Here is a 223,076-nt window from a genome sequence, read left to right on the forward strand (position 1 = left end):
GTGGCACCGGTGGCGTGGGCGGCACCGGCGGAAAGGGCGGCACCGGCGGTTACGGCTCTTCGGTTGGCGATGGTGGCGACGGCGGATATGGCGGCACCGGAGGAAAAGCCGGCACCGGCGGGTCGGGCTCGGCAGTCGGCGGCAAGGGTAAAGACGGCACCCAAGGCGACGGTGGCTATGGCGGTGCCGGTGGCGACGGCGCCACCGGGGGCGGGGGCTACGGCGCCGACGGTGGCGACGGGGGCGACGGTGGCTACAGCGCCAGCGGCGACGGTGGCCATGGTGGCCACGGTGGTAACGGCACCGCGGGCGGCTCCACGGGCGGCCGCGGCGGCCGGGGTGGTGAGGGCGGCCAGAGCGACACGGGCAACGGCGGTGTCGGTGGCGACGGTGGCAACGGCGGCGACAGCCCTCGCAGCGACGTCATCACCATCGGCGGATGGAGCCAAGGCGGGGGCGGCGGTCGCGGCGGCAGCACCAACACCGGTGACGGCGGTATCGGCGGTCGCGGCGGCACCGGCGGTCATGCCACCGACGCAACCGGCGCCCTCGCGCCCGGCGGCTCCGGCGGCTCGGGCGGGTACTCGGGCGGTATGCCAGGTTATGGCGGCGGCGCGCCGAGCGGCTCGAGCGGCGGCTACGGCGGTGCGGGCGCCACCGGAACTCATGGCGCGCAGGCCAAGTCCGCTGCGGGTCGTCATCCCTAAATGACTGGGGCCTAAAAGATTCGGAGTGCGACCCACAGCGCCACCGTCGCGGCCACAATGCAGGCCGGGACGGTGAGCGCCCCCAGCCAGGTGAACTCGCGGGCGCTGGTCGGCTCGCCCTGTTGATGTAGTACCTTGCGCCACAACAGATTCGATAGCGACCCGACGTAGGTCAGGTTCGGTCCGATGTTGACCCCGATCAGGACGGCCAACACCCCGGCCGGGCCGCTGGCGGCGACCAGGGGGAGTAGCACCAGCACCGCGGGCAGGTTGTTGACGATGTTGGACAGCACCGCGGCCACCGCCGCGATCCCGAGCAGGGCGGCCAGCCCGCCGCCGGTGGGCAACAGATCCGCGGCGGCGTGGTCAAGGCCATTGACCATCACAGCCTTGACGACCACGGCCAGCGCCAGCACGAACAGCAGAAACGGCAGGTGCAGGGAGCGCGCGATTCCGCTAATTGTGCTGCGCCGCTGCGCCAATGACCGCACACCCAGCACCACCGCACCGGCCAGCGCGGCCCACGCCGGGGACAACCCGAGGAACGACGTCACCGCGAACCCAACCAGGGTCAGGCCCAGCACGACGAGAACGAACACCGGTCGGTCCGCCGCCGGTGGTGGGCTGTCGGTCTGCACTTCGGTGAGGTCGCGCCGAAACACCAGCCGCAGCAACACATATTCGACCGCCACTGCCGCGACCCATGGCGCCGCCATCAACACACTGAACCGGGTGAACGACAGTCCGGCCGCGCTGAACGCCAGCAGATTGGTCAGATTGGACACCGGCAGCAGCAGCGACGCGGAATTGGACAGGTGCGCGGTGGCGTACAGGTGCGGGCGAGGCGACACCCGCATTGTCCGCACCGTGGCCAGCACCACCGGGGTGAGCAGGACGACCGTGGCGTCCAGACTCAGGATCGCCGTCGTCGCCGCCGCCATCAGGAACACCTGGCCGAGCAGCCGGCGCGGCTTACCGTTGCTGCCGCGCGCCATCCACGTGCCCGCGGCCTGGAACAGTCCCTCGTCGTCGCACAGACTGGCCAGCACCAGCACGGCGGCCAGAAAGCCGACCACCGGAAGCATCCGGCTCACCTCGGCAACCGCGTCCGTGGTGGACACCGCGCCGACGGCGACGACCACGGCAGCCGCCGGAACCGCGACCACCGCCTCCGACAAGCCGGCCGGCCGAGCGATCGCGAAGACCAGCACGACCGCCAGAGCGACCAAGGCGACGATCAGCACGAGGCGATCAGGTCCACGGGTCGGCGCGTTGCCACACCGTCGGTAGGTGCAGGCCGACCCCGTCGCGCTCGGCCAGCCGCGAGAGCACGCGCATCGACACGTCGAGGTCGTCGCCCGCGTATGGCAGCGCGATCATCGGCTCGGTGAGCGGGCGAAAAAAGTCGTCCCAGTGGATGAGCACCACCTGGCGCGCACCAACGGCGGCCACCGTGTGCTCCCAGTACTGCTCGATGTAGTCCAGCGGCTGAACGCCGAGCTGACCGACACCCAAGTAGGCGATGTCGGCCCGGCGGCCGTCGAGCGCGCCGGGCAGGAAGCCCGCGCTGCCCTGGATCAGCAGCCGCCGATCGCTGGGTGAGTGATGGATCAGCGTCGACCAGGCCTCACCGCAGCGGAAGGCCGAAGCCTTCGCCGGCGGCACGACCGGTGTGGTGATCGCACCGGGAAAGCGGTCCGGTGGACAGTGGTGCGATTCGATCAGCGTCACGCCGAACGGCCCAAGGGTCAGCTCCTCACCCGAGGTCGCGATGACGATCTGGTCCGATGAAAACCCTTGTCCGCGAGCGATATTGGCGGCCGATTCGCCGCCGATCAGCCGCGCCCCGGTGCGGGCGGCCACGATCGGTGAATCCATGGCGTGGTCGAAATGGGTGTGCACCGGTAGCACCGCGGCCAGCCGGTTGATCTTGGCGCGGTTGAGGCAGTAGTCGATGCGCGAGTGCGACGGGGTCAGGCGGCGCAGCCCAACCTCGAGCAGTGTCGGGCGGGAGAAGAAGCCGTCGGTCAGCACCGCGGATGTCCCGTCGTCGACCAGCAGTGTCGACACCCCGAGCCAGGTGATCGACAGTGCGGCGTCCGGGTCGGCATCGGGCACATCGAAAAGGTTGCGGTAGTTGGCGATATCGGGTCTGCCGAGTTTGAGTCGCATCAGACGAATGCCGCCAATTCGACGCCGTCGTGCAGCAGGCGGTCGCGGACCGCGGTGGCGATGTTCACCGCGCCCGGCGAATCCCCATGTACACAAACCGATTCCACCCGCACATCGATGCTCGATCCGTCGACGGCCAGTACCTGTCCGCTGTGCACCATCCGGGCCACCCGCTCGGCGATCTGCTCGGGATCGTGCAGCACCGCCCCTTCTTCGCCGCGGGAAACCAGGGTGCCGTCGGGGCGGTACGCGCGGTCGGCGAATGCCTCGGCGACGGTGCGTAATCCGAGCCGCTGGGCTTCCTCGAAGAACACCGAACCGGCCAGATTCAGCACCGGAAGAGTCGGGTCGACGGCGTGCACCGCCTCGGCGACCGCGCGGGCCTGCTCGCGGTGGGTGACGATCGTGTTGTACAGCGCACCATGGGGTTTGACATATGTGACATCGGATCCGGCGACGCGGGCGAGGGCCTGTAGCGCGCCGATCTGATAGATCACCTCGGCCGTCAGATCGGCCGGCGCGACATCGATGAAGCGGCGGCCGAACCCGGCGAGGTCGCGGTAGCTCACCTGGGCCCCGATGCGCACACCGCGCTCGGCGGCGGCTCGGGAAGTGCGCGCCAGCCCCGCCGGATCACCGGCGTGGAAGCCGCAAGCCAGGTTGGCGCTGGTGACGATGTCGAGCATGGCGGCGTCGTCACCGAGTTCCCACACCCCGAACCCTTCGCCCAGGTCTGCGTTCAAATCCACGGACGGCACGACCCCAGCTTAAGCGAGTCGACCGATGCCGCCGAGGGACGAGGAGGAGGAGGAGCGAGCAAATATGCCTAAGCCGCGGCGGGGTCCACCTGGCGCCGGCTGATCGCCCAACACACCAGATAAATCACGAACGAGATCGTCGTGACGAACACCGACACCGGAACCCCGGGTGCCAGCGACAGCACAATGCCGAGCACCGCGGACAACTCGGCGAAGACCACTGACGCCGCGATCACCGCGGCCGGTGAGCTGAACACCCGCGCCGCCGCAGCAGCCGGGGTGATCAGCAGCGACATCACCAGCAGTGCCCCGACGATCTGCACGCCCTGCGCGGCCACCACGCCGACCAGTGCCGCGAAAACGATGCCCAGCACGCGCACCGGAACACCGCGTGCGGCAGCCACTTCCGGGTCGGCCGTGGCGAACAGCAGCGGCCGATAGCTGACGGCCAGCACGCCGGTCACCAACACCGTCACCGCCACCAGCAGCGCCAGTCCCGAATAGCCGACGCCGACGATCTGACCTGTCAGCAGAGCGAAGCTGGTGCCGGCACGGCCCGGATACAGGTGGATGAACAGCACGGCCAGGCCCAGCCCGAACGCCAGCACGACACCGATCGCCGAATCCCGCTCACGGGCCCGCTGGCCGAGGATGCCGAACAGGACCGCGGCCAACGCGCTGCCGACCAGCCCGCCGAGCCCGACGTTGAGGCCGGCCAGCAGCGCGAACGACGCGCCGGTCAACGACAGCTCGCTGGACCCGTGGACGGCGAACGACATCTGGCGCATCACGATGAACGGCCCGATCAACCCGGCCACCAGGGCCAGCAGCGCGGCCGCGATCAGCGCCTGCTGCACGAACCCCCGGCCCAGCAGATCAGCGGTGATGTCGAAGGAGAACAGGTGATCCAGCAGGTGCGCGAAGCGGTCATTCATGGGCGTGCCCATGGGTGTGGCCGGAGTGATCGAGGTGTTCACCGACCACGACGTAGCGATCGCCGACCTGCACTACCTGGATGTCGGCCTGGTAGAGCTCCGAGAGGGTCGCCGAGGTCATCACCTCCGCGACGGTGCCGATCCGGAATCGCCCGTTGACCAGGTAGAGCACTCGGTCGACGTAGGGCACCACCGGATTGATCTCGTGCGTCACGAACATCACCGCGGTCCCGGACTGGCGGCGCTGGTCGATCAGCTGGGCGACCAACCGGGCGCTGGCCGGATCGAGGTTGAGCAGTGGTTCGTCGCACAGCAGCAGCACCGGATCGCTGGCCAGCGCCTGGGCGATGCGCACTCGCTGCAGTTCGCCGCCCGACATCACGCCGACCGGGACCTTGGCCAGCTTGGTTGCCCGTACCTGGGTCAACGCCTGCTCGACGATGTCGTGGCGGCGCTGCCGCTCTTTTCGGGTCAGCGGTGCGATGCCCCAGTGATGGCCGTCCACGCCGAGGCGCACGAGGTCGCGGCCGCGCAGGCTCAGCCCCCGGTCGACCGATCGATGCTGGGGCACGTAGCCGATCCGCTCGCTGCCGGCTTCGATCGGGCGGCCCTCGATGGTGGCGGTGCCCGCACTCAGCGCCAGCTGCCCGAGCAGCACCTTGAACAGCGAGGTCTTGCCGGTGCCGTTGGGGCCAAGGATGGCGATGAATTCACCGGGGGCCACCTTCAGATCGAGGTGGTCCCACAGGACCCGGTCGCCGAAGGCCAGCCTGGCACCCGATAAGCAGACGGTCTCGGCACCCACAAGCAGTGATTATCGGTTCTGCTGCAGCGCGGCGGTCAACCGGTCCGCGGTATCGCGCTGCCAGGCCAGATAATCCTTGCCCTCGGGCAGCGTCTCGGTGACGGGGACGACCGGGATTCCGGCACTCTGGGCGGCCGCCTGGACCTGCTTGGTCACGTCGGTCACGGTCTGTTCGTTGAACACCACCGCGGCGACCTGGCGGGCCTTGATCAGGTCCAGCATGGAGGCCACCTCCACGGGGGCGGGGTCGGTGTCCTGCTCGACGGCGCTGGCGAACCCCTCGGGTGTCTTGTCGGTCACGCCGGCGGCCACCAGCAGGTAGTGCGCGACGGGCTCGGTGGCGACCACGGCTGCGCCGGGATGGCTGGCGTGGATGGCCTTCTCGGTCTGGGCGATGGCGTCGGCGTTGCGATCGAAGGTCTCGGCGTTCGATTTGTAGTCGGCGGCGTGCTGGGGGTCGTCCTGGGCCAGCTTGTCGGCGATCTTGGCGGCTACGGCCTTGGCGGTATCCAGGTCGTAGAAGACGTGTTCATTGGCCGGCTGCGACTCGCCGGGGGGAGTTTGCAGCAGCGAGTAGGCGTCGACCGAGGCCACTCCCTTGTGGCTGGCCAGGACGTCGTCGACCCAGTGGTCGTAACCGCCGCCGTTGAACACGACCAGCGAGGCGTCGGCGATGGCCGCCGCGTTGGCGGGGCTGGCCTCAAAGGAGTGCGGGTCGGCTGAGGCGCTGGTGATGATCGAGGTCACCTTGGCGTGGTCGCCGGCGACGGCTTGCGCGACGCTGCCCCAGACATCGGTGGAGGCCACCACGGTCGGGGGTTGACCCGGCGCACCGCCGGGCGACTTGTCGCCACCGCATGCGGCGACTCCCGCCGTCAGCGCCAGCACCGACACACCGATGACCACCCGGATCGCAGCAGTACGCACGATCGCTCCTCTCAACTCAGGTAACCCTAATACAAATGAAAACCGTTTCCAATAACTCTAAGCTATCGGTACCCGTCGAACGCAAGTCCATGCACTAGCCTCACGGAGCATGTCCCGAAGTCCCGCGCCGCGGCGGCGGGCCACCCTGGCCTCATTGGCCGCCGAGCTCAAGGTTTCGCGGACCACGATCTCCAACGCCTACAACCGCCCCGATCAGTTGTCGGCCGATTTGCGGGAGCGGGTGCTTGCCACCGCCAAGCGGCTGGGGTACGCCGGACCGGATCCGGTGGCTCGCTCGCTGCGCACCCGCAGGGCCGGCGCGGTCGGCCTGGTGATCACCGAGCCGCTGACGTATGCGTTCAGTGATCCTGCGGCCCTGAATTTCGTTGCCGGACTTGCCGAGTCGTGTGAGGAAGTCGGCCAGGGCCTGCTGCTGGTCGCCGCCGGACCGGACCGGAGCCTGTCGGACGGCACCGGCGCGGTGCTGGGCGCGGGAGTCGACGGATTCGTGGTGTACGCCGCATCCGACGACGACCCCTACCTGCAGACCGTGCTGCAGCGCCACGTGCCCGTCGTCGTAGTCGACCAGCCCAAAGACGTACCGGGCGCGTCGCGGGTCTGCATCGACGACCGTGCTGCCACAAGGGAACTCGCTGACTACGTCATCGGCCTGGGGCACCACGAAATCGGCCTGCTGACCATGCGCCTGGGTTACGAACGCCGCGTCGGGGAGCAGACAGCCGGGGTGGTGACCCCAGAACGCTTGCAAAGCTCCACCTTTCACGCTCAGAGTGAGCGGATCGGCGGCGTGCGGGACGCGATGGCCGGCGCCGGGCTCGATCCGGAAACTCTGACCATCGTCGAGAGTTACGAGCACCGGCCCGCCTCCGGTGCGTTCGCCGCCGAACTGGCGCTGCAGACCAACTCGCGGATCACCGCGTTGATGTGCACCGCGGATGTGCTGGCCATCTCGGCGATGGATTACCTACGTGCGCATGGCATTTACGTTCCCGGGCAGATGACGGTCACCGGATTCGACGGGATTCCGGAGGCGCTGAGCCGGGGCTTGACGACGGTGTCGCAGCCCAGCCTGGAGAAGGGCAAACGAGCCGGCCGGCTGCTGCACAGCCCACCGCGGGACGGCCTGCCGGTCATCGACGTGTTGCCCACCGAATTGGTGCGCGGACGAACGGCAGGCCCGCCCGCCTAGTGCGGCCCGCCGGCGCCGCCCTGACCGCCACCGCCGCCGACGCCGCTGTGCTGCGGATTGCCGGGAGTGCCAGCCGTGGCTCCGCCTTTACCTGCGCCACCGGCCCCGCCCGCGCCGCCGGGCGGGGAGCTGGTGCCGCCGGTACCTGCGTTGCCGCCGTCGCCCCCATGGCCGCCGCTGCCGCCGATCGCGGTCCCGGCGTCTCCCTTGCCGCCCTTGCCGCCCGGGCCGCCCTGGTTGGGCTGCGAGCCATCGCCACCCTTGCCGCCGTGTCCGCCGGCACCGCCATCGCCGCCCGTACGGCCGCTCCCGCCGTCGCCGCCGTCGCCGCCTATCGCGCCTTTGCCGCCAGAGCCGACACCGCTCCCGCCGCCGCCGGCGGGCGTCCCGGTGTTCGAACCGGCACCGCCGGCACCGCCGTCACCGCCGGCGCCACCCTCGCCGCCGGTACCCCCGGCGCCCTCGCTGCCGCCGGGACCGCCGTCGCCGCCGTAACCTCCGAAACCGCCGGTGGAGCCGTTCTTGCCGTCGGTCGACCCGGCGCCGCCCGCGCCGCCACCGCCGCCGACGCCGCCGGTGCCGGTGAGGGTTCCGCCGCTACCGCCCTTGCCCCCTGTGCCGCCGGGGCCGCCAGGGGTGAACTTGCCGTTAGTGGGCGCGTCGGGTGTGCCGCCCTGACCGCCTTTGCCGCCGGTGCCGCCGTGCCCGGCCGATCCGGAACCGTTGCCTCCTATACCGCCCTTGCCACCGGCGCCGGCTGTGAGACCGCTGCCGCCGGCCCCGCCGGCGCCTCCTGTGCCGCCCGCCCCGTCATTGCCGTTAGCGCCGGCTCGGCCCATGGCTCCTGCCTTCCCGCCCGCGCCGGCGTTGCCGCCGTCGCCGCCTTTTCCGCCGTCACCTCCGTCGCTACCGATCTCAGGCGTGCTGCCCCCAACGCCGCCGGTCCCGCCGGTGCCGCCAGCGCCTCCCTTGCCGCCGTTGCCGAACAGTGAGCCACCGGCGCCGCCGGTTCCTCCGCTCCCGCCGAGTCCGCCGCCGCCGCCCTGTCCCAACTTGTAGTCGGATTGAACGGAATTCGCCCCCGCCTCACCGGTGCTGCCCAGTCCGCCGGCCCCGCCGGCCCCGCCGTTGCCGAACATTCCGGCCCGGCCGCCGTTACCGCCGTCTTGCCCGACTCCACCGGCCGCGCCATTGCCGCCATTACCGATCAACCAGCCGCCGTTGCCGCCGTCAGCGCCGGGGGTGGTCGCGTTGGCGCCGTTGCCGATCGCGCCCAAAGTGATGGTCAGCAACAAGTTGTCGAGCGGATTGCCACCCGCGAGTGCCACCGGAGTCTTGGGAACTGCCGCTGCGCTCGCGGGCGCATTACTGCCCGAGCAGAACCGCGACGGCCAGCATGTGGGCGTCGCAGGCAGCGGAACCCCGACCGACGCCAGCCGCACCTGCGCCGTCGCGGACCGGATCGGCGCTGCGGAGTGTGGGTGCAGTGGCAGCGTCCAGACCAGTCCGGCGCCGACAATCACTGCAGCGCAGCACGAAACACGGTTGCTCATGACATCCCCCGTCGGTCGGTGGCGGATCCGATGGACCGCCCAGACCGATCGTCAGGGCTAAACGTGGTGAGGGCTAAAGTAGACCGCTACTCCAATCCAATTGCTTGGGACTACTCACGCCTGGCATGCAGCAGAACCGACAGCGCGGTGGCGACGTCGTCGGGGGAGTCGACGCGATAGCGGGCAAGCGTCTGACCCGGCCCGACCTTCACCCCGATATCGCCGTCGGTCAGTCGGCTGAACGCCTTCTCGTCGGTGACGTCGTCGCCGAAGAACACCACCGCGCTCGCGTCACTGCGCTCGCGCAGCTGATCGAGGGCGGCACCCTTGTCGGTGTCGATGACCGCGAACTCGCGCACGGCCTTTCCCTCGGTGAGGTGAATGTCCCAGTCCCGCACCGCATTCAGTGCATCGTCGAGCGCCTGCTGGGCGTGTTCGGGGGCAGCGTTACGGACGTGGAAGGCCACACTGACCGGTTTGATTTCGACCGTCGCGCCGGGATAGCGCTCGATCAGAGCGGTCATCGTCTGCTCGATTCTGGCCAGCAGAGCCTTCGCCGGTTCGTCGATCGCATCCAGGAAGCCGGCATCGAATTCCGAGCCGTGGCTGCCCACCAGGTGCACATCCGCGGGCCCGCCGGACAGCACCCGCAGATCGCGCAACGCCCGCCCTGAGATCAACGCGGCACTCGTTGACGGCAATGTCGCGAGCGCCGCCAAAGCCTCGGCGGCGGCAGGGATGGGCCGGGCGTCAGCCGGGTTGGACACGATCGGCGCGACGGTGCCGTCGAAGTCGGACGCCACCAGCAGTCGCGGAACGCGGGCCACATCGATCAGCGCGCGGTGTAGGTCCTCGGGAAGATCGGGCACGGCGGCCTAGGACTCGCCGTCGTCGCCGATCAGCAGGCGCACCGCAAGATCGAGTCGTTTGCTGACGTCGGTCGCCGAGGCCCGACGGGTTAGCCAGGCCAGCAGGTTGGACAGCCACACATCGGAGATGACGCGGGCGATGTGGTACTGGTCCTCGGTCGGCTCGCCGTCACTCATGGCCCGGGCGAACATGCTGTCGATGATCTTCTCGACGTGATCAACCTCACCGGCGGCCGAGGCGTCGGCGAACACGTAGGCCCGCGTCATCGCCTCGGTCAGCAGCGGGTTGCGCTGCATGGCCCGGTTCAGCTTGCTGACCATGAAGCTCAGTCGGTGGAACGGCGAGCCACCGGCAACCACCGACCGGTCGGTCTTGGAGTCGATGCGTTCGAATTCGCGCGCGAGCGCCGAGACCAGCAGATGGACCTTCGACGGGAAGTAGCGGTACAGCGTGCCGACGGCGACGTCGGCACGGTCGGCGACCGCCCGCATCTGGACGGCCTCGTAGCCGCCCTTGGACGCGATGGCCATGGTGGCATCGAGAATGCGCTTGCGGCGCTCGCGCTGGGCTTCCGAACCGAGCTCTGATTCGGCGAGAACTGACACCGGTAGCACCTCGCGTGGCTGCGAACCCGCCCCGCCTGCCGACGATTTCTGCGCTGGCGATGACATGGGCTCGGTCAGCTCCTTCCAAGGGCCGTTACTGGGGGAAACGATACGCATCGCTAGACTTCGTCGCGTATCTCTGCGTCCCCCAGGACAGCCGCGTGTCCTGCTGCGATGCCAGTCGACTTGACTGTTGATCGCTTGCACTATTAGAACACGTTCTAGTGGGCCTGGAAGATGTTCAGCGGCCCTTCTTCGTGAAACCTAGGAGCCGACGTTGTCTGCGACCACCACCGACGAACAGTTTGCCGCCCGGGAGTTGGTCCGCAGCTGGGCCGCATCGTCCGGCGCCGCCCTTCCGGCGGTGCGCGATGTCGAGCAAGGCACGCCAGACGCCTGGCGCCCGGTTTATCGCGGCCTGGCCGAGCTGGGACTCTTCGGTGTCGCCGTGGCCGAGGACGCCGGCGGTGCCGGCGGTTCCGTGCAGGACCTGTGCGCCATGGTCGAGGAGGCAGCGCGGGCGCTGATCCCGGGACCGGTCGCGACGACGGCGGTGGCCACGCTGGTGGTCACCGATCCCGAGCTGCTTGAAGCGCTGGCTTCGGGGGAGTCGACGGCGGGACTGGCGCTGGCCGCCGACCTGACGCTGGACGGCGATCGGGTGTCGGGCACCGCCGGATACGTGCTCGGCGCGGATGCCTCCGGCGTGCTGCTGTTGCCGGTCGGAGATCAGGTCGTCGTGGTCGACGCCGCTGCCGACGGCGTGACGGTCGAGCTGCTGGCGGCCACCGATTTCTCCCGCCCGCTGGCCAAGGTGACGCTGGACGCCGTCCCGGCCACCACGCTCGCGGTCTCGCGGCGCCGGTTCGACGACCTGACCGCCACGGTGCTGGCCGCTGAAACCGCCGGCCTGGCCCGCTGGACGCTGGATATCGCCGTCGAGTACGCCAAGGTGCGCGAGCAGTTCGGCAAGCCGATCGGCAGCTTCCAAGCCATCAAACACATGTGCGCCGAGATGCTGCTGCGCTCTCAGCAGGCCGCGGTGGCCGCCGCCGATGCGGCGGTCGCTGCCTCTGGAGACGACGAAGGCCAGCTCGCCATCGCCGCTGCCATCGCCGCCGCGATCGGTATCGAGTCGGCCACGGCCAACGCCAAGGACTGCATCCAGGTGCTCGGCGGTATCGGCATCACCTGGGAACACGACGCCCACCTGTACCTGCGCCGCGCCTACAGCATCGGCCAGATCCTCGGCGGTCGGGCGGCGTGGCTGCGCCGTGTTGGCGCGCTGACACTGGACGGTGCGCGGCGCGAGCTGCACATCGATCTGGACTCCGTCGCGCACCTGCAGCCCGAGATCGCTGCCGCCGCAGCCGAAGTCGCCGCCCTGCCGGCGAACAAGCGTCAGCCCGCGCTGGCCGAGACCGGGTTGCTCGCGCCGCACTGGCCCAAGCCCTACGGCCGGGAGGCCTCGCCGGCCGAGCAGCTGCTCATCGACTCCGAACTGGCCAAGGTCGACGTGCAACGCCCCGATCTGGTGATCGGCTGGTGGGCGATACCGACGATCCTCGAGGGCGGCACACCCGAGCAGATCGAACAGTTCGTGCCGGCCACGCTGCGTGGCGACATCATCTGGTGCCAGCTGTTCAGCGAGCCAGGCGCCGGGTCGGATCTGGCCGCTCTGCGCACCAAAGCCGTTCGCGCCGAAGGTGGTTGGAAGCTCACCGGCCAGAAGGTGTGGACGTCGGCCGCGCAGAAGGCGCACTGGGGCGTGTGCCTGGCCCGCACCGACCCCGACGCTCCGAAGCACAAGGGCATCACCTATTTCCTGATCGACATGCGCTCGCCGGGCCTCGTGGTTCGGCCGCTGCGTGAGATCACCGGCGACGAGCTGTTCAACGAGGTGTTCTTCGACGACGTCTTCGTGCCCGACGACATGGTGGTCGGCACCGTCAACGACGGCTGGCGGCTGGCCCGCACCACCCTGGCCAACGAGCGCGTCGCGATGGCGCAGGGCACCGCGCTGGGCAATCCGGTCGAGGAGATGCTGCAGATGGTCGCCGAGCGGGAGCTCGACACCGCGCTCGCCGACCAGATGGGCAAGCTGATCCTGTCCGCGCAGGCGGGCTCATTGCTCGATCAGCGGATCGCCCAGCTGGCCGTCGGCGGACACGACACCAGCGCAGAAGCCAGCGCGCGCAAGCTGATTGGCGTGCGGCACCGGCAGGCGCTGGCCGAGTTCCGGCAGGAACTGTGCGAGTCGGGCGGGCTTGTCATCGACGGCTTCGTGCACGACTTCCTCAACACCCGGTGCCTGACCATTGCCGGCGGCACCGAGCAGATCCTGCTCACCCTGGCGGGGGAGCGCCTGCTCGGCCTGCCCCGCTAGCCGTCAGGCCGCCCTACTCGTCGTAGGTGACTTCGACTGAATCGGAATTCGGCCGCGCCTGGCAGCTCAGGATCAACCCCTCGGCGATGTCGCTGGGCTCGAGGACGTCGTTGATATCCATCTTGACCTCGCCGCTGCGCTTGACCACCGCGCAGGCGCCGCAGTGGCCCTCCCGGCAGGAGAACGGCACGTCGAGTCCCTTGTCGAGGAGCACGTCGAGCAGTTTGGCGCTGCGTGGCCACGACACCGTGTGGGTCGTCCCGTCGAGCTCGACGACGGCGGTGGCCGGCGGCTCGTCACCGTCGTCGGTGATTTTCACCGTGGCGAACGGATCGGTGTCCAGCGAGCGGAACACCTCGATGTGCACCCGCTTGGCTGGGACCTTCAACGACTCGAGTGCCTCTTCGGCGGCCTTCATGAACGGTCCGGGCCCGCAGATGAACGCCTGGCGGTCGGTGTAAGGAGCCATCAGCTGGCTCAGTGCCGGCACGCTCGGCAGGCCCTGCACCGACTCCAGCCAGTGCACGACGGTCAGCCGATCGGGGTACTTGGCGGCCAGGTCCCGCAGCGCGCTGCCGAAGATGACGGAACTCTCGTCGCGGTTGGCGTAGATCAAGGTGACTTGGCCGCTGCCCTGCGACAGCGCCGACTTGCAGATGGCCAGCATCGGGGTGATCCCGCTGCCTGCGGCGATGAGCAGGAAGTCGGCGTCGAGTGTCTTGGGGACGAAGGTGCCCGACGGCGCCAGGACGTGCATCTTCATGCCCCGGTGCGCGTGGTCGCACAGCCAGTTCGACGCGTAGCCGTCGACAGTGCGCTTGATGGTGACGGTCAGGGCGTCGTCGGTGAACGGCGAACTGCACAGCGAGTAGCAGCGCGCCACCGAGCCGGTGCGGTCACTGGGGATGCGCAGCGTCAGGAACTGGCCGGGCGCGTAGCGCAGGCGATCGGCCGGGATGTCCGCCCCGGCGGGCACGCCGAACACCAGGGACCGCGAGTCACCGGTCTCCTCGACAACGTCGGTGACTTCCAATTCGAGCACGTGGTTGCCCAGCGGCTCGTCCGGTGGAACCTGCGTCACGTCGCTTCGCCTTCCCTCCAGCCTAACTAGAACAGGTTACAGAAATGGGTTTGCATATCGCTACCAGCCGCAGGCTCGCGCTGCTCGACACAAATCGTAACGTGTTCTAGTCTTGGTCCAGTAACGCACTTCCGGGAGGCATGCAGTGACGTCCATTCAACAGCGTGACGCGGAGTCGGTTCTCACCGGCATCGACGAACTGCTGCCAAAGCTGCGCGAGCGGGCCCAGGAGACCGAGGACCTGCGCCGCATCCCCGACGCCACGATCGCCGAACTCGACGAAGTCGGCTTCTTCAAGCTCCTCCAGCCCGAGCAGTGGGGCGGCCTGCAGAGCGATCCGGCGCTGTTCTACGAGGCCGTTCGCCGGCTGGCCAGCGCCTGTGGTTCGACCGGCTGGGTCGCCGGCATCCTCGGCGTGCACAACTGGCACCTAGCGCACTTCGAGCAGCAGGCGCAGGAAGACGTGTGGAGCGCGGATCCGAACGTGCGGATCTCGTCGTCGTACGCCCCGATGGGCGCCGGCGTCGTCACCGACGGCGGGTACCTGGTCAACGGTGCGTGGCACTGGTCGTCGGGTTGCGACCACGCGTCCTGGACGTTCGTCGGTGGCCCGGTCATCAAGGACGGGAGGCCGGTCGACTTCGGCAGCTTCCTGGTCCCGATCAGTGACTACCGCATCGACGACGACTGGCACGTGGTCGGCCTCAAAGGCACCGGCAGCAACACGCTGGTGATGAAAGACGTGTTCGTCCCCCGCCACCGGTTCACCTCGTTCAAGGCGATGAGTGACCTGAGTTCCCCCGGGCTGCAGAGCAACACCGCACCCGTGTACAAGATGCCTTGGGGCACAATACATCCCACGACCATCTCGACACCTATCGTGGGCATGGCCTACGGCGCCTACGCCGCTCACGTCGAGCACCAGGGCAAGCGGGTGCGTGCCGCCTACGCCGGTGAGAAGGCCAAGGACGATCCGTTCGCCAAGGTCCGCATCGCCGAGGCGGCCAGTGACATCGACGCGGCCTGGGGCCAGCTGTCGGGCAACCTGGCCACCGAGTACGCGCTGCTGCTGGCCGGCCAGGATATTCCGCTGGAGCTGCGCGCCAAGGCCCGCCGCGACCAGGTCCGCGCCACCCAGCGCGCCATCGCCGCCATCGACCGGCTCTTCGAGAGTGCCGGCGCCACTGCGCTTGGCACCGATACACCGCTGCAACGGTTCTGGCGCGACGCACACGCGGGACGGGTGCACGCCGCCAACGACGCCGAGCGCGCGTACGTGATGTTCGGCAACCAGGAGTTCGGGCTTCCGCTCGGCGACACGATGGTTTAGCGGGCCGACCCGATGACGTCCTTCATCCAGGAAGTGGAGTCTCAGCAAGAGCTGACCTTCGAATCCACCTCGCGCTATGCGCAGGTCCGTGACGACATGCGCCTGCACTTTCACGAGGCGGGCGTCGGCAATCCGCAGACCGTGGTGCTGTTGCACGGCGGCGGTCCTGGCGCATCAAGCTGGTCGAACTTCTCGCGCAACATCGCGGTGCTGGCCAAGCACTTTCATGTGCTCGCGGTCGACCAGCCCGGTTACGGCCACTCTGACAAGCACGCCGAGCACGAGCAGTACAACCGTTACAGTGCAACGGCTTTGCTGAACCTGTTCGATCATCTCAAGATCGAACGCGCCGACCTGATCGGCAATTCGCTTGGCGGCGGCACCGCGGTGCGGTTCGCGCTGGACAACCCCAAGCGCGCCGGCCGGCTGGTTCTGATGGGCCCGGGCGGACTGTCGGTCAACCTATTCGCGCCCGACCCCACCGAGGGTGTGAAGCTGCTGGGTCGGTTCACCGCCGACCCCACGCGTGAGAACATGGAGAAGTTCCTGCGCATCATGGTCTTCGACCAGAAGCTGATCACCCCCGAGCTGGTCGACGAGCGCTTCGCGATCGCGAGTACCTCCGAGTCACTGGCCGCCGCCAGGGCGATGGGAAAGTCGTTTGCCGGAGCCGATTTCGAGCTCGGCATGATGTGGCGCGACGTATACAAACTGCGCCAGCGGGTGCTGCTGATCTGGGGCCGCGAGGATCGGGTCAACCCGCTCGACGGCGCACTGGTGGCGTTAAAGCAGATTCCGCGTGTGCAGCTGCACGTTTTCGGGCAATGTGGACATTGGGCTCAGTTGGAGAAATTCGACGAGTTCAACAAGCTGACCGTTGATTTCCTCGGAGGTGGGGCATGACGCTAAAAGCGCTGGGCTACATGCGAATCGAGGCCACCGATGTGGCGGCCTGGCGCGAGTTCGGGCTCAAGGTGCTCGGCATGGTGGAGGGTGACGGGGCCATCCCCGATGCGCTCTATCTGCGCATGGATGATTTCGCCGCCCGCCTGGTGATCGTGCCCGGCGACCGCGACCGGCTGCTGATCTCAGGCTGGGAGGTCGCCGATGCGCCTGCGCTGCAAAGCCTGCGCGAGACGCTGGCCAAGGCAGGTGTCGAGTTCGTCGAAGGCACGCGCGAGGAGAAGTCCGAGCGCCGTGTCGAGGGTCTGGTCCGGTTCTCCGATCCCGCCGGCAACGTCCTCGAAGCGTTCCATGGTGCGCAGTACCTGGGGCGCCGGTTCGTCAGCCCCTACGGCCACAAGTTCGTCACCGCCGAACAGGGACTCGGGCACGTCGTGCTCACCTGCGACGACGACGCCGCCGCGCAGGCCTTCTATCAGGATGTGCTGGGCTTCCGGCTCCGCGATTCGATGAGCCTGCCGCCGCAATTGGCCGGCCGCCCGGCCGACGGCGACCCGATCTGGCTGCGGTTCTACGGCTGCAACCCGCGACACCATGCACTGGCCTTCATGCCGATGCCCAACCCGACCGGCATCGTGCACCTGATGGTCGAGGTGGAGAACTCCGATGACGTCGGCCTGTGCCTGGACCGCGCCAATCGCCGCAAGGTAAAGATGTCGGCGACGCTGGGCCGGCACACCAACGACAAGATGCTGTCCTTCTACATGAAGACCCCCGGCGGTTTCGACGTCGAATTCGGTTGTGAAGGACTCGAAGTCGAGGATGACGGCTGGATCGCCCGGGAGAGCACCGCGGTCAGTCTGTGGGGCCACGACTTCTCCGTCGGGTTCAAGTAGCCGATGTCCGCGGCGCCGATCGACCCCCGCACGTTCCGGCACGTGCTGGGCCAGTTCTGCACGGGCATCACGATCATCACGACGGTCCACGAGGACGCTCCGGTCGGGTTCGCCTGCCAGTCGTTCGCTGCGCTGTCGCTCGAGCCGCCGCTGGTGCTGTTCTGCCCCACCAAGCTGTCGAGGTCCTGGGCGGCTATAGAGGCCAGCGGAAAGTTCTGCGTCAACATCCTGCACGAGAAGCAGAAGGATGTGTCCGCCCGGTTCGGATCCAGGGAGCCGGACAAGTTCGCTGGAATCGACTGGAGCCCAAGCGCGCTCGGCTCACCCGTGATCGACGGCACGCTGGCTCATATCGACTGCACGGTGCATTCAGTGATTGACGGCGGTGATCACTTCGTGGTGTTCGGTGCCGTGCACTCGCTGTCCGAGGTGCCGAAGAAGAAACCGCGACCGCTGCTGTTCTATCGCGGCGACTACACCGGTATCGAGCCGGACAAGACCACTCCGGCGCACTGGCGCGACGACCTCGACGCCTTCCTCACCACCACCACCCCCGACACCTGGCTGTAGCGCGGATCAGCCCTGCTCGCCGATGAACTCGAGGATCGCCGTGGCCACCTCGCGGTGCACGGTCTCGTTGAGGATGTCGTGATGGGCGCCGGGGAATTCCCGAAGCCGTAGCGCGTCGATCTGCTCGGCGTAGGCCCGCAGCGCGCTCACCGGGGCGATGGGATCGAGCTCGCCGTGGATGGCCAGGGTCGCCACCGTCAACTTCGGCAGCTCACTGCCGAAGCGGTCCCACGCGCGATCGAGCTCGCGCGCCAGCGGCACACTGTCGGCCTCGACGAACGCCAGCGGATCGTTCTCCATCGCGTCCAGGTAGAACGGATCGTCGGACAGCCAGTGCGGGTCGAGGTCGAGTGAACTGTCGGTGTCGAGCAGCTCGGGCACCGGGACCACCGGCGCGCCGGAGATGATCCCGGCGCGGTAGCGCTGCGGCTGGTCCAGAAGCCGAAATAGGGTCACCACGGCCCCGTACGAATGCCCTTGTGCGATAAGCGGAATCCCGGGCGTCGTCTGCTCAGCCAACGCCGTGAGGCCCTCGGCGAGCGCGGAGCTGTCCTCGATCCGGCCGAAGTCCCCGCGCGCACCGGGGGAGAGACCGTGGCCGAACTGGTCGACCGCCCACAGATCGATCCCGGCCGCGTTGAGGGCGAAGCCCAGCCGGTGGTAGACGCCGGTGTGTTCGCCGAATCCGTGCAGGAAGATGACGGCCGCACGGGGTTCGAGTGCGGCCCAGTGTCGGTAGTAGGCGCGGCCAAGCTCGTGGTCGATGAACGGCATGCCATCAGCCCACCAGCTCCGAAGGCGTGTCGCAATAGTTGCGCTCACCGTGCATGCTCAGCCTAACGAGCCAGCCAGGGTCCGAGCCGGCGCAGCGCTTCGTCGATATCGCCAGACGGGCCGGCGAACGACAGCCGCACGAACGACCCGCCGCGCGCGGGGTCGAAGTCGATCCCGGGGGCGATCGCCAATCCGGTGTCGGCCAAGAGTTTCTCGCAGAAGGTCAACGAGTCGGTCGTGAAGTCCGAGACGTCGGCGTAGACGTAGAACGCCCCGTCGGTGGGCGCCAGCCGGGTGATGCCAACCTGGCGCAGACCGGCAAGCAGCGTCTCCCGGTTGGCCGCGTAGTGGTGCAGATGGCCTTGGGCCTCGGCTACCGCCTCGGGCGTGAATGCCGCCACTCCGGCGTATTGCGGGAGCACCGGCGGGCAGATGGTGAAGTTTCCGGTTAGGCAGTCCACCGCGCGCCGCAGCTCCTTGGGCACCAACAGCCAGCCCAGTCGCCAGCCCGTCATCGCGAAGTACTTCGAAAAACTGTTCGCCACAACGGCATTACGTGACGTCTGCCAGGCACACGAGGTTTCGGGTGCGCCGGGGTAGACCAGCCCGTGGTACACCTCATCGCTGATCAGCCGGGCTCCGGTCGCATCGCACCAGGTTGCGATGGCCGCGAGTTCTTCCGGCGGGATCACTGTGCCGGTGGGGTTGGCCGGGCTGGCCACGATCACGCCCTGCACCGGTGGATCCAACTCGGCCAGCATTTGCACGGTCGGCTGGAACCGGGTTTCGGGCCCGCACGGGATTTCCACCACCTCACAGCCCAGTGCCGACAGGATGTTGCGGTAGCAGGGATAGCCCGGGCTGGCGATCGCCACCCGGTCACCGGGGTCGAAGCACGCCAGGAACGCCAGCAGGAAGCCGCCCGAGGAGCCGGTGGTCACCACCACGTCGTCGGCGCTGACGTCGAGGCCGTAGCGACCGGCGTAAGAGCCGGCGATCGCCGCCCGCAGCTCCGGGATGCCCAGCGCGACGGTGTAACCGAGCTGGTTGGCCTCCAGTGCGGCCGCCGCGGCCGCGCGCACCGGTTCCGGGGCGCCGACGCTGGGTTGACCCGCCGACAGGTTCACCAGGTCACCGTGGGTGCGCTGGCGCTCCGCGGCGGCAAGCCACACGTCCATCACATAGAACGGCGGGATCCCGGCTCGCAGCGCAACGCGGTTGTTCACTCCAGTCAGGCTAGAGCACCTGGGATTCGAGCTGGCGGACTTGCTCAGACACCGAACCCAGCAACTGGGCGCTGCCGTGCGCCCGCTTGAAGTACAGCTGGATGTCGTGTTCCCACGTGATCGCGATGCCGCCGTGCAGTTGGATCGCCTCGCCGGCCACCTTGGTGAACGCCTCGGTGGCGGCCAGGCGTGCCAGCGCCGCTGACACCGGCGATGGCTGCGCGATCGCATCGCCGACGACGGCGCGTGCTGACTGCACCGCGACGTAGAGGTCGGCCATCCGGTGCTTGAGCGCCTGGAAGCTGCCGATCGGCCGGCCGAATTGCACGCGTTCCTTGGTGTATTCGACGGTGAGTTCCAGGCACCGCGCTGCGGCGCCGATCTGCTCGGCCGCGAGCAGGATCGCTGCGGTGTCGGCCAGTCCGGGATCGGTACCGATCGTCGCGGTGGAGCCCGGGGTGAGCCGGGCCAGCCGGCGGGTCGGGTCCATGGTCTGCACCGCTTCGGCGGTCACATCACTCCACAGGACCAGCGAGCCATCAGCTCCGGCTCCCTCGACACCCAGCACGACGTCGGCGACATCCCCGTTGATCACGTAGCCGGGGTCGAACACCACCGCGCCGATCGCGGCACCGGCGGCCAGCTGCTCGAGGATGTCGGTGTCGGGCTCGTCGGCGGCAAGCAGTGCCAGCTCCGCCAGCGTCGTGCCGAGCAGCGGCGTCGGAACCAGTCCGCGACCCAGCTCCTCGAGAACCGCTGCCGCATCGGCTAATTCACCGCCGGCACCGCCCAGTTCTTCAGGCACCACCAGGGCGGCGACACCGAGCTGCTCGCACAGCTTCGTCCACAACGATTCGTCGTAGCCGCGCTCGGATTCCATCGCTTCGCGGACCGCGGCTGGGGAGGCGTGCTTGTCGATGAGTGCCGCGACGGTATCGCGCAGCATCTGCCGTTCTTCAGTGGATGTCATTTCAGCGCCTCCAGCACTCGACGTCGATGAGTGGTCGGGTCGCCCCACGCCGAGTGCAGCGCCTGCACCCGCAGCAGCCACAGCGACAGATCGTGTTCGGAGGTGAACCCGATGGCGCCATGCGTCTGCAGCGACGAGCGCGCCGCCAGCAGTGCGGCATCCGAGGCGGCGGCCTTGGCGGCGCTGACATCGCGTGCGGTATCGGGGGACCCGTCGGCCAGCGACAGTGCCGCGCCGTAGACCAGCGGACGGGCCAGCTCCACCGCGATGTGGACGTCGGCGAGCTTGTGCTTGAGCGCCTGATAGCTGCCGATGACGCGGCCGAACTGGCTGCGCTGCTTGGCGTATTCGACCGACATGTCCAGCATCGCCTGGCCGGCGCCGATCAGCTGGGCGGCGGTGGCCAGCGCGCCGAATTCGTACGCCCGCGCGACATCGGCGTCGCGGGCCTCGCCGGTGGCGGTGACGTCGAACAGCCGGCGGCTGGCGTCGACGGACTCGTGCCCGTCGCCGACGGTGGCATCGCTGACCCGGCCGTCCTGTGCCAGCAGGGTGAGCCCGGCGAAGTCGGCGTTGACGGCGCGCGGCACTGCCGGTGGCAGCGCCACCGTTGCGATCAGCTCACCGGCAGCCAGCCCCGCCGAGCGATCATCGTCCGCGAGCAGAATCGGTGCCACCGCAATGGATTCGGTCACCGGACCGGGCACATTCCAGCGGCCCAGGCGTTCGAGTGCGACCACCAGGTCGACGGGGTGCGCCTCGATGCCGTCGTACTTCTCGGCCACTGCCAGTGCCGTGACACCGAGGTCGGTCAGCGCCGACCACACCTTGCGGGCGGGAGTGGTGTCACCGTCGGCCCAGGCCCGGACGGCGCCGGGGACGTCGGCAGCGCCCAGTGCGGCGTCGATACTGGCGGCGAAGTCACGCTGCTGTTCGTCGAGTGCGAATTTCATTTACTCTTCCCGGCGCTCTCTCTGGGCAGCCCGAGCAACCGCTCGGCGATGATGTTTCGCTGAATCTCGTTGGTACCGGCGTAGATCGGGCCGCCCAGCGCGAACAGCAGACCGTCGGTCCAGCCGTCGGTGAGCTCGGCATCGGCACCACGAAGCTCCAACGCAGTCTGATGCAGGGCGACGTCCAGATCGGACCAGAACACCTTGGTCACCGATGACTCGGCGCCCAGTTCACCGCCGCCGGCGACCCGGGTCACGGTGCCGAACGTATGTAACCGGTAGGCCTGCGCCTTGATCCAGGCGTCGGCCACCCGGTCGGCGAACGCCGGGTCGGCGCCCTTGTCACGCCACTGCGACACCAGCCGCTCGGCCGGCGCCAGGAAGCGGGCCGGGCTGCGCAGCGACATGCCGCGCTCGTTGCTCGACGTGCTCATCGCGGCGCTCCAGCCGTCGTGCACGCCGCCGATGACGTCGGCGTCGGGCACGAACACATCGTCGAAGAAGATCTCGCCGAACCCGGTGTCACCGCCCAGTTGCGCGATCGGGCGTACCGTCACGCCGTCGGCCTTCAGGTCGAACATGACGTAGGTCAAGCCCTTGTGGCGTTGCGCTTCGGGATCGGACCGGAACAGTCCGAAGCCCCGCTCGCCGAACACCGCCCGTGAGCTCCAGATCTTTTGACCGTTGAGGAGCCAGCCGCCGTCGGTCTGAGTGGCCGTCGACCGCAGCGACGCGAGGTCGCTACCGGACTCCGGCTCCGACCAGGCTTGGGCCCAGATCTCTTCGCCGCTGGCCATTTTCGGCAGCACCCGGTCGAGTTGTTCTTCGGTGCCGTGCGCGAACAGGGTCGGGCCCAGCATCGAGGTGCCGTTGGCGCTGGCCCGCCCGGGCGCTCCGGCGCGGAAGTACTCCTCCTCGTAGACCACCCACTGCAGCAGGCTGGCATCGCGACCGCCGTACTTCTCCGGCCAGGTGATCACCGACAGGCCGGCGTCGAAAAGGACGCGGTCCCAGACCCGATGCTGCTCGAACCCTTCGGCCGTGTCGTAGGACTTCGTTGGGAACGAGTCGGAGTTGGCCGACAGGAACGAGCGCACCTCGTCGCGGAACTCTTCGGTGGCGTCGTCGTAGCTGAGATCCATCAAACCATCTCTCGGAGTGTGGGTTTGACCACTTTACCGCCCGGGTTTCGTGGCAGGGTCGCCACGAAGACCACCGAGCGCGGGGTCTTGAAATTGGCCAGATGCTTTTTGGTGTAGTCGATGACGGCCTGCTCGTCGAGGTCGCTGCCGTCGCGGCGCACGATGAATGCTCGGCCGACCTCGCCGAGGCGTTCGTCGGGCACGCCGATCACCGCGGCGTCGGCCACGCCATCGAGGCGGGCGAGCACCTGCTCGATCTCGGCGGGGTAGACGTTGAAGCCGCCGCAGATGTACATGTCCTTGAGCCGGTCGGTGATTCGCAGATTCCCCGCCTCGTCGACGGTGCCGATGTCGCCGGTGTGCAGCCAGCCGTCGGCGTCGATCGCCGCCGCGGTGGCGGCCGGATCCTCGAGATAGCCGAGCATCACGTTGGGTCCGCGCAGCAGCACCTCACCCGCGCCTGCCTCGTCGGGCGAATCGATGCGCAGTTCGAAGTCGGCGATCGGGCGCCCGCAGGTGGTGGCCACGGTCACCGCGTCGTCGTCGGCGCGGCACATGGTGCCGAAGCCGTTGGCTTCGGTCAGCCCGTACGCGGTGAGCACGATGTCAAAATCGAGCTCGGCCTGCATCCGTTCGATCAGCACGACGGGCACTGTCGCCGCGCCTGTCACCGCGAAGCGCAGCGAGCTGAGGTCGTAGTCCTTGCGGGTCGGGTGGTCCAGCAGCGTCTGGAAGATCGTCGGCGGCCCCGGCACCACGGTGATGCGCTGCTCGGCGATCAGCCGCATCGCCTGCTCGGGGTCGAAGGTCAGCTGGGGAATCAGGGTGGCGCCGGTCTGCAGGCAGGCCAGGATGCCGGCCTTGTAACCGAAGTTGTGAAAGAACGGGTTGATGCACAGGTAGCGGTCGGCGCTGGTGAGCTGGCCGCACTCTGCCCACGCCGCCGGGGCTGCCAGTGACTGTCGGTGGGCGCACAACACGCCTTTGCTGCGCCCGGTGGTGCCTGAGGTGAACAGGACATCGGACGGGTCGTCGGGGTGCACCGCCGCGGCGCGGGCGTCGACCTCCGACAGCGCTGCTTGCGGGCCGGCCAGGAAGTCGTCCCAGGTGCCGGCCGAGTTGGTGTCGTCGGAGTCGATCGGGATGCGGACGATGTGCCGCAGTGCTGGCAGCGCTGCGCGGTCGAGGTCACCCACCCGGTCGGCGCCGAGGAAGCGGCCCATGCCGAACAGCAGCGGTGCCTCGGTGCGGGCCAGGATGTCGGAGGCCTCGGCGGCGGTGTAGCGGGTGTTCAACGGCACCATCACCGCACCGGCGTAGTGAGTGGCCAAACAGGCGATCACCCAGTGCCAGGTGTTCGGCGACCAGATCGCGACCCGGTCACCGGGGGCGACGCCGAGGCCGATCATCGCCGCCGCAGCGCGGCGAACTTCGTCGCGCAATTCGGCGAAGGTCAGGGTGCGTTCGGCGGTGACCAGGGCGTCGTGGTCGGCGAATTCGACGGCCATCCGATCCAGCACCCCAGGTGTGGTGCGCGGTTGGCTCGTCATCGAGACTCCTCAGGGCTTGATACCCGGTGCATCGTCCCCGGGCTAACAAAGCAAGTGCTTGGTAGGTTAGCCTACAAGGGTGATCACGGTCGAGGAGTTCCGGGCGGAGGTCCGCGCGTGGCTGGCCGACAATCTCGTCGGTGAATATGCCGCGCTCAAGGGCCTCGGCGGCCCGGGCCGCGAGCATGAAGCCTACGAGGAGCGACTGGCCTGGAACCGGCATTTGGCCGCGGCGGGCCTGACCTGCCTGGGCTGGCCGGTGGAACACGGCGGTCGCGGCCTGTCGGTCGCGCACCGGGTGGCGTTCTACGAGGAGTACGCGAAGGCCAATGCTCCCGACAAGGTCAACCACTTCGGTGAGGAACTGCTCGGGCCCACCCTGATTGCGTTCGGCACCCCCGAGCAGCAGCAGCGGTTCCTGCCCCGGATTCTCGACGTCACCGAGCTGTGGTCCCAGGGCTATTCGGAGCCGGGCGCCGGCAGCGACCTCGCCAACGTCGCCACGTCTGCGGTGCTGGACGGGGACGCGTGGGTGATCAACGGCCAGAAGGTGTGGACGTCGTTGGCGCACTGGGCGCAGTGGTGCTTCGTGGTGGCCCGCACCGAGAAGGGCTCCAAGCGGCATGCCGGGCTGTCCTACCTGCTGGTGCCGCTGGATCAGCCCGGGGTGGAAATCCGCCCGATCATCCAGCTGACCGGCGACTCGGAATTCAACGAGGTGTTCTTCACCGACGCCCGCACCGACGCCGACCTGGTGGTCGGCGAGCCGGGCGACGGCTGGCGAGTGGCCATGGGGACGCTGACCTTCGAGCGCGGCGTGTCCACGCTGGGTCAGCAGATCCGTTATGCCCGTGAGCTTTCCGGTATCGCTGAGCTGGCCAAGACCACCGGCGCGATCGACGATCCGTTGATCCGGGAGCGGCTCTCCCGGTCCTGGGCGGGTCTGCAGACGATGCGGTCCTACGCCTTGGCGACGATGGATGTCGAGCAACCCGGCCAGGACAATGTGTCGAAGCTGTTGTGGGCCAACTGGCATCGCGATCTCGGTGAGCTGGCCATGGACATCCAGGGTAAGTCCGGGCTGCTGTTGGCCGACGGTGAATTCGACGAGTGGCAGCGGCTGTTCCTGTTCTCCAGGTCGGACACGATTTACGGCGGCTCCAACGAGATTCAGCGCAACATCATCGCCGAGCGGGTGCTCGGCCTACCTCGAGAGGTGAAGGGCTAGTGGCACCATTGACGGAGGCTCCCAAGGAGATTGAGGGCCACGGTCTGCTGACCGGCAAGGTCGTCGTGGTGACCGCGGCGGCGGGCACCGGCATCGGATCAGCGACCGCGCGGCGCGCGCTGCTCGAAGGTGCCGACGTCGTCGTCTCCGATCATCACGAACGCCGGCTCGGCGAAACCCGGGACCAGCTGGCCGAATTGGGCCTTGGCCGGGTCGAGAGCGTGGTCTGCGATGTCACGTCCACCGCACAGGTCGACGCACTGATCGCCTCCACCACCGCCCGGCTGGGTCGTCTTGATGTACTGGTCAACAATGCCGGGCTCGGTGGTGAAACCCCGGTCATCGACATGACCGACGAAGACTGGGACCGGGTGCTCAACGTGACCCTGACGTCGGTGATGCGGGCGACCCGCGCCGCACTGCGGTACTTCCGCGCTGCCGGCCACGGCGGCGTGATCGTCAACAACGCCAGCGTGCTGGGGTGGCGGGCACAGCATTCCCAGTCGCACTACGCCGCCGCCAAGGCCGGCGTGATGGCGCTGACCCGTTGCAGCGCAATCGAAGCCGTCGAACACGGGGTGCGCATCAATGCGGTTTCACCGAGCATCGCGCGGCACAAGTTCCTGGAGAAGGTCAGCTCGACCGACCTGCTCGACCGGCTCTCCGAAGGCGAGGCGTTCGGCCGTGCGGCCGAGCCGTGGGAAGTGGCTGCCACTATTGCGTTCCTGGCCAGCGACTACTCGAGCTACCTGACCGGCGAAGTCATTTCGGTGTCGAGCCAACGAGCATGACCGAGCCGCCGGTCAGTCGTCGCGACGAGCTTCTGGTGCTCGCCGCGACGATGTTCGCCGAACGCGGTCTGCGCGCCACCACGGTGCGCGACATCGCCGATTCGGCGGGCATTCTGTCCGGCAGCCTCTATCACCACTTCAAGAGCAAGGAGCAGATGGTCGAGGAGGTCCTGCGGGACTTCCTGGACTGGCTGTTCGAGCGCTACCAGGAGATCATCGCCACCGAGCCCAACCCGCTCGAGCGGCTCAAGGGCTTGTTCATGACGTCGTTCGAGGCGATCGAAGACCGGCATGCGCAGGTGGTGATCTACCAGGACGAGGCCAAACGGCTGTCATCGCTGCCGCAGTTCGACTTCGTCGACCAGCGCAACAAAGAGCAACGCAAGATGTGGCTTGACCTCCTCAACGAGGGTGTCAAGCAGGGCGACTTCCGCCCCGATATCGACGTCGACGTGGTGTATCGGTTCATCCGGGATACGACGTGGGTGTCTGTGCGTTGGTATCAACCAGGTGGACCGCTGACAGCCGACGAAGTCGGCCGCCAATACCTCGCCATCGTCCTGGGCGGCATAGCCGCGCCCAACAACTGACAAGGAGATCGACATGGCCCCCGCATCACAGGCATACGTCATCGACGCCGTACGCACCGCGGTCGGCAAGCGAAACGGATCGCTGGCCCCCGTCCACCCCATCGACCTCGGTGTGGTGGCCTACCGCGGCATCTTCGATCGGGTCGACGTCGACCCGGGCGCCGTCGACGACGTGGTGGCCGGCTGCCTCGACACCATCGGCCCGCAGGCCGGCAACATCGCCCGCAATACCTGGCTGGCCGCCGGCTACCCCGAAGAGGTCCCCGGCGTCACTGTCGACCGGCAGTGCGGGTCGAGCCAGCAGGCGATTTCCTTTGGCGCACAGGCTATTATGGCCGGTACCGCCGACCTGATCCTGGCCGCCGGCATGCAGAACATGAGCCGCATCCCGATCTCGTCGGCGATGACCGTCGCCGAGCAGTTCGGCTTCACCTCGCCGACCAACGAGTCGGAGAACTGGCAGCACCGATACGGCGATCAGGAGATCTCCCAGTTCCGCGGGGCGGAGATGATCGCCGAGAAGTGGGGCCTGTCTCGTGAGGAGATGGAGGAGTTCTCCCTGAACAGCCACAACAAGGCCTTCGCCGCCATCCGCAATGGCAACTTCGAGAACGAGATCGTCTCGGTCGGCGAGTTCCGCACCGACGAGGGGCCGCGCGAGTCCAGCCTGGAGAAGCTGGCCGGGCTCAAGACACTGCGCGAGGGCGGCCGGCTGACCGCGGCGATGGCCAGCCAGATCTCAGACGGTGCCAGCGCGGTGCTGCTGGCCAGTGAGCAAGCCGTCAAGGACCACAAGCTGACCCCTCGGGCCCGCATCCACCACATCAGCGCCCGCGGTGCCGATCCGGTGTTCATGCTCACCGGCCCGATCCCGGCGACCAAGTACGCACTGGACAAGGCCGGCCTGACGATCGAGGACATCGACGTCGTCGAGATCAACGAGGCGTTCGCGCCCGTGGTGATGGCCTGGCTCAAGGAGACCAAGGCCGACCCGGAGAAGGTCAACCCCAACGGTGGCGCGATCGCTCTCGGCCACCCGCTCGGGGCCACCGGCGCCAAGCTGTTCGCCACCATGCTCAACGAGCTCGAGCGTCGCGGCGGCCGCTACGGCCTGCAGACCATGTGTGAGGGTGGCGGTACCGCCAACGTCACCATCATCGAACGGCTCTAGTTCTTCCCGAGTTTGTGTCTGCTCGCGATTCTCGTCGGCCGCGCGTCAGAGGTCGTGGATGACCACGCCCCGGATGTTGCGGCCGGCGAGCATGTCGTCGTAGGCGTTGTTGATCTCGCCCAGCTTGTACTCGTGGGTGACGGTTTCGTCGAGCAGCAGCTTGCCCTCGCGGTAGAGGCTGAGCAGCATCGGGATGTCGGCGCGCGGGTTGGCCTGTCCGTAGAGGCTGCCGAGTAGCCGCTTCTGAAACAGCGTGAACATCGTCATGGGCAGTACTGGTGTCACGTCGGTCATCGCGGCCAGTGCGGTCAGCACCACGGCGCCGCCCTTGCCGACGATTTCCAGCGCGTCGTTGATCATGTGGCCCTCGACGAGCCCGACGGTCAGCAGCGCGGAATCGGCCATCACGCCCTTGGTCAGCTCTCGAACGAGCTCGGTGCCTTCTGCGATGGACGTCGCAAAGTGGGTGGCGCCGAACAGGAATGCCTTGTCCCGCTTGCTTTCCACGATGTCGATCACGATGATCTTCTCCGCGCCGGCCAGCCGGGCACCCTGGATGGCACCGCTGCCGATCCCGCCGCAGCCGATCACCACCACGGTGTCGCCCGGCCGAACGTCGGCGGTGTTGACCGCCGAGCCCCAGCCGGTGGTGACACCGCAGCCGAGCAGGCAGGCCCGGCTCAGCGGAATGTCGTCGTCGATCTTGACCAGCGAGGCCTCGGGCACCGTGCCATAGGGTGCGAAGGTGCCCAATCCTATTGCGGCAAAGATGTCTTGGCCGCGGGCGTGCCGGCGGAAGGTGCCGTCGGGCTGCAGGCCCATCAGGATCTCGGCACCCATGTCGCACAGGTTCGACTTGCCCCTGGCACACCACCGGCAGCGTCCGCAGGCGGGCAGGAACGCCGCAACGATGTGATCGCCGACCTTGAGGTCGCGAACACCCGGGCCGACCTCCTGCACGATGCCCGCGCCTTCGTGGCCGCCGATCAGCGGGATCGGCGCGACCAGGTCACCGTCGCGGATGTGATGATCAGAGTGGCACAGCCCGGTGGCCTCGAACGAGACGAGAACCTCGCCGTCCTGCGGCGGATCAAGCTCGACTTCCTCGACGCTCCAGTCTTGCCCGTACTCCCACAGGATGGCGGCATTCATCTTCATGATGCACAAGGTATGACGCCGACGCCGTCTGCGGACGACGATTCGCGAAGCTAGCCTGCCAGCGTGAGCGCCAGACCGCCGAGCGCGACGATCCAGCTCGCGAAGCTGCCCACCAAGAAGTACTCGGTGACGTCGTCGATGCCGATACCGCCGTTCTCCCGGGCCTTTTGGGCGTTGATCTCCGGGAACCGGATGATACTTTTGGCCGCCACCACCGCGGTCGCGGCGGCCAGCTGCCCGGCCAGACCCAGTCCTAAGATCAGCAGCCGCTCCATCGGTCCGAGCAGACGCCCGCCCTTGAGTTGATCGGAGGGCTGCGGCTCGCCGGCCGGTTTGACCGAGCCCACCGACCCGAGCAGCAGTCGGACCAGCTGGTTGCCCGTCGCCAGCTGCAACAGAATGACCCCGGCCACCAACACGATTCGCGTCGGATCGGCCGACGCCAGCCCGGTCACCGGCGCCCAGCCCACCCAAGCCTTGACCAGTCCGGCCACCGGTGAACCCACTCCAGACAGCACAAACAGCACCGCCAGGATCGCGCCGAACAACACCAAGGGTGCCGCCTGCCTGCGGCCCCCGACCCGCTCGGCGTGGTGGCACGACAGCTCCCATGCCACGGCGCCTACCGCGGCAATGCCGATCAGCAGTAGATCGCCGAGGTGCCAGAGCCCGCATAGCGCGGCGGCCGCGACCGCGACCACCGGGCCGGTGACCGCGGCCGGCCAGAGCCGGGCGGTCAAGCGCCGCACGATGTCGGCGCAGCCGATGGCGATCAGCAGCACGGCAACGCCACTCATCGGAGGGCCCTTAGTTGTTCCGACGCCAGCACCAGCAGATCCAGCCCGTCGCGCCCGGTCCGCTGGGACACCGCGGAGGCGCTGATCCCTTCCATTGCCGCCAATTCCTTCTTCGCCTTGTGCTCGAGTAGCCCCCGCAACAGTCGCAGGGACCGGGCATCTACCGATCCAAGCAGGTGGTCCCGACACAACAGCGCGGCGTTGATGGCGTCGGGATCCGGTCCGGTGTCGCCGTGGCGGCGATATGCGGTGCGCACGGTCGCCAACGCCGGCTGCTGCTGGGCGGCCGCGGTCCATTCGATCGCTTCTCGCGCCGACCACCAGCCGGGGCCGTCCTGAATGCCGGTGCCGGCGTTGAGCACGGTCACCTCGCCCCAGCCGATGCCGAACCGCACATCGATGTCGGGTGCCACCGCCAGCCGCACCGCCAGGGCGGCGTCGATCGCGTCGCCGACCGTCGGATAACTGCCCTGGAACTCGTCACCGACGGTGAATGCCAGGGGAGTGCCGGCCAGCGCCTGGGTGATGCGGCGGTGCAGTTGGCCGCGGTCGGACGCGTGCCGCGAGTCCACGACATCGCCGATCAGGGCGGCACGCTCCGATGAAGCGTTACGCTTCACTCCAGTCATATGAAGAGTATAGCTTCATTTCACAAAAGTGAAGTAAATAGCTTTACTCGATGAACGCGGCGGCTGCCTGCAGGTGTTTGACGGCATCGGCGACGATGGTGTCGATCAACTCGGCGCAGGACGGCAGATTCTCGATGATCCCGGCGACCTGTCCCGAGGCCAGCACGCCCGCTTCGGTATTGCCTTCGACCAGGCCCGCCTTCAACAGCATCGGGGTGTTCGCGGCCATCAGCACCTGCGACCAGGTGAGGTCCTTGCCGCGGCGCATCGCCAGACCGTCGCGGATCAGTCCCGCCCAGGTCATCTGCGACATCTTCTTGAACTTGCCCGCGTTGCGCACTGCCGCGGTGAAACCACGTATCGGTGAGCCACTTTCGAGCTTCTCGACGAGTTCGGTGCGCAGGACGCGGTGCGGCATGCCGTCCACCCGGGTGGAAACGACGGTGCCGTCGAGTGCGGCCTTGAGGTAACGCTGCTTGACCTCCTCGGGCACCGTGGAATCCGAGGTCAACAGGAACCGGGTCCCCATCGCCACGCCGGCGGCGCCATAGGACAGCGCTGCGGCCAGGCCGCGCCCGTCGAAGAAGCCGCCCGCCGCGATCACCGGGATGTCCACCGCGTCGAGGACCGAGGGCAGCAACAGGGTGGTGGCCACGGGGCCGGTATGGCCACCGCCTTCGCCGCCTTGCACGATGACGGCGTCGGCACCCCAGCTCGCCACCTTGCGAGCGTGTTTGGCCGCACCCACCGATGGAATCACCACCGAGCCGGCTTCTTTGAGCCGCGCGATCAGCTCCTGCTTGGGAGCCAGCGCGAAGGATGCGACCTTGACGCCCTCGCGGATCATCAGGTCGACGCGATCTCCGGCGTCGGCGCCGTCGGCACGGATATTGACCCCGAATGGACGATCGGTGGAAGCCTTCACCTTGCGGATGGCTGTCGCCAGTTCGTCGATCGTCATCGTCGCCGAGGCCAGGATGCCCAGGCCGCCGGCGTTGGACGTCGCCGACACCAGTCGGGCGCCCGCGACCCAGCCCATCCCCGTCTGCACGACGGGATGTTCGATGCCGATCAGTTCGGTCAGCGGCGTCTTCAAAGAAGCGGACATCTTCCTACTTCACCTCTCGGTCCCTTAGGCCCTTAGGGTCGATGACCTCTTGGATCAGCTTCTGCTCTTCGCCGGATGGCAGGCGGGACGTCTCGGCCTCACCGAGGCCGTGCACCTCGAAGGACGTGTTCTCGACGACCTCTTCGGGATCCACGCCGGGGTGCAGCGACACCGCCCGCATCTGGTGGTCGGGCCCGTTGAAGTCGAATACACCGAGGTTGCTCACCACGCGGAAGACGTTGACGAAACGGTACGCCGGGTTGTCCGAATCGACCTTGTCCCAGCCGATTCCGGAGACGATGTCGACGGAATCACCGAACACCCGCTTGGAGTGGCTGCCGACCCAGTAGCTGGTGGCGTGGTTGATGGTGTTGCCCGGTGCGCCGCGCACACCGAACATCTGCCGCTTCGGATGCTGCAGCGGACCGAATGCCGACAGGTTCTGGTTGCCGTACCGGTCGATCTGGTTGGCGCCCATCACCACATGGCGTCGGCCCCAGGACAGCGTCTCGAAGACACGGCCGAACGGCATCCATCCTTCGATGGCTCCGGTGGCGCCCATCGCCGGGGTATCGGCGAAGATGCGAGCCTCGCCGTCGGTCAGCAGGATGTCGGGGGAGAACGTCAGGCGGGCGAGCCGGGCGCCGATCGACACCATGTTGGCCATCGGGCTGACCATGATCTCGCCGGCGTCGCGGAACAGCTCGGCGCAGGCGACGGCGCACACCTCGGCGCGGGTTGCGGAGATCATGCCTGTTCCTCCTTGAACTTACGGACGGCTGCTTGGTAATCGGCCTCGCTGCCCGACAGATAGGTCGAGACGAACGCGGCCCAGGTCTCGTCGGATGCCGCGGCCTCCGCATAGTGGCGCTGGAACTTCTCGTCGCGGCGGTAGTCGGGCTCGTTGGTGGTGAAGTGCGCGCCGTTGGGCGCCTCGACCACGCTGTCGACCATCATCCGGTTGATCAACAATGCCTGCGTTGGAACGGATTTCACCAGCTCTTCGGTGGACACCACCTTCTCCACCGACATCAGACGCTTCTGCGCCGACATCAGGAACAGGTCATCGAAGTACGGGTCGATGCCGGTGTAGGCCGCATTGCCCTGTGCATCACCGAGATTCAGGTGCACCAGGGCGACGTCGAGGTTCAGTGCGGGCATCGCGACGAGTTCTTCGTAACCCGAACCCGTGGGGTAGGGGGACTTGACGGTCTTGAGCTCGTCACCCCAGAACGCCCGAACATCACTGCCAAGGCCCGCGCGGATCGGCAGGAACGGCAGCCGCTGTGCGGCGGCCTGCAACCCGCACCGCAGCATGCCCTCGTCCATCTCGCGGGCTTCGATCGCACCCGTCGTGCGGACTTTCGCGAACCACGGATCGTAGAACGGCGGCGAGTCCAAGGACACGAAGCCGTAGCAGACGCGCTTGACCTTGCCCGCCGAGCAGAGCAGACCGAGGTCGGGGCCGCCGTAGGTGACGACGGTGAGATCGGTGACGTCAGTGCGCAGCAGCGCCCGGATGAAGGCCATCGGCTTGCGCCGGGAACCCCAGCCGCCGATGCCGATCGTCATCCCGCTTTCGACGACCGAGACGGCCTCGTCGAGAGTTGTTCTCTTGTCTGCCATTATTTGGCCCCCTTGTCCGTGCCAGCGAATGCATCGCGATGCTCATCGGACACACCGGACAGGTTCAGCTCGAACGTAAAGCCCTGTTCCATGCGGTATCTCGCGTTCGGCGGCTGGACGTCGATCAAGTTGAGCGCCTCCTTGGCGGCCCGGATCACCCGGGTGTCCTTGGAAGCGATGTCGCGTGCGACGCGCAGCGCGGCCTCGTCGAGATCGGCGCGCGGAACCACCTCGTGCACCGACCCGAAGTGGTGCAGGGTTTCGGCGCTCACGGTCGCGGCGGTGAAGAACAGCCGGCGCATCATGTGCTGGGGCACCAGGCGGGACAGGTGGGTGGCCGCGCCGAGGGCGCCGCGCTCCACCTCTGGCAGGCCGAACTTCGCGTCGTCGGAGGCGACGATCACGTCGGCGTTGCCGACCAGGCCGATGCCGCCACCGACGCAGAATCCGTTGACGGCCGCGACCACCGGCACCTCGCACTCGTACACCGCGCGGAACGCGTGGAAGCACCCGCGGTTGGCGTCGATCAGTGCGGTGAAGCCCTCGGTGTTCTGCATCTCCTTGATGTCGACGCCGGCGTTGAATCCGCGGCCTTCGGCACGAAGAATCACCACGTGGGTGCTCATGTCGCGGCCCGCTGCGGTGATGGCGTCGCCGAGCTCGAACCAGCCGCGGGAGGGGATCGCATTGACGGGCGGATAGTTCACCGTGACGGCGACAATGCCCGGTTCGACGGTACTGGTGGTGATGGTCATCGGAATACCTGAACCACTTCCTAGACGGGGTGGATACCTAAGCAAGCACTTGCTTGGTACGCTAGCACAGTGACCGACGCGGCTGACACTGGCATCAATCTGCAATTGAGTGGTCGAGTTGTCCTCGTGACCGGCGGTGTGCGTGGTGTCGGCGCCGGCATCAGCGCAGTCTTCGCGGCTCAGGGCGCCACCGTCATCACCTGCGCCCGACGGCCCGTCGAGGGATCCCCGTACGAGTTCCGTGCCTGCGACATCCGCGACGACGACGCCGTCAAGGCGCTCATCGACGGGATCGTCGCCGACCACGGTCGCCTCGACGTCGTCGTCAACAACGCGGGCGGCTCACCCTACGTTCTCGCCGCGGACGCGTCGGCGAAGTTCAGCACCAAGATCGTGGAGCTCAACCTGCTTGGCGCGCTGTCGGTTTCGCAACATGCCAACGTCGTGATGCAGGCGCAGGACTCCGGTGGGTCGATCATCAACATCACCAGCGTGAGCGGCAGGCGACCGACCCCGGGCACCGCCGCGTATGGTGCGGCCAAAGCAGGCATGGAGAGCATCACGACCACGCTCGCCGTGGAATGGGCCCCGAAGGTCCGGGTCAACTCCGTCGTCGTCGGCATGGTCGAGACCGAGCAGTCCGAACTCTTCTACGGTGACGCCGATTCGATCGCGGCGATCTCCAAGAACGTGCCGCTGGGCAGGCTGGCCAAACCCGAGGACATCGGTTGGGCCACCGCGTTTCTCGCCTCTTCAGCGGCGTCCTATATCAGTGGTGCGTCGCTCGAGGTGCATGGCGGCGGAGAACCGCCGCACTACTTGTCGACCACCACTGCCGACATCAAATAAGGAGACAACACACATGGGACTTCTCGGCGGCCGCGTGGTCATCGTGACAGGTGCGGGTGGCGGCATCGGACGGGAGCACGCGCTCGCGTTCGCCGCCGAGGGCGCACGCGTGGTGGTCAACGACATCGGCGTCGGGCTGGACGGTTCGCCAGCCGGTGGCGGTAGCGCCGCACAAGGTGTGGTGGACGAAATCACCGCGGCCGGTGGGGAAGCCGTCGCCAACGGCTCCAATGTCGCCGACTGGGCGCAGGCCGAGGCGCTGATCCAGACCGCCGTCGACAATTTCGGTGGACTCGACGTTCTGGTGAACAACGCCGGCATCGTCCGGGACCGGATGTTCGTCAACGCCACCGAAGACGAGTTCGACGCCGTCACCGCCGTGCACCTCAAGGGCCACTTCGCCACGATGAAGCACGCGGGAGCGTACTGGCGTGCGCAGTCCAAGGCGGGCAAGGCCGTTGACGCCCGCATCATCAACACCAGCTCGGGTGCCGGCCTGCAGGGCAGCATCGGGCAGGCGACCTACAGTGCCGCCAAGGCGGGGATCGCCGCCCTGACGTTGGTCGCCGCCGCTGAGATGGGCCGCTTCGGCGTCACCGTCAATGCCATTGCGCCGTCGGCTCGCACGCGGATGACCGAGACCGTGTTCGCCGACATGATGGCCACGCAGGACAGCGATTTCGACGCCATGGCACCGGAGAACGTCTCGCCGCTGGTGGTCTGGCTCGGCAGTGTCGAGTCCAAGGATGTCACCGGTCAGGTGTTCGAGGTCGAGGGCGGCATCATCCGGGTCGCCGAGGGCTGGAACCGCGGCGGGACGATTGACAAGGGTGCGCGCTGGGATCCCGCCGAGCTCGGCCCGGTGGTCAGTGATCTGATCGCCAAGTCGCGTACGCCGATGCCGGTGTTCGGCGCCTGACTCACACCGGTTCGCACACCACCAGCGGGATGCGTCGATCTGCGGCGTCTTGATAACCCTTGTACGGCGGGTAGATTCGCGTGAGTTGACGCCAATAGAGCCGACGCTCGTCGTCGGTGGCGTCCCGCGCGATCATCTCCCGCACGTGAGCGCGAACCTGGACCCGCACCTTCGGGTCCGACTTGAGATTGAGATACCACGCGGGATTGCTGCTGCGACCGCCATAGGACGCCGGCATCACGACGCGCTCGCCGTCCTGCAGATAGAGCGTCGCGGTGGTGCGTGCCTGGCCCGACTTGCGCCCGGTCGTCGTCAGCAACGCGGCGGGGAACCACAGAAGCTTGCCGCCCCATTTCCCGTTGGTACGCCGATACACCGCGATATGTGCGCGGGCGAAGTACTTCATGGCCTTCTTCAGGAGGCCCGAGTTGCGAATGGGATGGGACGGGTGGCTCACGTCCCTAAGATGCCCTGCTTTACGGATCGCAAATCACGATGGGGATGACTCGATCGGTCCACGCCTGGTAGTCGTCGAAGCTGGAGTACATCTCGACCAGCTTGGGCCAGTATTCGGCGCGCTCCTGCTCGGTCGCGTCCCGGGCGGTCAGGTACAGCACCTCGTCCTTGATTTGGACGGTGATCTTCGGGTCGGCCTTGAGGTTGAGGTACCACATCGGGTGCTTGGCTGCGCCGCCTTGCGAGGCCACCAGCACCACCCGGTCGCCCTCGCGCAGGAACAGCAGCGGGCTCACCCGGGGCTCACCGGTCTTACGGCCAGTGGTGGTCAGCAGGGCGACCGGTGTGCCCTGGAGGAAACTGCCCGCGACCTTGCCGCCGCTGCGCTTGTACAAGAAGGTCTGCGCCCGCGACATCCACTTGATGATGAATTTGGTGGTCGGCGAGTTCAGCGACTTGGGGGCAGGCTTGGCGGACATTTCGGCACTCCTCGTGCGCGCTAGCGCGTGATGAACGGGCGGATACTCGCCCGGATGTGGTGAATCAGGCCATCGGAGACCGGAATCAGGAACGTCTCGTCGATATGGGCGCCGACTTTTCGCCCCGCCAGCGACGGCTTGGTGACCAGATCAAACTCGGCCCGCACCTCGTCGCCGGCGACACTGAACTTCGGCTCGGTGACCGAGGCGATGACCTTGTACTGCAGTCCGCCATTGAGGCTGCGGCGCAAGTGATCTCCGGAGAAACCGGTCTTGAGCCCGACCTCGACGCGGGTGCAATTCGGGGCGAACGGCACCTCATCGGCCCGGTGGCTGGCCAGCGCGTCGATATACGCCCGCGCCGCCGCGATTTGTTCCGCTTCCGAGGCCACTAGATCCGCTCGATGATGGTGCCGGTCGACAGCGCGCCACCGGCACACATGGTGATCAGCGCGGTGCTCTGGTCGGTGCGCTCCAGCTCGTGCAGCGCGGTGGTGATCAACCGGCTGCCGGTGCTGCCGACGGGGTGACCCAGCGCGATGGCGCCGCCGTTGACGTTGACCTTGTCCATGTCGGCGCCGTGCACCTGGGCCCAGCTCAGCACCACCGACGCGAACGCCTCGTTGATCTCGACCAGGTCGATATCGCCGAGCTTCATGCCAGCCTTTTCCAGGACCTTGGCAGTGGACTGCACGGGGCCGTCGAGGTGGTAGTAGGTCTCGGAACCGACGAGAGCCTGGCTGATGATGCGCGCCCGCGGCTTGAGGCCCAGCGCCTTGGCCTTGTCCTCGTCCATCCACAGCACCGCGGCGGCGCCGTCGGAGATCTGCGACGAGGTACCCGCGGTGTGCATGGCGCCCTCCATCACCGGCTTGAGCCCGGCCAGGCCCTCCAGCGTGGTGTCGCGCAGGCCCTGGTCACGGCTGACCATGTGCCGTTCCGCCGTGGGCTGCTTGTTCTCATCGAGCACCGGCGCCTCGATCGGGGAGATCTCCCGGTCGAAACGGTGCTCGTCCCAGGCCCGCTTGGCGCGTTGCTGCGAAAGAAATCCGAAGTGGTCGAGGTCGTCGCGGGTGATGCCGCGGCGCTGGGCGATCCGCTCGGCGGCGGTGAACTGATCGGGCATGTCGATGTCCCACGACGCGGCGCGGATCAGCCCGCGGTCCGGCCCGGCGTTGGCGCCCAGGCCGACCCGGCTCATCGCCTCGATACCGCAGGCGATGCCGACGTCGATGGCGCCGGCGGCAATCAGGCCGGCGATCAGGTGATTGGCCTGCTGCGCGCTGCCGCACTGGCAGTCGACAGTGGTCGCACCGATCTGCTCGGGCAAGCCCGCGGTCAGCCACGCCACCCGGGTGATGTTGTTGGACTGCTCGCCGTACTGGGTGACGCAACCACCGATGGCCTGCTCGACCTCGTTGGCGTCGATGCCGGCCCTGTCGATCACGGCCTTTTGAACGGCGCCCAACAATTCGGTCGCATGCAGACCGGACAGCCAACCACCCCGCTTACCGATCGGGCTGCGGGTGGCTTCAACGATGACAGGATTACCCATTAGGTCAGGCTAGAACACGTTCCATTACTCTGACAAGCGACGATGGTAGTGCTGGCCTGGCCGTCCCTTTGATCTGCGAAGGAGCCGTGTTTCAATGGTCACAATGCCGGTCAGAAACTGAACTAGACCACGTTGTAACTGGCGCCGTTCAGCGATGTAAAGCGATCGGTGCGACACCTGTTGGAGGACATGACCATGGGCCGGACGAACGTGCCTGACGATTTTGATTTTCTGGACGCCAACCTCAATCTCGAGCGACTGCCTGTCGCCGAGCTTGCTGAGCTACGCAAGTCGGAGCCGGTGCACTGGGTCGACGTGCCCGGCGGCACCGGTGGATTCGGCGACAACGGCTACTGGATCGCGACCAAGCTGGCCGATGTCAAGGAAGTGTCGAAACGTAGCGATGTGTTCGGCAGCTCGCCTGATGGCGCCATCCCGACGTGGCCGCAGGGGATGACACGTGACTCCATCGATCTGCAGAAGGCTGTGCTGCTCAACATGGATGCGCCGCAACATACCCGGCTGCGCAAGATCATCTCGCGTGGTTTCACCCCACGGGTGGTGGCTCGTCTGAAGGACGAACTCGATCAGCGCGCTCAGAACATCGTCAAGGAGGCCGCTGCTACCGGTCGTGGCGACTTCGTTGAACAGGTCAGCTGCGAGCTGCCCCTGCAGGCCATCGCCGGCTTGCTGGGCGTGCCGCAGGAGGATCGCGACAAACTGTTCCGCTGGTCCAACGAGATGACCGCCGGCGAGGATCCCGAGTACGCCGACGTCGACCCCGCGATGTCCTCTTTCGAGCTGATCACCTACGCCATGAAGATGGCCGAGCTGCGCGCGAAGAACCCCACCGAGGACATCGTCACCACGTTGATCGAAGCGGATATCGACGGCGAGAAGCTCTCCGACGACGAGTTCGGCTTCTTCGTCGTGATGCTCGCGGTGGCGGGTAACGAGACCACTCGCAACTCGATCACCCACGGCATGATCGCGTTCGCCAACAATCCTGACCAGTGGGAGCTGTACAAGAAGGAACGTCCCGAGACAACGGCCGACGAGATCATCCGCTGGGCCACCCCGGTGTCGGCATTCCAGCGCACCGCGCTCGAAGACACGGAGTTGGCAGGTGTGCCGATCAAGAAGGGGCAACGGGTGGTGATGTCGTATCGCTCGGCCAACTTCGACGAGGAGGTCTTCGATGACCCCTTCACCTTCAACATCCTTAGGGACCCGAACCCGCACGTCGGATTCGGCGGCACCGGAGCGCATTTCTGCATCGGCGCCAACCTCGCCCGCATGACGATTAACCTGATTTTCAATGCGGTTGCCGACAACATGCCCGATCTGAAACCACTTGGCGAGCCCGAGCGGTTGATGTCGGGTTGGCTCAACGGAATCAAGCATTGGCAGGTCGACTACACCGGGGCCTCGGCCTAAGCGCTTTTGCTCAGAATCAAGGAGGATTCTTCGTGGACTTCAGTCCGGACGAAGGGCAGCAGGCTGTCACCGATGTGGTGACGTCCGCGCTCGAGCGGGATAACAGCTGGGACGCGCTGGTCGCGGGCGGCATCGTGGCGTTCGGCGTCCCGGAGCGGCTCGGCGGTGACGGTCTCGGACTTGCCGAGATCACCTCGGCGCTCACCCAGATCGGCAGGTTCGGCAACGTCAGTCCGGCGTTCGCGACCCTGGGTTTGGGTCTGCTTCCGTTGCTGGACTTGGCATCTGACGAGCAGCAGGATCGCTATCTGGCCGGTGTCGCCAAGGGTGCGGTGCTGACCGCGGCGCTCAACGAGCCTGGGCATTCGCTGCCGGAGCGGCCCGCGACGCGGCTGACGGGCGGCAAGCTCAACGGCACCAAGGTCGGCGTTCCGTATGCGGAGCAGGCGGAGTGGATCGTCGTCAGCACCGACAGCGGCGTCGTCGTGGTGTCGCCCAAGGCCGATGGGGTGAGCCTGGCGAAGACCCCGGCGTCCAATCACTCCGATGAATACGTCGTCACCTTCGCCGATACGCCGGTCGCCGACGCGGATGTGTTGGGCGGCAGCGATTCCGTGCGGCGGGCCAACCAGCTGGTGCTGGCCGCCGCGGGCGCCTACGCATCCGGTCTGGTGGCGGGTGCGCTGCGGCTCACCGCCGACTACGTCGCCACGCGCGAGCAGTTCGGCAAGCCGCTGTCGACATTTCAGACGGTCGCCGCCCAGCTCGCCGAGATCTACATCGCCTCGCGGACGATCACGCTCGCGTCGACATCGGTGTCGTGGTTGTTGTCGGAGGGCCGAGATGCCTCGGCTGACCTTGACGTCCTTGGCTATTGGGTGACGTCGGAGGCGCCGCCGGTGATGCAACTGTGTCACCATCTGCACGGCGGTATGGGTATGGACATCGACTACCCGATGGACCGCTACTACTCGTCGATCAAGGACCTGACTCGACTGTTGGGTGGTAAGCAACACCGCCTGGAATTGGTGGGAGTGTAAATGTTTATCGAGCTGACGCCCGAGCAGAAGCAGCTGCAAGCCGAACTGCGCGAATATTTTTCGAATCTCATCTCGCCTGAGGAAGCCCAGGCGATGGAGTCCGACCGGCATAACGAGGCCTACCGGGCGATCATCAAGCGGATGGGTTCCGACGGCAAGCTGGGTGCCGGCTGGCCCAAGGAGTACGGCGGTCTCGGCTACGGCCCTATCGAGCAGTCGATCTTCGTCAACGAAGCGCAGCGTGCCGACGTGCCGCTGCCCGCGGTGACACTTCAGACCGTCGGGCCGACGCTGCAGCAGTACGGGACTGACGCGCAGAAGAAGAAGTTCCTGCCCTCGATCCTGGCGGGCGAACTGCATTTCGCCATCGGCTACACCGAGCCTGAGGCAGGCACCGACCTGGCGTCGCTGCGCACCACGGCGGTCAAGCATGGTGACGAGTACATCGTCAACGGCCAGAAGGTCTTCACCACCGGTGGACACGACGCCGACTACATCTGGTTGGCGTGCCGGACCGACCCGGAAGCCGTTAAGCACAAGGGTATTTCGATCCTGATCGTCGACACCAAGGATCCCGGCTACTCCTGGACGCCGATGATCCTGTCCGACGGTGCCCACCACACCAACGCCACCTACTACACCGACGTGCGGGTGCCCGCGGACATGCTGGTCGGCGAGGAGAACGGCGGCTGGCGGCTGATCACCACTCAGCTCAACAACGAGCGGGTGATGCTCGGACCCGCCGGTCGGTTCGCCGCGCTCTACGACCGGGTGCATGCGTGGGCGTCCAAGCCCGGCAGCAATGGCGACACCCCGCTCGATCACGACGACGTCAAGCGCTCGCTCGGTGAGCTCAAGGCGATGTGGCGTATCAACGAGCTGCTCAACTGGCAGGTCGCGGCGTCGGGGGAGACGATCGACGTCGCGGATGCGGCCGCCACCAAGGTTTTCGGTACCGAACGCATTCAGTACGCGGGCCGGCTTGCCGAGGAAATCGTTGGTACTCATGGCAATCCGGCGGATCCGGATACCGCTGAGCTGCTGAAGTGGCTGGACAGCCAGACCAAACGCAACTTGGTGATTACATTCGGTGGCGGAGTGAACGAGGTGATGCGGGAGATGATCGCGGCTTCCGGTCTGAAGGTCCCGAGGGTGCCGCGATGAGCGCGGTCGACGACATCAAGGCCGCCGCCGAGCGGGTCAAGGCCGAAGGCAAGAGCAAGCCGCGTACCGGTCGCCATCCGGTGAACCAGCCGATGATCGATCATTGGCTCGATGCGATCGGCGACAAGAACCCGATCTATCTCGACGAGGCTGCGGCGAAGGAAGCCGGCCATCCCGGTCTCGTCGCGCCGCCCGCGATGATCCAGGTCTGGACGATGATGGGTCTTGGCGGCCAGCGTCCCGACGACGACCCGTTGGGCAAAATCCTCGAATTATTCGATGAGGCAGGCTATATCGGCGTCGTCGCGACCAACTGTGAGCAGACGTATCACCGTTATCTGCGGCCCGGTGAAGACGTCAGCGTCGCCGCCGAGCTGACCGATGTGGTCGGTCCGAAGCGCACCGCCCTGGGGGAGGCGTTCTTTGTCACGCAGACCATCACCTGGTCTGTTGGCGACGAGGATGTCGCCGAAATGATGTGGCGCATCATGAAATTCATCCCCACCGACAACGATGGGTCTAAAGAGTCCGCAGTTTCTTCGGTGCCTGACGACCTGGATGCGGATTCCGCCATGCGGCCCGCGTCGTCGCGGGACACCAAGTTCTTCTGGGACGGTGTTGACGCACACGAGTTGCGCGTTCAGAAGCGCGACGACGGCACGCTGGTCCATCCGCCGATTCCGGCGCTGTGGTTGGACAAAGAGCAGGAGACCGATTACGTCGTCGCCAGCGGCAACGGCACTGTCTTCAGCTTCGTGGTGCACCACGCGCCCAAGGTGCCGGGGCGCACGCTGCCGTTCGTCATCGCCCTCGTCGAACTCGAGGAAGGCGTGCGGATGCTCGGCGAGCTGCGCAACGTCGACCCGTCGACTGTGGAGATCGGAATGCCCGTCCGCGCAATGTATATCGACTTCCCGGCCAATGATGTCGGGCCGGCCTGGACCAACTACGCGTGGGAGCCGGCCAAATGAGCACGCCTGTGATCGAGGTCGGCACCAAGCTGCCCGAGCTCAAGTTCTACGGTGACCCGACGTTCATCGTCTCGACGGCGATCGCCACCCGGGATTACCAGGATGTGCACCACGACCGGGACAAGGCGCAGGCCAAGGGTTCCAAGGACATCTTCGTCAACATTCTCACCGACACGGGTCTGGTGCAGCGGTTCATCACCGACTGGGCCGGGCCGACCGCTGTCATCAAGTCGATCGGGCTGCGCCTGGGCGTGCCCTGGTACGCCTACGACACGGTGACGTTCTCGGGTGAGGTCACCGCAGTGGAGGACGGATTGATCACGCTGAAGATCGTGGGCAACAACAGTCTTGGCGATCACGTGATTGCCAACGCCACACTCACGGTGGGTGGCGCCTGATGCCGGGCGAGCTGTCGGGCAAAGCCGCGATCGTCGGTATCGGCGCGACCGATTTCTCCAAGAACTCCGGTCGCAGCGAGCTGAGGTTGGCCTCGGAGGCCGTGCTGGACGCCCTGGCGGATGCGGGCCTCACGCCCGCCGACGTCGACGGCATGACGACGTTCACGATGGACTCGAACACCGAGGTTTCCATCGCGCGCGCCACGGGCATCGGCGACCTGAAATTCTTCTCCAAGATTCACCATGGCGGCGGCGCGGCCTGCGCCACCGTGCAGCAGGCAGCCATCGCGGTGGCTACCGGTGTCGCGGATTGCGTTGTGGCATACCGGGCTTTCAACGAGCGCTCCGGGATGCGGTTCGGCCAGGTGCAGATGCGACTGGTAGAGAATGCCGACTCCACCGGCGTGGACAATTCGTTCTCCTACCCGCACGGGCTGTCGACGCCGGCGGCGCAGGTAGCGATGATCGCCCAGCGCTATATGCACCTCTCGGGTGCGACGAGCCGAGATTTCGGCGCGGTGTCGGTTGCCGACCGCAAGCACGCCGCCAACAACCCGAAGGCGTACTTCTACGAGAAGCCCATCACCATCGAGGATCACCAGGCCTCGCGGTGGATCGCCGAGCCGCTGCGGCTGCTGGACTGCTGCCAGGAGACCGATGGCGGTGTCGCGTTGGTGATCACGTCACCGGAGCGGGCCAAAGACCTGAAGCACCGGCCGGCCATCATCGAGGCGGCGGCGCAGGGGTCGAGTCCGAATCAGTACTCGATGACGAGCTACTACCGGCCCGAACTCGGCTTGCCCGAGATGGGGCTGGTCGGCAGGCAGCTGTGGGAGCAGTCCGGGCTGAGCCCGGCCGATATCCAGACCGCGATCCTCTACGACCACTTCACTCCGTTCACGCTGATTCAGTTGGAGGAGTTGGGGTTCTGCGCGCAGGGCGATGCGAAGGACTACATCAAGGACGGTGCGCTGGAGCTCGGCGGACGACTGCCGATCAACACCCACGGCGGTCAGCTCGGTGAGGCCTACATCCACGGCATGAACGGCATCGCCGAAGGTGTGCGGCAGCTGCGCGGAACGTCGGTCAACCCGGTGCCGAATGTCGAGCACGTGCTCGTCACCGCGGGCACCGGTGTGCCGACGTCGGGCTTGATCCTCGGCTAGCGCTTTTGCCTTTCCGCCGAGCGTCACACCAGAGTCACGTTCGGCGTCCAATGTGACACTGGAGTGACGCTCGCGGCGATTGTCGGTGGGTAGCGGCACACTGCCGCCATGAGTGAGCCGTTCATCGGGAGCGAGGCCATCGCGGCCGGCGAGATCACCAAGAGTTCCCTCCGGCGGCGCTTCAGGCGGCTGTTCCCGGACGTGTACGTCGTTGCGGGGGCAGAACCAACCGCGCAGGACTTGGCCCGGGCCGGCTGGCTGTGGTCCGGCCGCAAAGCGGTGGTGGCTGGGCGTTCGGCGGCGGCGCTGCTCGGTGCTGAGTGGATCGACGACAGCGTGCCCGTCGATCTGATCCACGAGAATCGAAATCGGCTGTCCGGCATCGCTGTACGAGGAGATCGCCTCGGAGCCGACGAGATTCGACTGTTCGATGGCATGCCAGTCACCACACCGGAGCGGACAGCGCTTGATCTGGCCTGTTGGTATCCGCAACGTACGGCGCTGACGCATTTGGACGCGCTGGCCCGCGCGACGTCTTTCGACGCCGGCCATGTCGCGATGCTCGCGGAACGGTACCCGGGCCGCCGCGGCATTCGCGTGGCCCGCGAGAGCCTAGGTCTTGTCGACGGGGGAGCCCAGTCGCCCAAGGAAACCTGGTTACGACTGCTGCTGATCGACGCCGGCTTGCCACGCCCGCAGACGCAGATCCCGGTGTTCGACGAGTTCGGTCAACTGGTCGCCTACCTCGACATGGGTTGGGAGGACATCAAGGTCGCGGCCGAGTACGACGGCGAGCAGCACCGCACAGATCGCTGGCAATACGCCCACGACAGCCGCCGACGCGAAAAGCTCGAACAGCTGGGGTGGATCGTAATTCGGGTCCTGGCAGGCGATCGGCAGATTGACATCGTCAGGCGCGTGAGGGCCGCGATCGCGCGCCGAGCGCCACTCCAGAGTTACGTTCAGCGTTCAGCGTGACTCTGGTGTGACGCTCGGCGAGAGAGACAGAGAACTACGCAGGCGGGTTGTTCTTGATCTGGGTGTCCTGCATCTTGGCGATGGCCAGCGCGGTCTCCGGCAGCACCGGATCGTTCGGGGTGCTGGTGAACTCGATGTTCGCGAGCGCCTTGCCCTCGGTGAAGTAGACCTCGGTGACCGACTTCGTGCCGTCAGGGGACTTTCCGGTGGCGATGATGCCGTTGCCGCCGTCGCCAACATCAGCGGGCTGCGGTGCCCCGTCAACTTCCTTGGGCAGCTCGGCCTTGGACGATTCCAGAGCCTTGAGCGCTCCGGCGGCATCCTCGTTGAGGATGATCGCGAAGACGATGGTCTGATTCTGGGGGTTGGTCATCTTCTGGACGATGCCCTTCAGACCATTGGGATCGACCATCGGCTCGGCTGCGGTGAAGCTCGGGTCGATGTCGGTGGGCTTCAGCAACAACTTGCTGTAGTCGGCGCCCGCAGGCGCCGCGGTGGCGGAAGCGCTCGTGGTCGCCGACGCGTCCGCCGATGTTGTTGCTGCCGCGGAGGTCGACGAGGACGACGACGATGACGCCGAGGAGCCCTTGTCGTCACTGCCACAGCCGACGGTTGCCGTGCCGACCAGCAACGCCACGCCGATCAGGCCGACGGCCTTGGTCTGCGTAATCTTCATATGGATTCCCTCCGTAACGCACCGATGTTTGCTCGCTCAACTTAGTACAGGGACGTCGTCCGCACCGCGGTTCGCCGCCTGGGTATTGCGAGCTATATTCAGGCTCACGTACGGTTGAACGATGGAACACTTCACCTTCGGCCGCCGCAATGGCCTTCGGGTTTCGCAGCTCAGCCTTGGCACCGGCAACTTCGGCACCGGGTGGGGTTATGGCGCCGACTTGGATACCGCGGCAGCCATTTTCAATCGCTTCGCCGAAGCCGGCGGCACGTTCATCGACACCGCGGCCAGCTATCAGCTGGGTGAATCGGAACAGATGCTGGCCACGCTGCTCGCAGGCAGGCGCGACGAATTCACCGTCGCCACGAAGTTCGCGATCGGCGGGCCGGACGGCTCGGGAGTGCTGCAGACCGGGGCCGGCCGGCGCTCGGTCTTCCGCGCCGTCGAGGGCAGTCTGCGTCGGCTTGGCACCGACTACATCGACCTGTTCTGGGTGCACTTCCCGGACGCGATCACGCCGGTGGAGGAAACCATCGGCGCCCTCGACGACTTGGCGCGCGCCGGCAAGATTCTCTACACAGGATTCTCGAACTTCCCGGCCTGGCTGACCAGCCGCGCGGTGACGATCGCCGAACTGCGCGGGTTCACTCCGCTGGCCGGGGTGCAGTTCGAATACAGCCTGGTCGAGCGCAGCGCCGACCGCGAGATACTCCCGATGGCCGAAGCCCTCGGCATCGGGGCGGCATTGTGGTCACCACTGGGCGGCGGCCTGTTGACCGGCAAGTACCGCCGCGGCGAGGAAGGGCGGATGACCGCGTGGAATCGGTTGGTGCACTTCGAAGATGGTGGTCGCAAGTCGGCGACCGTCGATGCCGTGCTGGCCGTATCCGACGAACTCGGCGTCAGCCCGGCTCAGGTTGCGGTGGCCTGGCTGGTGGAGCGGGCACGACGCTCGTCCACTGGCGTTGTCCCGGTGATCGGGCCGCGATCGGTGCAGCAACTCGACGACTACCTGGCCGCGCTGAGCATCGAGATCGACGCGCCGACCTACGACCGCCTGGAACAGGTCAGCCGCATCGATCTAGGGGAGCCCTACGCCAAGTTGGCCGAGAATGACGCGCCCCGTGGTGGCGAGGAAGCGCAGATCCGCTTCCACCCCGTGCCGACCGGCTGAGCGTCAGACCGGGATGAACTCGACGTCGGAGAGCACGACGGCGTCGTCCCGGCTGGGTGCGGTCACGACGCCCACGTAGCGGCCGTCTTCCTTCCACGCGCTGACCTTGATGGTCTCACCGGGGTAGACCACCCCGGCGAACCGCGCGCCATAGGTCTTCACCTGCGACACATCGGAATCCAGCAGGGTGTCCACCAATGCCTTGCAGGTCATCCCATAGGTGCACAGGCCGTGCAGGATCGGCTTGGGAAAGCCTGCCGCCGCGGCGAATTCGGGATCGGAGTGCAACGGGTTGCGGTCACCGCAGAGCCGGTACAGCAGCGCCTGCTGGGGCAGGACCGGCACCGAGATCTCGTAGTCCGGCGCGCGATCCGGGGCGGCCACCGATGTCGACGGGCCGCGCTCACCACCGAAACCGCCTTCGCCACGGGCGAAGATCGACCGCTTGGTGGTCCACAACAGCTTCCCGTCGGGGTCGGTCACCGTCGTCTCGCTGACGATGACCGCCGCCTTGCCCTTGTCCCAGATCTCGGTGAACCGCTGGACCGAGCGCGCGGTACCGCTGGGCGGCAGCGGGGCCGGCACGGTCACCGCCTCGCTGGCGTGCAGCACCTTGCTCAGCTCGATGTCGATGCCGGGGAACTTCACTTCGGGCGGCTCGGTCATGTGGAAGCTGGCCGCCACGTTGCCGAAGCTGGGCAGCACCTGCGGGGTGCCGTCGGTGAGGTAGCGCAATTCCCTGGGATCCATGGGATCCGCACCGGCTCCGAGGCCGAGCTGATAGAGCTGCACATCGCTACTGGTCCAGGAGAAGTCGATAGGTTCCAGTTCGGCTGCCAGTGCGACGGAGACATCGATCGGCATGTCAGCCCTTCCCTGCAATGTGCAACGCCGCCAAGTACCCGAACGCCATCGCGGGGCCGATGGTGCCGCCGGGGCCGGGATAGGTGTGACCCATCACCGGCGAGCTGACGTTACCGGCCGCATACAGGCCCTCGATGATCGAACCGTCGTCGCGTAGCGCCCGTCCGTGCACGTCGGTGCGGATGCCGCCCTTGGTGCCCAGGTCGCCCGGCACCATCTTGGCCGCATAGAACGGACCGTTGTTGATCTCGCCGAGGTTGGGGTTGGGCTTGTTGGTCGGATCGCCGTAGTAGCGGTCGTAGGCGCTTTCACCACGGTGGAAGTCCTGGTCGGTGCCCGAGCGCGCGAAGCCGTTGAACCGCGCGACGGTCGCCTGGAAGGCATCGGCCGGAAGCCCGGTCAGCTTGGCCAGCTCCTCGAGGGTGTCGGCCTTGACGATCACGCCGGATTCCATCCACTTCTTCGGAATCCGTTGTCCGGGCTGCAATCCCGCGAAGATGTACCGGTCACGGTACTGCTGGTCGAAGACCAGCCAAGCCGGCACGTTCTCACCCGGGCCGGGGCCCTGGCCGTACTCGCCGCCATACATGTGATGGCAGGCCTCGACGTAGGGCATCGACTCGTTCATGAAGCGCTTGCCTGCCAGGTTGACGATGATCGACCCGGGCGAGTTGCGCTCCGACAGTGCGAACCATGGTGCGCCGACCAGCGGAACCGTCGGACCCCACCAGGCGTCCTCCATCAATTCCAGTGCCGCGCCGAGCTTCTCGGCCGCGACGATGCCGTCACCGGTGTTGGCCTCAGCACCGACCGTCCAGTCCGCGGTGATCGGTGCACGCTGATACTTCACGCGCATCTGCTCGTTGCGCTCGAAGCCACCGCTGCCAAGGATGACCGCGCGTCGCGCGCGGATCAGTTGCGGGTCAGCGGCTTCCGGGCCTGTGGTGTCCCGAACATAGATGCCGCGCACGACACCGTCCTCGACGTACAGATCGGTCAGCGCGGTGTTCAGCAGCACGGGAACCCCAGCCTTTTGCAGGCCGATCCGCAGCGGTGCGATCAACGCGCGGCCCATGCCGACGAGGTTCTTGCCGCGGGCGCCGGCCCACATCGTGCGTGCGCCGACCTTCAGGCTGCGCAGCACACCGCGGGGATGACGCTTGAGCTGGTTGAGGCGAACGTAGTCCTGCTGCATCACAACCACATTGAGCGGCACCTTGCCGTACGCCGGTTCCAAGAACTTCTCATCGGGGCCCAGCTTCTTGGCATTGAACGGCTTGGGCTCGATCGACCGGCCGCCCGGGCGGCCGCCGGGGCTCTCCGGGTAGTAATCGGAGTAGTTGGGCACCCAGCACATCTTCAGCGGCGAATGCTTGAGCACGAACGACAGCATCTCCGGACCGCGGTCGAGGTAGGTGTCGATGCGCTCGGGCTCCACCACGTCGCCGATGATCTCGTGCAGATAGGTGCGGGCGGCTTCTCTGGTGTCGGTGACCCCGTCACGCTTGAGGATCTCGTTGTTGGGGATCCATACGCCACCGCCGGATCGCGCGGTCGAGCCGCCGTAGTGCGGGGCCTTCTCGACGAGAACCGTCGATAGTCCCTGGTGAGCGGCGGTGAGTGCGGCGACCATCCCGGCAGCACCGCTCCCGACGACGACGACGTCGAACTCCTGAGCTGTCATACTAGAACACGTTATAGAATTGCCCCGTCCGGGCGCTACTGGCCCCTCCTTTCCGATCAGCGGAACGCTTACCCCAAGGGCCCTCGGACAGCACTAGAATTGCCCGCACCGGGCGCCGTTCGCCCCGGTCACACCGACGATGGGACTCCCGGGAATGCTGAGCGTTTCGACGCGCGACGAGCTTGCCGCCGAACTTGCCGAGGCGGAGCGCAGCCGCGTCCCCATGACTCCATTGACGTCCAATCACCCCGATATCGACGTCGTCGACGCCTACGAGATCCAGCTGATCAACATCCGGCAGCGGCTCGCCGAAGGTGCCCGGGTGGTCGGCCACAAGGTCGGTCTGTCGTCGGAGGCCATGCAGAAGATGATGGGCGTCGACGAGCCGGACTACGGCCACCTGCTGGCCGACATGGAGGTCTTCGAGGACCGGCCGGTGCCCGCGGGGCGCTTCCTGTTCCCGCGCGTCGAGGTCGAGGTCGGATTCATCCTCGCCGACGACCTGCCGGGCGCGGGGTGCACCGAGGACGACGTGCTGGCCGCGACCGCCGCATTCGCCCCGGCGATCGAGCTCATCGACACCCGCATCACGGACTGGAAGATCGCGCTGTGCGACACGATCGCCGACAACGCCTCGTCGGCGGGCTACGTCCTCGGCAAGGAGCGGGTATCGCCCAAAGACGTTGATATCAGGGCCATTGACGCGGTGCTCACCCGCAACGGGGAAGTGGTGGCCGAAGGCCGCAGCGACGCCGTGCTGGGCAATCCGGTCACCGCGGTCGCATGGCTGGCGCGCAAGGTCGAGAGCTTCGGAGTGCGGCTGAAGGCTGGCGACATCGTGCTGCCGGGGTCGTGCACCAGGGCCATCGATTGCCGCCCTGGCGACCAGTTCATCGCCGACTTCGCCGGGCTGGGTTCAGTCCGGTTGTCATTCGAGTAAGAGGAGCATCCACGTGGCGCAGAAAAGCTCAGTTGCCATCGTCGGGTCGGGCAACATCAGCACCGACCTGCTGTACAAGCTGTTGCGTTCGGAGTGGCTCGAGCCGCGCTGGATGATCGGCATCGATCCGGACAGCGAAGGTCTGGCGCGCGCCCGCAAGCTGGGGCTGGAGACCAGTCACGAGGGCGTCGACTGGCTGTTGGCGCAGTCGGAGAAGCCGGATCTGGTGTTCGAGGCGACCAGTGCCTACGTGCACAAGGCCGCCGCGCCGCGTTATGCCGAGGCCGGCATCCGGGCGATCGACCTGACCCCCGCCGCCGTCGGCCCGGGCGTCATTCCGCCGGCCAACCTGCGCCAGCACCTCGATGCCCCGAACGTCAACATGGTCACCTGCGGTGGCCAGGCCACGATCCCGATGGTGTACGCCGTCTCGCGGGTCGTGGATGTGCCCTACGCGGAGATCGTGGCGTCGGTGTCGTCGGCGTCGGCCGGTCCGGGAACCCGGGCCAACATCGACGAGTTCACCAAGACCACCAGCGCAGGGGTCGAGGTGATCGGCGGCGCCAAGCGGGGTAAGGCGATCATCATCCTGAACCCGGCCGATCCGCCAATGATCATGCGCGACACCATCTTCTGCGCCATTCCCGAGGACGCCGACCACGCCGCGATCACGCAGTCGATCAAGGACGTCGTCGCCGAGGTGCAGACCTACGTGCCGGGTTATCGGTTGCTCAACGAGCCGCAGTTCGACGAGCCGTCGATCTACAACGGTGGCCACCACCTCGTCACAACGTTCGTGGAAGTGGAGGGTGCCGGTGACTACCTACCGCCGTACGCTGGAAACCTGGACATCATGACCGCTGCGGCTACCAAAGTCGGCGAAGAAATCGCGAAGGAGCGGGCGTCTGCGACGGCCGGAGGAGGCCAAGCATGAGCACCGAAGAGATCTACTTCAACCCGATGTGGGATGTCCGGATGACGGACACGTCCCTGCGCGACGGCAGCCATCACAAGCGCCATCAGTTCACCAAGGACGAGGTCGGCGCCATCGTCGCCGCCCTCGACACCGCGGGCGTGCCGGTCATCGAGGTGACCCACGGCGACGGGCTGGGCGGCTCGAGCTTCAACTACGGGTTCTCCAAGACCCCGGAGCAGGAGCTCATCAAGCTGGCCGCCGAGACGGCCAAGGAAGCCAAGATCGCCTTCCTGATGCTGCCGGGCGTGGGCACCAAGGAAGACATCAAAGAGGCCCAGAACAACGGCGGCTCGATCTGCCGGATCGCCACTCACTGCACCGAGGCCGACGTCTCGATCCAGCACTTCGGCCTGGCCCGGGAGCTGGGCCTGGAGACCGTGGGGTTCTTGATGATGAGCCACACGATCCCGCCGGAGAAGCTGGCCGCCCAGGCCCGGATCATGGCCGACGCGGGATGCCAGTGTGTCTACGTCGTCGACTCGGCGGGCGCGCTGGTGCTCGAGGGCGTGGCCGACCGGGTGGCGGCGCTGGTCGCCGAGCTCGGTGACGACGCGCAGGTCGGCTTTCACGGCCACGAGAACCTGGGGCTCGGTGTGGCCAACTCGATCGAGGCCGTCCGCGCCGGCGCCAAGCAGATCGACGGGTCGTGCCGCCGGTTCGGCGCCGGGGCGGGCAATGCCCCCGTCGAGGCGCTGATCGGCGTTTTCGACAAGATCGGCGTCAAAACCGGTATCGATTTCTTCGAGATCGCCGATGCCGCCGAAGAGGTCGTCGCACCGGCCATGCCGGCCGAATGCCTGCTGGACCGTAATGCGCTGATCATGGGCTATTCGGGGGTGTACTCGAGCTTCCTCAAGCACGCCATCCGCCAGTCCGAGCGCTACGGCGTGCCGGCGCATCAGCTGCTGCACCGGGCCGGGCAGCGCAAGCTGATCGGTGGCCAGGAGGACCAGCTGATCGACATCGCGCTGGAGATCAAGCGCGAACAAGACGCGGCTCCGGCCAAGTAGGCGACTTCCTGACACGCGACCTGACACGCGACGACGCACAGGCGATCCTCGAAAAGCTGGCCGGGCCGACGGCCAGGCTGCGGGACGACCAGTGGACTGCCATTGAGGCGCTTGTGGTCGCGCGCCGACGGGCGCTGGTCGTGCAACGCACGGGCTGGGGCAAGTCGGCGGTGTATTTCATTTCCGCCAAGCTGCTGCGTGAGCGGGGCCACGGGGCGACGGTCATCGTGTCGCCCCTGCTGGCGTTGATGCGCAACCAGGTCGCCGCCGCGCAACGCGCAGGCGTTCGTGCGGCCACCATCAACTCCGGCAATGTCACCGAGTGGGAGGACATTCACCGGCAGGTCAGAAGCGGTGATCTCGATGTCCTGCTGGTCAGCCCGGAACGGCTGAACAACCCGGAGTTTCGCGACACCGTCTTGCCGGCGCTTGCCGCCGATGCCGGACTGGTGGTGGTCGACGAGGCGCACTGCGTATCGGACTGGGGCCACGACTTTCGGCCCGACTATCGGCGGATCCGAACGTTGCTCGCTGAACTCGGTTCGGACGTACCGGTGTTGGCGACCACCGCCACTGCCAATGATCGTGTCGTCAACGATGTCGCGGCTCAGCTGGGCGTCGGCGGTGCCGACAATGGGCCGGGTGGTGGCCAGGACACGTTGGTGCTGCGCGGTGGGCTCGATCGAGAGTCGTTGCGGTTGTCGGTGGTTCAGGCCGGCGGCGGGGCGCAGCGCACCGCGTGGCTGGCCGAGCACCTGGATTCGCTGCCGGGTTCCGGAATCGTCTACACGCTGACCGTCGCCCAGGCGCACGATGTGGCAGCGCTGCTACGCGAGCGCGGCCATGAGGTGGCCGCGTACACCGGATCCACGGAAACCGCTGAGCGAGAACAACTCGAGGCGGATCTGCTGAACAACCGCGTGAAGGCACTGATCGCAACCTCGGCGCTGGGGATGGGATTCGACAAGCCGGATCTGGGATTCGTCGTGCACCTCGGCGCGCCCTCGTCACCGATCGCGTACTACCAGCAGGTCGGTCGTGCCGGCCGCTCGACGGACAGCGCCGAGGTCGTGCTCTTGCCCGGGCGTGAAGATCAGGACGTCTGGCGATATTTCGCATCGGTGGCGTTTCCTTCGGAAGACATGGTGCGCAACGTCATTCGTGAGCTGGAGCCCGACCGTCCGCAGTCGACACCCGCCTTGGAGCCGCTGGTGGACCTGGGTCGCACCCGGCTGGAGATGGTGCTGAAGGTGCTCGACGTCGACGGTGCGGTGCGGCGGGTCAAAGGTGGCTGGCTCGCGACGGGCCAGCCATGGGAGTACGACGAGGCCCGCTACCGCGCGCTCGACGAGGCCCGACGTCGTGAGCAGCAGGCGATGCTCGACTACCAGAGCACCGACGAATGCCGAATGACGTTCCTGCGCAGGCAACTCGACGATCCCGACCTTAAGGACGGCGAACGTTGCGGCCGCTGCGACAACTGTGCCGGCGCGCATTTCAGTGCCTCGGTCGACGAGGGAGCGGCGGCTCTCACCCAGGAACGGCTGATGCGACCCGGCGTGGAGATCACCCCGCGCAAGCAGTGGCCGTCGGGGCTGGCCAAGCTGGGCGTCACGCTCAGTGGCCGCATCGCTGACGGTCCCGCGCCGGGCCGGGCGATCGGGCGACTGACCGACCTGGGCTGGGGTCCGCGCCTGCGTCGCTTGATCGACGAGCCCGACGGCGAGGTACCGCCGGATGTGGTGCAGGCGGCCGTCAAGGTATTGGCGGCCTGGGACTGGTCGACCCGCCCGACTGCTGTGCTGGCGCTGGATTCGGATAGGCATCCGCTCCTGATCGGGTCCCTGGCCCGGGAACTGGCCCGGCTCGGCAGACTGACCGACCTCGGTGTGTTGCAGTACGCCGCGGGACACCGGCCGGTCGCCGCGGCCAACTCCGCCTACCGGGTCGCCGCCCTTGACGGATCGTGGTCGGCCCCGGATCCGGCGGCCATTGCTGCCGCGGATGGACCGGTGCTGCTCGTCGACGATCTGACCGATACCGGGTGGACACTGACGATGGCCGCGCGCGTGGTGAAGGAGGCCGGCGCACCTGCAGTTTTGCCCCTGGTGCTCGCCGCCACCAGCTGACCCGGGGTAACACCGCCTCAGTAGCGCGCGACGTTCCTTTCAGTGGCTGTGTAGCGATCGTGCTGCACACCTGAAGGGAGATCCGCAATGCTCGTCCGTCGTGCCGTTCTGACAGTGCTGGCCGCAGGCGCGGCCTGTGCCGTGTCGATTCCGTCTGCCAGCGCCGAACCGGCGCCGGCCCCCGCGGCCACCCCCGACTGCACGGCGGCCGGGCTGTCGTCCACGATCAGCTCGGTCACCAAGAACCTCTCGGACTACTTCGCCGTGCACCCCGACGCCAACCAGGCCCTGATCGACGCCACCCGGCAGTCGGGGTTCTCCGCGATCGGCGCGTTCAACACCTACTTCAACGACCATCCGGACCAGGCCAACGACATCCGGGCCATCAAGGCGCCGCTGGTCGATTTCCAAAATCAGTGCGGCCTGCAGGTGGAGCCGGCCGAGGCGCTGGTCGTCATCGGCGAGCTGTAGTCACAACTGGGTCTGTCCTCACCACTGGGGCTTGCTGCCGCCGAGCTGCGCGGTGAGCGTGTCGGCGGCGGTGACCAATCCGCGTGCGTGCTTGGCGATCTCGGAGTCGGTCAGTGCCCGGCCGATCTGAAGTGACACCACCATCGCCTGTCGGTGGTGGTGGTCGTAGACGGGTGCGGAGATCACGCTGACGTCGTGGCGTTGGCGGCCGCCCTCGGCTTCACTGCTCAGGTACACCCGCTCGCCGATGTCGGAGATCAGCTCGCCAAGCAAGGCGCGCAGCTCGTCGGGCAGGGTGCTCGACATGCCCGCCATCATCGCGTAGAGCCGCCGGCCGTCGGGGGTGAGGCGCTCGACCAGATATCCCGCCGTGCGGCATTCGGCGATGACGCGGTCGAGGCGTTGCGTTTCGGTGCGCAGCGGAATGGTCGGGGCGCTGTCCAGCCAGCTGTGCAATGCAACGTCGTCCCACAGCACGAACATCAGGCCGACCGGTGGGGCGAAGGGGTAGCTCTGCCCGACGCGCACCCCGACGTCGGACCCGGGTGGTTCGACCAGCTCCAGCAGGGTGATCCGGTCGTCGACGACGGCGGCGAGCGCCGCGGTGGTGTCGAACGCCCTCGACAGCTGGGTCAGTGCGGCGCGGGCGGCAGGGTTGACCCGCAGCGACTCCTGCGCGAGGTGCCCAAGGGCGATCAGGCTGGGGCCCAACCGGTAGGTCTTGTCGGCGGCGTCGCGCACCAGGTAGCCCGACTCGGTCAGGGTCGTGACGATGCCCAGGCAGGTCGGCTTGGCCAGGTGCAGCCGGCGGGAAAGCTCCGAGAGGCCGAACCGGTCCTGCGGGTGCCTGGCCAGAAAGTCCAGAATCGCCACCACGCGCTGCGTGGGGGGAGATGATCGACTTGGAGTGGAAGCGCCCGGCATTGCAAAATCCTACCTCTACGTTCCAGATATGGACCGATGACTTGGTTGACTGAGACTAGAACGCGTTCTAGTCTCAGTCGGAGAACGTACCACTGCGGTCCAATATTGAAACGCGAGGCGACCGATGTACACACAACCACTAGTCGACGCAATTGCCGAGTCCGAACGCCTGGTCTCCGAAGCTTCGTTCATCGAGACCGAGGCCGATCTGCTCGAGGGGCTGCAGTATCTGGCGGGCTGCGTCGCCGCCTGCACGCACGTCGCCTTCGACTACGACCGCGACCATCCGTTCCTGCATTCGGGCACCGGCCCCTTCACCAAGATGGGCTTGGACAACCCGGACACGATGTACTTCGGCACCAGGGTGGCGGCCGGCCGTGAGTACGTCGTCACCGGCAAGCGTGGGACCACCACCGACGTGAGCTTCCAGTTGCTCGGCGGTGAGTACACCGACGCAGTGGTCCCCGACAGCGAGACGGCCTTCGACGACCGCAAGCTCGACATCGCCGCCGACGGCACCTTCGAGTGGCGGTTCACCCCGGAGAGCAACGCGCAGTTGGTGATTCGCGAGGTCTATAACGACTGGTCCGCCCAGCGTGGCAACTTCGCGATTGCCCGCACCGACACCGCGGGAACCGCACCGCCTGCGTTGACCAAGGAGCAGATCGAAAGGCGTTGGGCGACTGCGGGTAAGCAGCTGGTGCAGCGCGTCAAGACCTGGCTGCAGTTCCCGAAGTGGTTCTATGACGACCTGCCGGTCAACACGCTGACCGCGCCGCGCCTGACCCCCGGTGGGTTGGCCACCCAGTACTCGTCGGTGGGGCATTACGACATCACGCCCGATCAGGCCCTGATCCTGACGCTGCCGGTCACCGACGCGCCCTACCTCGGGTTCCAGCTCGGCAGCCTGTGGTACATCTCGCTGGACTACATCAACCATCAGTCCTCGCTGAACGGCACTCAGGCACAGGCTGATCCGGACGGCAAGATCCGCATCGTCGTCGCCGACCAGAACCCCGGCGTGACCAACTGGGCCGAGACGCTCGGGCATCTCAAGGGTTACCTGCAGTTCCGCTGGCAGCGGGTCTCCCGGGAGCTGACCGAAGCCGACGGCCCCACCCTGGAACTCGTCGATCTCGACGCGGTGGCGAGCAAGCTGCCCTACTACGAGCAGAACAAGATTTCCGATGACGACTGGCGTCAGCGAATCGCGCTGCGTCAGCAACTAATTGGCAACAGGATGGTGGGGTAAACACATGGCCGGCTTGCTCGAGAACAAGGTCGTCGTGATCAGTGGCGTTGGTCCGGCACTGGGAACCACGCTGGCGCGCCGATGTGCCGAGGAAGGCGCCGACCTGGTGCTGGCGGCGCGGACGGTGGGGCGCCTGGACGATGTGGCCAAGCAGGTCACCGACCTTGGCCGCCGCGCGCTGTCGGTGGGCACCGACATCACCGACGAGGACCAGGTCGACAATCTGGTCAAGCAGACACTCGAGGCGTACGGCAAGGTCGACGTGTTGGTCAACAACGCGTTCAAGGTGCCGTCGATGAAGCCCTTCGGTAACACCACGTTCGACCACATTCGCGAGACGCTGGAGCTCACGGTACTTGGCGCGCTGCGGCTGATCCAAGGCTTCACGCCGGCACTCACCGAGGCCAAAGGCTCGGTGGTCAACGTGAACTCGATGGTCGTGCGGCACTCCGACCCCAAGCAGGGCGCCTACAAGATGGCCAAGTCGGCATTGCTGGCCATGTCGGAGTCGCTGGCCAGTGAACTCGGGGAGCAGGGCATCCGAGTGAACTCCGTTCTGCCCGGCTATATCTGGGGCGGCACGCTGCAGGGGTACTTCGAGCATCAGGCTGGCAAGTACGGCACGACCGTCGACGAGATCTACAAGGCCGCCGCGGTAAACAGCGATCTCAAGCGGCTGCCCACCGAGGATGAGGTCGCCTCGGCGATCCTGTTCATGGCCAGCGATCTGTCCAACGGGATCACCGGCCAGACGTTGGATGTCAACTGCGGGGAGTATCACAACTAATGAGTGATTTCCTCAGCGTCGAGAGCCTGCGCGCGTCGGCCGTCAAGGCCACCGGCATGGACGACTTCGGCGTCGACGACGACAACTACCAAGAAGCGCTGGATGTGCTGCTGGCGTCGTTTCGCAACGATGCGGACCTCACCGAACTCGGCAGCAAGATGTCGCGGTTCTTCGTGCGAAATGCGTTGGTGGCCAGGCTGGTTTCCGAAGCTGCGTTCAAGCAGTATCCGCAGCATGTCGACGTGCCGATCGAACGGCCGATCTTCGTCACCGGGCTGCCGCGCACCGGTACCACCGCGATTCACCGCCTGCTGACCGCCGACCCACGACACCAGGGATTGGAGCTGTGGCTGGCGGAGTTCCCGCAGCCTCGGCCGCCGCGGGAGTCCTGGAAGGACAACCCGGTCTTCCAGCAGATTGATGCGCAGTTCAGCAAGGCCCATGAGGAGAACCCGGATTACACGGGCCTGCACTACATGACGGCCGACGAGGTGGAGGAGTGCTGGCAGCTGCTGCGGCAGTCACTGCACTCGGTGTCCTACGAGACGTTGGCCCACGTACCGACGTACTCGCAGTGGTTAGCCCGGCAGGACTGGACCAAGTCGTACGCGCGGCACCGTAAGAACCTTCAGCTGATCGGGCTCAACGATCCCGAGAAGCGTTGGGTGCTCAAGAATCCCAGCCACTTGTTCGCGCTGGACGCGGTGTTCGCCGTCTACCCGGATGCGTTGATCGTGCAGTGCCACCGTCCGGCCGAGACGATCATGGCGTCGATGTGCTCGCTGTCCCAGCACACCACCGAGGGCTGGTCGAACACGTTCTCCGGAGATGTCATCGGAGCCGATTCGCTGGAGACGTGGACGCGCGGGCTGAAGCTGTTCACTGACGAACGCGCCAAGCAGAATCCGGCGCAGTTCTACGACTTGGACTACTTCGAGCTGATCCGCGAACCGATCCGCGTTGTGGAGAAGGTGTACGAGCAGTTCGGCATTGAGATGACCGACGATGCGCGCGCGGCGATCCAGCGCACCGACGAGGAGAGCAAGCAGGGCCCGAGGGCACCCAAGCACACCTACTCGCTGGCCGACTACGGGCTGACCGAGGAACAGGTCAAGGAGAGCTTCAAGGGGCTGTGAGCCTCGCCGAGATCGACGAAATGGCGGGATTCACTCGCACTTTCGCGGTCAAATGTCGGTTTGGGCGCAAGTAGGGACAGAGGCTCAGCCGTCGCCGGGGGCGGGGGCGCTGGAGTACTCCTCCAGGCAGCCCTCGGCCACGGCATGTTTGATGCTGTCCGAGAGCTTCGGACAGGACCTGGTGCGGGCACTGGACCCGCCCGACTCGCGAACCTCGGTGAAGTAGGCGCAGCGCTGCTGGGCCTCGCTGCTCCACTGCACCGCGGTGTGTGCGACGCCGAGCTTCTTGACCTTCACGGCGATATGGCAGTACCGGCAATCCACGTCGGCCAAGCCGGCTGACAGGTAACGCTCCCGGTCCTGGCGAGTGGCCTCGTGCATGGCGGCCGCCCGCTGCGGGTCTGAGGCGAAATCGGGTGCCTTGGACCAAGATCCGGGCGAGCCGTCGTCGTGCTCGTGCGGCTCGTCGTGCTCGTGCACGCCGAGCAGCTCGAGCATGGACCGCGCCAGATCATCGACGTCAGGCGGTTCCTCGGGGCTCATATTCAAACCTGGGTTGGTTGTCCTTGAGAATCAGCCTGCTTCTTGAGGTTCTCCTGAACCTCCACGTGCCACTTCTCGTTGGCCGGCGCGGTATCGACCTCGAGCTCGAACCGATCGGTCATGTCGGGGGAGATGTCGGCGACGTCGACGTAGAACTGCTGATACCACCGGCGCATCTGGTAGACCGCGCCGTCTTCCTCGACGAGCAGCGGATTGTCGATGCGGGTCTTGTGCTTCCAGATCTCGACGTCCTGGAGGAAGCCCTTGCTGACGCCGACGGTCATCGCGTCGGAGAGCTTCTCGCTCATCTTGTCGTCCATGCCCTGAGGCTTTTCGACGATCACGCCCCACTGCAGCATGAACGAGTCCTGGCTCACCGGATAGTGGCAGTTGATCAGGATCGACTCGGCCTTGAAGCCGCCGTAGTTGTTGTGCAGCCAGTTGATCATGAACGAAGGCCCGAAGTACGAGGCCTCCGAATCCAGATGGGATTCGGTGTAGGCCGAGCCGCCCAGCGTGACGTCGGGCCGGCCGACGTTGTGCAGATACTGCGAGGCGATGTGACCTTCGAAGACGTTCTTGAAATACGTCGGCAGGCCGAAGTGGATGTAGAAGAAGTGCGCCATGTCGGTGACGTTGTCGACGATCTCCCGGCAGTTGGAGCCCTCGATCAGCATCGAGTTCCACTTCCACTCGGTCCACTCACCGCTGGTGTACTCAGGGATCGCCGGAATCTGCACCTCGGGCTGCGGCGGATTGCCCTCATGGTCGTGCCAGACGAACAGCAGCCCGTTACGCACGTCGGTCTCCCAGGACCGGGTACGGGCCAGTCGGGGGGTGCGCTTGGCGTAGGGCACCAGACGGCAGCGGCCGTCGCCACCCCAGCGCCAATCGTGGAACGGGCAGGCGAGGGTGTCGTCCTTGATGGTGCCCTGGGACAGGTCGCCGCCCATGTGACGGCAGTAGGCGTCCAGGACGTGGACCTCACTGCTGGAGTCGGCGAAAACCACCAGTTTCGTCCCGAATGCATCGATCGGGTGTGGCTTGCCGTCCAGGTAATCAGAGACCGGACCCAGGCAATGCCAGCCCCGGGCGTACCGGTCTGGCAGGGTCCCGGTGTCGATCTCGCGAATGCCGGTAGTCACCCTCGTGCCTCCACTCATAGGTTCTAACTAGAACACGTTACAGTTTTACTCTCTCATCGCGCAATCAGAGCGGCTTTACCTGGGGATTACCCACCTGAATTGCGGTATATGTGAACGATGCCGATGTATTCGTTCGAGGGCCGGTCACCGCGGGTGGATCCCACCGCGTTCGTCGCGCCGACCGCCGTGCTCATCGGTGACGTCACCGTCGAGGCCGGTGCGTCGGTGTGGTTCAACGCGATCCTGCGGGGGGACTACGCGCCGATCGTGATCCGGGAAGGCGCGAATGTGCAGGACGGTTCGGTGCTGCACGCCCCGCCTGGCATCCCGGTCGACGTCGGCCCGGGGGCGACGATCGCGCACATGTGCACGATCCACGGCGCCCACATCGGTGCTGAGGCACTGATCGCCAACCACTGCACGGTGCTTGACGGCGCGGTGATTGGGGCCCGCAGCATGATCGCCGCGCACTCGCTGGTGGTCGGCGGTACCCACATCCCCGACGAGGTTCTCGTCACCGGGGCGCCGGCGAAGATCAAGGGACCGATCGCCGGAACCGGCGCCGAGGTCTGGGTGAACATCAATCCCAAGGCCTACCAGGATCTCGCGCAGCGGTACCTGGCCGGCTTCGAGGAAATCCAGGAGCTCTAGATCGGTCGCGCGCTGGCGGTCGCCTTGTCGAGCTCCCAGTACGCGCGCAGCGCAACGATCTTGCCCTCGGCGTTGACCCGGTAGGTGAACACGCCCTCGGCGACCACCCGGTAGCCGCTGGACTCGATCACGATGTGGCCGACGTTGGCTTCCTCGTCGCCGCACTGGTAGGTCTTCTCGAAGTTGAAGGTGAGCTTGCTCGGCGCGATCGCCATGTCGAAGAACTTCGCGATCGCCTCCTTGCCGCGGTGGCCCTTGCCCTCGGGATCGAAATGCGATGGGCCGATCGGATCTTCCACGACCGCGTCGTCGGCGAACACCGACAGCCAGGTTTCTTTGTCGCGAGCCATCGCAGCCTCGCGTGAGCGCCGTCCCGCCTCGTGCGCTGGTGTGCTCATCACCCTCCCACCATCAGTCCTGCCAGCCCGAGTGGATGTAGGTGTCGGCGAACCGCGTCATCGCGTCGATCTTCTTGTCCACCGGAGCATCGAAGCCGATACCTTCGAACATCCACGGCATGCCGATGTAGTCGGTGACACCCGCCGCGACCAGGTCGCGGTGACCGTCGACGCCGAACTTGTCGATGCACACGGCCTGGTATTCGAATGGGTCATCGCCGCGGCCATTTTCGGCCAGCAGCTTCTTGAGCTGGGTGATGGTCTCGGCCAGCTGGTCACACGTCATCATCGCGCTGGTCCAGCCGTCGCTGACCCGGACGGCACGCTTGAGCGCCACCTCGGTGTGGCCGCCGACGTAGAACGGCACCGGCTTGGACGGTGCGGGGCTCATCTGCAGCCGCTCGAAATCGTAGAAATCGCCGTGGAACTCGGCCATGCCGCCGGCGAGCACCAACTTGATGACGTCGATCATCTCGTCGATGCGCTTGCCCCGCTTGGCGTAGGGCACCCCACACCATTCGAATTCCTCAGGAGCCCAGCCGATCCCGACACCGAAGCCGAACCGGTTGTTGGTCAGGTTCGCCACCGAACCGACCTGGCGGGCCAGCAGCAGTGGGTTGCGCGAACCGAGCTTCATCACGTTGGTGTAGAAGCGCAGCTTCGACGTCACCGCACCTAATGCACCCGCGAGGATCAGCGGATCGACCCACGGGGTGTCCTGGTCCCACATCCGGGAACCGTCGGCGGTATACGGATAGTCCGTCGACTGTTTCTCCATATAGAAGATCGAGTCCGGCAGCGCGATGTTGTCATACCCGAGTTCCTCGGCGGCCTTGGCGATTTCGATGAGCTGGTCGATCGGGCTCATCGCCACGCTGACGGTGTACTGCATCCTCGTCATTTGGCGGCTGGCTTATCCGAGCTGACCACCCACATCGAGAAGTACTGGGCGCCGCCACCGTACGCGTGGCCCAGCGCCTTGCGTGCGCCCTCGACCTGGTGGTCGCCGGCCTTGCCCATCACCTGGATCGCCGATTCGGCGAACCGGATCATGCCCGATGCGCCAATAGGATTGGAGCTCAGCACGCCGCCGGACGGGTTGAACGGGATCCGTCCACCGATCGCCGTCTCGCCCGCCTCGGTGAGCTTCCAGCCGTCGCCCTCGGCCGCGAAGCCGAGGCTTTCCAGCCACATCGGCTCGTACCAGGAGAACGGCACGTACACCTCGGCCACATCGATCTCGTCGATCGGGCTCGTGATCCCGGCGGCCTTCCACAACGCGGCAGCCGCGTCACGGCTGGCCTGCGGATTGACCTGGTCGCGTCCGGCGTATGCCAGCGGTTCGGTGCGCAGCGCCGTCGCGTGGATCCAGGCGACGGGATGTCCTTCGGCGACGCGCGCGTCAGCGCTTTCCTCGTTGCCGATCACCATGGCCGCCGCGCCGTCCGAGGACGGGCACGTCTCGTCGTAGCGGATGGGATCCCACAACATCGGGGACTCCATCACCTTCTCGACGGTGATATCCGGCTGGTGCAGATGCGCCAGCGGGTTCTTGGCCCCGTTGAGCCGGTCCTTGACCGCCACGATTGCGCCGATGTTCAATGGCGCGCCGGAACGGCGGATGTAGGCGCGCACGTGCGGTGCGAAGTACCCGCCCGCGCCTGCACCGACCGGCTTGGTGAACGGCACCGGAATGCTCAACGCCCACATGGCGTTCGACTCGGACTGCTTCTCCCAGGCCATGGTCAGGACGCGCTTGTACTTGCCCGACTGCACCAGGCTGGCGGCGACGATCGCGGTCGATCCGCCGACCGAGCCCGCGGTGTGCACGCGGATCAGCGGCTTGCCGGTCGCGCCGACAGCGTCGGCCATGAACAGCTCGGGCATCATCACGCCCTCGAAGAAGTCGGGCGCCTTGCCCACGACGACGGCATCGATGTCGTCGAACGTCGAACCCGAATCCGCGAGCGCCCGGTCGATAGCCTCGCGCACGAGGCCGTTCATCGAGACGTCCTTGCGCTTGGCGACGTACTTCGTCTGTCCGGTACCGAGAACGGCTGCCAGTTTTTTAGCCATCAGTTCTTGCCCTCCAGGACCGCGACCAGATTCTGTTGCAGCGCAGGGCCGCTGGTGGCGTGCGCCAGCACGCGGCCGGCCGAGCCGTTGAAGATGTGCTGTGCGGCGAAACCGATCCGCTCCAGGCCGGCCGAGAACATCGGGTTGGCCGCCAACGCGCCACCTGATGGGTTGATCTTCGTCGACGCCGGCAGGCCGATCGCCTCGGCCAGGATCAGCTGCTGGTGGGTGAACGGAGCGTAGATCTCGGCGACCTCGATCGAGCCGGCGTCACCGCCGGTCGCCACCTTGGCCGCCGCCGCGGTGGACGGCGACGTCGTCAGGTCACGGGCACCCAGCACCGGTGTCTCGATGAGATGCTCGAAACCGGTGATCCAGGCGGGGTTCTCCCGCAGCTCGCGAGCCTTGTCGCCGGCGGCCAGCACGATCGCCGACGCACCATCCGCGATCGGCGCAATATCGTGGCGCCGCAACGGATCTGCGAAGTACGGCCGGGCCAGCAGCTCGTCGATGCTTTTCGCCGGCTTCTCCGAGTCGGTGCGCTCGGCGACCGCGAAGGAATCCAGCGCCACCTGCGCCATCTGCTCGGCGGTCCACTTGCCCGAGTCGAGGCCGAGCCGGGCCTGCAGGCCGGCCATCGACACCGCGTCGGGCCACAGCGGCGCGACCGTGTACGGGTCCGTCTGCAGCGAGAGCACTCGGCGAAGCGTGCCCGCCGAGGGCTTCCCGAAGCCGTACACCAGGGCGGTGTCGACCTCGCCGGTCAGGATCTTGATGTAGGCCTCGTAAAGGGCCCAGGCAGCATCCATTTCGACGTGCGACTCGTTGATCGGCGGGATCGCCCCGATCGAGTCGATGGCCGAGATGAACGAAAAGGCGCGCCCGGCAAGGTAGTCCGACGAGCCGGAGCACCAGAAGCCGATGTCGGTCTGCTTCAGGCCGAGTTCTTCATAGAGCCGATGGAAACACGGCATCAGCATCTCGACGCCGTTGGTGGTGCCGTTGGTTCGTCGGACATGCGGTGCATGGGCAAAGCCGACGACCGCTACATCGCGAAATGTCATGTGGCGAGTCCCTTTAGAGGTGGTGCTTGTAGGTGTCGTACTCGGCGTCGGGTTCGCCGGTCGGTTTGAAGTACTCGATGTTGTCGATCCCGAGGCCCCATTCGTCACGGGGCTTCCACACTGCCTCGACCCGCATGCCCATTCGCACCTCGGAGACGTCGATCTCCTGAATAAGGTGCAGGAACGGGATGTCCGCGCCGTCGAGCAGCACATACGCCGCGACATACGGCGGCTTGATGCGCTGGCCCGCGAACGGGATGTTGATGATGGCGTAGGTCGTCACGGTGCCCACGTGCGGCAGCTCAAGGAAGGTATCGAGCTCCTGGCCGGTGGCCGGATCGGCTTCCTTCGGCGGGAAGTACACCTTGCCGTTCGCGCCGGTGCGAGCACCGAGCAGCTTGCCGTCCTCCAGCGCGCGCAGGAACGCACTCTCCGGAAGCGATGCGGTGTGCTGGATTTCGATGCTGCTCGGGGACACCAGGATGGTCACCGGCTCGCGGTCGTCGGCATCATCGGACACCGGTTCGGGCTCGTCGCCGGGCACGAAGTACGCGATGTCGGTGATCGCGCCAACCGGTTCGTCGACCCAGTGCGCATGAACACGCGTACCCGCGTTGATCTCGTCGGAGGAATCGACGGCCACCGCGTGGAGCAGGGCGGTATCCGCGCCGTCGAGCTGGATCAGCGCCCACGCGAACGGTTTGTCGAGCGGTTGCCCCTCGAGCGGCTCGGGCTGCCACGTCCACGACAGAACCGTCCCGACGCTGGCGACCGGCACCACCTCTGTCAGAGGCGCGTAGGTCACGGGGTCATACTCAGCGGGCGGCACGAGCACTCGGCCGTCCGAGCCGCGGACGCCGAGAATGCGTCGCCCGCGCAGGGCGGTGAAGAACTGGCCGAGGAGTGGTCCGACTGAACGGGTGTAGTCGAATGACAGCTTCAGCGGTGCCGAAAGGGGCTTCTGATGCGCGTCGATCTGCACCGGGCTGCTTTGGCTGGTGGTCACAGCATCGAGTAGAACAGGTTCTAAGAATCGTGGCAAGGACCGTGTCCCGGACAGAAAGGCGGCACCGATGAAGCTTGGTCTGCAACTCGGATACTGGAGCGCACAACCTCCGACCAACCATGCGGAATTGGTCGCTGTGGCGGAGGAGGCCGGCTTCGACACGGTGTTCACCGCCGAGGCGTGGGGCTCGGATGCGTTCACTCCGCTGGCGTGGTGGGGTCGCGAAACCACCCGGATGCGGCTGGGCACTTCGGTGGTCCAGCTCTCGGCCCGGACCCCGACGGCGTGCGCGATGGCGTCGCTGACGCTGGACCATCTCTCCGGCGGCCGGCACATCCTCGGCTTGGGGGTATCCGGGCCGCAGGTGGTCGAGGGCTGGTACGGCCAGAAGTTCCCCAAGCCGCTGGCGCGCACCCGCGAGTACATCGACGTGATCCGCCAGGTCTGGGCACGCGAGGCCCCGGTGACCAGCGCGGGCCCGCACTACCCGTTGCCGCTGTCGGGGGAGGGCACCACCGGGTTGGGTAAGCCGCTCAAGCCGATCGTGCATCCGCTGCGCGCCGACATCCCGATCATGCTCGGTGCCGAGGGCCCCAAGAACGTGGCATTGGCTGCCGAGATCTGTGACGGCTGGCTGCCGATCTTCTATTCGCCGCGGCTGGCCCCGATGTACAACGAGTGGCTCGACGAAGGTTTCGCCCGCCCCGGGGCCCGGCGCAGCCGTGAGGACTTCGAGATCTGTGCGACCGCGCAGGTCGTGATCACCGATGACCGGTCCTCGGTCATGGACCTGATCAAGCCGCACCTGGCGCTCTACATGGGCGGAATGGGCGCTGAGGACACCAATTTCCACGCCGATGTCTACCGCCGGATGGGCTATTCGGAGGTCGTCGACGAAGTCACGCGACTGTTCCGCAGCGACCGCAAGGACGACGCCGCCAAGGCCGTTCCCGACGAACTCGTCGACGATTCCGCGATCGTCGGCGACATCGACTACGCGCGCAAACAGATCGCCGCCTGGGAGGCCGCCGGAGTCACGATGATGGTCGTCGGCGCCCGTACCCCCGAGCAGATCCACGAAGCCGCGAACCTCTTGTAGACACTTCTTGCGAGTTGTCTAGCCCGGGCTCTAGATTGTCCGGATGACGTTCGGCTTAGCGCAGGATGTGGGCGTCGCCGAACGTCATCTCGACGTTGGCGACCGATCCCGACACCATCGCGCGCTTCGGCAGCCCCAGCGAAGCCAGCTCTTTGGCGTACGGGTGGTCGCCCAATCGCAGGGTGGCGCCGCCGGGCCGGAAGCGCACCCCGGAGTTCTTCATCTCCCAGGGCACCTCTCGAGTGGTGCCCTCGGAGAAGGTGTAGGTCTTGAGCACCTGGCTGCGCGGCCGCAGCGACGGCAACGGCAGGCCCCGGTGGAATTCGATCCCGGCGATCAGCGATCCGCCCTCGCTGACGTCGAAGGTGAACGGGCTCGCGTCGCGGACGTTGAAGTCCGCCATGATCTTGGGGAAGCCCCAGATGGTGCGGCCGGCCTCGAGGGTGAACGACTGGTCGACGGGCAGGTGGTGGATGAACGCCGCGGCGTCGCCGAGTGCCTTGAGCCCGCGGGCATCCGAACCCGGGGGATTGACCATCACGCACGTGCCGAATTCGTTGTACTTGCCGAGGTCGCCGTCGATGTAGCGAGCGAGCATCAGATTCACCACCGCGCGGCCCGGCCGGAACTGGCAGACCTGCAGTCCGCTGTAGTCGACGAGCCGCTGCGCGGCGTCGGCGGGAACCGAGAACATCGCGGTGTGGACGTCGGCCTTGCGAACTCGCACCGGCATGGTGAGTACCGTGCCGGCAATGGTGTGCTGCGAATCAGACATTCGGACACTGTAATCCGCAACAAGACCTGCCGTGGACAGAAGTAAGTATGGAGGGAATTCGATGACAGGCACTCTGGCTCCAGCCAAGCCGAATGTTGATCTGACCGAAGGCAATTTCTACGCCGACGGCGCCGCGCGCGAGGCCTATCGCTGGATGAGGGCGAATGAGCCGGTGTTCCGCGATCGCAACGGTCTGGCGGCCGCGGCGTCCTATCAGGCCGTCATCGACGCCGAGCGCGACCCCGAGACGTTCTCCAACACCGGTGGCATCCGGCCGGACAACCCGGGCATGCCATACATGATCGACATGGACGATCCCGGACATCTCTTGCGCCGCAAGCTCGTCAACGCCGGCTTCACCCGTAAGCGGGTGATGGACAAGCTCGCCGGCATCGACACCCTGTGCGACACGCTGATCGATGCGGTCTGCGAGCAAGGCGAATGCGACTTCGTCCGCGATATCGCCGCGCCACTGCCGATGGCCGTCATCGGCGACATGCTCGGCGTGCTGCCCGAGGAGCGCTCGACGCTGTTGAAGTGGTCCGACGACCTGGTGTCTGGCTTGAGCTCCGCCGCCGACGCCGAGACCTTGCAGGCGGTCATGGATGCGTTCGCCGGGTATTCGGCGTACGCCATCGAGACGATCGGCAAGCGCCGGACCGAGCCGACCGACGACCTGTTCTCCATTCTGGTCAACTCCGAGGTCGAGGGCCAGCGGATGGACGATCAGGAAATCATCATGGAGACCCTGCTGATCCTCATCGGCGGGGACGAGACCACCCGGCACACGTTGTCGGGCGGCACCGAACAGCTTGTGCGCCATAAGGATCAGTGGCAGCGCCTGGTGGCCGATCCGAGCCTGTTGCCCGGTGCGATCGAGGAGATGCTGCGCTGGACCTCACCGGTCAAGAACATGGCGCGAACGGCCATGCGCGACGTCGAGTTCCATGGCACGCAGCTACGCCAGGGCGAGAAGATGCTGCTGATGTTCGAGGCGGCGAACTTCGACGAGTCGGTATTCGGCGACCCGGACAACTTCCGCATCGACCGCAATCCGAACAGCCACTTGGCTTTCGGCTTCGGAACCCACTTCTGTCTTGGTAATCAGCTGGCGCGGCTGGAGCTGAGCACCATGGTGAGCAAGGTGCTCGAGCGGCTGCCGGACCTGCGGCTGGCCGACGAGAACGCGCTGCCACTGCGGCCGGCGAACTTCGTCAGCGGCCCCGAGGCGATGCCGGTGGTATTCACTCCGTCGAAGCCGGTTCTGGCGTAAGGCTGCCCACTCGCGGCGTCAAGAGCAGGCTCAAGGCTAGGGCGACCACGCCGATCGCAACGCAGATCCACAGTGCCGCTGAGAAACTCGTCTCGGTGCCCGAACCCACCACCGGTCCGGCCCAGGCGAATCCCAGCGACGAGCCGATACCGTAGGCGGCGTTGCTGATTCCGGGCAGCGCCCCAGGCTCGTCCTCGGGTGCCTGAATGACGCCAAGAACGCTCATGGCCGTCATCGTGACTCCCATGTAGATGAAGCCGAAGACGCCCATCAACACGGCCACCGCGGCGAGGTTGTGCGCGAACACCGCAAGAAGTGCTGTGACGATCAGTGACCCGAATTGCCCGGCCCGCAACACCTTCACAAAGCCGACCCGCACCGCGAGTCGTCCGGCCAGGGGCGCCGTGGCCAGCTGGATCAAGGCTGCGGGGGTGAGGAACAGCAGAGCCGTCATCACCCCCGACAGGCCGAAGCCCGAGTCGTGGTCCTCGGCGACGAACGGGACGATGAACGAGAGCACCAATATGAACGACGCCATGTTGAGAATCGTTACGACGATGAACGGCCACGCCTCGCGCGACCGTAGCTGCGCCACATCGACCAGCGGATGGTCCACCCGACGCTCGACAAGGACGAGCAGCGCCAGCGCGACCATCGCTGCGACGATGACCACCAGTGCCGGCGACGACATCCAGCCGTTGTGTCCGCCGATCGCAAAGTACACGTTGATGCCGGCCACCCCGAGGGCGATCAGCGCGCCACCGGCCCAGTCCATCCGGCCCGGCGCGTGCTGTCCGGAGTCGCGAGGTAACGCCTTGGCGCAGAATAGGATTCCGAGCACGCCGACCACCAGGACGAGGACGAAGATGGAGCGGTAGCCGAACCGGTCGGCCAGATAGCCACCCAGCAGCCCGTCGACCCCGGCCACCCCGCCCGTCAGTGATGTGACGAGCCCGCTGCACACGCCGAATGTGGTGTCGCTGAGGCGTTCGCGCATGATCAGGAACGCCAAGCCGAACGTCACGTTGCTGATGCCCTGCAGGAACCGGCCCACGAGGACCACCGGCAATGACGTTCCGATGATGCACAAGACCGTGCCCACGCACAGCACGACCAGGACCGCGAGCATCATGCGCCGCCGCCCGACAAAGTCGCTCCAGCGGATCAGGACCACGTTTCCGATGGCGCCGGCGAGGTAGAAGTACGTCGACATGGCCGCGAATGCACCAGCGCCGAGGTCGTCCTCGATATCGCGAATCGCCGGCGCCAGCATGCTGGCATTGATCTGGAACGACATGACCGCGGTGACCACAGCGGCGACCAGCAGGATCGTCTGTCGTCGGGTCATGTACGTCGTCTCCCCGTCGGCGTCGGTTGTGTTTGGGCTGCCCAACTTACGGGAATGACGAAAACGCATCTCGGCGTGAGCAGTGCAGCTGACCGAGACAGTGCATCATCATCACGAGTATTTTGGGGCGACATGAGTGTCATCGGTTCTGGCCATGCTCATTACATCCGCAACGTGTTCTTCGCTGCGATGCTGACCGTCACGGCGCTGGTCTTGCCGCCCCCAGGTATTCCCACCGCGTCGGCGGAAGACTGTCCCGATGTCGAAGTGATATTCGCCCGCGGCACGTTCGAACCGCCCGGTGTCGGCGGCATCGGCCAGGCCTTCACCGACGAGCTGCGGGCGCAACCGCAGCTGGCGGGGAAATCGGTCGATGTCTACGCGGTGAACTACCCGGCCTCGCTGAACTTCGCGACCGCGGCCGATGGCGTGATCGACGCCAGCAACCGGGTCCGCGATATGGCGGCGAGATGCCCGAACGCCAAGATCGTGCTCGGCGGCTATTCGCAGGGGGCCGCGGTGGCCGGCTACGTCACCGCCGACAAAATCCCCGACGGCTACGTCCCGCCGAACGGCATCAACGGGCCCATGCCGCCCGAGATCGCCAAGCACGTCGCTGCCGTCGCATTGTTCGGAAAGCCGTCGAACGGGTTTCTGAACGGCATCGACCGCAGTGCGCCGCCGATCACCGTGGGCACCCTCTATGTACCCAAGACGATCGACCAGTGCGTGCCAGAAGACCCGATCTGCTCACCGACCGGCGGCGACAATGGCGCGCATCAGGCCTACGCGGACAACGGGATGACCGCTCAGGCGGCTGGGTTCGCCGCGCAGAAGATCGTCGCGGCCGCCGTGGATAGTCCGGCGAATCACTCAAGTACCGCCAGTCGTTAGCGCATTTTGAACTGCGGGGCGCGCTTTTCCTTGAACGCCAGCGGGCCTTCCTTGGCGTCGTCGCTGAGGAAAACGGGGATGCCGTTGGCGGTGTCGGGCTTGAACGCGTCGAGCTCGTGCATGCCCTCGGCTTCGCGGATGGTTTTCAGGATCGCCTGCACGGCCAGTGGGCCGTTGTTGTTGATGACGGCGGCGATCTCGAGCGCTTTCTCCAGCGCGGTGCCGTCGGGCACCACGTACCCGATGAGCCCATAGGACAGCGCCTCGGCGGCGGTGATGTGGCGTCCGGTCAGCAACAGGTCGCACGCAATGGTGTACGGGATCTGCCGCGGCAGTCGCACCGCCGAGCCACCCATCGGGTACAGGCTCCACTTGGCCTCGGAGATGCCGAACTTCGCGCTCTCGCCGGCGATCCGGATATCGGTGCCCTGCAGGATCTCCGTGCCGCCCGCGATGGCTGGGCCTTCGACGGCGGCGATGAGCGGCTTGGTCAGCCTGCGCCCCTTCAGCAGCCCCTCGATCTTGGTCGGGTCGAAGGCGCCGCTCTTGAAGGAATCTCCCGGGGGTGCCTTGGTGGCGGTCTTCAAGTCCATGCCCGCGCAGAAATAGCCGCCCGCGCCCGTCAGGATGCAGGTGCGGATCTCCGGATCGTTGTCGACGCGGTCCCAAGCCTCCACCATGATCGAGAGCATCTCGGTGGAAAGCGCGTTGCGCGCCTCGGGCCGGTTCAGCGTGACGATGAGGGTGTGTCCGCGCTGCTCAATGAGGGCGTCGGCGTCTTTTTCGGGCTCGCTCACAGGTATCTGCCTTCCAGCATCTTTGCCACAGACTTGTGTGGAAATGTAACACGTTCTAGTTTGGGTCCGTGGCCCTGAACATAGCTGATCTAGCCGAACACGCGATCGATGCCGTGCCTGATCGCGTCGCCTTCATCTGCGGTGACGACCGAATCACGTTCGCCGAGCTCGAGGACAAGGCGAACCGCTTCGCGCACTACCTCATCGACCACGGCGTCAAGAAGGACGACAAGGTCGGGCTGTACTGCCGGAATCGCATCGAAATCGTCATCGCGATGCTCGGCACGATCAAAGCCGGCGCGATTCTGGTCAACGTCAACTTCCGCTACGTCGAGGGCGAACTGCGCTACCTGTTCGAGAACTCCGACATGGTGGCGCTGGTTCACGAACGCCAGTACGCCGACCGCGTCGCCAACGTGCTGCCCGAGACCCCGAACGTCAAGACGATCCTGGTTATCGAGGACGGGTCGGATGACGACTTCCAGCGCTACGGCGGTGTGGAGTTCTACCAAGCCATCGCCGAGAGCTCGCCCGAGCGGGACTTCGGGGAGCGCAGCGAGGACGACATCTACCTGCTGTACACCGGTGGGACCACCGGCTTCCCCAAGGGCGTGATGTGGCGCCACGAGGACGTCTACCGGGTTCTGTTCGGCGGCACCGACTTCGCGACCGGCGAGTTCATCAAGGACGAGTACGACCTGTCCCGGGCGGCGGTGGCCAATCCGCCGATGGTCCGCTACGCGATCCCGCCGATGATTCACGGCGCGACCCAGTCGGCCACGTGGATGTCCATCTTCTCGGGTCAAACCACCGTGCTGTCACCCGAATTCGACGCTGACGAAGTCTGGCGCACCATTCACGAGCACAAGGTGAACCTGCTGTTCTTCACCGGTGACGCCATGGCGCGGCCGCTCCTCGATGCGCTGCAGGTCGTCCAGGACAGCGGTAAAGAGTACGACCTGTCCTCGCTGTTCCTGCTGGCGAGCACCGCAGCGCTGTTCTCCACCAGCCTCAAGGAGAAGCTGCTCGAACTGCTGCCCAACCGGGTGATCACCGACTCGATCGGTTCGTCGGAGACCGGCTTCGGTGGCACCAGCATCGTCGCCAAGGGTGAGCACCACAATGGTGGCCCCCGGGTCACCATCGATCATCGCACCGTGGTCCTCGACGAGGAGGGCAACGAGGTCAAGCCCGGCTCCGGAGTGCGCGGCGTGATCGCGAAGAAGGGCAACATCCCGGTCGGCTACTACAAAGACGAGAAGAAGACCGCCGAGACGTTCAAGACCTACAACGGCGTGCGCTACGCGATTCCCGGCGATTACGCCGAGGTCGAGGCGGACGGCAGCGTCACGATGCTGGGCCGTGGCTCGGTGTCGATCAACAGCGGCGGCGAGAAGATCTATCCCGAAGAGGTCGAGGCCGCGCTGAAGGGCCACCCGGACGTGTTCGACGCCCTCGTGGTCGGTGTGCCCGATCCGCGGTTCGGCAGCCATGTCGCGGCCGTGGTGGCGCCCCGCAAGGGTGCCCGCCCGACGCTGGCTGAGCTGGATACGTTCGTGCGCAAGGAGATTGCCGGCTACAAGGTGCCCCGAAGCCTCTGGGTGGTCGATGAGGTGAAGCGTTCACCGGCGGGCAAGCCGGACTACAAGTGGGCCAAGGATCAGACCGAGCTTCGGCCCGCCGACGAAGTGCATGCCAAGCATGCGGGTGCCGCCAGCTGATGCATACAGATCTGTGCGACCGGTTCGGCATCGACTACCCGATCTTCGTCTTCACGCCGTCGGAGAAGGTTGCCGCGGCGGTCAGCCGGGCCGGTGGCATGGGCGTTCTTGGTTGTGTGCGGTTCAACGACCCCGACGACCTCGAGGCCGTCCTGCAGTGGATGGATGCGAACACCGACGGTAAGCCGTACGGCGTGGACGTCGTGATGCCGGCGAAGGTCCCCACCGAAGGCACCGCCGTCGACATCGACAAACTCGTCCCGCAGGCGCATCGCGATTTCGTCGCCAAGACGCTGGCCGACCTGGGCGTGCCGCCGCTTCCCGAGGACGCCACCCGCAACGAGGGCACGCTGGGCTGGCTGCACTCGATCGCGCGGTCACACGTGGACGTCGCGCTGCGGCATCCGATCAAGCTGATCGCCAACGCGCTGGGCTCGCCGCCCAAGGACATCATCGACCTGGTGCACGAAGCCGGAGTGCCGATCGCGGCGCTGGCCGGTTCGGCCAAACATGCGCAACGACATGTCGACAACGGCGTCGACATCGTCGTCGCCCAAGGCCACGAGGCCGGCGGGCACACCGGCGAGATCGGGTCGATGGTCTTGTGGCCGGAGATTGTCGATGCCGTTTCGGACCGGGCCGCGGTGCTCGCCGCGGGCGGGATCGGCACCGGCCGCCAGGTTGCCGCGGCCCTGGCGCTGGGTGCTCAGGGTGTGTGGATGGGCTCGGCGTTCCTGACGTCGGCCGAATACGACCTCGGTGTCCGGTTGCCCTCCGGCCGGTCGGTGATCCAGGAGGCGATGCTGGCCGCGACCTCAGCCGACACCGTGCGCCGCCGGATCTATACCGGCAAGCCGGCCCGGCTGCTCAAGAGCCGGTGGACCGACGCCTGGGATGCCGATGGAGCCCCGGAGCCGCTGCCGATGCCGCTGCAGAACATCCTGGTCAGCGGGGCGCATCAGCGGATGAGTGAATCGTCGGATCCGACCACGGTCGCGATGCCGGTCGGCCAGATCGTGGGCCGGATGAACGAGATCCGCCCGGTCGCTGACATCATCGCTGAACTGGTTGCCGGTTTCGAGGCCGCGAGCCGGAAACTGGACACGATCCGCGACAACTAGCTTGGCGCTCAGCTGATCTGGCTATGCTCGGTCGGGTGAACGGCGCACAGGCACTGATCACCACGCTGGTCGACAACGGGGTGCGGGTCTGTTTCGCCAACCCCGGCACGTCGGAGATGCATTTCGTCGCCGCGCTGGACACCGTGCCGGAGATGCGTGGTGTGCTGAGCCTTTTCGAAGGGGTGGCCACCGGCGCGGCCGACGGGTATGCCCGGATCTCGGGCGAGCCCGCGGCGGTGCTGCTGCACCTGGGCCCCGGACTGGGTAACGGACTGGCGAATCTGCACAACGCACGACGGGCGCATGTTCCGGTCGTCGTGGTTGTCGGTGATCACGCGACCTATCACAAGAAGTACGACGCGCCGCTGGAGTCCGACATCGACTCGGTGGCCGGAACTGTGTCCGGCTGGCTGCGGCGCACCCTCACGGTCGCAGACATCGCCGCCGATGCGGCCGAAGCCGTCGCGACCGCGCGCACCCAAAGACATATCTCCACCCTGATCCTGCCCGCGAACGTCTCCTGGGACGAGGGTGCTACCACGCTGGAAAGTGCTGTGGTGCAGGTAGATCCGCCCCATGTGGATCTCGGCAACGCAGAAGATGCGCTGCGATCAGGCGAGTCGACGGTGATCCTCGTCGGTGGCGATGCCACCTGCGCGGCCGGCCTGTCCGCCGCGGTCCGGCTCGCCCAGTCCAGCGGGGCACGGGTGTTGTGCGAGACGTTCCCGGCCCGGCTGGAACGCGGGGCGGGCGTGCCGGCCGTGGAGCGACTGGCCTACTTCGCGGAGGCGGCCACCAGCCAGCTCGCCGGTGCTCGACACCTCGTGCTGGCTGGGGCGCCCCATCCGGTGTCGTTCTTCGCCTATCCCGGTAAGGCCAGCGACTTGGCGCCCGACGGCTGCGCCGTGCACATGCTGGCCGGTCCGGTCGGCGCAGGCACCGCGCTGGAGGTGCTGGCGGACCGGATCGCGCCGACCGAGATCGCGGCTACCGCAGCCCTGGCGCGTCCAGCGCTCCCGAGCGGTCCGCTCACCGTCGTGACATCCGCCGACGTCATCGGTGCGCTGCTGCCCGAAGGGGCGATCGTGGTCGACGAGTCGAACACGTCGGGAGTTCTTCTGGCGCAAGCGACTGCGGGCGCCCCGGCGCACGACTGGCTGACGCTCACCGGTGGTGCGATCGGCTACGCGCTGCCGGTATCGATCGGTGCGGCGATCGCGGCCCCCGACCGTCCGGTGCTGTGCCTGGAGTCCGACGGCTCGGCGATGTACACCATTTCGGCATTATGGACCCAGGCCCGCGAGCGACTCGACATCACCACCGTCGTCTACGCCAACCGGTCCTACGACATCCTGCGGATCGAACTGCAGCGGGTTGGGGCCGAGGCCGCGGGCCAGGGGCCAGGCCCCAAGGCCGAGGCTCTTCTCGATTTGACCGGGCCCACACTGGATTTCGTGCGCATCGCCAAGGGTATGGGGGTGCCCGCCCGGCGGGTAGGCACCGCCGAAGAGCTCGCCGATGCGCTGCAGTGGGCATTTGACGAACCAGGACCCCACCTGATCGAGGCGGTCATGCCGTCGATCGCGGGCTAGTTGCGTCGAGTCAGAACTCAGAGCGAGGTTTTGGCTGAATCATCGCTCTCAGTTCTGTTTCAACGCTGAATCTCGAAGACCGGGTCGTCGCACTCCAGCGCCTCGGCCGACAGCCTGCGCTTGATGATCTTGAAGGTCTCGGTGCGCGGCAGGGCGGTGCTCACCCGTACGAATGCCGGCCACTGCTTGGGCCCGAGATCGTCCTGGGTGGACAGGAATTCGCGGAATGTGGCCGGGTCGAAATCAGTGCCCTCCGGTAGGACCAGCGCAGCCATCACCCGATCGCCGACCGACGGGTCAGGGATGGCGTAAACCGCCGCCTCGGTGACGTCGGGGTAGCGCATCAGCACCCGCTCGATCGGTGCGGTGCCCAGGTTCTCGCCGTCCACCCGCATCCAGTCGCCCAGCCGGCCGGCGAAGTGCACGTAGCCGGCATCGTCCCGGTAGGCCAGGTCCCCGCTGTGGTAAATCCCGCCGGTCATGCGCTCGGTTTCGGCAGCGGGAGCGTTGTAGTAGCCGCGGAAATTGCCTGCCCCGGTGAGGTTTACCAGCTCGCCGATCACCCCCGGCGGGCACGGCTGTCCGGTCTCGACGTCGACGATCTCGAGACCTTCCGGCAGCGGCCCCAACGCTCCCTCCGGGGTGTCCGGGGTGCGGGCGATGTTCACCCCGCCCTCGGTGGAGCCGAAGCCGTCGACCACCGTCACGCCGAATCGTTCGGCGAACCGATCGATGTCGCGTGGCGCGGCCTCGTTGCCGTAGACGATGCGCAGTGGGTTGTCGGCATCGTCGGTTCGCGCCGGGGTGGCCAGGATGTAGGACATCGGCTTGCCGACGTAGTTGGCGTAGGTGGCGTGAAACCGGCGTGCATCGGGAATGAACTGCGACGCGGAGAACTTGCGGCGCAACGCAATCGACGCCCCGGCTGCGACCGCGACGGCCCAGCCCGCCATCACCGCGTTGGAGTGGAACAGCGGCATCGACAGGTAGCAGGTGTCGGCCGGGCCCAGCCCGAACCGCTGCGCCAGCATCACACCGGGAAAAGCGACCTTCTCGTGGGTGCACCGCACAGCCTTCGGGTCCCCACTGGTGCCCGAGGTGAAGATCAGCATGAACAGGTCGTCGAACTGGCTGGGCGCGAATGTGATCGGTGATCCGCGAAACTTCCCGAGCTCGTCGGCCCACGCGGCGGACGCGACGTCGATGACGGCCATACCCTCCGGGGCGAACCCGGCACCGTAGGTTTCCGGCCCGACGTCACCATCGGCGAGCACCAGCTGACAGTCGGCCGTCTCGATGTCGCGCGCCAAGGCTTCGCCCCGGCGGGTGGGGTTCAGCCCGACCGGAACCAGTCCGGCCAACGCGGCCGCCACCAGCAGCGAGGAGAAGAACGGCGTGTTGCCCAGCAGCACGCCGACATGCGGCGGCTTGGCCGGATCGAGCCGGGCTTTCAGCGCCGCCGCCAGGTCGGCGGCGTCCTGAATGTGTTGGCGCCAGGTCGAATACGAGCCGTCGTCGGCGTGGATTCCACGATCGTCGACGTCAGTCAACCGCACCAGCAGATCGGTGACGGTCAGCTCCTCGCTCACCGGTCCGGTCAAGCCGGCGTGTCGGCCAGCTCGCGGCCGATGCGTCGCAGCTGTGCGGTAGCGCCGCCGAGCGCGAACTCGGCCTGCTTGGCGGTGAGGAAGTAGCGGTGCACCTGATGGTCCACGTCGATCCCGACGCCACCGTGGACGTGCACGGTGGTGTGGGCGACGCGGTGCCCGGCCTCGGCCGCCCAGAACGCCGCGGTGGCCACCTCGATGTCGGCAGGCAGGTCTTCGGACAGCCGCCACGACGCCTGCACGATCACCAACCGCAGGCCCTTGATCTCGATGTAGTCGTCCGCGAGCCGAGCGGAGACCGCCTGGAAGCTACCGATCGGCCGCTCGAACTGCTCGCGGGTGCGGGCGTACTCCGCCGTCAGCTCCAAGGAGCGTTCGAGCACGCCGAGCTGGAAGGCCGCGTGCCCCAACGTCTTATGAGTCGTCAGCCACGCCAGCACGTCGGTGTCGCCGACGATCCGGTCGGCACCGACCTCGACACCGGCGAAGTCGAGCTCACCGGCACTGCTCAGGCCGGTGGTCAGCAGCGGAGTCACCGAGACGCCGGCATCGGCCGCGGTGACCAGGAAGACCTTTGTGCCGGAGTCGGTTTCGGCCGGCACCAAGAAGGCATCGGCGACCGGTCCGAACTCGACCTGGGTGCGGGTTCCGGTGAGCTTGAACCCGTCGCCGGAGGCGGTCGCCTGTACCGGGCCCTGGCCGAATTCTCCGTCGAGTGCCACCGTCAGGATCTTCTCGCCGGCCACCGCGGGGGCGGCCCACTGCTCACGCAGCTCCGGCGTGCCGAACCTGGCCAACGCACCGGCGCCCAGGATCCCCGACTGCAGGTACGGCACCGCGGCCAGCTGGCGGCCCAGTGCCGTCAGGATCGCGGTCTGCTCCAGGACGCCGTACCCGGCGCCGCCGACCGACTCCGGTGCGGCGGTGGACAGAATGTCAGCGTCGATGAGCTTGCGCCACAACTCGGTGTCGAAGCGCTGGTCGAGGTCGTCGAGCGCACGCTGGTGTTGCGGGGTGCACACCGCGTCGACGATGGTGCCGACCAGCCCCGAGAGATCCTGCGCGGCTTCTGTTCTGGTGAAATCCATGTCAGTCCTAGTCCTAGCCGTTAGCGGTTGACTCGGGGCAGGCCCAGCGCGACCATGCCGATGATGTCGCGCTGGATCTCGTTGGTGCCGCCACCGAAGGTGAGGATGAGGGCGGCGCGGTGCATGCGCTCGACACGACCGCGCAGCAGAGCGCCGTGTGAATCCTGGCGCAGCGTGGCTGACGGTCCGAGGATCTCCATGAGCAGCCGGTAGGCCTCGGTGGCCAGCTCGGTGCCGAAGACCTTGGACGCCGAAGCATCCGCGGGGTTGAGGGTGCCACTCTTGGCGGACGCCAGCTCCCAGTTGATCAGCTTGAGGTACTCGGCCTTGGCGAGCACGCGGGCGAGATTGAGCTGCACCCACTCGGAGTCGATCAGGCGATTGCCATGGACATCCTTGGTGTTCTGGGCCCACTCGCGAACTTGGTTGAGTGCCAAGAAAATCGGTTGGGCCGACACCAGAGCGACCCGCTCGTGGTTGAGCTGGTTGGTGACCAGCTTCCAGCCGCCGTTCTCCTCGCCGACTCGGCTGGACACCGGCACCCGCAGGTCCTGGTAGTAGGTGGCGCTGGTGCCGACGCCGGCCATCGTGTGCACCGGCGTCCACGAAAAGCCTTCCGCGTTCGTCGGCACGATGAGCACCGAGATGCCGCGGTGCTTCTTGGCCTCGGTGTTGGTGCGCACCGCGAGCCAGACGTAGTCGGCGTACTGGATCAGGCTGGTCCACATCTTCTGGCCGTTGATCACGTAGTCGTCGCCGTCGCGGACCGCCGTGGTGCGCAGGGCCGCCAGGTCGGTGCCGGCGCCCGGCTCCGAGTAGCCGATCGCGAAGTGCAGATCACCGGCGGCGATCTTCGGCAGATAGAAACTCTTCTGCTCGTCGGTGCCGTACGCCATGATCGTCGGCGCGACGCTGTTGATCGTCAGGAACGGCACCGGGGCGCCGGCGATGGCTGCCTCGTCGGTGAAAATCAGTGAATCCATCGGCGTGCGGTTCTGGCCGCCGTACTCGGTCGGCCAGTTCAGCGTGAGCCAGCCGTCCTTCGCCATCTGGGAAACGGTCTCGCGGTAGACGTTGCCGGTGCCGATCTCGCCACCGGTCGTCGACATCAGCGCTTCTTGCCGCTCAGGGGTCATCAGCTTGCCGAAATAGGTGCGGAGCTCGCGGCGCAGCTCCTCTTGTTCGGGCGTGTAACTGATCCGCATCGGCTCGATCCTTCGCTGGAGTTGCAGGCAGCCGGCGACCCGCCGACACTCCTGGTTGTAACACGTTCTAGTCTTGGGGTCCAGCGCCGGTTAACGCCAGGTCTCGTTCCATCTGGTCGTATCGTGGTGCTGCGAACGCCCCACCCTCGGGGTCAGTCTGGCAAGGAGGTTGTCATGCGAGTCGAAGTCGACCGTGATCGCTGTGAAGGTAACGCCGTCTGTGTGGGAATCGCCCCGGACCTGTTCGAACTCGACGATGAGGACTACGTCATCGTGACCAAGGACCCGATCCCCGGCGACGAGGAAGCTCTGGCCGAGCAGTCCATCGCCGAATGCCCCCGAGCCGCCCTGACCCGCAAAGACTAGAGGTATTCGTAAGTTGACTGCGCAACACGCGTCTGACGACGCCACTGATCTGTCCGGACGCGTCGCGGTGGTGACCGGAGCCGCCTCGGGACTTGGCCGTGCCGAGGCCATCGGGTTGGCCAAATCCGGTGCGACGGTCGTCGTCAACGACATGCTCAAGGCACTGGACGAATCCGACGTTCTCGACGAGATCAACGCCGCGGGTTCCAAGGGTGTGGCGGTTGCCGGCGACATCAGCCAGCGCTCCACGGCCGACGAGCTGGTGTCGACCGCGCACGGGCTCGGTGGGCTGAGCATCGTCGTCAACAACGCCGGCATCACCCGCGACCGGATGCTGTTCAACATGACCGACGAGGACTGGGACGCGGTCATCGCGGTGCACTTGCGGGGGCACTTCCTGCTCACCCGCAATGCCGCGACGTATTGGCGCAACCAGGCCAAGGACAACGGCGGGTCGGTCTACGGCCGCATCATCAACACCACCTCGGAAGCCGGGTTGTCCGGGCCGGTCGGCCAGGCCAACTACGGTGCCGCCAAAGCCGGCATCACGGCGCTGACGCTGACAGCGTCGCGGGGCCTCGGGCGCTACGGCGTGCGGGCCAACGCGATCGCCCCGCGGGCGCGTACCGCGATGACCGCCGACGTATTCGGCGAGGCTCCCGAACTTCCGGAGGGCGAGGTCGATCCACTGTCGCCCGACCACGTGGTGACGTTGGTGCGGTTCCTGGCCTCGCCGGCTTCGGACAAGGTCAACGGTCAGGTTTTCATCGTGTACGGACCGTCGGTCACGCTGGTGGCTGCTCCCACCGCTGAACACCGATTCGACGCCGACGGAGCCGCGTGGGATCCGTCGACCTTGGGCACCTCGATGCAGGCTTACTTTGCTGATCGTGACCCGGAACGCACCTTCGGCGTGATGGGCTTGATGGGCGACTAGTCGGGATCGCCCTTGCTATTGGCGTTGGCCAGCACGTCGAGGAAGGACCGCGCCCAGCGGTCCACGTCGTGAGTGAGGACCTGGCGCCGTAGCGCCCGCATCCGCCGCCGGCCCTCTTCTGGAGTCTGGTTGATCGCGGCCTCGACCGTGTCCTTGAGGCCTTCCAGATCATGCGGGTTGGTCAGGTAGGCCTGGCGGAGTTCGGCTGCGGCACCGGTGAATTCGCTCAGCACCAGGGCGCCGCCCAGATCGCTGCGGCAGGCCACGTACTCCTTGGCCACCAGGTTCATGCCGTCGCGAAAGGGTGTCACCAGCATGACGTCAGCGGCCACGAAGAAGGCGATCAGCTCGTCGCGTGGGACCGGCCGGTGCAGGTAGTGCACGACAGGGTGGCCGACTTCGCCGTATTCACCGTTGATGTGGCCGACCTGCTGCTCGATTTCGTTGCGCAGGACGCGGTAGCTCTCCACCCGTTCGCGGCTCGGGGTGGCCAGCTGCACCAGGACGGTATCGTCACCCTTGGCGCGCCCCTCGGCGAGCAGCTCCGAAAAGGCCTTGAGCCGAACGTCGATGCCTTTGGTGTAGTCCAGCCGGTCGACGCCGAGCAGGATCTTGCGGGGGTTGCCGAGCTCGGCGCGAATCTCCTTCGCGCGCCGGCGGATACCGCGATCGCGCGCCTTGCTGTCCATTTCGGCGGAATCGATGGAGATCGGAAAGGCGCCAACTTTCACGGTGCGTGAACCCAGCTGCACTTCACCGAACCGCGACCGCACACCGACCGAAGCCCGAGATGTGTTGGCGCCGACCAACCGTCGCGACAGGAATAGGAAGTTCTGCGCACCGCCGGGCAGATGGAAGCCGACCAGATCCGCGCCAAGCAGGCCTTCGATGATCTCGGTCCGCCACGGCATCTGCATGAACAGCTCGACCGGCGGAAAAGGAATGTGCAGAAAGAACCCGATGGTCAGGTCTGGGCGCAGCATCCGCAGCATCTTGGGCACCAGCTGAAGCTGGTAGTCCTGGACCCACACGGTGGCGCCTTCGGCGGCCGCGCGTGATGTCGCTTCGGCGAATCGCCGGTTGACGTCGACGTAGCGATCCCACCACTCACGGTGGTAGATCGGCTTGACGATCACATCGTGGTACAGGGGCCACAGCGTCGCGTTGGAGAAACCCTCGTAGTACTCGGCGACGTCGTCGGCGGACAGTCGGACCGGGAAGAGTTGCAGGTCTTCTTCGACGATGGGGTCTTCTGGCCCGTCGACGATGCCCGGCCAGCCGATCCAGGCGCCGCGTTGCCGGCGCAGTAAGGGCTCCAACGCGGTGACCAGACCGCCGGGACTGCGCTTCCAGGTCAGGCTGCCGTCGGGCAGACGCTCCATATCGATCGGCAGCCGGTTGGCGACCACCACGAAATCAGAGTTTCCGGAGCGGGCTTTGCTGCTCCCGGCCACGGGCTACGCCTCGAGCTTTGAGGGTCCAATACCGAGCATCGACAGGAAGACCCGACACTCGTCGGCGTCGGTCGCATAGGCCGCGACTACGCGGCGGGCCATGCGCGCCGTGTTGTCGGCCAGCGGTTCCACGTCATCAATTTCCGTGGGATCAGATTTTGCAGGCATGTCTCAACCTTAGCGAAGGGGCAAATAATGGCTACGGGCTCGACGAAATCGTCGACTTGGGCTGGACGGCGACGTTGTCCTGACTGGTCTCGTAGCAGACCGCCGACTCCCAATAGCCGGTGCAGGGGCTGCCATTGATATTGGGCACCAGGTCAGCCCCGACGCCGGTCTCCGCGGTCGAGGTGATGTCTTGGGTGGTGCGCGGCTGCAGATCGTCGAACGCCTGATCGCCGTTGGTGGTCGCCACCGAAGTCATGGTCGGCGTGCAGTTGCCCGTCGACGGATCCAACGACTCCCCGGACTGGCAGCCGGCCGTCCCACCTGGTTGTGATGCCGCCGGCTGGGGTGCGGGTCCCGGCTCGGGTATCCCGCCGCCTTCGGCGTGCGCCATCGGAGCTGCGCCAACCGCGAGCGCACAGGCGCTCGCGGCCAAAAGCTTTACCACCCAGGTGGAATGGACCGGCATCGTTGCCTCCCTGATGTTCCCGCTGACTACGGGCTGGACGAAATGCTCGAATGTGGACTGACGGCGGGCACCTGATTCTCCTGCAGTCCGATGCACTCGCCGGTGTTGTGGCCCGTGCAGGGAATGCCCTGAACCTCAGGCAAGCTGCTGGAGTCGCCCGGAGTCGAATAGCTGGTGGTACCGCCGCCACTGGTCGACGTGGGGTAGTTGCCGCCCGGCTGGTTCGGCACCATCTCCGGGATGCACTGGTCGGTGTACAGATCCTCGGACTCACCGGCCGGACAGGCGATGGCGGGACCCGCCGGTGCGCCCGACGGCGACGCGACGAAGGCAACGACGGGCGCGACCGCGATCGCGATGCTGAATCCACCGGCGAGAAGAACGCGGCGGCCGACTGAGGAGGAAATCGCCATACTTCACACTTTCCTAGAGAAGTCGACGGAGTTCCGAAGCCGGCCCTCCGTTTCTACGGACTGGACGAGACAGTGGTGCGGGGTTGCACTGCGGGAGCCTGCTGCTCTTGTTGCAATCCTATGCACTGACCGGTGTTTGCGCCTGTGCAAGGTATTCCATTGACCTGCGGCAGGCCGCCCTGCGGGCCGGCGGCCGGCTGCACCTCACACCCGCCGGTTGCCGGATTGACCGCTTGTCCGGCGGGGCATGCCGCCATCGGCCCCGCTGCCGGAACGGCGAACGCAGCCAGTGCCGGCGCCGCCGCCACCGCGAACGCGAAGCCGCCGGCCAGAGCTAGGCGCTGCGCCGAATCCTTCAATTTAGCCATGTTTGTGCCTTCTACTTGGTTTGCTGAGTGGCCGTGTCAGGGCAGTGTAGGGCTGCCTTCCCCGTCCCGCAGTTGTTCGGCGGCTTTATCGAAACCGGTCGGCCGCTTGTTACACCTCAGTCAATATTTTCGGCCCAAAAGTATTCGCCCCGCCTGACCGGGTCTCACGACGGTCGATCGGGCCAAGCCGGCATATGTCTGTCGAATATGAGCGACGCCTCTGCCGGAACAGAATGGCCGCCCGAGTCTGCTTCAGTGGCGTCGATATCGCCGCCGTAAACAGCTATCAAGACCCGTTGAATGGGCCCGATTGTGTGCCGTGAGATGTTCGCTGGCGGTGTTCGCAAATCTGGGCGTGCCCCGGACGTCACGAGGTAGTGGGACGGGCTCTATGCGGTGACGGGGCGCCGTGGTTCGATACGGAGAACCTGTTCTAGTTTTGAGTGACCTGTTCTAGTTTTGTGTGAGGAGTGCGGCGTGCAGCTCTCGTTCGAGGATCGGACGTTCCTGGTCACCGGTGGTGGCAGCGGTATCGGTAAGGGCGTGGCGGAGGGGCTGGCCAAGGCTGGCGCCAATGTCATGATCGTCGGCCGCAACACTGATCGCCTGGCGGCGACCGTCGACGAAATCAAGGCCGTTGCGCCGCAAGGCAATGTCAACTACGAGCCCGCCGACGTGACCAACGAGGACCAGATCGCTGCGGCCATCGACGCGACTACGGCGTGGAACGGCCGGCTGAACGGTGTCGTGCACTGCGCAGGCGGTTCGCAGACGATCGGCCCGATCACGCAGATGGACTCCGAGGGCTGGCGCGCCACCGTGGACCTCAACATCAACGGCTCGATGTACGTGCTGAAGCACTCGGCCCGCGAGATGGTGCGCGGCGGTGGTGGCTCCTTCGTCGGCATCTCCTCGATTGCGTCCAGCAACACCCACCGCTGGTTCGGGCCGTACGGCGTCACCAAGGCGGGCCTGGATCACCTGATCAAGCTGGCGGCCGACGAACTCGGGGCATCCTGGGTGCGGGTCAACGGCATCCGGCCGGGACTGATCCGCACCGAGCTCGTGCAGATGGTGCTCGACTCACCCGAACTCAGCGGCGACTATGCCGAGTGCACACCGCTGCCGCGCCCCGGCGAGGTCGAGGACGTCGCCAACATGGCGCTGTTCCTGCTCAGCGATGCCGCGCAGTGGATCACCGGCCAGATCATCGGCGTCGACGGCGGTCAGAACCTGCGCCGCGGCCCGGACTACTCGGCGATGCTGGAGCCCGCCTTTGGCGCCGACGCGCTACGCGGAGTGGTCTGAGGCACCCGCGTCGCGAGCCGCAAGGCTGCTGATCGCCGACCAATCCAGCTGGTCGCCACCCTCGGCGAGCAGTCGCAGGAACCGGTCGCGTAGCAGGCTGGCGATGGGCAACGGCACCCGCAGCTCTTCGGCGGCCGCGAGCACCAGCCCAATGTCCTTGTGGCCCAACGGTGCTGCGAATCCGGCCGGCTCGAACTGCTCACTGGCGATGAGGCTGCCGTAGGTCCGGTAGACCGGCGCCGAGAACAGCGTCGAGGTCAGGATGTCCAGGTATTGGTGTTTGTCGACCCCGCCCCGATCGACCAGCGCCATCGCTTCACCGAGTGACTCGATCACCGAGCCGATCAGGAAGTTGCCGCTGAGCTTGACCAGGTTGGCCGCCGACGGGTCCTCGGACACCACGAAGGTTCGCTGGCCGATGGCATCGAACACCGGCGTCACCGAGCCCACCGTCTCGGCCGGGCCTGCGGCGACGACGAACAACGCCGCCGCGGCCGCGGCCTCCGGCCGGCCGAACACCGGGGCCGCCACGAATCCCCGCCCGGCGGCGGCGTGCGCCTCGGTGAGGCGCTTCGAGAGACCGACGCTGATCGTGCTCGACGAGATGTGGACGGTGCCGGGTGCGGCCGACGCGATGATGCCGCCGTCGCCGAATGCCACCCCCGCCACGGCCTCGTCATTGGCGAGCATCGTCAGCACGACGTCTCCACCGCACGCGTCGGCCACGCTGTCGGCCGGCCGGGCGCCCTCGGCCGCCAGCGCATCCACCTTCGGCCGGGACCGGTTGTAGACGGTCACGTCGTGTCCGGCCTTGATCAGATTCGCGGCGATGCCCGCGCCCATGTTGCCCAGTCCGATGACTCCTACGCGCATGACGTCCATCGTGGTCATCTAGGCGATCCGGCGCCAGGGGAATTCACTGTTAGTTACGGGCACCAGCCCTAGTTCACACAGGGGACCTTGCCGCCGTCGATCGGGGCGCCCTGGTCGGGGGTGGGGGTGATGGTCATCTCGGACCAGCTGCGGCCGGTCGTCGAGGTGGCGGCGACGTCCTGGGTCTGCGGCTGATCCTGCGGGACGTCGTAACCCTGGCCGAGGACGACCCGCACGTGATCGGCGGCCAGCGAGCTGGTGGCCTGCGGAGCGTTCTCGACCCCGAGCAGGGTTGCCACCGACTGCGCATCGGTCTGCCCGCCCGGGCCGTAGGTGATCACGGTGTCGATCGGTTCGCCGGACTCGCGGTCACGGACCTCGTCGACGGTGAAGTCGTGCTTGCCCAGCAGCGAGGCCGCCAGGGACGCCAGGCCCGAGGTGTCGCTGGCATTGACGATGCTGACCACGGTCTTGGGGTTGGACGGTGGAAGCGGTTGCGGCACAGTGCTGGTGGTCGCTGTCGCCGAGTCGCCGCCGATGGCCCTTGCGATCTCGGCGCGGATCTTGGTCGGGTCGACGATGTTGACGTCCTGGCCGTTGACGTTCTCGTAGCGCACCACCGGCAGCGTCCGGAACTCGACATTGCCACCGGCCAGCGCGGCCATCCTGCGGAACTGGTCCTCGCCCCAGCCTTCCGACAGCACGATGTCCTGGCGGGCGACGCCCATCAACCGCTTGAACTGATCCAGGTCGGTGAACGAGCCCGACTCCTGCAGTTGATGCATCACCGATAGCAGGAAGGCCTGCTGGCGATGGGTGCGGTCGAGGTCCCCGTTTTCCAGCCCATGCCGTTGCCGCACGAACGCCAGGGCCTGCTCGGCATTCAGTGTCTGGCGGCCGGCCGGAAAGTTCGCGCCGGAGTAGTCGTCGTGGACCGCGTGGTTGAGGCATACATCGATGCCGCCGAGGCTCTCGGCGAGGTGATAGAAGCTGGCGAGGTTGACCTCGGCGAAGTAGTCGATGGGCTGGCCGGTCAGGTTGCGGACCGCTCGGATGGTCGCCTTGCGCCCGGCCTCCCGGCCGGCACGTTCCAGCTCGGCGCGATCGCCGATGCCTTCGTCGACCAGCTTCTGCTCGGTCTGCGCCTTGGTCAGCCCGTACGCTTCCTTGATCTTGATGTGGTTGTAGCCCTTGATGCCGGTGACGGCGACGTAGTCATCACGCGGAATCGAGAACGCGACGACGTGGTCGTCGGCGCTGATGTGCACAAGGATCAAAGTGTTGGTGTTGTAGCCGCCCGAGTCGGAGTCGCCGGCGTGCAGTTTGTCCAGTAGTGCATCCGGCAGCTCGTTGCCGGCCTGGTCTTTGCGGGAGTCCAGCCCGATGAGCAGGATGTTCATCGCGCCGCCGCTGGAGCGCGGCTCGTCCGAACCCAGCGCCTGCGACACCGTGATGCCACTGAGCAACCCATGCGCCTGCGAATAGGCCAGCCCGGTGATCATCACCACCACCACCGAGGCCAGTCCGATCGCGGATCGGGCGATGATCTTCCATGCCCGCCGGCCCGCGCTCGACCGCCCGCGATGGCGGCCGTGGCGGTTGCCCGCAGCGGCCGCCGGTGGAGGCGGCGACGGATCCATGATCGACAGTATGCGGGCAAATGCTGGTGAGGCCCCAGTCAGGCCTGGTGCCGTGACCCAACCAGGTCCCCGCGACGATCTCCGCGTGGTAGCCGACCGCCACCGCTATGCTGTGCACGTGCTTAGCATGATGCGCTGCGGCGGCCGCCGATGAAGCCGGCGCCATTCGACTATCACCGGCCTGACAGCGTCGCCGAGGCGGCGCAGATGCTGACCGAATACGGCGACGACGGCAAACTGCTGGGCGGGGGACAAAGCCTGGTTCCGATGCTGGCGATGCGCCTGGCGTTCTTCGACCACCTCATCGACATCTCGCGGTTGCAGGAGATGAAGGGCATCGAGGAGCGCGACGACGAGGTGCGCATCGGTGGCGGCACCACCCATGCCGCGGTCGGGGCAGACGAGCGGGTGCGCACCGCCGTGCCGCTGCTCACCCGGGCCACCCCGCTGATCGGACACTTCCAGATCCGCAGCCGGGGCACCATCGGTGGCTCGATCGCCCACGCCGATCCGGCCTCCGAGTATTCGGCCGTCGCGCTGGCGCTGGACGCGACGATGGAGACAGTGTCGACATCGGGACGCCGCGAGATCGCGGCTGCTGAGTTCTTCGCCGGCGTATGGGAGACGGCGATGGAGCCCGACGAGATCTTGGTGGGCCTGCGGTTCCCGGTCTGGTCAGGCCGGTGCGGCTTCGGCGTCGAGGAATTCGCGCGCCGTCACGGTGATTTCGCGATCGCCGGGGCGGTGGCTGCCGTCGAACTCGACGATGACGACCGCGTGCGGCGCAGCGGCATCGGCTTACTGGGGATGTCCGCCACACCGCGGCGCGCCTCGGCCGCCGAGGCGGCGATCGCCGGTCGCCCGATCGGTGACATCACCGCCGAAGAGATCGGTGAGCTCGCGATGAGCGGACTCGACGACATTCCTGCCGATCTTCAGGGTTCGGCCGACTATCGGCGAAGGATCGGGGCGGCGATGGCCGCACAGGCATGGCGGTCCGCGGTCAAGGAGGCATTCGATGCATGAACGTCCGATCCAGGTGTCGGTCAATGGAATTCCGTTTGACTCGATCGTGGAGCCGCGGCTGACCCTGGCCGACTTCCTGCGCGAGCGATGCGGTCTGACCGGCACGCACCTGGGCTGCGAGCACGGCTCGTGCGGTGCGTGCACGGTTTTGCTCGACGGGGCGGCGGTGCGGTCCTGCCTGGTGTTCGCGGTGCAGGCCGAGGGGGCGGAGGTCTCGACTGTCGAGGGCGTCGCGTCTGCTGACGGTGAGCTGTCGACGGTACAGGCAGCCCTTCGTGACTGCCATGGTCTTCAGTGTGGTTTCTGCACACCGGGTTTCGTCATGTCGATCACGGCGCTGCTACGGGACAACCCGCATCCCACCGACGAGGAGATCCGCGAGGGCCTGTCCGGCAACTTCTGCCGCTGTACCGGCTACCAGGGCATCGTCAACGCGGTTCATCAGGCCGCGGAAACCGGTGTGCCGCAGGGCTAGTTCCCTGCGGCCGCCTCGATCAGCGCCACGATCTGCGACGGGGTCGCCGGTAGCTTGGTGACGGTCACCCCGAGTGGGGCAAGAGCGTCGTTGATCGCGTTGATCACCGCGGGGGTGGAGCCGATGGCCCCGCCCTCGCCGCAGCCCTTGTAGCCACCCACACCCGGGCCGGGCACCTCCAGGTGTCCGTACTCGATCGGCGGTACCTCGGTGGCCGTCGGCAGCAGATAGTCGACGAATGTGGTGGACAACGGGTTTCCGTCTTCGTCATAGACCAGGTTCTCCAGCAGTGCGCCGCCGATTCCCTGGACGGTCCCGCCGGCGATCTGGCCCTCCACGACGTTGGGGTTGATCATCGGGCCGACATCCTCGCTGACGATGTAGCGAGTCAGCGTCACCCTGCCGGTGGTGACATCCACCTCACACGTACATGCATGAGTTGCGTTGGCCCAGTGGATCATTGTCTGCGATGTGAAGCGTGCGGTCGCCTCCAGTGTGGCTGCCATTCCCGGTGCCAGGGCCTGCGGCTCGTAGTAGGAGCGGTAGGCCAGATCGGCGAAACTGACGCTTCTGGAGGGCTCCGCGGAATCGTCCTTCACAATGGCCCGCGAGTTGGCCAGCTCGATCTCCGCCTCCTCGACACCGAGGACGTGGGCTGCCATCGCCACCAACTGCTGGCGCAGGATGGTGCCCGCGTCGTTGACCGCACCGGCGGTCATCGGCCCGCTGCGGCTGCCCTGCGTGCCTGCCCCGTACGGAGTCACCGCGGTGTCGCCCTGGATCGTCGACACGTCGTTGATGTCGGCGCCGAGCGCGTCGGCGGTGAGCTGCACGACGGTGGTCTCGATGCTGTTCCCGCTCGAGCCACCGTTCACGTAGACGTTGATCTTGCCGGTGGGCTCCATGCGGATAGTGCAGCCCTCGGTGGCCAGATGTCCGGTCGCGGCACCGGTCGGCTCGATGTAGGCGGATAACCCGAGGCCGAGATAGCGGCCCTGGGCCAGGGCCTCGGCCTGCTCCTTGCGGAACCCTTCGTGGTCGAGAATCTTGACCGCCTGCTCGAAGGTCTCCATCGGGGCGACGTGGTCATAGGGCATGCCGTTGGGGTTGAAGTAGGGCATCTCGTCGCGGCGCAGTAGGTTCTTGCGCCGCAGTTCAACGGGATCGATGCCCATCTTGCGGGCCGCGATGTCGAGAAGCATTTCCCGCGTGAGGGTTTCGTACTGCCACGGCCCACGGTAGGCGGCCAGGCCGGCGGTGTTGGTGAACACCGTCTTGTAGTTGAAGCTGCACTTGGGCACCCGGTAGGGGCCGGGGAAGAACATCCCGATGGCCGCGGTGGTCAGCACCGGATACGGGGTGGGGTAGGCCCCGATGTCCTGGAGGAAGTCGATCGCGACGGCGGTGATAGCCCCGTCGGCATCGAACGCCATCCGCGCGCGTCCGTCGACGTGGCGCGCCTGCCCGGCCGACATCAGGTTCTCGCGGCGGTCCTCGATCCACTTGAGTGCCGCGGGCACCTTGCGGGCGGCCAGCATGATGCACATGTCCTCGCGCATCGGGACGACCTTCTGACCGAAGCCGCCGCCGGTGTCACGGGTGATGACGCGGACCCCTTGAGCCGGGATGCCGAGCAGGCGTGCGGCGAACGCACGCAGCTCGTGCGGGGTCTGGGTGGAGGCCCACAGCGTGAGTTCCTGCGTGGCGGCGACCCATTCGACGACCAGCCCGCGGGTTTCGATCGGCACCGGGACGTGGGACTGCTGATAGATCTGCTCGTCGGCGACGTAGGCCGCGGCGGCGAAGGCCTCTTCGTCCGGCGGGGCTCCGCCAAGGCCGCCGGCGACGTTGTCGGGGTACGCCTCGTGGACCACCGCGTCGGAGTTCACCGCTTGGGTGAAATCGGCGATGGCGGGCAGTGGGTCGTAGTCGACGTCGACCAGCTCGATGGCGTCCTCGGCGAGGTAGCGGTTCTCGGCGATGACGATGGCAACCGGGTCACCGACGAACTTCACCTCGCCTTCGGCCAGCGGCGGGCGGGGAGTATCGGCGACGTCCTTACCCGTGACCGCATGCCAGGCCTCTTTGACATCGGGATTCAGATCGGCGGCGGTGAGTACCGCGTGCACGCCCGGCAAGGCGAGTGCCGCCGAGACGTCGATGCTGTTGATCCGGGCGTGGGCGAACGGGCTGCGCACGAAGCAGGCGTGCAGCATGCCCGGCCGGACGATGTCGTCGACGTAGGTGCCGTGCCCGGTGAGCAGGCGAGTGTCCTCGACCCGCGCGACGCGCGTTCCTGCGTAACGGGTGACGGGTGCGGCCATTGCGTGAGCTCCAATGCGTCGTCGACATGCCGGGCTAAGCAGTCGCTCAGCAGAGCGTACCCAAGAGGGCCCGTGCCGTGACCGAAGGTTGGTCATACCGATTCGGACAATCTGCACACCCGGCGCAGGGCAGTCAGCCCGTCGGGTGTTCCCGGCCAATGGGCCGCCAGCGCCTGTGGGCCTGCGGTCCGGGTGACCCAGCGCAGCACCAGCGCGGTGATGATGACGTCGTCGGCGTAGCCGAGCACCGGAATGAAGTCGGGAATCAGGTCGAACGGTGAGGCTAGAAATATCAGGAGGCCAGCAATAACGACACGGATCCGCCAGGGCAGCTGCGAATCAGCGGCCAGGCGTTTGAGCAGGCGCAGCACATCCGGCAGCAACCGAAGCACGTCCGCGATCCCGATGTCGTCGGGTTTGAGCAGCCACAACGCGATGGCAAGGACCAGCCAGACCAAGATCAGGGCAGCGCCGATGGAGACGAGGGTCAGCCACCAATCGCCGAACATGAGAACAATCTTCGCCCGGTGAGGGGCGAAACACGCCGGAAACATGATCGCCGCACCCAGGAAACACCGCGCCGACATTCTCGTCGGGACCGTCGAAGGAGCCGGACTTGGATGCGATCGATCCCGCCGCCACCGCGTGGCTGCTGGCCAGCACAGCGCTCGTCTTGTTGATGACCCCCGGGCTGGCCATTTTCTACGGCGGCATGGTCCGCACCACCGGTGTGCTCAACATGATCATGATGAGCTTCATCTCGATCCCGCTCGTCACGGTGGCGTGGCTGCTCTTCGGCTACACCCTGGCGTTCTCCGGAACCAGCCTGGGCGGAGTGATCGGCGACCTGTCGCACGTCGGGATGGCCGGGATCGGTCCGAGCACCGTGCACGGCACGGTTCCCGAGCTGCTGTTCTCCACCTTCCAGCTCAGCTTCGCGATCATCACCGCGGCCCTGATCAGCGGCGCGATCGCCGACCGGGCCAAGTTCGCCGCCTGGATGATCTTCGTGCCCGTCTGGTCCATCGTCGTGTATGCCGTTGTGGCGCACTGGGTTTGGTCGCCCGGTGGTTGGCTGTTCAAGCTCGGTGTGCTCGACTACGCCGGCGGCCTTGTCGTCGAAATCGTCTCGGGGTCCTCCGCGCTGGCGCTGGCCCTGGTGCTGGGACCGCGCATCGGCTTCAAGGTCGATGCGATGCGCCCGCACAATCTGCCCTTCGTGCTGTTGGGCGTCGGGCTGCTGTGGTTCGGATGGTTCGGCTTCAACGCCGGGTCCGCGCTGGCCGCCAACGGTATGGCGGCGGCCATCTTCCTCAACACGTTGGTGGCTGGCTGCCTTGGCATGCTGGGCTGGCTGTCGGTCGAGCAGATCCGCGACGGGCGACCGACCACGTTCGGTGCTGCCTCCGGGGTGGTCGCTGGACTCGTCGCGATCACGCCGTCGTGCGGGACGGTGAACACCCTCGGTGCCGCGGTGGTCGGGGTATTGGCGGGCATCGTGTGCTCGTTCGCGATCGGGCTGAAGTTCAAGTTCGGCTACGACGACTCCCTCGATGTGGTCGGGGTGCACTTCGTCGGCGGCGTGGTCGGCGTGCTGCTGATCGGCTTCCTGGCTACCGACGTGATGACCGGCGGACCGCAGGGACTGTTCTACGGCGGCGGGCTGGCCCAGCTGGGTAAGCAGGCACTTGCGATGGTCGTGGTGGCGGCCTACGCCTTCATCATGTCGTTCGCGCTGGCCAAGCTCATCGATCGGACGATCGGCTTCCGGCTGAGCCCGGAGGACGAAACCGCGGGGGTGGACTTCACCCAGCATGCCGAAACCGCGTATGCCGAAGGTGTCCACGGCCATCAGCCACTGCGGCGGCCGTTGTTCGGTGAGCAGCGCCCGCGGCCGGATATCACCGACGAGGAGTGACCTCTCTCTCGAATTGTGCTGCGCACAATGCTGGCGCCGTCGGAACGAACTGCGTAACTTGGCGCTGCTGAGAGCGGAGGTGGTTGGTGTCGGGTGACTGGGCGTCGGTGTCCGCCGAGCTGATTCCACTGGCGTTGGTGGTTGCCCTATCGCCGGTGTCGGTGCTGCCTGCGCTGCTACTGGTGCTGTACTCGAGGCGGCCCCGCGCCGCCGGCCTGGCGTTCGCGGGCGGCTGGGTTGTCGGCCTGGCGGCGTTGACGGTGTTCTTCGTCAATGTCCCGAAGCTACTGGGCGCGTCGGCGGATGCCACCTCGTCATCGCAGCTGTGGTTACGGCTGATCGGCGGCGCGCTCTTGATCGTGAGCGGCGCGGTGTTGTGGCTACGACGTGGGAAGGCAGTGCGCTCGGCCCGGTGGCTCGACGCGCTCGGCAAGTTGTCGCCGGTCCGCACCGCGGCCATGGGCTTGGTGCTCGCCCTGATCAATCCGAAGATCATCGTTGCTTGTGCGGCAGCGGGTTTGGCGATCGCCACCACGGCGCTCGGGCCCGCGGGCAGGGGTGGGGCCGTCGGCTATTTCGTCGCGTTGGCCGGTTCGACGACGGCGCTCCCGGTGCTGGCCCACCTGGTGGCGGCCCAGCGGTTCGACCACACGTTGGACCGGTTGCGATCCTGGATTGAGCGCCGCCAAGCCGAAATCAGTGCGGTCGCGCTGGTTGTCATCGGTGTGGTGCTGATCCTCACCGGTCTGGGCGGTCACTGAGCCCATCGGTTCTTCGACCTACGTCCGGGCGCGCGGTCTAACATCACCCGCAACACGAGGGGGTCTGATGAAGCCTGGCGACGCCGATCCATTGCGCGAATCACTGCAGCCCTACTACAACCAAGGCCACCATGACGGCCCGATTGTCATCGACGACTGGGCCGGGGGAATCCCGCAGACGCGTGCGCAGATGCCGTCGGTGCGGATCGGCCGACGGTGGTTCACCAGCCTGTGGCTGATCCCGCTTGGCCTCATCGGGTTGGTGGTATCGATCGCGGCCGTGCGCGAAATGGCGCACTACGAATGGTTCCACGAGTTCATCGCCAGATATCCGGGCACATCAACGCAATACGTGGAACCCGTTGAGTCCGGATTCCCGTGGTGGCTGCGCTGGCAGCATTTCTTCAACTTGCTCTTCATGATGTTCATCATTCGCGCGGGACTGCAGATCCTCGCCGATCACCCGCGGTTGTATCTCAACGCCGGAAGCAAGCCCGACTCGGAGTGGATGCGGTTACGCGAGTCGGTGCCGCGCAACCGCCGGGACAGCGACGACGCCGACACGATCTGGACCGCAAAGGAAGACTCGGTTGCGTTACCGAAACAGTTGGGATTACCCGGTTTTCGGCACTCGGTAGGTCTTGCTCGGTGGTGGCACTTCAGTTTCGACCTCCTGTGGTTGATCAACGGGGTGCTCTTCATCGTCTTGTTGTTCTGCACGGACCAGTGGAAGCGCCTGGTGCCTACCTCGTTGGATGTGTTCCCCAATGCGTTATCGACTGCGCTGCAGTATCTTTCGCTCCAGCTGCCCGAGAACGCCGGGTTCAGCACCTACAACGCTCTGCAATTGATCGCGTACTTCGTCACGATTTTCATTGCCGCGCCCCTGGCTTTCGTCACGGGTCTGCTGCAGGCGCCGTCGATCGCCGGCCGATTCGGCACCGGTGCCGGATTGTTGAACCGCCAGGTCGCACGCACTGTCCACTTCGGTGTGCTGGTGTGGATGCTGATCTTCATCGTCATGCACACGGTGATGATCTTCATCACCGGCTTCGTGGGCAACGTCAACCACATCACCCTTGGTACCAACACGAATTCGTGGTGGGGGGTGGCGCTCTACGGGGTGTGGATGGCAATTGTCGTCGCATTCTGGTTGGTCGCCTCTCCGCTGACCATCAAGCACCCGCGGGTGATCCAGAAGGTCGGTCGTCTGATCGTCGGGCGGATCAAAGCCCAACTGGAACTGACCAAGCCGACGGCGACATATTCGGAAGACGATATCTCGCCATACTTCTGGACCAACGGCGAGAAGCCCGAGTCCGATGAATATCGGCGCCTCGAGGCGGCCGGTTGGGAGCGCTACCGGCTTCGGGTTGATGGTCTGGTGCAGAACCCGCTCGACCTCTCCTACGAAGAACTACTTGCCCTACCCAAACAGGACCAGATCACCCAGCACTTCTGCATACAAGGGTGGTCTGGGATAGCCAAATGGTCAGGCGTGCCGATGAGTGTCATCTGCGAGATGGCCGAGCCCCTGTCGAGCGCGAAATGGGTGGTCTTCTACTCCTTCGCTGACGGGCCCGAGGGAGGTCGGTACTACGACTGCCACCCGATCGCGAACATGCACCACCACCAGACGATCCTCGCTTACGAGATGAATGGTGAGCCGCTGAACGTCTCGCACGGCGCCCCACTGCGGCTGCGGGACGAGGTTGAACTCGGCTTCAAACAGGTCAAGTGGATTGTGGCGATCGAGTTCGTGGAGTCCTTCGAACATCTCGGTGCTGGGCAGGGCGGGTACAACGAGGACCAGGAGTTTTACGGCTACCGCATGCCGATCTGAGAATCATCTTTTGCCAAACGGGTCACCCGTGCGTCCATTGTCGTTAACCTCAAGTTCACCTTGCGTTTAATTTTCGTTAAGGGGGCTAAGGATGGTCGCAGCGACGGTTCTCAAGATGTGCCTGGTCGGCAGCGGCGCCGCGGTCGCTGTGCTGGGATCCGGCATCGCGCAGGCCGATATTCAAAGCTTCGGGCCCTATGCCGGCGACACGATCAGCCAGTTGCACGCCTGGGGCTACCACGTCGTGCTGAACGGAGTCGGCAAGGACGCCGGCTATCTCGACGAGCGCGAGAAATCGGCGTGCCAGGTGACCGGCTTTCATCCGACGGTGTCTGGCCCGCTGCCCAACGGGCAGTTCCAGACGATCTACGTCGACATGTCGTGCCCGCCGAGCAACAACAGTCCGACGAATTAGGCGCCTCAGCGCGCTTGGCTCAGCGGGGCGGATCGTCGCGCCAGGCAAAGCTGTTGACGTACTTGTCCAAATCCATCGCCAGCTCAAGGTTGGCGGCTGAGGGCCGGCCGGGACCGAACTTCGGGCCGAACTCGCGGTAGGGCCCGACGGCGCCCGCGATCAGCGCGAGGTCGTGCTTGACGGCGACCAGAATGACCGCCCGCAGATGCCGGTAACTGGCGTCGCCGTCCTGCGGCCAGATGTCGGTGACCTCGCCGTACCCGTTCTGATAGCCGACCATCGCGTTCGGGATCTCGTAGGCGATCCGGGAATCCGGGTAGCGCGCGGCGAGGATCGACTTGGCGATCTCCTTGGCTGACCTTCCCCCGGCAGGCTGGCTCCACAGCTTCAACGTGCCGCCGTCACCGCCGGTGTAGAGCGCCGTGACCCCGTCCGCGGCAAAGGTGATGTCGTAGGCCGAGCCAGAAATGGGGTAGGACACCGAGAACCCGCCGTCGGGGGCGGTGAACCGCGGGAGCGCCGCCACCGGTGTGCCGCTGGGCGGCCGGCCACAATCGGGCGGGCAGTTGTAGACGACGGCCGGTTCCGAGATGCTCGCCGACAGGGCGATCAGGGGTGTGGTCACCACAACGATCACCACCGCCCACATGCTCAGGACGCGGACGCTCGTCGTGCGCGACAGCGGCGCCGTCGTATACGTCGGTGCGTCAACCGCGTAGCCCGGCCAGACCGGCGCGGCGTCGGGCGGGCCGGACTGCGGGACCACCTTGCGGCGTTCGGCCCGGGACTTGGCCGATGACGCATGGGTGGCCGCACCGCAGGACGGGCAGAACGCCATCTCCGGCACCACGTTTCGGCAGTGCAAACACAACTGCGGATCACCGCGGATGGGATCCGGCTCCTCGTACAGCAGAGCGAGTTGCAAACCGATCCGCAGAGCCAGTAGCGCCACCAGTGCCATCGCGATATGCCAGGCCAGCATCGTCTCCTGGGGGAGTCCCGCGACATCGGTGACGCCCACGGTCGCGTAGACGCCAAGGACGGCGACCCCGAAGATCACGAGTGCCACATTCGCGAGCCAGCGGCGCCCCCCGTTAGGGCCGATCGACCGTCTGAACCACAGTGCGGCGCCGAGTAATCCGCCGGCGCAGGCCGCGGTCAGCGGGATGGTCACGCCACGGATAGCGGCTTCGACCACCAGCCACTCCACCGGCCGATTCTTGGCGACCGTGGCCGCCGCGAATTGAGGCGCCAGTCTGGTGAACGTGGCTGCAGCCGTGAAGCTGAGCGCGGAGAGCACGCCGATCACAAAGCCGTTCAACGATTCCCGTACACCTGGTCGGATCAGCCGGACCACCAACGCCGGAATCATCATCAGCAGGGCGCCGCCCTCGGCGACACCGAGGCCGTCGCGCAGTACCCGGTTGCCGGCGATCCCGGCGTCGAACGGCGAGCCTGTTTCCCGGATCACCAGATCGCCGGTGAGCAGCACCCAGCCCACGCCGATCGCGACGCCGAGTGCGACGGTGATCGCCAGCGAGCTGCGGGGGATGTCCTGGTAGACCCCGGATTGACGTCGGTAGATCACGAACAGCAGCGGCAGCCCGAGGGCAGCGACCGTCACCAACGCGCCGGGCAGGCGCAACTGGACGGCCGCGGCCATCGCGACGACGACCAGAACCAGTCCGAGGTTGAACGCGGTGCGGGAGAACTGAGTCAGGTGTGGAAACAGCGAGCTCGCGATCGCGGGCCGCAACACGTGTTCGTTGGGCGCGGCGCAGAACACCCGGGGACGCAGCCACCGTGGACCATCACCGGGTTGCGGATTCAGGTGCGCGCCACACGTCCCGCAGAACACCCCGGCGGGCACCTCGGTACCGCACGCCGGGCAATCGATGGTCACCCGCATCCGACACCGCACTTCTGTAGCGCCAGGATGTCCTGGACCAGATGGTCGACATCCGGTGTGCCCAGCCCCGTCACGAGGTCGTAGCCCGGCCCGGCATCATCGACGGCATTGCCGCCCAGAGTGACATCACGGAACGCCGGAAGTCTTGCCCCCTGGGCGATTTCGTAGAGCAACGGGTTCAATTCGCCGACCGGTCCGCCACCGTTGTGCACGAGGTAGTCGTTCATTAGCGCGGTCAGACCGGCCCAGATCGGCGCCGACAACGATGTGCCGCCACCCACCGCATGCTGGCGTCGGAAGACGATCCGGACACCGGTGTACGGGTCGGCGACCGCAGCGATGTCGGGTGTCAGCCGCCGGCCCGGGGGAGCGGCCACCCGCAATCCCGATTGCCATGGCGGGCGTGCGAACAGGTTGGACACGCCACCGCCGGTGCCCTGAGAGATCGCGGGGGCGAACCAGGACTGCTCGGCCTGCCAGTGCCCGTCGGCGTCGGTCGACAAGGTGGTGCCGCCGACGTCGGTCATCTCCGGCACCGATGCCACCGAGTCCAGGCCAACATCGTCGGGAGCCGGTGGTGAGGACCAGTTGTGGCCGCCCTTGCATTCCAGGCCGGCGAGGTCACCGCTGGCGTTGAACGCGGTGGTGCCGCGGCGCATCGCCGTGCTCAGCGCCGAGCGCACCGGCAGTAGGTCCGCCGCAGTCGCGATCTTGTCGCAGCCCCACCCGATCGAAAAGCTCCACACCGCACCGGGATAACGGCGGTCGGCCTCGTCCATCAACGCGCCGATCTTCTGATAGGTGGCGTCACCGGATACCGTGCTTCGGGCGTTGACCAGAACGGTCTTGGCGTCGGGGGCGACCGCGTGGATGGCCTCGAGGTCCATGGTCGCCTCGCCGGAGCGTTGGGAAGGCATGTCGCCCATGAGTTCTGGGGTGAACTTGGGCAGGTCGAACGACGTCGCAAACATATCGAGGTCTTCTTGGTCGAATCCGTCGAAGGCGAACACCAGCACCGTGGTGCCCTTACCGGTGTAGCCGCCGTCGCGCAACGTCGCAGCGTTGTAGGTCCGCAGCAGCCCAGCGGGGGACAGGCCCTGGTCGGGTACATCCAGCGGCACGATGAACGGCACCGACTCGTGATGCGGTATGTAGCCGAGGATTCGGCCGAGTTCGCTGACCTCGCTCGCGATCGCGACGGGGATGGCCGGCTGCTGGGGTGAGGCGTAGAACACCTGGCCCAGCCGGCTCCGGTAGTCGTGGACGGCAACGTCGAATGCCGCACCCACCGCAGGAGGCGCGCCCGTCAGGGCGGCCCACCGGTTTCCGGGTTGCCAGCGCACCGACAATCCGTGCTGCTGCGCCCAGTCGATCAGCGCCGCAGGCCGTGAATCGGTGTGCAGCCCCGCCACGAGCTGGACCTGATCGGTGCCTGCTGGACCCAGATCGGTGGAGGCGGCCAATAGCGATGCGTACGGCCCGGTGATGATGCCGGCGGGAACTGGCGTGCTGTCGGGCCGGCTGGTTGCGAAGGTGAGCCCCCCGACGGAGACGACGACCGCGCACAGCGACAACCATTTCATCGCCCGCGCCGTCGACATGCCCGACGGTACCAACGGCGCTGCGTGCGAATGGTGATGTCGAGCAGGTTGCGCGCGGAAGAATTTTGTCTGAACCGCGGTTGGAATGGCCGAATATATTTTGTCGCGCGCGCAGTGGAGGCTAGGTTGCGGATCATGGTCAATGGGATCGCCGGTACCGACGGCATGAATCGATCGGTCACGTTTTCTCGCCAGCTCACGCTGACTGCGGGCTTCGTGGCAGTCGTTGCCGCGGTGGGTCTTTCAGCGGGTTGCGGGCAGTCCTCCAAGGAGAGCCCGTCCAGCACCACATCCACGACCAGTGCACCGGCGCCGTCGCCCACCGAGAAGGGCATCATCCAGATGCCGCCGCGGGCGTTCAACCAGAACCAGAACGCCTCGGACGGCATCCTGGCGCTGCAGAGCCAGGGCTACCTGGTCCAGGTCAACATCGGTGACGGCGATAAGAACAGCGCGCTGTCGTCGTGCAAGATCAGCGGTGTCGACGGACTGCGCGGGGATAACCCGCCGGCCAACACCACCGTCTTCCTGACGCTGTCTTGCCCCAGCAGCAATAACTAGCGGGCTACCCGCTGCTTGCGGCGGCGGATGAGCATCATGCCGATGAAAAGCACTCCGGCACCGGCGGATTGAGACACCATCGTGTAGCCGAGGTCCTTCATGATGCCGATCTCGGCTGCGCTCAGGGTCCTGACGCCGAGCCCGGTGTCGGACGCGGCGTTCATCAGTTTCTCCATCGAACCGGTGAACGTGTCGTCGTCCAGGTGCGACATGGAGCTGCCGGACTCCCACGGGCTCGGGGTGTACAGCGGCACCGGGCCGCCGTAGGCCGCGACCGCGTTGGCACCACCGAAGTACAGGCCGGTGTCGCCACCGGTCAGGTTCGGGTTGTAGGTGGTGTTGAACGTGTCGCCGTTGAACACCGAGGTGCCGTTCTTGTTCACGATGAAGCTGTCGAACGTGGTCCAGTTCGGGATGGTGTTGTTGCCGGCGCTGTCCACGACGGAGATGAAGCCGTACGTGTGCAGCAGCTCGTGCATCGCGGTGGACTGGAAGTCGTACTGACTACTGGACACCGCGTTGTAGCCCCAGCCGTAGCCGAAGTTCCAGTCGATCGTGCCGTCGGCGGCAGCCCCGTTGGAATCCACGCCCGTGAGGATCTTGTTCTGCACCACGGTCGGGTAGAAGCCGTCGTCGTTGCTGATCAGATCACTGCCTGCCGACGCGAGCGTCCCGCCCATCAGCTGGTACTGACCAGTGACCTGGTACGTGATGTTGACGTCGTGCTGGGGTTCAAAGTAGCTCGACAGGTAGATCGCCGTTGCCGCCAGTTCGGCCCGAGCCGCGCTCGACCAGAACTGCGACCCGTTGCCGTAGTTGAAGGTGTACGTGATCCGCGGGGTGCCTACGGGTTCCTGAAACACGGCGCCGGCGGCGGAGGTGCTCGCGGTCCGGAACCAGTTCAGCAGATTGATATGCGGCCCGGTGTCGGTGGCGGAGACGATGAAGGAGTCGACACAGGTGCTGCTGCATTGACCGCCGGCTGTCGGAGTGTAGGTGTAGGAGCCGTCCTGGTTCAGCGTGACGGTGCCGTAATGGGCTTGCTGGGTCAGTTTGTAGACCAGATGATCGGCTTCGGGATCGACCGCGTCGACCTCGCCACCGATCGGCCCGGTGGTCTGGCCGGTGAGCTGCACCACCGAGACCTTCGGGGCCTCATTGAAGAATGTGCGGCGGACCAGCAGGCTCGCACCCGCGAAGTAGCTCTGAATGGTGTTCACCAGCGCGGTGATCGGATCGGCGGACGCGGTGGCCGTCTTGTTACCGGTCGTGCTGATGGCCGTCATCTGGGCTGTGGTGCTGGCCGCCGACGGGGTCTTGATGGTGCTTTCGGTCGACGACTCGGTGGACGTCTGTTCGTTCGCGGCGGTCTCGGTGGTTCCGGTCGTCGTATCGGGGGCAGTGTTGCCTGCGGTCGAGGTCGTTGTTGTCGTCGTCGAATTACTCGACGACCGCCGGGTCCGTGCCTCGGGGCGATGTGAGGAGCCGGCACCCGACGCCGTCGATGATGCGGTGGTTCGGTTGGCTGAGGAGGTGCCCGCGGTGCCATCGGTTGCCGCGGATGACGGGGCGGTGGCCTTGGGGCCACGAGCGGTGTGGCCTGTGGGTTTCTTCGCCGACGCGGAACGCGAGGATCCGGAGTTCGACGTTGCCGAATTTGCCGAACCCGACGAGGAACTGTGGTCGGTGTCGTCGGCGCTGGCAACGGCGACGACAGGACCCGCAAGGGATAATCCGAGTACGAAGGCAGCGACTCCCGCCCTCGCACCACGCTGAACATTCACCATTAACGCACCACCTTCACGCTTTCGATCGGCCGTGAAGTTGGCGAACTTCCGGCAAACCCCCCGGTCGGGGTGTCAAACCGGCGAAGCGGCGGGACACCCGTTTGCTGTCTCAGCGAATCTTAAGGTTTTTTCGGCTCCGAGGGAATGGTTACGGGCGAAGTCGGCGGGCTGTCGGCTTCAGAAGCAACGATCCACGAGCCCGACGGAGAACTGCGCCGTGTGTTCGACCGTCTCCATATTCATGACGCTGCCTGCGTAGTACGTGCCGTATCTGCCCTGCAATGCGCTCATCGATTCGTAGAACCCGGCACGGATGTCACCGGTGGACACATGCGGGAAATAGCTCCACGTCTTGGCTGTGATCACCTTCGCGTCCCGCGCTCCCATCGTTGCCACGTCCGCCAACATCAGCTCGGTTGCCCCCTCCTCACTGGCGACGTCCTCGAGCTGTTGGTAGACGGTGAAGACGTCGGCGTCACGATGCTGGCGCGCGATCAGGTTCACGTGGCCCGTCATAGTGCGCGGCACGTGGTCCACGACCGACGCATGGGGCAGCGAGGTGGCCTCGATCAGGCTCACCTTGTATCGATGGGTCTGGATTTTCGAGAACAGCTCGTGCTCGTCGGCCCGCAGGTCCATGAATTCATGGCTGCGGTCCAACGGAGACGCGAGGATCAGGCGGTCGTAGACATCGGTGGCGCCATCGACCGTGATCGCCGTCGTGGTCTGTCCGTTCTCGGTGTGGCGAGTGATCTGAGTGATGGTGCTAGAACAGCGGACGTCGAAGTCCTTCGCGACCGACTTCCAGAGCTCCTGCCAGCCGTTGTCGAAGATTTCGATGCGCGTGTTCTTCAGACCGAGTACGTCGACGATGAGGACGTCGATGAACAGATGCATCATCTTCATCAGGTAGATCGCGGGCACGCGGTCGTTCTGCAGATATCCGCAGCCGGTGAAGAACGATGCGGAGACGTCGGCGAGGGTTTGGAAGCCTTCGCGTCCGGCGAATCGGTCGAAGTCGTCGCACAAAGCCGGCGGAAGATCGGTCAGGGTCGGCTTCCGAATCATCGGATACCGCAGGAGGGTACGGGCGAGCTTGAGGAGAGCCGCACCGACGTCAAGCGGGCGATGGTTGTCGCGCAGGTAGCGGGCGTAGCTACTCGTCGAACCCTGGTTCAGGACGGCCGGTAGCCGGTCTGGCCGCCGCGTGGCGGCCACTTGCTCGGCCAGCTCACCGATGATCCGGTAGCGGGGAGACGACCACAGCGCACCGAGCTCGTAGGCCCTGCCGTCATGGGTGTATGAGCACACCTTTCCGCCCACGCTCGTTTCGCGCTCGTAGACGGTGATGTCGCGGTACCCCTTGGCGCGCAGGCGATGTGCCGCGGTCAGGCCTGCGACGCCGGCTCCGATGATGGCGATCTTCACTTGAGCTCACCAGTGAATGCTCGTCGCGAGTTCTCGCAACGGGGCGTACTTGTTGTCCGTCAGGCTGGCATCGTAGGTCGCGAGGGCGGCGACGAAGTCCCGATTCGCCTGTTGCATAGCCGGTTCCGCGAATTGATAGTCTACGTCGATAAGCTGCTTCAGCGGCCACGGCCGCACGTACATTTCGTGCCACATGTAGTGGCGCAGGCGGTCGTCGACCTGGGTGAGGTCCTTCTCGTCGAAGGAGCACTCGCTCTTGTCGAATGGCGGAGGAATGCGCAGCCGGGTGGGCTTGTGTTCCATGGGAATTGAGTAGAACTCTCGGTGGTCGGCGCTGTGGACGACCGAGCAGTTCCAGATGATGATCGCGAGACGGTCGGCGAGCTGCTCCTTGTCGAATGTCCCGTCGGGGGTGCCGAACCCCCGCGAATAGTGAGCGCATTGCCGCGCCCATTCCAGCACCACGTCATCGAGTTCCACGTCGGCGACCACACTCCGGACGAACCCGAGGATGACGTCGTAATACCCTCGGAGGTAGGCCAGATAGTCGGTCTTCCTCGAGTCGAGAAGATATCCGAAGGTGTACGGCGGAAAGGCCGCATGGTCGGGCAGGCCGGCGAAGGAGTATTCGAAGAGCCGGTACTGAGATGCTCCGCTGCCACTGAAGGCGGTGTAGTAGAGCATCGGATCGTTGTATCCCGGCCCGTTCTTGATGTGCAGGACGGAATAGTCGAGCGGTAGCTGGAGGTACATGTGCGGCTCGAGGAGCTTGGCGATCGGGTGCTCCTTCGGGAGCGTCGTCCTGCTCACCGCGATCACCGCGTCCATCGGGAAGTGGCATTTGGGATGTGTGACGAACAGCGAGAGATAGGTTGCACCCTGCAGCACATGCATTTTCGCTCGTAGCCAGCTGTTCCCGTCCGACGGCTGCAGAAGTTCACCCAACTGGAATTGGTTGTCCAGCATGGCGATACCGATGATCTCAAATGTTTCGGGGCTGGTCTCGCGGAAGTAGCAGACGGAGCCAGTGCAGTACAGACCAGGGAAGGGATCGACCGTGCTTACCGGCGCGAGGTCGGACTTGTGCACAGAATCGCTTGATATGCCGTTCTTTTCGAGAAGCTCTCGATCGGCGGGGTCGAGGGTGTCGGTCAGGAAGTAGGTGTACACCGACTGCGTCATGTAGCGGCAGAACGTGGTGTCATCGGGGCAGTCCAGGTGCGGTTTGTTCCTCAGATACTGCACCGCGGATAACCAGGAGAACTTCACCTGACGGTGGAACCTGGCGACGATGGTGCCGAGGAACTCCTTGAGCTCGTCGCCCGCCACGTGTAAGACCGCGTACGGCATGTTCTTCGAGATCGGCGACGGCTGTGGCCACGGGGCATCGACTTTGAAGCGCACGGTGCCCGACGTCAGCAGCGCGGGATACGGGATACCTCTGGAGCGAAAGAGGTCGACCCTCGCCGTGTGAACGAGTCCGTTCAGCACATGGGAGCCGATCTGCAGGGATTGGCGCAGGGTGGTAGGCAAGCGTTGTCTCATTGACGGTGCACCTTTCGCGGCCAAGCCCATCGGCCATTCATCTGGTCCGCGCCACCGTATGACGGCCTGGAGGGCCGCGGCATCGGGCGAACGATGCGTTCCCGCCTGCACCTATGGTGCAAATGATGTAGCTGCCGCTGCTCAGCTAGACAGCTGGCCGTTCCGGAAGGGCTTTCGAAGCGACACGGTTCCGGCCTGCGGATTTCGCTTCATAGAGCGCCTGATCAGCGCAATTGATCAACGCATCGAGTGGATCGTCGGTGGTACCGATCGTGTACCCGACGCTGCATGTCCAGGTGATGGCGTGGCCTTCGAACCGGATCGGCTCGTTCGACGCGCTCGCTCGGATTCGCTCGGCTACCGCGGCCACGTCCTCCGGTCGTGCGCTGGTCATGACGACGATGAATTCCTCGCCGCCGTACCGGCCGACCGCATCAGCCGGGCGGACGCAGGCCCGCAGCCGCTGACCGGTTACGCGCAGGACTTCGTCGCCTGCGGCATGCCCGTAGGCGTCGTTGATCGTCTTGAAGTGATCGAGGTCGATCAGCAAGACCGCCACTGGACGGGAACGCAGATTTCCGTACTCGATCTCGGCGATCTCCAAGATGGCGCGGCGATTCCAAATACGCGTCAGGACATCGACATTCGCCTTCATCTCGAGTTCTTTGTTCGAGCGGGCAAGCGCGATCTGTGTCTCCGACATCTTGTTGATCATCAGTTCTTGCTCGGCCATGGCGGCCAGATCGCGGAGCAGAACCACGCCTTCGTCGTCGAGGTCCCGCGGCTTGGTATCGCCGATGCACAGCACCCCGACGTGTTCCCCATCGAATCGCAACGGCACGCCGGCATAGAACACCCAGGTGCCCGCGAAGGCACTGTCATGGACGCGGGGATCCCTGCTGGAATCCCGCACGATCAACACTTCGTCATCAAGGACGGTGTAGGCGCAATAGGAATCGCAACGTTGCCCGTCGACGGCGTCCATGCCTTGCGCGCTTTTCAGCCAGGCGACTTTTTCCCCGACGATGTCGATGACCGCCATCGGGACGTCGAACATGCGTCTGGCCATCCGCGTGATGCGATCGAAGCGCTCTTCGGCCGGAGTACCGAGCAACCCGAGTCGATGCACAGCGCGCAGGCGCTGGTCTTCGGTGGGAGCAACGGGTGCCTCCGGCATCGATCCTCCGCTCGGGGGCTAGGAGATGTGGGGTCATCCTATCCGGCGCCCCGACGTTGAGGTCGAATTGTGCCGGTTTGAGACAGAGGTTAACCAAGAGCGTGTCTGTCTATCAGGGCGAGGTTCTGATTGGCCCGGTGAACGCCGTATTAGCGGTGTCTCGTGGTACGCCCAGGCGTCCTACCAGGCGTTGCTTAGATTGCGGTTCCGTGACAAAAAATGACGGATCCGGCCGCTCATTCGAGGACTGATGGCGTCGCGTTGAGACTGCTCCAGAGTTGCGGCATCGGGCGGACGCCGAGCTGATTGACCACCATCTGTGCTGCCTGGCTGATCCCCTCCGTGAAGGTGGGGAAGGCGAATTGGAGCTCGGCGACGTCCTCGATGCGCATCCCGGCGGCCATGCAGGTCGCGATGGTCTGGATCACTTCGGCTGAATACTCGCCGAACACGTGAGCGCCGAGGATCTGGCGGCGTGCGGACTCGACGATCAGCTTGCAGAATCCTTCGGGTTGTCCGTCGGCGACGGGCCGCAGCATGTCCTCGTAGCGAGCAACCGCGACGGTGCAGTCGTAGCGGGCGCGGGCCTGCTCTTCGGTGAGCCCGACGCTGCCGTACTCCGGGTCGGTGAAACTTCCGGTGGGCACGACGTCGTGGGCGACTTTTCGGCGGGGACCGAGCACTGCGTTCTCCGCCGCAACGCGGCCTTCCAGTGTCGCGCTGCTGACGAGCATGCTGTTTCCGTCCACGTCGCCGGCAGCGAAGACATGGGGCAGGTTCGTGGCCATGAACGCGTCGACCTTCACGTAGCCTCGCTCGATCACCACGCCGGCAGCGGCGGCATCGACGTGGTCTGCATTGCCGGGCCACCCGACGGCGAAGAACGCCGCGTCCACGTCGGCCGACTGGGCCGCATCTCCGGCTCGATAGTGCACTCGCACAAAGGATTCGAGTGCCTCGAGTCGCTCGACAGCGGCACCCGTGATGACCTCGATGCCGCGCTCGCGAAAAGCGCGTTCGAGCGCGATCGCGACGTCGACGTCGGCTCGCGGCACGATCCGGGGCGCGTGCTCGACAAGGGTGACTTCGCAGCCGAAGTCGGCCAGGATCGACGTGAGCTGACAGCCTGTGTCGGCCGCGCCGATGACGCAGACCCGGTCAGGCAGGGCGGTGACGCTGCGCACGTCCTCATAGGTCAGTCCGAGTTCGGCCCCGGGAATCGGCAGTCGTCCCGCCCTTCCGCCGACCGCGATGATCACGCGATCGGCAGTCCAGGTGCGGCCGTCGGGCGTTGAGATCGTGTTCGCGTCGACGAACCGGGCATCGCCGGCCTCTTCGACGAGGTCGACCCCGACCGAGCGGATATGGTCGGCGACGCGCTTGCGTTCGTAGAGGTAGTCGGACACCCGCTTGGCATTGGCCAGGGTGGCGGCAAGGTCAACCTCGGGCCGTGGTCCGCGGAGACCGAATGTCTCCCACGAGCTCCAGTCCCGCACCAGACGCGCGGCCCGAGCCAGCGTGCGCACCGGTGCCGGGCCGCTGTTGAAGGCCGTGCCGCCGACGCGCCCCCGCTCGATGAGCGTGACATCCGCCCCGAGTTCAGCGGCGTGCAGGGCCGCGGATACCCCAGCGGGCCCACCGCCGATAACGACAAGCCGCATCTCGCCTTCTCCTTCCCTACCCCGCGTGTCAACCGCGGGATTGCTGTCATCGTCGTCTGGCACGGGCTGCCACGGTGCCGATTCCGTCATCGTCGACCGAGAGTGCGTTGACGGCAGGCGCGCTCGACGCGAGCAGCCGCGTCAGGACATGCCCGGGTGGGGTCTCGATTGCGCAGGTGGCGCCAAGTTCTGACAGCAGTCGCGTGGCGTCGTACCACTGCACGGGATGGGCCACCGCCTGTGCGAGGTCGTCGAGGATCGCGTCGGCGGTGATCACCGCGCGACCCCGGGTGTTGGTCAGGTACCGCGCCGTAGGGGAACGCCGTGGCAGATCGGCGAGATGTGCTGCCAGTTGGCTGGCGGTGCCCGCCTGTAGGGGGCAGTGCGACGCCACTGACACGTCGAGCAAGTCGTACCCTGCCGCCCCGGCGGCATGTGCAGCCTTGTCCAGCCCCGCCGCCGTGCCGCTCAGGACAATCTGGGTCGCGCCGTTGATGTTCGCCACCCACACCGGGTTGTCCTCGGTGCTGACCGAGTCCGCCAATCGTGAGGCGGCCCGGGTCGAGAGGCCGGTGATCGCGGCCATCCCCCAAGTGCCCCGTGCGCACGCCTCCTGCATCAGTCTGCCGCGAAGGTTGACGGCAGCCAGGGCCTCGGCGAACGTCAAAACACCTGCACTGACCGCTGCGGCGAACGCGCCGACTGAGTGTCCGGCGACGAAGCTGGGTGCCAACCCGTAATCGGCCGTGAGTGCCCGTGCACATGCAACTCCGGCGACAAGCAACGCAATCTGCACGTTGGTGGTATCCATCAGAGCGGTCGAGGAGTCGATGTCTTCGGGTAGGCCGAGATGGGTTCGGTGTGAACGAAATTCGTCGAGAACAGCGACGCACGCCGGGCTGTCCGGCAATGCGCTCAGCATGTCCGGCCGTTGCGCGCCCTGGCCGGGAAACAGGAAGGCCAGGCTCATGGCACGGTGACGGCCCGGGATACCAGGCGAGGTCCGGTCCCGGTTCTCATCAGGATCTCCGGCTGGTCGGCTATGAGTTCGGCCAATGCCGCCGCGCCCCAGACGGTTTCGATCTGACAGTCGATGTGGGCGGGTTGCTCCATGAACAGCCGGTGCAGGTGGGTGAGCTGGGCCAGCACGTCGGGTCCCACGTGTGGCAGGCGCATCAGAAGGTCGAGATCGCTTGCGTCGGTCGCGGTGCTGACACCGGTGGCCAATTCGAAGCCGACGCTACCGGTGGGACCCCACATCAAGCCCGTCCGGTCCAGCGCCACGCGGACCTCGTCGAGCGTGCGCAGTGCAGGCACGCGGTGACCTGCCGTGACTTCGCAGCGCGCCAAGTCTTCTGGTGACACCGTGTTGACGACGTTGTCGGCACCCACCGTCATGGCATACCGATCAGCTCTGCGGTTGCCTCGCACGCCCACCGCGATCCGCCCCGCCGTCGATTCGGCCCGCCGGACGACGACCCAGGGTGTTGCGAGCAATGCACGCCGGACCCATCCGGGTGCGTCGGGTGGCGTCGAGTCGACGCTGCAGAGCTGAAGTAGATCGTGCGGTCGTGGCGCAACAGTCACGGTGCTGAATTCCATTGCTGAGAAAGTAATTTCCGAACCTCGCGGGACGCATGGCGAGTGACGACAGCCGCGTCGGAGTCGAGCCGGTTGGACAGATCGCGGGGTCCCTCCTCGGCGCGCGCGACGGCGCCCCGGATCGCGGAGGCGACGGTCTCGACATCTTCCTGGGTCGGGGCATCGGGATTGCCGACGCTCAACAGGCCGTCGCAGTATCCGAGCTTGGCCCAGGCGCGTACGTCATAGCTCATCGGGATCACCGTCTTCGCCAGCTCGTCGAGCTCGGCCACGGTTCGCCGGGTGATTCGCGCCGCGGCCTCCTTGTGCATCGCGTGTATTTCGACACCGGGATCGTCGAGGGCCAGGATCTGGTTGCCCTGAAGTCCGTGCGTCAAGAAGCCACCGGACAGCGCGGTGCCGACCACGATCGCGATGATCGGATGCCCGGCCACGCGCGCGCCGTGATAGGCGTCGACGGCGGCCGCCATCGTCTGGTGCAGGCCGGCCATCTCCTCGATGCGGCCATAAGCCTGGCTGGGCAGGTCGACGATCGCGACGATCGGTCGTTTGTCGGCCGTGTGCTCGTCGGTGCGGACGACATCGCGGACCGCTTGGGCCAACGCGACGGATTCGGTCACCCCGACCTCCCCGTTGCGTGCGCGGTCAAACCGATTCTGCGGATCGGGGACCACAGCCAGGTAGACGGCGGCGGGTGTATCGGCCCTGATGACCGACGCAATCACGTTGTCGGGAGCCATATTTCCGCTGAGTGCGGCCAGCCAGGTCCGCCCACGCGTCGGTGTCCCGGGCGCGACTGCGACCGACGGAACGACGCTGGGCGCGGCGACGGGCTCGTAGTCGGCGCCCCACATGGTCCGAAGCTCGCGCGGCGCCGGCGGTGCGGAGGGGTCCAGGATGGCCAGGCGCGAGGCGAGTACGTCGAGGCGTTCACTGCGGTGCTTGCCCGGCTCGGCCACGCCGGCGGCCACGGCGTTGACGAGGGCGGCGCGTAGCTCGTCCGTGTCGTCGGGAACGAGCACATCCGCCAATCCGGTGGCGTAGCGCTGTTCACCGCCGTCCACGGCCCAGATCAGGGCGTGATCACTGGAGTCGAATTCTTCGATACCGGCTTCTTGTTCGATGACGGCAGGCCCATCAAGCCCGATGCGGGCCTGCGGCGTGACGATCATTTTCGTGCACAGCCCGGCGACGATACTCATCCCGCCGAAGGACCCGACAGTGCCGGCGACCAGTCCGATGACCGGCGCCAACGGCCGCAGATCCAGAGCTGCAGAACAGATCTCGGCAACAGCGTTGAGACCGAGATTGGCCTCCTGCAACCGAACGCCGCCGGTCTCGAACAGAATGATGCCTGCGGTGGGGGTTCCGGCGCGCGAATCAGCCGCGGCCAGCAGCAGCGCCTGCGAGATTTTCGCGCCGGACACCTCGCCGGTGCCGCCGCCCTGGAAGCCCTGCTCGATCGCGGCGATGACGACCGGCCGGCCGTCGACGGTTCCGCGGGCGATCACCGTGCCGTCATCGGCTTGGGGGGTGATGCCCTGGGGCACAAGCCACGGGGATTCGAGTCGATCGAAGGGTCCGGCCAGCACCCTCAGCGAGCCGGAATCCAGCAGTGCGGTGGCGCGTCCGAGCGCGTCGAGTTCGATAAAGCTGCGGCGCTCCAACAATTGCTGCCACGTCTGGCCGGCCAGGAGGTCGGCGGCATCGGTGTCGCTCATGTGGCTGTCGCTGCCTCTACGGCTTGGCGCAGTCGGAGGGTGACGACCCCGGGGGTGGCGCCGAAATCGTTGAGTTCCCAACGCCCGGCCAACGCGGTTCGGTCGAAGAACCGTTTCAGCACGTCGTGCCACACGGTGTCGAAGCCGTCGACGCTGGTGCGAACCCTGACGGTGATGCGATCGGCTGGGTCGTCGCCGGTGGGCGGTTGGAGAAGGATCTCGAGATCGCCGGATGCGACGACGCCGATGTGCACGGCGCGTGGTGCGGCCTGCTGCGCGGCGAAGTGGTAGTTCAGCGTTTGCATGGCCGCGCCTCCCCTTCGGTGAGAGCGTCGAGAAACAGCGTGACCGACAACAGGTCTCCGCTTCCGCCGGGAGACAGGTGGCGGTCACGGCACAGCAGGTCGAGTTCTGCGAACCTCAGCCGACCCTCGGGTTCACCGCATCCGCCCGCTGCCACGACCGTCCGTGCACCTGCCTTTACGGCACGCAGAGCGGCGATTCCGCCGCGGTGCAGCAGACACGTGTCGTCGAGGTGCGCCATCAACGCCATCAACGCGGCCAGTCGTGCCGACGCTTCGTCGCAGCCCGACCTGCGGGCCGCGTGCAGTGCCGGCAAAGCATGACGTCGGACGTGCGGAAAGCCTTCCTGTGCTTCACCTTCGGCGCCCCGGACGCCGTAGCGCACGCGTGCGTCCGCCCCGTGCGATAGCACCGTCGCGGGGCCGGCCGGGTCGGGCATCGAGGCCAACCGGGCGGCAAAGTCGATCACATCGGCGGTGCCCGCGGTGGTGGCGGCGCCCGCGCTGAGTAGGCCGAGGGCCCACAGCGCGCCGCGGTGCGTATTGACACCTCCGGTCGCGGCGAGCATGGTCCGCTCGCCGGCCCGCCCGATGGTGCCGACAGCCTCTCGCAACTCCGGACCGAGCGGCAATTGCACCGCTGCTGAGGCACATTCGGCGAAGGCGGACCGGAGCGCCTCGGCGGAGGCCGCCAAGACGGCGAGGTCCATGTCGGTGTGCGCCCCAGAGCCGCGCTGGTCGACCAGCCCTGGTTTCGGCGTCAGGTCGGCCTCGGCCCACAACGAGCCCACCGCCAGCTCGGCGATCGCGTCAGCGGTGAGTGTGGAGGTCAGCACAGCGGTCGTCACGGTGATCACCAATCCCTGAATTGTGAAGGTGGGTCATACAGTCCGCCTGACCAGGCGACGAGGTCTTCGATGCTGCGGGCGGCCAGGAGCGACCGGGTGGCGAGGCGGGTCTCGACCTTGAGGTCCTCGGGGAAGGCGACCAGCCCGTCGCGTCGCAGCTCCTCGGTCCGCCTTGCCTCCGCCCGGCGACCGACCGGGGTGACCCCGGCGATCGCAGCCAGGGCCGCGCGGCGGTCAGCCAGGGAGTGCGCCTTGTAGAGGTAGGCGACGCCTTCCTCGGTCACCACATGGGACACGTCGTCGCCGTAGATCATCACCGGCGGCAACGGCATACCGGCCTGCTTGCCGACGTCTACCGCGTCCAGGGTTTCGACGAAGGTGGGAACGCCTCCGGCCCTGAATGTTTGGGCCATCTGAACGACGAGTTTTCGGCCACGTCTGCTGGCGCCGTCACCGTGGGCAAGATCGAGCCATGCGGTCGACGAGTGTCTGCGCCCGTGTGGATCGTGGCCCATGTTGGGTGCGCCACCGAAGCCCGAGAGCCTGCCGTCGGTCACGGTGGACGAATTCGCATCCGCATCGATCTGCAGCGACGAACCGATGAACATGTCGATGGCGTATTGACCGGCCAGCTGGGCCAGCACCCGGTTGGAGCGCAGCGAGCCGTCCGCCCCGATGAAGAAGACGTCAGGCCTGGCCGCGGCGTAACGGTTCATCCCGGATTCACCGCCGAAGCTGTGGATCGATTCGACCCAACCGGATTCGATGGCCGGGATCAACGTCGGGTGCGGATTGAGTACCCAGTGTCTGGCGATCCGGCCTTTGAGGCCCAGCTTTTCGCCGTAGGTTGGCAACAGCAATTCGATTGCGGCGGTGTCGAACCCGACGCCGTGATTGAGCGATACCACCTCGTGGCGCTCGTAGACACCGCGAATTGCGATCATCGCCTTGAGAATTTCGACGGGGCCGATGTGCCGGGGGTCCCTGGTGAACAGGGGCTCCAGGTAGAACGGTCGGTCGGCGGTGACCACGAAATCCACCCAGCTGCCGGGGATGTCGATCCGCGGCAGCGCCGAGGTGGCCACTATCTCGTTCGCCTGCACGATGACCACGCCATCGTGGAAGGCGGCCGCCTCGGCGATGGTAGGCGTGTCCTCGGTGTTGGGACCGGTATAGAGGTTGCCGTCCTGGTCGGCCTGCTCGGCACACAGCAGCACGACGTGCGGCGCCAGGTCGACGAACATCCGCGCATAGAGCTCGACGTAGGTGTGGATGGCACCGATGTGCACGATGCCGTCCTCGACCATCTGCGCGATGCGCACACTCTGCGGTCCGGCGTAGGCCAGGTCGAGCTTGGCGGCGATGCCGCGCTCGAACAGATCGAGGTGCTCGGGTCGGGACACCGATGAGATCAGCATGTGGAGGCCATTGATGCGGTCGGGGTCGCACTCGGCGAGTGTCCGCGACAGGAAGTCCGCCTGCTTCTGGTTGTCACCCTCTAGCGCCACCCGGTCACCGGGTCGGATCACGTTCTGCAGGAAGTCTTTCAGCTGGCCCGCATTGATGACCTTGCCGTCACTGTGGGCCGCGCCGGCGTGTAGCCGTTCGGCTTTCGCGGTCCGTCGGGTGTCCCACTGCGGCGATGGTGTCAATGCACCGACGCGATCGCCTGATCGATCACGGCGGTCACCGCGTCGGGATGGGAGATCAGCGTGAGGTGCGAGCCGCCGTCGAAGACGGTGACCTGTGAGTGGGCTCGAGCTGCCATCGCCCGCTCCGAGGTTGCGGTGATGATCTGGTCCCCGCTGCTGATGAAATACCACGACGGGATCGTCTTCCAGGCGGCGAACTTCGACGGTGTTTCGAAGGCACTGCTCGATGCGCTGCGCTGCGTAGCCCACAGTCGGGTCGCGGCATCCGCCGGGAGGTCGTTGGCGAAGTTGTGCACGAAGACATCCTCCTTCAGATATATGTCCATGGCATCAGCTGGTGCGCCCGGATGGGGCAGTTTGTCGAATAATTCGGTTTCCGGCTTTTGCTTGAGCACCGAGTCCGCTCCGCTGAGGGAACCGTTGGTCTCACCGACATCGGGTGCGGCAGCATCCACATAGACCAACGCCTTGACGTTGGGGTTGCCGTCGGCGGCATTGGTGATCACCGATCCTCCGTAGGAGTGGCCGACCAGCACGATCGGTCCGCTCAACGACTTGAGGAAGGTTGCGACGTACTCGGCGTCCGTCGTGAGGTTCTCCAACGGGTTCGCGATGGCCCGGGTCTGGTAGCCCTGTTTCTGCAGTGCGGACACCTCGCCGTCCCAACTGGAGGTGTCGGCCCATGCGCCGTGCACCAGCACGATCGTCGGCTTGACGGCGTCCGGCGGCGGTGCCGCGGGTGTACCCGCGGCATGGGAATCATGCTCCCCGGAGGGCATTCTCGACGAGCATGCACCGAGCAGCGCGGCCGCGACCATGGCGGCCCCCAACAGTGCGGCAATGCGTAGTGCTCGGCTGGAGAGACGAGACATCGCTGACTCCTTAGCGGTAGGACTGGCGGCGGGCATGCCAATCAGAATCGCTGTCGGCGGCGTCCTCGTCATCGACGGTGACGGGAAGAGGCGTTACCTGCTAGCTGCAATATCAGCCGAGGTCGGCCTGCTCAGGTCGGGTGTTAACTCGCGGACATGTCGAGCACGCACTTTCCCAGTGGCTTGCGCTGGGCAACTCGGGTCAGTGCGGCGGGAACCTCGTCGAACGTGAACCGTTCTTGCACAGTGTCACGAATGGCGCCCGCCTCGAGCAGCTCGGTGAGCCTGCCAAGGACTGTTTCGACGTGATCGCGCGATTCGCCTGCCGCGAGCACACCCACCAGGGACGTGTTGGTGACGGCCATCATCTGGACGTCGACGGCTGCCCAGCTTCCGCTGGCGAAGCCCACGGCGAGGTGCTGGCCGTTGCGGGCCAACGCACCCATCGCGTTGCTGCCCTGGGCGCCGCCGACGGGGTCGTAGACCATGTCGACGCCCTGCCAGTCGGTGGCTTCGCGCAATGCCTGCGCCAGGGGACGGCCGTCGGCGACCCTATCGCCTCTGGCGACGAACACGTGGTCGGCGCCGAACGACCGGCAGAACTCGGCGCGGCTGTCATCGCCGACGACGGCCAGCACTGTGGCCCCGAGGGCCTTGCCGAGTTGGACGGCTGCGATCCCGCTGCCGCCGGCCGCACCGAGCACCGCCAGCTGTTGCCCCGGTCGTAGATGGCCGCGATCGACCAGGCCGGTCCACGCCGTCACATTCGGGATCCAGAAGCCCGCAGCGGCGCCGTCGTCCAACGCCTCCGGAACTCGGATGATCGCGGTGGCCAGTGCCAACGCTTCCTCGGCGAACGACCCGTTCCCGTTCATGAAGTCGCTGACACCCATCACCCGGGTGCCGACGATCGCATCGTCGACCCCGGGACCGACTGCGGTGACGGTGCCCGCCAATTCTTGTCCGGGGGTGAAGGGGGTGCTCGGGGTGAGCGGGTAGGTGCCGCGGCACATCAGGACATCGGGCAGTCCGATCCCGGCCGCGGCCACCCTGACGCGGACCTGATCGCGACCGGGGTCCGGCAATTCTCGCTCGACCAGCCGCAACACCTCGGCGGGCTCACCCGCGCTATGGACCTGCCAGGCTCTCATCGGTACGTCCTCTGCGGGTGTTTGCGGTCTGCGATCACGCCATGATTACACTGTGATCTTAGTCGGCGGAAGGGTGATCATGGCGTGGGATTTCGAGACTGACCCCGAATTCGCCGAACAATTGGCGTGGATGCGTGAGTTCATCGACGGCGAAGTGATTCCGCTGGAACCGATTCTCCGTGAGCTGCCGCCCGACGAGTGGCAAGCGGTCAAACGGCACTTGCAGCAGCGCGTCAAGGATCAAGGACTGTGGGGGATGTTCCTCGACCCCAGCCTCGGCGGCCCCGGCGCCGGCCAACTCAGGCTGGCGCTGATGTCGGAGATCATCGGCCGGTGCATGATGTCGATGGAGTTGTTCGGCGTCCAGGCGCCCGACAGCGGCAACATGGAGTTGCTGGCCCACGGTGCCGACGACGCACAGAAGCAACGATGGCTGTTCCCGAATCTGCGCGGTGAGATCTCCAGCGCGTTCGCGCTGACGGAACCCTTCCTGGCCGGGGCCGATCCCACCGTCATCGCCACCACGGCGGTGCTCGACGGCGACAGCTGGGTCATCAACGGGCACAAGTGGTTCACTACGAACGCTTCCTGCGCGGACATCATCTTGGTGGTCGCCGAAACCGATCCGGAAAAGCGGCCGCACCGGCACGCTTCGATCTTCGTGGTGCCGACCGATACCCCCGGCCTTGAGATCGTGCGGGAGATTCCCACGATGGCGCACTCCGATCCGGAGTACGGCCGCCGCGGTAACCACGCCGAGGTGATGTTCCGCGACTGCCGGGTGCCGGCCGACCACCTGATCGGCGATCGCGGCGGGGGCTTTCTGCTTGCGCAGCAACGGCTTGGCGGTGGGCGTATCCATCACGCGATGCGCTGGCTCGGTCAGGCGCAACGTGCGTTGGACATCATGGGGGAGCGCGCGGTATCCCGACCGTCCCACGGGCGTCTGCTCGGGGAACACCAGATGGTGCAGGACTATATCGCCCTGTCGCACACCGAGATTCAAGCCGCTCGGCTGTTGACCTTCCACACCGCGTGGCAGATGGACCGGCTCGGCGCCAGCGCGGTGCGCGCCGAACTGGGCATGGTCAAGGCGCACGTGTCCAAAGTCGTACTCGCGGTGCTCGACCGCACCATCCAGGTCTGCGGGGCGCTGGGCTACTCCGGTGATTTGCCCGTGGAGCAGTGGTACCGGATCACCCGATTCGGCTCGATCGGCGACGGCCCCGACGAGCTGCACAAGTCGGTGCTGGCCCGCCACGTGCTGAAGAAATATCAGCCCGTCCAGGGGTGGCCGACCGAACACATCCCCTCGCGTCGCCCTGCCGCACAACGCAAATGGCAGCAATTGCGCCAGGAAGCAGCAGGTATCGCATGACCGAGACGCCCAGCCACGTGGCGATGGTGATGAACGCTCAGGGCGCTACCCCCGAACAGGAGCAGCGGCCGATCCCCGTTGCGGGCGCGGGACAGGTGCTGGTGAAAGTCAACGCATCGAGCGTCAACTACCACGACATGGTCAACCTGGCCGGCCTGATCTGGGGTGAATGGCCGCGTGTCCCGATGACCGATGGGGCCGGCGAGGTCGTCGCCATCGGGCCGGACGTCACCGACTTCTCGGTGGGCGACCGCGTGATGGGAGCGTTCCATCCGGACTGGCAGGACGGTCCGCCCACCCCCCAGCTCAAGGCCGAACTCCCCGGGGACAGCGGGGACGGCTGGCTCCAGCAGTATCGTGTCGCCCCGGCCACCGGGCTGGTCGCCACCCCGGCGCACCTCAGTGACCTCGAAGCCGCCACACTGCCCTGCGCCGGGGTCACCGCATGGAATGCCCTGCTGGAGGCCGAGATTGGGCCGGGCGACGTGGTCCTCACCCAAGGAACCGGTGGGGTATCGCTGTTCGCCGTACAGTTCGCCCGCGCACTCGGCGCGGACGTCATCTTGACATCGTCGTCCGATGACAAACTGCAGATCGGATCACGGCTCGGCGCAACGCATCTGATCAACTATCGGAGCACCCCGGACTGGGAGAACGAGGTCAAGCGGATCACCGGCGGTCGCGGTGCCGATCTGGTGGTCGACCTCGGCGGCCCCGAGACCCTGGCGCAATCGGTGCGCGCCACCCGCATGGGCGGCACTGTCGCGGTGATCGGCGTGCTCAGCGGGTTCGACGCTGCGCCGGTCCCGGTTGCCGAGGTGATGCTCAACAACATTCGCATCATCGGGATCACCGTCGGCAGCGTGCTCAGCTTCGTCGAACTGTGCGACCTGATCACAGAGGGGGCGATCAAGCCCCACATCAGTCATGTCTTCGACTGGACCGACCTCACCGAGGCGGTGCGCGTGCTGCAAGCCGGCGAGCACGTCGGCAAGATCGCACTGAGAATCCCATGAGCGCCGAAATCGATTTGCGCCCTGAGCAGATCGTGGCGGCCGCCGTGGACATCCTTCGCGAAAGCGGCCTCGATGCGGTCAGCATGCGCAGCGTGGCCAACCGGCTCGGGGTGACCCCACCCCCGGTGTATGCCCGCATCGGCAACAAGGACGCCCTCCTCGACGCCGTCGCCGACCATTTCTTGGCCGATCTGGCGCCTGTGCTGCAGCGCGACGAACTATGGCCGGACTACGCGAGGCGATGGACCGCACAACTGCGACAACGACTTACCGAAGCCGCCGACAGCAGGCTGTTCCTGCAAGTGAAACGTCCGGCGTATCTGGAGGCATCACGTCCGCTGCTCAAATGCATGCGACGCGACGGCATGGACCGCGACCGCTCAGTACGTGCCTGCCGGCTGCTCACTTGGGCGACAGTGGGTTTCGTCGCGATGGACCATCCGCCTCTTGACGCAGCGCCCCGGCGGCGCAACCGCCTGGCCGGCAGCGATCCGGCGGGAGTGACAGCCGGTGAGGTCGACGAATTATTCGGCGCCCACATCGATTACCTGATCGACGGGATCCGCCGCGACGGCTGATCGTCAGCCCGCGACGCCGCCGTCGATCGTCATCAACGACCCGGTGGTGTAACTGGACGCGTCGGACAACAGGTAGACCACCGCGCCGAGGACCTCCTCGGGACGGCCGACCCGGCCAAGCGCGATGGGTTTGACGACGCCGGGCAGAGTATCGGGGTTACGCACGAATCCCGCTGCAGCGTCCGTGTCGAACGTGCCGCAGATGATGCAGTTCACCCGCACTCCAACCCCGGCGTACTCGAGGGCGGTGGCGGTGGTCAAGGCGTTGAGGCCTGCCTTGGCGGCGCCGTAGATCGGCGCGACCGGGGTCTGCTTCACCGAGGCCAGCGAGCTGATGTTGACGATCGAGCCACCTCCGGTAGTCGACATAGCGGTCGCGGCAAGTGCGGTGAGGCGCGTCGGGCCCTTGAGGTTGACGCCGATCACCTTGTCGAACAACGTCTCTGAGGTTTCCAGTAGCGATGGCGCGAGCGGGCTCATGCCGGCGTTGTTGACCAGTCCGTCCAGCCGGCCCCACCGGGATGCGGCGGCGTCGACGACGGCGTCCAGGGATTCCCAGTCGCCGACATGGCACTGCAGCGGGTAGGCCTGGCCGCCAGACTCGGTGATCTGAGCGGCGAGCTCCGCGCAGGAATCCAATTTGCGGCTGGCGATGACGACGCGGGCGCCGCGCTCGGCGAGCCCGATGCTCATCGCGGCACCGAGTCCGCGGCTGCCACCGGTGATCAGCACCACCCGGTCGGTCAGGTCGAAGAGCGGGTCGGTCATTGGGCGAACCTCCGAGCGCGGATGAGCAGAGTGTCGACGATCGCGCCGAAGACCTCGTGGACCGGGTTGCGGGATTGGCCGCGAACATGTTTGGCGTAGGAGCCCTCCAGCACGATGGCGAGCTTCCACGCACTGAAAACTTGGTACCAGTCGAACCCCGACAGGTCGCGGCCGGTCGCGGCGGCGTACCGGTCGATCAGCTGGGCGGGCGTTTGACAGTGATCAGGGTGGATGCCGTTCGGGGTGCCGGGGGCGGCGAGTGCGATGGGGTTGCCCTCTTCGGGCCAGAAGATCATCGCCCAGGCGAGGTCGATGAGCGGGTCACCCACGGTGGTCATTTCGAAGTCCACGACGCAGGCGATCCGCGGTGGGGCAGTGGGCGCCCAGATGACGTTGTCCACCTTGTAGTCACCGTGCATGACCGTCAGATCGCCACGCTGCGGCGGGTGTGCCCGCAACCAGGAGGCGAGGTCGTCGATGCCCGGTAGGTCTCTGATTCGGTAGGTCTCGAGTTGGCCCAGCCAGCGATCGACCTGCCGCTCGAGGAAGCCGTCCGGGCGGGACATGTCCGCCAAAGCGGTTGATGCCCAATCGACGGCGTGCAACTGGGCCAGGGTGTCGATGAGTTGCTCGCCGATGCCGCCGTTGGAGTCAGGGTCGGCGCGCAGTGCCGCGGGCAGTCCGTCGCGGCGGATCACGTCGCCTTCGACGAAGGACATCACGAAGAACGGTGCCCCGAGAATGGCGGGGTCGTCGGTGCGGGCGAGTATCTGCGGAACCGAAATGCTTTGTGCATACAGGGCTTCCATGATGCGCGCTTCGCGGATCACCTGGTGAGCCGTATCGGACACCGCGGCCAGTGGGGCGCGGCGCACCACCCACGATTCGCCGAGCCGGTCAACGCGAAACATTTCGCAGCTGCCGCCGCCGCGGATCGGGGTCACCGTGACGTCGGCAGGCTCGCCGGTGACCTCGCCCAACCAGTCGGTGAAGCGGGGGACGTCGAAGTCGGTCACCACTTCAGCGTTGTACACCTTGGGAACTGGCGATGTCACTACCCGAGTCCCACTGCTTGGGGTAGTGGTGTCGCCCCACGTGCGCTCTTTCATTGTCGATACACAGCGACATCACAGGAATCGCTTTACGTTGTTGGGATCGGTAGTGGATTGCCGCTTGTGAACTGCTACCACGACGCCACATACCGCGGCGCGCCAGCAGAAGGACCACCACATGAAGACCACTCCCAATCGGAAGCGGATCATCGCCGCGGCATTGATGTCGGCCGGCGTCGCGATCGCCGGCTTCGGGGCGTCCGCAGGTACAGCCCAGGCCGATCCGGAACCCGGCCCCAACGACGCGCATCACTGGTGCCCGGGGCAGGAGCCGGTGCGGACGGGTAACGCTCGCACGGATCCACTGAACTGGGACTGGAACATCTGCCACACCTACTGGTTCGTGCTCCCGGGGCAGGGCAACGTCTCCAGCATGATTTGGGACGGCGACAACCCGCCCGCACCGCCGCCCTCGGGGCCGTTCTGGAGCCCGCCGGTTCCGCCGGGATGGTGCATGGGGCTGTTCGTCCCGTCGCCGTGCCCGCAATGAACCGAGCCGCACGGCTGGTGTCTGCCGTGATCGTGTCGGGCGGTCTCGGTCTTGCCGGGTGGACATCGGCCACCGCCGAAGCGCAGACCGGACCCAGTTATCAAGGTGGGAACTGCCCATCGGGGCTGACGTGCACGCATTGGTGTCCCGGTGACCCGGCGATTCCAGGCAGCCAAGTGCTGAGCTGGGACTGGAACGTGTGCCACGACTGGTACTGGAACTCCGACGGAATCGTCGATGTCACGACCAACATGATCTACCCGTGGCGTGGTGCTCCGCGCCAGGCTGCACCGCCACCGCAGTTCGATCCTGCGCCCCCACCGCCGCCGCCTGCCGGGCCTCGGCCGTTCTGTACTCCGCGCGGAGCGTTGATCATCATCCCGCCGATCTGCGACGAGATCGGGTACTGACGGATCAGCGTTGCGGAATCTCGATGTCGGAGAACAGAATTCGCACACCACCGGTAGCCAGTCGTCCCAGGGCTTCGAAGAACGCGCCGGCTTCCGGTGTGGTGACTGCCGCGCTCGCAGCGTCGTAGTCGGGGTAGTAGAGATCGATCGACCGGTGCGCGGGCGTCGGGCTGCCGTCTTCCTTCGGCCACACCTTCGACGACTCGAACCGGATGTAGCCCGGGATGCGACGGGCGGCCTCAAGCTGCTCGGCAACGAACGCGGCCTCAAAGGCCTCGGGGTCAGTCGGGTTGTCGTAGATGACGGTGATCTTGGTTTCGGACATCGAACTGGTCTCCTCGCAGGCGCGCAATGCGTACAAGTCCGACGTTAGTTGCTATCGCGGTATGCCGTGGGAGTGGTGGTGAACCAGCGTTGACAGGATCGGTCAGGACGGATGGCTCGGAGTAGCCGCGCAGTCGGGTGACGTGATCGAGGCTGATGTCGGTGTTACGCGGGTTTCCGCACCTACGAACCGATGGACGCATCCGTGCACCGGGTGAACTGCCTTCGGACCCCAGATACGTTCTCTAGGAATGCTATTCGCTAATAGGTGAGGTCCGGATTTGTCGGTGCTCAGCGGTAGTGTCACTTCATGTTGATCAAATGTGTTGGGTGCGGAGTCGATATCAAAGGCCGTCAGGTTAGGGTTTTTTGCTCGAATGCATGCCAACAGTCGCACCGGCGGAAGTTGCTCGTGAGAGTCTGGCTCGAAACTGGAGTGTGTGGCAGCGCCATGTCTCACCGGGGTCACTACGTCCGGGATTACCTCGCTTCCCAGCAGGGCGGGTGCTGCGCCATCTGTCGGTTGCGGGACAACTGGAATGGCGTGCCCCTCGTGCTGATCCTCGATCACGTGGACGGGGACGCGACCAACAACAGCCGCTTGAACCTGCGGCTCATCTGCCCGAACTGCGACAGCCAGCTGCCGACGTACAAGGCGAAAAATCGCGGTAAAGGGCGCCACTATCGACGGCAGCGTTACGCGGAAGGAAAATCATTCTGATGAATGTTTGCTGGAAAGCTGGCTGATGGTGAATCTAAAACGGGCCTAACGAAGGCCTGCGCAGTGCAAAAAGATCACTCACCTGCATGTATAGCTTCGATCATGGAGCCCCCTATCGGGATCGAACCGATGGCCTACGCTTTACAAGAGCGTTGCTCTACCGCTGAGCTAAGGAGGCATGCCCGGCCCCGGGAAGGGCCGACCTGCCTAACAGACTAGCGAAGTCACTGCTCGTCGTCGTCGATGACCAACCGGTCGCTGCGCACCCGCTCGGAGCTGACCGGGCGCGGCTGTGTGTAGCGCCGGCGGCCCGGTATCGGAATGCGGTCGGCGATATTGCTCAGCGGGTTGACCACCAGGCTCAGCGTGGTGACCGCCTCGCGCAGTGTGTCGATCGTCGGCGCCAGCGCCTCAAGCCCCGGCGCCAGGCGGTTGAGGATGTCGGCGACCTCGGCCAGCTGCTCCAGGGGACCGTTGCGAGCGGTCAGCTTGTCGACCAGACCGCCGTCGGCCAGCAGCCGGTCGGCCAGGCCGTCCTCGCCCAGAATCCGCTCGATCAGGCCTTCCTCGTCGAGCAGCTGGTCCACCAGCCCACCCGGCGCCAGCGAGCGTTCCAGCCCGCCGCCCTCGGCGGTGAGCCGGTCAAGAACGCCGTCGGGCGCGGTGACCCGGTCGATCAGCCCGCCCGGCCGCATCAGGCGATCCAGCGGACCGTCGGGGGCCAGTGCCCGGCCCAGCGGCGCATCGTCGTCGAGCAACTGGGCGAGCTTGTTAGCCCGCGCGATGGTGTCCTCCAGGCCGAGCATCTGGGCCACCGAGTTCGGCGACGTCGGCATCCCCGCTTCGCCGAGAGTTCGCTTGGTGAGGTCAATGCCCGCTTTGGCGATATCGAGCCCCGCCTCGGCCGCGGCCAGGCCCACCCGCACCGGTGTGGTCGCCATCTCAACCAGGGTCTTCGCCAGGTCCATCGCACAAGTGTAGGAGCGCGGGAAGTTTGTGACCGGCGGTATCGGTTATCCAAAGAACGAGTAACTCACAGCAAGCTCACAGCGTGCGGGCAGCGTGGTTACAACAAGATAAGAGGAAATTGACAGTATGGCCGCACCTGTCGCACCCGAAGCAAAACCCGAGGCACGCGTCCTCGTCGTTGACGACGAGACCAATATTGTCGAACTGCTGTCCGTGAGTCTGAAGTTCCAGGGATTCGAAGTCCACACCGCCTCCAGCGGGCCCGCCGCCCTGGACCGTGCCCGCGAGGTACGTCCCGACGCGGTGATCCTCGACGTGATGATGCCCGGGATGGACGGGTTCGGTGTGCTGCGCCGGCTGCGTGCCGACGGTATCGACGCCCCCGCGCTGTTCCTGACCGCCCGTGACAGCCTGCAGGACAAGATCGCCGGCCTCACCCTCGGCGGCGACGACTACGTCACCAAACCGTTCAGCCTCGAAGAGGTCGTCGCCCGGTTGCGCGTCATCCTGCGCCGCGCAGGCAAGGGCGTCGAAGAGCCGCGCAACTCGCGCCTGAGCTTCGCCGACATCGAACTCGACGAGGACACCCACGAGGTGTGGAAGGCCGGCGAGCCGGTCTCGCTGTCGCCGACTGAATTCACCCTGCTGCGCTACTTCGTCATCAACGCCGGCACCGTGCTGAGCAAGCCCAAGATCCTCGACCACGTCTGGCGCTACGACTTCGGCGGCGACGTCAACGTCGTCGAGTCCTACGTTTCCTACCTGCGCCGCAAGATCGACACCGGCGAAAAGCGTCTGCTCCACACCCTGCGCGGGGTCGGATACGTGCTGCGGGAGCCGCGGTAATCCGGCGCGGCGCGCCGACCGGCGCGAAGAATAGAGAAATGCCCACTCCGTACCACCGAGCGCTGCCGCTGAGAGTCGGCCTGGTTGCCGCCATGCTGCTGCTCGTCGGCTGTGGGTTGTTGGCCTCCGGGATCGCCGTCACCTCAACCCTGCGGCACGACCTCATCAACCGCGCCGACCAGACCCTGGTGGATGCCTCGCGGGGCTGGGCGCAGGCCCCACGCCGAATGCCGGCACCCGACGAGGGCCCCAACCCGGCCCGCCCGCCGTCGAACTTCTACGTTCGTGGTGTCGACGCCGACGGCCACATCTGGATGGCCGTCAACGACCGTGATGCCGAACCCGCACTTCCCGACGACAACGACGTGGGCTCCGCGCCGGTGACCGTCGGCTCGCTGGACCACTCCAACGTTCAGTGGCGTGCGGTTTCGGTGCAGGGGCCCAATGGCGAACTGACCACCGTGGCCATCGACATGTCCGACATCCAGTCCACCGTGCGCAGCCTGGCCTGGTCGCAGGTCGCCATCGGCACCGCGGTCCTGGTGATCCTCGGCGTCGCTGGGTACTGGGTGGTGCACCGTAGCCTGCGGCCCCTGGTCGAAGTCGAGAAGACCGCCGCCGCGATCGCCGCCGGACAGCTCGATCGCCGTGTGCCAGAACGTGATCCGCGTACCGAAGTCGGCCGGCTCTCGCTCGCGCTCAACGGCATGCTCGCTCAGATCCAGTCCGCGATGGCGTCATCGGGGGAGTCCGCCGAGGCGGCGCGGACGTCGGAGGAACGGATGCGGCGGTTCATCACCGACGCCAGCCACGAGTTGCGCACGCCGCTGACCACCATCCGCGGATTCGCCGAGCTCTACCGGCAGGGCGCCGCCCGCGATGTCGAGATGCTGATGTCGCGCATCGAAAGTGAATCCCGGCGGATGGGGCTGCTGGTCGACGATCTGCTGCTGCTGGCCCGTCTCGATGCGCAGCGCCCACTCGAACAACGCCGGGTCGATCTGCTGGCGCTGGCCACCGACGCCGTGCACGACGCCCAGTCCATCGCCCCGAAACGCACCATCGCCATGGAGGTGTTCGACGGCCCGGGTACCCCGGAAGTCATCGGCGACGAGGCCCGGTTACGTCAGGTGCTGGGCAACCTGGTGTCCAACGCGCTGCAACACACCCCGGAGAGCGCGCGGATCGCGGTCCGGGTGGGCACCGCCGCCGGCGATGCGGTGCTCGAGGTCGTCGACGAAGGTCCGGGCATGACGTACGACGACGCGCAGCGGGTGTTCGAGCGGTTCTACCGCACCGATTCCTCCCGCGCCCGCACCAGCGGTGGGACGGGGCTCGGCCTGTCGATCGTCGACTCGCTGGTGTACGCGCACGGCGGACGGGTCACGGTCCGGACGGCACCGGGGCAGGGCTGCTGTTTTTCGGTCAGCCTGCCGCGCATCGCCGACGTACCGACGCCGGTCCCGTCTAACTGATTTCAGCCAGCGCGGCTTTGATCCTGGCCTGAGCGTCGTCCAGCGACGCCGCTGACGGGTTGTTGTCGACATTGGCGAACCCGAAGTCGGACAGATTCCGCGCCGGGAACACGTGCACGTGCAGGTGCGGCACTTCCAGTCCGGCGATGATCAGTCCCGACCGTTCGGCGCCGAATGCCGCACACACCGCCTTGCCGATCCGGCGCGACACCGCCATCACCGTGTTGAACAAGGCCGGGTCGACGTCCTGCCAGTTGTCGACCTCGGCGCGGGGGACCACCAGGGTGTGTCCGGGGGTCATCGGTGCGATGGTCAGGAACGCGACGACCTCGTCGTCCTCGTAGACGAATCGTCCTGGGATTTCACGGTTGATGATCTTGGTGAAGACGGAGGCCATGGCGCCAAGCATATGAGCAGCCGACCTCGCTCAGGTATGGAGCTGGCTCACAGCAACCTGTCAGACGCGGCGCAGTGTGACGGCAGCTTCACCGGTGAGTATCAACGTCATGACCGACACCCTGCCGGCCGAGCAGCGCTCTGCTCAGATCGGCATCGAGTGTCGCTACGTTCTCGACATCGTGATCCCGGTGTACAACGAGGAGAACGGTCTGCCGGCCTGCGTCCGCAGGCTGCACCAGTACCTTCGCGACGAGGTGCCCTACCGCGCGCGAATCATGGTGGCCGACAACGCAAGCACCGATAACACGTTGGCGGTGGCCCACCAGCTCAGCGAGGAACTGCCCGACGTCGAGGTGCTCCACCTCGATGCCAAGGGCCGCGGCGGAGCACTGGCCGCTGCGTGGGCTTCCTCGTCAGCCGACGTGGTGGCCTACATGGACGTCGACCTCTCCACCCATCTCTCGGCCCTGATGCCATTGGTGGCCCCGCTGGTCTCCGGGCATTCCGACATCGCCATCGGGTCGCGGCTGGCCGCGTCCTCGCGGGTGGTGCGTGGCATCAAGCGTGAGGTGGTGTCCCGCGGCTACAACCTGCTGCTGCGGGGGCTTCTCGGCGCCCGGTTCTCCGACGCCCAGTGCGGGTTCAAGGCCCTGCGTGCCGATGTCGCGCGCCAGCTGCTGCCGCTGGTCGTCGACACCGGCTGGTTCTTCGACACCGAGCTGCTGGTACTGGCCGAGAAGGCCGGCCTGCGTATCCACGAGGTGCCGGTCGACTGGATCGACGACCCCGACTCCCGGGTCGATATCGTCGCCACCGCGATCGAAGACCTCAAAGGCTGTTGGCGGGTGGGCCGGGCACTGACCACCGGCGCCCTGCCGCTGCGCGACCTGCAGGCCGCCCTCGGTCGCGAGCCACTGGTGCCCGGGGTGCCCCGCGGCATGGTCGGCCAAATGGTGCGCTTCGGCCTGATCGGCATCGCCAGCACCATCGCCTTTGCGCTGCTCTATCTTTCGCTGCACCCCGCACTTGGCGCGCAGGCCGCCAACCTGATCGCACTGCTGTTGACCGCGCTGGCCAATACCGCCGCCAACCGGGCCTTCACGTTCGGTATCCGTGGCCGCGCCGGTGCCGCCCGCCACCACATCCACGGCCTGCTGGTGTTCGCCTTCGGACTCGCCATCACCAGCGGCTCGCTCTACCTGCTGCACCGCTTCGATCCGACCGTCGGCAAAGGTGTCGAACTCTCGGTTCTTGTCGCCGCCAACCTCGTTGCCACCCTCGTGCGCTTCGTTGCGCTGCGGCGGGTGTTCGGCGCCTCGACACGCTGACGCGATGACCGTCACGGTCGACCCGCCGAGAATCGGCACAGCCCAGGCCATTCCGCGCCGGGTGCGGCCGGGGGCGCAGCGCTGGGCGCTGCTCGCATTGTTGACCGCGACGGCGGTGCTCTACCTGTGGGACCTGGACCGGTCGGGCTGGGCCAACGCGTTCTACTCGGCGGCCGCACAGTCCGGCGCACAGTCCTGGAAGGCCTTCCTGTTCGGTTCGTCGGATGCCGCGAACTCGATCACCGTCGACAAACCCCCACTGTCGCTGTGGCTTCCGTCGCTGGCCATCCGCATGTTCGGTCTCAGCGCGTGGAGCATCCTGATACCCCAAGCCCTCATCGGGGTAGGGTCGGTGGCCCTGCTGTGGGCAACCGTGCGCCGGCCGTTCGGTGAGACGGCCGCGCTGATCGCCGGCGCGGTTCTGGCGCTGACTCCGGTGGCTGTCACGATCTTCCGGTTCAACAACCCCGATGCGCTGTTGGTCCTGCTGATGATCGCCGCGGTGTGGGCGCTGCTGCGGGCCATCGACGACGGTCGGCTGCGCTGGCTGCTGCTCTGCGGTGCATTCCTGGGTCTGGGGTATCTGACCAAACAGCTCGAGGTGGCCCTGGTGATGCCGGCGCTGGCGATCACCTACCTGCTGGCCGGCCCGCGATCGCTACTCGGCCGGGCCGGGCAGTTGGTGCTCGGACTGGGAGCGGCCGTGGTCGCAGCGGGCTGGTGGGTCCTGTTGGTGCAGCTGTGGCCGGCGGGTAAGCGACCATGGATCGGTGGGACGCAGACCAATTCGGTTCTCGAGCTGACGTTGCGTTACAACGGTATCGGCCGGCTCAACGGCGACGAGCCGGGCAGCACCGGTTCACCCGGCTTCATCTCCCCGGTCCACGTGGGTGGCCGGACGTCGGGGCACCCGTGGGGACAGCCCGGCATCGCCCGGCTCTTCGAACCGGAACAGATCGGTGACATCGGCTGGCTGTTGCCCGCCGCGCTGGTCTTCGCGATCGCACTGCTTGCTTGGTGGGCCCGGGCCCCGCGGCGTGACCCGCAGCGGGCCGGTCTGCTCGTCTGGGTGTTGTGGCTGCTGACTACCGCGCTGGTGTTCAGTTTCATGGCAGGGATCTTCCATGCCTATTACACGGTTGCGCTGGCCCCGCCGATCGCGGCGGTGATCGGCATCGGTGCTGCAGTGTGCTGGCGGGAGCGCGAAAAAAGTTGGGCCAAAGGGGTATTGACGACAGCTGTGGTGCTGACCGTGGTGACGTCGGTGCTCGTGCTTGCCCATGTGCCCGGCTACTTTCCGTGGCTGCGGTGGGCTGTCCCGATCGGCGCGGTCGTGCTGCTGGCCGCGTTGGTAGTCCGCATCCCGTTGCCGGTGTTCGTTGCGGCCGCGGCGCTGGTGGCTCTCGGCGGCCCGGCCGCCTACAGCGTCACGACGGTGGTGCGCGGCAACGTCGGCGCGATGCCGATCGCCGGACCGGTTCCCCGCGTCGTGACCGCGATGACCAAGGGCATCGGACCGGTCCAACGGGCCGAGATCTCCGTGGCCACCGGCCCCGGATTCCTGTTGCCGACAGGATCTCCCGGTGCCGGGATGCATCTGGCGGGGTGCACGCTGCTGGACTCGGGCGTGCCCGACCGGCGACTGGTCGACCTACTCGACGCCAATGCCGAGCGCTACACCTGGGTGGCCGCCACCGTCGGATCGGTCTGTGCGGCCGGCTATCAGCTGGCGAGCGGTTATCCGGTGATGCCGGTCGGTGGCTTCAATGGCACCGACCCGTCGCCGGCGCCCGATGCCTTCTTGCGCCTGGCGTTGTCCAAGCGGATCCACTATTTCATCGTCACCAACCCGGTCCACGAGGACCAGTGGGGGCACCTGGATTCCAATGCGCTGATCCAGCAATGGGTTCAGCGCAACTTCACGCCCAAGCATGTCGGCAGGGTACTGATCTACGACTTGACGGCGTAGCTCAGGCCAGCATCGCCGCGATCTCGTCGACCGACCATGGCGGGCTGTCGTTGTGATCCCGGTAGCCGATCAGGCTGGGGGAGGGCCGATCGAAGCGGCCGACGAAACCGCCTGCGGCGATGAAGATCTGGCCGGTGATCTTGCTGGCGAGGTCGCTGACCAGGTAGGCGTACATGGGCGCGACGTACTCGGGTGCGGGCGCATCGAGCGCGCCGGCGGCGCTGACCTCGTCGAGCATGCCGCGCCGCCGCAGCGAGGCGATCTGTTTTTCGTAGTCGAGTCCGCTGGACAGCCGGGTCTTCGCGCCAGGGCACACCACATTCGCGCGCACCCCGTGCTCTGCCAGTTCCGCCGCGATCGCCATGGTCAGTCCGTTCACCGCGCCTTTGCCTGCCGGGTATCCGGTGCCACCGTAATCACCAAGGAACGCAAAGGAACTGGTGTTCACGATGGCACCGCGGCCCCGTGCCACCATCTTCGGTGCTGCCGCACGACAGGTGGCGAACACAGTGCCCAGGTGAACATCGATCAGGTCGCGAAACTCGGCCGGTGTGACACCGAGGATCGACGACCCGGCCGGCTCGGGCGCACCCGCACAGTTGACCAGCGCATCGACCGCGCCGAACTCCTTCTCGCACAGGGCGATCAGGTCCTCAGCGACCGCCTCGTCGGCGGCTGAACCGGCGTGGGCGACCGCCCGGCCGCCGGCCTTGATGACGGTGGCAACTGTCTCTTCAACGGCCGCTGCATCGCGGCCGTTGACCACAACACCAGCACCGCAGTCGGCCAGCAGTGCCGAGACGGCCGCCCCGATACCGCGTGAGCCACCGACAACGACAGCGCCGAATCCCGCCAGCGGGCGGTCACTCACCGTCGGAGGAAGCCTGGCTGAACTGCATGCCGTCCATGTTCCAGTAGCCGCGCATGTTGGCGATCAGGCCGGCGTCGTTGACATGGTAGGTGAACACCCCGCGCACCGTGCTCGTCAGACCGCCCTCGAACTGACTGCGCAGCACCAGGATATGGGCCACTTCGTTGGGAGAGCTGGACGGGAAGGTCTCTTCGCACGTGACGCGAAGGTTGTTGGCGGCGATGTTGGCGTCATAGAAGGCGGCGACGGCCTCCTTGCCCCGCACCCCATCACCATCGGGGTTGGTGATGGCCTGCCCGATCGGATCCTCGACGACGACGTCGTCGGCCATCAGGGCCAACCAGCCTTCCCGGTTGTGCGACATCACGCACTTCCACGATGCCTGTGAAGCGGCCAGTGCCGGTGTCTGCTCGGTTGTGGTCATGAATCCCTCTCCTTGGTTGTCAGATACTGCAGGCGGCGCGAGCGCCATCTTCGGTGGCTTTGCGGATGAGTCCCAGTCCGGTGCAGTCGCCGACGGCGTGCACCTTGGCGCCGGGCAGCCGGTCGGTGAGCGCGTCGAACAGCGCGGTGTCGGCTTCGGGGTGCCCGGCGATGATCACACTGTCGGCGGCCAGCTCCTTCTCCGTGCCGCCGTAGGGGGTGAACGCCACTCCGTCGTCGGTGATGCGGTGCACCTCCGCGCGAACGTGCACCGGAACGGCCAGCCGGTCGAGTCGGTCCATGTGCTCGGTCCGGCGTTTGAGACCGACCTCCGGGGCGATGGTGCGACCCGCCTCCAGAACGGTGACGAATCGGTCTTGGGCCGCGAAGAATTCGGCAAGTTGGATCGACGCGAGATCACCGCCGACGATGATGACGCGGCGCCCCAACGGGAGCCAGTCGGCGTTGGCCAGCAACTCGTTGAGTGCGGGGCCGCTGCGCACGCTCGGCTTGTGATCGCCGTCGAGGGTGGGCACCACGACGGTGGCACCGGTGGCCACGATCACCGCATCGGGATCCAGTGCCGCGATCTCGTCGGCGTCGACCGTGTGTGACAGTTCGACGGACACTGTGCTGCCGGCGATTTCGCTGCGCAAATACTGCAGGAACGGCGCGTTCTCCGGGTGCAGGATCGATGCCCACACCAACGCCCCGCCCAATTGTGCGGTGCGCTCGAACAAGCTGACCTGGTGCCCGCGCTCGGCGGCCACCCTGGCCGCTTCCAAGCCGCCGGGCCCGCCGCCGATGACGGCGACGCGCTTGCGGTGCGTGACGGGGTGCAGTGCGAGTTCGCGTTCCTTGCCGGTGCGGGGGTTGACCGCGCAGTCGACTGAAAACCGTTGCTCCATAGCGTCGATGCAGTTCTCACACGAAATGCAGCGGCGAATCCGGTCGGCACGCCCGTCCCGGACTTTCGCGGCAAGCTCAGGGTCGGCCAGCATCGGCCGTCCCATGGCGATGAAGTCTGCCCGGCCCTCGGCCAGGATCTGCTCGGCGCGCACCGGGTCGTGGATGCGGCCCACCGCGATCACCGGCACGTCGACGACCTGCTTGACTGCCGCGGCGGCGCCGACGTTGAGCGCATCACCGTCGTCGGCGGCGTTGACCATGCCGGTGACCAGCCGGTCGATCACCCCGCCGCTGATGTGAAAGGCGTCCACCCCGGCGGCCACCAGTTGCGGTGCCACCTGCGCGGTTTCGTAGCTCGGGCGCCCGCCGGCCACCCGCTCGTAACCCGAGATTCGCAGCGTGATGGGCAGGGCGTCGCCGATCTCGGACCGGATGGCGGCCAGGGTCTCCAACACCACCCGGATCCGGCCTTCCGTGGAATCGCCGCGGTAATCATCGGTGCGCCGGTTGCGTTGCGGGGCAAGGAAAGAACCCAGGAACATGTAGCCGTGGGCGGCGTGCAGTTCGATACCGTCGTAGCCCGCCTCGGCGGCGCGCCGGACCGCGGCCTTGAACAGGTCGATGACTTCAATCAGCTGTGCGCCGGTGACCTCGGCAGACGGTCGACCGGTCAGATAGGACGGGATCACCGACGGGCCAAGCGAAGTGACCCCGTGCATCTCCGGGCCCAGCCCGTCGGGGCCGGCGTGCACGATCTGGGGTTGGATCTTCGCGCCGTGCTCATGGACGGCGTCGACCAATGCGCGGTGCGCGCTCACCGCCTCGTCAGTGCCGAGGTGAAGCCCACCCGGAGTTTCGGGGTGTAGGTGGTCGATGCCGGTGGCGCCCAAGGTGATCAGTCCGACACCGCCCTTGGCACGGGCGGCGAAGTAGTCACGAGTGCGCGCCGAGGGAAGGCCGTCGGGGGTGCCGTACATGGTCTCCATCGGAGACATCACGAACCTGTTGCGGAGTTCCATCCGGCCGATCCGACCGGGGCGCAACAGGTTCGGGAAGGTATTCACGAGAGGCGTTTCATGATTTCCGGGCCGTGCCCGCGCCATAGGGCAAGGCGGGCACGGCCCGGAAGGTCCTCCGACGACACGCGTAGGTCAGCGGTCCTCGTCGGTGTAGCGGATGATGCCGCGGATGTTGCGGCCCTCGAGCATGTCCTTGTAACCGTCGTTGATCTGCTCCAGCTTGTACTGCCGGGTGACCATGTCGTCGAGGTTGAGCTTGCCGGCCTTGTACATCGACAGCAGCTGCGGGATGTCGAAGTGCGGGTTGCCCCCACCGAAGATGGTGCCCTGCAGGTTCTTCTGCATCAGGGTCAGCATCGCCAGATTGATGTTGGCCTCGTTCTCCATGATGCTGCCCATCGCGGTCAGCACGCAGGTGCCGCCCTTGGAGGTGATGCCCAGGTAGCTGTCGACATCCTTGCCGTGCAGTTCGCCGACCGTGACGATGACCTTCTTGGCCATCAAGCCCCAGGTGGTCTCCGCGATGCCCGCGGCCGCGGCCTCGATATCGGGGTAGACGTGGGTGGCACCGAACTTCAGCGCCTGATCGCGCTTCCACTCCACCGGGTCGATCGCGAAGACGTAGCGGGCGCCCGCGTTGACCGCACCCTGCAATGCCGACATGCCAACGCCGCCGACGCCGACGATCGCCACGTCCTCACCGGGGCGGACATCGCCGCTGCGGACCGCGGAGCCGTAGCCCGTGGTCACGCCGCAGCCCACGAGGCAGGCCACCTCGAACGGGACGGTCTTGTCGATCTTCACCACCGAGCTCTTGTGCACCACCATGTACGGGCTGAATGTGCCCAGCAGTGTCATCGGGAAGACGGGCTGACCCTTGGCAGTGATGCGGTGGGTGTTGTCGGAAACCGCAAGGCCACCGAGCAGGCCGGCGCCCAGATCGCAGAGGTTGCGCATGCCGGCCTGACAGGACGGACAGTTTCCACACGATGGGATGAACGAGAGCACGACGTGATCGCCGGGTTCGAGGTTCTCCACCCCGGGTCCTACCTCGGTGACGATGCCGGCGCCTTCGTGCCCACCGAGCACCGGGAAACCGAACATCGGGATGCCACCGGTGACCAGGTGATGGTCCGAGTGACACATGCCCGAAGCTTCCATCTGGATCTTGACTTCGTCCTTGACCGGGTCGCCGATCTCGATTTCCTCGATCGACCACGGCTGGTTGAACTCCCAGATGAGAGCACCTTTTGTCTTCACAGCGAACCTCCACTCGCGAAACCCGACCCCGGTCTACTCCGGGGCGGCCGGCCGTGCCGGATAGTCAATCTAGGCCAAAATTAGAACGTGTTCCTGTACTGCCGACCATTATGACCTCCGTCACCTTCAAAGTCACCGCCGGGGGCCAATACTTGACGCCTGTCGAGTATTCACCAGATCGGGACGGGGGCCTCACCGAGGGGGTAGTAGCCGGGCAGCTTCTCGCCCGCGACGCTGCGCTCGATGCGCTTCTGCATGGTCGGCGTCAGGTCACCGGAGGAGATGAGCTTGACGAACGCCTTCTGCACGTGGCCGAAGTCGAAGAAGTCGCGCTGCCATTCGATCAACAGGTCGTCGTTCAGCCGGAACCAGCTGCCGCCGATGCCGTAGATCTCGTCGGTGCCACCGTCGCTCTTATGCGCGATCTGCTTCCAGAAGCCGACGATCTCGTTCTGCTTCTCGTCGATCAGGACCTTCTGGTACTCGTAGACCCAGTTCTCCAGGCCTTCCATCTCCAGGCCCAGCGCGACGTCGCGGATCTGGTCCTTACCGACACACATGACGTCTTCCTTGGGCCCGATGTTCCAGCCGTAGGTGGCGTCATCGGTGTAGAACTCCGCCAGGTTCGTCCAGTCGCCGGCCTTCTCGCTGTCCTTGTTGGCCTGCAGCCAGCGGTCGGCCCAGTCCTGCAGTTGTTCGCGTGACGCCATTGTTCCGCCTTCTATTTCTCAGTAATGGATAGTGCTCGGGTGGGACACATTTCGATGGCGCGTTCAACATCGTCGCGCATCTCGTCGGGTGGCTCGGAATCGACGATCTCGACGACGCCGCGCTTGGGCACCTTGAAGACGTCGGGCGCCTCCAGTTCACACATGGCGTGCCCTTGGCACAGGTCCTCGTCGAGCTCGATGCGGTAACAGCCCATCGAACTAAGCCTTGACGCGCTTGCGGTAGCGGGCTTTCGCCGGCCGGGCCAACTGGACCACCATCTTGGAGTGGTCGTTCTGGTAGCTCTCGGCGGGCTGCGCCATCTCGAACTCATACTCGCGCAACAGGACCGAGAAGATCGCCTTGATCTGCATCTGCGCGAACGCCGCGCCGACGCAACGGTGTTTACCCGCGCCGAACGGGATCCACGTCCAGCGGTTGACGATGTCGGCCTGTTCCGGCTTGTTGTAGCGATCGGGGTTGAACGCGTCGGGGTCTGGGAAGTCCTCCGCGATGCGGTTGGAGATCGCCGGCGAGGCTGCGACGAAGTCGCCCTTGTGAATCGGGTAGCCCTGCACCTCGAACTCGTCCTGCGCGACGCGCATCAGGATGATCAGTGGTGGATGCAGGCGCAGCGTCTCCTTGACGACGTTGTCCAGCTTCGGAATCTGGCGCAGCGCATGGAAGCTCACCTCCTGACCGTCGGCGTATAGCTCGTCGAGCTCGTCGCGTACCTCGGCGTAGGTGTCCGGGTGGCGGATCAGCTCGATCAGCGTCCACGCCGACGTTCCCGAACTGGTGTGGTGTCCGGCGAACATCAATGAGATGAACATGCCGGTGACCTCGTTGGCGGTGAAGCGCGGATTGCCCTCGTCGTCCTTGATCGAGACCAGCACGTCGAGCAGGTCGCGACCTTCTTTGCCCTCGGGCGGGTTGGCGATCCGGTCGTTCATGATCTCCTGCACCAGCGCAACGAGTTTCACGCGCGACTCGTCGCGGATGCGGAAGCTCTCGATGTCGAGGTAAGGGTCGACGTAGCACAGGGGATCGGTGCCGCGCTCGAGATCGTGGTAGTACTCGGCGAACCGACGGTCGAGCTGCTCACGGAACTTGAGCCCGATCAGGCACGCCGTCGAGGTGTAGATCGTCAGCTCGGAGAAGAAGTCCAGCAGCTCGATCTCGCCTTCGTCGCCCCAATCGGCGACGATTTTTTTGACCTCGTTCTCGATGGTGGCGGCGTGGCCCTTCATCTGCTCGCCGCGCAGAGCGGTGTTGTGCAGCATCTCGGCCCGGCGCTCCGGGTCGGCGTCGAACACCACCCCCTCGCCGAAGATCGGCGTCATGAACGGGTAGGCCTCGGCCTGGTTCAGCTCGCTGTCGGCGGACCGGAAGAAGAACTCGTTGGCCTCGGCGCCCGACAGCATGACGACCTGCTTGTCGACGAGCTTGAACCAGCCGACATCCCCGCACTCCTCGCGGACGCGTTTCATCAAGCCGATCGGGTCGGTGCGGAATTCCTCGAGGTGGCCGTGTTCCTCTTCGCCACCGGAAACCCGCTGCACTTCTTTGGTGATCGTCACTGTGTCGATTCCCTTCTCGCTTCGCTCGTGCCCGCCGGCGGCATTCCTTCCTCGCCAAGGGCGAGCTTCTGACGAGATGTGTTGTCGGCCAGCGGAGCTTCGGGCTGGAGCTCCATGTTCGCGATGAAGCTGCCGCGGGGGGTCTCCGCGACAAATGTGATGGCGCGCGCGAGGTCGGCGGCGCGCATGAAGTAGTCATGTCGCGCTTGGCCCCACTTGGCCCAGTCGTCCAGTGCAGGTCCGATGAGTTCGGCCGGCAGGCTCCAGCCCATCGAGGTCTTGGTCGGGCCGGGATGGACGATCGAGGCGCGCACCCCGGTACCTTCCAGTTCCATCTGGTAGTTGGTCACCATCGACACCAGGGCGGCCTTGGCCGCGCCGTAGGCGCCCATGTGGGGCCGTGGCCGCAGCGATACATCGGACCCGACGAAGATCAGGTCGCCGCGCTGCCGTTCCAGCATGCCCGGCAGGACTGCGGAGGCCACCCGGTAGGCGCCGACCAGGTGAATCTGGATCTGGGACTCGAACTCGTCGATGCTGATCGAGTCGAGCCTGCCGAAGTAGGTGTCACCCGCACCGGCGACCAACACCTCGATCTCGCCGAGTTCGGAAGTGGTCTGCTCCACAGCGGCCTTCACCGAGTCGGGGTCGGTGACGTCCAGGTGCACCGCGATGGCCTCGCCACCGTCGGCACGGATCTTCTCGACGATCTCCTGCAGCTTGTCCACCCGGCGGGCACCGAGCGCGACGGGAAAACCGTTGGCGGCGAGCTTGATTGCGGTGGCCTCTCCGATGCCGGACGAGGCGCCGGCGACGATCGCGGGCCTGCGGTCGGGAAGGGGAGTAAAACGGGGCATCAACGAGCCTTTACTGTGATGGGCAGGTGGGCGAAACCGCGGACGTTGCTGGAGTGGACGCGGACCGAGTTGGCCTCGTCGACTTCATAGCCGCGGATGCGTTTGAACAACTCTTCCAAGGCAACTCGCGCCTCCATCCGGGCCAGATGGGCGCCGAGGCAGAAGTGCGCACCGCTGCCGAAGCTCTGTAGCTTGGCGCCGATGTCGCGGCCGATGAGGTAGTCGTCGGGGTTCTCGAATGCCCGCTCGTCGCGGTGCGCCGATCCCGGCAGGAGGAGCACCACGTCGCCGTCGGGAATGGTGGTGTCGTAGAGAGTCAGGTCGCCGGCGACCGTGCGGGCCAGGATCTGGCTCGACGTGTCGTAGCGCAGCGTCTCTTCGACCCACAGCGGCACCCGCGACAGGTCGGTGTAGACATCTGCCAGCTGGTCGGGGTTCTTGTGCCCCCAAAACGCGGCGTTGGCAAGCAGTTTGGTGGTGGTCTCGTTACCGGCGATGACCATCAGGAACATGAAGCCGAGGATCTCCTCGTCAGTGAGCCGGTCGCCGTCGATCTCGGCGTCCAGCAGTGCCGAGGTCAGATCGTCCGTCGGGTTCTTGCGCCGTTCCTCCACCATCCCCTGGTAGTAGACGATCAGGTTGAGCGACGCCTCGACGGCCTCCGGCGGCACGTCGGTGACGCCCTCGTCGCGGTGCATGACGCCATCGGCCCAGGCTCGGACCTCAACGCGGTCGGCTTCGGGCACCCCCATGAGTTCGGAGATGACGTCCATCGGTAGTTTGCCGGCGAACTCGTCGACGTAGTCCACGATTTCACCGCCGGCCGCCCGCTCGAGCATGGCGTCGAGGTGCTTGACGGCGATCTCGGTGACCCGCGGCTCGAGCTCGCGAATCCGTCTCGGGGTGAACCCCTTTGAGACCAGGGTCCGCAGGCGCAGATGGCCTGGATCGTCCATCGCCAGGAAGGACATCGTCTTCGAGGCGTGCGGTCCGCGGGATGCCGGATCCAGCGAGACGCCGAACTTGTTGGACAGGGTCGTGCTGTTGCGGAATCCCTGCAACACGTCCTGGTGGCGGGACAGCGCCCAGAACTTCAGGTCCTCGTTGTAGTACAGCGGGGCCTCGTCGCGCAGCCGCTTGTAGTACGGGTACGGATCCTCGTGGAAGTCGTAGTTGTAGGGATCCAGCATCGGGTCGATGTGCTGGTCCGGGGTCTTCACATTCATCGGTTCTCTCCCACGTTCTCTCTCAAAATGAGTTCCGCGACATACCCGATCCGGTCGGCGACCTGGCGGTAGCTCATGGCACCGGTGCCGGCGTGCACGAGCGCGCCGTAGTAGGTCATCTCCAATGCGGACACGATCTGCGGATCGGCGTCGGGCCCCAACGCCGACTTGATGCGTTTGTGGATCTCGGCCCCGATGCGGTCCCGCGCGGGGTGCACGCCCGCGTCGTTGCTCAACATGGCGGTGGTGCAGGCCGCGGCGAATTCGGGCTCGTCGGCGATCACCAGGGCCAGGCTGCGCAGTGACTGCTCGACGCGATGCAGCCGGGTGTCGTTGACGTCGGTGAAGTACGGGACCTGGCGCATCAGGTCGAGGTAGACCTCGGCGATCAGATGGTTCTTCGAAGAGAAGTAGGTGTAGGCGGTCGCCGGTGCCACCTTCGCGCGGGCCGCGACGGCTCGCACCGTCAGATCGGTGTACGACGTTTCCCGCAGCATCTCCAGGCCGGCCCGCAGCACCTTGCGGAAGGTTTCTTCCTGGCGGCGGTTGCGCGGTGCGTCGTCACCATCTCGGGTGACGGTTAGCACGACGTCGCTGGACACATGTCCAAGTTATCGGAACGGTGCCCCGATAGGCAAGCGATCGCAGTAAATTACCTGCTCATAACCCTATGCAGGCTAGCTTTGCCGAAGAGTCTTGCACCATGGACGCGTCTGCGGCTATGGTGCGAAAGACGAAATCTCGGACACGTGTCCAACGAAGCAGACGGGAGTCGGGATGACGATTGCGGCCGATAAGAACAGCGATCTCTTCATCGACGGCAAGTTGGTGCCGGGTGGTAACGGCAGATACCCAACGATCAATCCGGCGACCGAGGAGATCTTGGGCACGGCCGCCGACGGCGACGCCGAGGACATGAGCCGCGCTATCGACGCCGCGCGCCGTGCCTTCGACACCACCGACTGGTCCACCAACACCGAACTCCGGGTGCGCAGCATCCGCCAGCTTCGCGACGCGATGAAAGCCAACGTCGAGGAATTGCGCGAGATGACCATGGCCGAGGTGGGTGCCCCGCGCATGCTGACCGCGGCCGCTCAGCTCGAGGGGCCGGTCGAGGACCTGTCCTTCAGCGCCGACACCGCTGAGGCCTATTCGTGGCGGCAAGATCTCGGTGTCGCCGCCCCGATGGGCATCAAGACTCAGCGCACCATCGTCCGGGAGGCGGTCGGCGTCGTCGGCGCGATCACCCCGTGGAACTTCCCGCATCAGATCAACCTCGCCAAGCTCGGCCCGGCGCTGGCGGCGGGCAACACGATCGTTCTCAAGCCCGCGCCCGATACCCCTTGGTGTGCCGCGGTTCTCGGTGAACTGATCGCCGAACACACCGATATCCCACCGGGTGTCGTCAACATCGTCACCTCCAACGACCACGCGGTCGGGGCGCTGCTGTCCAGCGACCCGCGGATCGACATGGTGTCGTTCACCGGCTCGACCAATACCGGCCGTGCGGTGATGGCCGCCGGTGCGGCCACCATCAAGAAGGTCTTCCTCGAGCTCGGCGGTAAGTCGGCGTTCCTGGTGCTCGACGATGCCGATCTGGCCGGTGCCTGCTCGATGTCGGCGTTCACCGCCGCGATGCACGCCGGTCAGGGCTGCGCGATCACCACCCGCCTGGTGGTGCCGCGGGCGCGTTACGACGAAGCGGTCGAGGCCGCCGCGGCAACCATGGCAGGTCTCAAGCCGGGCGATCCGACGAACCCCGGAACCATCTGCGGGCCGGTCATTTCCGAGCGCCAACGCGACCGGGTGCAGTCCTACCTCGACCTCGCGATCGAAGAAGGCGGCCGGTTCGCCTGTGGCGGTGGCCGCCCGGCCGATCGCGACATCGGGTACTTCATCGAGCCGACGGTGATCGCCGGACTGGACAACAGTGCCCGGGTGGCGCGCGAGGAGATCTTCGGCCCCGTGCTGACGGTCATCGCTCACGACGGTGACGACGACGCGATCCGCATCGCCAACGATTCGCCGTTCGGCTTGTCGGGCAGCGTGTTCAGCGGCGATCCCGAGCGTGCGCAAGCCGCGGCGGACCGGCTACGGGTCGGCACCGTCAACGTCAACGGCGGCGTGTGGTACTCCGCGGACGCGCCGTTCGGCGGCTACAAGCAGTCCGGGGTCGGCCGGGAAATGGGCCTGGCCGGCTTCGAGGAGTACCTCGAGCTGAAAGTCATTGCGACCGCCGTCTAACCAACTCGCCGAGCGTCGAGTTGTTGCGCTCATCGAGGCGAAAAGTCAACAACAACTCCACGTTCGGCGCTGAAAAGGAGAGAGCATGGGACAGTTCGATGAGAAGGTGGCCATCGTCACCGGCGCAGGCGGCGGAATCGGCCAGGCCTACGCCGAGGCCCTCGCCCGGGAGGGTGCGGCGGTCGTGATCGCCGACATCAACATCGAAGGCGCGCAGAGGGTCGCCGACGGGATCAAGGGTGAGGGCGGCACCGCGCTTGCGCTGCCGGTCGACGTCAGCGACCCGGTGTCGGCCAAGGCGATGGCCGATCAGACGCTGGCCGAGTTCGGCGGCATCGACTACCTGGTGAACAACGCCGCGATCTTCGGCGGGATGAAGCTGGACTTCCTGATCACCGTGGATTGGGACTACTACAAGAAGTTCATGAGCGTGAACCTCGACGGCGCACTGGTGTGCACCCGCGCGGTTTACCGCAAGATGGCCAAGCGCGGTGGCGGTGCGATCATCAACCAATCGTCCACGGCGGCATGGCTGTACTCGAACTTCTATGGCCTGGCCAAGGCCGGGGTGAACAGCCTCACCCAGCAGCTGGCAACCGAACTCGGCGGCCAGAACATCCGGATCAACGCGATCGCGCCCGGCCCGATCAATACCGAGGCCAACCGCACCACCACGCCGCAGGAAATGGTCGCCGACATCGTCAAGGGAATCCCGTTGTCGCGCATGGGTGAAGTCGACGATCTGGTCGGCATGTGCCTGTTCCTGCTGTCGGATCAGGCGAAGTGGATCACCGGCCAGATTTTCAACGTCGACGGCGGACAGATCTTCCGCTCATGACCGACCTGAAGGTCGGCTACATCGGGCTGGGAAACCAAGGCGCGCCGATGGCCAAGCGGCTCGTCGAATGGCCCGGCGGACTCATCGTTTTCGATGTGCGGACCGAGGCCATGACTCCGCTGGCCGAACTCGGCGCGACACTGGCGGACAGTGTCGCCGACGTTGCGAAGGCCGATGTCATCGAAGTGACCGTGCTCAACGACGAGCAGGTGCGCGATGTGGTGGGCCAGCTTGCCGAACACGCCAAGCCGGGAACGGTCATCGCGATCCATTCCACGATCGAGCCGAACACCGCCCCGGAGCTGGCTGACCAGTTGCGCCCCAAGGGTATTCACATCGTCGACGCTCCCGTCAGCGGCGGCGCGGGTGCCGCCGACAAGGGTGAGCTGGCCGTCATGGTCGGTGCGGACGACGACGCGTACGAACTCGTCAAGCCGGTGTTCAAGCAGTGGGCCTCACTGGTGGTCCGCGCCGGCGAGCCGGGTGCCGGCACCCGGATGAAGCTGGCCCGGAACATGTTGACCTTCATCGGCTTTACCGCCGCGTGCGAGGCGTCGAGGCTCGCCGAGGCGGCGGGGATCGATCTGCAGAAACTAGGTCGGGTGGTGCGGCACAGCGACGCACAGAGCGGCGGCCCCGGTGCGATCATGGTCCGCGACGACACCAAGCCGCTGCAGCCGGACCACTTCATCTACAACATGTTCGTGCATACCCGTGGGCTGGCCGAGAAGGATCTGCGGCTGGCTCTCGCTCTCGGCGAAGCCAACGGCGTGGAACTGCCGCTGGCCGAGATCGCGCTGCGGGACCTGGCCGCCGGGCTCGGTGTCCCAAACACAAAGGAGTGATGATGGACGAGTTGCGCCGCAAGGGCCTGGAAAAGATGAACGAGGTCTACGGCTGGGAGATGCCGGACTCGCCGGGTGACTATTTCGCGCTCACTGCCGACCACCTGTTCGGCACCATCTGGTCGCGACCGGGATTGACGATGCGGGACAAGCGCATCATGACGCTGACCGTCGTGACCGCGCTCGGCATTTCCGACCTGGCCGAGATCCAGGCCAACGCCGCCCTGCACAACGAGGAGCTCACGGCTGAGGAGCTCAAGGAGATGGCGATCTTCCTGACGCACTACCTCGGCTTCCCGTTGGGCTCGAAGCTGGACGGGGCCGTCACCAAGGTCACCGCCAAGCGTAAGAAGGCCGCCGAGGCGGGCCAGGGCGAAGACAAGAAGGCCAACGTCGCCGACGCCCTGAAGATGCACAGCGGGGACTAGTTGCGGGTCGCGACCACGAAGTAGCCGCGCGGCGCGTCCGGTACGTCGGCCGGCGTGACCGGGGCGTACCAGCGATTCCACCGGTTGCCGGGTTCGGCGATATCGGTGACCTCGGCTGACCACCCGCGATCGCGCACCAACTCCGCGGGATCGTCGGTGCCGAACAGCCAGGGTGCACCGTTGGCGGCCATCGACTTCAGCAGATCGGCCATGAACGGCGCCTCCAGCAACGACTTCCCGACGACGTCGTAACACAGCACCGACCCCGGTGCCGACAGCGCATCGATCCGCGCGAAAAGCAGACGCACGGCTTCTTCATCCAGGTACTGCAACAGCCCTTCGGTCAGCCATACCGATGGCGCCGTGGCGTCGAAGCCCGCCGCTCGCAGCGCAGCCGGCCAGTCGTCGGCGAGATCGACCCCGATCGGCTCCCGCGCGCACGGCGGGGCCTCCTCGGCCAGTAACGCATTCTTCGCCGCGATCACGGCCGGCTGGTCGAGTTCGAACACGGTCGTGCCCGCCGGCCAGGTCAGCCGATAGGCCCGCGCATCCATGCCCGCGGCGACCAGCACGACCTGCCGGCAGGTAGCGACCGCGTGCAGCAGGGCGTCGTCCCAGAATCGGGTGCGCACCACGATCTGCATGGTGGTGCGCTCACCCGAGGTGGCCAGCGCCGCGTCGAGGATCCGGTGTCCGGCCTCGCCGGCCAGCTTGTCGGCGAACGGGTCGGTGAAGAGCCGATCCTCCTGGGTCGATTCGCGGGCGCGGATCGCGGCCACCAACAGTCCGGTGTCGGCCACCGCGTCTCGTCTGGATTCCATTCCCCGATGGTGTCAGCCGGCCGCACCCCGCGGCTTGTACATTTCAGCCTCAGCGCGCGACGGCGTCGAGATGGCTGGGCAGGCTCGACCGCCGCCGCGGGTACTGGCTCGGTGTGATCGCCGTGAAGCTGCGGAAGTCGCGAACGAAATGCGCCTGGTCGAAATAGCCGAGATCGGCCGCGATGTCCGCGCCCCGGTGCGCCCCGGTGTCCAGTCGGCGCAGGGCAGCTTGCAGCCGCCGCACGCGCAGGTACGTCTTCGGGCTGAGCCCCACTTCGGCGGCGAACAACCTGGCGAGCCGCTTGGGGGACAGGGTGGTGAGTGAGCAGACTTGCGCCACGGTAATGGACGGGTCGGTGTCGAGGTGGGCCAGCAGGCCGTTCATCCGATCGTCCTGAATCATCAAGCAGTCCAACAGAAAACGCTCCAACAATGCCACCCGCACGGTGGCCGATGTGGTCTCGATGAGCTGCTCCCGCAAGATGCGAGATGATGCGCCGAAGATATCGTCGATGCCGATGCAGCGGTCCCGCAGGTCGCTTAGCGGGATCCCGAGGAACGCCCGGGCGCCGGCCGGGCGGAAGTGCGCGGTCATGACGGTCTGGCCCGGATCGATCAGCGTGACGTAGGACGTGGTGCCGGCGCCCGTGATGAACGCCGACGGAACCTGCAGTGCCGGTTGCCCGACGGCGGTGAAGTCCACCTGATCTCGGCCGCTGAGTTCGATGACGATCGTGACCGCACCGCGGGGCAGTGCGGTGCTGCGATGCGGCGCCCCGCCGGTGTGCTCCCAGTAGCCGATATAGCTGATGTGCGCTGACAGCGGCGGTCCCGGATGGTGCAGGAATGGACCTGCTGACTCCGGGCTCACGCCGACCAGGGTAATGCCGCCCTCATAACAAAGAGGTCCGTAAGACAACGGTAAGGAAACGGGCAGATCGCAAACGGTTATCGGGTCGTGTCACAAATGTGACATTTGTGCACCAGTGTTACCAAAGTGAAATCGGGCGCCGACGGCCTCGATCAAAGGGCAAGGAGTGGCAATGACTTCTATGACCGCGTATGAATCGTGGACTGCCGACTCGTGGACTGCCCCGACCATGCTCAGCCGCCTCTGGGCCGAACCAGCGCCCAAGCAGGCCAAGGTCGTTCGCCAGATGTCGCAATGGGTGAAGGCCGTCGACACGACGGTGATAGTGCTCTGCCCGCCGGTGGTTTCCGTCTGCGCCATCTTCGCCGCCATGATGTGGCCCGGCCCCGTGATGGCTGACAACGTCGGTCACGCGGCGACGTCGGTACCGATCAACGCGCCGGTACAGGACAGCGTCCCGGCTCCCTAATTGCTTGTGCGCGTTGATGGGTGATCCACTAATTCCCCGTCGCTTCGCTCGCCCCGGTGCTGAGCAAGGCCGCACCCACCCAGCGGCGCAGATACCGCCGCAGCTCGTCCCCGTGCCGGGGCGGCCGGCCCGGGTCCACCATGAAGGACTGAACGATCCGCAGCAGGTGCTCGCCGAGCTCGTCGAGATCGCCATCACTGAATCCGTGTGCGGCCCAATCGACATCGAAGCGGCGTAGCAGCGAGCCGGCGAACGCCAGCGCGACATCCGAGGTGACCTCGGCGCTGAACGCGCCGACGCGTTCCGGCCCCAGCAGCAGACCCATATGTTTGTCGTGCGGCAACGCTTCCACCGCAACGGCAATCCCTTCGGTCACCGCCTCGGCCGGGTCGGTGATGCCGGAAAGGTGTGCGGCCATCCGGTCCAGGAATCCAGCCGCGGACGCCATCGCCGCTGCCTGCAACAGCGCGTCGGTGCTGGGGAAGTAGCGATACACGGTCTGGCGGGTCACGCCGAGCGTGCGGGCCACGTCGGCGATGCTCAGGTCAGCGCCCCGGGCGTCGATGGCCTTGTTCGCTGCAGCCAGGATCCGGGCGACCGCTTCCTCGTCGGTGGCAGGCGCCGATCCCGACCAGCCATGGGTCCGCACGGTCAGCCGCCCACTGCCAGGGTGTACGCCGCGCCGCCGAAGAACAGCGCGGCCACGCACAACGCAAAAGTGCCAGCGGCGAAGGGCCAGGCCCGCTTGCGCCGGACCAGCGCGACGGTGGTGATGACGATGCCGATCACCGCCACCAGCGTGGCGATTCCCACCGCGGTCAGCACGGCAGTGACGGCCCCCTCAGCACTGCACGTCGCCGGGGGACAGTAGTCCAGGAACGCCAGCGAGAGCAGCCCCAGGAACGCGCCGCCGGCACCGACGATCACCGTCAACACCATCACGATGATGGCGATCGTCAGGTCCGTCGTCGACAGCGGCGGCTTGGCAGGCGGTGGCGGATAGCCGGGGTATGACGGATAGCCCGGGTAACCCATGATCCGGGATGCTATCGGGGCCCTGTGCTTTAGCGGTACGCGACAGGCAGTTTTTTGACGCCGTTGAGCCAGCCCGAACGCAGGCGCTGCGGCTCGCCGAGCTTGCTGATGTCCGGGATCTGATTGGCGATCTCGTTGAAGATCAGCTTGATCTCCATGCGCGCGAGGTTGGCGCCGATGCAGAAGTGCGCGCCGTTGCCGCCGAACCCGAGGTGCGGGTTCGGATCACGAGCGATGTTGAACTGGAACGGGTTGTCGAAGACTTCCTCGTCGTAGTTGGCCGAGCTGTAGAACAGGCCTGCCCGCTGACCCTCGCGGATGGTGACGCCGCCGATTTCGATGTCTCGCGTCGCGGTGCGCTGGAAGCAGTGCACCGGAGTGGCCCAGCGGACGATCTCGTCGGCGGTGGTCTCGGGCCGCTCCCGCTTGAAAAGCTCCCACTGGTCGGGGTTTTCGAAGAAGGCGTTCATCCCGTGGGTCGTGGCATTGCGGGTGGTTTCGTTGCCGGCCACCGCGAGCAGGATCACGAAGAACGCGAACTCGACCTCCGAGAGCGATTCTCCGTCGATATCGGCCTGCACCAACTTGGTGATGATGTCGTCGGCCGGGCAAGCCCTGCGCTGCTCGGCCATCGTGTAGGCGTAACCCATCAACTCGGCGTTGGCGACGGTCGGGTCTTCGTCGAAGTCCGGGTCGTCGTTGTTCATGATGCTGTTGGTCCAGTGAAAGAGCTTCTGGCGATCGGCTTCCGGCACGCCGAGCAGGTCGGCGATGGCCAGCAGCGGCAGCTGCATCGCGATGTCGTCGACGAATTCGCCGGTGCCTTTCTCGGCTGCCGCGGCCACGATGTCGCGGGCGGCACCGGCCAGCTTCTCCTCCAGCTTGGCCACGGCGCGCGGGGTGAACAGCCGCGCGACCAGCTTGCGCAGCCGGGTGTGCTCGGGTGCGTCGTGGTTGATCAGCAGCGCCTTGGTGATTTCCACCTGGTCTTTGGTCATGTCATCGGCGAAGCGCATGACAACGCCTTGCCTGTTCGTCGACCACAGGTCACCGTCGCGGGAGATGTCCCGGATGTCGCGGTGCTTGCTGATCACCCAGTAGCCGCCGTCGTCGAAGACCGAGGGGGCCTCGTTCCACCACACCGGCGCGGTCTTGCGTAGCTGCGCCAGCTGGGCGACGGGCATGCCCTCTTTGATCAGGTCAGGGTCGGTGAAGTCGAAGCCCGCTCCGAACGGGCACACGCTGGCGGTGGTCATGGTCTACCTCGCTGTTCATGTGATGTAGCGCACCTTTCCCTAGACCATACACCGTGCCAGTAGGTGTATGCCCGCTAGCGTCAGTTCATGACTGATCGCCCCGACCTCGCCGAACTGCTGCGCCGGCGTGCACTGACCGAGGACGCGGCGCGCCCCGACGCGGTCGAGCGCCGGCACGCCGCCGGCGGTCGAACGGCTCGGGAGAACATCACCGACCTGGTCGATGCGGATTCCTTCGTCGAGTACGGGCGGTTCGCGATCGCGGCCCAGCGCCGCCGCCGCGACCTCGACGACCTGATCGCACGGACGCCCGCCGACGGCCTGATTGCCGGGACGGCTCACATCAACGGGCACCCGTGCGCGGTGCTGTCCTACGACTACACGGTGCTGGCCGGCACCCAGGGCGTGTTCGGCCACCGCAAGAAGGACCGGCTCTTCGAACTCATCGAACGGATGCGACTGCCCACGGTCTTCTTCGCCGAGGGCGGTGGCGGCCGCCCCGGTGACACCGACTATCCCGCGGTGTCGTCGCTGGAGACGCGGGCCTTCAAGCTGTGGGCCGCGCTGTCGGGTGTGGTGCCGCGAATCGCGGTAGTCAAGGGGCGCTGCTTCGCAGGCAACGCGGTGATCGCCGGCTGTTCGGATCTCATCGTGGCCACTGCCGACACCTCGATCGGCATGGGCGGGCCGGCGATGATCGCCGGGGGCGGCCTCGGCGATGTCGCGCCCGACGCCGTCGGCCCGATCTCGGTCCAATCGCCCAACGGGGTCGTCGACGTCGTCGTCGCCGACGAAGCCGAGGCCGTCGCGGTCACCAAGCGCCTGATCGGGTACTTCCAGGGCAGCACACCGCCCGGCCCGGCGGCAGACCAAACCTCTTTGCGCACAGTCATTCCCGAGCGGGCCCGGCGCGCCTATCCGATCGCGCCGATCATCGAGACCCTCGCAGACGAAGACTCGGTCACCTTCCTGCGGGAGAAGTTCGCCCCGGAGATGGTCACCGCGCTGGCCCGGATCGAAGGCCGCCCGGTCGGTGTCATCGCCAACAACACCATGGTCATGGCCGGCGCGATCACCGCTGCCGCTGCCGACAAGGCGGCGCGCTTCCTGCAGCTGTGCGACACCTTCGGCCTGCCCATCGTCTCGCTGATCGACTGCCCCGGCTACATGGTCGGCCCGGCTGCCGAGGCCGAGTCGCTGGTCCGGCGCGCCTCCCGAATGCTGGTCGCCGGGGCTGCGATTCGGGTGCCGCTGGTGGCGGTGATCCTGCGCCGTGGCTACGGGCTGGGCGCCCAGGCGATGACCGGGGGCAGCCTGCACGAGCCACTGCTGACGGTGGCGTGGTCCGGGGCTCACCTCGGCCCGATGGGGCTCGAGGGCGCGGTGCGACTCGGCATGCGCAAGGAGCTGGAAGCCATCGAGGACGACGCCGAGCGTGAACAGCGGGTCGCCGCGGCCACCGCGGCGATGGAGGAGAACGCCAAAGCGCTCAACGCCGCCCAGATGTTCGAGATCGACGACGTCATCGACCCGGCGCTGACCCGTGGTCTGATCGCCGCGACGCTGACCGCCGCGACCGCCCACGGCGAACTCCCGCCGCTAAGGCGGTTCGTCGACACCTGGTAGTGCGGGTGGGCGATAGGGTGTGAACCTGTGCGCGTCCTCGTGATCGGATCCGGTGCCCGCGAACATGCCCTGCTGCTGGGCCTGCGCAAAGATCCCCAGGTTGACTTCCTGGCCGTCGCGCCGGGTAACGCCGGCACCTCGGCGGTCGCCGAGCAGCATGACGTGGACGTCACCTCCGCCGAAGCCGTCACCGCACTGGCCCGCAAGCTCGAGATCGACCTGGTGGTCATCGGCCCCGAGGTGCCGTTGGTTCTCGGGGTGGCCGATGCGGTGCGCGCCGCCGGCATCGCCTGCTTCGGCCCGTCGAAGGACGCTTCCCGCATCGAAGGCTCCAAGGCGTTCGCCAAGGACGTGATGGCCACCGCCGGTGTGCGCACTGCCGGCAGCGAGACGGTCGACAACCCCGCCCGTCTGGATGCCGCGATGGACCGCTTCGGGCCTGCCGCCGGCCAACCCGCCTGGGTGGTCAAGGACGACGGACTGGCCGCAGGCAAGGGTGTGGTGGTCACCGCCGACCGCGACGTGGCCCGCGCGCACGCCGCCTCGCTGCTGGACTCCGGGCATCCGGTGCTGCTGGAGTCGTTCCTCGACGGACCCGAAGTGTCGCTGTTCTGTCTTGTCGACGGCGCGACGGTCGTACCGCTGCTGCCCGCCCAGGACTTCAAGCGGGTCGGCGACAATGACGCCGGGCCCAATACCGGTGGTATGGGCGCGTATTCGCCGCTGCCGTGGCTGACCGCGCAAGCGACGGCAGCCATCGTCAGCGGTGTCGTCGAACCCGTTGCCGCCGAACTGGTTCGGCGTGGTTGTCCGTTCTCCGGTCTGCTGTATGCGGGCCTGGCGATGACGTCGACCGGCCCGGCGGTGGTCGAGTTCAACTGCCGGTTCGGTGATCCCGAGACGCAGGCTGTGCTGGCCCTACTGGAGTCCCCGCTAGGCCAGCTGCTGCATGCCACGGCCACCGGAACGCTTGCCGACTTCAGCCCACTGCAATGGCACGACGGGTACGCCGTCACCGTCGTGGTGGCCGCCGAGAACTATCCGGGCCGTCCGCGGGTCGGTGACGTGATCACCGGCTCGGAGGCCGACGGTGTGCTGCATGCCGGCACCGCGCGCCGTGACGACGGCACGGTCATCTCCTCCGGCGGGCGGGTGCTTTCGGTCGTCGGCACCGGCGCCGACCTGGTGGCTGCGCGCGAAGCCGCCTACCGAACGTTGGGATCGATCCGCTTGCCCGGCAGCCATTTCCGCACCGACATCGGACTGGCAGCGGCCGAGGGGCGGATCACGCTAGCTTGACGGGCAGCCGCTTCACGCCGTGAATAACGTTGCTGTGCAAGTATTCCGGCTGGCCGACCTCGACCTCCGGTAGCCGGGTGAGCAGCTGGTGGAACAGCTGCCGCAGCTCAGTCCTGGCCAGGTTGGCGCCGAGGCAGAAATGCGGCCCACCGCCGCCGAACCCGAAGTGCGGATTGGGCGCACGGGTGATGTCGAATTCGCCCGGGCGGTCGAACACCGCCTCGTCACGGTTGGCCGAACAGTAGAACAGTGCGACCTTCTCACCGGCCTTGATCGTGGTGCCGGCCAGCTCGGTGTCGACCGTGGCATGCCGGGCGAAGTTGAGCACGGGGGTGGCCCAGCGGATGAACTCCTCGGCGGCGGCGGGGATCCGGGCATCGAAATCCTCGAGCAGCCAAGCCTTCTGGGCCGGACTGTCGGCGAGCGCCTTGAACGCGTGGGAGGTGGTCTGCTTGGTGGTGTCGTTGCCCGCCGCGGCCAGTAACACCATGAACGACCCGATCTGGATGTCGGTGAGCTGGTGGCCGTCCACCTCGGCGTTGACGATATTGGTCATCAGGTCGTCGTGCGGTTCGCGGCGGCGCAACTGGGCCAGCTCGATACCCGAGCTGGTCAGAATCCCGATCTGGGTCAGCGCGTGCACAGCGCGTTCCTCGAAACTGGCGTAGTCGTCATCGGTGGCGCTGAACAGGCTCTCGGCCGCGTACGCCACCGCTTCCTGGTCGGCGGGGGCGATGCCGATCATGTCCGAGACGGTCCGCATCGGAAGCTTGGCCGAGCACTCGGCGACGAAGTCGATTTCCGCACCGTCGCGCAGCTTTTCGATCAGCCGGTCGACGATATCGGCAGCATTGGCCTGAATCTGGGCCTCGATGCGGCGAACCTGCTTCGGCGTGAACGCCGCGCTGATCAGCCGCCGATACAGGGTGTGCTCCGGCGGGTCCATCGCCAGGAAGAAGCTGGTGGCCTGCTGCACCTCGGCGGGAAGGGGGTCGACGCTCATGCCCAGTGCCGAGCTGAAGATCTCGGTGTGCTGGCTGATGTACTTGATGTCGGCGTGGCGGGTGATCGCCCAGTATCCGGTCTCCGCGTGCGGGAAAACCGAGGACACCGGCGCATGCCAGGACAGCCCGTCGGCGGCGCGCAGTCGCGCGAAGGTGTGGTCGCGGGTGGCGAAGTCGGCGGTCCAGAAGTCCGGTGCCGAGATGTCCAGCGGGTGGTACGGCCGCGGCGAGAGCGGCAGGCTGTCGACGGTCATGATCTCCTCGGTGACGCTTGCCGGAAGGCTTATCGAATGGCTGACAGTAACAGCGACTGTAGACAATTCCAGAACGGGAGACAATCATGGCCGACGTGATACCGGACCGTCGTGCGGCGTTCAAGGCCGAGCGCGCCGACATGCTGGCCTTCTGCGCAGGCCTTGATCCCGCGGAGTGGCGGATGGACAGCCGCGCACAGGGCTGGCGCATCCAGGATGTTCTCGCCCACATGGGCACAGGCTGCCGCGCACCGTTCAGTCTTGGTGCGGCGAAGTTGATGCGGGGCAACGACATCGAGAACGCCAACGATCTGATGGTCGACAGCAGGCGGGATCGGGCGGCGCCGGACGTCCTCGCCGAGTACCGGCGCTGGAGCGCTGTCGTCGCCGTCGTGTTCCCGCTCGTGGCGGGCAGCCCGCTCGCCCGGGTCCGGATGCCGCTGGCCGACCTCGGTAGCTTCCCTGTCCGGATGCTGCCCAGTGCGATGGTCTTCGACCACCACACGCACCTGCGTCACGACATGGCGCCGGCGTTGGGGCGGCCCGCGCCGGGCACCGATGCCAACCGGATGTCCGTCGTCCTGGAATGGATGATGGCGGTGCTGTCGAACCAGGTGCGCGCTGCGGCCCCGGCATGGCTGGACCGTCCGCTGGCCCTCACGTTGACCGGGCCCGGCGGTGACACCTGGCGCGTCGCGCCCGACGGCTCGGTCGTGCTGGGTTCGCCGGACGGCTCGGCCGCACAGGTCACGGGTGTGGCGTGCGAGTTTCCGGAGTGGGGCACCCAGCGGGTCGGCTGGCGCGACCGGGATGTGCGGATCGTTGGCGAAATCGATTATGCGACAGCATTTCTCGACATCGTCAACGTGGTCTAGAGGCTGTTCACGCAGTCAAAAGGGGAGCCATCCAGGTCAGCTCGCCGGGCAGCTGCGAACTCCAGTAGCCGCCGTCGTGCCCGCCCGGTGAGAAGCCGCCGGCCGGCGGATGGGGCAGCTGCGCGATGAACTCTTTGGTCGCCGAGTAGAACGGGTCGCTGTTGCCGCAGTCGATCCGGACGGGGATCGACGCCAGCGCGGGCAGGCCGAAGACGGTGTTGGCGGCGAAGTCGTCGGCGCCGTCGAACGCGCCGGGTGCGGCCGCACCGGCCGCCAGCCACAGGGCCGGGCTGACCGCGGTGATTGCCGCCGTCCGGGCCGGACCCAGCCTGGCGCCGAGCAACAGCGCCCCGTAACCGCCCATCGACCACCCCAGGAAGGCGACTCGGGAGGTGTCCAGCCCCTGACCGCCGAGCATCGGGATCAGCTCGTCGAGCACCATGGCCCCGGAGTCTTCGCCGGAAGCGCGCTTGTGCCAGTAGCTCCCGCCACCGTCGACGGCGACCACAGCGAACGGCGGCAGCCCGGCCGCAACGGCCTGGGCCAGGCCCTGTTCGACCCCGCCTGCCATCACGCCTGCTGCGTCCTGGCCCTTGCCATGCAGGGCGATGACCGGCCGGAGCGGGGCAGTCTGTCCGGGCGGGCGGGCGATGGCCCAGTTGGTGTTGATGCCGCCGCGCGCGGCCGAGACGAACGAGCCGGTGACCATCGTCGGGGCGGGGGCGCCTGCCGGTGCCGGTTCGAGCGGGGCGGGCGGCAGCAATGGTGCGCCGACACCGGTCATCGCGACATCCGGCCCGGCCAGGTGTGCGGTGGACTCCAGCATGCGCCCGGCGGTGAAAGCGCCCGCGGCGCCTGCCACGGCTCCGGCGCCGAGTCGCAGAACAGCGCGACGGCTCAGGTTCGCCATTCGGCACATCATGCCATCGCGGGCAACTCAGCCTAGTGCCAGGTCAAGGCCAGGTTAATGATTCGGTGAAAGAGCGATGTCCGCTCGACGCTGCTGGCAGCATTGCTGAACGTGACAGCAGCGATGACCCCCAAGGGGGAACGACGACGGTATGCGCTGATCAGTGCTGCCGCCGAGCTGCTGCGCGAAGCCGGATTCGAGGCCGTGCGGCATCGAGCGGTGGCGCGTCGCGCGGGGCTGCCGTTGGCCTCGACCACCTACTACTTCTCGTCGCTCGACGACCTGGTACACAAGGCCGTCGAGTACATCTGCGCTGTCGAGACCGCGCAGCTGCGTGCCCGGGTCGACGCGCTTCCGCGCCGGCGGCGCGGCGCCGAGGCGACCGCCGACGTGTTGGTCGACCTGCTGGTCGGTGATGCGGACGGCGAGGCAAGCAGCGAAGAGCTGACCTCCCGCTACGAGCGCTACATCGCCTGCGCCCGCCAGCCCGAACTGCGGAACATCCAGCGCCGCCTGCTGCAGCAGCGCGTCGACGCCGCAGTTGAGGCGATCGGACGCTCGGGGCGCAATATGCGCGTCGACGTGGTGACCGCACTGGTCAACGCCGTCGACGGTGCGGTGGTCTCGGCACTGGTCAGCAATGGGGACGGCCCGCGCGAGCTGGCCAGGGACACGCTGATGAATGTGATCGACGTGTTGGCGCCGATCGATGAGCGCACCATCCGGGTGTAAGCGATTACGTTCGAAGGCATGGATTTCTCCGGGCTCGTCCGGCCGGCCGCGGAACTGCTCGATGGCGTGCTGGATCGGGCGTTGGTCGTCGGCTACACCAAGATCGGGTCCGGACTGCGCCGGCGTTGGTGGGCGCCCGACGCGGGTCCGCGGGCATTGGTGGGCAAGCGGGTGCTGATCACCGGGGCGACCGCGGGCATCGGCCTGGCGATGGCGCAGTCCTTTGCCGGACTGGGCGCCACGGTGCACTTGCTGGGCCGCAATACCGGCAAGGTGGATCGCGCGTCGGCCATGATCCGGGACTCTGTCGCCGACGCCCACGTCGTGACGGAAGTCTGCGACGTCTCCGACCTCGACGTGGTGCGCGAGTGGACGGCCGACTTCGCCGACCGCGTGCCTGCCCTGAATGGATTGGTGCACAACGCCGGGGTGATGCCCAAGGACCGCATCCTGACGCCCCAGGGCCATGAGGTGCAGCTGGCCACTCACGTCCTTGGCCCCCATCTGATCACCGAGCGCCTGCTGCCACTGCTGCGCGCGGCCGGCGGCGCCTCGGTGGTGTTCGTGTCCTCCGGCGGTATGTATGGCTCGCCGTTGGTGGTCGACGATCTGGAGTCGCGGCGCGGCTACAACGGGGTGCGGGCCTATGCGCGCACCAAGAGGATGCAAGTGGTGCTGGCGGATTCGTGGGCGCGCCGGCTGGCCGGAACCGAGATCCGGGTGGAGAGCATGCACCCGGGCTGGGTCGATACCCCCGGGGTGGCTGAGTCCTTGCCGCGTTTCCGCGCCGTCACCCGGCCGCTGCTGCGCGACGTCGTCGACGGCGCCGACACCGCGGTGTGGCTGGTGGCCACCCGGCCGGAATCCAAGCCGGGGCACTTCTGGCACGACCGCAGCCAGCGGCCGACGACGTTCGGCTGGCAGCGTCACGAAAACCCGGTCAAGGTGCGCCGCTTGCTGGAACAGGTCAGCCGCCTGACCGGAACTTCGGAAGCCTGGTCGGGCCTGCGCGCCTAGTCGGGACCGGGCTGCAACCGCTTTAGCCGGGTCTGGAGCAGTGCCACGCGATGCGCGTTGCCCGATAGTGCGACGTAGCGTTCGGCGAACGCAGCCAGCAGGGCGTCGTCCAAGCGGCGCACCGCACCTGCCGGGAAGCGGTAATCCATTTTCTCGTTGACGGCATCGGTGTCGAGGTTGGTCAGCAGCTCCTCGAGGGCGTCCAGGGTCAGGATGCCCAGCTCGCCGAGCAAGTCGGAGATCCATGCGTAATGCTCGGTGCGGGACCAGCCCGCCTCGGGGAAGCGGTGCCCCAGATACGTGGCCAGCACGGGCGTCGCAATGCCCACGCCCGTGACGGCCGGCGTGTGGTCGTCGGCCATCGACGCCCGCAATCGATCGCGGATCTCGGTGAACTCCCGGTCGGCCAGCTCGAGCAGGCCCGCCGCCAGCGTGAAGCGCCGATCGAGCTCCGGCGCGTCCTGCTCGGGGACCGTGCCCTTGTAGCGGATGTCGTGTTCGAACTCTGCCCACGCGTGTTGCAGAACGGTGCGCACCTGCACCGACGCCGGCTGCGTCTCGCCGTCGACGGCGACCAGCAGGTGTCGACTCGCGTAGCCCCACCGGCCCTCGCGGGCCGTCACCTGTCCCATGTCGAGATCGGCCAGGACGTCGAGTTCTTGCGCCAGCACGGTGCCGACCGCCGTCACGTCCTCGCGCAGGTAGGTGATGACCCGCACGCCGACCTGGTCGGTGATCTCGGTCGACGGGTCGGTGTAGAGCCGCTGGCCGTGGCTGCTGCGATCGGCCTTGGCCGCGAACGACGCGACGCTCTTGGTCCGTGCCGTGACGCTGAGGTAGTTGATGCCCGCGTCGTCCAGCAGGCGCTTCACCAGCGCAAGGTAGTGCTCGGTGGTGGCGATCAGGGCGGGCCGCCGCTCGGCGTAGCGGGCGACGGCGTCGCTGACCACGCCCGGTGTCGGCTCCGGTGGCGCCGGGGACAGGTCGGGCGGCAGCGTCGGCGTCACGATGTAGCCGGTCGCGAAGTCTCCGTAGGTGGTCACCGACGCGGGCCGGCGCGTCGCGTAGAGCCCGACGTAGGCACACACCACCGCGTCGATCGGATCCTCGGCTCGTCGCAGTTCGCTCTTGCGCTGCGCGTCCTCGACGGTGCGGCGCATCTCGATCCATTCCGGATGATCGCTGACCCGAAGGGGCACCGAGGCCTGGGCGAGTCGTTCGATCTCGTCCATCAGCCGCAGGAGTTCGGTACGCAGTTGTTTGAAGTCGCGGCCCTGCTTGTTCTTGTACTTGAGCGTGCGACCGAGCCGGAACAGCACGACCGTGGCCGGGTGCGGGTAGACCTCGATGGCCCGCCGCGATGCCCGCGACTGCGGGTCCATGTCCAGACCGAGCGCTTCGGCGATCCGGGCGCCGCGCGGTGTGCCTGCGAATTCGGGCTTTCCGGTGTTCGACGGGTGCGCGCCGGCCTCGAACTTGGCGAAGTCGCGGTTCAGTTCCGTCTCGCAACCCCGTTGGCCGCTCGGGTTCGTCACCACCAGGGGAGCGTCGATGGCGACCAGGCAGGCGCCGTCGACATAGGGCCGCACTTCGGCCAGGATGCTCGAATCGTCTTGCGCGGTGGCGATATGAACGAGCCGGCCGTCGGCGTCGAGCACGGCGACTCCGGTGGGCTTGCGTTCACCCCAGGCCAGGTCCAGGCCGACAAAGTGCATCCGTCTACCTTGCCGTACCAGGGTCGTAAGCTGTGTCATTGTGACGATCCCGAATGTCCTGGCCGGACGGTATGCCAGCGCGGATATGGTCGCGATCTGGTCGCCCGAAGCCAAGATCGTCGCCGAACGCAAACTCTGGCTCGCGGTGCTGCGCGCCCAGTCCGAACTCGGCGTGAGCGTTCCCGACGGCGTTCTCGAGGATTACGAGCGCGTGCTCGACCACGTCGACCTGGCGTCGATCGCCGCGCGGGAACGGGTCACCCGCCACGACGTCAAGGCCCGTATCGAGGAATTCAACGCGTTGGCCGGCCACGAACACGTGCACAAGGGCATGACCAGTCGCGACCTCACCGAGAACGTCGAGCAGCTGCAGATCCGCCGGTCGCTGCAACTCGTGCACGCCCACGGCGTGGCCGTCGTGGCGCGGCTTGCCGAGGGTGCGGTGCTGTACCGCGACGTGGTGATGGCCGGCCGCAGTCACAACGTTGCCGCCCAGGCCACCACGTTGGGGAAGCGGTTCGCATCGGCCGCCGAGGAGACGCTGAACGCGTTGACGCGGATCGCCGAACTGATCGAGCGCTATCCGCTGCGCGGCATCAAGGGTCCGATGGGGACCGCCCAGGACATGCTCGACCTGTTCGACGGCGACGCCGGCCGGCTGGCCGAGCTGGAACGCCGGGTCGCCGAATTCCTGGGATTCAACGGCGTTTTCACCAGTGTCGGGCAGGTGTACCCGCGGTCGTTGGACCACGATGTGGTGTCGGCGCTGGTTCAGCTGGGTGCCGGCCCGTCGTCGTTCGCCCACACCGTGCGGCTGATGGCCGGCCATGAACTGGTGACCGAAGGATTCGCCGCGGGGCAGGTCGGTTCGTCGGCGATGCCGCACAAGATGAACACCCGCAGCTGCGAGCGAGTCAACGGGCTGCAGGTGGTGCTGCGCGGCTACGGGTCGATGGCCGCGGAACTGGCTGGCGCGCAATGGAATGAGGGTGACGTCTTTTGCTCGGTGGTGCGCCGGGTGGCGCTGCCGGACGCCTTCTTCGCCGTCGACGGACAGATCGAGACGTTCCTGACGGTGCTCGACGAGTTCGGCGCCTACCCCGCCGTGATCCAGCGCGAGCTCGATCGGTACCTGCCGTTCCTGGCGACCACCAAGGTCCTGATCGCGGCGGTGCGGGCCGGTGTGGGCCGGGAGACGGCGCACGAGGTGATCAAGGAGCACGCGGTGGCCGTCGCGCTGGCGATGCGCGAGAAAGGTGCCGAGCCGGATCTGTTGGACCGCTTGGCCGCCGACGAACGGCTGCCGCTGGATCGGGTGGCGCTGGATGCCGCCCTGGCCGACAAGGGGGCCTTCATCGGGGCGGCGGCAAGTCAGGTCGACCAGGTGGTCGCCGCCGTGGACGAGCTGGTCAGCGCGTATCCCGACGCGGCCAAGTACACCCCCGGCGCGATCCTCTAAAACATATGCTGCTCAGCGAGATTGACTTCACCGACCTTGACAACTTCGCCGAAGGCTTCCCGCATGAGCTGTTCGCGATCCACCGCAGGGACGCGCCGGTCTACTGGCATGAGCCGACCGAGAACACCCCGGACGGCGAGGGCTTCTGGTCGGTGGCAACCTATGCGGAAACCCTTGCCGTGCTTCGTGATCAGGACACCTATTCCTCGGTGACCGGCGGCGAGCGCCCCTTCGGGGGCACGCTTTTGCAAGACTTGCCGGTCGCCGGTCAGGTGCTCAACATGATGGACGATCCGCGCCACACGCACATCCGGCGGCTGGTGAGCTCGGGTCTGACGCCGCGGATGATCAGCCGGGTCGAGGACGATCTGCGCAGCCGTGCCCGTGCGCTGCTGGACGCCGTACAGCCCGGGGTGGCCTTGGACTTTCTTGTCGAGATTGCCGCCGAGCTGCCGATGCAGATGATCTGCATCCTGCTGGGAGTTCCTGAGACCGAACGGCATTGGCTGTTTCACGCAATCGAGCCCAGTTTCGACTTCGGCGACTCCCGCAAAGGTGAGGTCGGGAAGCTGTCCATCGAGGAGGCGGGATCGCGGATCTTCGCCTACGGTACCGAGCTGATCGCCAAGAAGCGCGCCGAGCCCGGCGACGACATGCTCTCGGTGGTGGCCAATGCCACCGTCGACGACCCGGATGCGCCATCGCTATCGGACATCGAGCTGTACCTGTTCTTCAATCTGCTGTTCAGTGCCGGGGCGGAGACGACGCGCAACTCGATCGCCGGTGGGCTGCTGACCCTGGCGCAGAATCCCGATCAGTGCCGTCGGCTGAAGGCAGAGCCCGAGCTGTTGCCGACCGCGGTGGAGGAGATGGTCCGGTGGTCCTCGCCGTCACCGTCGAAGCGGCGCACCGCGACTCGTGACACCGAGCTCGGCGGGTGTTCGATCCGGGCCGGTCAGAAGGTGCTGGTCTGGGAAGGTTCGGCCAACCGCGACGCATCGGTGTTCGACGATGCGGATACCTTTGATGTCGCTCGTAAACGGAATCCGCACTTGGGATTTGGTCAGGGAGTGCACTACTGCCTTGGTGCCAATCTGGCTCGGCTGGAGTTGCGCGTGCTCTACGAGGAGCTGCTGAGCCGCTTCTCGGAGATCACGGTGGTCAAGCCGGTGGAGTGGGCTCGAAGCAACCGGCACACCGGTATTCGGCACCTGTTCGTGGAACTCGCCTGACATGCGTCCGCCGCCCGATGTGTTCGCGGCGGTGATGGCCACGGGCATTATCTCGATTGCGGCTGCCGATCACGAGTACCGCTGGATCAGCCTGGGGCTGGCGGTGATTGCCGCGTGTGCGTTGCCGGTGCTCGTCGTCGTGTGCGCGGTGTCGTGGCGACGGTCCCCGCTGGATGTCCGTGACCCGGACGTGCTGTTGCGCTTGTTCACCTTTGTGGCGGCGTGCGCGGTGCTGGGTGCGCGGCTGGCCGAGTGGCGAGTCGTGCTGTGGGTGTTGGCCGCTCTGGCACTGCAGTTCTGGCTGACTCTGGCTCCGATGGTGGCCCGGCGGATGTGGCGAAACCGCTGGACCGGGCTGCGCGACCGCGCACACGGTGCGTGGGAGCTGGCCAGTGTGGCGACGTCGGGGCTGGCGATCCTGTCCGCCGACCTACGCTGGCTGTTCGGCGCGCTGTTGTTCTGGGCGCTGGCCCTGTTGGTCTACGCCGTGATGACGGTCTTCATTCTCTGGCGGGCCCTGCACGAACGGCTCAATCCCGGCGGCTTCGAACCCGACGGTTGGATCTTGATGGGCGGCCTGGCAATTGCGACGCTGGCAGGTGATCACATCCACCGGGTCTTGGCTTCGGATACGGTCGCCGCGATCATCGTGCTCACCTGGGCGCTGGCGACCCTGTGGATCCCGGTGCTGGTGTACTTCGGCATCCGGCGCATCAACTCCGGCCCGGATGCGCTGCGGTTCAGGGGTATCTGGTGGGCGATGGTGTTCCCGCTCGGCATGTACTCGGCGGCGACGTTCGCACTGGCGCGGGAAACGACGGTGGCGGCCTTCGTCACGGTGTCGCTGGTGTTCTTCTGGGTGGCCTTCGCCGTGTGGCTGACGGTAGCCGTCGGCGCCGTGCTCAAGCTGCGGTCACATCACGGCGTGACCGGCGTCGACGGGTAACGCCACGCCGGTGATGTAGCGCGCCTTCGGGCCGGCCAGAAACACGACGGCGTTGGTGACGTCCTCGGCCTCAACGAATGGAACGGGCAGCAGATTGGCCGACAGCGCGGCCCCGTTGGGGTTCTCCTGGAAGGTGCGCAGGGTGTGGTCGTTGAGGATCATCGGAGTGCCCACCCCGCTGGGGTGCACGGTGTTGACCCGAATATTGTGCTGGGCATAGGCATTGGCTGCCGAGCGCATCAGGCCCACCACGCCATGCTTGGCCGCCGCGTAGGCGAACATTGCCGCACTGCCATCGCCACCCTTTCCGACCAGGCCCTGCGCGGAGCTGGTCAAGATGATGGAACCGCCACGCCCCTTGCGGATGATGGAGGGCACGGTGGCCGCGATGGTGTGCCACACGCCGTTGAGATTGGTGTCGACGATGTCGTGGTACAGCTGCTCGTCGATCGGCTCCTTGCGGCCGATCGCCACCACCCCGGCGTTGGCCACCACGATGTCGATATCGCCGAGCGTGTCCACGCCGCTCTGCACGCCGGCGCGCAGGGCGTCCAGGTCGCGGACGTCGGCGATCACCGGCACCACTCGGCGACCCTGGGCCTCGACCAGTCGGACGGTCTCCTCGAGATCTTCCTTGGTGGCCAGCGGATAGGGGATCGAGTCGATGTCGGCGCAGCGGTCGATGGCGATGATGTCGGCGCCCTCGGCGGCGAGGGCCACGGCGTGGCTCCTGCCCTGACCGCGGGCCGCGCCGGTGATTACTGCGACGGTATCGATGAGCTCTGGCACGACGCGGACTCTAACCGATCCGGTCAGCGAGTCGATAGAAACTGCGTGTAGTCGTCGAACAGGCTCACTGGCCGGCGCCGATGAAGTCGGCGCACCGCTCGCCGACCATGATCGCCGGTGCATTGGTGTTGGCGCGCGGGATGCATGGGAATACCGACGCGTCGGCCACCCGCAATCCTTGTACGCCATGCACTTTCAGCTTCTCGTCCAGGACGCTGCCCGGGTCGGCACCCATGGCGGCCGAGCAGGCGGGGTGGCCGGTGGTGGCCACCGAACTTCGCACCCACGCCTCGATCTGGTCGTCGGTGACGACATCGGGCCCGGGATGCAGTTCTGCGGTGATCACCGAGCCGAACGGCTCGGTGGCCACGATCTCCCTGGTGCGCCGCACCACCCGGATGAACGCCTGCACGTCGTCGGGGTGGGCCAGTGTGTTGAGCCGGATCTCCGGCGCGTCATGGGGATCCGCCGATTGCGCCAGCACCGTCCCCCGGCTCTTGGGGGTCCAGTAGGACTGCAGCACCGAGGATGCGCGGCGCAGTTCCTGCTCCATCGCCACGAGGTTGACATAGCTGGGCGCGTGGATCAGCTGGAAATCCGGTGCCGGCAACTCCGAGTGTGACCGGATGTGCGCGAGTGCCTCCATGGCATTGCTGGTCATCTTGCCCGTGCGGCGAAACAGCCAGCGCAGCAACCACTGTGGCTTCTGGGCGTCGGACAGCCCGATAAAGCGAGGCTGCACATCCCAGCTCATCGCCGTCGCCGGATGGTCGGTGAGATTGGTCCCCACCAAGGGGCTTTCGACGGCCGGGGTGATGCCCACCGAACGCAGATGCTCCGCCGCCCCGATGCCGGACAGCTGCAGCAACTGAGGCGTCCCGTACGCGCCGGCCGACAGAATGATCTCGCGGTTCGCCCCGGCAATCACTCGCCGGCCCTTACGTTCGTACTCCACGCCGACCGCGCGCCCGTCGCGGATCACCACCCGGTGCACCAACGCCCCGGTCACCACGCTGAAGTTCGAACGACGCCGCGCCGCAGGAAGATATGCCCGCGCGGTGTTCCAGCGCTGCCCCTTCCAGACCGTCACCGGAGCGATGGACGTGCCGTCGAGATTCGGTCCGCCGAGATCCTCGTTGTCGGAGACACCGGCGGCCCGCGCGGCCGCGATCCACCGGGTGGATGTCACATCGGGCTCGGCCAGTCGGGTCACCCGGATCGGGCCCGAGGTCCCATGCGCCGGGGCGCCGAGGTAGTGCGATTCGATGCGGCGGAACACCGGCTCGACATCCGACCAGCCCCAGCCCGGCAGCTGCCAGCCGTCGTAGTCGAGTTGGGTGCCGCGCACCCACACCATCGCGTTCATCGAACTGGTGCCGCCGAGCACCCGGCCCCGGGGCTGCGGGATGGTGCGGCCGTCGCACGCGGGCTCGGGGACCGAGCTGTAGTCCCAGTCGGTGGGCCCGCCCATCTGCGCGGCGTAGGCCAGCGGCGCGCGCACGGTGAGCCGGCGGTCCGAGCCGCCGGCCTCCAGCAGCAGGACGGTGGATGTTCCAGCGGCCAGGCGGCCGGCCAGCGCGCAGCCCGCCGAGCCGGCACCGATCACGATGTAGTCGTAGTCAGCCACAGGTGCGGACGCTAGCCCCCGTCGACCTCGATCGCGTGCTCGGGGCAATCGTGGGCGGCCTTGGTGACGAGATCGGTGTACTGCTCGGGGATCTCATCGAGCACCACCTCGGCGAAGCCGTCAGCGGTCCACGCGAACACCTCCGCGCAGATCGACACGCAGTCACCATGTCCCGCGCAGCGGTCGGAATCGACGGAGGCTTTCACGAGGCGAGCATAAGGTCGACCATCGCGACTTGGGCGCGGTTTCGTGCGCTCAGCGCTCGTTAGCGCGCCGAAATGGCGGCGCGGACCTGGGCGACGACACGCTCTGGCTCTTGGGTGAGGTCCAGCCAGGTGAATCGCAGTACCTGCCAGCCCTGCAGTGCGAGCCGGTTCTGTCGAACGCGGTCGTTCTGAAACGCGGCATGGTCACTATGGAAGGCCCAACCGTCAATCTCGATCGCAACGTGGTGAGCCGGAAATGCAATATCGACAAGGTAATTGCCGACCGCGAAGTTGACCCGCCAGCCCCTGATGCCGGCGCGCTTGAGCAACTGAATCGCCAAGCGTTCGGCCTCGGAGCGTGCACCACCGGCGGCGGCGTCGAGGAGGCGTTGACCTTGCGCGGACCCCTGTCTGCGCCGGTTACGGGCGTGAGCTCGTTCGAGATCGCATAGCTCTACTCGACGTTGCAGCGCCGTGTCCAGGATGGCGGGACCGCCACCGCGGCGAACTGCCGCTTCGATGACGGTCAATGGCAGTGCCGTCACGCGCAAGTCGCGGTGTTCGACAATGTCCACCTCGAGAGGTCACGCCGCCGCAACCGAGTCCCGGGGGCTGGGCGGCCGTGGCTGTTCCGGGGCACCGTGATCTCGACGATCTCTGGCGCAATCGTCATCAAACCCAACCACCACGCGGCCGCGAGCCCGCTCGCCGTCGCGCGGTCACCGCGGCTCCACACCGCCGACCGAATTCTTGCTGCGGTGGTGAAGGGACGGTCATCGGCGAAGTACACCCCGGGTGCGCACCGCCGCCACTGACCTGCCCGGACCCGACGTCGAACAGCGAACTCGCTCAACCCCACACGGCGCGCCTGGGCCAACGTGACGACTCCGTCTTGGCGGCGTAGGTAATCCTCGAGCACATAGCTTCTGACGCGTCGGCAGCTGCGCAGGTTCCGCCCCAGACTTGGGCGCGGTTTCGTGCGCACAGCGCTCGTTAGCGCGCCGAAAGCCGCCACGAGCGGGGGACCGCGACGCCGGCCGAACGCAGTTCGAGTACGGCCAGCCCGCGGATCGCGTACGGGTCCTCACGCCGCCAGGCCCCGACCGGGTCGAAGCTGACCTCGGTGAGCTTGCGCAGGGGCCGGTTGGCCAGTGCCCGCAGGGCCAGTAGCTGCTCACCCGCGGGGGTTCTGGCCAGCATGATGACCGTCCACTTGCGGCGGAAGAACCGGATGCGCAGGAACAGCCAGGGCATCCCGATCGCCAGGATCGGCGGTGCGGCCACCGCGATGCCCAGCAATACCGCCAGCCAGGAAGCCGTGGTGTCCAGGTTGTGGCCCGCCCCGGCGAGGTCGAGAGCGGCCTCGCTGGCCGCGCGCAGCGGCTTGGACACCGTGTCGCCGACCAGCGGGATCTTGTGTGCACTGTCGCCGGCCGAGTGCAGGTTGTCGGAGATCCCGGTCGCGCCGTCCTTGACCTGGCGGCCCACCTCGGCGATCGTCGCGACCGCGGAATGCACCCCGAGCCCGACGAGCACCCACACGGTGATCCACGACGCGACCAGAAAGTCGCTGGACAACTGAGCGATCAGCCGGCCTGGGGTGGTGGCGTAGGGCAGGAACCGCGATCTCATGGCTTGATCCCAGCACAGTCGTGCCGTGTGAGCGGCCGATAGGCTGACGCGATGCGCCCTGCTCTGAGCGACTATCAACATCTGGCCAGTGGGAAGGTTCGCGAGCTCTATCGCATCGACGACGATCATCTGTTGTTCGTCGCCAGCGACCGGATCTCGGCCTACGACTACATCCTGGACAGCCTGATCCCCGACAAGGGCCGCATCCTCACGGCGATGAGCGTGTTCTTCTTCGACTACATCGACGCGCCCAACCACCTGGCCGGGCCGCCCGACGACCCCCGCATCCCCGGCGAGGTGCTGGGCCGCGCCCTGGTGGTGCGCGAGCTGGAGATGGTGCCCGTCGAGTGCGTGGCCCGCGGCTACCTGACCGGCTCGGGCCTGCTGGACTATCAGCGCGACGGTAAGGTCTGCGGCATCGCGCTGCCCGCGGGCCTGGTCGAGGCCAGCCGGTTCGACGAGCCGCTGTTCACCCCGGCCACCAAGGCCGAGCTGGGCGATCACGACGAGAACATCTCGTTCGACCAAACCATCGAACTGGTCGGCGCCGTGCGTGCCAACCAGGTGCGGGAGCGCACCCTGCAGATCTACATCCAGGCCGCCGACCACGCCCTGACCAAGGGCATCATCATCGCCGACACCAAATTCGAGTTCGGTGTCGACGCCGACGACCGGGTGGTGCTGGCCGACGAGATCTTCACCCCGGACTCGTCCCGGTACTGGCCGGCCGACACCTACCAGCAGGGTGTGGTGCAGCCCAGCTTCGACAAGCAATTCGTCCGTAACTGGCTCACCGGACCCGAATCAGGCTGGGACCGCTACGGTTCCACCCCGCCACCACCGTTGCCCGAAGAAATCGTCGACGCTACCCGTGCCCGCTATATCGAAGCCTACGAACGCATTTCCGGATTGTCGTTCGCCGACTGGATCGGACCCAGTGCATGACTCCTCCCATCGCCAAGCGGGTCGACACCGAGCGTGTCTTCCATGACGATGTCTTTGTCGATCCCTACGAGTGGCTGCGGGAGAAGGTCGACCCGGAGGTCATCGGCCACCTCGAAGCCGAGAACACCTACGCCGACGAGGCCACTGCCTACCTCGAGCCGTTGCGGCAGAAGATCTTCGACGAGATCAAGGCTCGCACCAAAGAAACCGACATGTCGATTCCGACCCGGCGCGGCGATTGGTGGTACTACGGGCGCAGCTTCGAAGGCAAGCAATACGGCGCGCACTGCCGCTGCCCGATCGCCGGGGAAAATGACTGGGACCCGCCGGTGTTCGACGAGAACACCGATGTACCCGGCGAGCAGGTGCTGCTCGACGAGAACCTCGAGTCCGATGGCCACGACTTCTTCTCGCTCGGCGCCAGCAGTGTGAGCCTGGACGGGAACCTGCTGGCGTATTCGGTCGACGTCGTCGGCGACGAGCGGTACACCCTGCGGTTCAAGGACTTACGCACCGGTGAGCTCTATCCCGACGAGATCGTAGGCATCTCGTCGGGTGTGACGTGGGCGGCCGACAACGCCACCGTGTACTACACGACGGTCGACGAGGCGTGGCGCCCGGACACCGTGTGGCGCCATCGCCTCGGCTCCACTGAGCCCGATGAGCAGGTGTTCCACGAACCCGACGAGCGGTTCTGGATCGGCATGGGGCGCACGCGTAGCAACAAGTACGTGATCATCGCGGCCGGTTCCGCGATCACCTCGCAGGTCTGGTTCGGCGACGCCGCCGACCCGAACACCGAATTCACCAGCGTGCTTCCGCGTCGCGAGGGTGTCGAATATTCGGTGGACCACTCGGTCGTCGCGGGTGAGGACAAGTTCCTCATCCTGCACAACGACGGCGCCGTCAACTTCACCCTCGTCGAAGCGCCGGTCACGGATCCCACCGACCAGCGCACGCTGATCGCGGCACGCGACGACGTGCGCCTCGATGGCGTCGATGTCTTCGCCGACCACCTGGTGGTCAGCTACCGCAGGGAAGCGCTGCCGCGGATCCAGTTGTGGCCCATCGATACCGACGGCTACGGCACTCCCGAGGAGATCACCTTCGACTCGGAGCTGGCGTCTGCGGGATTGGCCGGCAATCCCAATTGGTCGACGCCCAAGCTGCGAATCGGCACCACCTCGTTCGTGACGCCGCTGCGCATCTACGACCTCGATCTGACCACGGGCGAGCGCACCTTGCTGCGCGAACAACCGGTGCTGGGCGGCTACGACCGCGAGGATTACGTCGAGCGCAGGGACTGGGCCGTCGCCGCCGACGGCACCCGCGTGCCGATCTCCGTCATTTACAAGGCGGGTATCGAATTCCCCGCTCCCGCACTGCTCTACGGATATGGCGCCTACGAGTCGTCCGAGGATCCTCGCTTCTCGGTGGCGCGGCTGTCGCTGCTCGACCGGGGAATGGTCTTCGCCGTCGCCCACATTCGCGGTGGCGGTGAGATGGGACGGCTCTGGTACGAGCACGGCAAGCTGCTCGAGAAGCGGAACACCTTCACCGACTTCATCGCGGTGGCACAGCATCTGGTCGACAGCGGCCTGACCCGGCCGCAGAATCTGGTGGCGCTCGGCGGTAGCGCCGGTGGTCTGCTGATGGGTGCCGTGGCCAACCTGGCGCCGGAGCTGTTCGCCGGAATCCTCGCCCAGGTGCCATTCGTGGATCCTCTGACCACCATTCTGGATCCGTCCTTGCCGTTGACGGTGACGGAGTGGGACGAGTGGGGAAACCCGTTGGAGAACAAGGACGTCTACTTCTACATGAAGTCCTACTCCCCGTACGAGAACGTCGAAGCCAAGGAGTATCCAGCGATCCTGGCGATGACGTCGCTGAACGACACCCGGGTGCTCTACGTCGAGCCGGCGAAGTGGGTTGCCGCCCTTCGGCACACCAAGACCGACGGGCATCCGGTGCTGCTGAAGACTCAGATGGCTGCCGGCCACGGCGGGATCAGCGGTCGCTACGAGCGCTGGAAGGAAGCGGCATTCCAGTACTCGTGGCTGCTGGCCACCGCTGGTGCTTGCTAGTGTCAGCCGCATGACTTTGACCGACATCCCGCTCACCACGCTTGCCGGCGCACCCACGTCGCTGGCCGACTACGCCGACCGCGCGGTCCTGCTGGTCAACGTCGCCTCCAAGTGTGGTCTCACTCCGCAGTACGAGGCCCTGGAGCAGCTGGCCCGCGATTACGCCGACCGCGGCTTGGCCGTGATCGGTGTGCCGTGCAACCAGTTCATGGGCCAGGAGCCGGGATCACCGGAGGAAATCCAGACCTTCTGCTCGTCCACCTATGGGGTGACCTTCCCGCTGCTGGCCAAGATCGACGTCAACGGGCCGGAGCAGCATCCGCTGTACGCCGAGCTCACCACGTTCGCCGACGGCGACGGTAAGGCCGGCGACATCCAGTGGAACTTCGAGAAGTTCGTGCTCGCACCGGGTGGAACCGTGGTCAACCGGTTCCGCCCGCAAACCACCCCCGATGCCCCCGACGTGGTCGCCGCGATCGAGGCGGTCCTGCCCGGCTGAACACCGATTGTCGTCTGACATCTTGATGCCAGACACCGTCTGGACACCTGAAATTGCCACACTGCGAACGTGGCTGGACAACTCATCGTGTCGGTGTCCGGGATCAGTGACCGGACGCTCGGCGGCGTCCGCGAGTTCTGTGGCGCACTCGACGACCGCAAGGTCCCGCTGTCGCTGCTCGTGGCGCCACGGCAAAAGGACGGCTATCGCCTGGAATCGGACCCGCACACCATCGGCTGGCTGACCAGCCGTCGCGCCGGCGGGGACGCGGTGGTGCTGCACGGGTTCGATGCGGCCGCCACCAAGAAGCGCCGCGGGGAGTTCGCCGCCCTGCCCGCGCACGAGGCCAACCTGCGGCTGATGGGCGCCGACCGGGTCCTCGAGCACGTCGGCCTGCGGACCCGGTTGTTCGCCGCGCCGGGTTGGACGGTCTCTGCGGGAACCGCTTTTGCCTTGCCACGCAATGGCTTCCGAGTACTCGTCGATTTGCACGGCATCACCGATCTGGTGTCCGGCGAGACCGTGCGCGCACGGGTGGTGGGTATCGGCGAAGGCTTCGTCACCGAACCATGGTGGTGCCGCACCCTGGTGCTCTCCGCGGAGCGCACCGCGCGCCGCGGCGGCGTCGTCCGATTGGCTGTCACCGCACGGCAACTCGGCAAGGTCGGTCCCCGTCAGGCCATGCTCGACGCGATTGATCTGGCCTTGATGCACGGCTGCGTGCCGGCGGTGTACCGCTGGGGAACCGACACCGCAGTCCCCGAGACGTCAGCGGCCTGAGCCACTGGCCGTCGTCGCCATCCCGCCGTCGATCGGGATGATCGCCCCGTTCACGTAGGAGCCGGCCCGGCTCGCGAGGAAGACCGCAATACCGGCCATATCGTCGTCGCGGCCGATGCGCCCCAGTGGCGACGAGGCCGCGATCGCGTCCCCGAACGCATCGAGGGTGGCTGCCATCATCTTCGACTGGAACGGGCCCGGCGCGACAGCGTTGACCGTGATGTGTTGTGGTCCAAGTTCTTTGGCCAGCACCCGGGTCAACTGGTGCAGTGCCGCCTTGCTGGCTGAATAGGAGTAGGTATTCATCACCGGGACGTGGATCCCGTCGATGCTGCCGATGTTGATCACGCGTGCCGGGTCGTCGTGCGTGCCCGCGTTGCGCAACGCGCCCACCAATTCCTGCACCACCCAGAACGGTGACTTCACGTTGAGGTCGAGCACCTTGTCCCACGCCGAGGCCGGGAACGACTCGAGCGGTTCGCCCCACGTCGCGCCGGCGTTGTTGACCAGGATGTGCAGCGCGTCGGTGTCGGCGAGAACCTCGCCGGCCAGCCGTTTGCACTCCTCCTGCTTCGACAGGTCAGCAGGAATGGCCCGCACCGTCCCGAACGCCGAGAGCTCCTCGACGGCCTCCGCGCACTTGTCGGCCTTGCGGGAACTGATGATCACGCTGGCCCCCGCCTGCAGCAGGCCGCGGGCGATCATCACCCCGATGCCACTGCTGCCGCCGGTGACCAGCGCGGTCTTGCCCGCCAGTCCGAACAGGTTCTCGAGATCGGTTGCGCTCATTGGTGTCTCCTTAAAGTTCTAGTCCGGGGGCTCTAGTCCGGCGGCTGGTCGAGCAGGTGCCGGCGCTGCGCTTCTTGCTGCGCGCGAAGCGCCTTGATGTCGTAGCGGGGGTCGCCGTCCAGGTCGAAGACGGCGCGTTTCGAGGCAGCGTGCCATCGCACTGCCACGATGTCGCCCACAGCGGGTTTCAGTCCTCCGACGGTGAAGGTATCGGTCAGCTCAACGCGGACAGGCTGCCCGCCGGCGGGGTGAACGTCGACGACGAATTCGTACTTGCGGTAGTCGTTGGTCGCGATCTTGGCTGCCTGCTGTGCGTGCACGACGGTCGCCTGAGCGCGTTGCCCGTGTCGGCGCACCCGCCAGTTGTCGAACATCAGTTGATCAATTCGCCTGTCTGCCTTGCGACCTCAGAATCGGAACGAGCTCTCCTCCGGCAGTACTCGGAAGTCGGTGTCGGTCATCTCGCTGAGCCGACCGTAGTAGATTCCCCGAGCCTCCGGAGCCACTATGCCCTGATGAATCGGGACCGCATGAGCCGGCGCCACCGCCCGCAGATAGTCGACCGCCTCGGAGATCCGCATCCACGGGGCGGCGGCCGGGGTGGCCAGCACGTCCACCGGCTCGTCGGGCACGAACAACGCGTCGCCGGGGTGCATCAGCCGGGCGGGGTGGTCGGCGTCGCCGACCAGGTACGAGATGTTGTCGATCACCGGGATCTCCGGATGAATGACGGCATGGCGGCCGCCGACCCCGCGGATGGTCAGCCCTGCGACGTTCAACGCGTCGCCGACGTGGACCGCGCGCCAGGGTTCACCGAGTTCGGCCGCGGTCGCCGGGTCGGCGTACAGCACCGCGTTCGGGTTGGCCTCGACCAGTGCGGGCAGCCGTTCCCGGTCGGCGTGGTCGGGGTGTTGATGGGTGATCAGGATCGCCGACAGGCCGGTCACGCCCTCGAAACCGCGGGAGAAGTTTCCCGGGTCGAACAACAACGTGGCACCGTCGAACTCGGCGAGAAGGCATGAATGCCCGAAATGCGTCAGTTCCATGTTTACGATTGTGCGCGCATGGGGAGGCGGGAACACGTGCGATTGGTCGTCGCGGTGGTGCTGGTGGCTTGCGGGCTCACCGTCGCGCCGCGTGCTGCCGCCGAACCCGATCTGTGCCCGCCCAATTGTGACCGCATCCCGGACGCGGCCTGGATCGCGCCGTGGGCGATGCCACTCAACGCTCGCTATACGTGGCCGCGGCTGGCGGGTGTGGCGGTGACCGCCGCCGCACCCCGGTTCCGTTTCGAGGAATTGTGCGGCACGCCGCCGGTGGCCCAGGATCCGCGCGCCTACGCCGTCGCCGAACGGGCGACGGTGGTGAACCCCGAGGGCCAGTGGCAGCTGCAGGCGACGGTGATGCACTGGCGCGGGGAGACCTGGCGTGGCGGGGAACTCGCCGACGACGTCTTTCACCGCGCTGTCGCCGCCCTGCGGTCCTGTCAGCGCACCAATCCGCAGGCCTCACCCTCGCTGACCATCGACCAGACGGACCGGATGGCCGCGGTGGTCAGCGGACCGGTGATCCTGCACCAGTACCTGGTGGCCAGCCCGGCCAACAGCACCGTGACCGAGCTGGCGCTGTGGTCGACGGCGCCGCCGCAGACGGCGTGGCCGGTGGCGGCCGACGAGACGGTGCTCGATGCGCTCGGCGCGCCACTGTGCACCGCCTACATCGGGTCGTGCCCGTGAGCCGCCGGTAGAGTTACCACCGCAACTTCCCCGACGTCAGCAGGAGAGCCCGTGGCCCGTGTAGTGGTCAACGTGATGCCCAAAGCCGAGATTCTCGACCCGCAGGGTCAGGCGATCGTCGGCGCACTGGGCCGGCTGGGACATGCCGGCGTGTCAGATGTCCGGCAGGGCAAGCGATTCGAACTCGAAGTCGACGATTCGATCAGCGATGCCGAACTCGCCGAGATCGCCGAGTCGCTGCTGGCCAACACCGTCATCGAGGACTGGTCCGTCACCAGGGAGCCGTCGTGAGCGCACGGATCGGGGTCATCACCTTCCCCGGCACGCTCGACGACGTCGACGCTGCCCGCGCGGTGCGGCTGGCCGGCGCCGAAGCCGTCAGCCTCTGGCACGGTGACGCCGACCTCAAAGGCGTCGATGCCGTCGTCGTCCCGGGTGGTTTCTCCTATGGCGACTACCTGCGCTGCGGTGCGATCGCGAAGTTCGCGCCCGTCATGGGCGAGGTCATCACGGCGGCCAACGCGGGTCTGCCGGTGCTGGGCATCTGCAACGGATTCCAAGTGCTGTGCGAGGCCGGGCTGCTGCCGGGTGCGCTGACCCGCAACGCCGGCCTGCACTTCATCTGCCGCGACGTGTGGCTGACGGTGGACTCCATCACCAGCGCGTGGACGTCGCGCTACGAGTCGGGTGCCGAGCTGCTGGTGCCGCTGAAATCCGGTGAGGGCCGCTACGTGGCCAGCGACGCCGTGCTCGACGAACTCGAGGGCGAGGGCCGGGTGGTGTTCCGCTACGCGGACAACCCCAACGGCTCGATGCGCGGCATCGCGGGCGTCAGCTCGGCCAACGGCCGGGTCGTCGGGCTCATGCCGCACCCCGAACACGCCACCGAGGCGCTGACCGGCCCGTCCGACGACGGGCTCGGCCTGTTCCTCTCGGCGCTGGATGCGGTGCTTGCCGCGAGCTAGGCGGTGAGCGCGACCGACGCCTCGGCGGTGTAGCAGAGGAACGTCAGCGTCTCCTGCATGTACAGCTGCACGGTGTCGGCGTCGTGGCTCAGGTATCCGATCGCGACATCGGTGCCCAGCTGCAGATCGAAATCCCCGCCACGGGTGCTCAGCAGGAACGCGCCGTCGATGGCGGGCGCCCAGATGATCTCGCCATCCACCAGCCGGTTGAGGTGCTCCCGGATCGGATAGCCGTGCTCGGTGGTCTCGCTGACCTTCGTGTACGCATCGGCGGACAGCAGCACCGAGTAGGGGCCGTCGACACCGGCCAGCCGCAGCTCCGAGAGCGCTTGGGCGAACACGTCGGGATATTCGCGGGCATCCTCGGGCAGCGCCAGCGCCGGGTTGGAGCTGCAGCTGCGGATCCCGTCGATCGACGCCGCCGAGTACCCCTCGAAGATCGCGCGATCCTCGATGAACGCCAGCTTCTTGGCGGCTTCCTTGACCGGATCCCAGTCGGAGTCCTGCGCGCCGCGCTCCACGTCATCGATCGCGGTGCGCGACACGGTGAACGGCACCCGCAGCCGCACCAGCGGCTTGGCCTCCCTGAGGTGGGCCACCACACCATCGCCTGGTGCGGACACGTCGAGCAGGTGGCCGGTGCTGATCGCGGCCGTCACCGGCCCGCCCGGCTCGCTGACGTCGACGACCCGCCGCCCGGCGATGTGCCGCTTGAACGTCCGGGTGGCCTCCAATTCGATTTCGTCCCAGGCTGATTCGGTGATGGGAGCGAGGTCGCGGTACAGGTTGTTCATCAGGGCTGTCCTTTCAGGCTGCCGATCGCCAAAGAGCCGTCGGATGGGGTGGCAGTGGTCGGGGGTGCCGCCGCGATCTCGCCGAAGTCCGGCAAGGGCGGGGGATCATCGAGAAAGTCGACAACCGGGGTGAAGAACAGCGACCCAGTGACCGCGGTGGAGAAATCGAGGATGCGGTCGGTGTTACCGGGCGGGTCGCCGATGAACATGTTCTCCAGCATCTTCTCGGTCACGTCGGGTGAGCGCGAGTAGCCGATGTAGTACGTGCCGGATTCGCCCGTGCCGATCTCCCCGAAGGGCATGTTGGCCCGGACGATCTTGAGCTCGTTGCCGTCGGCGTCCTCGATCACGTTGAGCGCGAGGTGGGAGTTGGCCGGCTTCACGTCGTCGGCCATTTCGATGTCCTCGAGCTTGGTGCGGCCGATGACGTTCTCCTGCTCGGTCACCGACAGCGACTCCCACGACGTCATGTCGTGGACGTACTTCTGCACGTGGACGTAGCAACCGCCCGCGAAATCCGGGTCCTCGTCGCCGATCTCGGTGCTGCTGTGGGCTAGCGCGCCGTCCGGGTTCTCGGTGCCGTCGACGAAGCCGAGCAGGTCGCGGTTGTCGAAGAACTTGAAGCCGTGCACCTCGTCGACGATCGTGATCGCGCCACTCATCGCCTTGGCCACCCGGCCGCCCAGCTCGAAGCAGACGTCGAGCACCTCGGCGCGGATGTGGAACAGCAGATCACCCGGGGTCGACGGGGCGTGGTGACGAGCGCCACTCAGCTCCACGAACGGATGCAGGTCCGCCGGACGCGGCCCGGCGAACAACCGATCCCACGCGGCCGAACCGATCGAAGTGACCATCGACAGGTGTTTGGTCGGATCGCGAAAGCCGATCGCACGAATCAAGCCCGACAGGTCGGCCAGGGCGTCGTGCACCACCGCTTCGCCGCCGTCGTCGATGGTCGCCACCAAAAAAATGGCCGCCGGTGTCAAGGGCGCCAGCACCGGTTGCGGCTGTGGAGGAGGCACCGTTAGACCCTAACCAATACGGCGTCGGCGATGATGGTGAACATGTCCACAGGTGCCAGTGCGCACGGGTTGTGCGAGTTCATCGACGCGTCGCCGTCGCCGTTCCACGTCTGCCAGACGGTGGCGCAGCGCCTGCGGGCCGCCGGGTACACCGAGCTGGCCGAGACCGATCGCTGGCCCGACCGCGTCGGCCGGTTCTTCACGGTGCGCGCCGGCTCGCTGGTTGCCTGGAACAACCCTGCGACTACCGGCAACGACGCCAACCGCCCGTTTCGCATCATCGGCGGCCACACCGACAGCCCCAACCTGCGCGTCAAACAGCATCCGGACCGGGTGGTGGCCGGCTGGCAGATCGTCGCGCTGGAACCGTACGGCGGGGCGTGGCTGAACTCCTGGCTGGATCGCGATCTCGGGATCAGCGGGCGGCTATCGGTGCGCGACCCCGACGCCGTCGGTGGGGTGTCGCACCGGTTGGTGCGCATCGACGAGCCCATCCTGCGGGTACCGCAACTGGCCATCCACCTCGCCGACGACCGCGCCGCCGTCAAGCTCGATCCGCAGCGTCATGTCAATGCGGTGTGGGGTCTGGGGGAGCAGCCGCGGTCCTTCCTCGACTACGCCGCCGAATGGGCCGGGGTGCCCGCTGCCGACCTGCTGTCCGCCGATCTGATGACCCACGACCTGACCCCATCGACGCTCACCGGCGTCGACGATCAATTCGTCAGCGCCCCCCGACTGGACAACCAGGGCACCTGCTACGCCGGGCTGGAGGCATTTCTAGCCGCCGAACCGCGCGGCGCACTCCCGGTGCTGGCCCTGTTCGACCACGAAGAGGTCGGCTCGACCTCCGACCACGGCGCCCAGTCCGATCTGCTGCTGACGACGCTGGAGCGCATCGTGCTCGCCTCGGGTGGCGACCGCGAGGACTTCCTGCGCCGGCTGACGGCGTCGATGGTGGCCTCCGGTGACATGGCCCACGCGACCCACCCCAACTATCCCGACCGGCACGAACCCGGACACCTGATCGCGGTCAACGGTGGTCCGGTGCTCAAGGTGCAGCCCAACCTGCGCTACGCCACCGACAGCCGTACCGCGGCCGCCTTCGAACTGGCCTGCAGGCAGGCCGGCGTGCCGCTACAGCGTTACGAGCACCGCGCCGATCTGCCGTGCGGCTCGACCATCGGGCCGATGACCTCGGCGCGGACCGGCATCCCCACCGTGGACGTCGGCGCGGCCCAGCTGGCCATGCACTCCGCCCGCGAGCTGATGGGCGCGGCCGACGTCGGTGCGTATGCGGCTGCGCTACAGGCATTTCTGTCACCGGCCTAGCGGCGTTGTTGGACCGAAGTTCGCCCCTTGGCGAACAGAATCGCCGGGGCGCGGAGCCGCGCCACTAGACTGTTCCCGTGACATCTGGGCTCACTGGAGCTGTCGACACCGTCGACCACGCGACGACCACCCCCGAGCACCCGCAGCCGTATCGCGAACTCGGCCTCAAAGACGACGAATATCAGCGGATCCGGGACATTCTCGGCCGCAGGCCCACCGACGCCGAGCTGGCGATGTACTCGGTGATGTGGAGTGAGCACTGCTCCTACAAATCGTCCAAGGTGCACCTGCGCTACTTCGGCGAAACCACCACCGACGAGATGCGGACGGCGATGCTGGCCGGTATCGGCGAGAACGCGGGCGTCGTTGACATCGGCGACGGCTGGGCAGTGACGTTCAAGGTGGAGTCGCACAACCACCCGTCCTATGTCGAGCCCTATCAGGGCGCGGCCACCGGTGTCGGCGGCATCGTCCGCGACATCATGGCGATGGGCGCGCGGCCGGTGGCGGTCATGGACCAGCTGCGCTTCGGGGCGGCCGACGCCCCCGACACCCGCCGGGTGCTCGACGGTGTGGTCCGCGGAATCGGCGGATACGGCAACTCGCTCGGCCTGCCCAACATCGGCGGCGAGACCATCTTCGATCCGTCCTACGCGGGCAATCCTCTGGTCAACGCGCTGTGCGTGGGGGTGCTGCGCAAGGAGGACCTGCACCTGGCGTTCGCCTCCGGGACCGGCAACAAGATCATTCTGTTCGGCGCGCGCACCGGTCTGGACGGCATCGGCGGAGTGTCGGTACTGGCCAGTGACACCTTCGGCGGTGACGAAGGCTCCGGGCCGGGCCGCAAGAAACTCCCCAGCGTGCAGGTCGGCGACCCGTTCATGGAGAAGGTGCTCATCGAGTGCTGTCTCGAGCTGTACGCCGCCGGTCTGGTGATCGGTATCCAGGACCTCGGCGGCGCAGGATTGTCCTGTGCCACTTCAGAATTGGCATCAGCCGGTGACGGCGGGATGTCCATCGAACTGGAGAAGGTGCCGCAGCGGGCGGCCAACATGACGCCCGCCGAGATCCTGTCCAGCGAGTCGCAGGAACGCATGTGCGCGGTGGTGTCCCCGGACAACGTCGAGGCGTTCATGGCCGTCTGCCGCAAGTGGGAGGTGCTCGCGACGGTGATCGGTGAAGTCACCGACGGCGACCGGCTCCAGATCACCTGGCACGGCCAGACCGTCGTCGACGTGCCGCCCCGTACCGTCGCTCACGAGGGCCCGGTCTACCAGCGACCGGTGGCCCGCCCGGACTGGCAGGACGCGCTGATCGCCGACACCTCGGACGCCCTGCCGCGGCCGGCCACCGGCGACGAGCTGCGTGCGACTTTGCTTGCGCTGGTTGGCAGTCCGCATCTCTGCAGCCGGGCCTTCATCACCGAGCAGTACGACCGCTACGTGCGCGGCAACACCGTACTCGCCGAACATGCCGACGGCGGCGTGCTGCGCATCGACGAAGCCACCGGTCGCGGTATCGCGGTGTCCACCGATGCCTCCGGGCGCTACACGCAGCTCGACCCCTACACCGGCGCGCAGCTGGCCCTGGCCGAGGCCTACCGCAACGTCGCGGTCACCGGCGCCACCCCGATCGCGGTGACCAACTGCCTGAACTTCGGCTCGCCCGAGGACCCCGGTGTGATGTGGCAGTTCGCCCAGGCCGTCCGCGGACTGGCCGATGGCTGTGCGGCCCTTGGGATTCCGGTCACCGGCGGCAACGTCAGCTTCTACAACCAGACCGGCGCGACGGCCATTCTGCCCACCCCGGTAGTCGGGGTGCTCGGCGTCATCGACGACGTCAGCCGACGACTGCCCACCGGGCTGGGCAACGAACCGGGGGAGACGCTGTTCCTGCTCGGTGACACCCGCGACGAGTTCGACGGCTCGGTCTGGGCGCAGGTCACCGCCGACCACCTCGGGGGTGTGCCTCCGACGGTCGACCTGGCCCGCGAGAAGCTGCTGTCTGAGGTGCTGGCTGCGGCGTCGCGCGACGGGCTGGCGTCGGCCGCGCACGACTTGAGCGAAGGCGGACTCATCCAGGCGGTGATTGAGGCGGCCCTTGCTGGTGAAACCGGTTGCCGCATCGTGCTTCCCGAACAGGCCGACCCCTTCGTCGCGCTGTTCTCGGAATCAGCGGGCCGCGTCCTGGTCGCCATACCGCGTACCGAGGAGACCCGATTCACGGCGATGTGCGAAGCCCGCGGACTGCCGGCAACCCGCATCGGGGTGTCCGACCCGGGTTCGGATTCCGTTGAGGTCCAAGGCTTGTTCACGGTGACGCTGGACGAGTTACGCACCACCAGCGAGAAAGTGCTGCCCGGGCTTTTCGGATGACCAGCGCGGTCGACGACGTCACCGGTGAGGCGCAGGCCCCGCCCGCGCCCCGGCGTCACCGCGAGTCGCTGATCGAGTGGGCGTGGAGCCTGCTCCGGCTGGACTTCGTCGGCGTGGCGTTCGGGGCGCTGTTCTTCTGTCTGTCGCTCACGCCGTCGTTGATGCCGCGCGACTGGGTGCTAGCGGGTGCGATCGGCGGCATCAACGCGGCGATCGGCTACGGCCTCGGTGTGTTGGCCGGCTGGGTGTTTCGCCGGCTGTTCCTCGACCACCGGTCCTGGTGGCCACCCGGGCCCAAGGTCCTTCTCGGGCTGAAGACCGCGACCATCGTGCTGTCGATCGGCGCCAGCGTGCTGATTCTGGTGCCGGCCGCCGCCTGGCAGCGCCAGATCTCGGCCGTGATGGGCATCGAGGGATTCTCCACCCTGGTGTATCTGCGCACGCTGCTCGTCGCACTGGTCGCCGGCGGCCTGCTGGTCGGCCTGGCGCGGGTGATCAAGGACGCCATCAAGTTCCTGGCCCGCATGATGATCCGGCGCTGGAACCTCAACGACGAAGTGGCGATGTTCATCGGCACCGCGATCGTCGTGGTGCTGGTCATCACCCTGGTCAACGGGGTGCTCTACCGTGGCTTCATCGCCGGTGCCAACGCGATGTTCCAGCCCGTGAACGACACCACCAGACCCGGCATCTCACAGCCCTTCCAGCCCGAAAGATCAGGCAGCCCAGCGTCATACGCGCCATGGGACACCCTGGGGTTTCAAGGCCGTAACTTTGTGGCCACCGGTCCGCACGCCCCCGAGCTCACCGAACTCAACGGCCGGCCCGCCAAGGAACCCATCCGGATCTACGCCGGCCTGGACACCGCCGACACCCTTGAGGGTCAGGTAGCCGTCCTGCTCTCGGAACTGCAGCGCACCAAGGCGTTTGAACGCAAAGCGCTGGTGATCATCCCCACCACCGGCACGGGCTGGGTCGACCCTGTCGCCGCGCGCGCGATCGAGTCGATGTACAACGGCGACACCGCGCTGGTGGCCATGCAGTACTCGTATCTGCCGAGCTGGATCTCGTTTTTGGCCGACCAGCGGAAGTCGGTCGAGGCAGGCAACGCGATGATCGATGCCATCCACCAACGGTGGCTGCAATGGCCCGAAGCCAGCCGGCCCAAGCTGATGCTCTATGGCGAGAGCCTGGGCTCGATGGCCGGCCAGGGCGCGTTCGGTTATCTGCCCGCTGTGGTGGACAAGGGGTTCTCCTCGGTGCTCTGGGTGGGACCACCCAATGCCAGCACACTGTGGAAGGCACTGACCGTCCGGCGTGACCCGGGCACCCCGGAAGTGCAGCCCTGGTACGACGCCGGTCGGACCGTGCGGTTCGCCCAGGCGGCCAGCCCGGCCGAAATCGCCGGTGTCGCAGCGTCTCCGCCGTGGAAAGGCACCCGGGTGCTGTACCTGCAACACCCGTCGGATCCGGTCGTGTGGTGGACACCCGACCTGCTCTTCGACCGGCCGGACTGGTTGAAGGAACCGCCGGGCTTCGACCGCAGCGCTGCCATGCGCTGGTATCCGATCATCACGTTCTGGCAAGTCAGCGCGGATATGGCCGGAAACGTCACCAGCGCACAGGCATCACCGATCGGGCATGGCCACAACTACGGCGACAGTCAGCTCGACGGGTGGGTCGCGGTCGCCGCTCCCGACGGCTGGACTCCCAAGGACACCGAACGGATCCGCGGCGCGCTTGCGAAGCTCATCGCCGCCGGCGGCCCCGAATTCCAGTGATTACCAAGGATTCCGGCACGCCGGCCGGGCGTGCGATCGCCAGTACCGCGTTCGCGGCTGCCGTCGGTGCGCCCTTGGGCCTGCGGCCGCCGCAGCTGTGGACGGGATTGCGGACCGGCGCTGTGGCCGTCGGGTTGGTGGCCACAACCGTCGTGGCATTGACCGCGGTGCCCCGGGTACGTGCCGGGATGGAGGCCCGCCGCATCCCCGCGGATCCGGTCCGTTGGCTGGTGCTGGAGATTCCGATCGCCACGGCCTGGACGGAAGAGATGCTCTTTCGGGGCGTGCTGCAGACTCTCGCCGTGCGAGCGATCGGGCCGACCGTCGGCCCGCTGGTGCAGGCCGCCGCCTTCGGGCTTTGGCACATCCCGGATGCAAGGAGGGTCGGCGATCCGGTTTTCGGCACCGTGGTGGTGACGGCCATGGCCGGCTGGGTGTTCGGTTGGTTGGCCAAGCGGTCGGGGAGCCTGCTGGCTCCGGTGCTCGCGCATGCGGCGTTCAACGAGTCGGCCGCAGTGGCGGCGCTGGTCGTCCAGCGTTAATCGCCTGTCGTCCCGCGATTTTGCAGGGAAATCCCTGTATCGCCGACCAGTCACGCCCTTCTAGGTTCGATCTGGGGGGACCGTCGCGGAATGCTCGGCTCCGCCCACAGGGGGTAGTCCTCGAGCCTGCGAAGGGGGTGATTCCATGATCAGGATCCTGAGTCGTCTGAGCCGCGCGTTCTCGATGCGCAGCGATGCGTCGATCAAGCACGATGTGCGCCGGCTTAGCCGCGCGTTCTCGACGCGCAGCGACGCGTCGATCAAGCACGCGGTGGTGCCGCTGATCTGAACGCAGTGTGCGGTGTGCTGCCCAACCCCAATGAGATGCGCGGCACACCGCACACCCTCCGCCACCTAGAAATACCGAAAGGGTCGCAGCAATGACCGAAACCCGCACAGTGCCGGCGAACTGGGCGCCCATCCCGACTCGCGGCCGCGCCAAGGCGCACGCCTTGATCCGCCATCCGCAGGCGTGGATCGCGCGCAAGATCCGACGACAGCGCGGGCTTGCCGCCGATGTTGAGGTTCCCGTCAGCGCCGCGGACATTCTCGATCGGCTGATGCAACTGCCGATCAGCGTATGGACGTACGGCTACGACCATGACTCCGTGCGGCATCTCGGGCCGATGGCCCAAGACTTCGCAGCCGCCTTCGGGCTCGGCGACAACGATCGGCGGATCAACCTCGTCGACGCCAACGGTGTGGTGATGGCCGCGTTGCAAGCACTGGCCCGTCGGGTAGGTGAACTCGAAGATGAGCTCGGCCGGCTGTCGACCCAGAGCAGTTCACTGGTGCCTTGACACCGGAACGGCAGTCTCCATCAGCAGCCCCGCGAGGCTGAAAAGGATTCCCAGCGTTACCGGTGCGACGTAGTAGACACCGATCGCGATCTCGGCCGCTCCGCCGGAGAACAGGTTCACCACCAAGGCCCCTGCGTTGGCCCAGAACACGGTGACCATCACAGCGAGCAGTCCCACCCCCGCCACCAGGCTGACTGCGCCGTATGTCGCGAGCCACCTTTGTCCGGGATGTGGCCGCCGGCGCAACGCTGCACCCAGTGCAGCACGGGCTCTGATCGCCAAGTCAGGTTCGTCGAGCCAGTCGGCCAGCGCCCAGTGACCGTCGACCTGCAGGACCGGCGCAAGATTGATCATCATGTCCACAATCGACAGAATTGCCAAGCGCCAGAACACAATTGCCCATAGAGTGCTGGAGGCTAGCTGGGCGGCGATCGCGAATAATGCTGTTGTGACCGTGTCCACCATCAAACCGGCCAGAGCCTGGACGACACGGGCGCGCCGGGGCAGGGTCAGGGCTGCAGTGGAATCGACGAAGAACGATACTGCGCCCCAATAGAATCCGAAGCCGGCGCGGCGTGGCACCCGGTCGTAGTGCACCAACGCGACAGCATGGCCGAGTTCGTGGCACGCGGTCGCCGCTAACCCCAACACGATCATCGCCAGGGCTTCGACGAGGGGCGTGTCACTAGCCGCGGGCAAGTCGGGCCTTCCGGCCAGCAGTGCCACCAGTCCGCCGACGACGATCAACCCGGTGGCGAACCGGCCGACCGGGTGGAGCACCAGCGGCAGTAGGCGGCGATCCAGCCAGCGGGCCGGGCGTTGAACGCCGCCGATCATCAGTCCCGATCGTGTTATCGCCCAACCTGATGGCGTCCCCGCGGGGCGGGGTGCACCTGCATCCGCCGGAATATCAGTCAGGATGCCTTGCGCGATGAGGTCGCCCACGAGGCCAGGCTGCATCGGCGGCCCCAGCCGTTGTTGGAGCTGCCCTGGATCGGGGTCGTCGGCCAGCATGGCGGGGAGTTGGCCAGCGCGTGGGTGTTCCAAAAGCACGGTATCGCCGTTGCTGCCCGCCAATAGCAGCCCGCGCTTGCTCAGGCGCCACGCGGCGTGCGGGTCGAGCCTAACCATGGCCGTTACGCGTCGCGACGTGGGCAAAGCTCGCGTTCGACTCCGGCACTTCTCGGCTCCCCCCGACGCAGGCGGCGCGTTATTGCCGCCATGTCGAGCGTAAGAACGAGCCGGTCACTCGGATACCGGGTTTTCCCTGGACATGTTGGAGTGGCTAGTCCGCCGTCGTGGGCACGTCGCGGCTGTCGGGCACCAGCTCATGCGGTTCGGTCTCGGTGTCGTCGATACCGAAGCTGATGATGCGCTTGGGGGTGATCCGGATGATGGCCGCATCCATGCCGTCGCCGTTGGCGGCCTCGGCCTGCTCGGCGGTGCCGCGGACCTCTAGACAGCGCACCCGCCACGGGCTGCGCGACGCGATGTCGTCGACGACGAATGCGACGGTGTTGTTGGTGGCGAGATTGCGGAACTTGCGGCTCTTCGACATGTTGTAGCCGACGACGTCGATGGTGCCGAGCGCCTCGTTGTAGGTGAAGCCGACCGGGCTGTTCTGTAGTGTGCCGTCCGGCTGGATGGTCGCCAGCCTGCCGAGATCCGCCGACTTCAGGTAATCGATTTCGTGCGGTTTGAAGGACATCAACCCACGGTAGGACCTCAAGTTCGGTTGACGTCAACAGCTGACGCATACGTCACCGACGCAGGCGGGTTGCTGCTGGGGTGAATTTAAAACTTAGGTCCGTGGTATTTGCCTATGCCACGTAGCATTTGCCTTCACATGAAAGAAAGTCCGTGACACGGATCTCCTTTCCCGGGGGTGGGTCCCTCGGGGGAGGCGCAGGTAATGCTTGAGTCAGAGCCAGTGAGTGACCTCGACGCAAATGAAGAAGCGGCACCCGCCGACCCGGTCATGGAGGAACAGGTCGCTGTCGAGGCTCAGCAACAAGGAGATGTTTCGGTTGCTCCTCATTCGCGGAGCCGCTTGAGTGGCTCTTGGGGTGTACTCGTAGTAGCGCTGCTGGCGTTGGTACTCAGCTCAGTGGGCTCCAATCGCATCTGGTTCTCGGGCGACGAACTCGCGACGATTTCCGGCTCCACTCGAACGGTGCCCGAGATGTGGAGGATGTTCGGCCACATCGATCTGCAACAGGCTGTCTATTACTCGTTGATACACATCTGGCACTCCGCGATCCCGGTAAGCGAGTTTTCAACGCGACTTCCCAGCGCACTTGGGGTGGCGATCGCTGCGGCCGGTGTAGTTGTACTCGGAAAGCAAATCTCCACCCCCAAAACGGCGTTCACCGCCGGACTGGTATTCGCCGTCCTTCCCCGCGTGACCTTCTCTGGCATAGATGGCCGTGTCTATGCCCTCACGATGGCAGTCGCAGTATGGCTGACGGTGTTCTGTGTGGCTGCCGCCCGACGGGGGCGTCCGTGGTGGTGGGTGGTTTATAGCCTGTGTTTGATACTTGCAATCCTGACCAGTATTCACCTGATCCTGATCATCCCCGCTCATGCAGTGGTCGTGCGGAGCTACGCCAACAATTCTCGTGCCTTCCGCAATTGGACCGCAGCGGCGGCAGCGTCCGTCTTCGCGATGGTGCCGTTTCTTTTCGCTGTCAAATTGATGTTCCCCGGGAGGTGGATTCCCAGATTCACTTGGCATACCGTCCGACATGTCCTTCTCGATCAGTATTTCGGAACGGATTTTGGATGGTATGTAGGCAATTCTGCGTTGGTGGCTTTGGTGGCGGCCATCATTGTCTTGGTCGCCCTCGTGCTCGGCTTTCGTTCGGGCGGACGCCATTTGAATGCGCCGTTGGCGATAGTGGTGACGTGGATCGTGGCGCCAACCCTGTTCCTGCTGTTGTTGACGGTGGTCAGTCCCGCCTACATACCGCGCTATATGTCATTCACGGCTCCCGCCTTCGCTTTGCTTCTGGGCACGTGCATCACGGTGGTGGCACGGTCGTGGGTTCGGATCGGGGGCGTCCTAGCGGTGTTCGTCATCGCTGTCACGCCCGTGTACTTGGCACAGCGTGCGATACCGTTCATCAGGAATAACCAGGACTACGGCCAGGTCGCCCAGATCATCGACAATAGCGCCACACCAGGTGATTGCTTTTTAATCGAAGACACCGACAAGAAGCGGTGGCCGCCGTTGCGGAGCATGGTCGTTGCCCGGCCTGAAGTTTATGAACGCTTGACAGACCCAGGCGTCCTCGTCTCAGATAACATCTTCAACTGGTCCAAAAAGCCATCGCAAGTGGCCGCCAAGCTCGCCGCGTGCCCGGCTGTGTGGGTTATCTCTGATCGGGACTCGACAGTGCCTTCCCACCAACAAGGGCCGGCACTTTCCCCAGGCCCTCTGTTGGGAACGACAGAGTCATTTCAGGTGACGAGCGGTTTAGGGTTCCGGGTCGTCGAAGACTGGCAACTCAGGTCAACCCAGCTCACCAAGTTGATGCGTTAGGTTCGCCCCGACGCGGCCACGGGATACTCGAACCATGCCCGCCCGCCGCGATGCCGACCCTGAGGCCACTGTGGCTGCTGTGCATGCCCTGGGTCCCTGGCTGTCCGACGAGGACGCGGCCGCGCCTGACCGCGCCGCGATCGCGGTGGCGGTTCGGCTCACCGCCCGCACCCTGGCCGGGCTGGCGCCGGGCGCCAGCGTGGAGGTGCGCATCCCACCTTTTGTTGCGGTCCAATGCATCTCCGGACCCCGACATACCCGCGGCACTCCACCCAACGTGGTCGAGACCGATCCGCGGACGTGGCTTCGGCTGGTGACGGGCCTGCTCGACGTCGACGAGGCGGCCAATCGCGGGGCGCTGAGGCTGTCCGGCTCGCGGGCCGGCGAGATCGCGGCGTGGCTTCCCCTTGTGACAATCGGCAAGTAGTCGGCCCGACACTCGGCGTTCAATTCCGCGTTTGCCTCCGATGCCCGTAAACTGAGTTACGTCACCGATCCCCAGCCAGGGAGCAGCCCATATCGTGACCGAAGAAGTCGAAAACCCACCTGCGGAAGAATGCGGCGTCTTCGGAGTCTGGGCTCCGGGCGAAGATGTTGCGAAACTCACTTATTACGGCCTCTATGCCCTGCAACACAGGGGCCAGGAGGCGGCCGGTATCGCCGTCGGCGACGGTTCGCAGGTGCTGGTGTTCAAGGATCTGGGCTTGGTCAGCCAGGTATTCGACGAGCAGACACTGGCCGCGATGGAAGGCCACGTCGCCATCGGGCACTGCCGCTACTCGACGACCGGCTCGACCACCTGGGAGAACGCCCAGCCGGTTTTCCGCAACACCGCGGCGGGCACCGGACTCGCGTTGGGTCACAACGGAAATCTGGTCAACACCACCGATTTGGCGGCGCGGGCGCGCGAGGCCGGGCTGATCAACCCGCACATGCCGGGTGCGGCAACGACCGACTCCGACATCCTCGGTGCACTGCTGGCCCACGGCTCGGCGGACTCCAGCATCGAACAGGCCGCCCTCGCGCTGCTGCCCACTGTGCGCGGCGCGTTCTGCCTGACCTTCATGGACGAGACCACGCTGTACGCCGCCCGCGACCCACACGGCGTGCGGCCGTTGTCGCTGGGCAGGCTGGACCGCGGCTGGGTGGTGGCCTCCGAGACGGCCGCGCTCGATATCGTCGGCGCGTCCTTCGTCCGCGACATCGAGCCCGGTGAACTGCTGGCGATCGATGCCGACGGCGTTCGCTCCACCCGGTTCGCCAACCCAACCCCCAAGGGCTGCATCTTCGAGTACGTCTACCTGGCCCGGCCCGACAGCATGCTCGTCGGTCGCTCGGTGCACGCCACCCGCGTCGACATCGGCCGCCGGCTGGCGCGGGAGAAGCCGGTCGAGGCCGACCTGGTCATCGGAGTGCCGGAATCCGGCACCCCCGCCGCGGTGGGCTACGCCCAGGAATCCGGTATCCCGTTCGGCCAGGGCCTGATGAAGAACGCCTACGTCGGGCGCACGTTCATCCAGCCGTCGCAGACCATTCGGCAACTGGGTATTCGCCTCAAGCTCAACCCCCTCAAAGACGTGATCCGCGGCAAGCGGCTCGTCGTCGTCGACGACTCGATCGTTCGCGGCAACACCCAACGCGCCCTGATCCGGATGCTGCGGGAAGCCGGCGCCGTCGAAGTGCACGTGCGCATCGCCTCACCGCCGGTGAAATGGCCCTGCTTCTATGGCATCGACTTCGCCACCCCCGCCGAACTCATCGCCAACGCGGTGGACGACGAGGGCGAGATGCTCGAAGCGGTGCGCCACGCGATCGGTGCCGACTCGCTGGTCTACATCTCTCAGCAGGGCATGATCGCAGCGACCGAACAGCCGCCGACCCGGTTGTGCTGCGCCTGCTTCGACGGCAACTACCCGATCGAGCTGCCGGGCGAGGCCTCGCTGGGTAAGAACGTCGTCGAGCACATGCTGGCCACCGCAGCCCGCACGGGCATTCCGATTCAGCCGGTGCAAGGCGACAACGCCAACGTGTCGGCGCTCAGTAGGCCCTGACCGCCGCTCACCGCTGCGGCAACCGTGCGGGACCGGCCCAACCCGGATCGCTGGGCAGCTGTGCGGCGTCGCCGGTGTCCCAGCTGGGTTTGAACCCGACGCGAGCCAATGCCGCTGAGACCGCTCGTCGGTAGGGCGTGAGCCCCGCTGCCGGTGGCTCGATGATGGTGTCGATGTCGTGGTTGTCCATCACCGCATCACAGTGCAGCGATTCGACCAGCGGTCGGGCCAGCCCGGACGGAATGGGCGTCACCAACCCCACCCAGAGCGAGGCGATCCGCGGCGTCAGCACCGGCAGCACCAGGATGCGCCTGCGGGCCAGCCCGGCGACTTCGGCGTAGATCTGCATCATGTCGCCGTACTCCAGGACGTCCGGGCCGCCGACGTCCCACGTCCGCGATGTCGGCACCACGGCGGTTGCTGCGGCGGCCAGGTAGTGCAGCATGTCGCTGATCGCGATCGGCTGGATCTTGTTGTGCACCCATTTCGGTGTCGTCATCACCGGCAGCCGGTTGGTGAGGTGACGAATCATCTCGAACGAAGCCGAGCCCGAGCCAACCACGACACCCGCCTGCAGCACGACCGTTTCGATGTCCGAGGCGATGAGGATCTCACCCACCGTGGTTCTCGACGCGAGATGCGTTGACAGGTCGGCACTTTCAGGGTGCAGGCCGCTGAGGTAGACGATGCGACGGACGCCGGCGTGCCGTGCGGCGGTCACGACGTTCTGCGCGGCGCGACGCTCTTCGGCGGCGAAATCCGCGGACGTGCCCATGGAGTGCACCAAGTAGTAGACGACGTCGACGCCGGTGAAGGCATCGGTGAGCGAGTCGGCGTCACCGAGATCACCGCGGGCGACCTCGATCTTGTCGCGCCAGGGCACGCCCGCCAGCTTGTCGGGAGTGCGCGCCAGCGCACGCACCTCAAAGCCGTCGTCCAGCAGCCGAGGTACCAGACGGCTGCCGACGTAGCCGGTGGCACCGGTCACCAGGCACCGAGTTCGCAACGCCGCCATACGCCCTCCATTCATCGGATCGGTGATTCGTAGCCGATGACCGGAGGGATTGCCCCTTATTCGAAAGGGCAACCCGGATTGGGCATGTCCACGGCCAGCGGACTGCCGGCCGGGTCGATGTAGAGCACCCACATCACCAACGGTGTGGAACCTTCGTTGCGACCTTCGTGGATGTAGCCCGTCCCGCTGCGTTCGGTGATGGCGTCGCCCGCGTTGTAGACGCCGTCCACTGAGCAGTCGCCCTCGTAGTGCGTCAGCGTGCCTTCTCGGATCACCCCGAAGACCTGCCCGGGGTGGTAGTGCCACCCGGTGGTTCCGCCAGGGGCGATGGTGATCTCGCGGCTGATGTAGTCCTTGCCGTTGAGCGTGGCCTGCGACATGACAACGCCCTGGACGCCGACGCCGGGCGTGGCCGCGGCTGAACCGGGGACCAACATCACCGCGCCCAGTGCGACCGACGCTGCCATGGACACTCTGAACGGTTTCATGGGGGAAGAGGTTGCCACACAATGTCCCCATGGCATTTCGCGGCTGGCCGATCGAGGCCGTCGAGTTCTACGAGGGCCTGTAGGCCGACAACTCGAAGGTGTACTGGACCGAGCGCCGGTCGGTCTACGACCGTCAGGTGAAGGCGCCGATGGAGGAGTTGCTGGCCGAACTGGCCGAGGAATTCGGGGCAGGCAAGCTGTTCCGGCCCTACCGCGACGTGCGGTTCAGCGCCGACAAACTGCCGTACAAGACCAACTGCGCGGCGATGATCGGCTCCGGATACGTGTCGTTCTCGGCCGACGGGCTCTCGGTGGGCAGCGGCCTGGCGCCGTGAAATTCTTCGCGAATGGGCCGGACTCGGCCGCGCTGGCCCGCTATCGTGCGGCCGTCGACGACAAGAAGTCCGGGGCCGAGCTGGCCGGGATCGTGGCGGTGCTGCACGACGGCGGCTACGACACGATGGCCCACGAGGTGCTCAAGACGGCGCCGAGGGGATATCCCAAGGACCACCCGCGCATCGAGCTGCTCCGGCACAAGGGCATCGCGATGATGAGGACCTGGCCCGTCGGCGCCTGGCTGGGCACTGCGAAGGCCAAAGATCGGGTGGTCACGGCCCTGCGGGCCGGGGCGCCGCTGCGCGAGTGGCTGGCCCGCAACGTCGGCTGACGATGGCCCGTTTCGGCTGCGGTCGGGGACCGGTAGCCTTATGCGCGATGACGGATCGCGAGGAAGACAACCACATTTCCTACGCATCGGCCGGGGTGGATATCGAGGCCGGTGACCGCGCGGTCGAGCTGTTCAAGCCGCTGGCGAAGCGGGCCACCAGGCCCGAGGTGCGGGGCGGGCTTGGCGGGTTCGCCGGGCTGTTCGCGCTGCGTGGCGGCTATCGGGAGCCGCTGCTGGCGGCGTCGACCGACGGTGTCGGGACCAAGCTGGCCGTGGCTCAGGCGATGGACAAGCACGACACGGTCGGCCTGGACCTGGTCGCGATGGTCGTCGACGACCTCGTGGTGTGCGGCGCCGAGCCCCTGTTCCTGCAGGACTACATCGCCGTCGGGCGCACCGTCCCGGAACGGGTCGCCGCGATCGTGGCCGGCATCGCCGAAGGCTGCGTGGCGGCCGGTTGCGCGCTGCTGGGCGGGGAGACCGCAGAACACCCGGGGCTGATGGAACCCGACCACTACGACATCTCCGCGACCGGCATCGGCGTCGTCGAGGCCGACGACGTGCTGGGGCCCGAGCGGGTCCGTCCCGGTGACGTGATCATCGCGATGGGCTCCTCAGGCCTGCACTCCAATGGCTATTCGCTGGCCCGCAAGGTCCTGCTCGAAATCGACCGGATGGATCTGGCCGGCCACGTCGAGGAGTTCGGCCGCACGCTGGGTGAAGAACTGCTCGAACCCACCCGCATCTATGCCAAGGACTGTCTGGCGCTGGCTGCCGAGACGCAGGTACGCACCTTCTGCCACGTCACCGGTGGCGGGCTGGCGGGCAACATGGAGCGGGTTGTCCCGCCCGGCCTTGTCGCCGAGCTCGACCGTGGAACCTGGACGCCTGCACCGGTATTCGCGATGATCCAGCAGCGCGGACGGATCGACCGCGTCGAGATGGAGAAGACGTTCAACATGGGCATCGGCATGGTCGCCGTCGTCGCGCCGGAGGACACCGACCGCGCGCTGGCGATCCTGACTGCACGCCATCTGAATTGCTGGACGCTGGGCACTGTCACCAAAGGCAAAGACGGCCCACGAGCCAAGCTCGTGGGACAGCACCCACGCTTTTAAGAGGGAGGCGGCCCCCGCTTTTAGGAGGAACGGCCTAGGGCCGCCAATCGTCCTCGTCTGTCCACGAGTCGTCGACGAAACCGTTCTCGGACTTTTCGGGTTCGCTCCCGCCCGAACCGGCCAACTCCTTACGGAGCCGATCGACATCGATCTGCGGAGAGCTGTATTTCAGCTCTCGAGCAACCTTGGTCTGCTTTGCCTTTGCCCGGCCGCGGCCCATGGGGGAACCCCCTCGCGCAATAACGGAGCGGCCCGGGATGCAGGCGGCTCCGATCTGTGTGTTGGTTATTGTCCTGCTAACACCTTACCGTGCCCCGGTGCGATGTGCTGGCAGGCCCGTTCGCCCGTGGGTGAACGTCACACCGCGCCGCGGCGCAGCCGCTCGACGGCCAGTCTCCCGGCACCCACCGCGTCAGTCGGCGGCAGTGAGTCCGGGTCGATTTCCGCGGCCACCTGATGCTCGCCGCCCGTGGTCAGCGGCGTATCGGCCGGGATTCCGCGCTTCACCAGAGCCAGGGCGATCGGGCCGAGATCGACGTGATCGACGACGGTGCCGAGGCGCCCGACGACACGCCCAGCGGCCAGCAGCGGGTCCCCGGTGACCGGACGGTCCCCGGAGCCGTCGAGATGCACCAGAACCAGCATCCGGGGCGGCTTTCCCAAGTTGTGGACGCGGGCCACGGTTTCCTGACCGCGATAGCAGCCCTTGTCGAGGTGCACAGCCCCTTGCCCGGGCGCGCCGATCCAGCCCGCCTCGTGCGGGATGGTCCGGTCATCGGTGTCCACGCCGAGTCGAGGCCGCTGTGCGGCCACCCGCTGCGCCTCGTAGGCCCACACCCCGGCGCGGCGTACTCCGGCGGCCTCCAGCCGGGCCAGCCAGTCGGCGGTGCTGGCGCGCGGCACCACCAGGTCGAGTTCGATCTGGCCCGGTTCGGTGGGCACCCGGCGCAGGAAACCGCCACCGGCGACCTGGACTGCGGTGGACTCGGCCGGCAATTCGTCGATGCCGAGGGCCGCGAGGACGGCGGGTTCGGCCAGGCGGGGGCCGAGCAGCGAAAGCACGGCGAGGTCGGCGGCTACGGGTGCGACGTCGGACCAGAACACCATCTTGCGCAGGTAGGCCAGCAGGGGCTCGCCGCGCGCCGGTTCGGTGTCGAGATAGGTGACCCCGTCCAGCTCGGTCTGCACCCAGTGATCCTCGACGCGGCCCTGCCCGTCGAGGCTCAGGTTCTCGGTGGACGTGCCGTCGGGCAGCTCGCTGACGTGTTGCGTGGAAATCGCATGCAGCCAGCTGCGCCGGTCGGCTCCGGTCAGCGCGAGCACAGCTCGGTTGGACCGGTCCACCACGACGGCGTCGTAGGCGGCGGAACGCTGCTCGCCTAACGGGTCGCCGTAGTGCCAGACCGTGCCGGCATCGGGGGAACTGTCAGGGGCGGGGACGGCTGACACACATCAACTCTACGGGGCTGCCAGTACGCTGTGGCTTCATGCCTGGCATGCCTGCCCGCCCATCGGTGCTCGTCACGCTCGACGGCGAGGTGCGTGATCCGGGTCAGCCGCTGTTGTTCGCCGATGACCTGGCCGCGGTACGCGGTGACGGTGTATTCGAGACGCTGCTGGTCCGCGACGGCCGCGCTTGCCTGGTGGAAGCGCACCTGTACCGGTTGGTCCAATCCGCCAAGATGATGAACCTGCCCGAGCCGGACCTGGCGGCCTGGCGGCGGGCCATCGGCATCGCGGTCGGGCAGTGGACCTCAGCGACCACCGGCGAGGGTGCCCTGCGGCTGGTCTACAGCCGCGGCCGGGAGAGCGGAACGGCGCCGACTGCCTACTTGACGGTGAACCCGGTGCCGGAGCGTGTCGTCGCCACCCGCCGCGATGGAATCGCCGCGGTGCTGCTCGATCGTGGACTGCCGGCCACCGGGGTGGACGCCATGCCCTGGTTGGTGGCTGGCGCCAAGACGTTGTCGTACGCCATCAACATGGCCGCGCTGCGCCATGGCGCCGAAAAGGGTGCCGGGGACGTCATCTTCGTCAGCTCGGACGGATATCTGCTCGAGGGCCCGCGCTCGACAGTGGTGGTCGCCGCCGACGACGGCACAGGCGGCACATGCTTTCTCACGCCGCCGCCGTGGTACCCGATCCTGCGCGGAACCACCCAGCAAGCACTGTTCCAGGTTGCCCGTGACAAAGGCTACGACTGCGACTTCCGTGCGCTTCGGGCGTCGGATTTGCTTGATGCTCAGGGGGTTTGGCTGGTATCCAGCATGACGCTGGCGGCCAGGGTGCACACCCTCGACGGTCGACCATTGCCACCCACCCGGCTGGCCGCCGAGGTCACCGCGCTGGTTGACGCCGCGATCTTCTGCGATCGCTGACCGCGAAAATCTCTTGGCACACCCCCGGGTGCGCGAGTACGGTCGGCCGTACACAAGAGAGGAGGTGGTCCGCCAAATTGATAGCTTCTAGGACATGTGAGGTGGCTGCCAGCTAGCAGCACCAGGTATGCCAGGAATCACCTGCGCCCTGCGCGCGCTGGCGAATCCCCGGCAGCTACCCGGCCCCCGAGCTCCTGGTTTGTCCAACCAGGGAAAAGGCTCGGGGGCCGCCCTCTTTGCAAGACCTGGCCGGATGAACCGCCTTGAGCGCATTCCTGGCGCGATGGCCCGCGGTGCGCGATGATGCCGCGCATGCGTAATGGGTTGATTGCGGTCGTGACGGCTACTGCGGCAGTGCTGAGTTTGGCGGGGTGTGCGCCGTCCGACCAGAAGCCGGCGGCGACCGGAGGCGCCACGTGTGACAAGGGCGCGCTCGCCACGTTGAAGTCTTCAGTGCTGACCTTCGGCACCGATCAGCCGGCCTACCCGCCGTGGTTCGTCGACGATAATCCGGCCAACGGCAAGGGCTTCGAGTCCGCGGTGGCCTACGCCGTCGCCGACAAACTCGGCTACGACAGCAAGAACGTTGCGTGGGTGCGGGTTCCGTTCAACGCGGCCATCGCACCGGGGCCAAAGACATTCGACGCCAACCTCAATGAGTTCTCGATCACCGACGAACGCAAGCAGGCCGTCGACTTCTCGTCGCCCTATTACGACGTCACCCAGGCCGCCGTGACCATCAAGTCCTCGCCTGCGGCGAAAGTCACCACGCTGGCCGGCCTGCGGGACCTGCGACTCGGTGCACAGGTCGGTACCACCAGCTACGACGCCGCCAAGGCACTGGGTACCAAGGGGCCCGTCAACGTCTACAACAACAACGACGACGCCAAGGCGGCATTGACCAATGGACAGATCGATGCGCTGGTGCTCGATCTGCCGACCGCGTTCCAGGTCCAGAGCGAGCTGGCCGACGGCGATATCGTCGGCCAATTTCCTTCTGGTACAGCCAAACCCGAACAATTCGGCATCGTCCTGGACAAGGGCAGCGCGTTGACGTCGTGCGTGTCGGGTGCGGTCGACGGCCTGCGCTCGGATGGCACGCTGGCCAAACTGCAGCAGCAGTGGCTGGCCGAAGCCGGCGACGCACCGGTCCTGAAGTGACCGCGCTGGCCGCCGAACGCCTCGCCTACCGGCGGTCACGGGCTCGGCGGTCCACGTTCGTCGCTCTGGTGTCGACGCTGGTGTTCGCGGCGGTGGCCGTGGTGGCCACGACCTCGTCGCCGGGCTGGCCGCGGGTACGGGACTCATTCTTCAATTTGCGGATCGGCTGGCACAGCGTGCCTGCGGTGCTCGACGGCCTCTGGCTGAACGTGCGGGTGCTGGTGGTGTGCCAGGTGCTGATCCTGGTGTTCGGACTGACGCTGGCCACCCTGCGCACCCTGCGCGGCCCGGTCTGGTTTCCGGTCCGCGCCATGGCCACCAGCTATGTCGATCTGTTTCGCGGCCTGCCGCTGATCATCTGCCTGTACCTCGTCGGGTTCGGCCTGCCGGGACTGCGGCTGTCGGGCGTCCCGAACAACCCGGTGCTGCTCGGCGGCTTGGCGCTGGTGCTGGTGTATTCGGCGTACGTCGCCGAGGTGTTCCGTGCCGGCATCGAGTCGGTGCACCCGTCGCAACTGGCGGCGGCGAAATCACTCGGCCTGAACTACCAGCGGACCATGCGGCTGGTCGTGTTGCCGCAGGCGGCGCGCCGGGTCACCCCAGCCCTACTCAACGATTTCGTTGCGCTGCAAAAGGATTGCGGGCTGATCTCGGTGCTGGGAGCCGTCGACGCGGTGCGTGCTGCCCAGATCCAGGTGGCCAGTAGCTACAACTTCACCCCCTACGTGGTGGCCGGTCTGTTGTTCGTGGCGCTGGCGGTGCCGTCGGCGCGGTTGGCCGACTGGGCGTCGCGGCGGGCCGCAACCCGCCAGGGCGCGCTATGAGCGCGGTCCTGTCGGTGCGCGGTCTTGCCAAAAGCTATAGCGAGCGCACGGTTCTCGACGGTGTCGATCTCGATGTCGCCGAACACCAGGTGGTGGTGCTCATCGGGGCGTCCGGCTCGGGCAAGTCGACGTTGCTGCGCTGTGTGGACTTACTCGAGGACATCGACGACGGGCAGATCTTCCTCGACGGCCGCGATATCAGCGATCCGCGGGTGGACGCCGACGCCGCGCGTCGGGCGATGGGCATGGTGTTCCAGTCGTTCAACCTGTTCCCGCACATGAGCGTGCTGCACAACGTCACGCTGGCGCCGCGGGTGGTGCACCGTCGCGACCGCCGGGAGGCCGACGAGCGCGGCCGCGAACTGCTGGCCCGGGTCGGATTGGCCGACAAGGCTGACGCCTATCCCGACAAGCTGTCCGGCGGCCAGCAGCAGCGGGTGGCGATCGCGCGGGCCCTGGCCTACGAGCCTCGGCTGCTGTTGCTCGACGAGATCACCAGCGCGCTGGATCCCGAGCTCGTCGGCGAAGTACTCGAGCTGGTCGGCGAACTGGCCGCCGCCGGGCGGACCATCGTCATGGCCACCCACGAAATGGGCTTCGCCCGCCAGGTCGCCGACACGGTGTGCTTCCTCGACGGCGGCCGGATCATCGAATCAGGCCCTGCTGAACAGGTTTTGACCGCCCCTGCGCACGAACGGACCCAGCACTTCCTGCGCCGGGTTACGGGCGGCTGACGGGCCGGGGCTCACCAGTTGTTGTGATCGGGACACGAAACGTCGATATAGACGGTGGTGGGTTTGTCGGAATTGCCGGGCGACCCGTCGGGATTGTGGATAGCGGTGACCGAGCACCTGTCCAGTGACGTTCTGCTGTACCCGAAAACCCAATTGATGCCGACCTGATAGCCCTGGCTCTGAAGGTCGCGGACGGTATCGGCGGCCGACTCCGCACCCGCTACGGGCCACGGCGGGTCGGCGGCGGCAGGTGCCGCCATGATCGCGGCGGCCACTGTGGCGATGAGGATCACCGGTTTCACCCTCATGACCCGATGGTACGAGCTAGCCGGCCGGCCCCGGCTCCAGCTGGGAGCACGCTTTTTTGGCCTGGTCCCAGACCCCGGGATCGACGTCCGCCGGTGGGCCCAGCACGCCCGCGCCTGCCGAATCGGGCACGCCGTGCTGGTGCAGGCACTGGGCCAGCGATCCATGCTCGGCGGGGGCGACGCTCGTGGGGGCGACGGCGCTGGTGGTTGCGCTGGTGGTTGCCAGGCCGGTGGTGCTGGGCGCGGGACTGATCACTGTCGGCTGCGACGGAGTGGGTGCCGGTGCGCAGCCGGCGAGGATCGCGGTGGCCGCCGTGGCGACCCCGAAGGCAAGGCTGCGCATCAGCCGACGTGTCGCGTCAGCCGCGCGGAAAGATGGGGAATCAGGCCGCCGTCGGCATCGACCCGCTCCTCCACGTAGGCCAGGTCACCGCCCTCGACGATCCCGTAGAGCCGCTTGGCACCGCCGACCAGCACGCCGGACTTGCTGCGCGCCAAGGCATCGGTCACCAGCTCCCACGACGACTGCGTGAGCGGTTGGCCGTAGAACAACTCGACGTAGCCCGCGGAATGCGCCAGCAGCAGCTCGATGGCCTGCGACTCACCTGGATCGCCTGGGTCCTCGGCGAAACGCCAGAAGCCGGTCTCGCGCAGCCCAGGGGAGTGGTAGTCGCCGCCCTCGCCCAGGCGCCAGGACCGGGCGTCCCAGTTCAGATAGTCCCCGCCGTCGTGCGAGACGACGATCTGCTGCCCGAAGCGGTAGTCGCCATCGGGCCCGCGGCCTTCGCCTTCGCCGCGCCAGACCCCGACGAGCGGCAGCAAGGCCAGCAGTGCGTCGTGCAGATTGGCGCCCAGGCGCAGATTGGCGGTGTCGGCGGGCAACGGCAGGTCGTCGAACACCGGGATGTTTCGGCCGGCCGTCTCCCTGGCCCGTTCAATTGCCGCGGCGACGGCGCGATCACCGCTACCGGAAATGTCCTCGGAACTCACGACTCGTCGGTGATCAGTCGGTAGAGCGCGTACAACGCGAACCAGGTGATCAGCACGACCGCTGCGACCAGGAGGATCTCGTAGAAAAGAACCACGATCGCCAGTCTATCCGGGGCTCGGGCGGACTTGGCCCCCCAGCCCCCCCCCACAAACCAACCGTGATATAGACCACCTGGTTGCCGGCACCCGAGGGCGCCACGGTGGCGTCGCCGTTGCCGACCTTCGACAGCGCGCGGACGGTCCAGGTGCCCGGCGCGGCGAAGAACCGGAAATCGCCGGTCGCCGAGGCAACCACCTCGGCGGTGAACTCGTCACTGGAGTCCAGCAGGCGCACGAACGCGCCGGCCACCGTCTGACCGGAGTCGTCGACGACGCGTCCCGTGATCACGGTCTCCTTCTCCAGGTCGACACCGGCAGGCAGGGTCTGTCCTTGTTTAGGTGCAGAGCACATGATCAACTTCCCAACTCGATCGGGGCTCCAACAAGGGAGCCATATTCGGTCCAACTACCGTCGTAGTTCTTGACGTTCCTGTGCCCCAACAGTTCCTGGAGCACGAACCAGGTGTGCGACGACCGCTCGCCGATGCGGCAGTAGGCGATGGTCTCCTTCTCGCCGTCCAATCCCGCGGCAGCGTAGAGCTTCGCGAGGTCGTCATCGGACTTGAAGGTGCCGTCCTCGTTGGCCGCCTTGCTCCACGGGACGCTGATCGCGGTGGGGATGTGCCCGGCACGCTGGCTCTGCTCCTGCGGCAGGTGCGCGGGCGCGAGGATCTTGCCGGAGAACTCGTCGGGGGAGCGGACGTCCACCAGATTCTTGGTACCGATCGCGGCGATCACCTCGTCGCGGAACGCGCGGATGTTGTTGTCGGGCGCCGCGGCGCTGTACGACGTGGACGGGCGGGTGGGCACGTCGGTCACCAGCGGGCGCCCGTCGAGCTCCCACTTCTTGCGGCCACCGTCGAGCAGCTTGACGTTCTCGTGGCCGTAGAGCTTGAAGTACCAGTACGCGTACGCGGCGAACCAGTTGTTGTTGCCGCCGTACAGGATCACGGTGTCGTCGTTGCCGATTCCCTTGTCGGACAGCAACTTCGAGAACTGCTGCTGGTCGACGAAGTCACGCTTGACCTGGTCCTGCAGCTCGGTCTTCCAGTCCAGCCGGACGGCGCCGGCGATGTGGCCGCCTTCATAAGCCGAGGTGTCCTCGTCGACCTCGACGAAGACGGTGTTCGGCGCGTCGAGATTGCTCTCGGCCCAGTCAGTCGAGACCAGGACGTCGGAGCGTGCCATGAAGTGGTTCCTTTCGGTTGCGTGTCAGAAGGCTCAGGGGGTGGCCGTGGCGGGCCGCAGCCGCGCCACGAGGGGGTAGAGCTGGCAGCCGAGGCAGATGCCGAAGGCTGCGTTGAGGAAAGCGGCGAAAAGGGCGAAGGCGGTGGCGATCGTGCCCAGCAGCGGCACACCGAACGCGAAGCCGGCGACGCCGACGACGGCGAACACCAACCCCACCAACTGTGCGAACTTCAGCGGCGGCACGGGTTCCCGCTCGGAGACGGGGCTAAGCCGCGGGGCCACGAGCTTGGCGAAGATCAGCCCGTACGGGTGCTGACGCGGCCCGCGCAGCGCGCCGATCGCGAACACGACGGCCTGCAGTCCCAGTAGGACGGCGGCGGCAACCGTGCTGAACCCCGAGACGGCCAGGACCGCGATCAGGACGGCGGTAGTGACCCACGCCGCGAAGCGGGGCCCACGGACGTCTACCTGCGCCGGGCCGGTGGTGGTGTTGTTTGTGGTCGACATCTATCTACTCCTGTTGCTCATCGGGCTGGACGGAGGCAGGCCGCATACGGCCGCTCCAGAGTGGCGGCGCGAAAGAAAGGCGCGGCTACTCAGCAGCTACAGCAACAACAGCAACAACCCGCGACGCGGCACAGATCCACTGCGCGACGCTTGGTGAGCGATAGCTCGAGGCGGGCTGACACGTCAGACATGTTACCCAATGACCAGGGTCTCAGGCCAACAGAGGTTCGAGGGCCGAGCGCAGGTCAGCGGCCTTGGGAACCCCTGCTGTGCGGTATCGCTGCCGGCCCTGCGCATCGAAGATGAACGTCGTCGGCAATGACATCACCGAAAGCTTGCGTGCGGCAGCCGGATTGGCATCCAGGTCGATCTCGACGTGAGCTACCTCACGCATGTCGGTGCAGACCTGGTTGACTACCCGCCGCACCCCCGCGCACGGTCCGCACCACACTGCGCTGAAGTGCACGATCGTCGGCCCCGTGCGGGAAAGTCCCAGGTCGCTGACGTCGACATCGGGCGATTCGGCTTCGCGGACGACACCCGAACGCCGGTTGTGCAGCACGCCGGCGACCCCGGCCACGGCCAACGCGGCGACGATGGCGACGATCGCGGTGATGAGTGCAGGGGTCATGACTGTTTGAACCCGTCGAGGCGGATGGTTACTCCCTCGGTGATGCCTTCGATGATGATGTCGGACCCGCGGGCGCCCTCGGTGGTCGGGCGGACGCCGAACGGCAGCTTCTGGCCTGGCAGGCTGCCGCTGAACGCCGCCAGCACCGCCGACTTCTTGTCGTCGGGCACCGCCTGGTCGGCTGTGCCCGGGCCGGTCTGCACATCCGTGGCGGTGAAGACCAGTGTGGTCTGGTCCGCGCCGCCGATCGACAGATCGACCGCGACGCTGACCGGCTTGTCGAAGCCGGCCTTCTTCAACGTTCCGGTGAACACCAACCCCTTGCTGCCGGAGATGCCCGACTCAGTGGTGCCGCCGGTGGCGTCGTTGGTCTCCTTGGACGGGGCCTCCACCATCAGGTCGTTGATCCCCATGAACCGGCCCAGGTGGCCCGAGTCGATGATGATGCGACTCTCCAGCTTGCTTACCGGCAGATTCGCGTCCGGCCTGATCAGCCAGGAAGCCTCGGTGAGGTCGATGTTGTGCAGGGTGGCTTCCAGCGAGGCCCTGCCGACCACCGGATGGTCCACCCCGTTGGCCTTGATCTCGATCTCGCTGAAATGGTGCTGGGCGGCCTGGCGGATGAATGGGAAGCCCAGGATGGCAACCGACGGGTCGAACGAGAGTCCCGCAGCCGCCCGGACGGCACGTGCCAGCCGGTATTCGGCATAGATCGTCGCACCGAAATCTGCGCCGACTGCCCCGACGACCACAGCGATGACCGCGGCGCCCAGGGTGATCAGCAGCTTTCGCACCTGCATATTCTGGCCCACGGCCGGCGGGAAGCCACCGCCGCGCACCCGAGAACAGTGACCTGACTCCGCCAGATCGGCTAAATAGCAGGTAGCGGGTTAAAGTTAGACGACCCATGGTCGGGTAACGGCCATATGTCGCCCATGAGTCTGGTGGGTCAACGCGACGGCGCTGTCGGCGATGAGTATCCAGGGCATTGGAGAATCTGTTGGATCTGCTACTTCTCACAGTCGACCCGCACCCGGAATCGGTGCTGCCGTCGCTGGCGTTGTTGGCGCACACCGTGCGGTCCGCGCCAACCGAGGTGTCGTCGCTGCTGGAAGCGGGCACCGCCGACGTGGCGATCGTCGACGCACGCACCGACCTGGCCGCCGCGCGTGGCCTCTGCCGGCTGCTCGGGACCACCGGCACGTCGGTACCCGTGGTGGCCGTCGTCAACGAAGGCGGCCTGGTCGCCGTCAACATGGACTGGGGCCTCGACGAGATCCTGCTGCCCAGCACCGGCCCGGCCGAGATCGACGCCCGCTTGCGCCTGCTCGTCGGTCGGCGCGGCGGCATGGCCAACCAGGAGAGCGCGGGCAAGGTCAGCCTCGGTGAACTGGTCATCGACGAAGGCACCTACACCGCTCGGTTGCGCGGTCGCCCCCTTGACCTGACCTACAAGGAGTTCGAACTCCTGAAATACCTCGCGCAGCACGCCGGCCGGGTGTTCACCCGCGCGCAGCTGCTGCAGGAGGTGTGGGGTTACGACTTCTTCGGCGGCACCCGCACGGTCGACGTGCACGTGCGGCGACTACGCGCCAAACTCGGCCCGGAATACGAGTCGCTGATCGGCACCGTCCGGAACGTGGGCTACAAGGCAGTGCGCCCGGCACGGGGACGTCCCGCTGCGGCCGAACCCGAATACACCGAGGACGACGAGGAAGACGGCTTCGACGACGGCGAAGACGTCATCTCGGAGTCGGTGCGCAACGCAGTGCGGTCCGCCACGATGTCCCACCCGCTTCGCAGTCAGTGACGGCGCCGCACTGGCGCACCGCCCTGACCCCGGTCGAGCAGGAACAGGTGCGTGCTGTCATCGAGGCCGCCACCCGATCTGACGGTGTCGCCCCGGTGGGCGAGCAGGTGCTGCGGGAATTACGTCGGGCAGGAGCGGAGCGACCCGGGGATCAACACAGTCATGCGCGCACCAGGCATCTAGCCGTCGCAGACGGCGACGCGGTGGTGGGATATCTCAATCTGACGCCGGGCCGCGATGACGCCGACGCGATGGGCGAACTCGTCGTACACCCCGACGCCCGTCGTCGCGGCATCGGGACGGCGCTGCTGCGGGCAGCCACCGACGAGGCCGACGGCGCGGTCCGGTTCTGGGCGCACGGCACCCTGCCTGCGGCGCGGGCGGTGGCCGACGCGCTCGCCATGGCGGTGGTTCGGGAGTTGATGCAGATGAGCCGGACACTGCGCGATGTACCCGAGCTCGTTGTCCCCGAAGGCATCACCCTCCGCAGCTACCTGGGCGCGTCCGACGATGCCGAGCTGCTGCGGGTCAACAACGCCGCCTTCGCGTGGCATCCCGAGCAGGGCGGCTGGGAACAAGCCGACCTCGACGAGCGACGCGGCGAATCCTGGTTCGACCCCGAGGGCCTGTTCTTGGCCTTCGAAAACGGTAGCGCCGACGACTCGGGTCAACTCCTGGGTTTCCACTGGACGAAGGTCCACGCCGAGCAGCCCGGACTCGGCGAGGTGTACGTCGTCGGTGTTGACCCCGCCGCGCAGGGACGCGGCCTGGGCCGCGCACTGACGGTGGTCGGCATGCAGCACCTGGCGGCGCGGTTGATCTCCCACGACCAGCCGGAAGTCATCCTCTATGTCGAGGCCGACAACACCGCGGCCGTGAAAACCTATGAGCGGCTGGGGTTTGCTGTGTCAAGCGTCGACACTGCCTACCGTCCGGCTTCGTCAGCGAATACTCATCCCGGTGGCACGCACAGCTAGTTAGCGGTAATTCGCAACGCCCCGTTCATCAACCTGTTCACCCTCCGTTCATATTCCGGGTGGGTTCCGTCCACCCCGAACGCCTAACTTCCCGGTTGATGCATGCGCCCCTACCGGGGCGAACAGGGCAACACTGGAGAAAGTGGGATAGGTGAATCTGAACAGGTTTGGCAAGGCGTTCTTCGTGACCGTGTCAGCAACGGCCATCACCGGCCTGACGCTCACCGCCTGCGGAAGCGACAACAACTCCGGATCCTCGTCGTCGACGAAGGCCTCCGGCTCGTCCAGTGCGTCCGCCGACTGCGGTGGCAAGAACGCGCTGACCGGCGAGGGTTCGACCGCGCAGCAGAACGCCATCGCCGTGTTCAACCAGGTGTGGGGCCAGAAGTGTCCTGGCAAGAACCTCTCCTACAACCCGACCGGCTCGGGCGCGGGTGTCACCCAGTTCATCGCCGGCCAGGTCGACTTCGCCGGGTCCGACTCTGCGCTGTCCAAGGACCAGGTCGACCCCGCCGCCAAGCGCTGCGCCGGTAACCCGGCCTGGAACCTGCCGCTGGTCTTCGGTCCCGTCGCACTGGGCTACAACCTGCCGGGCGTCGACAAGCTCGTGGTCAACGCCGACGTGCTCGCCAAGATCTTCACCGGTGCCATCAGCAACTGGAACGACCCGGCGATCGCCGCACTGAACAGCGGCGCCTCGCTGCCCGACCAGAAGATCACCCCGATCTACCGCTCGGATTCCTCGGGCACCACCGACAACTTCCAGAAGTACCTGGGCGCGGCCGCTCCGCAGACCTGGACCAAGGGTGCGGGCAAGGAGTTCCAGGGCGGTGCCGGTGAGGGCGCGCAGAAGACCGCAGGCGTGGTGCAGGCCGTGCAGGCCACCCCGGGTGCGATCGGCTACGTCGAGAAGGGCTTCGCCGACCAGGCCAAGCTGACTGTCGCCCAGATCGACAACGGCGGCGGACCCGTCGCGCTGACCGACGACACCACCAAGGCAGCGATCGACTCGGCCAAGATCTCGGGCAGCGGCAACGATCTGGTCCTGGACCTGAAAGACCTGTACGCCACGAAGGCTGCGGGTGCCTACCCCCTGATGCTGGCGACCTACGAGATCGTCTGCTCCAAGGGCTATGACGCCGATACCTCGGCGGCGGTCAAGTCGTTCCTGACCGTAGCGGCCAACGACGGCCAGGCAGGACTGCCTGCGGCTGGTTATGTCCCGCTGCCGGATGCGTTCAAGCAGCGGCTCCTCACGGCCGTCAAAGCAATTCAGTAGTAGCGCTGGCGAGGCAGGTCGATTGCGGTGACGATGGAGAGATCAGTGAGCGATGGGGTGGATGTGACCCAAGACGTACCCGGACCTAATCCAGTGAATGCTGGGTCCGGAGAAGTTGTGGCCGCACCCTTCCCCGAGAAGCCTTCGATCCCGACGAATCCGTCCGGAACCGCCAAAGTACGGATGGGCGACCGGATCTTCCGAGGGCTGTCCGAAGGTTCCGGCATTCTCGTCATCGCGCTGATCGCTGCGATCGGCCTGTTCCTCGTCTGGCGTGCGGTACCGGCGCTGGGGCGTAACGAGGCGAACTTCTTCACCTACGGCGGTAACTGGGTCACCACCGATACCGCCCACATGAAGTTCGGCATCCTGGATCTGCTGCAGGTGACGGTGTTCGTCTCCCTGTTCGCACTGGTCCTGGCGATGCCGATCGCGCTGGGAATCGCGATCTTCCTGACGCAGTACGCCCCGCGCCGGGTGTCCGGGCCGCTGGGCTACATGGTGGATCTGCTGGCCGCGGTGCCGTCGATCATCTACGGCGTCTGGGGCCTGTACGTGCTGGCGCCGGTGATCAAGCCGTTCGCGATGTGGCTCAACGGCAACCTCAGCTGGATCTTCCTGTTCGACACCGGTAATGCGTCGGTGGCCGGCGGCGGAACGATCTTCACCGCCGGCATCGTGCTGGCGGTGATGATCCTGCCGATCATCACCGCGGTCAGCCGCGAGGTGTTCGTCCAGACGCCGCGGGGCCAGATCGAGGCAGCACTGGCGCTGGGCGCAACCCGCTGGGAAGTGGTCAGGACCACGGTGTTGCCCTTCGGGCTCTCCGGCTACATCAGCGGGGCGATGCTCGGCCTGGGCCGCGCCCTTGGCGAGACGATCGCGCTGCTGATCATCCTGCGCGGAACGCAGAAGGCGTTCGGCTGGTCGCTGTTCGACGCCGGCTACACCTTCGCCAGCAAGATCGCCTCGGCCGCTTCGGAATTCAACGACGAGTACAAGGCGGGGGCCTACATTGCCGCCGGCCTGGTGCTGTTCATCCTGACGTTCGTGGTCAACTCGGCGGCCCGCGCCGCGGTGGCCGGAAGGGGTGCCCGATGACCTCGACTCTGGACCAGCCGGTCAAGGCGCCCACTTTCCAGGCGGTCAGCTTGCGGCGCAAGGTGACCAACCAAGCTGCCACGGTTTTGGTGACGCTGTCGGTGGCCGTCGCTGTGGTGCCGTTGATCTGGGTGCTGTACTCGGTGATCACCAAGGGCCTTGACACCGTCCTCGACAGCGCGTGGTGGACGCATTCGCAATCCGGGATGACGGCCTTCGCGGCAGGTGGCGGTGTTTACCACGCCTTGATCGGTACGGTGCTGCAGGGACTTTTCTGCGCGATCATCTCGATTCCGGTCGGCGTGTTCGTCGGCATCTATCTGGTCGAGTACGGCGGCGGCACCAGGCTGGGCAAGCTCACCACGTTCATGGTGGACATCCTCACCGGTGTGCCCTCGATCGTCGCGGCGCTGTTCATCTACGCCCTGTGGGTCGCCACTCTGGGCTTCCAGCGCTCCGGGTTCGCGGTGTCACTGGCTCTGGTGTTGCTGATGATCCCGGTGATCGTGCGCTCCACCGAGGAGATGCTGCGGATCGTCCCGATGGACCTGCGCGAGGCAAGTTACGCACTCGGCGTCCCGAAGTGGAAAACCATTGCCCGCATTGTCATTCCGACGGCGCTGTCGGGCATCGTCACCGGGATCATGCTGGCGCTGGCCCGCGTCATGGGGGAGACGGCACCGCTGTTGATCCTGGTCGGGTATTCGCAGGCAATGAACTTCGATATGTTCAACGGATTCATGGGCTCGCTGCCCGGGATGATGTACGACCAGACTTCGGCCGGTGCGGGCGCCAATCCTGTTCCGACCGACCGGCTCTGGGGCGCGGCGCTGACGTTGATCGTGCTGATCGCGGTCCTCAACATCGGTGCGCGTTTCGTCGCCAAGTTCTTTGCCCCGAAAAAGGTTTAGGAGACTCAGATGGCCAAGCGGCTAGATCTCAAAGACGTCAACATCTACTACGGTTCGTTCCACGCTGTCGCCGACGTGTCGATGTCGGTGCCGCCGCGCAACGTGACCGCGTTCATCGGGCCGTCGGGCTGTGGCAAGTCCACAGTGCTGCGCACGCTCAATCGCATGCACGAGGTCATCCCGGGTGCCCGGGTCGAGGGTTCGGTTTTACTCGACGGTGAGGACATCTACGCCTCCGGGGTCGACCCGGTGGGTGTGCGCAAGACCATCGGCATGGTCTTCCAGCGGCCGAATCCGTTCCCCACCATGTCGATTCGCGACAATGTGGTGGCCGGCCTGAAGCTGCAGGGTGTGCGTAATCGCAAGGTGCTCGATGAGACCTGCGAACGCTCGCTCAAGGGCGCCAATCTGTGGAACGAGGTCAAGGACCGCCTCGAGAAGCCCGGCGGCGGTCTGTCCGGCGGTCAGCAGCAGCGCCTGTGTATTGCCCGCGCCATCGCCGTTCAGCCCGACGTGCTGTTGATGGACGAGCCCTGCTCGGCGCTGGACCCGATCTCCACGCTGGCGATCGAGGATCTGATCTCCGAACTCAAGCAGGAGTTCACGATCGTCATCGTCACGCACAACATGCAGCAGGCCGCGCGCGTCAGCGATCAGACCGCATTCTTCAACCTCGAGGCCACCGGCAAGCCCGGGCGCCTGGTCGAGATCGACGACACCGAGAAGATCTTCTCCAACCCGAGCCAGAAGGCCACCGAGGACTACATCTCCGGCCGCTTCGGCTAGGGCCACAGGCACGAAAAATCCGGTATCGCTTGGCGATACCGGATTTTTTGGGTGCCGAGGCAGGGCCTCAGTGGGTTGCGATTTCCTCTTCCTCAGGCAGCCGGCCGGTCACCTGGAAGATCACGCGCCGGGAGATCTCGACGGCGTGATCGGCGAAGCGCTCGTAGAACCGGCCCAGCAGCGTCACGTCCACCGCGGCGGCCACGCCGTGCTTCCACTCGCGATCCATCAGCACGGTGAACAGATGCCGGTGCAGATCGTCCATCGCATCGTCTTCCTCGCGGATGCGGCGAGCCTTCTCCGGATCCCGGGACAGCAGTACCTCGCGCGCGCTGTTCCCCAATTCGACTGCAACACGGCCCATTTCGGCGAAGTAGCCGTTCACTTCTTCGGGCAGCGCATGTTGGGGGTGACGACGGCGGGCGATCTTGGCGACGTGCAGTGCCAGCGCTCCCATCCGGTCGACGTCGGCGACGATCTGAATCGAGCTGACGATGGCCCGCAGATCGCCGGCCACCGGCGCCTGCAGGGCCAGCAGCACGAACGCCGCTTCCTCTGCGCGGGCGCTGGCCGCCGAGATCTGGTCGTGGTCGGTGATGACTTGCTCGGCAAGCACCAGGTCGGCCTGCAACAGCGACTGGGTCGCCCGTTCCATAGCAAGTCCGGCCAGCCGGCACATGTCGGCCAGCTGGTTGGTCAGAGCATCGAGTTGCTCGTGGTACGCGGTGCGCATGGCATTCACCCTACTTTCTGCATGCACGCTCAGTATGCCGAGGCGGGGTGAACGAACGGTGAATGAAAGCAAACTCCGCCGTGCCTCGGGCGGGGCTTATTCGCAGGTCACATCCGCGGCGTTGGTGACCGTGAGGTCTTCGGGCAGCTCGGTGGGGGTGCTCTTGGAGTTGTGGCTCACGTGCACGCTGACCGTGGACCCGCTCGGCGGGGGCGTTCCGACGGCGCTGAAGTCGGGTCCGAGCACCACCTGAACGGTGCTCTTCAGTCCATCCACCCGCTCCATCTGCGCGGCGGGGAATGCCGCGGCGACGGTGGCGGCGGCCTGCTCGTTGCCCGCCGAGAACATCACCGTCGTCGTGGTGACGGGGCCGCCCGAATAATCATCGGGATCCAGCACGTGGAAACCGTGTTCGCGCAACGCGGCGGCGGCGGTGGCACCCAGCCCGTCCTGGCCGGTGGAATTGGAGACCTTCACGTTGATGTCGTGCGGATCGGTCGTCACGGCGTTGACCAACTCGGTCTGTGTCGTGTCGGCCTGCTGTTCGACGGGGTTCGGCTTGGCGGCCTGAAGGGTCTTCTGCGCCGCGGTCATCGGACTCGTCGTCGCGTTGGTGTCGTTCTCGCCCGGCAGCGGGTCATCGTTGATGATCGCGTCGAACAACCCGCGGATGTCCTCGGTTCGCGGTGGCTCGTTGCCGTCGGCGTCGGTGATTCCGGTGGTGGGGACGGTGACGAAGGTGATGCGGCCGGCGTTGACGCCCTGCAATGACTGCCCGAGGTCGACGAGATCCTTGGTTCTGACGTTGTCCACGTAGGTGTCGTCGATGAACATGTTCACCACGTTGTTGAGCTTGCTGAGGCTGAACAGCGTGTCCTTGGAGATGATCGACCGCAGCAGCGAGGACAGGAACAGCTGCTGGCGTTTGATCCGGCCGTAGTCACCGTTGAGCTCGGTCGTCACTTGGCGGGCGCGCACATAGTTCAGCGCGGTGTGCCCGTCGAGCGTCTGGTGCCCGGCACTGGCGAGGACCGTGCCCAGCTCGTAGTCCGCCAGCGGGGTGGTGCTGCAGACGTCGACCCCGCCGAGGGCGTCGACCATCTTGGAGAACCCGGCGAAGTCGACCGCCATGAACCGGTTGATCGACAGCCCGGACATCTTCTGGATGACCTTCACCAGGCACTTCGGCCCGCCGTATGCGTACGCCGAGTTCAGTTTCGTCTCGGTGTAGCGGTAGTCGTCGCTAGTCTGGCCGGTGTATTTGTCCACGACCGGGCCGTATTTGCCGTTGTCGGGGTCCCACGCCTGGCAATAGGCCGGGGTGATCGCGAGGTCGCGGGGGAACGACACCACGACGACGCGCTTACGGTCGGCGGGGATATTGACCAGCATCACGGTGTCCGAGCGGGCTCCGTCGGCGTCCTCGGTGGTGCCGGCCCCAACCTCGCCGTTGGCGCCGGTCCGGGTGTCCACCCCGACAATCAGGAAGTTCTCGTCACCGAACTGGGCGTTGGGGTCGACGATGTCACGCGAGTTGGGATCAAGCGCCGCGACGTTGCGCAGCAGTTCGTTTTTGGTGGATTGCCACTGCCAGGCACCCCCGGTCAGCACCAGCGCTGACACCGCGAACAGTGCCGCCGCGGACCGGCCGGCCAGCAGCACGGGCTTGAACGCCCTGGTCTTCTTTTTCTTGGTGCTCGTCGGCGCGGCCGGAGTAGCCGGATCCGGATCGGCTACCAGCGGACGCCTGGCCCGGTTGAGCGCTTCGAGGTCGGGCAAGTCGTCGGCGTAGGCGGCGCTCACCACCGGGATCGGCACGGTGAGATCGGCGGAGTCGTCGGCGGGCGGTGGAACGTCGGCGCGGTGGCGGGTGGGCTCCACGGGCGGTGTGGAGCCCGAAAGCTTGGCGATCAGGTCGGCGACGGTCACACCCTCGGTGTGACTACCGCTCGGCGGGGGAGTCGCCGGTGTGCGGTTCGAGGCTGCCGCTGCGCGCTCCCAGGGAGCGGCGCCGGCTCCCGATCGCGGTGCCCGCGGCACCCGCTCGCCCTCGTCGGGGGCGTGGTGCTGGCCGGGCGTGGCGTTGCCGCCATCACTCATATTCCAGTCGCCTCCGACTCTGGTGCGGTGTTGCGCGTCGACGCGCCTGCAGCTCGGTGCGGTTGTGTCGTGCTTTGGGCCGGGCGCCGATGCGCGGCCGTCTCAACCGTTCTATGTCTTGTAGCAGTACTCGGTGGGGGTTCGCCACTCCGGCCGCCCACATAACAAGATCACCATCGTACTGAGACAACCCCGCTGGCCGCTAGCTCGCCCGGATGTCGAGACCGTCTCGGTTCAGCCGCCGGAGCTCATGACATCGGCCCCCATCGGCACCGTGCAGTCGTCCGGATCGTTGAGCCAGCCCTCCGGGAGCGTGACCGACGACGCGGATCCCTGACGCCCCCGGGGCCCGGTAGCAGCTAGCGGGAACGGGACGTCGCGATCCAGCCGGTCGAGCAGGATATCGAGCTCGGCCAGCGTCTTGACCAGGGCCAATGCCCGTCTGACGTCGGCGCCGGCCGGAAAGCCGTGCAGGTACCAGGCAACGTGCTTGCGGATATCCCGCATGCCCTTGTCCTCACCGAAGTGATCGGCCAGCAGCGCGCCGTGGCGGCGGACGATATCGGTGACTTCGCCCAGAGTCGGCGGGGTCGGGCTGGGCGAGCCGGTGAACGCCGCCGACAGCTCCGCGAACAACCACGGCCGACCCAGACAGCCGCGGCCGATGACGACTCCGTCACATCCGGTCGCCGCCATCATCGCGAGGGCGTCATTGGCCTCAAAGATGTCACCGTTTCCCAGCACCGGAATCGTCGTCACAGCTTCTTTGAGGAGCCCGATCTGCTCCCAGTCGGCGGTCCCCGAATAGCGCTGGGCGGCGGTTCTGGCGTGCAGTGCCACCGCGGCGGCGCCTTCTTGTTCGGCGATCCGGCCGGCATCGAGGTGGGTGCGATGGGCGTCGTCGATCCCGATCCGGAACTTGACCGTCACGGGGACCGAGGTGCCCTCGGTGGCGCGGACGGCGGCGGCCACGATCTGGCCGAAGAGGCGCCGTTTGTAGGGCAGGGCCGCGCCGCCTCCGCGGCGGGTGACCTTGGGTACCGGGCAGCCGAAGTTCATGTCGATGTGATCGGCGAGGTTCTCCTCGACGATCATCTTGGCGGCCTCATAGGTAGTGGCCGGGTCCACGGTGTACAGCTGCAATGACCGGGGCGATTCCGCTGGGTCGAACGTCGTCATGTGCATGGTGACGGGATGACGCTCGACGAGCGCTCGGGCCGTCACCATCTCGCACACGTAGAGCCCGCTGACCGTTCCGGCCCGTTCTTCCTCGAGTTCGCGGCACAGGGTGCGGAACGCGACGTTCGTGACACCGGCCATGGGCGCCAACACAACCGGGCTACGGAGGGCGAAGGGCCCGATCCGCAGCCCGGTGGCAGCCTGTGTGTTCTCGACTATGTTGCCGCCCCGGCCAGTGCCTTGGCGCTGCGCTTCTCGGCGAGCCGTGCGTCACGCTCGAGCTTGCGCGACTTCGCCTCTTCGAACTTGTCGCAGGTGTCCTCGAGCTCCTTGATCAGCTCGGCCAGATCGTCGCGCATCGTTGCGGCTTCGCCGGTGAAATCGTCGCGCTCGAAGATGCGCCACTTCTTCAGCACCGGCATCACGACGTCGTCGAGGTGGATGCGCGGGTCGTACACGCCGCCCATGGCGATGATGACGGCCTTGCGCCGGAAGTCCGGCACGGTGTAGCCGGGCATCTTGAAGTTGCGCAGCACCCGGTGCAGCGACGCCATCGCCTGGTTGGGGGCGATAGCGAAGCTGGCCTCGCTGACGTCGCGATAGAAGATCATGTGCAGGTTCTCGTCGTTGGAGATCCTGGCCAGCAGTTGCTCGGCGACCGGGTCGTTGCAGGCCTTGCCGGTGTTGCGGTGCGACACCCGGGTGGCGAGCTCCTGGAAGCTGACGTACATCACCGAGTCGAACAGGCTGTCGGCGAACATGTCGCCCTGCTGGTTCTGGCCGGGCGAGAAGCCGCGGGCCATCTGCTCCACGCGAAGCTCTTCGAGCTCCACCGGATCGCAGTTGCGGGTGACCACCAGGTAGTCGCGGATCGCGATCCCATGCCGGTTCTCCTCGGCCGTCCACCGGTTGACCCAGTAGCCCCAGGCGCCGTCCATGGAGAAGTTCATCGCGATCTCGCGGTGATAGGAGGGCAGGTTGTCCTCGGTCAGGAGGTTCTGCACCATCGCCGTGCGCGCGACTTCCGACAGCTTGGACTGCTCGGGATCCCAGTCCTGGCCGCCGAGGGCGTAGTAGTTCTTGCCCTCCGACCAGGGGATGTAGTCGTGGGGGTTCCAGTCCTTCGCCATCGTGAGGTGGCGGTTGATGAGCTTCTCCGCCACCGGTTCCAGCTCGCGCAGGAGATCGAGGTCGGTCAGGTCTTGCGACATGAACCCTCCAGTTATCTGTTCCTAGTGGTAGCAGTCAATATATCTGTGTATCCCGGTGACATTCAAGTTCCCGTCCCCGGCATGTCGTTTTAGTTCGCGGGCCTGCCACTCAAGGTAGGGTCTTGGCCGAGTCAGTCGGGGGTGGCTGTATGCCCGCGTGGATCTCGGAGCGATGAGGCAAATCACCCGAATGATCGCCGTCGAATGGCGTTTCAAACACGGCGGTTATCGCGACAGTCTGTCAGCAATGGAGATTCGGTCATGACGAAACGATGCGCATTTCTCGCTGCCGGTGTTGCCGGCGTCGTGGCTCTGTCGCCGCTGACGTCCGGAATAGCCTTCGCGGATAACGATTACGCGGGCCAGACCTACGCCGACGCGACGAAGGCAATCACGGCGACCGGTGGCACAGAGACGATCGCCACTGTTGTGGGGGATCAAGTGCCGACCGCCCAGTGTCGGGTCACCGGTTCGCGGAACGCCAGCTTCCTGGACTCGAGTGGAAACAACCCCGGCGGCCGAATCCTCCTCGACCTCAATTGCAATGCCGACCTGGCCTCGCCCGGCAACCCTGGCAATTCCGTCGGCAGCCCTCAGGGCCAGCAGACTTTGCAGGAACAGCAGGCCCAGCAGCAAGCCCAAGCGCAGCAGAACGTCGGCGACGAACTGCTGCAAGCTGGCGATGCGCCTGGCCAACCAGCTCCGATCCCTGGCAGATAGTTCGTCAGGCGCCGCTCGAGGGCCTGTTCGGCCAGCCTGCGAACTCCGGCGGTGCGGAGTACCATTTGCGCACTGGTCCCACCAGCAATTAGTACGCGAATGCACAGGCAACGCACATGTCCGGAGGTCGCAAGACGTGAAGAAGCAATTGGCCATTGGCATCGGCGCTGTTGGTGCAGCGGCGGCATCGTTTGTGGTGTTCGGTTCTGGCGTCGCATCGGCGATCAACGAGTACGCAGGACAGACCTATGCGGACGCCTCACAGGCGATCAGTAGCGCGGGTCAATCGGCGACGATCGCGACCCGGGTGGGCAGCTTCCTGCCGACCGACCAGTGCATGGTCACCGGATCGCGCAGCGCCGACTTCCTTGACTCCAGTGGCACAAACGCCGGTAACCGGGTGCTGCTGTACCTGAACTGCAACAACACGTTCGCGACTGCCGGCGTGCCGGGCAATTCGATCGGCAGCCCGGAAGGCCGTGCGGCCCGCTCCGACTACGAGCAGAAGCTCGCCGAGGCGCAGGCCGAAGCGCAGCAGAGCGAGGCCGATGAACTCGAGCAGACCGGCAACGTTCCGGGTGAGGCCGGTCAGGTCGCCGGCGGATAACTCGCCGTGCGGCTGAGCAGCAGGTCGACGCAGTAGGCGATGAACTGCTCGCGGGAGGCCGCCAGTCGGCCGTCCAGGTAAGCGGTGAACAACGCGGTCAGCGCACCGATCAGACCGGTGGCCATCATTTTCTGCAACACCGGATCGCTGATCGCCGTCAGCTTGCTCTGCAGCAGCTCGATGAAATTCGGCATCCACTCCGCCCCGGAGTGGACGAGCACCGCTTCTACCTGCGGCGCCAACAGCAGCACGCGACCCCGCACCGGATCGTCGACCATCAGGGCCACGAACCGCTCGACCGCCTCCTGCGGCGTACCCGCCGACATCAGCGCCGTCATCGCGCGATTGCACACGTCGTCGTAGACGGCCCGCACGAACTCGTCCCGGTCAGAAAAGCTCTCGTAGAAATACCGCTCGGTCAGGCCGGCATGCCGGCAGACCGCTCGCACCGTCAGTGCCGGGCCGCCCGCGCTGCCGAGCAGGATCACCCCGGCGGCGATCAGCTCGTCGCGGCGCAGCGCCTGGCGGTCCGGCAGGGGGACGCCCGACCAGCGGCCCCGTCGTTGACCCGAGGTCACATCCCTCCTAAACTATTGTGACAACGCGTGTAGTCAAAGTGCCCCGCACGCCATTGGGAAGGTCACCAGTTGAGTCAAGATACGTCCGACGCGTGCCCCGTCACCAGCGACGCCGCGCAGGCGGCCCCTGGTTGCCCGGTAACCGGGGGATCGTATGACGCTCCGCTCGATGTGCTCGGGCCCGACTCGCTGACATGGCAATACTTCGGCGACTGGCGCGGCCTGTTGCAGGGGCCGTGGGCCGGCTCGATGCAGAACATGCATCCTCAGCTCGGTGCGGCCGTCGAGGAGCATTCGATCTTCTTCATGGAGCGCCTGCCACGGCTGCTGCGATCGCTGTACCCGATCGGCGGTGTGGTGTTCGACGGCGATCGGGCACCGATGACCGGCGCCGAGGTCCGCGACTACCACATCCCGATCAAAGGTGTTGACTCCCAAGGGCGTCGGTACAGCGCACTGAACCCTGACGTCTTTTATTGGGCCCACTCAACGTTTTTCATGGGCACCGTCCTGACCGCCGAATACTTCGGGGACGGCCTCACCGAGGACCAGAAGCGTCAGCTGTTCGACGAGCACGTGACCTGGTACCGGATGTACGGCATGAGCATGCGCCCGGTCCCGGGCAGCTGGGAAGAATTCCAGGTCTACTGGGACCACATGTGTCGCAACGTCCTGGAGAACAACTGGGCCACCCGGCAGGTCCTCGACCTGTCCACAATGCCGAAACATCCCTCGCTGCAATGGATTCCGAATTTCTTGTGGTCGGCCTATCTCAAGGCGTTCGGACCGTTCGCGATCTGGGTGACGGTCGGCCTCTACGACCAGCCGGTCCGCGAGTTGATGGGCTACACGTGGTCCACGCGTGACGCGCGCCTGCACCGGCTGTTCGGCCGGTCCGTCAATCTGGCATTCAAACTGTTGCCCAAGCGGCGTCGAATGCACCCACGCGCCCGCACCGGATGGGACCGGGCGACCGGCCGGATTCCGGCCGATGCGCCGTTGATCCACACCCCGGCTCGCAATCTGCCGCCAGCGGGGGAGCGCGACAAGGGAATTCACTACTTGGGCGAAGCCTGCCCGGTCCTACACACGCCCTCGGCCTAGCCCGCTAAAGCACACACTCCCTTTGCGGGCCACCGATGTGCCCGGGTCAGCAACCTCGGGGTCGGCGTGTGCGATCCTTGCCAGCGCAAGTTTCGCAGCGCAGGGTCATTGCCATCGCACAGAGGGTGGGGAGTTCGGAGCGCGCGAGCGTTCGGCAGCGGTGGCGACGAGAATCGTCTAGCCGGTCGCAATGACGTAGACGTCAAATATTTTGCGGGGCAGTGAGACCCCACGACATCACCGCATATGACGCGGCGAAAGCGATGTCGTCGATGTCCTCTTCATTGCCGCCGATTCGCCGAACCTGTTCGGCGATGGCATAGCGGATGACGTCGGTCGAGGTGAGCAAGGGGTGACTCATGTCTACTCCTGTGGCGCGCGTGATCGGGTTTTCCAGCACCCCCGATGCGTTAACTGTCCTGTACCCACCACGGGTATTTTTCACACGCCAGCTAACCGTGTTGTTATCGAAGTTTTATTCGGCCCGCCGCAGGACGGCCGGGATGGTCAGCGCCAGGATCTTCAGGTCCAGAGCAAGCGACCAGTTCTCGATGTAGTAGTTGTCCCACTCGGCGCGATCGGCGATGGATGTCTGCCCGCGTAAGCCGTGCACCTGGGCCCAGCCGGTGACGCCGGCTCGCACTCGATGACGCTCGCCGTAGCGCTGGATCTGCGCCTCGAACAGCTCCACGAATTCCGGCCGCTCCGGTCGCGGGCCCACCAGACTCATCTCACCGCGGAGCACGTTGATGAACTGCGGCAGTTCGTCGAGCGACGTGGCGCGCAAGATTTTGCCGATCTTGGTGCGCCGGTCGATGCCCTCCACACCGCCGGGCGCAGCGCCCGTCTTCAGCTGGAACGCGGCATCGGAGGCATCGGACGGGCGCATTGAGCGGAACTTGAGGCACCCGAAGATTCGTCCGTCACGGCCGATGCGCGGCTGGCTGAAGAAGATCGGCCCCGGCGAACTCAGCTTCACGAGCAGCACCAGCGTCAGGAACACCGGCGAGATCACCAGCAGGAGGAACCCGGCCATCACCCGGTCGAAGACGTGCTTGACCAAGAACTGCCATCCGCGGGGATCGGTGTGGGGCAATGCCAGCAGCGGCGTACCGCCGATGTGCTCGATCCGCGCGCGCTCGCCGATCGTGTCGAACATGCGCGGCACGACCCACACGCGCAGTCCATTCTGATGAGCCGTTCGGACCACGTGGGTGAGCACCTGGTCCTGGGTGCGGGAAAACGCGATCACGACGTTCTGGGCACCGGTCAGCCGGATCGCTTGGTCGATGTTCTCCGGTGGTCCCAGCCAGGGAAGATCGGGTCGCGGGTCGCCAGGTTGGCCGAACCACGGCTCGGCGTCGACAATGCCGACCGGGCCGAGGCCGTAAACCGGGAATTCTTCCAATCGGCTGATGATGTGCCCGGCAACCCGGCCGTTTCCGACGATCAGGGTCGGTGCAACGAGGTGATTGTGTCGCCGCAAACTGCGCTGGATGATGACGCGGACCAGCCGTCCGAACGGCATGAGTACCGCGGCGCAGACCCATATCTTCAGCACGGTCGAGCCCGGCCGACCGCTCTCGTGGGCGAGCAGCATGCCACTGAGCAAGAACATCGACGCGATGGCCACCGTCGACTCGATGGGCCCGATCTCGTCGAGGAAATCCCGGTTGAGGCGCCGCCGATAGCCCCCGCGCAAGGCGAGCATGCTGATCACGACGGGCACGTACAGGATGGCCAGCCAGAGGTCGGGCGGGTAGTCATGGGTCGACATCGCCCACTGCGCACCGGCGAAGGTCGCCACCGAGGCCGACAGCACGTCGATGGAGACGGTGATGATTGTGCTCAAGGGGTCGGTGCGCACCCGCTCGGCAAACGTCTTGCGGTGGACGGGCAGCTTGCCGGTACTTACCGGCGTCGCCGGCTCATTCTCGACGTGAAGGATCCGTATCGCCATGATCCGCTCACATCACCCGCCGTACCACACGGCGGACGCTACCCGATTTCGCTACCCGTCGCGTCATGTATTCCCCCGTGTGGTGAACATTGGCAACCATCACACGTCGCGCGGATCGGCGAGTAGCCTCTGGCGCGCGACAACGGCGAGATCGTTGAGGATCTGGATCTGGCCACTGGACCAGTGGCGCGGACGACTGTCCCAGGTGCACAACGTTCCAACGGCATAACCCTTGCTGTCGAGCAAGGGAATCCCGGCGTACGCCAGCACCCCGCCGCCGCGTACCGCCGGATGATCCGACAGCAGGGGATGCGCTCTGGTGTCGTCGACGACCAGAGCCTCCCGGCTCGCGACGGTGAATTTGCACACCGACATCTCGAGCGGCGCCACCCGGGGCATCACCTCGTCGCTCGTGTTGGATCCGGCGAGGACCTGCCGGTCGGGATAGACGATCGACACCGCGGCCATCGGGGTACCCAGAGCCTCGGCGGCCAAGACCGCGATGCGATCGAGGCTCGGGTTTCGGTCGTCGTCGTACTTGCCGAGGCGGTCGAGTGACTCCAGGCGTTCGGGGTCGGATACCGCGTCTTCGACAATCGAGTCGACGGCACTCTGCTCGCCAGAGAGTAGGTCGACGACCGCGCGCACCGTGGCGTCGTGTTCGGGCCCGGCCAATCGCGCGATCACGTGTCGGCCGGTCGCTCGGTCGACGCCGTGGCGCGGACCTCGGCCCTCGCTGTCCGCGGGTTGCGGCGCCGTGTCGTTCATGTCGTTCACGATAGGTCCCCCCGACCATTGACGGGTGATCTCGGAAAGGTCTGCTCCGCTGGACTGTTCGTCGGCCCGTGCTGTGCCCCCACCAGGGCTCGAACCTGGGACCTGCGGATTAAAAGTCCGTAGCTCTACCGACTGAGCTATAGGGGCGCGACGCACACAATACTGCCTTCGATGGGGTTGCTCGTTTTGGGATTGAGCCTGCTGTGCCCTAAGCTAACGACGCTCTAACGTGCACTCGTTGTGAGTACCCCGGAGTGATTCGGTTCTGGCCCCCATCGTCTAGTGGCCTAGGACGCCGCCCTTTCACGGCGGTAGCACGGGTTCGAATCCCGTTGGGGGTACGCGTGACGACGGCAACGTCGGAGCGAGTAGTAAACGCAGGAAGTAAGGCCCTGTGGCGCAGTTGGTTAGCGCGCCGCCCTGTCACGGCGGAGGTCGCGGGTTCGAGTCCCGTCAGGGTCGCCATTGCGGCGAGGCACACGTGCCTTCCGGCCAGGTAGCTCAGTTGGTACGAGCGTCCGCCTGAAAAGCGGAAGGTCGCCGGTTCGATCCCGGCCCTGGCCACTTCGATTGATTCCCGCATTTCGTCGGGCCGTTTCCCGTTACCCAGATCGCCGCCTGTTGACCTACTGCAGCTCTTGCCGTATGCCTTACAGTTGACGCGACTTGAGCGGACCCGCGCGAGCGTTCACCGGAGGCCGAATGTCGGAAATTGCAGTGCAACGCGCGGTGGTCATCGGTGGCGCATCGGGAATCGGCTGGGCGGTGGCGCAGGGACTGGCCGCCGGCGGACGGCAGGTCACCGTCGCCGACCGCAACGCCGAGGGCGCAGCCGAGCGGGCGGCCGAACTCGGCGCACCGCATGACGCCGCCGGGGTGGACGTCACCGACGAGGCCAGCGTCGCCGCGCTGTTCGAGCGCACCGGGGGAATCGACATCGTGGTGAACACCGCCGGATTCGGTGGCTTCGGCCGCATCACCGAACAGCCCGTCGAGGACTTCCGGGCGATCGTCGACTGCTGCCTCACCGGCGGATTCATCGTCATGAAGCACGCGGGCCGGCAACTGCGCGAGGGGGGATCGCTGGTCTCGATCACCTCGCTCAACGCCCGACTTGCCGCGCCGGGCATGAGCGCCTACTGCTCGGCCAAGGCCGGGCTGGCCATGCTCACGCAGGTCGCTGCCCTGGAATTGGGTCCCCGCGGGATCCGGGTCAACGCCGTCTCACCGGGTTTCGTCCACACCCCGCTGACCGAACTGGTCACGTTGGCCGACGGTGTGCTCGAGGACTACATCGACAACACCCCGCTCGGCCGGGTCGGCGTCCCCGAGGACGTCGCCGAGGCAGTGCTGTTCCTGTGCTCGGATCAAGCCTCCTGGCTCACCGGTGAGGTCCTCGACCTCAACGGCGGCGCCCACCTCAAGCGCTATCCCGACGTGCTTGCCCACGTCGACCGGATGGCTTCGGCGTGACGCGGTTCACCGGGCAGCAGACGATCGTCACCGGCGCCGGCTCGGGAATCGGCGCGGCACTGTGTCGGGCGCTGGCGGGCGCCGGCGCCGACGTGCTGTGCACCGACATCGACGGCGCTGCCGCCGAACGCACCGCTGCGTCGTTGAGCAAGCCGGGGACCGCACTGCAGCTCGACGTCACTGACGCGGCCGCCGTCCAGAGCGCCGTCGACGATGTCGTGGCGCGCACCGGCCGAATCGACTTGTTGTTCAACAACGCCGGCATCACCTGGGGCGGGGACACCGAACTGCTCACCCTGGACCAGTGGAACGCGATCATCGACGTGAACATCCGCGGTGTCGTGCACGGGGTGCACGCCGCCTACCCGCACATGGTCCGCCAACAGAGCGGCCACATCGTCAACACCGCATCGATGGCGGGCTTGGCTGCGGCGGGCCGGATCACCAGCTATGTCATGACCAAGCATGCGATTGTCGGGCTGTCGCTGGCGCTGCGCACCGAGGCCGTCGGCCACGGGGTCGGCGTGCTGGCCATCTGTCCGACCGCGGTGGACACCCCGATTCTGGACAAGGGCTGGCTCGGCGATTTCAACGGCCGCGAGTTCTACCAAATGGGCCAGCGCAGTGAGACGTTCTATAGCCCCGATCAGCTGGCCGCCGATACGCTGCGGGCGATCGAACGCAACAAGGCCCTCCTGGTCGCACCGCGTCAGGCTCGCATGGCATGGCTTTTCGCACGCCTGGCGCCTGGCTTGCTCAACCGGATGGCTGCGCGGTTCGTCGACAAACAACGCACCGACAGAAGGCCACCCACACCATGAGCGCACCGACCGCGATTCCCCGCTACCCCTCCGATGTCACCGGCGGCTGGCTGGCCGGCATCCTGAGCCGTCCCGGTGCACCCGTCGAGGTCGAAGCTGTCGAGGTGGCGCCGGTCGGCACGGGTCAAACGGGCGCCACGTTCCGCATCAAGGCGACCTATGCCGCAGGCGGCGGCAACCTGCCCGCCAGCTTCATCCTGAAATTGCCCGCAGGCGACGACGCCGTCCGGGACCGGGTGACCCTCGGCTACCGCAGCGAGTGCGCGTTCTATCAATCCGTCGCCGAGCTGGTGACGATCCCGATTCCGCAGTGCTACCACGTCGACATCGCCGACGACGGAGCCAGTTACGCACTTCTGCTGGCCGACCAGGCCCCGGCCGTTCAGGGCGACCAGATAGCCGGCTGCGACCTGCCCGAGGCGCGCCTCGCGGTACGTGCGCTGGCAGGTCTGCACGGACCCACGTGGTGCGACCCGCGGTGGCAGACCTTTCCCGGCCTCGCGATGTCGGTCACCGGTGAGGACGCGATCCGCGGCCTCGGCGACATCTCCAAGATGGCCGCAGGCATCACTATCGAGAAGCTCGGGGCCAGGCTGAATGCCGAGGACGCCGAAACCCTGGTCGCAGCAATGGATTTGGTGACGCCTTGGCTGCTTAACGCGCCGGATCGGTTCGCGCTGCTGCACGGCGACTACCGGCTGGACAATCTACTCTTCGACGGCGAGCGGGTCAGCGTCGTCGACTGGCAGACGCTGGGTGTCGGGCTGGCCGGCCGCGACCTGGCCTACTTCACCGGGACCAGCCTGGAGCCGGGCGTGCGGGCCGAGGCCGAAAGAGATCTGGTCGCCGAATATCACCGGGCCCTTCTCGATACCGGGGTCAGCGACTACGACGCGGAAACCTGCTGGCACGACTACCTTCTCGGCATGATCCAGGTCCCACTGATCTCCGCGTTGGGCTGTGCGTTCGCGGTGGAAACCGAACGCGGTGACGACATGATGGGCGCGATGCTGCGCCGCGGCTGTGCGGCCATCCGCGAGCTGGGCACACTCGAGCTGATAACGAGCTAGGAGCACACGTGGGCGAATCCATGCCGCGCACCGCCATCATCGGTGCGGGCGTCAGCGGGCTGACCTCGGGCAAGATGCTCAAGGACTACGGCGTGCCCTACACCACCTTCGAGTTGTCCGACCGCGTCGGTGGCAACTGGGCCTTCGCCAACCCCAACGGATTGAGCAGCGCCTACCGGTCCCTCCATATCGACACCTCCAAACAGATGTTGTCGTTCAGGGACTTTCCGATCCCGCAGCACTTCCCGTCGTTTCCGCACCACAGCGACATCAAGACCTATCTGGACTCCTACGCCGAGACCTTCGGGCTGCTGGAGAACATCGAGTTCAACAACGGTGTCCAGCACGCCGGGCTGAACGGCGATGGGCGCTGGGACATCACCGACCAGAACGGGACGACGCGGGAGTTCGACCTGCTGGTCGTCGGCAACGGCCACCACTGGGACGCCCGGTATCCGGACTTCCCCGGCGAATTCACCGGTGAGACAATCCATTCCCACCACTACATCGATCCACAGACCCCGCTGAATCTGACCGGCAAGCGGATCCTGGTGGTCGGCATCGGCAACAGCGCCGCCGACATCACGGTGGAGCTGTCCTCCAGGACGCTGCAGAACACGGTGACCCTGTCGACGCGCTCCAGCGCCTGGATCGTGCCCAAGTACATCGCCGGCCGCCCGGGTGACAGTGTCTGGCGTACCTCGCCGTACATCCCGTTGGCGTGGCAGCGCAAGGCGATTCAGTTGGTGGCGCCCGCGATGGGGATCGATCCCCAGCTCTACGGGCTGCCGGCACCGAACCACAAGCTCTTCGAGGCGCATCCCACCCAGTCGGTGGAGCTGCCGCTGCGGTTGGGGTCCGGCGACGTCATCCCCAAACCCAACGTGAGTCGCCTCGACGGCGACACCATCCACTTCGACGACGGCACCAGCTCGGTGTTCGACGCGATCGTCTACGCCACCGGCTACAACATCACCTTCCCGTTCTTCGACCCCGACTTCATCAACGCGCCGGACAACGCCATCCGGCTTTACAAGCGAATGTTCAAGCCGGGCATGGATAATCTGGTGTTCATCGGCTTCGCCCAGGCGGTTCCGACACTGTTTCCGTTCATCGAGTGCCAGGCGAAACTGCTCGCCGCCTACGCGGTGGGGCGCTACGCGCTGCCGCCGGCCGCGGAGATGGAGCGGGTGATCGACGCCGACCAGCAGATCTATGTGGGGCACTGCACCGACCGCCCGCGGCACACCCAGCAGGTGGACTACTTCCACTACGACCATGACATCCGCACCCGGGAACTGCCGGCCGGCATGAAGCGGGCGGAACTGGCTCGCCGTCGCGGAAAGGTAGCGGTATGAGCCGCACCGACGTCACCTTCGATTCCGC

Annotated in this window: 228 protein-coding genes, 5 tRNA genes and 3 pseudogenes (2 of these 236 running past the window's edge); 110 read left to right on the top strand and 126 right to left on the bottom strand. The window is 66.5% G+C overall.

The features are described from left to right. Positions 1 to 707, top strand: the end of a protein-coding gene (locus tag SLQ31_RS03560; RefSeq protein WP_319429707.1) for a hypothetical protein. The gene continues 715 nt to the left of window position 1, outside the view; 707 of the gene's 1,422 nt are visible here — the last part of the coding sequence; its start codon lies off the left edge, out of view; its stop codon occupies positions 705 to 707. An 11-nt stretch (positions 708 to 718) separates the two neighbouring features. Here SLQ31_RS03560 and SLQ31_RS03565 read toward each other — a convergent pair whose 3' ends face one another. From SLQ31_RS03565 to SLQ31_RS03590, 6 genes are all read right to left on the bottom strand, one after another. Then, entirely contained in the window at positions 719 to 1,948 is a 1,230-nt protein-coding gene (locus SLQ31_RS03565; RefSeq protein ID WP_319432817.1) for an SLC13 family permease, read from the bottom strand. 10 nt (positions 1,949 to 1,958) lie between these two features. Beyond that, positions 1,959 to 2,879 (bottom strand): MBL fold metallo-hydrolase, encoded by a 921-nt coding sequence (locus SLQ31_RS03570; protein WP_319429708.1) that lies wholly within the window; start codon positions 2,877 to 2,879, stop codon positions 1,959 to 1,961. After that, positions 2,879 to 3,637, bottom strand: coding sequence for a 5-oxoprolinase subunit PxpA (locus tag SLQ31_RS03575; RefSeq protein WP_319429709.1), 759 nt, complete (start codon positions 3,635 to 3,637; stop codon positions 2,879 to 2,881). Before SLQ31_RS03575 ends, SLQ31_RS03570 begins: the two co-directional genes overlap by 1 nt. A gap of 68 nt (positions 3,638 to 3,705) precedes the next feature. Then, positions 3,706 to 4,572, bottom strand: coding sequence for a metal ABC transporter permease (locus SLQ31_RS03580; RefSeq protein ID WP_319429711.1), 867 nt, complete (start codon positions 4,570 to 4,572; stop codon positions 3,706 to 3,708). Next, complete coding sequence (locus SLQ31_RS03585) at positions 4,565 to 5,377, bottom strand: metal ABC transporter ATP-binding protein (RefSeq protein WP_319429713.1); 813 nt, start codon at positions 5,375 to 5,377, stop codon at positions 4,565 to 4,567. The genes SLQ31_RS03580 and SLQ31_RS03585 overlap by 8 nt, the downstream gene beginning before the upstream one ends. Before the next feature lie 9 nt (positions 5,378 to 5,386). After that, positions 5,387 to 6,304: a metal ABC transporter solute-binding protein, Zn/Mn family gene (locus SLQ31_RS03590; RefSeq protein WP_319429714.1), complete on the bottom strand. Its 918-nt coding sequence runs from the start codon at positions 6,302 to 6,304 to the stop codon at positions 5,387 to 5,389. A 109-nt stretch (positions 6,305 to 6,413) separates the two neighbouring features. Here SLQ31_RS03590 and SLQ31_RS03595 point away from each other — a divergent pair, with 109 nt between their 5' ends. Next, a complete protein-coding gene (locus SLQ31_RS03595; protein WP_319429716.1) occupies positions 6,414 to 7,514 on the top strand; it encodes a LacI family DNA-binding transcriptional regulator in 1,101 nt (366 codons plus the stop codon). Here the strand turns inward: SLQ31_RS03595 and SLQ31_RS03600 are convergent. The 3 genes from SLQ31_RS03600 to kstR form a co-directional block, all read right to left on the bottom strand. Continuing rightward, complete coding sequence (locus SLQ31_RS03600) at positions 7,511 to 9,067, bottom strand: PGRS repeat-containing protein (protein ID WP_319429718.1); 1,557 nt, start codon at positions 9,065 to 9,067, stop codon at positions 7,511 to 7,513. The two genes, SLQ31_RS03595 and SLQ31_RS03600, sit on opposite strands and share 4 nt — an antisense overlap. 110 nt (positions 9,068 to 9,177) lie before the next feature. Next, a complete protein-coding gene (gene otsB / locus SLQ31_RS03605; RefSeq protein WP_319429720.1) occupies positions 9,178 to 9,936 on the bottom strand; it encodes a trehalose-phosphatase in 759 nt (252 codons plus the stop codon). A gap of 6 nt (positions 9,937 to 9,942) precedes the next feature. Next, on the bottom strand, positions 9,943 to 10,542 hold the full coding sequence (kstR, locus tag SLQ31_RS03610; RefSeq protein ID WP_165934444.1) for a cholesterol catabolism transcriptional regulator KstR: 600 nt from the start codon (positions 10,540 to 10,542) through the stop codon (positions 9,943 to 9,945). A 277-nt stretch (positions 10,543 to 10,819) separates the two neighbouring features. On the opposite strand from kstR, the gene SLQ31_RS03615 reads away from it, so the two are divergent. Further along, entirely contained in the window at positions 10,820 to 12,928 is a 2,109-nt protein-coding gene (locus SLQ31_RS03615; RefSeq protein WP_319429722.1) for an acyl-CoA dehydrogenase, read from the top strand. A gap of 13 nt (positions 12,929 to 12,941) precedes the next feature. On the opposite strand, the gene SLQ31_RS03620 is transcribed toward SLQ31_RS03615, so the two are convergent. Next, on the bottom strand, positions 12,942 to 14,009 hold the full coding sequence (locus SLQ31_RS03620) for a ferredoxin--NADP reductase (RefSeq protein ID WP_319429724.1): 1,068 nt from the start codon (positions 14,007 to 14,009) through the stop codon (positions 12,942 to 12,944). 145 nt (positions 14,010 to 14,154) lie between these two features. On the opposite strand from SLQ31_RS03620, the gene hsaA reads away from it, so the two are divergent. From hsaA to hsaB, 4 genes are read left to right on the top strand one after another with little or no spacing between them, the layout of a single operon-like run. Beyond that, positions 14,155 to 15,339 carry a 3-hydroxy-9,10-secoandrosta-1,3,5(10)-triene-9,17-dione monooxygenase oxygenase subunit gene (gene hsaA / locus SLQ31_RS03625; RefSeq protein ID WP_319429726.1) on the top strand — a complete coding sequence of 395 codons (1,185 nt, stop codon included), beginning with the start codon at positions 14,155 to 14,157 and terminating at the stop codon, positions 15,337 to 15,339. Between the two features lie 12 nt (positions 15,340 to 15,351). Beyond that, entirely contained in the window at positions 15,352 to 16,242 is an 891-nt protein-coding gene (gene hsaD, locus SLQ31_RS03630; protein WP_413641506.1) for a 4,5:9,10-diseco-3-hydroxy-5,9,17-trioxoandrosta-1(10),2-diene-4-oate hydrolase, read from the top strand. Next, positions 16,239 to 17,138 (top strand): iron-dependent extradiol dioxygenase HsaC, encoded by a 900-nt coding sequence (gene hsaC, locus SLQ31_RS03635; RefSeq protein WP_319429727.1) that lies wholly within the window; start codon positions 16,239 to 16,241, stop codon positions 17,136 to 17,138. Before hsaD ends, hsaC begins: the two co-directional genes overlap by 4 nt. A 3-nt stretch (positions 17,139 to 17,141) precedes the next feature. Beyond that, positions 17,142 to 17,708, top strand: a complete 567-nt coding sequence (gene hsaB, locus SLQ31_RS03640; protein ID WP_319429729.1) for a 3-hydroxy-9,10-secoandrosta-1,3,5(10)-triene-9,17-dione monooxygenase reductase subunit — start codon at positions 17,142 to 17,144, stop codon at positions 17,706 to 17,708. A 6-nt stretch (positions 17,709 to 17,714) separates the two neighbouring features. Here hsaB and SLQ31_RS03645 read toward each other — a convergent pair whose 3' ends face one another. From SLQ31_RS03645 to fadD3, 6 genes are all read right to left on the bottom strand, one after another. Next, positions 17,715 to 18,482, bottom strand: coding sequence for an alpha/beta fold hydrolase (locus tag SLQ31_RS03645; protein WP_319429731.1), 768 nt, complete (start codon positions 18,480 to 18,482; stop codon positions 17,715 to 17,717). Positions 18,483 to 18,544: 62 nt separating this feature from the next. Continuing rightward, positions 18,545 to 19,708 (bottom strand): pyridoxal phosphate-dependent aminotransferase, encoded by a 1,164-nt coding sequence (locus SLQ31_RS03650; RefSeq protein WP_319429733.1) that lies wholly within the window; start codon positions 19,706 to 19,708, stop codon positions 18,545 to 18,547. A gap of 10 nt (positions 19,709 to 19,718) precedes the next feature. Continuing rightward, on the bottom strand, positions 19,719 to 20,678 hold the full coding sequence (locus SLQ31_RS03655) for an acyl-CoA dehydrogenase family protein (protein ID WP_319429735.1): 960 nt from the start codon (positions 20,676 to 20,678) through the stop codon (positions 19,719 to 19,721). Then, positions 20,675 to 21,631, bottom strand: coding sequence for an acyl-CoA dehydrogenase (locus SLQ31_RS03660; RefSeq protein ID WP_319429737.1), 957 nt, complete (start codon positions 21,629 to 21,631; stop codon positions 20,675 to 20,677). The genes SLQ31_RS03655 and SLQ31_RS03660 overlap by 4 nt, the downstream gene beginning before the upstream one ends. Continuing rightward, a complete protein-coding gene (locus SLQ31_RS03665; protein ID WP_319429738.1) occupies positions 21,628 to 22,773 on the bottom strand; it encodes an acyl-CoA dehydrogenase family protein in 1,146 nt (381 codons plus the stop codon). The genes SLQ31_RS03660 and SLQ31_RS03665 overlap by 4 nt, the downstream gene beginning before the upstream one ends. Further along, positions 22,773 to 24,323 (bottom strand): 3-((3aS,4S,7aS)-7a-methyl-1,5-dioxo-octahydro-1H-inden-4-yl)propanoate--CoA ligase FadD3, encoded by a 1,551-nt coding sequence (fadD3, locus tag SLQ31_RS03670; RefSeq protein ID WP_319429739.1) that lies wholly within the window; start codon positions 24,321 to 24,323, stop codon positions 22,773 to 22,775. Before fadD3 ends, SLQ31_RS03665 begins: the two co-directional genes overlap by 1 nt. 79 nt (positions 24,324 to 24,402) lie before the next feature. Here fadD3 and ipdE1 point away from each other — a divergent pair, with 79 nt between their 5' ends. Genes ipdE1 through fadA6 form a run of 4 tightly spaced genes read left to right on the top strand, consistent with a single transcriptional unit; the run spans position 24,403 to position 28,103 of the window. Further along, on the top strand, positions 24,403 to 25,551 hold the full coding sequence (gene ipdE1, locus SLQ31_RS03675; RefSeq protein WP_319429741.1) for an acyl-CoA dehydrogenase IpdE1: 1,149 nt from the start codon (positions 24,403 to 24,405) through the stop codon (positions 25,549 to 25,551). Positions 25,552 to 25,559: 8 nt separating this feature from the next. Continuing rightward, positions 25,560 to 26,342 (top strand): (5R,7aS)-5-hydroxy-7a-methyl-1-oxo-2,3,5,6,7,7a-hexahydro-1H-indene-carboxyl-CoA reductase, encoded by a 783-nt coding sequence (gene ipdF / locus SLQ31_RS03680; protein WP_413641878.1) that lies wholly within the window; start codon positions 25,560 to 25,562, stop codon positions 26,340 to 26,342. After that, positions 26,339 to 26,932, top strand: a complete 594-nt coding sequence (gene kstR2 / locus SLQ31_RS03685) for a TetR family transcriptional regulator KstR2 (protein WP_319429745.1) — start codon at positions 26,339 to 26,341, stop codon at positions 26,930 to 26,932. Before ipdF ends, kstR2 begins: the two co-directional genes overlap by 4 nt. Before the next feature lie 13 nt (positions 26,933 to 26,945). Continuing rightward, entirely contained in the window at positions 26,946 to 28,103 is a 1,158-nt protein-coding gene (gene fadA6, locus SLQ31_RS03690) for a steroid 3-ketoacyl-CoA thiolase FadA6 (protein ID WP_319429747.1), read from the top strand. 45 nt (positions 28,104 to 28,148) lie between these two features. Here the strand turns inward: fadA6 and SLQ31_RS03695 are convergent, their stop codons facing one another. From SLQ31_RS03695 to echA20, 7 genes are read right to left on the bottom strand one after another with little or no spacing between them, the layout of a single operon-like run. After that, positions 28,149 to 29,261 (bottom strand): NDMA-dependent alcohol dehydrogenase, encoded by a 1,113-nt coding sequence (locus tag SLQ31_RS03695; protein WP_319429749.1) that lies wholly within the window; start codon positions 29,259 to 29,261, stop codon positions 28,149 to 28,151. A 50-nt stretch (positions 29,262 to 29,311) separates the two neighbouring features. Beyond that, positions 29,312 to 30,058, bottom strand: a complete 747-nt coding sequence (locus tag SLQ31_RS03700) for a hypothetical protein (protein ID WP_319429751.1) — start codon at positions 30,056 to 30,058, stop codon at positions 29,312 to 29,314. Then, complete coding sequence (locus tag SLQ31_RS03705) at positions 30,055 to 30,687, bottom strand: SatD family protein (protein WP_319429753.1); 633 nt, start codon at positions 30,685 to 30,687, stop codon at positions 30,055 to 30,057. Before SLQ31_RS03705 ends, SLQ31_RS03700 begins: the two co-directional genes overlap by 4 nt. A 43-nt stretch (positions 30,688 to 30,730) precedes the next feature. After that, entirely contained in the window at positions 30,731 to 31,795 is a 1,065-nt protein-coding gene (gene ipdC, locus SLQ31_RS03710; RefSeq protein WP_319429755.1) for a (3aS,4S,5R,7aS)-5-hydroxy-7a-methyl-1-oxo-octahydro-1H-indene-4-carboxyl-CoA dehydrogenase, read from the bottom strand. 4 nt (positions 31,796 to 31,799) lie between these two features. Further along, complete coding sequence (gene ipdB, locus SLQ31_RS03715; protein ID WP_319429757.1) at positions 31,800 to 32,546, bottom strand: cholesterol ring-cleaving hydrolase subunit IpdB; 747 nt, start codon at positions 32,544 to 32,546, stop codon at positions 31,800 to 31,802. Beyond that, positions 32,543 to 33,421 carry a cholesterol ring-cleaving hydrolase subunit IpdA gene (gene ipdA / locus SLQ31_RS03720; RefSeq protein WP_319429759.1) on the bottom strand — a complete coding sequence of 293 codons (879 nt, stop codon included), beginning with the start codon at positions 33,419 to 33,421 and terminating at the stop codon, positions 32,543 to 32,545. Before ipdA ends, ipdB begins: the two co-directional genes overlap by 4 nt. Beyond that, positions 33,421 to 34,176: a (7aS)-7a-methyl-1,5-dioxo-2,3,5,6,7,7a-hexahydro-1H-indene-carboxyl-CoA hydrolase gene (echA20, locus tag SLQ31_RS03725; RefSeq protein ID WP_319429761.1), complete on the bottom strand. Its 756-nt coding sequence runs from the start codon at positions 34,174 to 34,176 to the stop codon at positions 33,421 to 33,423. The genes ipdA and echA20 overlap by 1 nt, the downstream gene beginning before the upstream one ends. A gap of 33 nt (positions 34,177 to 34,209) precedes the next feature. Here echA20 and SLQ31_RS03730 point away from each other — a divergent pair, with 33 nt between their 5' ends. Beyond that, the gene (locus SLQ31_RS03730) at positions 34,210 to 35,025 is read left to right on the top strand and encodes an SDR family oxidoreductase (protein WP_319432823.1); all 816 of its coding nucleotides are present in this window, start codon (positions 34,210 to 34,212) and stop codon (positions 35,023 to 35,025) included. A 13-nt stretch (positions 35,026 to 35,038) separates the two neighbouring features. Further along, entirely contained in the window at positions 35,039 to 35,944 is a 906-nt protein-coding gene (locus SLQ31_RS03735) for an SDR family oxidoreductase (RefSeq protein ID WP_319429763.1), read from the top strand. 1 nt (position 35,945) lies between these two features. Here SLQ31_RS03735 and SLQ31_RS03740 read toward each other — a convergent pair whose 3' ends face one another. From SLQ31_RS03740 to SLQ31_RS03755, 4 genes are all read right to left on the bottom strand, one after another. Beyond that, positions 35,946 to 36,350, bottom strand: a complete 405-nt coding sequence (locus SLQ31_RS03740; RefSeq protein WP_319432824.1) for a nitroreductase family deazaflavin-dependent oxidoreductase — start codon at positions 36,348 to 36,350, stop codon at positions 35,946 to 35,948. A gap of 70 nt (positions 36,351 to 36,420) precedes the next feature. Beyond that, complete coding sequence (locus SLQ31_RS03745) at positions 36,421 to 36,879, bottom strand: nitroreductase family deazaflavin-dependent oxidoreductase (RefSeq protein WP_319429765.1); 459 nt, start codon at positions 36,877 to 36,879, stop codon at positions 36,421 to 36,423. A 20-nt stretch (positions 36,880 to 36,899) separates the two neighbouring features. Next, complete coding sequence (locus SLQ31_RS03750; protein WP_319429767.1) at positions 36,900 to 37,271, bottom strand: hypothetical protein; 372 nt, start codon at positions 37,269 to 37,271, stop codon at positions 36,900 to 36,902. Further along, entirely contained in the window at positions 37,271 to 38,434 is a 1,164-nt protein-coding gene (locus SLQ31_RS03755; protein ID WP_319429769.1) for a steroid 3-ketoacyl-CoA thiolase, read from the bottom strand. The genes SLQ31_RS03750 and SLQ31_RS03755 overlap by 1 nt, the downstream gene beginning before the upstream one ends. 195 nt (positions 38,435 to 38,629) lie before the next feature. Between SLQ31_RS03755 and SLQ31_RS03760 the strand changes: the two genes are divergently transcribed. The 7 genes from SLQ31_RS03760 to SLQ31_RS03790 all read left to right on the top strand — a co-directional run bounded on the left by SLQ31_RS03760 (position 38,630) and on the right by SLQ31_RS03790 (position 45,588). After that, positions 38,630 to 39,871 (top strand): cytochrome P450, encoded by a 1,242-nt coding sequence (locus tag SLQ31_RS03760; RefSeq protein ID WP_319432826.1) that lies wholly within the window; start codon positions 38,630 to 38,632, stop codon positions 39,869 to 39,871. 32 nt (positions 39,872 to 39,903) lie between these two features. Further along, entirely contained in the window at positions 39,904 to 40,911 is a 1,008-nt protein-coding gene (locus SLQ31_RS03765; RefSeq protein ID WP_319429771.1) for an acyl-CoA dehydrogenase family protein, read from the top strand. Continuing rightward, positions 40,912 to 42,075 (top strand): acyl-CoA dehydrogenase FadE29, encoded by a 1,164-nt coding sequence (gene fadE29 / locus SLQ31_RS03770; protein WP_319429772.1) that lies wholly within the window; start codon positions 40,912 to 40,914, stop codon positions 42,073 to 42,075. Then, positions 42,072 to 43,046, top strand: coding sequence for a bifunctional MaoC family dehydratase N-terminal/OB-fold nucleic acid binding domain-containing protein (locus SLQ31_RS03775; protein ID WP_319429773.1), 975 nt, complete (start codon positions 42,072 to 42,074; stop codon positions 43,044 to 43,046). Before fadE29 ends, SLQ31_RS03775 begins: the two co-directional genes overlap by 4 nt. Next, positions 43,043 to 43,444: a MaoC family dehydratase gene (locus SLQ31_RS03780; RefSeq protein ID WP_319429775.1), complete on the top strand. Its 402-nt coding sequence runs from the start codon at positions 43,043 to 43,045 to the stop codon at positions 43,442 to 43,444. Before SLQ31_RS03775 ends, SLQ31_RS03780 begins: the two co-directional genes overlap by 4 nt. Further along, positions 43,444 to 44,610 (top strand): lipid-transfer protein, encoded by a 1,167-nt coding sequence (locus SLQ31_RS03785; protein WP_319429777.1) that lies wholly within the window; start codon positions 43,444 to 43,446, stop codon positions 44,608 to 44,610. Before SLQ31_RS03780 ends, SLQ31_RS03785 begins: the two co-directional genes overlap by 1 nt. A 108-nt stretch (positions 44,611 to 44,718) precedes the next feature. Beyond that, positions 44,719 to 45,588: a DUF559 domain-containing protein gene (locus tag SLQ31_RS03790; RefSeq protein WP_319429779.1), complete on the top strand. Its 870-nt coding sequence runs from the start codon at positions 44,719 to 44,721 to the stop codon at positions 45,586 to 45,588. Positions 45,589 to 45,622: 34 nt separating this feature from the next. Here SLQ31_RS03790 and SLQ31_RS03795 read toward each other — a convergent pair whose 3' ends face one another. After that, the gene (locus SLQ31_RS03795; protein WP_319429781.1) at positions 45,623 to 46,264 is read right to left on the bottom strand and encodes a hypothetical protein; all 642 of its coding nucleotides are present in this window, start codon (positions 46,262 to 46,264) and stop codon (positions 45,623 to 45,625) included. 121 nt (positions 46,265 to 46,385) lie between these two features. Between SLQ31_RS03795 and SLQ31_RS03800 the strand changes: the two genes are divergently transcribed. Then, positions 46,386 to 47,438, top strand: a complete 1,053-nt coding sequence (locus SLQ31_RS03800; protein WP_319429783.1) for an aldo/keto reductase — start codon at positions 46,386 to 46,388, stop codon at positions 47,436 to 47,438. Positions 47,439 to 47,441: 3 nt separating this feature from the next. Here SLQ31_RS03800 and SLQ31_RS03805 read toward each other — a convergent pair whose 3' ends face one another. Further along, a complete protein-coding gene (locus SLQ31_RS03805; protein ID WP_319429785.1) occupies positions 47,442 to 48,302 on the bottom strand; it encodes a MaoC family dehydratase in 861 nt (286 codons plus the stop codon). Between the two features lies 1 nt (position 48,303). Further along, complete coding sequence (gene kstD, locus SLQ31_RS03810) at positions 48,304 to 49,986, bottom strand: 3-oxosteroid 1-dehydrogenase (RefSeq protein WP_319429787.1); 1,683 nt, start codon at positions 49,984 to 49,986, stop codon at positions 48,304 to 48,306. A 154-nt stretch (positions 49,987 to 50,140) separates the two neighbouring features. Between kstD and SLQ31_RS03815 the strand changes: the two genes are divergently transcribed. The 5 genes from SLQ31_RS03815 to SLQ31_RS03835 all read left to right on the top strand — a co-directional run bounded on the left by SLQ31_RS03815 (position 50,141) and on the right by SLQ31_RS03835 (position 55,512). After that, positions 50,141 to 50,926, top strand: coding sequence for a 2-keto-4-pentenoate hydratase (locus tag SLQ31_RS03815; RefSeq protein WP_319429789.1), 786 nt, complete (start codon positions 50,141 to 50,143; stop codon positions 50,924 to 50,926). 13 nt (positions 50,927 to 50,939) lie between these two features. After that, entirely contained in the window at positions 50,940 to 51,860 is a 921-nt protein-coding gene (locus SLQ31_RS03820; protein WP_319429791.1) for an acetaldehyde dehydrogenase (acetylating), read from the top strand. Beyond that, a complete protein-coding gene (gene dmpG / locus SLQ31_RS03825) occupies positions 51,857 to 52,912 on the top strand; it encodes a 4-hydroxy-2-oxovalerate aldolase (RefSeq protein WP_319429793.1) in 1,056 nt (351 codons plus the stop codon). The genes SLQ31_RS03820 and dmpG overlap by 4 nt, the downstream gene beginning before the upstream one ends. Positions 52,913 to 52,932: 20 nt before the next feature. Next, on the top strand, positions 52,933 to 55,041 hold the full coding sequence (locus SLQ31_RS03830) for a RecQ family ATP-dependent DNA helicase (RefSeq protein ID WP_319432828.1): 2,109 nt from the start codon (positions 52,933 to 52,935) through the stop codon (positions 55,039 to 55,041). Positions 55,042 to 55,128: 87 nt separating this feature from the next. Continuing rightward, the gene (locus SLQ31_RS03835) at positions 55,129 to 55,512 is read left to right on the top strand and encodes a hemophore-related protein (RefSeq protein ID WP_319429795.1); all 384 of its coding nucleotides are present in this window, start codon (positions 55,129 to 55,131) and stop codon (positions 55,510 to 55,512) included. Positions 55,513 to 55,530: 18 nt separating this feature from the next. Here the strand turns inward: SLQ31_RS03835 and SLQ31_RS03840 are convergent, their stop codons facing one another. Further along, on the bottom strand, positions 55,531 to 56,436 hold the full coding sequence (locus tag SLQ31_RS03840; protein WP_319429796.1) for an IclR family transcriptional regulator: 906 nt from the start codon (positions 56,434 to 56,436) through the stop codon (positions 55,531 to 55,533). 124 nt (positions 56,437 to 56,560) lie between these two features. On the opposite strand from SLQ31_RS03840, the gene SLQ31_RS03845 reads away from it, so the two are divergent. The 3 genes from SLQ31_RS03845 to SLQ31_RS03855 are packed head-to-tail and all read left to right on the top strand — an operon-like array spanning position 56,561 to position 59,611. Next, on the top strand, positions 56,561 to 57,688 hold the full coding sequence (locus tag SLQ31_RS03845; protein ID WP_319429797.1) for a hypothetical protein: 1,128 nt from the start codon (positions 56,561 to 56,563) through the stop codon (positions 57,686 to 57,688). Positions 57,689 to 57,692: 4 nt separating this feature from the next. Then, positions 57,693 to 58,475: an SDR family oxidoreductase gene (locus SLQ31_RS03850; RefSeq protein ID WP_319429799.1), complete on the top strand. Its 783-nt coding sequence runs from the start codon at positions 57,693 to 57,695 to the stop codon at positions 58,473 to 58,475. Further along, positions 58,475 to 59,611, top strand: coding sequence for a sulfotransferase (locus tag SLQ31_RS03855; protein WP_319429800.1), 1,137 nt, complete (start codon positions 58,475 to 58,477; stop codon positions 59,609 to 59,611). The genes SLQ31_RS03850 and SLQ31_RS03855 overlap by 1 nt, the downstream gene beginning before the upstream one ends. A gap of 84 nt (positions 59,612 to 59,695) precedes the next feature. On the opposite strand, the gene SLQ31_RS03860 is transcribed toward SLQ31_RS03855, so the two are convergent. After that, positions 59,696 to 60,154, bottom strand: coding sequence for a hypothetical protein (locus SLQ31_RS03860; RefSeq protein WP_319429801.1), 459 nt, complete (start codon positions 60,152 to 60,154; stop codon positions 59,696 to 59,698). Between the two features lie 2 nt (positions 60,155 to 60,156). Continuing rightward, positions 60,157 to 61,317, bottom strand: a complete 1,161-nt coding sequence (locus tag SLQ31_RS03865) for a Rieske 2Fe-2S domain-containing protein (RefSeq protein WP_413641507.1) — start codon at positions 61,315 to 61,317, stop codon at positions 60,157 to 60,159. Positions 61,318 to 61,416: 99 nt separating this feature from the next. Here SLQ31_RS03865 and SLQ31_RS03870 point away from each other — a divergent pair, with 99 nt between their 5' ends. Continuing rightward, positions 61,417 to 61,950 (top strand): gamma carbonic anhydrase family protein, encoded by a 534-nt coding sequence (locus SLQ31_RS03870; RefSeq protein WP_319429804.1) that lies wholly within the window; start codon positions 61,417 to 61,419, stop codon positions 61,948 to 61,950. Here the strand turns inward: SLQ31_RS03870 and SLQ31_RS03875 are convergent. From SLQ31_RS03875 to SLQ31_RS03895, 5 genes are read right to left on the bottom strand one after another with little or no spacing between them, the layout of a single operon-like run. Next, complete coding sequence (locus tag SLQ31_RS03875; RefSeq protein WP_413641508.1) at positions 61,947 to 62,348, bottom strand: nuclear transport factor 2 family protein; 402 nt, start codon at positions 62,346 to 62,348, stop codon at positions 61,947 to 61,949. The two genes, SLQ31_RS03870 and SLQ31_RS03875, sit on opposite strands and share 4 nt — an antisense overlap. 13 nt (positions 62,349 to 62,361) lie before the next feature. After that, positions 62,362 to 63,249, bottom strand: coding sequence for a TIGR03619 family F420-dependent LLM class oxidoreductase (locus SLQ31_RS03880; RefSeq protein ID WP_319429808.1), 888 nt, complete (start codon positions 63,247 to 63,249; stop codon positions 62,362 to 62,364). Then, complete coding sequence (locus SLQ31_RS03885) at positions 63,246 to 64,424, bottom strand: thiolase domain-containing protein (RefSeq protein WP_319429810.1); 1,179 nt, start codon at positions 64,422 to 64,424, stop codon at positions 63,246 to 63,248. The genes SLQ31_RS03880 and SLQ31_RS03885 overlap by 4 nt, the downstream gene beginning before the upstream one ends. Continuing rightward, on the bottom strand, positions 64,424 to 65,488 hold the full coding sequence (locus tag SLQ31_RS03890) for a thiolase domain-containing protein (protein WP_319429812.1): 1,065 nt from the start codon (positions 65,486 to 65,488) through the stop codon (positions 64,424 to 64,426). The genes SLQ31_RS03885 and SLQ31_RS03890 overlap by 1 nt, the downstream gene beginning before the upstream one ends. A 13-nt stretch (positions 65,489 to 65,501) precedes the next feature. Next, the gene (locus SLQ31_RS03895) at positions 65,502 to 66,494 is read right to left on the bottom strand and encodes a Zn-ribbon domain-containing OB-fold protein (RefSeq protein ID WP_319429814.1); all 993 of its coding nucleotides are present in this window, start codon (positions 66,492 to 66,494) and stop codon (positions 65,502 to 65,504) included. A gap of 67 nt (positions 66,495 to 66,561) precedes the next feature. Here SLQ31_RS03895 and SLQ31_RS03900 point away from each other — a divergent pair, with 67 nt between their 5' ends. Next, positions 66,562 to 67,593 carry an LLM class F420-dependent oxidoreductase gene (locus tag SLQ31_RS03900; RefSeq protein ID WP_319429816.1) on the top strand — a complete coding sequence of 344 codons (1,032 nt, stop codon included), beginning with the start codon at positions 66,562 to 66,564 and terminating at the stop codon, positions 67,591 to 67,593. A gap of 55 nt (positions 67,594 to 67,648) precedes the next feature. On the opposite strand, the gene SLQ31_RS03905 is transcribed toward SLQ31_RS03900, so the two are convergent. Then, complete coding sequence (locus SLQ31_RS03905; protein ID WP_319429817.1) at positions 67,649 to 68,368, bottom strand: acetoacetate decarboxylase family protein; 720 nt, start codon at positions 68,366 to 68,368, stop codon at positions 67,649 to 67,651. 61 nt (positions 68,369 to 68,429) lie between these two features. Here SLQ31_RS03905 and SLQ31_RS03910 point away from each other — a divergent pair, with 61 nt between their 5' ends. After that, entirely contained in the window at positions 68,430 to 69,641 is a 1,212-nt protein-coding gene (locus SLQ31_RS03910) for a cytochrome P450 (RefSeq protein ID WP_319429818.1), read from the top strand. On the opposite strand, the gene SLQ31_RS03915 is transcribed toward SLQ31_RS03910, so the two are convergent. Continuing rightward, positions 69,613 to 70,989, bottom strand: coding sequence for an MFS transporter (locus SLQ31_RS03915; RefSeq protein WP_319429820.1), 1,377 nt, complete (start codon positions 70,987 to 70,989; stop codon positions 69,613 to 69,615). The genes SLQ31_RS03910 and SLQ31_RS03915 overlap by 29 nt on opposite strands. Before the next feature lie 189 nt (positions 70,990 to 71,178). On the opposite strand from SLQ31_RS03915, the gene SLQ31_RS03920 reads away from it, so the two are divergent. Then, entirely contained in the window at positions 71,179 to 71,883 is a 705-nt protein-coding gene (locus SLQ31_RS03920; protein ID WP_319432830.1) for a cutinase family protein, read from the top strand. On the opposite strand, the gene SLQ31_RS03925 is transcribed toward SLQ31_RS03920, so the two are convergent. Then, entirely contained in the window at positions 71,880 to 72,680 is an 801-nt protein-coding gene (locus SLQ31_RS03925) for a crotonase/enoyl-CoA hydratase family protein (RefSeq protein ID WP_319429822.1), read from the bottom strand. The two genes, SLQ31_RS03920 and SLQ31_RS03925, sit on opposite strands and share 4 nt — an antisense overlap. 68 nt (positions 72,681 to 72,748) lie before the next feature. Here SLQ31_RS03925 and SLQ31_RS03930 point away from each other — a divergent pair, with 68 nt between their 5' ends. The 3 genes from SLQ31_RS03930 to SLQ31_RS03940 are packed head-to-tail and all read left to right on the top strand — an operon-like array spanning position 72,749 to position 77,114. Beyond that, a complete protein-coding gene (locus tag SLQ31_RS03930) occupies positions 72,749 to 74,401 on the top strand; it encodes an acyl-CoA synthetase (protein ID WP_319429824.1) in 1,653 nt (550 codons plus the stop codon). After that, positions 74,401 to 75,522 carry a nitronate monooxygenase family protein gene (locus SLQ31_RS03935; RefSeq protein ID WP_319429826.1) on the top strand — a complete coding sequence of 374 codons (1,122 nt, stop codon included), beginning with the start codon at positions 74,401 to 74,403 and terminating at the stop codon, positions 75,520 to 75,522. Before SLQ31_RS03930 ends, SLQ31_RS03935 begins: the two co-directional genes overlap by 1 nt. Positions 75,523 to 75,557: 35 nt before the next feature. Beyond that, positions 75,558 to 77,114: an acetolactate synthase large subunit gene (locus SLQ31_RS03940; protein WP_319429828.1), complete on the top strand. Its 1,557-nt coding sequence runs from the start codon at positions 75,558 to 75,560 to the stop codon at positions 77,112 to 77,114. A 59-nt stretch (positions 77,115 to 77,173) separates the two neighbouring features. On the opposite strand, the gene fadD17 is transcribed toward SLQ31_RS03940, so the two are convergent. Genes fadD17 through SLQ31_RS03955 form a run of 3 tightly spaced genes read right to left on the bottom strand, consistent with a single transcriptional unit; the run spans position 77,174 to position 81,014 of the window. Further along, complete coding sequence (gene fadD17, locus SLQ31_RS03945; protein WP_319429830.1) at positions 77,174 to 78,703, bottom strand: long-chain-fatty-acid--CoA ligase FadD17; 1,530 nt, start codon at positions 78,701 to 78,703, stop codon at positions 77,174 to 77,176. Between the two features lie 8 nt (positions 78,704 to 78,711). Then, positions 78,712 to 79,809, bottom strand: a complete 1,098-nt coding sequence (locus SLQ31_RS03950; RefSeq protein WP_319429832.1) for an acyl-CoA dehydrogenase family protein — start codon at positions 79,807 to 79,809, stop codon at positions 78,712 to 78,714. 20 nt (positions 79,810 to 79,829) lie between these two features. Then, entirely contained in the window at positions 79,830 to 81,014 is a 1,185-nt protein-coding gene (locus tag SLQ31_RS03955) for an acyl-CoA dehydrogenase family protein (protein ID WP_319429834.1), read from the bottom strand. 174 nt (positions 81,015 to 81,188) lie between these two features. Between SLQ31_RS03955 and SLQ31_RS03960 the strand changes: the two genes are divergently transcribed. Next, a complete protein-coding gene (locus SLQ31_RS03960) occupies positions 81,189 to 81,380 on the top strand; it encodes a ferredoxin (RefSeq protein WP_319429836.1) in 192 nt (63 codons plus the stop codon). Between the two features lie 13 nt (positions 81,381 to 81,393). Next, positions 81,394 to 82,317, top strand: coding sequence for a 3-oxoacyl-ACP reductase (locus SLQ31_RS03965; protein WP_319429838.1), 924 nt, complete (start codon positions 81,394 to 81,396; stop codon positions 82,315 to 82,317). Here SLQ31_RS03965 and SLQ31_RS03970 read toward each other — a convergent pair. The 5 genes from SLQ31_RS03970 to SLQ31_RS03990 are packed head-to-tail and all read right to left on the bottom strand — an operon-like array spanning position 82,314 to position 85,186. Next, positions 82,314 to 83,771 (bottom strand): trehalose-6-phosphate synthase, encoded by a 1,458-nt coding sequence (locus tag SLQ31_RS03970; RefSeq protein WP_319429840.1) that lies wholly within the window; start codon positions 83,769 to 83,771, stop codon positions 82,314 to 82,316. The two genes, SLQ31_RS03965 and SLQ31_RS03970, sit on opposite strands and share 4 nt — an antisense overlap. A gap of 3 nt (positions 83,772 to 83,774) precedes the next feature. Further along, on the bottom strand, positions 83,775 to 83,939 hold the full coding sequence (locus SLQ31_RS03975) for a hypothetical protein (RefSeq protein ID WP_319429841.1): 165 nt from the start codon (positions 83,937 to 83,939) through the stop codon (positions 83,775 to 83,777). Positions 83,940 to 83,970: 31 nt separating this feature from the next. Beyond that, positions 83,971 to 84,405: a hypothetical protein gene (locus SLQ31_RS03980; protein WP_319429843.1), complete on the bottom strand. Its 435-nt coding sequence runs from the start codon at positions 84,403 to 84,405 to the stop codon at positions 83,971 to 83,973. A 26-nt stretch (positions 84,406 to 84,431) separates the two neighbouring features. After that, complete coding sequence (locus SLQ31_RS03985) at positions 84,432 to 84,818, bottom strand: intersectin-EH binding protein Ibp1 (protein WP_319429844.1); 387 nt, start codon at positions 84,816 to 84,818, stop codon at positions 84,432 to 84,434. 53 nt (positions 84,819 to 84,871) lie between these two features. Then, positions 84,872 to 85,186 carry an intersectin-EH binding protein Ibp1 gene (locus SLQ31_RS03990; protein WP_319429845.1) on the bottom strand — a complete coding sequence of 105 codons (315 nt, stop codon included), beginning with the start codon at positions 85,184 to 85,186 and terminating at the stop codon, positions 84,872 to 84,874. A 477-nt stretch (positions 85,187 to 85,663) separates the two neighbouring features. Here SLQ31_RS03990 and SLQ31_RS03995 point away from each other — a divergent pair, with 477 nt between their 5' ends. After that, a complete protein-coding gene (locus SLQ31_RS03995) occupies positions 85,664 to 86,494 on the top strand; it encodes an SDR family oxidoreductase (RefSeq protein ID WP_319429848.1) in 831 nt (276 codons plus the stop codon). On the opposite strand, the gene SLQ31_RS04000 is transcribed toward SLQ31_RS03995, so the two are convergent. Together SLQ31_RS04000 and SLQ31_RS04005 are read right to left on the bottom strand one after the other, a co-directional pair. Then, on the bottom strand, positions 86,477 to 87,367 hold the full coding sequence (locus SLQ31_RS04000; RefSeq protein ID WP_319429850.1) for an NAD(P)-dependent oxidoreductase: 891 nt from the start codon (positions 87,365 to 87,367) through the stop codon (positions 86,477 to 86,479). The two genes, SLQ31_RS03995 and SLQ31_RS04000, sit on opposite strands and share 18 nt — an antisense overlap. Positions 87,368 to 87,435: 68 nt before the next feature. Further along, positions 87,436 to 89,007 (bottom strand): LCP family protein, encoded by a 1,572-nt coding sequence (locus tag SLQ31_RS04005; RefSeq protein ID WP_319429852.1) that lies wholly within the window; start codon positions 89,005 to 89,007, stop codon positions 87,436 to 87,438. 150 nt (positions 89,008 to 89,157) lie between these two features. Between SLQ31_RS04005 and SLQ31_RS04010 the strand changes: the two genes are divergently transcribed. Together SLQ31_RS04010 and SLQ31_RS04015 are read left to right on the top strand one after the other, a co-directional pair. Continuing rightward, a complete protein-coding gene (locus SLQ31_RS04010; RefSeq protein ID WP_319429854.1) occupies positions 89,158 to 90,033 on the top strand; it encodes an FAD binding domain-containing protein in 876 nt (291 codons plus the stop codon). After that, positions 90,026 to 90,508: a (2Fe-2S)-binding protein gene (locus tag SLQ31_RS04015; protein WP_319429855.1), complete on the top strand. Its 483-nt coding sequence runs from the start codon at positions 90,026 to 90,028 to the stop codon at positions 90,506 to 90,508. Before SLQ31_RS04010 ends, SLQ31_RS04015 begins: the two co-directional genes overlap by 8 nt. On the opposite strand, the gene SLQ31_RS04020 is transcribed toward SLQ31_RS04015, so the two are convergent. Together SLQ31_RS04020 and SLQ31_RS04025 are read right to left on the bottom strand one after the other, a co-directional pair. Further along, positions 90,505 to 92,832, bottom strand: a complete 2,328-nt coding sequence (locus SLQ31_RS04020) for a xanthine dehydrogenase family protein molybdopterin-binding subunit (protein ID WP_319429857.1) — start codon at positions 92,830 to 92,832, stop codon at positions 90,505 to 90,507. The genes SLQ31_RS04015 and SLQ31_RS04020 overlap by 4 nt on opposite strands. Before the next feature lie 92 nt (positions 92,833 to 92,924). Then, the gene (locus tag SLQ31_RS04025; protein WP_319429859.1) at positions 92,925 to 93,341 is read right to left on the bottom strand and encodes a YkvA family protein; all 417 of its coding nucleotides are present in this window, start codon (positions 93,339 to 93,341) and stop codon (positions 92,925 to 92,927) included. Between the two features lie 107 nt (positions 93,342 to 93,448). Between SLQ31_RS04025 and SLQ31_RS04030 the strand changes: the two genes are divergently transcribed. From SLQ31_RS04030 to SLQ31_RS04045, 4 genes are all read left to right on the top strand, one after another. After that, a complete protein-coding gene (locus tag SLQ31_RS04030) occupies positions 93,449 to 94,750 on the top strand; it encodes an ammonium transporter (protein WP_319429862.1) in 1,302 nt (433 codons plus the stop codon). An 86-nt stretch (positions 94,751 to 94,836) separates the two neighbouring features. Beyond that, positions 94,837 to 95,511: a GAP family protein gene (locus SLQ31_RS04035; RefSeq protein WP_319429864.1), complete on the top strand. Its 675-nt coding sequence runs from the start codon at positions 94,837 to 94,839 to the stop codon at positions 95,509 to 95,511. Between the two features lie 67 nt (positions 95,512 to 95,578). Continuing rightward, on the top strand, positions 95,579 to 97,354 hold the full coding sequence (locus SLQ31_RS04040) for a molybdopterin-dependent oxidoreductase (protein ID WP_319429866.1): 1,776 nt from the start codon (positions 95,579 to 95,581) through the stop codon (positions 97,352 to 97,354). A 91-nt stretch (positions 97,355 to 97,445) separates the two neighbouring features. Continuing rightward, positions 97,446 to 97,769, top strand: coding sequence for a hypothetical protein (locus SLQ31_RS04045; protein WP_319429868.1), 324 nt, complete (start codon positions 97,446 to 97,448; stop codon positions 97,767 to 97,769). Between the two features lie 19 nt (positions 97,770 to 97,788). Here SLQ31_RS04045 and SLQ31_RS04050 read toward each other — a convergent pair whose 3' ends face one another. Then, entirely contained in the window at positions 97,789 to 99,678 is a 1,890-nt protein-coding gene (locus SLQ31_RS04050) for a zinc ribbon domain-containing protein (protein ID WP_319429870.1), read from the bottom strand. Beyond that, entirely contained in the window at positions 99,669 to 101,279 is a 1,611-nt protein-coding gene (locus SLQ31_RS04055; RefSeq protein WP_319429872.1) for a S53 family peptidase, read from the bottom strand. Before SLQ31_RS04055 ends, SLQ31_RS04050 begins: the two co-directional genes overlap by 10 nt. A 135-nt stretch (positions 101,280 to 101,414) precedes the next feature. Here SLQ31_RS04055 and SLQ31_RS04060 point away from each other — a divergent pair, with 135 nt between their 5' ends. After that, positions 101,415 to 101,840: a hypothetical protein gene (locus SLQ31_RS04060; RefSeq protein ID WP_319429874.1), complete on the top strand. Its 426-nt coding sequence runs from the start codon at positions 101,415 to 101,417 to the stop codon at positions 101,838 to 101,840. Here SLQ31_RS04060 and SLQ31_RS04065 read toward each other — a convergent pair. Beyond that, positions 101,837 to 103,060 carry an Ig-like domain-containing protein gene (locus SLQ31_RS04065; protein WP_319429876.1) on the bottom strand — a complete coding sequence of 408 codons (1,224 nt, stop codon included), beginning with the start codon at positions 103,058 to 103,060 and terminating at the stop codon, positions 101,837 to 101,839. The two genes, SLQ31_RS04060 and SLQ31_RS04065, sit on opposite strands and share 4 nt — an antisense overlap. Here SLQ31_RS04065 and SLQ31_RS04070 point away from each other — a divergent pair. Further along, a complete protein-coding gene (locus SLQ31_RS04070) occupies positions 103,050 to 103,616 on the top strand; it encodes a hypothetical protein (protein WP_319429878.1) in 567 nt (188 codons plus the stop codon). The genes SLQ31_RS04065 and SLQ31_RS04070 overlap by 11 nt on opposite strands. Before the next feature lie 188 nt (positions 103,617 to 103,804). On the opposite strand, the gene SLQ31_RS04075 is transcribed toward SLQ31_RS04070, so the two are convergent. The 12 genes from SLQ31_RS04075 to SLQ31_RS04130 form a co-directional block, all read right to left on the bottom strand. Further along, entirely contained in the window at positions 103,805 to 105,055 is a 1,251-nt protein-coding gene (locus SLQ31_RS04075; RefSeq protein ID WP_319429880.1) for an FAD-dependent oxidoreductase, read from the bottom strand. A gap of 6 nt (positions 105,056 to 105,061) precedes the next feature. After that, positions 105,062 to 106,600, bottom strand: coding sequence for a hypothetical protein (locus SLQ31_RS04080; RefSeq protein ID WP_319429882.1), 1,539 nt, complete (start codon positions 106,598 to 106,600; stop codon positions 105,062 to 105,064). Positions 106,601 to 106,745: 145 nt separating this feature from the next. Beyond that, entirely contained in the window at positions 106,746 to 107,777 is a 1,032-nt protein-coding gene (locus SLQ31_RS04085; protein ID WP_319429884.1) for a sensor domain-containing diguanylate cyclase, read from the bottom strand. A gap of 236 nt (positions 107,778 to 108,013) precedes the next feature. After that, the gene (locus SLQ31_RS04090) at positions 108,014 to 109,438 is read right to left on the bottom strand and encodes an NAD(P)/FAD-dependent oxidoreductase (RefSeq protein WP_319429886.1); all 1,425 of its coding nucleotides are present in this window, start codon (positions 109,436 to 109,438) and stop codon (positions 108,014 to 108,016) included. 46 nt (positions 109,439 to 109,484) lie between these two features. After that, positions 109,485 to 110,408, bottom strand: a complete 924-nt coding sequence (locus SLQ31_RS04095; protein ID WP_319429888.1) for an ACP S-malonyltransferase — start codon at positions 110,406 to 110,408, stop codon at positions 109,485 to 109,487. Beyond that, complete coding sequence (locus SLQ31_RS04100; RefSeq protein WP_319429890.1) at positions 110,405 to 111,040, bottom strand: malonate decarboxylase holo-ACP synthase; 636 nt, start codon at positions 111,038 to 111,040, stop codon at positions 110,405 to 110,407. The genes SLQ31_RS04095 and SLQ31_RS04100 overlap by 4 nt, the downstream gene beginning before the upstream one ends. Further along, on the bottom strand, positions 111,022 to 112,761 hold the full coding sequence (gene mdcD / locus SLQ31_RS04105) for a biotin-independent malonate decarboxylase subunit beta (protein WP_319429892.1): 1,740 nt from the start codon (positions 112,759 to 112,761) through the stop codon (positions 111,022 to 111,024). The genes SLQ31_RS04100 and mdcD overlap by 19 nt, the downstream gene beginning before the upstream one ends. After that, complete coding sequence (gene mdcC, locus SLQ31_RS04110) at positions 112,758 to 113,066, bottom strand: malonate decarboxylase acyl carrier protein (protein ID WP_319429894.1); 309 nt, start codon at positions 113,064 to 113,066, stop codon at positions 112,758 to 112,760. Before mdcC ends, mdcD begins: the two co-directional genes overlap by 4 nt. After that, positions 113,054 to 113,911, bottom strand: coding sequence for a triphosphoribosyl-dephospho-CoA synthase (locus SLQ31_RS04115; RefSeq protein WP_319429896.1), 858 nt, complete (start codon positions 113,909 to 113,911; stop codon positions 113,054 to 113,056). Before SLQ31_RS04115 ends, mdcC begins: the two co-directional genes overlap by 13 nt. A gap of 5 nt (positions 113,912 to 113,916) precedes the next feature. Beyond that, positions 113,917 to 115,563 (bottom strand): malonate decarboxylase subunit alpha, encoded by a 1,647-nt coding sequence (gene mdcA / locus SLQ31_RS04120; RefSeq protein WP_319429898.1) that lies wholly within the window; start codon positions 115,561 to 115,563, stop codon positions 113,917 to 113,919. Beyond that, the gene (locus SLQ31_RS04125; protein WP_319429900.1) at positions 115,560 to 116,435 is read right to left on the bottom strand and encodes an alpha/beta hydrolase; all 876 of its coding nucleotides are present in this window, start codon (positions 116,433 to 116,435) and stop codon (positions 115,560 to 115,562) included. The genes mdcA and SLQ31_RS04125 overlap by 4 nt, the downstream gene beginning before the upstream one ends. Before the next feature lie 143 nt (positions 116,436 to 116,578). Further along, positions 116,579 to 117,586, bottom strand: coding sequence for an NADPH:quinone oxidoreductase family protein (locus SLQ31_RS04130; protein WP_319429902.1), 1,008 nt, complete (start codon positions 117,584 to 117,586; stop codon positions 116,579 to 116,581). 52 nt (positions 117,587 to 117,638) lie between these two features. Between SLQ31_RS04130 and SLQ31_RS04135 the strand changes: the two genes are divergently transcribed. The 3 genes from SLQ31_RS04135 to SLQ31_RS04145 are packed head-to-tail and all read left to right on the top strand — an operon-like array spanning position 117,639 to position 120,558. Beyond that, positions 117,639 to 118,964 carry an acyl-CoA dehydrogenase family protein gene (locus tag SLQ31_RS04135; RefSeq protein ID WP_319429904.1) on the top strand — a complete coding sequence of 442 codons (1,326 nt, stop codon included), beginning with the start codon at positions 117,639 to 117,641 and terminating at the stop codon, positions 118,962 to 118,964. Further along, positions 118,961 to 119,980 carry an NAD(P)-dependent alcohol dehydrogenase gene (locus tag SLQ31_RS04140; RefSeq protein ID WP_319429906.1) on the top strand — a complete coding sequence of 340 codons (1,020 nt, stop codon included), beginning with the start codon at positions 118,961 to 118,963 and terminating at the stop codon, positions 119,978 to 119,980. Before SLQ31_RS04135 ends, SLQ31_RS04140 begins: the two co-directional genes overlap by 4 nt. Then, the gene (locus SLQ31_RS04145; protein ID WP_319429908.1) at positions 119,977 to 120,558 is read left to right on the top strand and encodes a TetR/AcrR family transcriptional regulator; all 582 of its coding nucleotides are present in this window, start codon (positions 119,977 to 119,979) and stop codon (positions 120,556 to 120,558) included. The genes SLQ31_RS04140 and SLQ31_RS04145 overlap by 4 nt, the downstream gene beginning before the upstream one ends. Positions 120,559 to 120,561: 3 nt before the next feature. On the opposite strand, the gene SLQ31_RS04150 is transcribed toward SLQ31_RS04145, so the two are convergent. Further along, a complete protein-coding gene (locus tag SLQ31_RS04150) occupies positions 120,562 to 121,326 on the bottom strand; it encodes a glucose 1-dehydrogenase (protein WP_319429910.1) in 765 nt (254 codons plus the stop codon). Next, positions 121,323 to 122,381 carry a phosphotransferase family protein gene (locus SLQ31_RS04155; RefSeq protein ID WP_319429912.1) on the bottom strand — a complete coding sequence of 353 codons (1,059 nt, stop codon included), beginning with the start codon at positions 122,379 to 122,381 and terminating at the stop codon, positions 121,323 to 121,325. The genes SLQ31_RS04150 and SLQ31_RS04155 overlap by 4 nt, the downstream gene beginning before the upstream one ends. A gap of 175 nt (positions 122,382 to 122,556) precedes the next feature. On the opposite strand from SLQ31_RS04155, the gene SLQ31_RS04160 reads away from it, so the two are divergent. Both SLQ31_RS04160 and SLQ31_RS04165 read left to right on the top strand, forming a co-directional pair. Beyond that, positions 122,557 to 122,928: a hypothetical protein gene (locus SLQ31_RS04160; protein ID WP_319429914.1), complete on the top strand. Its 372-nt coding sequence runs from the start codon at positions 122,557 to 122,559 to the stop codon at positions 122,926 to 122,928. After that, positions 122,925 to 123,338, top strand: a complete 414-nt coding sequence (locus tag SLQ31_RS04165; RefSeq protein WP_319429916.1) for a hypothetical protein — start codon at positions 122,925 to 122,927, stop codon at positions 123,336 to 123,338. Before SLQ31_RS04160 ends, SLQ31_RS04165 begins: the two co-directional genes overlap by 4 nt. Before the next feature lie 4 nt (positions 123,339 to 123,342). Here SLQ31_RS04165 and SLQ31_RS04170 read toward each other — a convergent pair whose 3' ends face one another. After that, on the bottom strand, positions 123,343 to 123,663 hold the full coding sequence (locus SLQ31_RS04170; protein WP_319429918.1) for an EthD family reductase: 321 nt from the start codon (positions 123,661 to 123,663) through the stop codon (positions 123,343 to 123,345). Positions 123,664 to 123,972: 309 nt separating this feature from the next. On the opposite strand from SLQ31_RS04170, the gene SLQ31_RS04175 reads away from it, so the two are divergent. Further along, positions 123,973 to 124,383 (top strand): HNH endonuclease, encoded by a 411-nt coding sequence (locus tag SLQ31_RS04175; RefSeq protein WP_319429919.1) that lies wholly within the window; start codon positions 123,973 to 123,975, stop codon positions 124,381 to 124,383. 103 nt (positions 124,384 to 124,486) lie between these two features. On the opposite strand, the gene SLQ31_RS04180 is transcribed toward SLQ31_RS04175, so the two are convergent. Further along, a tRNA-Thr gene (locus SLQ31_RS04180) sits at positions 124,487 to 124,561 on the bottom strand. A 46-nt stretch (positions 124,562 to 124,607) separates the two neighbouring features. Beyond that, on the bottom strand, positions 124,608 to 125,351 hold the full coding sequence (locus tag SLQ31_RS04185) for a hypothetical protein (RefSeq protein WP_319429920.1): 744 nt from the start codon (positions 125,349 to 125,351) through the stop codon (positions 124,608 to 124,610). 127 nt (positions 125,352 to 125,478) lie between these two features. On the opposite strand from SLQ31_RS04185, the gene phoP reads away from it, so the two are divergent. Continuing rightward, positions 125,479 to 126,198: a two-component system response regulator PhoP gene (phoP, locus tag SLQ31_RS04190; protein ID WP_319429921.1), complete on the top strand. Its 720-nt coding sequence runs from the start codon at positions 125,479 to 125,481 to the stop codon at positions 126,196 to 126,198. A gap of 38 nt (positions 126,199 to 126,236) precedes the next feature. Beyond that, a complete protein-coding gene (locus tag SLQ31_RS04195) occupies positions 126,237 to 127,673 on the top strand; it encodes a HAMP domain-containing sensor histidine kinase (RefSeq protein ID WP_319429922.1) in 1,437 nt (478 codons plus the stop codon). Here SLQ31_RS04195 and SLQ31_RS04200 read toward each other — a convergent pair. Then, entirely contained in the window at positions 127,666 to 128,070 is a 405-nt protein-coding gene (locus tag SLQ31_RS04200) for an HIT family protein (RefSeq protein WP_319429924.1), read from the bottom strand. The two genes, SLQ31_RS04195 and SLQ31_RS04200, sit on opposite strands and share 8 nt — an antisense overlap. Positions 128,071 to 128,179: 109 nt before the next feature. On the opposite strand from SLQ31_RS04200, the gene SLQ31_RS04205 reads away from it, so the two are divergent. Further along, positions 128,180 to 129,400, top strand: a complete 1,221-nt coding sequence (locus SLQ31_RS04205; RefSeq protein WP_319429926.1) for a glycosyltransferase — start codon at positions 128,180 to 128,182, stop codon at positions 129,398 to 129,400. Positions 129,401 to 129,404: 4 nt separating this feature from the next. Next, the gene (locus SLQ31_RS04210) at positions 129,405 to 131,369 is read left to right on the top strand and encodes a glycosyltransferase family 39 protein (protein ID WP_319429928.1); all 1,965 of its coding nucleotides are present in this window, start codon (positions 129,405 to 129,407) and stop codon (positions 131,367 to 131,369) included. Between the two features lies 1 nt (position 131,370). Here the strand turns inward: SLQ31_RS04210 and SLQ31_RS04215 are convergent, their stop codons facing one another. The 10 genes from SLQ31_RS04215 to SLQ31_RS04260 form a co-directional block, all read right to left on the bottom strand. Beyond that, positions 131,371 to 132,240 (bottom strand): SDR family NAD(P)-dependent oxidoreductase, encoded by an 870-nt coding sequence (locus tag SLQ31_RS04215; RefSeq protein WP_319429930.1) that lies wholly within the window; start codon positions 132,238 to 132,240, stop codon positions 131,371 to 131,373. Beyond that, positions 132,233 to 132,664, bottom strand: a complete 432-nt coding sequence (locus SLQ31_RS04220; RefSeq protein WP_319429932.1) for a nuclear transport factor 2 family protein — start codon at positions 132,662 to 132,664, stop codon at positions 132,233 to 132,235. The genes SLQ31_RS04215 and SLQ31_RS04220 overlap by 8 nt, the downstream gene beginning before the upstream one ends. Before the next feature lie 19 nt (positions 132,665 to 132,683). Further along, positions 132,684 to 134,636 carry an NAD(P)/FAD-dependent oxidoreductase gene (locus SLQ31_RS04225; RefSeq protein WP_319429934.1) on the bottom strand — a complete coding sequence of 651 codons (1,953 nt, stop codon included), beginning with the start codon at positions 134,634 to 134,636 and terminating at the stop codon, positions 132,684 to 132,686. 87 nt (positions 134,637 to 134,723) lie between these two features. Continuing rightward, a complete protein-coding gene (locus tag SLQ31_RS04230) occupies positions 134,724 to 135,851 on the bottom strand; it encodes an NDMA-dependent alcohol dehydrogenase (RefSeq protein ID WP_319429935.1) in 1,128 nt (375 codons plus the stop codon). A 170-nt stretch (positions 135,852 to 136,021) separates the two neighbouring features. Continuing rightward, entirely contained in the window at positions 136,022 to 136,561 is a 540-nt protein-coding gene (locus SLQ31_RS04235; protein ID WP_319429937.1) for a nuclear transport factor 2 family protein, read from the bottom strand. 11 nt (positions 136,562 to 136,572) lie between these two features. Next, positions 136,573 to 136,776 (bottom strand): ferredoxin, encoded by a 204-nt coding sequence (locus SLQ31_RS04240; RefSeq protein ID WP_319429939.1) that lies wholly within the window; start codon positions 136,774 to 136,776, stop codon positions 136,573 to 136,575. Between the two features lie 4 nt (positions 136,777 to 136,780). Beyond that, positions 136,781 to 138,133 (bottom strand): cytochrome P450, encoded by a 1,353-nt coding sequence (locus SLQ31_RS04245; RefSeq protein WP_413641881.1) that lies wholly within the window; start codon positions 138,131 to 138,133, stop codon positions 136,781 to 136,783. A 2-nt stretch (positions 138,134 to 138,135) separates the two neighbouring features. Further along, complete coding sequence (locus SLQ31_RS04250; RefSeq protein WP_319429942.1) at positions 138,136 to 138,996, bottom strand: SDR family oxidoreductase; 861 nt, start codon at positions 138,994 to 138,996, stop codon at positions 138,136 to 138,138. Further along, positions 138,996 to 140,222: a cytochrome P450 gene (locus tag SLQ31_RS04255; protein WP_319429944.1), complete on the bottom strand. Its 1,227-nt coding sequence runs from the start codon at positions 140,220 to 140,222 to the stop codon at positions 138,996 to 138,998. The genes SLQ31_RS04250 and SLQ31_RS04255 overlap by 1 nt, the downstream gene beginning before the upstream one ends. Then, complete coding sequence (locus SLQ31_RS04260) at positions 140,219 to 140,824, bottom strand: TetR family transcriptional regulator (RefSeq protein WP_319429946.1); 606 nt, start codon at positions 140,822 to 140,824, stop codon at positions 140,219 to 140,221. Before SLQ31_RS04260 ends, SLQ31_RS04255 begins: the two co-directional genes overlap by 4 nt. A 175-nt stretch (positions 140,825 to 140,999) precedes the next feature. On the opposite strand from SLQ31_RS04260, the gene SLQ31_RS04265 reads away from it, so the two are divergent. The 4 genes from SLQ31_RS04265 to SLQ31_RS04280 all read left to right on the top strand — a co-directional run bounded on the left by SLQ31_RS04265 (position 141,000) and on the right by SLQ31_RS04280 (position 144,577). Beyond that, positions 141,000 to 142,466, top strand: coding sequence for an aldehyde dehydrogenase (locus SLQ31_RS04265; RefSeq protein WP_319429948.1), 1,467 nt, complete (start codon positions 141,000 to 141,002; stop codon positions 142,464 to 142,466). 85 nt (positions 142,467 to 142,551) lie between these two features. Further along, positions 142,552 to 143,304 (top strand): SDR family oxidoreductase, encoded by a 753-nt coding sequence (locus SLQ31_RS04270; RefSeq protein WP_319429949.1) that lies wholly within the window; start codon positions 142,552 to 142,554, stop codon positions 143,302 to 143,304. Continuing rightward, positions 143,301 to 144,149, top strand: a complete 849-nt coding sequence (locus SLQ31_RS04275) for an NAD(P)-dependent oxidoreductase (protein WP_319429951.1) — start codon at positions 143,301 to 143,303, stop codon at positions 144,147 to 144,149. The genes SLQ31_RS04270 and SLQ31_RS04275 overlap by 4 nt, the downstream gene beginning before the upstream one ends. Before the next feature lie 2 nt (positions 144,150 to 144,151). Next, positions 144,152 to 144,577 (top strand): carboxymuconolactone decarboxylase family protein, encoded by a 426-nt coding sequence (locus SLQ31_RS04280; protein WP_319429953.1) that lies wholly within the window; start codon positions 144,152 to 144,154, stop codon positions 144,575 to 144,577. Here SLQ31_RS04280 and SLQ31_RS04285 read toward each other — a convergent pair. Continuing rightward, positions 144,574 to 145,398 (bottom strand): SAM-dependent methyltransferase, encoded by an 825-nt coding sequence (locus SLQ31_RS04285; RefSeq protein ID WP_319429955.1) that lies wholly within the window; start codon positions 145,396 to 145,398, stop codon positions 144,574 to 144,576. The genes SLQ31_RS04280 and SLQ31_RS04285 overlap by 4 nt on opposite strands. A 49-nt stretch (positions 145,399 to 145,447) precedes the next feature. Next, the gene (locus SLQ31_RS04290) at positions 145,448 to 146,269 is read right to left on the bottom strand and encodes a helix-turn-helix transcriptional regulator (protein WP_319429957.1); all 822 of its coding nucleotides are present in this window, start codon (positions 146,267 to 146,269) and stop codon (positions 145,448 to 145,450) included. A 172-nt stretch (positions 146,270 to 146,441) separates the two neighbouring features. On the opposite strand from SLQ31_RS04290, the gene SLQ31_RS04295 reads away from it, so the two are divergent. After that, entirely contained in the window at positions 146,442 to 146,738 is a 297-nt protein-coding gene (locus tag SLQ31_RS04295; protein ID WP_319429959.1) for a hypothetical protein, read from the top strand. A gap of 28 nt (positions 146,739 to 146,766) precedes the next feature. Here SLQ31_RS04295 and SLQ31_RS04300 read toward each other — a convergent pair whose 3' ends face one another. Genes SLQ31_RS04300 through SLQ31_RS04310 form a run of 3 tightly spaced genes read right to left on the bottom strand, consistent with a single transcriptional unit; the run spans position 146,767 to position 149,029 of the window. Next, complete coding sequence (locus tag SLQ31_RS04300) at positions 146,767 to 147,387, bottom strand: TetR/AcrR family transcriptional regulator (RefSeq protein ID WP_319429961.1); 621 nt, start codon at positions 147,385 to 147,387, stop codon at positions 146,767 to 146,769. A 2-nt stretch (positions 147,388 to 147,389) separates the two neighbouring features. Then, positions 147,390 to 147,773, bottom strand: a complete 384-nt coding sequence (locus SLQ31_RS04305; RefSeq protein ID WP_319429963.1) for a hypothetical protein — start codon at positions 147,771 to 147,773, stop codon at positions 147,390 to 147,392. A 29-nt stretch (positions 147,774 to 147,802) separates the two neighbouring features. Beyond that, positions 147,803 to 149,029, bottom strand: a complete 1,227-nt coding sequence (locus SLQ31_RS04310) for a cytochrome P450 (protein ID WP_319429965.1) — start codon at positions 149,027 to 149,029, stop codon at positions 147,803 to 147,805. Between the two features lie 87 nt (positions 149,030 to 149,116). Here SLQ31_RS04310 and SLQ31_RS04315 point away from each other — a divergent pair, with 87 nt between their 5' ends. After that, positions 149,117 to 150,655 carry an acyl-CoA carboxylase subunit beta gene (locus SLQ31_RS04315; RefSeq protein WP_319429967.1) on the top strand — a complete coding sequence of 513 codons (1,539 nt, stop codon included), beginning with the start codon at positions 149,117 to 149,119 and terminating at the stop codon, positions 150,653 to 150,655. 27 nt (positions 150,656 to 150,682) lie between these two features. After that, positions 150,683 to 151,954, top strand: a complete 1,272-nt coding sequence (gene purD / locus SLQ31_RS04320) for a phosphoribosylamine--glycine ligase (protein WP_319429969.1) — start codon at positions 150,683 to 150,685, stop codon at positions 151,952 to 151,954. Here the strand turns inward: purD and SLQ31_RS04325 are convergent. Then, positions 151,941 to 153,212 (bottom strand): cytochrome P450, encoded by a 1,272-nt coding sequence (locus SLQ31_RS04325; protein WP_319429971.1) that lies wholly within the window; start codon positions 153,210 to 153,212, stop codon positions 151,941 to 151,943. The genes purD and SLQ31_RS04325 overlap by 14 nt on opposite strands. A gap of 86 nt (positions 153,213 to 153,298) precedes the next feature. Between SLQ31_RS04325 and SLQ31_RS04330 the strand changes: the two genes are divergently transcribed. Continuing rightward, a complete protein-coding gene (locus tag SLQ31_RS04330; protein WP_319429973.1) occupies positions 153,299 to 154,087 on the top strand; it encodes a maleylpyruvate isomerase N-terminal domain-containing protein in 789 nt (262 codons plus the stop codon). 7 nt (positions 154,088 to 154,094) lie between these two features. On the opposite strand, the gene SLQ31_RS04335 is transcribed toward SLQ31_RS04330, so the two are convergent. Further along, positions 154,095 to 154,997, bottom strand: a complete 903-nt coding sequence (locus tag SLQ31_RS04335) for an alpha/beta hydrolase (RefSeq protein WP_413641509.1) — start codon at positions 154,995 to 154,997, stop codon at positions 154,095 to 154,097. 102 nt (positions 154,998 to 155,099) lie between these two features. Here SLQ31_RS04335 and SLQ31_RS04340 point away from each other — a divergent pair, with 102 nt between their 5' ends. Both SLQ31_RS04340 and SLQ31_RS04345 read left to right on the top strand, forming a co-directional pair. Beyond that, entirely contained in the window at positions 155,100 to 155,729 is a 630-nt protein-coding gene (locus SLQ31_RS04340) for a TetR/AcrR family transcriptional regulator (RefSeq protein WP_319429977.1), read from the top strand. 18 nt (positions 155,730 to 155,747) lie between these two features. Beyond that, on the top strand, positions 155,748 to 156,746 hold the full coding sequence (locus SLQ31_RS04345) for an SDR family NAD(P)-dependent oxidoreductase (RefSeq protein ID WP_319429978.1): 999 nt from the start codon (positions 155,748 to 155,750) through the stop codon (positions 156,744 to 156,746). On the opposite strand, the gene relZ is transcribed toward SLQ31_RS04345, so the two are convergent. Then, positions 156,743 to 158,461: a bifunctional ribonuclease/(p)ppGpp synthase gene (relZ, locus tag SLQ31_RS04350; protein ID WP_319429980.1), complete on the bottom strand. Its 1,719-nt coding sequence runs from the start codon at positions 158,459 to 158,461 to the stop codon at positions 156,743 to 156,745. The genes SLQ31_RS04345 and relZ overlap by 4 nt on opposite strands. Before the next feature lie 40 nt (positions 158,462 to 158,501). Between relZ and purB the strand changes: the two genes are divergently transcribed. Genes purB through SLQ31_RS04365 form a run of 3 tightly spaced genes read left to right on the top strand, consistent with a single transcriptional unit; the run spans position 158,502 to position 162,098 of the window. Next, positions 158,502 to 159,920 (top strand): adenylosuccinate lyase, encoded by a 1,419-nt coding sequence (gene purB, locus SLQ31_RS04355; RefSeq protein WP_319429982.1) that lies wholly within the window; start codon positions 158,502 to 158,504, stop codon positions 159,918 to 159,920. 5 nt (positions 159,921 to 159,925) lie between these two features. After that, on the top strand, positions 159,926 to 161,152 hold the full coding sequence (locus tag SLQ31_RS04360) for a cytochrome P450 (protein ID WP_319429984.1): 1,227 nt from the start codon (positions 159,926 to 159,928) through the stop codon (positions 161,150 to 161,152). Position 161,153: 1 nt separating this feature from the next. Further along, positions 161,154 to 162,098, top strand: a complete 945-nt coding sequence (locus SLQ31_RS04365; protein WP_319429986.1) for a tellurite resistance/C4-dicarboxylate transporter family protein — start codon at positions 161,154 to 161,156, stop codon at positions 162,096 to 162,098. On the opposite strand, the gene SLQ31_RS04370 is transcribed toward SLQ31_RS04365, so the two are convergent. The 5 genes and pseudogenes from SLQ31_RS04370 to SLQ31_RS04390 all read right to left on the bottom strand — a co-directional run bounded on the left by SLQ31_RS04370 (position 162,066) and on the right by SLQ31_RS04390 (position 166,352). Beyond that, positions 162,066 to 162,887, bottom strand: coding sequence for a mycofactocin-coupled SDR family oxidoreductase (locus SLQ31_RS04370; protein WP_319429988.1), 822 nt, complete (start codon positions 162,885 to 162,887; stop codon positions 162,066 to 162,068). The two genes, SLQ31_RS04365 and SLQ31_RS04370, sit on opposite strands and share 33 nt — an antisense overlap. A 64-nt stretch (positions 162,888 to 162,951) precedes the next feature. Further along, positions 162,952 to 164,514, bottom strand: a complete 1,563-nt coding sequence (locus SLQ31_RS04375) for a GMC family oxidoreductase (protein WP_319429990.1) — start codon at positions 164,512 to 164,514, stop codon at positions 162,952 to 162,954. 11 nt (positions 164,515 to 164,525) lie between these two features. Then, complete coding sequence (locus tag SLQ31_RS04380; RefSeq protein WP_319429992.1) at positions 164,526 to 164,720, bottom strand: ferredoxin; 195 nt, start codon at positions 164,718 to 164,720, stop codon at positions 164,526 to 164,528. A 59-nt stretch (positions 164,721 to 164,779) separates the two neighbouring features. After that, a pseudogene (locus SLQ31_RS04385) lies at positions 164,780 to 165,639 on the bottom strand (DUF559 domain-containing protein). A 74-nt stretch (positions 165,640 to 165,713) separates the two neighbouring features. Beyond that, positions 165,714 to 166,352: a hypothetical protein gene (locus SLQ31_RS04390; protein ID WP_319429993.1), complete on the bottom strand. Its 639-nt coding sequence runs from the start codon at positions 166,350 to 166,352 to the stop codon at positions 165,714 to 165,716. 51 nt (positions 166,353 to 166,403) lie between these two features. On the opposite strand from SLQ31_RS04390, the gene SLQ31_RS04395 reads away from it, so the two are divergent. The 4 genes from SLQ31_RS04395 to SLQ31_RS04410 all read left to right on the top strand — a co-directional run bounded on the left by SLQ31_RS04395 (position 166,404) and on the right by SLQ31_RS04410 (position 170,660). Then, positions 166,404 to 167,297, top strand: coding sequence for a phosphoribosylaminoimidazolesuccinocarboxamide synthase (locus tag SLQ31_RS04395; RefSeq protein ID WP_319429995.1), 894 nt, complete (start codon positions 166,404 to 166,406; stop codon positions 167,295 to 167,297). Beyond that, positions 167,294 to 169,381: a S9 family peptidase gene (locus SLQ31_RS04400; protein ID WP_319429997.1), complete on the top strand. Its 2,088-nt coding sequence runs from the start codon at positions 167,294 to 167,296 to the stop codon at positions 169,379 to 169,381. The genes SLQ31_RS04395 and SLQ31_RS04400 overlap by 4 nt, the downstream gene beginning before the upstream one ends. A 10-nt stretch (positions 169,382 to 169,391) precedes the next feature. Next, the gene (locus SLQ31_RS04405) at positions 169,392 to 169,880 is read left to right on the top strand and encodes a glutathione peroxidase (RefSeq protein WP_319429999.1); all 489 of its coding nucleotides are present in this window, start codon (positions 169,392 to 169,394) and stop codon (positions 169,878 to 169,880) included. 69 nt (positions 169,881 to 169,949) lie between these two features. Continuing rightward, positions 169,950 to 170,660 (top strand): DUF2334 domain-containing protein, encoded by a 711-nt coding sequence (locus SLQ31_RS04410; protein WP_319430001.1) that lies wholly within the window; start codon positions 169,950 to 169,952, stop codon positions 170,658 to 170,660. Here SLQ31_RS04410 and SLQ31_RS04415 read toward each other — a convergent pair. From SLQ31_RS04415 to SLQ31_RS04425, 3 genes are read right to left on the bottom strand one after another with little or no spacing between them, the layout of a single operon-like run. Further along, a complete protein-coding gene (locus SLQ31_RS04415) occupies positions 170,649 to 171,449 on the bottom strand; it encodes an SDR family oxidoreductase (protein ID WP_319430002.1) in 801 nt (266 codons plus the stop codon). The genes SLQ31_RS04410 and SLQ31_RS04415 overlap by 12 nt on opposite strands. Positions 171,450 to 171,481: 32 nt before the next feature. Next, positions 171,482 to 171,823 carry a hypothetical protein gene (locus SLQ31_RS04420; protein WP_319430004.1) on the bottom strand — a complete coding sequence of 114 codons (342 nt, stop codon included), beginning with the start codon at positions 171,821 to 171,823 and terminating at the stop codon, positions 171,482 to 171,484. Positions 171,824 to 171,856: 33 nt separating this feature from the next. Continuing rightward, entirely contained in the window at positions 171,857 to 172,495 is a 639-nt protein-coding gene (locus SLQ31_RS04425; protein ID WP_319430005.1) for an MBL fold metallo-hydrolase, read from the bottom strand. Here SLQ31_RS04425 and SLQ31_RS04430 point away from each other — a divergent pair. From SLQ31_RS04430 to purQ, 3 genes are read left to right on the top strand one after another with little or no spacing between them, the layout of a single operon-like run. Beyond that, positions 172,472 to 173,185, top strand: a complete 714-nt coding sequence (locus SLQ31_RS04430; protein ID WP_319430007.1) for an ATPase — start codon at positions 172,472 to 172,474, stop codon at positions 173,183 to 173,185. The two genes, SLQ31_RS04425 and SLQ31_RS04430, sit on opposite strands and share 24 nt — an antisense overlap. A 51-nt stretch (positions 173,186 to 173,236) precedes the next feature. Beyond that, positions 173,237 to 173,476 (top strand): phosphoribosylformylglycinamidine synthase subunit PurS, encoded by a 240-nt coding sequence (purS, locus tag SLQ31_RS04435; RefSeq protein ID WP_319430009.1) that lies wholly within the window; start codon positions 173,237 to 173,239, stop codon positions 173,474 to 173,476. Continuing rightward, complete coding sequence (gene purQ, locus SLQ31_RS04440) at positions 173,473 to 174,150, top strand: phosphoribosylformylglycinamidine synthase subunit PurQ (protein WP_319430011.1); 678 nt, start codon at positions 173,473 to 173,475, stop codon at positions 174,148 to 174,150. The genes purS and purQ overlap by 4 nt, the downstream gene beginning before the upstream one ends. Here the strand turns inward: purQ and SLQ31_RS04445 are convergent. Further along, positions 174,147 to 174,944, bottom strand: a complete 798-nt coding sequence (locus SLQ31_RS04445) for a family 1 encapsulin nanocompartment shell protein (protein WP_319430013.1) — start codon at positions 174,942 to 174,944, stop codon at positions 174,147 to 174,149. The genes purQ and SLQ31_RS04445 overlap by 4 nt on opposite strands. Continuing rightward, entirely contained in the window at positions 174,944 to 175,966 is a 1,023-nt protein-coding gene (locus tag SLQ31_RS04450; protein ID WP_319430014.1) for a Dyp-type peroxidase, read from the bottom strand. Before SLQ31_RS04450 ends, SLQ31_RS04445 begins: the two co-directional genes overlap by 1 nt. Positions 175,967 to 176,008: 42 nt before the next feature. Between SLQ31_RS04450 and SLQ31_RS04455 the strand changes: the two genes are divergently transcribed. The 6 genes from SLQ31_RS04455 to SLQ31_RS04480 all read left to right on the top strand — a co-directional run bounded on the left by SLQ31_RS04455 (position 176,009) and on the right by SLQ31_RS04480 (position 182,793). Further along, complete coding sequence (locus SLQ31_RS04455; RefSeq protein ID WP_319430016.1) at positions 176,009 to 177,295, top strand: M18 family aminopeptidase; 1,287 nt, start codon at positions 176,009 to 176,011, stop codon at positions 177,293 to 177,295. Positions 177,296 to 177,372: 77 nt separating this feature from the next. After that, on the top strand, positions 177,373 to 179,670 hold the full coding sequence (purL, locus tag SLQ31_RS04460) for a phosphoribosylformylglycinamidine synthase subunit PurL (RefSeq protein ID WP_319430018.1): 2,298 nt from the start codon (positions 177,373 to 177,375) through the stop codon (positions 179,668 to 179,670). Continuing rightward, entirely contained in the window at positions 179,667 to 181,451 is a 1,785-nt protein-coding gene (locus SLQ31_RS04465; protein ID WP_319430020.1) for an alpha/beta hydrolase, read from the top strand. The genes purL and SLQ31_RS04465 overlap by 4 nt, the downstream gene beginning before the upstream one ends. Further along, positions 181,448 to 181,993, top strand: coding sequence for a CPBP family intramembrane glutamic endopeptidase (locus SLQ31_RS04470; RefSeq protein WP_319430021.1), 546 nt, complete (start codon positions 181,448 to 181,450; stop codon positions 181,991 to 181,993). The genes SLQ31_RS04465 and SLQ31_RS04470 overlap by 4 nt, the downstream gene beginning before the upstream one ends. A 145-nt stretch (positions 181,994 to 182,138) precedes the next feature. Continuing rightward, a complete protein-coding gene (locus tag SLQ31_RS04475; protein ID WP_319430023.1) occupies positions 182,139 to 182,282 on the top strand; it encodes a hypothetical protein in 144 nt (47 codons plus the stop codon). 91 nt (positions 182,283 to 182,373) lie between these two features. Beyond that, positions 182,374 to 182,793: a tail fiber domain-containing protein gene (locus SLQ31_RS04480; protein ID WP_319430025.1), complete on the top strand. Its 420-nt coding sequence runs from the start codon at positions 182,374 to 182,376 to the stop codon at positions 182,791 to 182,793. On the opposite strand, the gene SLQ31_RS04485 is transcribed toward SLQ31_RS04480, so the two are convergent. Both SLQ31_RS04485 and SLQ31_RS04490 read right to left on the bottom strand, forming a co-directional pair. Continuing rightward, positions 182,779 to 183,924: a hypothetical protein gene (locus SLQ31_RS04485; RefSeq protein ID WP_319430027.1), complete on the bottom strand. Its 1,146-nt coding sequence runs from the start codon at positions 183,922 to 183,924 to the stop codon at positions 182,779 to 182,781. The two genes, SLQ31_RS04480 and SLQ31_RS04485, sit on opposite strands and share 15 nt — an antisense overlap. A gap of 154 nt (positions 183,925 to 184,078) precedes the next feature. Then, positions 184,079 to 184,501, bottom strand: a complete 423-nt coding sequence (locus SLQ31_RS04490; protein WP_319430029.1) for a PPOX class F420-dependent oxidoreductase — start codon at positions 184,499 to 184,501, stop codon at positions 184,079 to 184,081. A gap of 222 nt (positions 184,502 to 184,723) precedes the next feature. Between SLQ31_RS04490 and SLQ31_RS04495 the strand changes: the two genes are divergently transcribed. The 3 genes from SLQ31_RS04495 to purF all read left to right on the top strand — a co-directional run bounded on the left by SLQ31_RS04495 (position 184,724) and on the right by purF (position 188,385). Continuing rightward, positions 184,724 to 186,334 carry a glycosyltransferase family 39 protein gene (locus SLQ31_RS04495; RefSeq protein WP_319430031.1) on the top strand — a complete coding sequence of 537 codons (1,611 nt, stop codon included), beginning with the start codon at positions 184,724 to 184,726 and terminating at the stop codon, positions 186,332 to 186,334. A 34-nt stretch (positions 186,335 to 186,368) separates the two neighbouring features. After that, positions 186,369 to 186,761, top strand: coding sequence for a sterol carrier family protein (locus SLQ31_RS04500; RefSeq protein ID WP_319430033.1), 393 nt, complete (start codon positions 186,369 to 186,371; stop codon positions 186,759 to 186,761). Positions 186,762 to 186,855: 94 nt separating this feature from the next. Further along, positions 186,856 to 188,385, top strand: coding sequence for an amidophosphoribosyltransferase (gene purF / locus SLQ31_RS04505; RefSeq protein WP_413641510.1), 1,530 nt, complete (start codon positions 186,856 to 186,858; stop codon positions 188,383 to 188,385). 31 nt (positions 188,386 to 188,416) lie between these two features. Here purF and SLQ31_RS04510 read toward each other — a convergent pair. Together SLQ31_RS04510 and SLQ31_RS04515 are read right to left on the bottom strand one after the other, a co-directional pair. Then, a pseudogene (locus tag SLQ31_RS04510) lies at positions 188,417 to 189,400 on the bottom strand (NAD(P)H-binding protein); the annotation flags it as partial. A gap of 56 nt (positions 189,401 to 189,456) precedes the next feature. Further along, complete coding sequence (locus tag SLQ31_RS04515) at positions 189,457 to 189,888, bottom strand: cupin domain-containing protein (protein WP_319430035.1); 432 nt, start codon at positions 189,886 to 189,888, stop codon at positions 189,457 to 189,459. 98 nt (positions 189,889 to 189,986) lie between these two features. Between SLQ31_RS04515 and SLQ31_RS04520 the strand changes: the two genes are divergently transcribed. The 3 genes from SLQ31_RS04520 to purM are packed head-to-tail and all read left to right on the top strand — an operon-like array spanning position 189,987 to position 191,673. After that, positions 189,987 to 190,223, top strand: coding sequence for a DUF2461 family protein (locus tag SLQ31_RS04520; protein WP_319430037.1), 237 nt, complete (start codon positions 189,987 to 189,989; stop codon positions 190,221 to 190,223). Next, positions 190,220 to 190,555, top strand: a complete 336-nt coding sequence (locus tag SLQ31_RS04525; protein ID WP_319430039.1) for a DUF2461 family protein — start codon at positions 190,220 to 190,222, stop codon at positions 190,553 to 190,555. Before SLQ31_RS04520 ends, SLQ31_RS04525 begins: the two co-directional genes overlap by 4 nt. A 47-nt stretch (positions 190,556 to 190,602) precedes the next feature. After that, on the top strand, positions 190,603 to 191,673 hold the full coding sequence (gene purM / locus SLQ31_RS04530) for a phosphoribosylformylglycinamidine cyclo-ligase (RefSeq protein ID WP_319430041.1): 1,071 nt from the start codon (positions 190,603 to 190,605) through the stop codon (positions 191,671 to 191,673). A gap of 34 nt (positions 191,674 to 191,707) precedes the next feature. On the opposite strand, the gene SLQ31_RS04535 is transcribed toward purM, so the two are convergent. Together SLQ31_RS04535 and SLQ31_RS04540 are read right to left on the bottom strand one after the other, a co-directional pair. Next, positions 191,708 to 191,893, bottom strand: a complete 186-nt coding sequence (locus tag SLQ31_RS04535; protein WP_319430043.1) for a DUF3073 domain-containing protein — start codon at positions 191,891 to 191,893, stop codon at positions 191,708 to 191,710. A gap of 137 nt (positions 191,894 to 192,030) precedes the next feature. Beyond that, entirely contained in the window at positions 192,031 to 193,122 is a 1,092-nt protein-coding gene (locus SLQ31_RS04540; RefSeq protein ID WP_319430045.1) for a folate-binding protein YgfZ, read from the bottom strand. A gap of 47 nt (positions 193,123 to 193,169) precedes the next feature. Here SLQ31_RS04540 and SLQ31_RS04545 point away from each other — a divergent pair, with 47 nt between their 5' ends. The 4 genes from SLQ31_RS04545 (at position 193,170) to SLQ31_RS04560 (ending at position 196,770) form a co-directional block, all read left to right on the top strand. Beyond that, the gene (locus SLQ31_RS04545; RefSeq protein ID WP_413641883.1) at positions 193,170 to 194,051 is read left to right on the top strand and encodes an aminodeoxychorismate lyase; all 882 of its coding nucleotides are present in this window, start codon (positions 193,170 to 193,172) and stop codon (positions 194,049 to 194,051) included. A 312-nt stretch (positions 194,052 to 194,363) separates the two neighbouring features. Beyond that, complete coding sequence (locus tag SLQ31_RS04550) at positions 194,364 to 195,212, top strand: ABC transporter substrate-binding protein (RefSeq protein ID WP_319430048.1); 849 nt, start codon at positions 194,364 to 194,366, stop codon at positions 195,210 to 195,212. After that, positions 195,173 to 196,036 carry an amino acid ABC transporter permease gene (locus SLQ31_RS04555; protein WP_319430050.1) on the top strand — a complete coding sequence of 288 codons (864 nt, stop codon included), beginning with the start codon at positions 195,173 to 195,175 and terminating at the stop codon, positions 196,034 to 196,036. The genes SLQ31_RS04550 and SLQ31_RS04555 overlap by 40 nt, the downstream gene beginning before the upstream one ends. Then, positions 196,033 to 196,770, top strand: coding sequence for an amino acid ABC transporter ATP-binding protein (locus SLQ31_RS04560; RefSeq protein WP_319430051.1), 738 nt, complete (start codon positions 196,033 to 196,035; stop codon positions 196,768 to 196,770). The genes SLQ31_RS04555 and SLQ31_RS04560 overlap by 4 nt, the downstream gene beginning before the upstream one ends. Positions 196,771 to 196,781: 11 nt before the next feature. Here SLQ31_RS04560 and SLQ31_RS04565 read toward each other — a convergent pair whose 3' ends face one another. The 9 genes and pseudogenes from SLQ31_RS04565 to lmeA form a co-directional block, all read right to left on the bottom strand. Continuing rightward, complete coding sequence (locus SLQ31_RS04565) at positions 196,782 to 197,078, bottom strand: hypothetical protein (protein ID WP_319430052.1); 297 nt, start codon at positions 197,076 to 197,078, stop codon at positions 196,782 to 196,784. A gap of 16 nt (positions 197,079 to 197,094) precedes the next feature. Beyond that, positions 197,095 to 197,421, bottom strand: a complete 327-nt coding sequence (locus tag SLQ31_RS04570; RefSeq protein ID WP_319430054.1) for a hypothetical protein — start codon at positions 197,419 to 197,421, stop codon at positions 197,095 to 197,097. Beyond that, a complete protein-coding gene (locus SLQ31_RS04575) occupies positions 197,421 to 198,068 on the bottom strand; it encodes an FABP family protein (RefSeq protein WP_319430056.1) in 648 nt (215 codons plus the stop codon). Before SLQ31_RS04575 ends, SLQ31_RS04570 begins: the two co-directional genes overlap by 1 nt. Before the next feature lie 154 nt (positions 198,069 to 198,222). Then, a pseudogene (locus SLQ31_RS04580) lies at positions 198,223 to 198,519 on the bottom strand (DUF1416 domain-containing protein); the annotation flags it as partial. 2 nt (positions 198,520 to 198,521) lie between these two features. Next, a complete protein-coding gene (locus tag SLQ31_RS04585; protein ID WP_319430058.1) occupies positions 198,522 to 199,355 on the bottom strand; it encodes a sulfurtransferase in 834 nt (277 codons plus the stop codon). 33 nt (positions 199,356 to 199,388) lie between these two features. After that, the gene (locus SLQ31_RS04590; RefSeq protein WP_319430060.1) at positions 199,389 to 199,862 is read right to left on the bottom strand and encodes a DUF4395 domain-containing protein; all 474 of its coding nucleotides are present in this window, start codon (positions 199,860 to 199,862) and stop codon (positions 199,389 to 199,391) included. A gap of 89 nt (positions 199,863 to 199,951) precedes the next feature. Next, entirely contained in the window at positions 199,952 to 200,053 is a 102-nt protein-coding gene (locus tag SLQ31_RS29455) for an Ms5788A family Cys-rich leader peptide (RefSeq protein ID WP_413641511.1), read from the bottom strand. 20 nt (positions 200,054 to 200,073) lie between these two features. Next, on the bottom strand, positions 200,074 to 200,493 hold the full coding sequence (locus SLQ31_RS04595; RefSeq protein ID WP_319430061.1) for a thioredoxin family protein: 420 nt from the start codon (positions 200,491 to 200,493) through the stop codon (positions 200,074 to 200,076). Continuing rightward, positions 200,490 to 201,293 carry a mannan chain length control protein LmeA gene (gene lmeA / locus SLQ31_RS04600; protein WP_319432834.1) on the bottom strand — a complete coding sequence of 268 codons (804 nt, stop codon included), beginning with the start codon at positions 201,291 to 201,293 and terminating at the stop codon, positions 200,490 to 200,492. Before lmeA ends, SLQ31_RS04595 begins: the two co-directional genes overlap by 4 nt. A gap of 197 nt (positions 201,294 to 201,490) precedes the next feature. Between lmeA and SLQ31_RS04605 the strand changes: the two genes are divergently transcribed. The 6 genes from SLQ31_RS04605 (at position 201,491) to pstB (ending at position 207,357) form a co-directional block, all read left to right on the top strand. Continuing rightward, the gene (locus tag SLQ31_RS04605; RefSeq protein WP_319432836.1) at positions 201,491 to 202,303 is read left to right on the top strand and encodes a response regulator transcription factor; all 813 of its coding nucleotides are present in this window, start codon (positions 201,491 to 201,493) and stop codon (positions 202,301 to 202,303) included. After that, a complete protein-coding gene (gene mshD / locus SLQ31_RS04610; protein ID WP_319430062.1) occupies positions 202,300 to 203,280 on the top strand; it encodes a mycothiol synthase in 981 nt (326 codons plus the stop codon). The genes SLQ31_RS04605 and mshD overlap by 4 nt, the downstream gene beginning before the upstream one ends. A gap of 151 nt (positions 203,281 to 203,431) precedes the next feature. Continuing rightward, positions 203,432 to 204,559, top strand: a complete 1,128-nt coding sequence (gene pstS, locus SLQ31_RS04615) for a phosphate ABC transporter substrate-binding protein PstS (protein WP_319430064.1) — start codon at positions 203,432 to 203,434, stop codon at positions 204,557 to 204,559. A 33-nt stretch (positions 204,560 to 204,592) separates the two neighbouring features. Next, positions 204,593 to 205,660, top strand: coding sequence for a phosphate ABC transporter permease subunit PstC (gene pstC, locus SLQ31_RS04620; RefSeq protein ID WP_319430065.1), 1,068 nt, complete (start codon positions 204,593 to 204,595; stop codon positions 205,658 to 205,660). Continuing rightward, on the top strand, positions 205,657 to 206,571 hold the full coding sequence (gene pstA, locus SLQ31_RS04625; RefSeq protein WP_319430066.1) for a phosphate ABC transporter permease PstA: 915 nt from the start codon (positions 205,657 to 205,659) through the stop codon (positions 206,569 to 206,571). Before pstC ends, pstA begins: the two co-directional genes overlap by 4 nt. 9 nt (positions 206,572 to 206,580) lie before the next feature. Next, positions 206,581 to 207,357, top strand: coding sequence for a phosphate ABC transporter ATP-binding protein PstB (gene pstB / locus SLQ31_RS04630; protein ID WP_319430068.1), 777 nt, complete (start codon positions 206,581 to 206,583; stop codon positions 207,355 to 207,357). A gap of 67 nt (positions 207,358 to 207,424) precedes the next feature. Here the strand turns inward: pstB and phoU are convergent, their stop codons facing one another. The 4 genes from phoU to SLQ31_RS04650 all read right to left on the bottom strand — a co-directional run bounded on the left by phoU (position 207,425) and on the right by SLQ31_RS04650 (position 212,580). Further along, complete coding sequence (phoU, locus tag SLQ31_RS04635; RefSeq protein WP_319430070.1) at positions 207,425 to 208,090, bottom strand: phosphate signaling complex protein PhoU; 666 nt, start codon at positions 208,088 to 208,090, stop codon at positions 207,425 to 207,427. A gap of 96 nt (positions 208,091 to 208,186) precedes the next feature. Next, positions 208,187 to 210,190, bottom strand: a complete 2,004-nt coding sequence (locus tag SLQ31_RS04640; protein ID WP_319430072.1) for an LCP family protein — start codon at positions 210,188 to 210,190, stop codon at positions 208,187 to 208,189. Between the two features lie 234 nt (positions 210,191 to 210,424). Then, positions 210,425 to 211,588 carry a tRNA dihydrouridine synthase DusB gene (gene dusB, locus SLQ31_RS04645; protein WP_413641886.1) on the bottom strand — a complete coding sequence of 388 codons (1,164 nt, stop codon included), beginning with the start codon at positions 211,586 to 211,588 and terminating at the stop codon, positions 210,425 to 210,427. Beyond that, positions 211,585 to 212,580 carry an acyl-ACP desaturase gene (locus SLQ31_RS04650; protein ID WP_319430074.1) on the bottom strand — a complete coding sequence of 332 codons (996 nt, stop codon included), beginning with the start codon at positions 212,578 to 212,580 and terminating at the stop codon, positions 211,585 to 211,587. The genes dusB and SLQ31_RS04650 overlap by 4 nt, the downstream gene beginning before the upstream one ends. A 261-nt stretch (positions 212,581 to 212,841) precedes the next feature. On the opposite strand from SLQ31_RS04650, the gene SLQ31_RS04655 reads away from it, so the two are divergent. Further along, positions 212,842 to 213,300: a hypothetical protein gene (locus tag SLQ31_RS04655; RefSeq protein WP_319430076.1), complete on the top strand. Its 459-nt coding sequence runs from the start codon at positions 212,842 to 212,844 to the stop codon at positions 213,298 to 213,300. Between the two features lie 136 nt (positions 213,301 to 213,436). After that, positions 213,437 to 213,907: a hypothetical protein gene (locus SLQ31_RS04660; RefSeq protein ID WP_319430078.1), complete on the top strand. Its 471-nt coding sequence runs from the start codon at positions 213,437 to 213,439 to the stop codon at positions 213,905 to 213,907. Here the strand turns inward: SLQ31_RS04660 and SLQ31_RS04665 are convergent. Then, positions 213,889 to 214,485, bottom strand: a complete 597-nt coding sequence (locus tag SLQ31_RS04665) for a TetR/AcrR family transcriptional regulator (protein ID WP_319430080.1) — start codon at positions 214,483 to 214,485, stop codon at positions 213,889 to 213,891. The two genes, SLQ31_RS04660 and SLQ31_RS04665, sit on opposite strands and share 19 nt — an antisense overlap. A 69-nt stretch (positions 214,486 to 214,554) precedes the next feature. Between SLQ31_RS04665 and SLQ31_RS04670 the strand changes: the two genes are divergently transcribed. Then, on the top strand, positions 214,555 to 215,589 hold the full coding sequence (locus tag SLQ31_RS04670; protein WP_319430082.1) for an oxygenase MpaB family protein: 1,035 nt from the start codon (positions 214,555 to 214,557) through the stop codon (positions 215,587 to 215,589). A gap of 202 nt (positions 215,590 to 215,791) precedes the next feature. Here SLQ31_RS04670 and SLQ31_RS04675 read toward each other — a convergent pair whose 3' ends face one another. From SLQ31_RS04675 to SLQ31_RS04690, 4 genes are all read right to left on the bottom strand, one after another. Beyond that, entirely contained in the window at positions 215,792 to 215,950 is a 159-nt protein-coding gene (locus SLQ31_RS04675) for a hypothetical protein (RefSeq protein ID WP_319430084.1), read from the bottom strand. A 114-nt stretch (positions 215,951 to 216,064) separates the two neighbouring features. Beyond that, entirely contained in the window at positions 216,065 to 217,549 is a 1,485-nt protein-coding gene (locus SLQ31_RS04680; RefSeq protein ID WP_319430086.1) for a sugar transferase, read from the bottom strand. 99 nt (positions 217,550 to 217,648) lie between these two features. Next, entirely contained in the window at positions 217,649 to 218,317 is a 669-nt protein-coding gene (locus SLQ31_RS04685; RefSeq protein ID WP_319430088.1) for a GAF domain-containing protein, read from the bottom strand. A gap of 83 nt (positions 218,318 to 218,400) precedes the next feature. Further along, positions 218,401 to 218,473, bottom strand: a tRNA-Lys gene (locus SLQ31_RS04690). A gap of 121 nt (positions 218,474 to 218,594) precedes the next feature. Here SLQ31_RS04690 and SLQ31_RS04695 point away from each other — a divergent pair. The 8 genes from SLQ31_RS04695 to SLQ31_RS04730 all read left to right on the top strand — a co-directional run. After that, positions 218,595 to 218,667: transfer RNA gene (locus SLQ31_RS04695), tRNA-Glu, on the top strand. A gap of 47 nt (positions 218,668 to 218,714) precedes the next feature. Then, positions 218,715 to 218,791, top strand: a tRNA-Asp gene (locus tag SLQ31_RS04700). A 25-nt stretch (positions 218,792 to 218,816) separates the two neighbouring features. Then, positions 218,817 to 218,890, top strand: a tRNA-Phe gene (locus tag SLQ31_RS04705). 138 nt (positions 218,891 to 219,028) lie between these two features. Further along, positions 219,029 to 219,799, top strand: a complete 771-nt coding sequence (locus tag SLQ31_RS04710; protein ID WP_319430090.1) for an SDR family oxidoreductase — start codon at positions 219,029 to 219,031, stop codon at positions 219,797 to 219,799. Beyond that, complete coding sequence (locus SLQ31_RS04715; protein ID WP_319430092.1) at positions 219,796 to 220,620, top strand: SDR family NAD(P)-dependent oxidoreductase; 825 nt, start codon at positions 219,796 to 219,798, stop codon at positions 220,618 to 220,620. Before SLQ31_RS04710 ends, SLQ31_RS04715 begins: the two co-directional genes overlap by 4 nt. Beyond that, a complete protein-coding gene (locus SLQ31_RS04720) occupies positions 220,617 to 221,690 on the top strand; it encodes a phosphotransferase family protein (RefSeq protein ID WP_319430094.1) in 1,074 nt (357 codons plus the stop codon). The genes SLQ31_RS04715 and SLQ31_RS04720 overlap by 4 nt, the downstream gene beginning before the upstream one ends. Before the next feature lie 8 nt (positions 221,691 to 221,698). Continuing rightward, complete coding sequence (locus tag SLQ31_RS04725) at positions 221,699 to 223,048, top strand: flavin-containing monooxygenase (RefSeq protein ID WP_319430096.1); 1,350 nt, start codon at positions 221,699 to 221,701, stop codon at positions 223,046 to 223,048. Continuing rightward, positions 223,045 to 223,076, top strand: partial view of an alpha/beta hydrolase gene (locus SLQ31_RS04730; RefSeq protein ID WP_319430098.1) — the beginning only. 910 nt of this gene lie beyond the right edge of the window; 32 of the gene's 942 nt are visible here — the first part of the coding sequence; it begins with the start codon at positions 223,045 to 223,047; its stop codon lies beyond the right edge, outside the window. The genes SLQ31_RS04725 and SLQ31_RS04730 overlap by 4 nt, the downstream gene beginning before the upstream one ends.

Origin of the sequence: Mycobacterium sp. RTGN5 (assembly GCF_033804465.1) — a bacterium.
GTDB lineage: Bacteria > Actinomycetota > Actinomycetes > Mycobacteriales > Mycobacteriaceae > Mycobacterium.

Bases quoted from the DNA above. Each gene is read 5' to 3' on its own strand.
- SLQ31_RS03570 (WP_319429708.1), bottom strand. From the start codon at position 2,879: ATGCGACTCAAACTCGGCAGACCCGATATCGCCAACTACCGCAACCTT.
- SLQ31_RS03580 (WP_319429711.1), bottom strand. From the start codon at position 4,572: ATGAATGACCGCTTCGCGCACCTGCTGGATCACCTGTTCTCCTTCGAC.
- SLQ31_RS03595 (WP_319429716.1), top strand. From the start codon at position 6,414: ATGTCCCGAAGTCCCGCGCCGCGGCGGCGGGCCACCCTGGCCTCATTG.
- SLQ31_RS03600 (WP_319429718.1), bottom strand. From the start codon at position 9,067: ATGAGCAACCGTGTTTCGTGCTGCGCTGCAGTGATTGTCGGCGCCGGA.
- hsaD (WP_413641506.1), top strand. From the start codon at position 15,352: ATGACGTCCTTCATCCAGGAAGTGGAGTCTCAGCAAGAGCTGACCTTC.
- hsaC (WP_319429727.1), top strand. From the start codon at position 16,239: ATGACGCTAAAAGCGCTGGGCTACATGCGAATCGAGGCCACCGATGTG.
- hsaB (WP_319429729.1), top strand. From the start codon at position 17,142: ATGTCCGCGGCGCCGATCGACCCCCGCACGTTCCGGCACGTGCTGGGC.
- SLQ31_RS03645 (WP_319429731.1), bottom strand. From the start codon at position 18,482: ATGCCGTTCATCGACCACGAGCTTGGCCGCGCCTACTACCGACACTGG.
- SLQ31_RS03655 (WP_319429735.1), bottom strand. From the start codon at position 20,678: ATGACATCCACTGAAGAACGGCAGATGCTGCGCGATACCGTCGCGGCA.
- SLQ31_RS03660 (WP_319429737.1), bottom strand. From the start codon at position 21,631: ATGAAATTCGCACTCGACGAACAGCAGCGTGACTTCGCCGCCAGTATC.
- SLQ31_RS03665 (WP_319429738.1), bottom strand. From the start codon at position 22,773: ATGGATCTCAGCTACGACGACGCCACCGAAGAGTTCCGCGACGAGGTG.
- fadD3 (WP_319429739.1), bottom strand. From the start codon at position 24,323: ATGACGAGCCAACCGCGCACCACACCTGGGGTGCTGGATCGGATGGCC.
- kstR2 (WP_319429745.1), top strand. From the start codon at position 26,339: ATGACCGAGCCGCCGGTCAGTCGTCGCGACGAGCTTCTGGTGCTCGCC.
- fadA6 (WP_319429747.1), top strand. From the start codon at position 26,946: ATGGCCCCCGCATCACAGGCATACGTCATCGACGCCGTACGCACCGCG.
- SLQ31_RS03695 (WP_319429749.1), bottom strand. From the start codon at position 29,261: ATGAAGATGAATGCCGCCATCCTGTGGGAGTACGGGCAAGACTGGAGC.
- SLQ31_RS03700 (WP_319429751.1), bottom strand. From the start codon at position 30,058: ATGAGTGGCGTTGCCGTGCTGCTGATCGCCATCGGCTGCGCCGACATC.
- SLQ31_RS03705 (WP_319429753.1), bottom strand. From the start codon at position 30,687: ATGACTGGAGTGAAGCGTAACGCTTCATCGGAGCGTGCCGCCCTGATC.
- ipdC (WP_319429755.1), bottom strand. From the start codon at position 31,795: ATGTCCGCTTCTTTGAAGACGCCGCTGACCGAACTGATCGGCATCGAA.
- ipdB (WP_319429757.1), bottom strand. From the start codon at position 32,546: ATGATCTCCGCAACCCGCGCCGAGGTGTGCGCCGTCGCCTGCGCCGAG.
- ipdA (WP_319429759.1), bottom strand. From the start codon at position 33,421: ATGGCAGACAAGAGAACAACTCTCGACGAGGCCGTCTCGGTCGTCGAA.
- echA20 (WP_319429761.1), bottom strand. From the start codon at position 34,176: ATGACCATCACCACCAGTACCGTCGAACCGGGCATTGTCGCCGTCACG.
- SLQ31_RS03735 (WP_319429763.1), top strand. From the start codon at position 35,039: ATGGGACTTCTCGGCGGCCGCGTGGTCATCGTGACAGGTGCGGGTGGC.
- SLQ31_RS03740 (WP_319432824.1), bottom strand. From the start codon at position 36,350: ATGAAGTACTTCGCCCGCGCACATATCGCGGTGTATCGGCGTACCAAC.
- SLQ31_RS03745 (WP_319429765.1), bottom strand. From the start codon at position 36,879: ATGTCCGCCAAGCCTGCCCCCAAGTCGCTGAACTCGCCGACCACCAAA.
- SLQ31_RS03755 (WP_319429769.1), bottom strand. From the start codon at position 38,434: ATGGGTAATCCTGTCATCGTTGAAGCCACCCGCAGCCCGATCGGTAAG.
- SLQ31_RS03760 (WP_319432826.1), top strand. From the start codon at position 38,630: ATGGGCCGGACGAACGTGCCTGACGATTTTGATTTTCTGGACGCCAAC.
- fadE29 (WP_319429772.1), top strand. From the start codon at position 40,912: ATGTTTATCGAGCTGACGCCCGAGCAGAAGCAGCTGCAAGCCGAACTG.
- SLQ31_RS03775 (WP_319429773.1), top strand. From the start codon at position 42,072: ATGAGCGCGGTCGACGACATCAAGGCCGCCGCCGAGCGGGTCAAGGCC.
- SLQ31_RS03780 (WP_319429775.1), top strand. From the start codon at position 43,043: ATGAGCACGCCTGTGATCGAGGTCGGCACCAAGCTGCCCGAGCTCAAG.
- SLQ31_RS03785 (WP_319429777.1), top strand. From the start codon at position 43,444: ATGCCGGGCGAGCTGTCGGGCAAAGCCGCGATCGTCGGTATCGGCGCG.
- SLQ31_RS03790 (WP_319429779.1), top strand. From the start codon at position 44,719: ATGAGTGAGCCGTTCATCGGGAGCGAGGCCATCGCGGCCGGCGAGATC.
- SLQ31_RS03795 (WP_319429781.1), bottom strand. From the start codon at position 46,264: ATGAAGATTACGCAGACCAAGGCCGTCGGCCTGATCGGCGTGGCGTTG.
- SLQ31_RS03800 (WP_319429783.1), top strand. From the start codon at position 46,386: ATGGAACACTTCACCTTCGGCCGCCGCAATGGCCTTCGGGTTTCGCAG.
- SLQ31_RS03805 (WP_319429785.1), bottom strand. From the start codon at position 48,302: ATGCCGATCGATGTCTCCGTCGCACTGGCAGCCGAACTGGAACCTATC.
- kstD (WP_319429787.1), bottom strand. From the start codon at position 49,986: ATGACAGCTCAGGAGTTCGACGTCGTCGTCGTCGGGAGCGGTGCTGCC.
- SLQ31_RS03815 (WP_319429789.1), top strand. From the start codon at position 50,141: ATGCTGAGCGTTTCGACGCGCGACGAGCTTGCCGCCGAACTTGCCGAG.
- dmpG (WP_319429793.1), top strand. From the start codon at position 51,857: ATGAGCACCGAAGAGATCTACTTCAACCCGATGTGGGATGTCCGGATG.
- SLQ31_RS03835 (WP_319429795.1), top strand. From the start codon at position 55,129: ATGCTCGTCCGTCGTGCCGTTCTGACAGTGCTGGCCGCAGGCGCGGCC.
- SLQ31_RS03840 (WP_319429796.1), bottom strand. From the start codon at position 56,436: ATGCCGGGCGCTTCCACTCCAAGTCGATCATCTCCCCCCACGCAGCGC.
- SLQ31_RS03845 (WP_319429797.1), top strand. From the start codon at position 56,561: ATGTACACACAACCACTAGTCGACGCAATTGCCGAGTCCGAACGCCTG.
- SLQ31_RS03850 (WP_319429799.1), top strand. From the start codon at position 57,693: ATGGCCGGCTTGCTCGAGAACAAGGTCGTCGTGATCAGTGGCGTTGGT.
- SLQ31_RS03855 (WP_319429800.1), top strand. From the start codon at position 58,475: ATGAGTGATTTCCTCAGCGTCGAGAGCCTGCGCGCGTCGGCCGTCAAG.
- SLQ31_RS03860 (WP_319429801.1), bottom strand. From the start codon at position 60,154: ATGAGCCCCGAGGAACCGCCTGACGTCGATGATCTGGCGCGGTCCATG.
- SLQ31_RS03865 (WP_413641507.1), bottom strand. From the start codon at position 61,317: ATGAGTGGAGGCACGAGGGTGACTACCGGCATTCGCGAGATCGACACC.
- SLQ31_RS03870 (WP_319429804.1), top strand. From the start codon at position 61,417: ATGCCGATGTATTCGTTCGAGGGCCGGTCACCGCGGGTGGATCCCACC.
- SLQ31_RS03875 (WP_413641508.1), bottom strand. From the start codon at position 62,348: ATGAGCACACCAGCGCACGAGGCGGGACGGCGCTCACGCGAGGCTGCG.
- SLQ31_RS03880 (WP_319429808.1), bottom strand. From the start codon at position 63,249: ATGACGAGGATGCAGTACACCGTCAGCGTGGCGATGAGCCCGATCGAC.
- SLQ31_RS03885 (WP_319429810.1), bottom strand. From the start codon at position 64,424: ATGGCTAAAAAACTGGCAGCCGTTCTCGGTACCGGACAGACGAAGTAC.
- SLQ31_RS03890 (WP_319429812.1), bottom strand. From the start codon at position 65,488: ATGACATTTCGCGATGTAGCGGTCGTCGGCTTTGCCCATGCACCGCAT.
- SLQ31_RS03900 (WP_319429816.1), top strand. From the start codon at position 66,562: ATGAAGCTTGGTCTGCAACTCGGATACTGGAGCGCACAACCTCCGACC.
- SLQ31_RS03905 (WP_319429817.1), bottom strand. From the start codon at position 68,368: ATGTCTGATTCGCAGCACACCATTGCCGGCACGGTACTCACCATGCCG.
- SLQ31_RS03910 (WP_319429818.1), top strand. From the start codon at position 68,430: ATGACAGGCACTCTGGCTCCAGCCAAGCCGAATGTTGATCTGACCGAA.
- SLQ31_RS03915 (WP_319429820.1), bottom strand. From the start codon at position 70,989: ATGACCCGACGACAGACGATCCTGCTGGTCGCCGCTGTGGTCACCGCG.
- SLQ31_RS03920 (WP_319432830.1), top strand. From the start codon at position 71,179: ATGCTGACCGTCACGGCGCTGGTCTTGCCGCCCCCAGGTATTCCCACC.
- SLQ31_RS03935 (WP_319429826.1), top strand. From the start codon at position 74,401: ATGCATACAGATCTGTGCGACCGGTTCGGCATCGACTACCCGATCTTC.
- SLQ31_RS03950 (WP_319429832.1), bottom strand. From the start codon at position 79,809: ATGGATTTCACCAGAACAGAAGCCGCGCAGGATCTCTCGGGGCTGGTC.
- SLQ31_RS03955 (WP_319429834.1), bottom strand. From the start codon at position 81,014: ATGCGGATCAGTTACACGCCCGAACAAGAGGAGCTGCGCCGCGAGCTC.
- SLQ31_RS03960 (WP_319429836.1), top strand. From the start codon at position 81,189: ATGCGAGTCGAAGTCGACCGTGATCGCTGTGAAGGTAACGCCGTCTGT.
- SLQ31_RS03975 (WP_319429841.1), bottom strand. From the start codon at position 83,939: ATGCCTGCAAAATCTGATCCCACGGAAATTGATGACGTGGAACCGCTG.
- SLQ31_RS03980 (WP_319429843.1), bottom strand. From the start codon at position 84,405: ATGCCGGTCCATTCCACCTGGGTGGTAAAGCTTTTGGCCGCGAGCGCC.
- SLQ31_RS03985 (WP_319429844.1), bottom strand. From the start codon at position 84,818: ATGGCGATTTCCTCCTCAGTCGGCCGCCGCGTTCTTCTCGCCGGTGGA.
- SLQ31_RS03990 (WP_319429845.1), bottom strand. From the start codon at position 85,186: ATGGCTAAATTGAAGGATTCGGCGCAGCGCCTAGCTCTGGCCGGCGGC.
- SLQ31_RS04000 (WP_319429850.1), bottom strand. From the start codon at position 87,367: ATGCGCGTAGGAGTCATCGGACTGGGCAACATGGGCGCGGGCATCGCC.
- SLQ31_RS04005 (WP_319429852.1), bottom strand. From the start codon at position 89,007: ATGGATCCGTCGCCGCCTCCACCGGCGGCCGCTGCGGGCAACCGCCAC.
- SLQ31_RS04010 (WP_319429854.1), top strand. From the start codon at position 89,158: ATGAAGCCGGCGCCATTCGACTATCACCGGCCTGACAGCGTCGCCGAG.
- SLQ31_RS04015 (WP_319429855.1), top strand. From the start codon at position 90,026: ATGCATGAACGTCCGATCCAGGTGTCGGTCAATGGAATTCCGTTTGAC.
- SLQ31_RS04020 (WP_319429857.1), bottom strand. From the start codon at position 92,832: ATGGCCGCACCCGTCACCCGTTACGCAGGAACGCGCGTCGCGCGGGTC.
- SLQ31_RS04025 (WP_319429859.1), bottom strand. From the start codon at position 93,341: ATGTTCGGCGATTGGTGGCTGACCCTCGTCTCCATCGGCGCTGCCCTG.
- SLQ31_RS04040 (WP_319429866.1), top strand. From the start codon at position 95,579: ATGAAGCCTGGCGACGCCGATCCATTGCGCGAATCACTGCAGCCCTAC.
- SLQ31_RS04045 (WP_319429868.1), top strand. From the start codon at position 97,446: ATGGTCGCAGCGACGGTTCTCAAGATGTGCCTGGTCGGCAGCGGCGCC.
- SLQ31_RS04050 (WP_319429870.1), bottom strand. From the start codon at position 99,678: ATGCGGGTGACCATCGATTGCCCGGCGTGCGGTACCGAGGTGCCCGCC.
- SLQ31_RS04055 (WP_319429872.1), bottom strand. From the start codon at position 101,279: ATGTCGACGGCGCGGGCGATGAAATGGTTGTCGCTGTGCGCGGTCGTC.
- SLQ31_RS04060 (WP_319429874.1), top strand. From the start codon at position 101,415: ATGGTCAATGGGATCGCCGGTACCGACGGCATGAATCGATCGGTCACG.
- SLQ31_RS04070 (WP_319429878.1), top strand. From the start codon at position 103,050: ATGGTGTTCACCAGCGCGGTGATCGGATCGGCGGACGCGGTGGCCGTC.
- SLQ31_RS04080 (WP_319429882.1), bottom strand. From the start codon at position 106,600: ATGAGACAACGCTTGCCTACCACCCTGCGCCAATCCCTGCAGATCGGC.
- SLQ31_RS04085 (WP_319429884.1), bottom strand. From the start codon at position 107,777: ATGCCGGAGGCACCCGTTGCTCCCACCGAAGACCAGCGCCTGCGCGCT.
- SLQ31_RS04090 (WP_319429886.1), bottom strand. From the start codon at position 109,438: ATGCGGCTTGTCGTTATCGGCGGTGGGCCCGCTGGGGTATCCGCGGCC.
- SLQ31_RS04095 (WP_319429888.1), bottom strand. From the start codon at position 110,408: ATGAGCCTGGCCTTCCTGTTTCCCGGCCAGGGCGCGCAACGGCCGGAC.
- SLQ31_RS04100 (WP_319429890.1), bottom strand. From the start codon at position 111,040: ATGGAATTCAGCACCGTGACTGTTGCGCCACGACCGCACGATCTACTT.
- mdcD (WP_319429892.1), bottom strand. From the start codon at position 112,761: ATGAGCGACACCGATGCCGCCGACCTCCTGGCCGGCCAGACGTGGCAG.
- mdcC (WP_319429894.1), bottom strand. From the start codon at position 113,066: ATGCAAACGCTGAACTACCACTTCGCCGCGCAGCAGGCCGCACCACGC.
- SLQ31_RS04125 (WP_319429900.1), bottom strand. From the start codon at position 116,435: ATGTCTCGTCTCTCCAGCCGAGCACTACGCATTGCCGCACTGTTGGGG.
- SLQ31_RS04130 (WP_319429902.1), bottom strand. From the start codon at position 117,586: ATGAGAGCCTGGCAGGTCCATAGCGCGGGTGAGCCCGCCGAGGTGTTG.
- SLQ31_RS04140 (WP_319429906.1), top strand. From the start codon at position 118,961: ATGACCGAGACGCCCAGCCACGTGGCGATGGTGATGAACGCTCAGGGC.
- SLQ31_RS04145 (WP_319429908.1), top strand. From the start codon at position 119,977: ATGAGCGCCGAAATCGATTTGCGCCCTGAGCAGATCGTGGCGGCCGCC.
- SLQ31_RS04150 (WP_319429910.1), bottom strand. From the start codon at position 121,326: ATGACCGACCCGCTCTTCGACCTGACCGACCGGGTGGTGCTGATCACC.
- SLQ31_RS04160 (WP_319429914.1), top strand. From the start codon at position 122,557: ATGAAGACCACTCCCAATCGGAAGCGGATCATCGCCGCGGCATTGATG.
- SLQ31_RS04165 (WP_319429916.1), top strand. From the start codon at position 122,925: ATGAACCGAGCCGCACGGCTGGTGTCTGCCGTGATCGTGTCGGGCGGT.
- SLQ31_RS04170 (WP_319429918.1), bottom strand. From the start codon at position 123,663: ATGTCCGAAACCAAGATCACCGTCATCTACGACAACCCGACTGACCCC.
- SLQ31_RS04175 (WP_319429919.1), top strand. From the start codon at position 123,973: ATGTTGATCAAATGTGTTGGGTGCGGAGTCGATATCAAAGGCCGTCAG.
- SLQ31_RS04185 (WP_319429920.1), bottom strand. From the start codon at position 125,351: ATGGACCTGGCGAAGACCCTGGTTGAGATGGCGACCACACCGGTGCGG.
- phoP (WP_319429921.1), top strand. From the start codon at position 125,479: ATGGCCGCACCTGTCGCACCCGAAGCAAAACCCGAGGCACGCGTCCTC.
- SLQ31_RS04195 (WP_319429922.1), top strand. From the start codon at position 126,237: ATGCCCACTCCGTACCACCGAGCGCTGCCGCTGAGAGTCGGCCTGGTT.
- SLQ31_RS04200 (WP_319429924.1), bottom strand. From the start codon at position 128,070: ATGGCCTCCGTCTTCACCAAGATCATCAACCGTGAAATCCCAGGACGA.
- SLQ31_RS04205 (WP_319429926.1), top strand. From the start codon at position 128,180: ATGACCGACACCCTGCCGGCCGAGCAGCGCTCTGCTCAGATCGGCATC.
- SLQ31_RS04210 (WP_319429928.1), top strand. From the start codon at position 129,405: ATGACCGTCACGGTCGACCCGCCGAGAATCGGCACAGCCCAGGCCATT.
- SLQ31_RS04220 (WP_319429932.1), bottom strand. From the start codon at position 132,664: ATGACCACAACCGAGCAGACACCGGCACTGGCCGCTTCACAGGCATCG.
- SLQ31_RS04235 (WP_319429937.1), bottom strand. From the start codon at position 136,561: ATGGCGTCACGCGAACAACTGCAGGACTGGGCCGACCGCTGGCTGCAG.
- SLQ31_RS04240 (WP_319429939.1), bottom strand. From the start codon at position 136,776: ATGGGCTGTTACCGCATCGAGCTCGACGAGGACCTGTGCCAAGGGCAC.
- SLQ31_RS04250 (WP_319429942.1), bottom strand. From the start codon at position 138,996: ATGCCCCGTTTTACTCCCCTTCCCGACCGCAGGCCCGCGATCGTCGCC.
- SLQ31_RS04255 (WP_319429944.1), bottom strand. From the start codon at position 140,222: ATGAATGTGAAGACCCCGGACCAGCACATCGACCCGATGCTGGATCCC.
- SLQ31_RS04265 (WP_319429948.1), top strand. From the start codon at position 141,000: ATGACGATTGCGGCCGATAAGAACAGCGATCTCTTCATCGACGGCAAG.
- SLQ31_RS04270 (WP_319429949.1), top strand. From the start codon at position 142,552: ATGGGACAGTTCGATGAGAAGGTGGCCATCGTCACCGGCGCAGGCGGC.
- SLQ31_RS04275 (WP_319429951.1), top strand. From the start codon at position 143,301: ATGACCGACCTGAAGGTCGGCTACATCGGGCTGGGAAACCAAGGCGCG.
- SLQ31_RS04280 (WP_319429953.1), top strand. From the start codon at position 144,152: ATGGACGAGTTGCGCCGCAAGGGCCTGGAAAAGATGAACGAGGTCTAC.
- SLQ31_RS04285 (WP_319429955.1), bottom strand. From the start codon at position 145,398: ATGGAATCCAGACGAGACGCGGTGGCCGACACCGGACTGTTGGTGGCC.
- SLQ31_RS04295 (WP_319429959.1), top strand. From the start codon at position 146,442: ATGACTTCTATGACCGCGTATGAATCGTGGACTGCCGACTCGTGGACT.
- SLQ31_RS04305 (WP_319429963.1), bottom strand. From the start codon at position 147,773: ATGGGTTACCCGGGCTATCCGTCATACCCCGGCTATCCGCCACCGCCT.
- SLQ31_RS04310 (WP_319429965.1), bottom strand. From the start codon at position 149,029: ATGACCACCGCCAGCGTGTGCCCGTTCGGAGCGGGCTTCGACTTCACC.
- SLQ31_RS04315 (WP_319429967.1), top strand. From the start codon at position 149,117: ATGACTGATCGCCCCGACCTCGCCGAACTGCTGCGCCGGCGTGCACTG.
- SLQ31_RS04325 (WP_319429971.1), bottom strand. From the start codon at position 153,212: ATGACCGTCGACAGCCTGCCGCTCTCGCCGCGGCCGTACCACCCGCTG.
- SLQ31_RS04330 (WP_319429973.1), top strand. From the start codon at position 153,299: ATGGCCGACGTGATACCGGACCGTCGTGCGGCGTTCAAGGCCGAGCGC.
- SLQ31_RS04335 (WP_413641509.1), bottom strand. From the start codon at position 154,997: ATGGCGAACCTGAGCCGTCGCGCTGTTCTGCGACTCGGCGCCGGAGCC.
- SLQ31_RS04345 (WP_319429978.1), top strand. From the start codon at position 155,748: ATGGATTTCTCCGGGCTCGTCCGGCCGGCCGCGGAACTGCTCGATGGC.
- relZ (WP_319429980.1), bottom strand. From the start codon at position 158,461: ATGCACTTTGTCGGCCTGGACCTGGCCTGGGGTGAACGCAAGCCCACC.
- SLQ31_RS04360 (WP_319429984.1), top strand. From the start codon at position 159,926: ATGCTGCTCAGCGAGATTGACTTCACCGACCTTGACAACTTCGCCGAA.
- SLQ31_RS04365 (WP_319429986.1), top strand. From the start codon at position 161,154: ATGCGTCCGCCGCCCGATGTGTTCGCGGCGGTGATGGCCACGGGCATT.
- SLQ31_RS04390 (WP_319429993.1), bottom strand. From the start codon at position 166,352: ATGAGATCGCGGTTCCTGCCCTACGCCACCACCCCAGGCCGGCTGATC.
- SLQ31_RS04395 (WP_319429995.1), top strand. From the start codon at position 166,404: ATGCGCCCTGCTCTGAGCGACTATCAACATCTGGCCAGTGGGAAGGTT.
- SLQ31_RS04400 (WP_319429997.1), top strand. From the start codon at position 167,294: ATGACTCCTCCCATCGCCAAGCGGGTCGACACCGAGCGTGTCTTCCAT.
- SLQ31_RS04405 (WP_319429999.1), top strand. From the start codon at position 169,392: ATGACTTTGACCGACATCCCGCTCACCACGCTTGCCGGCGCACCCACG.
- SLQ31_RS04415 (WP_319430002.1), bottom strand. From the start codon at position 171,449: ATGAGCGCAACCGATCTCGAGAACCTGTTCGGACTGGCGGGCAAGACC.
- SLQ31_RS04420 (WP_319430004.1), bottom strand. From the start codon at position 171,823: ATGTTCGACAACTGGCGGGTGCGCCGACACGGGCAACGCGCTCAGGCG.
- SLQ31_RS04430 (WP_319430007.1), top strand. From the start codon at position 172,472: ATGCCCGAAATGCGTCAGTTCCATGTTTACGATTGTGCGCGCATGGGG.
- SLQ31_RS04425 (WP_319430005.1), bottom strand. From the start codon at position 172,495: ATGGAACTGACGCATTTCGGGCATTCATGCCTTCTCGCCGAGTTCGAC.
- SLQ31_RS04445 (WP_319430013.1), bottom strand. From the start codon at position 174,944: ATGAACAACCTGTACCGCGACCTCGCTCCCATCACCGAATCAGCCTGG.
- SLQ31_RS04455 (WP_319430016.1), top strand. From the start codon at position 176,009: ATGTCCACAGGTGCCAGTGCGCACGGGTTGTGCGAGTTCATCGACGCG.
- SLQ31_RS04465 (WP_319430020.1), top strand. From the start codon at position 179,667: ATGACCAGCGCGGTCGACGACGTCACCGGTGAGGCGCAGGCCCCGCCC.
- SLQ31_RS04475 (WP_319430023.1), top strand. From the start codon at position 182,139: ATGATCAGGATCCTGAGTCGTCTGAGCCGCGCGTTCTCGATGCGCAGC.
- SLQ31_RS04480 (WP_319430025.1), top strand. From the start codon at position 182,374: ATGACCGAAACCCGCACAGTGCCGGCGAACTGGGCGCCCATCCCGACT.
- SLQ31_RS04485 (WP_319430027.1), bottom strand. From the start codon at position 183,924: ATGGTTAGGCTCGACCCGCACGCCGCGTGGCGCCTGAGCAAGCGCGGG.
- SLQ31_RS04490 (WP_319430029.1), bottom strand. From the start codon at position 184,501: ATGTCCTTCAAACCGCACGAAATCGATTACCTGAAGTCGGCGGATCTC.
- SLQ31_RS04500 (WP_319430033.1), top strand. From the start codon at position 186,369: ATGCCCGCCCGCCGCGATGCCGACCCTGAGGCCACTGTGGCTGCTGTG.
- SLQ31_RS04515 (WP_319430035.1), bottom strand. From the start codon at position 189,888: ATGAAACCGTTCAGAGTGTCCATGGCAGCGTCGGTCGCACTGGGCGCG.
- purM (WP_319430041.1), top strand. From the start codon at position 190,603: ATGACGGATCGCGAGGAAGACAACCACATTTCCTACGCATCGGCCGGG.
- SLQ31_RS04535 (WP_319430043.1), bottom strand. From the start codon at position 191,893: ATGGGCCGCGGCCGGGCAAAGGCAAAGCAGACCAAGGTTGCTCGAGAG.
- SLQ31_RS04545 (WP_413641883.1), top strand. From the start codon at position 193,170: ATGCCTGCCCGCCCATCGGTGCTCGTCACGCTCGACGGCGAGGTGCGT.
- SLQ31_RS04550 (WP_319430048.1), top strand. From the start codon at position 194,364: ATGCGTAATGGGTTGATTGCGGTCGTGACGGCTACTGCGGCAGTGCTG.
- SLQ31_RS04560 (WP_319430051.1), top strand. From the start codon at position 196,033: ATGAGCGCGGTCCTGTCGGTGCGCGGTCTTGCCAAAAGCTATAGCGAG.
- SLQ31_RS04565 (WP_319430052.1), bottom strand. From the start codon at position 197,078: ATGAGGGTGAAACCGGTGATCCTCATCGCCACAGTGGCCGCCGCGATC.
- SLQ31_RS04570 (WP_319430054.1), bottom strand. From the start codon at position 197,421: ATGCGCAGCCTTGCCTTCGGGGTCGCCACGGCGGCCACCGCGATCCTC.
- SLQ31_RS04585 (WP_319430058.1), bottom strand. From the start codon at position 199,355: ATGGCACGCTCCGACGTCCTGGTCTCGACTGACTGGGCCGAGAGCAAT.
- SLQ31_RS04590 (WP_319430060.1), bottom strand. From the start codon at position 199,862: ATGTCGACCACAAACAACACCACCACCGGCCCGGCGCAGGTAGACGTC.
- SLQ31_RS29455 (WP_413641511.1), bottom strand. From the start codon at position 200,053: ATGTCTGACGTGTCAGCCCGCCTCGAGCTATCGCTCACCAAGCGTCGC.
- SLQ31_RS04595 (WP_319430061.1), bottom strand. From the start codon at position 200,493: ATGACCCCTGCACTCATCACCGCGATCGTCGCCATCGTCGCCGCGTTG.
- lmeA (WP_319432834.1), bottom strand. From the start codon at position 201,293: ATGCAGGTGCGAAAGCTGCTGATCACCCTGGGCGCCGCGGTCATCGCT.
- pstC (WP_319430065.1), top strand. From the start codon at position 204,593: ATGGAGAGATCAGTGAGCGATGGGGTGGATGTGACCCAAGACGTACCC.
- pstA (WP_319430066.1), top strand. From the start codon at position 205,657: ATGACCTCGACTCTGGACCAGCCGGTCAAGGCGCCCACTTTCCAGGCG.
- pstB (WP_319430068.1), top strand. From the start codon at position 206,581: ATGGCCAAGCGGCTAGATCTCAAAGACGTCAACATCTACTACGGTTCG.
- phoU (WP_319430070.1), bottom strand. From the start codon at position 208,090: ATGCGCACCGCGTACCACGAGCAACTCGATGCTCTGACCAACCAGCTG.
- SLQ31_RS04640 (WP_319430072.1), bottom strand. From the start codon at position 210,190: ATGAGTGATGGCGGCAACGCCACGCCCGGCCAGCACCACGCCCCCGAC.
- SLQ31_RS04650 (WP_319430074.1), bottom strand. From the start codon at position 212,580: ATGTCGCAAGACCTGACCGACCTCGATCTCCTGCGCGAGCTGGAACCG.
- SLQ31_RS04655 (WP_319430076.1), top strand. From the start codon at position 212,842: ATGACGAAACGATGCGCATTTCTCGCTGCCGGTGTTGCCGGCGTCGTG.
- SLQ31_RS04675 (WP_319430084.1), bottom strand. From the start codon at position 215,950: ATGAGTCACCCCTTGCTCACCTCGACCGACGTCATCCGCTATGCCATC.
- SLQ31_RS04680 (WP_319430086.1), bottom strand. From the start codon at position 217,549: ATGGCGATACGGATCCTTCACGTCGAGAATGAGCCGGCGACGCCGGTA.
- SLQ31_RS04685 (WP_319430088.1), bottom strand. From the start codon at position 218,317: ATGAACGACACGGCGCCGCAACCCGCGGACAGCGAGGGCCGAGGTCCG.
- SLQ31_RS04710 (WP_319430090.1), top strand. From the start codon at position 219,029: ATGTCGGAAATTGCAGTGCAACGCGCGGTGGTCATCGGTGGCGCATCG.
- SLQ31_RS04720 (WP_319430094.1), top strand. From the start codon at position 220,617: ATGAGCGCACCGACCGCGATTCCCCGCTACCCCTCCGATGTCACCGGC.